A 230,686-nucleotide genomic window follows, 5' to 3' on the forward strand; every position below is an offset into this window, starting at 1 on the left:
TCGACGTCGACTCCAACCAGATGCTGATGCAGCAGTTCCAGATCCAGGGCATTCCGGCCGTGTTCGCCGTGGTCGCGGGCCAGGTCCTGCCGCTGTTCCAGGGCGTGGCACCCGAGCAGGAGATCCGCGCGACCCTCGCGCAGCTGGTCCAGGTCGCCGAGGAGCGCTTCGGGATCATCGGCATCGAGGTGGACCCGAACGCCGAGGGTGGCCCCGCGGGCGACTCGGCCGGCGAAGCCGAGGTGCCGGCGGGCCCGTACGACGCGCTGCTCGAAGCGGCCGTCGTCGCGCTGGACGCCGGTGACCTGGGCGGCGCGGTGCAGGCGTACAAGAACGTACTGGCGGACGACCCGTCCAACACCGAGGCCAAGCTGGGCCTGGCCCAGGCCGAGCTGCTCGCGCGGGTCAAGGACATGAACCCGCAGGCGGTCCGCACCACGGCGGCGGAGAACCCGAAGGACCCGGCGGCCCAGATCGCCGCGGCGGACCTGGACCTGGTCGGCGGCCACGTGGAGGACGCCTTCGGGCGCCTGGTGGACACGGTCCGGGTGACGGTCGGCTCCGACCGGGACGCGGTACGGGTGCGGCTGCTGGAGCTGTTCGAGGTCATCGGAGCCGACGACCCCCGGGTCGCGGCGGCCCGCACGGCGCTCGCGCGGGTGCTGTTCTAGGCCCCTCCGGGCCTCTTCCGGAAGCGTCCGGGAGGTCGTCGGGCCACCGACGATTTGTTGACACGTAGATAAACAGCGGCCGCGCTTTGCCAAAACTTGGCAATTGCGGCCGCTGTTACTCGCAGTAAGTGGAACCCCGTGAAGTGTCCGGTGTGTTCGTGAATGCGGCGTTCTGTCGTGGCCCATGGTGACACCCTGAGTCGTCGCCCGATGGCGCCGGGTCTATACCCGGTTATCTTGCCGTTACCCGCCAGTAACGAACCCCCTTGTGCCCCGGCCTGGAATGGACCACGATCGGCGACGCTCGGTCCTTCCCGCAGAGCCGCTCATCCGGAGCCGCGGGGCAGGGTCCCCACCGGGCCGGCCGGTGGTAGTGGCACCGGCTGCTGGACAGGGGGGTCTTCGCCGCACCGGCGGAGCCTGTCCTCCTGGTTGCGCGAACGCGTGACCCAGTGGTTGTCGCTCGGGGGTGAACGCCGGTGTATCGGACGCGGCTGTGCCGCGGCTCGGCCGCCTGCGCTCCTTCCCGAGGACGTAGCACTTCTCCCATCCCAGGACGGGTACGGCCCGGACCGGAGATGTACGTCCGAGAAGGAGGAACGAATAATGAGTTCTCAGGTTCGTGGCGGGACCAGATGGAAGCGCTTCGCGCTCGTCATGGTGCCGAGCATCGCGGCCACCGCCGCGGTCGGTGTGGGTCTGGCGCAGGGTGCCCTCGCGGCGTCCTTCAGCGTGTCCGGCCAGGACTTCAAGGTCTCGGCCGACAAGCTCGACGGTGACGACCTCATCCAGTACGGCAGCGTCGCCAAGGGCAAGGGCCTCGACGGCAAGGACGCGGCGCACCCGGTCACCATCTCCGGGTTCCGCCACGCCGAGATCACCAACATGTGCCAGTCGCTGGTGACCCCGATTCCCGGCCTCGGCAACATCACGATGAAGCTGCAGACGGGCAACAAGGGCAAGCCGGCCGTCGCCGAAAACATCTACCTGGATGTTGCGGAGCTCGACACCGACGCCACGTTCACCGACCTGGACATCGGTGTCGCGGTCAGCGCGGCGGCGGACGACAAGCACCCGACCCCGCCGCAGGCCAACACGGTGGCGAACGGTGCCCTGTTCTCCCAGCGCGCCAAGAAGGCCGTGCTGACGAACGTGCGCCAGAAGGCTTGGGCGACGACGGCGGGTACCTTCACGCTGCCCGACCTCAAGCTGCGCCTGCTGAGCGGCGACCAGCCGTGCTACCAGGACGAGAAGTAATTCGTCCCGGCAGGTGAACGGTGGAGGCGGGTGGCGGCCTTGGTCGCCGCCCGTCCCGCCGGGCTCCACCTAGTTCTCCGTACCACCGTTTCCAGGGAGCTGTTGTCCATGAACCCCCAGGCCCCGGTTCGCGCCGCAGACGACTCTTGGCTCACCGTGGTGTACCACCGCTTCCGCGCCTGGAGGGGCGTCCGGCCCTTCTGGGCAGGATTCTTCACTCTCATCGGCGGCATCCCCATCGCGTACTTCCCCTACGCGGACCTCCGGCTGGGCAACATCACCATCGCCATGGCGACGACCGCGGGCGCGGGCTCGCTGATCATCGGCGTCCTGCTGATGACCCTCGGCGTGGCGCTCTGGTTCCAGCAGGGCATCCGGGTCTTCGCCGGTGTGGCGTCGATCCTGCTCGCCCTGGTCTCCCTGCCGGTGTCCAACCTGGGCGGCTTCTTCCTCGGTTTCCTTTTCTCCCTGATCGGCGGGGCCCTCGCCCTGTCGTGGGCGCCGGGCAAGCCGGAGGACCCGCAGGACGCGCACGACGCGGCCGCGGCCAAGGCGGAGACGTTCGCGGAGGCACCTTTGGGAGTCCCCGGCTCCTACGACACGGAAACGGCTTACGCGACCGAGACGACTGCCCACGCCGATGGCGGGAGGAACAGTGCGGGGTGACGAGACGCAGCGGGACGTGACCCCGAGCGCAGAGTCCCGTGAACGAAGGGGTCCGCGGCACGCCGCGCCCCGGAAGTCGCTGCTGAACAAGATCCAGATACCCGTCGGCAAGACGATGGCGCTGGCCGCCATGCCGACGGCCGTGTTCGTCGGGATGGGCATGGCGCCCAAGCTGGCCCTGGCCGACGACAAGGAGATCCCCTTCGCGCCCGGACCGTGCGTGACGCGCTCCGACGCACCCGCGGAGTCGGCCTCTCCGAGCCCTTCCACGTCGCCCTCGCCGAGCTCGTCGCCGACCGCGACCCCCTCGCCGGGCGCGTCGACGGCGCCGAAGCCCGGCGTCACCCCGCCGGCCGCGAAGCCGTCGGCCGGCACCCCGGCCGGATCCACCGCGACCACCCAGTCGAAGCAGACCGGCCCGTCGGCCCCGGCGCCGGCCGCCACCCCGTCCGCGACCAAGACCACGAACCCGCTGGACCCGCTGGGCATCGGCGACAAGCTCAAGGGCGTCGTCGACGGCATCACGCACCCGTCTGCAGCCCCCACGGCCACGCCGACGCCGACGCCGTCCAAGACGGCGACCACGGCGCCGACCGCGCCCGCTCCGTCCGCGCCCGCCCCGGACCCGGCCGCGGACGCGATCCGCGACGCGGCGAAGAAGGCCGGCGTCGACGTCAAGGAGCTGCCCAAGGACGTCAAGGACACCGCGAAGACCCCGAAGGACGAGACGGGCAAGGCGGCGGACCAGGACGAGCCGAAGCCCGAGGAGTCGAAGGACGCGGACGGGAAGCAGCCCTTCCCCTGCCCGACGTACGACGCCAAGGCGCTGGCCGACGCCGAAATGGAGCCGGGCATCCCGCTCCTGCCGGACGAGCCCTGGTACCTCGACAGCTCACTGCTGACCCTCTACGGCCTGGACTACCACGGCATCGTCGAGGTGAAGACGGCGGGCGGCAAGACGAAGAAGGTCCTTAAGTTCACGGCGGACTCGCTGGACATCAAGGACCTCTACCAGACGGTCGGCACGACCGGGAACGTCGCCCACCTGAAGTCCCGCCCCGGCTCCACTTCCAAGATCCGCGGCGGCACGGTGACGATGTACACCGAGAGCCTCAAGGGCAACCTCTTCGGCCTCATCCCGATCGAGTTCACCCCCAACAGCCCGCCGCCCCTGAACGTCCCTTTCGCGTTCTTCACGAACGTCAAGGTCGTCCAGGCCGCCCAGTTCGGCGGCAACCTCACGGTCCCGGGCCTGCACAACTACGTCGGCCCGCCGGAGTAGTCCCGTACGCACGCACCGAGGGCGGCACCCCGATCATCGGATCGGGGTGCCGCCCTCGGTCTCTGTGCGGCAGAGGCGGGTCGGGTCAGGCCTGGGGCTGGCCGCCCAGGTGGTGGACGCGGACCATGTTGGTCGTGCCCGGGACGCCGGGGGGCGAGCCGGCGGTGATGATCATGGTGTCGCCGTCGTTGTAGCGGCCCAGCTTGAGCAGCTCGCCGTCGACCAGGTCGACCATCGCGTCGGTGTTGTCCACGTGCGGGACGACGTACGACTCGACGCCCCAGCTCAGCGTGAGCTGGTTGCGGGTGTTGACGTCGGTGGTGAAGGCGAGGATCTGCTGCGTGGCGCGGTAGCGCGACAGGCGGCGGGCGGTGTCGCCGGACTGGGTGAAGGCGATGAGCGCCTTGCCGTCGAGGAAGTCCGCGATCTCGCAGGCCGCGCGGGCGACGGAGCCGCCCTGGGTACGGGGCTTCTTGCCCGGGACCAGCGGCTGGAGGCCCTTGGAGAGGAGCTCCTCCTCGGCCGCCGCGACGATCTTCGACATCGTCTTGACGGTCTCGATCGGGTAGGCGCCGACCGAGGACTCGGCCGACAGCATGACCGCGTCCGCGCCGTCGAGGATCGCGTTGGCGACGTCGGACGCCTCCGCGCGCGTCGGGCGGGAGTTGGTGATCATCGATTCCATCATCTGGGTCGCGACGATCACCGGCTTGGCGTTGCGGCGGCACATCTCGATGAGCCGCTTCTGGACCATCGGGACCTTTTCGAGCGGGTACTCGACGGCCAGGTCGCCACGGGCCACCATGACCGCGTCGAAGGCGTCGACCACGGCGGCCATGTTCTCGACGGCCTGCGGCTTCTCGACCTTGGCGATGACGGGGACCCGGCGGCCCTCCTCGTCCATGACCTTGTGGACGTCCTTGACGTCGTTGGCGTCGCGGACGAAGGACAGGGCGACCATGTCGCAGCCCATCCGCAGGGCGAAGCGGAGGTCGTCGACGTCCTTCTCCGACAGGGCGGGGACGTTCACGGCGGCACCCGGCAGGTTGATGCCCTTGTGGTCCGAGATGACACCGCCCTCGATGACGATGGTCTTGACCCGCGGGCCCTCGACCTCGGTCACCCGCAGCTCGACGTTGCCGTCGTTGATCAGGATCTGGTCACCCTTGGCGACATCGCCCGGGAGGCCCTTGTAGGTGGTTCCGCAGATGGACTTGTCGCCCGGGACGTCCTCGGTGGTGATGGTGAACTCGTCACCGCGCACCAGCTCGACGGGACCTTCGGCGAAGGTCTCCAGACGGATCTTCGGACCCTGGAGGTCGGCAAGGACGCCGACGGCGCGCCCGGTGTCCTCGGAGACCTTCCGGACGCGGTCGTACCGCTCCTGGTGTTCTGCCTGGGACCCGTGGCTGAAGTTGAATCGGGCCACGTTCATACCTGCCTCGATGAGCGCTTTCAGCTGCTCATACGAGTCGACGGCGGGGCCCAGCGTGCAGACGATTTTGGAACGGCGCATGACTGGATCCTATCGGTTTGTTTCGTAGCGGAATATTCCGTCTGGTGGAAAGTCCAAGTGACTACTCGGTAACCAACGCGTACGCCTGGGTGGCGATCTCCAGTTCCTCATCCGTCGGGACCACGGCCACGGCCACCCGTGCGGAGTCCGGCGACACCAACCGAGGCTCCGGGGAGCGCACCGCATTGGCCTCCGGGTCCAGGGCGAGCCCCAGCTCCGCGAGGCCGTCCAGGGCAGCTTCGCGGACCTGGTGCGCGTTCTCCCCGACCCCCGCCGTGAACGCCACCGCGTCCACCCGGCCGAGGACCGCCGAGTAGGCGCCGATGTACTTCTTCAGGCGGTGTACGTACGCCGCGAAGGCGAGCCGCGCCGACTCGTCGCCCTCGCCCGCCCGCCGCAGCACCTCGCGCATGTCGTTGTCGCCGCACAGGCCCAGCAGACCGCTCTTCTTGTTCAGGAGCGAATCGATCTCATCCACCGAGAAGCCACCCACCCGCGCCAGGTGGAAGACGACCGCCGGATCCAGGTCGCCCGAACGGGTACCCATGACCAGACCCTCCAGCGGCGTCAGGCCCATGGACGTCTCCACGCACACCCCACCGCGGACCGCCGAGGCCGAGGCCCCGTTGCCCAGGTGCAGCACGATCACGTTCACGTCCTCCACCTGCCTGCCCAGCAGCGCCGCCGTCGCCCGCGAGACGTACGCGTGGGAGGTGCCGTGGAACCCGTACCGCCGGATGGCGTACTTGTCCGCCGTCGCGGCGTCGATGGCGTACCGGGCCACGTACTCCGGCATCGTCGAGTGGAACGCCGTGTCGAAGACCGCCACCTGCGGAAGGTCCGCGCGCAGCGAGCGCGCCACCTCGATGCCCGTCACGTTCGCCGGGTTGTGCAGCGGGGCGAGCGGGATCAGGCTCCGGATCTCCGCCAGCACCTCGTCGTCGATCACCGTCGGCTGGGTGAACCGGGTTCCGCCGTGCACCACCCGGTGACCGATGGCCGCCAGTTCGGGGGAGTCCAGGCCCAGTCCGTCGGCGGCGAGCTCCTGCGCGACGGCCCGGAGGGCGTCCGCGTGGTCCGGGATCGCGCCGAGCCGCTCCCGCCTGCCGCCCTCGGCGCCCGGCCCGGTCAGCGTTTCGTGCACGAGCCGCGAGGCCTCTTCACCGATCCGTTCCACCAGGCCGACGGCGAGGCGCGTGGAGTCCGCCATGTCGAGCAGCTGGTACTTCACCGACGAGGAGCCGGAGTTGAGGACGAGAACGCGCGATGCGGTGGTCACGATGAAGGTCTTTCCTTCGGGGTGGGGCCCGGTGGGGCTCGGCGGGATGCGGGCGGCGGTGGGGTCGGGCGGCGGCGTCAGGCGGTGGCGGCCTGCACGGTCGGCACGTGCCGCACGCCCTGCGCCTGGATCGCGGTGATCGCCACGGTGGTGACGATGTCCTGCACCAGCGCGCCGCGCGAGAGGTCGTTGACCGGCTTGCGCAGGCCCTGGAGCACCGGGCCGACCGCGACGGCGCCCGCCGAGCGCTGCACGGCCTTGTACGTGTTGTTGCCCGTGTTCAGGTCCGGGAAGATCAGCACGCTCGCACGGCCGGCCACGTTCGACCCGGGCAGCTTGGTCGCGGCGACCGAGGGCTCGACGGCGGCGTCGTACTGGATCGGGCCCTCGACGGCCAGGTCGGGGCGCTGCGCCCGGACGATCTCGGTGGCCTTGCGGACCTTGTCGACGTCCGCGCCGCTGCCCGAGGTGCCGGTCGAGTACGAGAGCATCGCGATCCGCGGCTCGACACCGAACGCGGCCGCGGTCGCCGCCGACTGGACGGCGATGTCGGCGAGCTGTTCGGCGCCCGGGTCCGGGTTGACCGCGCAGTCGCCGTAGACGAGGACCCGGTCGGCCAAGCACATGAAGAAGACCGACGACACGATCGACGCGTCGGGCTTCGTCTTGATGATCTCGAAGGCGGGGCGGATGGTCGCGGCGGTGGAGTGCACCGAGCCGGAGACCATTCCGTCGGCGAGGCCCTCCTGGACCATGAGGGTGCCGAAGTAGTTGACGTCGGTGACCACGTCGAGGGCCAGCTCGACGGTCATGCCCTTGTGGGCGCGGGCCTGCGCGTAGAACTCGGCGAAACGTTCCCGCATCGGAGAGGTCGCCGGATCGATGAGCTGGGCGCCCGAGATGTCGATGCCCAGGTCGCCGGCCTTCTTCAAGATCACCTGCTCCTCGCCCAGCAGGGTCAGGTCGCAGACCCCGCGGCGCAGCACCACGTCCGCGGCGCGCAGCACCCGCTCCTCGGTGCCCTCGGGCAGCACCACGCGGCGGCGCTCGGAGCGGGCCCGCTCCAGCAGCTCGTGCTCGAACATCATCGGCGTGACGCGCTCGGAGCGGGCCACCGACAGCAGGCCGCGCAGCTCCGCGGTGTCCACGTGCCGCTCGAACAGGCCGAGCGCGGTCTCCAGCTTGCGCGGGGTCGCGGAGTTCAACCGGCTCTGCAGCGAGAACAGTTCCGTTGCGGTCGGGAAGCTGTTGCCGGCCACCGACACCACCGGCGTGCCCGGCGCCAGCTTCGAGGCCAGCGTCAGGATGTCCGGGCCCGGCCGCTCGTTCAGGGTCAGCAGCACACCGGCGATCGGCGGCGTGCCGGAGGCGTGCGCGGCCAGCGCGCCGATGACCAGGTCGGCGCGGTCCCCGGGGGTGACGACCAGGCAGCCGGGGGTCAGGGCGTTCAGGAAGTTCGGCAGCATGGCGCCGCCGAAGACGAAGTCCACGGCGTCGCGGGCCAGCCCGGCGTCGTCGCCGAGGAGCACCTCGCCGCCGAGCGCCCGGGTGATCTGGGCGACGGTCGGGGCGGAGAGCGACTTGTCGTCCGGCAGCACGTAGCAGGGGACGGGCAGCCGGGCGGACAGCCGCTCGGCTATGGAGTCCCGGTCCTGTGCGGCGACCCGGTTGACCATCATCGCGACGACGTGGCAGCCGAGGCTCTCGTACGCGCGGAAGGCGCTCTGGGCCTCGGCGCGCACGGCCTCGGCGGGGTGCTTGGTGCCGCCGACGACGGGCACCACGACGGCCCCCAGCTCGTTGGCGAGGCGGGCGTTCAGCGCCAGCTCGTCGGGGAGGTTCGTATCGGCGTAGTCGGTGCCGAGGACGAGCATGACCTCGTAGTCGCGGGCCACCCGGTGGTAGCGGTCCACCAGCCGGGACACGAGCTCGTCGGTGCCCTTCTCGGCCAGGATGGCGGAGGCCTCGTGGTACTCCATGCCGTACGCCGTCGCGGCGTCCTGCTCGATCCGGTAGCGGGCCTTGAGGAGGTCGAAGAGGCGGTCCGGTGCGTCGTGGAGCAACGGGCGGTAGACGCCGACCCGCGCCGTCTGGCGGGTCAGCAGCTCCATGATTCCCAGCTCGACGACCTGCCGGCCGTCCCCCCGCTCGATACCGGTCACATACACGCTGCGCGTCACGCGGGTTCTCCGTCCCATCGTGTGGATAGTTGTTTTTCCCCGTTAGGGTGGGCCTGGCCTCTTGACAATACCCCGGCGGCCAGATAGGGCGCCCGCCGGGAAAGGCCTCTTCCGGGGGGGGCGAAGGGCCCGGTGCGCGGAGCAGTGCGGAACGCGCCGTTCCGCCAGCCCGTGGAACAATCGGACAGGCTTCACCATGACGCCCTTCAGATGTACGGCCGTCCGCCCGCACGCGTACGGCCCGGTACGACCAGGAGCAGGAGACACAGCACGATGCGTATCGGAGTTCTCACCGCCGGCGGCGACTGCCCGGGCCTGAACGCTGTCATCCGTTCGGTCGTGCACCGCGCCGTAGTCGGCCACGGCGACGAAGTCATCGGCTTCGAGGACGGCTTCAAGGGCCTCCTGGACGGCCATCACCGCCCCCTCGACATCAACGCCGTCAGCGGCATCCTCGCCCGTGGCGGCACGATCCTCGGTTCGGCCCGCATGGAGCGCGCTCGGCTGCACGAAGCCGCCGAGAACGCGCAGGAATTGGCGACGCGCTACGGCATCGACGCGCTCATCCCGATCGGCGGCGAGGGCACACTGACCGCCGCCCGGATGCTGTCGGACGCCGGGATGCCGGTCGTCGGCGTGCCGAAGACCATCGACAACGACATCTCCTCGACCGACCGCACCTTCGGTTTCGACACCGCCGTCATGGTAGCCACCGAGGCCATCGACCGTCTCAAGACCACCGCCGAATCGCACCAGCGCGTGATGGTCGTCGAGGTCATGGGTCGGCACGCGGGCTGGATCGCCCTGGAGTCCGGCATGGCCGGCGGCGCCCACGGGATCTGCCTGCCGGAGCGCCCCTTCGAGGTGGACGCCCTGGTGAAGATGGTGGAGGAACGATTCTCTCGCGGGAAGAAGTTCGCCGTCATCTGCGTCGCCGAGGGCGCGCACCCGGCCGAGGGCTCGATGCCGTACGAGAAGGGCGAGATCGACGCGTACGGCCACGAACGCTTCGCCGGCATCGGCAACCGCCTCGCCGTCGAGCTGGAGCACCGCCTGGGCAAGGAGGCCCGCCCGGTCATCCTGGGCCACGTCCAGCGCGGTGGCACCCCCACCGCGTACGACCGCGTCCTCGCGACCCGCTTCGGCTGGCACGCGGTCGAGGCCGTCCACCGCGGCGACTTCGGCAACATGACCGCCCTGCGCGGCACCGACATCGTGATGGCCCCGCTGGCCCAGGCCGTCACCGAACTGAAGACGGTCCCGGAGGACCGCATGTACGAGGCCGAGTCGGTCTTCTGACCCGCCCCGCCACGGGTCCACGGCGGCACCCGGGCAGGACGTCCGGCCCCGGCCCCGGGGCCGCAAGGCCCCGGGGTCCAGGCCTAGCGCGCGCCGCCCGCGTAGGCCCAGAAGTGGGCCACGATGTCGGCCAGGAACTCGCGGCCCGCGTCGCCCGTGGCTGCGTCTCCCGCGGCGCCGCCCCAGCTCAGGGTGGCCACCATCTTCGACTGGTAGTCCGCGTGCAGCCGCTCCAGGACCGGTTCCAGGTGATGCTTCGGCACCGGCAGCAGCTTCGCCAGCGGCTTCACGTACGCCTGCCAGCGCGTGGTCACCGCGCTGCGCAGGATCTCGGCGAGCTCCTCCTGCTTGCCGGCCGCCGCCACGAACTGGGACAGGGACAGCCCCAGCACCTGGGCCAGGGCCACGGACTGCCGTTCGTTGCCCTTCCAGCGGCCGGTCTCCTCCATCTTCTGGTACGCGTTCGTCTCCAGCCCGATCCGCCGGGCCAGCTCGTCCGCGGCCATGCCCCGGGCCATCCGGTGCTCCCGCAGGGTCACGGGCTCGGCGAGCAGTTCGCCGGGGGCGCACCAGAGCACACCCGCGAGCGCCGTCAGCTCGGCGGAAGTCGGTGATATTTCGCCGCGCTCCCAGGCCATCACGGTCTCGGGCTCGACGATCAGTCCGTACTGGGCGCGCAGGCCATAGGCGACATGACCGGGAGCCATGCCCAGGGCTGCGCGGAGGCGACGCGCGGCGGGGGCATTGAAGGGAGGGCTGGAGTGCACACGGCACACCGTAGGAGTGCCCAAGGGGTGGCGACTACAGACCGTTCAAACAAGCCCAGAACTCGTAGGAACGTCCTATGGAGTTCCACGCTGTGGGTCGGTTTCCTGGCGACCGTCCGGTAATCGGAGCGCCTCTAGATCCATTTCCCAGCGTACGGCTGCTGCTGGCGGTTGCGATACCCCTGCGCACGATGTTCACGCTTCTCCCCCACCCCGTCCTGAACCGGACTCCCGCCGCCTGCGTGATCCATGTCGGGGCCCTCGCCCACGGGGGTGGCGAGGGCCCCGCCCCAGCTGCCCGTCCTCGCTCCTTGCCTTGACGCCGGCGTCAAGGCTTACGGTCGGGCCATGCGAATCGGCGAACTGGCGGAGCGGGCCGGAACCAGCACGCGGACCCTGCGGTACTACGAATCGCGCGGACTGCTGCCCGCGCGCCGCACCGGCAACGGCTACCGCACCTACGACGAGGACGACCTGCGGTTGCTGCGCCAGATCCGCATGCTCCAGGACTTCGGCTTCGAGCTGGAGGAGACCCGTCCGTTCGTCGACTGCCTGCGCGCCGGCCACCCCGCCGGAGATTCCTGCCCCGCGTCCCTGGCCGTGTACCGGCGCAAGCTCGCCGAGCTCGACGGGCTGATCGGCCAGCTGGCCGACGTACGGGAGCAGGTCGCGCGGCAGCTCGCCGCCGCCGAGGACGCCGCCGGCGAGGCGGCGGCGCCGCGCTGTGAAATGACCGGACCGTGAGAAGGGGAGGGACGAGATGATCCACGCCAAGGGTGTTGCCGAAGTGACCGACGGGGACTTCGATACGGAGGTGCTCGCAGAGCGGGGCCGGCCCGTCCTCGTGGAGTTCACCGCCGACTGGTGCGGGCCCTGCCGGCAGCTCGCGCCGGTGCTGTCCGCCGTCGCCGCCGAGGAGGCCGACCGCCTCAAGGTCGTGCAGATCGACGCGGACGGCAACCCCGCCACCGTCGTCCGGTACGGGGTGCTGTCCATGCCGACCCTGCTCGTCTTCCGCGACGGTGAGCCCGTGAAGCAGATGGTCGGCGCACGCGCCAAGCGCAAGCTGCTTCAGGAGCTGGCGGAGGTCATCGAGGTCACGGCCTGAACCAGACCGTCGCCAGCGGCGGGAGCGTCAAGCGCAGGCTCACCGGGCGGCCCTGCGCGGGCACGGGCTCGGGCCGCAGGGGTTGCAGATGGCGCACGCCGCTGCCGCCGTACTGCTCCTCGTCCGTGTTCAGGACCTCCCGCCACCACGGCGCGCCTTCCGGGACGCCGATCCGGTAGCCGTGCCGCACCACCGGCGAGAAGTTCGACACGCACAGCAGCGGCGAGCCGTCCTGCGCGTACCGCAGGAACGCGAAGACGTTGTCCTCCGCCGCGTCCGCCTCCACCCAGCCGAAGCCCTCCGGCACGGTGTCCCGCTCCCACAGCGCGGGCGCCGCCGCGTACGTCAGGTTCAGGTCGCGCACGAGATCGCGCACGCCCCGGTGGTCGGCGGCCGCCGTGTACGAGGAGTCCAGCACCCACCAGTCCGGTCCGTGCGCCTCGGACCACTCCGATCCCTGGGCGAACTCCTGCCCCATGAACAGGAGCTGCTTGCCGGGGTGGGCCCACATGAAGCCCAGGTACGCACGGTGTATGGCCCGCTGCTGCCACCAGTCGCCGGGCATCTTCGACACCAGCGAGTGCTTGCCGTGCACCACCTCGTCGTGCGAGATCGGCAGCACGTAGTTCTCGCTGTACGCGTAGACCATCCCGAACGTCATGTCGTGGTGGTGGTACTTGCGGTGCACCGGGTCCTTCGACGCGTAGCGCAGGGTGTCGTGCATCCAGCCCATGTTCCACTTCAGTCCGAAGCCCAGCCCGCCCGCGTCCGTCGGCCGTGTCACGCCCTCCCAGGCCGTGGACTCCTCCGCGATCGTCACCACGCCCGGGCAGCGCCGGTACACCGTCGCGTTCATCTCCTGGAGCATCGCCACCGCGTCCCAGTTCTCCCGGCCGCCGTGCTCGTTCGGCGCCCACTCGCCCTCGCCCCGCGAGTAGTCCAGGTAGAGCATCGAGGCCACCGCGTCCACGCGCAGCCCGTCCACGTGGAACTCCTGGCACCAGTACACGGCGTTCGCGACGAGGAAGTTGCGGACCTCCTTGCGGCCGTAGTCGAACTCCAGCGTCCCCCAGTCCGGGTGCGCGGCCCGGCGCGGGTCGTGGTGCTCGTACAGCGGCCGCCCGTCGAACTCCGCGAGCGCCCACTCGTCGCGCGGGAAGTGCGCCGGCACCCAGTCGACGATCACGCCGATCCCGGCCCGGTGCAGCGCGTCCACCAGCATCCGGAAGTCGTCCGGGCCGCCCATGCGCGAGGTCGGCGCGTAGAACCCGGTGACCTGGTAGCCCCACGAGCCGCCGAAGGGGTGCTCCGCGATCGGCATCAGCTCCACGTGCGTGAAGCCCAGATCCTTGACGTACGGGGGGAGCTGCTCGGCCAGCTGCCGGTACGAGAGCCCCGGCCGCCACGAGGCCAGGTGCAGCTCGTACACCGAGAACGGGGCCCGGTGCGGCGGGCGGTCCCCGCGCCGGGCCATCCACTCCTCGTCCTGCCACTCGTAGTGGGACGCCGTAACCACCGAGGCCGTGGCCGGCGGGACTTCCGCGGAGCGGGCCATCGGGTCGGCGCGCAGGGTGTGGCTGCCGTCCGGGCGGGTGATGTCGTACTTGTAGAGCGCGCCCTCGCCCACCCCCGGCAGGAACAGCTCCCACACCCCGGAGGCGCCCAACGAGCGCATCGGGTAGGCCACCGAGTCCCAGTACGTGAAGTCCCCGGTGACCCGCACCCCCTGGGCGTTCGGCGCCCACACCGTGAACCGGGTGCCGGCCACGCCCTGGTGCTCCATCGGCCGGGCCCCGAGGGCGGTCCACAACTCCTCGTGCCGGCCCTCGCCGATCAGGTGCAGGTCCAGCTCGCCGAGCGCGGGCAGGAACCGGTACGGGTCGTGCACCTCGATCTCGTCGCTGTCGTAGGTGACCAGCAGCCGGTAGTCCGGCACGCCGTTCAGCGGCAGCAGCCCCGAGAACAGCCCGTCGCCCTCGGAGAGGAGCTCGGCCCGCAGCCCCTTGGCGACGACCGTGACCGACTTGGCGTAGGGGCGCAGCACGCGGAAGACCACCCCGTCCCGCCGGGTCCGGGCGCCCAGCACTCCGTGCGGGTCGTGGTGGCGGCCCTCCAGCAGCCGGGCCCGTTCCTCGGTGCCCAGCGCGGGCGCCGGCCGTACCCCGTGCGCGGGAGCCCTCCGGGCGCGCGGCGGCGGGGCCTTGCGCGGCGCCGCCGGGGCGGGCGCTCCGCGGCCCTGGGCCGGCGCCGGGGCCGGAGCGGTGGACGGCGAGGTGGTCGAGGGTGACTGACGGGCGGGGCTCACGTGTGCGGCCTCCTAGGCGGCTGCGGGCGGGGGTGAGGGGAGAGGGAGGGGAAGCCTTCGCCGGGGCCCGGCTGGGCGCGGCCGAACCCCCGGTCCGCGCCGGCGGCGAGCCGCCGGATCGCGGCCATGGGGACGTGCAGCCAGTCGGGGCGGTGCCGGGACTCGTAGCGCGCCTCGTACACCGCCTTGTCCGTCTCGTACGCGCGCAGCAGGACGGGGTCCTCGCGCGGGTCGCGGCCCGTGGTGCGGGCGTAGCCCTCGCAGAAGGCGGCCCGGCAGGCGTCCGCCCAGGCAGGGGCGAACGGGCGGTGGGAGCGGGCCGCGTAGTCGAACGAGCGCAGTATCCCGGCGATGTCGCGGACGGCGGGTTCGGGGCGGCGGCGGTCGGCCAGCGGCCGGGCCGGCTCGCCCTCGAAGTCGATCAGCGCCCAGCTGCCGTCGGCGGTCCGCAGGGTCTGGCCCAGGTGGAGGTCGCCGTGGATCCGCTGGGCGGGTACCCCGGCCCCGCGGGACGCGGCCAGCGCGTCGAACGCCCCGCGCAGCCCCGCCTCGTAGGGCCGCAGTGCGGGCACCTCGCGGGCGGTGGCCGCCAGCCGGGCCGTCATCCCGGAGGCGAGCCGGGCGGTCTGCTCCGGGCCCAGAGCGACGGTCGGCAGGGCGCCGGCGAGCGCGCTGTGCACCTCGGCGGTGGCCCGGCCCAGCGCGTGCGCCTCGGCGGTGAAGTCGCCCCCGTCGCCGAGCCGGCGCAGCGCGAGCTGCCAGCCGTCGTCGGAGCCCCGCAGGTAGGGCTGGAGCACCCCCAGGGTCAACGGTTCTCCGCCGGGCAGCGCCGCCTCGTACCAAGCGACCGGCGCGGGGACGCGGGCGCACCCGGCGGCCGCCAGCGCTCTGGGCAGCTCCAGGTCGGGATTGACCCCGGGGCCGACCCGGCGGAACACCTTCAGGATGTACGAATCCCCGTAGATCAGTGAAGAGTTGGTCTGTTCCCCCGACAGTGGTCGAGGGGTGAGCGCGGCCGGGATCAGCGCCATCGGGTCGCGGTCGAACCGCAGCGGGCCGAGGGTCCCGGGTGCGCGCAGCCGTTCCAGCAGCAGGGCCGCCAGCCGCGGATCGCCCAGCCCCTCGTAGACGCACTGGCCGGCGTACGGCCCCTGCTCGGCCCGCCCGATCAGGGCGGGCGCCAGGGCCGGCGGCAGTGCGGGGCGGACACCGAGCAGCAGCTGGTAGCAGTCGCCGTCGACGTCCAGGAGCAGGTGGACCAGCCTGGGGGAGGACCCCGGCGGCAGCAGGTCCGCCGCCGAGATCATCCGGAGCCGGCCGATGCGCCGGCCCTTGCCGGCGAACCAGCGCTGTACCGGGAGCCAGTCCCGCAGCATCGGCTCCAGTGGACTGAGTCCGGTCGTGCTGGTCGTCCCGGCGGATGCAGCCTCCGACATGGCGTCGCGTCCTTTCCCCGGGCCGTCACAGAATGCGGAGAGTGTCCCGGATCGCGTCAGTGCTTCTCCGGTGGTGTACGAGTGTCGGGTCAGGATGATCCGTACAGGGGCGGGCGATTGACCCATTCGCGCGCCCACCCCGTGCCCGGCGGCTACTCGTTGCGCAGGCGGAACCAGTAGAAGCCGTGTCCCGCGATGGTGAGCAGGTACGGCCATTCGCCGATCGGCGGGAAGCGCACGTCACCCGTGAGCTCCACCGGGACCCGCCCGTTGAACGACCTCAGGTCCAGCTCGGTGGGCTGCGCGAAGCGGGAGAAGTTGTGCACGCACAGCACCAGGTCGTCCCCGTACTCGCGGAGGAAGGCGAGCACCGCCGGGTTGGACGAGGGCAGTTCGGTGTACGAACCAAGTCCGAAGGCGGGGTTGGCCTTGCGGATCTCGATCAGCCTGCGGGTCCAGTGCAGCAGTGAGGAGGGCGATGCCATCGCGGCCTCGACATTGGTGACCTGGTACCCGTGTACCGGGTCCATGATGACCGGCAGGTTCAGCCTGCCCGGATCGCACGAGGAGAAACCGGCGTTGCGGTCCGGGGTCCACTGCATGGGCGTGCGCACACCGTCGCGGTCGCCGAGCCAGATGTTGTCGCCCATGCCGATCTCGTCGCCGTAGTAGAGCACCGGCGAGCCGGGCAGCGACAGCAGCAGGGCCGTGAACAGCTCCATCTGGTTGCGGTCGTTGTCGAGGAGCGGGGCGAGCCGGCGTCGGATGCCGATGTTGGCCCGCATCCGCGGATCCTTGGCGTACTCGGCGTACATGTAGTCGCGCTCTTCGTCGGTGACCATTTCGAGGGTGAGCTCGTCGTGGTTGCGCAGGAAGATGCCCCACTGGCAGCGGTCCGGGATCGCCGGGGTCTTGGCCAGGATTTCGGAGACGGGGTAGCGCGACTCTCTTCGTACTGCCATGAAGATGCGCGGCATGACGGGGAAGTGGAAGGCCATGTGGCACTCGTCCCCGCCCTTCGCGAAGTCGCCGAAATAGTCGACGACGTCCTCGGGCCACTGGTTGGCCTCGGCGAGCAGCACGGTGTCGGGGTAGTGCGCGTCGATCTCGGCGCGGACCCGCTTGAGGAGTTGGTGGGTGCGCGGCAGGTTCTCGCAGTTGGTGCCCTCCTCGGCGTACAGGTAGGGCACGGCGTCGAGACGGAAGCCGTCGATGCCGAGGTCCAGCCAGAAGCGGAGGGCGGAGACGATCTCCTCGACGACGGCCGGGTTCTCGTAGTTGAGGTCGGGCTGGTGCGAGAAGAACCGGTGCCAGTAGTACTGCTTGCGGACCGGGTCGTACGTCCAGTTCGACGTCTCGGTGTCGATGAAGATGATGCGGGCGTCCTGGTACTGCTTGTCGTTGTCGGCCCACATGTAGTAGTCGCCGTAGGGCCCGTCCGGGTCCTTGCGGGACTGCTGGAACCACTCGTGCTGGTCGCTCGTGTGGTTCATGACGAAGTCGATGATCACCCGCATGCCGCGGTGGTGCGCGGCGTCCACGAACTCCACGAAGTCGGCGAGGTCGCCGAACTCGGGCAGCACGGAGGTGTAGTCGGAGACGTCGTAGCCGCCGTCACGCAGCGGCGAGGCGAAGAACGGCGGCAGCCAGAGGCAGTCGACACCCAACCACTGGAGGTAGTCGAGCTTGGCGGTGAGCCCCTTCAGGTCCCCTACGCCGTCGCCGTTGCTGTCGTGGAAGGACCGGACGAGCACCTCGTAGAAGACCGCCCGCTTGAACCAGTCGGGGTCGCGGTCCTTCGCGGGGGTGTCCTCGAACGTGTCGTGGACGGGATCGTTGATCATCATGTGGTGGGTGACCCTCCGGTGGGCGGGGACGGTCGCAGAGCCGCCAGTACGTGCGCGGGCGTGCGGCCCGGTTCTAGGCGCACGTAGTTGGCCCTGCCCCAGTGGTAGGTCTCGCCGGTGAGCTCGTCGCGCACCGCGAGGGACCCGTGCCAGTCGAGGCCGAGTACCGGCATGTCCAACGAGACCGTCGCCTCCTGGGTGTGGTGCGGATCGAGGTTGACGACCACCAGTACGGAATTGGCGCCCGCGTGCTTCGAATAGGCGATCACCTGGTCGTTGTCGGTCGTGTGGAAATGGATGTCGCGCAGCTGCTGGAGGGCCGGGTTGCGCCGGCGCAGCCGGTTCAGGGCGGTGATCAGCGGGGCGATGGTGCGGCCCTCGCGGTCCGCGGCCGCCCAGTCGCGTGGCCGGAACTCGTACTTCTCGGAGTTCAGGTACTCCTCGCTGCCCTCCCGGACCGGGGTGTTCTCGCAGAGCTCGTACCCGGCGTAGACGCCCCAGGTGGGGGAGAGGGTGGCGGCGAGGACGGCGCGCACCTCGAAGGCCGGACGGCCGCCCTGCTGGAGGTACTCGTGGAGGATGTCGGGCGTATTGACGAAGAGGTTCGGCCGCATGACGGAGGCGGAACGGGTGTCCGCCAGCTCGGTCAGGTACTCGGTCAGCTCGGCCTTGGTGTTGCGCCAGGTGAAGTACGTGTACGACTGCTGGAAACCGATGGCGGCGAGCGTGCGCATCATCGCGGGCCGGGTGAAGGCCTCCGCCAGGAAGATCACGTCGGGATCGGACTTGTTGATGTCCGCGATCACCTTCTGCCAGAAGACGACCGGCTTGGTGTGCGGATTGTCCACCCGGAAGATCCGGACGCCGTGCTCCATCCAGTACCGCAGGACGCGGACCGTCTCCTCGACGAGCCCGGCCATGTCGGTGTCGAAGTGGATCGGGTAGATGTCCTGGTACTTCTTCGGCGGGTTCTCGGCGTACGCGATCGTCCCGTCGGCCCGGTGGCGGAACCACTCGGGGTGCTTCTCCACCCACGGGTGGTCGGGGGAGCACTGGAGTGCGAAGTCCAGTGCGATCTCCATGCGCAGCTCGCGGGCGCGGGCGACGAAGGCGTCGAAGTCCTCGATCGTGCCGAGGTCGGGGTGGACCGCGTCGTGACCGCCCTCCGTGGAGCCGATGGCCCACGGCACACCGGGGTCCCAACTTCCAGCCGAAAGAGTGTTGTTCGGTCCCTTGCGGTACGTACTCCCAATGGGGTGGATCGGTGGCAGGTACACCACGTCGAAACCCATCGCTGCGATGGCCGGCAGCCGCTCGGCGGCGGTGCGGAAGGTACCGCTCACGGGCTGTTCGCCCGGCTCGACGACGGCTCCCTCGGAGCGGGGGAACATCTCGTACCAGGAGCCGAAGAGGGCCCGCTTGCGCTCCACGACCAGCGGCAGGGCTTTGGAGGCGGTGACCAGCTCCCGGTACGGGCGCCGGGCGAGCGCGGCCTGCACGGGGGTCGCGAGGGCGGCGGCGTGGCGCAGCGACACCGCGCGGTCCTCGTCGCGCATCGCCTCGGCGGCGGCCAGTACGTGCTCGCGCCCGTCCTTCTTGGGGATCCGGGAGCCGGCCCGCTCGTAGAGCTCGGCGCCTTCGAGCAGGGTCAGCCCGGGGTCGATGCCCGCGGGGATCTTGATGGCGGCGTGGGCCTGCCAGGTGCCGACCGGGTCGCTCCACGCCTCGACGGTGTACGTCCACCTCCCCTCGGCCTCGGCGGAAACCCGAGCCCCCCAACGGTCGGTGCCGGGTGCCAGCTCGCGCATCGGCACGGGGGGCCGCAGCCGCCCGCTGGGGTCGCGGAGCACGACATGGGCGGCGACGGCGTCGTGGCCCTCGCGGAACACGGTGGCGGAGATCTCGAAGACCTCGTCCACGACCGCCTTGGCGGGTCTGGCCCCGCAGTCGACGGCGGGGCGGACGTCCAACACGGGAATGCGACCGATCATGATGGGATCACCTGGAGGCAGTTCGCGGGGCTCGGTGACAACAGCCCAGCCGGAACACCGGCTGGTCGTGCACGCTCTGTTCGCTCTGTTTCTAGCCGCTCAGAAGACGGCTGGGCTGCGGGCATGGCCGCTCCTGTCCGCGTTCACTCGGGTGGCGGGAGAGGTGGTGGGGCGGGGTGCCGTGCGTGTACGCGGGGAGCCCTGCCCACTCTCACCCCGCTCAATCCGTGCACTCGGTTAACTACTCGTACGTAGTCGCGAGGCCCGTACCAAGGTCTTGGCCGACATCCGTCGAGGCTCAGTCAAGTCGGTTGGGACTACCGGATGTACGCCGAGACGCGCCCCGCCCCATGGGTACCGGCAGCACCATGGGTGACCGCCGATTCGGGGTAGTGTGAGCGAAATGCCCGTACTGGAGCGCGCCTTCCCCTGCGGTCACAGCGGAGCTTCCTGCGCGGATCCACATGCGCCCGGCAAGGTCCGGTGGCACGGGCACGACGCAGGAATGTCCTGAATCCACATCGCCGTCCGCGCGGCACCGTTCGAAGGAACCTTCCTGTCGCGTGCCTCCCGTGCGGCACCGTGGCAGGGCGGAGCGAGGTGAAGCTAGCCTTCCCGGGGAGATGCGCGGGCGCACAGCGTGGTGCGGCCGCTTCGATGCGCAATTGCCTGCGAAGGTGGAACGCGTGAAGGCTATCCGTCGATTCACCGTGCGCCCCGTACTTCCGGAACCATTGCTGCCACTTGCTGACCTCGCGCGCAATCTGCGCTGGTCGTGGCATACCGAGACCCGCGAACTCTTCCAATCCGTCGACCCCGAGGGCTGGCAGGCCGCCGGCGGCGATCCCGTCCGGCTGCTCGGCTCGGTCTCCGCCCCCCGGCTCGAAGAACTGGCCGCCGACCGCCGCTTCCTGCGCCGGCTCGCCGTCATCGCCGCCGACCTCGACGACTACGTCCACGGCGGGAGGTGGTACCAGAGTCATGAGGACGGCGCCGAGCTGCCCGCCGGGATCGCCTACTTCTCCCCCGAGTTCGGCATCACCGCCGCCCTGCCGCAGTACTCCGGCGGGCTCGGGATCCTCGCCGGGGACCACCTCAAGGCCGCCAGCGACCTCGGCGTCCCCCTCATCGGCGTGGGACTGCTGTACCGACACGGGTACTTCCGCCAGTCCCTCTCCCGTGACGGCTGGCAACAGGAGCACTACCCCGTCCTCGACCCCAACGAGCTCCCCGTGTCCCTGCTGCGGGACGCGGAAGGGGCCCCGGCCCGGGTGGCCCTGTGCCTGCCCGGCGGCCGCGCCCTGCACGCCCACATCTGGCAGGCCCGCGTCGGCCGGGTGCCCCTGCTGCTCCTGGACTCCGACGTCGAGGACAACGACGCCGGGGCCCGGGAGGTGACCGACCGGCTCTACGGCGGCGGCAGCGACCACCGCCTCCTCCAGGAGATGCTGCTCGGCATCGGAGGCGTGCGCGCGGTGCGCACGTACTGCCGGATCACCGGGCATCCCGACCCCGAGGTGTTCCACACGAACGAGGGACACGCCGGTTTCCTCGGACTCGAACGCATAAGGGAACTGGAAGGGGAAGAGGGACTCGGCTTCGAGGCCGCCATCGAGGCCGTGCGCGCCGGGACCGTGTTCACCACGCACACGCCGGTGCCCGCCGGCATCGACCGCTTCGAGCGGGCCCTCGTCGCCCGGCACTTCGGGCCAGGCGCGGAACTGGCCGCCCTGCCCGTCGACCGGATCCTGGAACTGGGCGCCGAGTCCTATCCCGGCGGCGACCCCGGGGTGTTCAACATGGCCGTGATGGGGCTGCGCCTGGCCCAGCGGGCCAACGGGGTCTCGACCCTGCACGGGGCGGTCAGCCGCGGCATGTTCGCCGGGCTGTGGCCGGGCTTCGACCCGGCCGACGTACCCATCGCCTCCGTGACCAACGGGGTGCACGCCCCGACCTGGGTGGCCCCCGACGTCATGCGCCTCGGCGCCCGACAGATCGGGGCCGGGCGGACCGAGGACGCGCTGTCGGTGGGCGGCTCCCAGCGCTGGGACGCGGTCGCCGACATCGCCGACCAGGACATCTGGGACCTGCGGCGCGGGCTGCGCGAGCAGCTCGTGCAGGAGGTCCGCGACCGGCTGCGGGCCTCGTGGCTCCAGCGCGGGGCCGCCGAGGCCGAACTCGGCTGGGTGGACTCCGTACTCGACCCGGACGTGCTCACCATCGGGTTCGCCCGGCGCGTGCCCTCCTACAAGCGGCTCACGCTGATGCTGCGCGATCCCGAGCGGCTGCGCGCGCTGCTGCTCGATCCGGACCGGCCCGTGCAGATCGTCGTCGCGGGCAAGGCGCACCCGGCCGACGACGGGGGCAAACGGCTCGTGCAGGAGTTGGTGAGGTTCTCCGACGACCCGCGGGTGCGCCACCGGATCGTCTTCCTGCCCGACTACGGCATGGGCATGGCACAAAAGCTCTATCCCGGCTGTGACGTCTGGCTGAACAACCCGCTGCGGCCGCTGGAGGCCTGCGGGACCAGTGGGATGAAGGCGGCGCTCAACGGCTGCCTCAACCTGTCCGTGCTCGACGGCTGGTGGGACGAATGGTTCGAGCCGGACTTCGGCTGGGCCATCCCGACGGCCGACGGGCTGGGTACGGACGAGGACCGGCGCGACGACCTGGAGGCCGGCGCCCTCTACGAGTTGATCGAGGACCGGGTCGCGCCGCGGTTCTACGACCGCACGGGCCGCAGCGGACTGCCGGTGCGGTGGATCGAGATGGTCCGGCGCACCCTCGTCTCGCTCGGCCCCAAGGTGCTCGCGGGCCGCATGGTGCGGGAGTACGTGGAGCGGCTGTACACGCCGGCCGCGCGCGCCCACCGGGCCCTGAACGCGGACGCGGCACGGGACCTGGCCTGGTGGAAGGGCCGGGTCCGGGCGGCCTGGCCGCGGGTCGCCGTCGAGCACGTGGAGGCGCTCGCTGCGGCTCCCGTGAACGGCACCGCCGAACTGGGGGCCACCCTCACGCTGCGGGTACGGGTGGCGCTGGACGCGCTCACCCCCGAGGACGTGGAGGTCCAGGCCGTAGCCGGCCGGGTGGACCCGCAGGACGTGATCCGCGACGGGCGCACCTTCCCGCTCAAGCCCGCCGCCGGGCCCGACCTGGAGGGGCGCTGGATGTACGAGGGCCCGCTCGCCCTCGACCGCACCGGGCCCTACGGGTACACCGTGCGGATCCTGCCCGCACACCCGCTACTGGCGACACCGGCCGAGCTGGGGCTGGTCGCTGCCCCGGTGGACACCGACACGGCAGGTGACCCGGGCGCGGGAGGCGGCGTACTCCTGCGATAGGGCCGCGCCGGTTTCAGGGGGCGGGCGGCGGGTCGACCAGCCGCCCGCCCTCCACCAGCATCCCGGCCCGCTTGATGTTGCGCAGGGTCGGGATCACCTCCACGTGTTGGATGCCGGGCACCGCGCCGACCCGCTCGGTCATGTACGTGTACAGCGCGTCGGTGTCCCGGCACACCACCGCGGCCATCAGGTTGGCCGTGCCGGTCACCGCCGCCGCGAACGGCACCTCCGGATGCGAGGCGAGCGCCGCGCCCGCCTCCGCCAGCCGGGCCGGCGCCGCGGTCAGCATCAGCGTCGCCTCCGCCTCGAAGCCCAGGGTCGACGGGACGAGCTCCACGTCGAAGTACAGCGCCCGCAGCTCCCGCAGCCGGTCCACCCGGCGGCGCGCGGTGGACTCCGACAGACCCGAGGCGCGGGCCAGCTCCGGATACCCGGCCCGGCCGTCCTGGCCGAGCACCGCCAGCAGCTCCAGCTCCGCCTCGTCCAGGGCGTACCGTTCCTGCCCGTGCACCACGGGGGGCCGCTCCTGCGCCGGGGCCAGCGCCGCGACCTGCTCGGGGCGCAGGGTGTCCAGGCCGCACCACTGCGACGGCCCGCCGATGTACACCCGCAGGATGGTGTGCGCGCTGACCCCGGTCACCCGGCGAGTGCGCGGCAGCTTGTCCAGCAGCAGCCCGTCGCGGTCCTGCCGGGTCCGGGCCTTGGTGAGGCAGTTGATCTCGGTGCCGCCGGAGCCGAGCTTCACCCAGGAGATGTCCGGCCGCCGGGCCAGCGCCGCGGCCACCGCGAGCGCGGCGTCGGGCGCGCACTGCACCCGCAGCCAGGACTCGAACAGCCCGACGCGGTTGCCCAGCGGCAGCCCGACGACCCGGAGCAGGCCCGAGGTCCGCAGCCGGCGGTAGCGCCGCACCACCGTCTGGTCGGAGACCTCCAGCACCTCGGCGATCCGGCTGAAGGGGGCCCGGCCGTCGACCATCAGGGCCTGCATCAGCCCCCGGTCGAGGTCGTCGAGCTGGACGGAGCCGGGGGCGGAGGTGACGTTCGGCTTGGTGGACGTGATCATGGTTTCCATCATGACAGGGCTGTGGGTGGAGGAATCCGGCAGCCAAGGGTGTGTGGGTGGGGGATCGGCCGCGCGGCTGAGAGTTTGGAACCACAGCCAACCCCCTGCCGGGCCTCCGGGTCCCGAGGAGATCTCCCATGCGTAAATGGCTCCCGCTGACCGCGGTGTGCCTCGGGGCGTTCATGCTCCTGGTCGACGTCACGATCGTGATGGTCGCCCTGCCGGACATGGCCGCCGACATGCACACCGGCTTCTCCGGACTCCAGTGGGTCATGGACGGGTACGCCCTGGCCCTGGCCGCCCTGCTGCTCGGCGCGGGCTCCCTCGCCGACCGGATCGGCCGCCGCAGCGTCTACCTCGGCGGGCTCGGCCTCTTCGCCGCCGCCTCGCTCGCCTGCGGACTGGCCACCGGCCCGGCCGCGCTGATCGCCTTCCGCGCCGTCCAGGGCATCGGTGGCGCCGCGATGTTCGCCACCACCATGGCCCTGCTCAGCAGCACCTACCAGGGGCGCGACCGCGGGGTCGCCTTCGGCGTCTGGGGCGCGGTCAACGGCGCCGCCGCCGCGGCCGGGCCGATCATCGGCGGCCTGCTCACCGAGCACTTCGGCTGGCGCTGGATCTTCTTCATCAACCTGCCCGTCTGCGCCCTGGCCGTGTTCGTGACCCTCCGGTCGGTCGCCGAGTCCCGCGACCCGCGCGCCAAGGGCCTCGACCTGCCCGGCATGGCCGCCTTCACCACGGGCGCGGCGGCCGTCACGTACGCGCTGATCCGCGTCGGCGAGAACGGTTGGACCGGCTCGGCCACCCTCGGCCTGCTCGGTCTCGGCGCGGCCGCCTTCGCCGCGTTCGTCCTCGTCGAACTGCGCAGCTCCCGCCCGATGCTGGACCTGTCGCTGTTCCGCAGCCGCACCTTCGTCGGCGTCATGGCCGCGGCGCTGTTGCTGTCCGGGGCCGCGTTCTCGTACCTGATGTACGTCTCCCTCTGGCTCCAGACCGCGGAGGGGATGGGCCCGGTCTCCGCCGGCCTGGTGCTGGTGCCGCTGAGCATCTCCTCGTTCGCCGTCTCCGCCGTGGCGGGCCGGCTGCTGCACGGTGCCCCGGCGCGGCTGACCATCAGCGGCGGGCTGCTGCTGATCGGATCGGGCGCACTGCTGCAGGCCTGGATGACGGACGCCGGCGACGGCTGGTCCGCCCTGGTCCCGGGCCTGGTGGTGACCGGCCTCGGCGTGGGCGCCGCGACCCCGGCGCTGGCCGCCGCCGCGATGGGCGCCGTGGCCCCTGCCCGGGCGGGCATGGCCGGCGGGGCGCTGAACACCGCACGGCAGCTGGGCATGGCGCTCGGCGTCGCCGTGCTCGGCGCGGTCTTCCAGGCCGGGCTGACGGACGGGCTCAGCGGCTCCGGCCAGGGGCACGGCACGGCCGAGGCGCTGGCCTCCGGGCGGGCCGGGGAGCTGCTGGCGGCGGGTCCGGCCGCGCGGGTCTGGGTGGACGAGGCCTTCGCGAGCGGGCTGCGGGGGACGTTCCTGGTCTCCGGGCTGATGGGGCTGGCCGGCGCGCTGGTGGTGCTGGTCCTGGTCCGTACGAAGGCCCCGGCACCCGCCCAGGCTCCGGCCGCCGCCGCGCCCACCCCGCTGTCCGAACGCGCATCCGTGTAGCGGGTGCGGGCGGGCCCGTACGGGCGCAGGATGCCGATCCGGGAGGGTGAACCTTCGAACGTGCTGCGCATGCAGAAACGTTCAGGCAAGTGGTGTCGCTCCTACGCTGCCCGCTGGATGCCACCGGACCGGCATCCAGTGCCCACAGAACGGACTGCTTTCCCATGCGTCTTCGCCCTAGCGCCGCAGCGCTCCTCGGCGCCCTCGCCCTCGTCCTGCCCACCGCCGGCCCCTCGTTCGCAGGCGACGACGGCCACTCGCTCGGTCGGCTGGAGTACATCATCGACCACGACGAGCGCGCACAGATCCACCCGGCGAACTACGACACTTGCTACGAGCTGACGTACACCTCGCGCAACCGCCCCGCGACCTCGGTGCGCAACGACACCGTCGGGCAAGCCACGCTCTACTCGGGCCACGGCTGCTCGGGCCGGCCGGAGCGGGTGCTGGAGCCGGGGGACCGGGTGAACGACGTCGAGGTCCTCTCGGCGAGCTTCGCGCCGGACCGCGGCCGCCGCGACGACTTCCGCGACGACTTCCGCGACGACCGCCGTGACGACTGGGACGACTACCGCAACGGCGACGACTTCCGCGCCCACCGCTCCCCGAAGGACGAGCCGGAGCAGGGCCAGGGCCAGGAGCAACGCCAGGACGAGGGCCAGGGCCAGGGCCAGGGTCAGGACCAGGGTCAGGGCCAGGGCCAGCAGCAGCGCCAGGACCAGGGCCGGGACGAGGGCCAGCGCCCGGAGCAGGGTCAGGGTCAGGAGCAGCGCCAGGACGAGGGCCAGGGTCAGGAGCAGGGTCAGGACGAGGGCCAGGACCAGGGTCAGGACCAGGGTCAGGACCAGGGCCGGGACGAGGGCCAGCGCCCGGAGCAGGGTCAGGGTCAGGAGCAGGGCCAGGACGAGGGCCAGGAGCAGGGCCAGCGCCCGGAGCAGGGTCAGGGTCAGGAGCAGGGCCAGGACGAGGGCCAGGAGCAGCGCCAGGACGAGGGCCAAGAGCAGGGCCAGCGCCCGGAGCAGGGTCAGGGTCAGGAGCAGCGCCAGGACGAGGGCCAGGAGCAGGGTCAGGAGCAGGGCCAGGACGAGGGCCAGGAGCAGGGCCAGGACGAGGGCCAGGAGCAGCGCCAGGACCAGGGCCAGGAGCAGGAGCAGCGCGAGGAGCACGGCGGTGACCACTACCTGGGTGGGCCCGACCTGATCGACTCCGTCTTGAGGCACATCGGCTGACCGCGGGGGCACATGGGACAGGGCCGTCCGGGAGGGACTCTCCCGGACGGCCCCGTGTCTTTCGGGTCAGCCGTTGCGCTTCATCTGCCCCGGAGGGGTCAGAAGGTGAGCTTCCAGCTGTTGATGTAACCGGTGTCCAGGCTGGCCGCGTCCCGGACCCGCAGCTTCCAGGTGCCCTGGGCGACCTCGGAGGATGCGTTCACCGTGAAGCTCTGGACGATGTTGTCGGCGCTGCCACCGGACCGGTTGCGCAGGTTGTAGACGCTGCCGTCGGGGGCGACCAGGTCGACGACCAGGTCACCGACGTAGGTGTGGACGATGTTCACGTCCACCTTGAGGGTGCTCGGGGCGTTGCCCGTGCGGGTCACGGCGATCGGGGACTCGACGGTCGCGTTGTCCGCGATCTGGTAGTCGTTCGTGTTCTCGAACACGTTCTGCTGGGACGTGCCGACGGTCCAGGTGAAGGCCGCCGTGCCCGTCTTGCTCGCCGAGTCGGTCACCGTCACGGTCACGTTGGACGTGCCCGCGGTGGTGGCCGTGCCCGAGATCAGACCGGTCGAGGAGTTGATCGACAGGCCGGCCGGGAGGCCGGTCGCCGCGTAGCTCAGTGCACCCGGGTTGGTGCTGGTCGCCTGGACCTGCAGGCTCACAGCGGTGTTGATCTGGGTGGTCTGGTTGGCGATCGGGGTGACCGAGACGCCGGAGACGATGCGGGCGCCGACGTTGATGCCCGCCCAGGCGTTGGCCACGTTGTTGTACGTGGTCGAGCCCTGGCCGTACAGGTCGGCGGCGGCCTGGAGGGTCGCCGTACGGGCGGCCGCGTAGTTGGTGTTCGACTTGAAGTAGCCCACCGTCAGCGCGCGGAACCAGATCTTCGCGGCGGCGTCGCGGCCGATCGCGGTGACCGGGAGGTTGTCCGAGGTCGGCGAGTTGTAGCTGACGCCGTTGATGACCTTGGCGCCGGAGCCCTCGGACATCAGGTAGTAGACGTGGTTGGCCGGGCCGGACGAGTAGTGGACGTCGATGCCGCCGATGCCCGAGTACCACGCGTCCTTGGAGCCGCCGTCCTTGCTCGGCTTGTCCATGTAGCGCAGCGGGGTGCCGTCGCCGTTGATGTCGATCTTCTCGCCGACCAGGTAGTCGCCGACGTCCTGCGGGTTGTTGGCGTAGAACTCGACGTTCGCCGCCATGATGTCCGAGGTCGCCTCGTTCAGGCCGCCCGGCTCACCGCTGTAGGTCATGTTGCCGGTGACCGAGGTGAGGCCGTGGGTCATCTCGTGGGCGGCCACGTCGATGGACGTCAGCGGGTGCGTGTTGCTCGTGCCATCGCCGTACGTCATGCAGAAGCAGGAGTCGTCCCAGAACGCGTTCACGTACGCGTTGCCGTAGTGGACCCGGCTGTACGGGGCTACACCGTCGTTGCGCAGACCGTTGCGGCCGTGCACGTTCTTGTAGTAGTCCCAGGTCAGTTGTGCGCCGTAGTGCGCGTCAGCGCCGGCGGTCGCCCGGTTGGACGCGGCGCCGTTGCCCCACACGTCGGTCGTGTTCGTGAAGAGGCTGCCGGTGCCGGAGCTGCCGCCGTTGAGGTCGTACGTCTTGTGGCCGCCGCGCCCGGCGTCGGTCAGCGTGTAGTTGCTGCCCGACTGCGAGGTGCCCATCGTGACCTGGCCGCTGTACATGGTGTTGCCGGTGCCGGTCTCGATGGCCTGCCACTGGGTGATCTTCGCGCCGGTCTTGGCGTCGGTGACCACGTGCAGTTCGCTCGGGGTGCCGTCGTCCTGGAGGCCGCCCACGACGGTCTCGTAGGCGAGGACCGGGGCGCCTTCGGCGGCCCAGATCACCTTGCGGGCGTTCTTGGAGGCCTTGGCGTCCTTGGAGCCGGCGGCGTTGGCCGCGGAGACGGCCTGGCCCTCGGCACCCGCCGGGGTCACGGTCGCCGTGGTGTCCGCGACCTTGATCTCGTGGTTGGTCGCCTTGGTGATGCTCTTGGTGACGCCGCCCTTGGCATGGACCGTCAGGTCGCCGCCGAGCACGGGGAGTCCGCCGTAGGTGCGCTCGTACGTGGTGTGCGTGGTGCCGTCGGCGTCCTTGACGACGTCACGGACGACCAGCTTCTCCTGCTCGCCGAGGCCGAGGGCCTTGGCCGCCTGGACGGTGGTCGAGTTGGCGTCGGCTATGAGCGTCGCACGCTCGGAAGCACTGAGATTGACGGCGGCCGCACCCGGGTTGGGCTGAGCGGCGTTGCGTGCCTGCGACGCGGTGGCGTCGGCGGAGGCGGTGCCGGCCTGGATGCCGACGGCGAGCAGTGCGGCGGCGGCAACGAGCGCGCCGGCCGCGGTGGCACGCCTGTGGGGGGTGTGACTCAACGCAGACTCCTTCTGCAAGGGGGGTTCCGGACGGCTGGGTGGGCCTCCGGGCAGAGCAGGCTGGTGCGAAGAACGGATCGAAGAGTGACAGCTGGCGCCATCAATGTCAGGGGCGCGTCAAAAGGTTGGCTGGAAACGGTTCGTTGACCGAAGAGACGTATCCGGTATCCGGACCATTCACCTTCGCGTGCGAAGGGGGTAATCGATATCTGGAACGATTGGTACCGGTTGCTAACACTTGCGCAACAAGAGATCTCGTTCGCTCAATCGGCGTTTGTCGTACGGGTGTTTGTCGTACTGTTTCCCGGTGCGCCAGATGTCCGTCGCCAGGGGAAGCCATGGGCACGCGCCACTGTCAGAGACCACGTGCCAGGGGGGCCCATGAGGCATGTCCATTTTCCTGCGCAAAGACTGGCCGCAGCAGCCGCCGAGCTCGCGGCGGCGCCGGCGAGGCGGATCGGCGACAAGGCCCGCTGGTACCTGCCCGCCGCCATCGTCGCCGACTTCCTCGGCGCCGCGGTCCCCGTGGCGCTCGTCTTCCAGGCGGCACAGCAGGTCCGGCCCGTGTACTGCGCCCTCGGCGCGGCCCTGGCGTGGACCGGGGTACAGGCGGTGCGCCGGCGTTACACGGCCCGCGCGCTCGGAGAATCCCGCGGCGTACTGCCCGTCGTGCACGACTGGCTGATTCTGATCGGTGTCCTGGCCGTGGCCCGCGTGGTGACAGGCGAGAGCACCCCCCGGCTGTCCGCGCTGGGCGCCCTGCTGCCCGCCCTCCTCGTCACCGTGGCCTGCCGCAAACTGACGTACCGCCACCTCTCGGCGGCCCGCCGCGAGGCCCACGCCGTCAGCCGGGTCCTGGTGGTCGGCGAACCCGGCGCTGCCGAGGCGGTCATCGAGCACCTGGCCGCCCGCACCGACCACCCGTACGTCGTCGTCGGCGTGGTGCCGGTCGGCGCCGGCCCGCTCGAAGGCGGGGTGCCCGTCGCGGCCCGGCTCGACGAGGACGCGCCCGAGGCCCCCAACGCCGACTCCGCCGCCGTGCTCGGCGCCGTCCGCAGCCACCACGCCGACCTCGTACTGGTCGCCCCCGGCGCGCGGATCGCCGGGGAGCGGCTGCGCAGGGTCGCCTGGGCACTGCACGACGCGGGGCTGGAACTCGCCGTCTTCCCCGGCCTCGTGGAGGTCTCCGTCAAGCGGCTGGAGACCCTCTCCGCGGGCGGGCTCGCCGTACTGCGGGTCGCGCCGCCGGTGAGCCGGGGCGTGCAGACCCTACTCAAGTCCGTCCTCGACCGCACCGGGGCCGCCGTCGGGCTGCTGCTGCTCTCGCCGGTCTTTCTCGGCATCGTCCTGGCGATCCGCCTCGGCTCGCGCGGCCCGGCGTTCTACCGCCAGCAGCGCATCGGGCGCGACGGGGTCCCGTTCGTCATGTGGAAGTTCCGGACCATGGTCGTGGACGCGGACCGGCTCAAGAACGAGCTGTCCGGGGCCAACGAGAACGACGGCCTGATGTTCAAGATCCGCCGCGATCCCCGGGTGACCCGGGTGGGCCGGCTGCTGCGCCGCACCTCCATGGACGAACTGCCCCAACTGTTCAATGTGTTGAGCGGCCACATGTCGCTGGTCGGGCCGCGCCCGCCGCTGCCGGAGGAGGTGGCCCGGTACGACGAGGTCGAACTGCGCCGGCTCACCGTGCGGCCGGGCATGACCGGGCTGTGGCAGATCAGCGGACGGTCCGACCTGTCCTGGGACGAGACGATCCAGCTCGATCTGCAGTACGTCGACAACTGGTCCTTCACCAGCGACGTCGACGTCATGGGCCGTACGCTCCGCGCCGTCGTCGACGGTCGCGGAGCGTACTGAGGAGCCGCGGCACGTGCGTTCAGCCCTGCTCGCGCCACCACCGGTAGGTGGCGGCGATACCGTCCCGCAGCCCGATCTCCGGCTTCCAGCCCAGCGAGGTCAGGCGGGTGACGTCCAGGAGCTTGCGCGGCGTGCCGTCCGGCTTGGACGTGTCCCAGGCGAGCCGGCCCCGGAAGCCGGTCACCTCGGCGACGGTCTCGGCGAGGGCCTTGATGGTGAGGTCCTCGCCGCAGCCGATGTTGACCGGCTCGTCGCCGTCGTAGCTGCCGAGCAGTACAGCGCAGGCGGCCGCCAGGTCGTCCACGTGCAGGAACTCCCGGCGCGGGGTGCCGCTGCCCCACAAGGTGACCTCTTCGCGGCCCTCGGCGGTCGCCTCGTGGAACCGCCGGATCAGGGCGGGCAGTACGTGCGAGGTCTCCAAGTCGAAGTTGTCGCCCGGGCCGTAGAGGTTCGTGGGCATCGCCGAGACGTACGAGGCGCCGTACTGCTTGCGGTACGACTGGACTTGGACGATGCCGGCGATCTTCGCGAGGGCGTACGCCTCGTTGGTCGGCTCCAGAGGGCCCGTCAGCAGGGCGTCCTCGCTGATGGGCTGCGGGGCGAGCTTCGGGTAGATGCAGGAGGAGCCCAGGAACAGCAGACGGCCCACCCCGGCGGCGTGCGCGCCGCCGATGACGCTGAGCTGAATCTTGAGGTTGTCCTCCAGGAACTGCACCGGATAAGTGCTGTTGGCCATGATCCCGCCGACCTTGGCCGCGGCCAGCACGACCGCGTCGGGACGGACGTCCTTGAGGTAAGCCCCGGTCGCGGCGGCGTCGCGCAGGTCGAGGTCGGCCCGGCTCCGGGTCAGCACCTCGTGGCCGTCGGCGGTGAGCCGGCGGGCGACCGCGGACCCCACGAGGCCGCGGTGACCCGCGACGAAGACGCGGGCGTTCGGGGGCAGGAGCGGCAGCGAACTTGTCATACCGCCGATGATGCCACTCGCCACCGGCGGTTCTCGGTCCAGCCCGCATGCCGGGCACCGGCGCCACGGAGTGCCCCCGCGCACCTGAACCGGGGCTTCCCGCGACCCGGACCGGCCGGCCGGGGCCGGCGCGTGCCGAAGAGGAATCCGCCGCAAGGGCGTTGGGGCCGGGCGTGTACGGTACGCATCCAGCCCTCCGGGCCGCGGCCCGACAGCGAGGTGCGCCGCCCCCTGCCGGGGACCGGGCCACAGCCACCCCGAGGCCCAGCCTCACCACGACCCACAGCAACGACCATCAAGGGGACCACATGGGCAAGACCGCACTGATAACCGGCGTCACCGGGCAGGACGGCTCGTACCTCTCCGAGCTGCTGCTCTCCAAGGGCTACACGGTGCACGGCCTGGTGCGGCGGTCCTCCAGCTTCAACACCGAGCGGATCGACCACATCTACCAGGACCCGCAGACCGCCAACCGGTCCTTCGTCCTGCACCACGCCGACCTGTCCGACGGCGTCGCGCTCGTGAACCTGCTCCGGGAGATCCGGCCCGACGAGGTCTACAACCTCGGGGCCCAGTCGCACGTGCGGGTGTCCTTCGACGCCCCCCTCTACACCGGCGACGTGACCGGCCTCGGCGCCCTGCGGCTGCTTGAGGCGATCCGGGCCAGCGGTGTGGACACCCGGATCTACCAGGCCTCGTCCTCGGAGATGTTCGGGGCCACCCCGCCCCCGCAGAACGAGAAGACCCCGTTCCACCCGCGCAGCCCGTACGGTGCCGCCAAGGTCTTCGCGTACTGGACCACGGTGAACTACCGCGAGGCGTACGACATGTTCGCCGTCAACGGGATCCTGTTCAACCACGAGTCCCCGCGCCGCGGCGAGACGTTCGTGACCCGCAAGATCACCCGCGCGGTCGCCCGGATCAAGGCCGGTCTCCAGGAGCACCTCTACCTCGGCAACCTCGACGCGGTCCGCGACTGGGGCTACGCCCCCGAGTACGTGGACGCGATGTGGCGGATGCTCCAGCAGGACGAACCGACCGACTACGTCGTCGCCACGGGAGTGGCGGCCACGGTCCGCGAGTTCGTCGAGTCCTCGTTCGCCCACGCGGGCCTCGACTGGGCCGAGCACGTGCGCTACGACCCCAAGTACGAGCGTCCGAGCGAGGTCGACGCCCTCATCGGCGACGCCTCCAAGGCCCATGAACTGCTTGGCTGGAAGCCGACGGTGCTCGTTGCCGAGCTGGCGCAGATCATGGTCGACGCCGACATCCGGCAGGTCGAGGACCAGTTGGCGGGCGTGACGGTCCGCATCGACCGCTAAACGCTCTATATTTCGCCTACGATTTGCCGTGTCCCGGTCATCTCCGCTGGTATCGGTGGATGCGGCCGGGGTAAACCTGTCGTATGTCCGTTGCGCACCCTCCAGGCTGAACCATTGCTTCCAAGTTGGTATGCAATGGGTCAAGGGAGGTGACCGGGTCCTCGCAGGAGCCCTAGTCTGCGCCAGTACATATGGCTGTTCGGATAGTTCCAGCCATCAAAACCGGGCGATTGCCCTGGGGGGCTCATGCGTAGATCCAGAGGGCTGACTGCTGCCCTCGTCCTGTCACTGGCCGGCGCCGGCACCGGCATAGGCCTGGTGCTGATGCCCGAGGCGTCCGCCATCACGCCTCCCGTGGCATTCACCGCGGACGAGCTGCCGACCTGGCAGCCCAACGGAGTCGTCTTCGCGATGGACGAGGCCAACGGCACCGTCTTCGCGGGCGGCACCTTCTCGGCCGTCCGCCCGCCCGACGGCACCAGCGGCGCCGAGCAGGAAGCGGTGAACTTCGTGGCGCTCGACGCCGCGACGGGCAACCCGACCTCGTGCAAGCTGGCCTTCACCGTCGGCGACGGTTCCGCGACCGTGCGCGCGCTGGCCGTCTCCAAGGACAAGAAGACGCTGTACGCGGGCGGCTACTTCGGCGCCGTCAACGGCACCCCGGTCTCCAGCCTCGCCGCGATCGACATCGCGAGCTGCACCCCCAAGGCCGCCTTCCACCCGGGCATCCCCGCCACCGTGCGCGGACTCGCCGTCAGCGACGACACCCTGTACGTGGCCGGCGACTTCGGCACGGTCGAGGGCCAGACCCGTGAGCGGTTCGCCGCCGTCGACGCCGGCTCCGGTGCGCTCAAGCCCTTCGTCGCCAACGCCGACGAGCCCGGCCGCGCCGTCGAGGTCACCCCGGACGGCAAGAACGTCCTGCTGGGCGGTGACTTCTTCTCGGTCAACGGCAAGAACACCCACGCCCTGGCCGTCGTGGACGCCACCACCGGCGCGGTCTCCAAGACGTACAGCAACATCCCGTCGAACTCCGTGGTCAAGGACATCGCCACCGACTCGACCGGCTTCTACACCGGCAACGAGGGCTCCGGCGGCGGCGTCTTCGACGGCCGCATCGGCCTGAACCTCAGCGACTTCAGCGAGAAGTGGCGCGACCGCTGCCTCGGCGCTACCCAGGCCGTCCTGCCGTACGACGGAGTGCTCTACAGCGCCTCGCACGCCCACGACTGCTCCCTGGAGGGGCAGTTCCCCGACGGCAAGCGCAACTTCTTCAACGCGCAGCTGACCAACTACGAAGGCGCCGCCCCCGCGCCCGTGGACGGCTTCGTGCGCAGCCCGAGCAAGCTCGGCTGGCACCCCACCGCCAACGACGGCCTCGGTGAGGGCATCGGTCCGCGCGCCCTGACCATCGCCGAGAAGGGCGACGTCAAGTACATGTGGGCCGGCGGCGAGTTCACCGCCATCAACGGCAAGCCCCAGCAGGCGCTCACCCGCTTCGCCTCCACCGGCGACGTCGGCGCCCCGACGACCCCGGTCGCGAGCGCCGGCAGCGTCAAGCCCGGCGAGGCCCAGGTCCGCTGGCGCACCAGCTACGACGCGGACGACAGCAAGCTGACGTACCGCATCTACCGCAACGGCTCGTCCACCCCGATCGCGACGGTCTCCGCCGAGTCCCTGGAGTGGCAGCGCCCGCAGGCCTCCTGGAACGACACCACCGTCAAGGCCGGCCAGTCGTACACCTACCGCGTGACGGCCACCGACGGGGCGGGCAACACCAGCGCCCTGTCGGCCACCGCCTCGGTCACGGTCCCGACCTCGGTCCAGTCCTACCCGGACCAGGTCCGCACCGACGGCGCCACCTTGTACTGGCGCTACGACGACACCGTCAGCCCGTACGTCGCCGACTCCTCGGTGGGCGGCAACACCAGCGGCGTCCAGCTCAACGCCCCGGCGCTGCGCCAGACGCCCGGCGCGATCAGCGGCGCCAGCACGGCCATGGGCTTCAACGGCACCAGCCAGCAGGTGTACAGCGACCACCGCCAGACGGTGGGCAACGCCTTCTCGGTCGAGACCTGGTTCAAGACGAGCACCACGCGCGGCGGCAAGCTGATCGGCTTCGGCAACAACACCGACCGCAGCAGCGGCACGTACGACAAGCAGATCTACATGACCAACACCGGTCGTCTGGTCTTCGGCGTCTACAGCGGGTCGACCCGCACCATCACCACCGGCCTGTTCGACACGTACAACGACAACAAGTGGCACCACGTCGTCGGCGCCATGGGCGCGAGCGGCATGGAGCTGATCGTCGACGGCCAGAGCAAGGGCACGCTGAACGTCACCAGCTCCATCTCGTACGAGGGCTTCTGGCACGTCGGCGGCGACAACCTCGGCAGCTGGCCGACCAAGCCGACGAGCAACTTCTTCGCCGGCCAGATCGACGAGACGGCCGTCTACCCGAAGGCGCTCACCGCGGCCCAGGCCAAGAACCACTACGACCTGGCCAAGGCGCCCTCCGACTCGGTCTCCAAGGTCTCCGCGACCGAGGACACCTACGTCAACCAGGGCGCTCCGAGCGCCGCCAACGGCGCGACCACCTCGCTGGCCGTCCGCGGCACCTCGGCGTACGAGACGTACCTGCGCTTCAACCTGCCGGCCGCTCCGGCCGGGCAGGTCCTGAAGTCCGCCGCGCTCCAGATCAAGACGTCGACCCAGGCGAACGCCGGTACGGCCGACAAGGTGTCCGTGGTCCCGGTCACCGGCACCTGGAGCGGTGCGAGCACGACGTTCAACTCCAAGCCCGCCCTCGGCACCACCGCGCTCGGCGCGTTCGCGAGCGTGCCGGACGGCTCGGCGACCGCGAGCACCCCGCTGGACACCGCCGTGCTCTCCTCGGTGCTGGGCAGCAGCTACAGCGTGGCTCTGACGAGCACGGGCACCGACCCGCTGTGGATCTGGTCCATGGAGTCGACGGCCGCGGACGCCGCTCCGCAGCTCGTCCTCACCTTCGGCCCGAAGTAACCGTCTGACGGAGTGCGGGGCCCGGCGTGGACACGGCCGGGCCCCGCACCCCTATCGCAACCGATCAACTGGCACGTACAGGAGCCCTTGATGTACCGACGCTCCGCCGCGGCTGCTGTTCTGCTGGCCGCAGCTCTGACCCTGACCGCCTGCAGCTCGGGCGGCGGCGGCAAGGCCGACGCCGCGGACGCGAAGCCGAAGCCGCCGGCCGCGTCGGCGGTCCAGGACCCGGCGGACGCCCCGGCGGCGCCGGCGTCACCCGACGCGAAGCCGACCGGACCGGTCCTGCCGGACGCGAAGCTCACCCCGAAGACGGGCAGCTTCAAGGCGAACGAGAAGCAGTACCTCAGCGGACGGGTCCCCGAGAAGATGGACCCGGCGGCGGTCCTCCAGACCGGCCAGGAGTCCTGCCAGCGGGTGGAGCGCACCGCGAAGCGCGACAAGGACGCGGCGACCGGGGCCATCGTCGCCGGGGAGATCCCGGGGGCGAAGGACGCGATCACGTACCTGTGCCCGGAGCAGAAGCCGATCCTGGACGCGGCGTCCAAGGGCTTCGGCGACGGCACCCGCCCGTCGCCCGCGGCGGGTACGTACCGCGCGCTGACCCAGAACACGACGTGCACCTGGGAGGCCAAGGGCAAGGACGGTTCGGTCCTGGCCTCGGGCCCGCAGACGCCCCCGAAGGCCGGCGACAAGATCACGGCGCAGATCCCGTCGGGCACGACGGAGTTCACGTCGACGGGTTGCTACGCCTGGATCCCCGCGTAACCCCGCGCCAGCGCCGCACGAATACGCCCCCGAGCCCGGATTCCTCCGGCCTCGGGGGCGTATTCATGGCGCTCGTACCGGTGCTGCTCGTCGTCACGTCGCGAGCAGGAACGCCGCGAAGCCCATGAGGATGACGACCACGTACAGGAAGACCCGGTAGCGTCGCGGAATATCGTATTCCGATCTGCGTACTCCCTCACGCCATTCCCGCGCGTACACGCTGAACAGCCTCCCGGCCGGAATCAGTCCGATCGTGAGTCCGGCCCAGGTGAACGAGTACATCACCAACATCTGCCGGACGCTCCACCGCACGACCCCGAAGGCTCCCGATCCCGTCATGCCGAGGAACACCGCGGCGGACAGGCCGGCGCACAGCGCGGTCCGCATCGGCGGTCAGCCGAAGAGGGACCCCAGGAGACCGGTCACCGGCGAGACCAGGTCATGGCCGAATTGTGTGATCTTGGTGGCGACCTTGCCGCCGCCGACGGCGCCGATCCACTTGGACTGGCCGAAGGTGAGGACACCCAGGGCGGTGCTGGCCAGCGAGGACTTGAACTCGCTGCTCGTCCAGCCGTAGCCGATACCGGTGAACAGCGTGTTGAGTCCCGCGAAGCCGAGGGAGGCGTAGCCGAACCCGGCGGCGGCGGCCTCGATGAACGGAACGGCGGGCGGGAAGATGAACCCGGCCGCCAGACCGGCGATGCCCAGGCCGGCCGAGACGAATCCGGTGACGATGCTGGCCCAGTTGGTGGCGTTGGCCAGCCACCGCGCGTCCTCCTTCCACCAGGGAAGGCCCCCCTTGACGCTGTCGTGCTCGGGCTGGTCCGCCGGGTTCGTCCCCGCGTCCTTGGCCGCGCGTGCGTCATCGGCGGCCTTCTTCGCCGCCGCGGCGATCTCCTCCCGTCGCTTGTCGGAGGCGATCTGGTGCGCCTGGCTCGCGGCCGCCGCCGCCGTCTGCGCGTCCTGGCCGGCCTGGACGGCGGAGGAGTGCGCGGATGCGGCCGAGGCCTGGGCAGCGTTGGCGGATGCCACCGCGCTGCGGGCGGCATCGACGGCCCGGTTGGCGGAGTAGTTGGCCGAGCGGGCGGCCGAGCGCGCCGTGCTGGCCGCCTGCGCCGCCCGGTCGGCCGAGGTGTGCGCGTCCCTGGCCGCCTGCTCGGCGGCGTCCGCGTTCACCCCGGCCTGCTTGGCGGAGCTCGTCGCTTCCTTGGACCAGTTGTCCGCCCGCTGCGCCCACTCGATGGCCTCGCCCGCCGCGTCGCGGGCGTAGGCCGCCGCCTTCTGCGCCAGTGCGGCGTTTTCCTGCGCCTTCTGCGCGATCTTCGCGGCGGCCGCGATCGCGCCCTGCACGGCCGCGATGTGGCTGGCTGAGTCGAAGTCGAGCTGTGCGGTCTTGTACTGGACGGTCGCGAGGAAGTTGCGGCGCATCCAGGCCGGGCCCTCCAGCGCCGCCTGGGCGTGGGCCTTGGTGTAGGGGCCCGTCTTGTCCGAGGCCAGGAGCGTGGCGGTGGCCACCGCGTCGTCCTGCCGCTGCGCCGCCTCCCACGTGACGCTGAGGAACTCGTACAGGGCCTCGGGGGTTCCGGCGTTCAGTGCGTCGTTGGCCGCTTTGGTGACCGCCTTGCCGGGGTTGTTCGCGAGGGCGCGCGACACCGCGACCCGGTTCTCCATGGCGGCGGCCTGGACGACGCCGGTGGCGAGGAACGCGCCGGCCGCCTGCGGGTCCGTGCTCCGGAGCGCCTTCGCGGCCGCGTCCGCGACGTCCGGGTGGCTGGTCTGGGCGAGGTAGAGACTGGTCTCCCGGTCGTCCTGCCGCTGGGCGATGTGGCGGTCGGTGTCGATCCAGACGTGGACGTCGTTGTCGGCACCGGCCAGGGCGAACCGCGCGGCCTCGCGTGACCAGGTTCCGTGGGAGGTGCCCATCACGGCGACGGCCGCCTTGCGCCCCAGCCCGGCGGCGAGGCCGGTGTCGCCTCCCCTGAGCGCCGACTCGGCCTGGGCCATGAGGTCCTTGGTGGCCTGCTGGGCCTGCTCGGCCTGGGTGCGCTTCTTGGCGTACTCCGCCCGCTCCTGGTCTTCGATCTGGGCGAGCAGCCGGGTCTCCTCGATCGCCCGCTGCGTGTCCTGGTCCAGACGCTGCCACTCGGCCTCGCGCGCCGCCTTCTCGACGGCGACCGCTTGGTTGACGGCCTCGGTGGCGGTGTTCGCGGCCTTGGTCGCCTCATTGGCGAACTCGGTGGACTTGTTCGCGTACTCCACCGCTTGGCCGGCGTACTGGGCAGCCCACTCGGCGGCGGCCGCGGCCCTGTCCGCGTGGCCGGCCGCGCTGTTCGCCGCGTCGCGCGCGACGCGCGCGGCCTGTGCCGACGCGTTGGCGAGGCTTTGGGCCGTGCCGGCGGCGTTGGTGGCGATCGTCGCGTTGGTGCTGGCGATCTGGGCCTGGCGCTTGGCTTCCGCGGCCTCCGCCTGGGCGGAGCCCGCTGCGCCGGCCGCTGCGGCCGAGGCGTTCGCGGCAGCGGCGGCATTGCGGGCCGCGGATGCCGCGGAGGCACCTGCGGCTGCGGAGCTCGCCGAGGCGTTGGCTGCGCTGTCGGCGGCGGCTGCCGCGCTGCGCGCCTGGGCGGCGGCGTTCCGGGCGGCCACGGCGGCGTCCTTGGCGGCCTGCGCCTGGGAGGCGTCCTTCGAGGCCGCGATGGCCGCGCCGTAGGCCTGAGCCGCAGCCGATCCTGCGCTGGCGGCCGCCTGGCTCGCTGCGTTGGCGGCGTACGCGGCGCGGCGCGAGGCCTGGATGGCGGCATGAGAAGCGTTGGTGGCCACCCGGGCCGCATCGGCGGCGCCCTTCGCGGCCTCGCTCGCCTTGCGGGCGGCCCTACCGGACTTGATCACGTCGTCCTGCGCGGCCTGGGCCTCGGCGGCGGCCTTCTCGGCCGCCTCCTTGGCCTTGGCCGCGGCCTCGACGGCGCGGGCCGAGGCCTCCTCGGCCTGCTTGGTCTTCGCCTCGGCGTTCTTGCCCTCGCGCTGGACGACCGCGACGAGCTCCGAGATCTTCACGGCCTCCTGGTCGCGGGCACGTGCGATGTGCTGGCCGGTTTCCAGGAACCACTCGATGTCCGCCCCGGTGCCGGACAGCGCGCGGGAGGCGTACTTCTGCACCTCCGGGCCTGCCTGGAAGGACAGCTTCGAGACATCGACGCGCATGTCCTCCAGTCGGGCCGCGTACTGGCCGTCGAGGAGGAACGACTCCAGCGCGGGCTGGCTGTTGGCGTCCAGGGCCGCGCTGCCCTTGCGGTTGACGCCCCTGCCGCCGACGGACATCACGGTGGCGGTGGCCACGCGCAGGTCCTCGGTGATGGCGGCCTTGAAGCCGCCTCCGAGGTAGGCGGCGATGGCCGAATCGCCGCCGTTGATCGCGGCCGTCGCCTCGCGACGGGTGCCCTTACCGCCGCCCGCGAGCGAGGTGATGATGGCGACGCGGTTGTCCTCGACCGTCTCCGCGGCCAGTTTGGTGGCGAGGAACGTCTGCACATCGGCGTCGGAACCGGTCAGCGCCGCTGCGGCGGCGGCGCGCACGGCCTTGCCGCCCAGCAGCCACGCCTTGACGACTTTGGCCCGCTCGGTGTCGGGGAGGCGGAACGGATCGCCGTCGTCCCCGTCCGGCGGGGTGGTGGCGGCCAGAGCAGCCGTCGGGTTGAGCACGAGGCTGGATGCGGTGACGGCAACGGTGGTGGCGGCAACCGCGCCGAGAACCCGACGCCGGCTCCAATACATGGTGTCCAAAAACGCGGCCCTTTGCTATCGGCGCGCCCCGATGGCGCACGTGTTTCCATCGCCGGGGCATGACGGTGCCCGGCGAGATTCGAGAGCTGTGTGCCCGGCGACCTTAGGCAGGACGCCGGGAATTGACCACCCGGTATATCGGCGCGTCGGAACGGCTGTTGGCAACCTGCCGCATGGCTGAATCATGCATTCCATCGAGCTGGGCTGGAGCCCGTGACTGACGCTCGTATCTGAATCCAGCATTCCGGGTAATGCCACGCCAGAGCGTGAAGTGACGCATGTCACGCGCCAGTTGGCGGAATGTGTCATTCCCGCAGCGAGACCCCACTGAAACCGCCTGGATAACCATTGAGTTGGTTCTCCGGGGATCGGTTACGATCGGCCCGGAAGTGGGGGGCTTCCATGGGCGGTGAGCTTGTTTCGAGTTCGCCCGCCCAACGGAATATGGCCTTCACATCCCTGTTGGTAGCTGTTTCCCGCTAAACGGAACCGATGACTGGGACGGTAATGAAGGCACGCAATGCAGTAGTCCGCACGATCGGCGCAGCCGTGGGCGCAGGCGCCCTGGCGTGGCTCGCGGTCGCCGGAGGGATCAACGGCACGACCGCGCCGGCGGACACCTCGGCGATGAAGGCGATCGCCGACGAGGGTCCCGGGTACGCGATCGAGGACTTCGGCTACCCGAACGCCGACAAGATCCTGGCGGAGCGCAACATCGTCCTCAAGCGCGGTGACGGCCACATCGTCCTTGCGGACTGCACCGGCGCCACCGATCTGCTGGAGGTCTGGTCCCGCGAGAAGGACAAGGTCTGCTTCCGCGTCACCGGCACGAAGGGGTACCTGGCCCTGGAGATCCCGACGGTCTTCGCCGTCAAGGGGAACGACTACGCTGCCGAAGTCGACATGACCGTCGGCAGCGAAGCGAAGTCGTTCACCGTCAACAAGAACGCGTGGACCCCGGTCGGCGAGAGCGCCGACGAGCAGGGGCGCGACTTCATGCTCATGGAGATCCGCACCTCCAAGTAGTCGGTGGCGCCCGTAGCGCGCCACCGGAACGCCTCCCCCTTGTATGTCCGCCGGCCCCAGAGGCCGACCCGCGCTCTGGCGTGCGCCGGACCACTCCCGCATGCCCGCGCCCTGCTTTCGAAGGAAGAAGCATGTCCGTACCCCGTCCGCGTGCCGCGCGGATGACCGGCCTGTTGGCCGCCACCGCCGTCCTGTCCGTGGGTGTGATCCCGACCGTCCCCGCCTTCGCGCTCGCGGGACCCGAAGCCGCCGCAGGACAGCAGTCCTCCGCGGTGCGGCTCACCCTCGGCGACGAGGCCAACTCCCGTGCCTGCACCGGCTCGCTGGTCGACCGCTTCTGGGTGCTGACCGCCGCCAGCTGCTTCGCCGACACGCCCGGCACCACGGTCCCGGCCGGCAAGCCCGCCCTGAAGGCCACCGCGACCCTCAGCGACGGCAAGACCGTCGAGATCACCGAGATCGCCCCGCGCGCAGACCGCGATGCCGCCCTGGTACGGCTGGCCACCGCCGTCATCGGCATCAAGCCCGCCACCCTCGCCGCGACCGTCCCGGCCGCCAACACCGAACTGACCGCGGCCGGGTTCGGTCGTACCAAGACGGAGTGGGTGACCGACAAGCTCCACACCGGCACCTTCACGGTCAACTCCGCCACCCCGACCACCCTGGCCGTCACCGGCAAGGGCACGGACGTCCTCTGCAAGGGCGACACCGGAGGCCCGCTGCTCAACGGCGCCGGCGAGATCGTCGGAGTCAACTCCCGCTCGTGGCAGGGCGGCTGTCTGGGAACCCCGGCCACCGAGACCCGCACGGGCGCCATCTCCACCCGCACCGACGACCTGGGGCAGTGGATCACGGCCAGTATCCCGCGCAGCCAGGGGGCCTCCAGCGACTTCAACGGTGACGGCAAGGCCGACCTCGCCCTGACCGGTGGCGCGAACTGGGACTGCCTGCCCGTCGCCATGTCGAAGGGCGACGGCGCGTTCAACACCACCTGTAATGCTCCCGTCGGTGGTTCCTGGGGTTACTGGGCGTCGACGCCGAACGTGAAGGTCGTCAAGGGCGACTTCAACGCGGACGGCAAGACGGACATGGCGCTGACCGGTGGCGCGAACTGGGACTGCCTGCCCGTCGCGCTGTCGAAGGGTGACGGCACGTTCAACGTGAACTGCAACGCCCCTGTCGGTGGCTACTGGGGCGAGTGGGCCGCAACGCCGAACGTGAAGGTCGTCAAGGGCGACTTCAATGCGGACGGCAAGACGGACATGGCGCTGACCGGTGGCGCGAACTGGGACTGCCTGCCCGTCGCGCTGTCGAAGGGTGACGGCACGTTCAACGTGAACTGCAACGCCCCTGTCGGTGGCTACTGGGGCGAGTGGGCCGCAACGCCGAACGTGAAGGTCGTCAGCGGTGACTTCAATGCGGACGGCAAGACGGACATGGCGCTGACCGGTGGCGCGAACTGGGACTGCCTGCCCGTCGCGCTGTCGAAGGGTGACGGCACGTTCAACGTGAACTGCAACGCTCCCGGCCTCAGCTGGGGCGACTGGGCCGCGACCTCGAACGTGAAGGTCGTGAACGCCGACCTGAACGGTGACGGCAGGACGGACATGGCGCTGACCGGTGGCGCGAACTGGGACTGCCTGCCCGTCGCCATGTCGAAGGGCGACGGCACCTTCACCACCACCTGCAACGCCCCTGTCGGTGGCTCCTGGGGCTTCTGGGCGTCGACGCCGAACGTGAAGGTCGTCAGCGGTGACTTCAACGCGGACGGCAAGACCGACATGGCGCTGACCGGTGGCTCCGGCTGGGACTGCCTGCCGGTCGCCTTGTCGAAGGGTGACGGCACGTTCAACGTGAACTGCAACGCTCCCGGCCTCAGCTGGGGCGACTGGGCCGCGACCTCGAACGTGAAGGTCGTCAGCGGCGACCTGAACGGTGACGGCAGGACGGACATGGCGCTGACCGGTGGCGCGAACTGGGACTGCCTGCCGGTCGCCATGTCGAAGGGCGACGGCACCTTCACCACCACGTGCAAGGCTCCCGGTCTCAGCTGGGGTTTCTGGGCCGCCACCTCCGGCGTGACCGTGGTCTAGACGCAGCTGCGGAGCGAGGGGCGCGCAGTGCGTCCGTGACGACGACCGCGTAGCCCCTCCCGCACGGCCGCCGACGCCGCCCCCGCCCGGACTCCGGGTCGGGGGCGGCGTTTTCGTGTGCGGTTCCCGGGTAGCCGCGTCGTCAGACGACCACAACTGCGGAGGCGGATCACATGGGAGGCATCGGCGGCTGTATCGCCCTGATCGTGGTGGGGGCCATCCTCACGTTCGCGACGGACTGGCAGATGGAGAGCGTCAACCTCGACGTCGTCGGCCTGATCATGATGGCGGCGGGCGCCATCGGACTCGCCGTCTACGCCAGCGTCTTCCGGCGACGTCGAGCGGCGGCCCTCCCGGTGGTGGACGAAACCCACCGCGGGCTCTAACCCCGATGGCCGGCCTTCTCGTAGACCGGCAGCAGGGTGTCCAGGACCGCGTCCATCGAGAAGGATTCCGCGGCCAGTTTGCGGGCCGCCAGCGAGGCCGTCGCGTTCGACTGCGGGTCCAGGAGGGCGAGGACCGCCTCCGAGATGCCGGCCGGGCCGGGAGTGACGGCCCGGCCGGCTCCTGCGGCGGCGATGTCGCGGGCCAGCCCGTTCGAGTGCGTGACCACCGAGGGGACGCCCACCGACAGGGCCTCCAGGACCGACATCGGGAACGGCTCGTCCACCGACGGCAGGACGTAGACGTGGGCCCGGCGCAGCTCCGCCAGGACCTCGGCGGTGGACAGTGCACCCGGGACCGTGAAGCGGTCGCCGAGGCCCAGTTCCGTGATGCGGGCGCGGACCGCCGGCAGTTCGCCCTCGTCCGGGCCGGCCACCACGAACTCGGTGTCCGGGTGCGCCGCCAGGATCGCCGGGGCCGCGTCGACGAAGTCCACCGGGCGCTTGCGGGCCTGCAGGCGCGCCGAGTACAGGATGCGCGGGGCGCCGGCCGGGGCCGGGCGCTCGTCCTGCGCGGGCGTGCCGTTGACCAGCCGGACCGCCCCCGGCAGCGGGGCGCCCACCACCGCGTCGAGGCCCTCGCGTTCGTGCGGGGTCAGGTACAGCACCGCGTCCGCGCCGCGCAGCAGCCGGCGTACGGCCACCGCGTCGAGCACCTTGGCCAGCAGCTTGTCGCTCGGGTCCACCATCCCGTGGGTCTGGAGCACCAGCGGCTTGCCGGCCCGAAGTGCCGCGAGGGCCACCGGCAGGGTCACCAGGTCCCGCGCGAGGTGGACGTGGACCACGTCCGCGTCCCGGACCAGCCGGCCCGCCGAGGCCAGCAGGGCCGGTGAGGTCATTCCGCTGAAGCCGAGGGGAAGGATGCGCCGGGCCTGGAACAACTTCGCCGGGACGCCCTCCACCGAGGTCGGCCACGGGTCGGGGAAGCCCTCGCCGAGCGCGAGCAGGCAGGCCTCGTGGCCACGTCCGCGCAGCCCTTCGGCCAGGTTGAGCGCGACCCGGACCGGTCCGCCGAAGGCGTGCGAGGGGGAGTGGAGCGTGACGGTGTGCAGGACTCTCACTTGGGCTCCTCGACCGGGCGGCGCTGCCCGTCCATCGTCTGCAGGGTCAGTGCAGGAAGGTTTCTGTGGATCACCGATCCGGCGCCCGCCACCGCGCATCGGCCCACCGTGACCCCGGCCAGCACGGTCGCCCGTACGGCCACCCATGCGCCGTCCTCGACGACGATCGGCGCGTTCCGGTAGCGGAAGTCCGCGGCCCGGTGGTCGTGCGAGCCGGTGCACAGCATGGCCTCCTGCGAGATGCACACGTTCGCCCCGATGGCCACCGGCTCCAGGTTCAGCAGCCAGGCGCCCTCGCCGATCCAAGTGTGGTCGCCGACGGTGAGCTTCCACGGCCACAGCACCCGCACCTTGTGCCGGATCAGCACGCCCTCGCCGATCCGGGCGCCGAACGCCCGCAGCAGCGCCACGCGCAGCCGGGCGGGGCAGAACCACGCCATGAACAGCGTGTTCATCACCGCGAACCACAGCGCCTGCGTCAGCAGCCCGCGCCCCTTGTCGTAACCGGCCAGCGTGAAGGCAGGAAGATCACGCAACTGTCGCCCCCCATTGTGCTTCGCAGGCGCGCCTCCCCGGGCGCCGCCCGCTCAGATTAGACTGCGCGCGGACCAGGCACATGGGGTGGGGGCGGCAGTGGCAACGGACATACGCAAGCCCTCCGTGACCCCGCCGGCGCCCCCACTCGACGACGAGCGCAAGTGGGGCCGGGTCACCACCCCGCGCACCCTGCTCTCCCGCGCACTGTCGGTCCCCCTCATCCTTGGATTCACCGTCTTCCTGCCGCTGTTCGTCGCCGTCCAGCCCGGCGACGGCCAGCGCGACGCGGCCTTCTGGCTCCAGCTCCTGCTGACCATGTACGCGGGCGCCCGGCTCTCCGCGATGGTCCTCACCAGTCGTCGCAAACTCCTCCAGGGCTCCTTCTGGCTGTTCGTCTACATGGCGATGGGCGTGGCCCCGCTCGCGCAGGCCGTCCTCGGCCGGGTCCCGACCCCGGTGGTCGGCGCCCGTTCCGACCTCACCGCCGCGATCGGCCTGGTCCTGCTCGGCTGCACCGCGTTCGACGTGGGCGTCCTGCTCGCCCGTCACCGGCCGGCGGGCCGGGCCGGCGGCTCCCAGAAGGAGCCGCGGCCGGTCATGGCCCACCGGCGCCGCCTCCAGCTGCTGACCGGCCTCGCGTTCCTGTGCAGCGCCGCGTTCATCGTGAAGCTCGGCGGCCCGGCGGTCTTCTTCTCCAGCCGCCAGGAGATCATCGCGGGCATCCAGGAGGCGGGCGTCTCCAACGGCGACGGCCAGGCCGGCCAGGCCCTGCTCCGGGGCTTCGGCACCGTCCCGGCGCTGCTCGCCCTGCTGATGTACACGCGCTGGCTGATCACCTCCACGTACGCCCGGCGCAAGGTCTCGGTCATCGTCACCTGGGGGGCGCTCGCCCTGCTGAACCTGGTGGTCAACAACCCGATCTCGAACCCGCGGTACTGGTTCCTCACGGTCCTGTTCGCGCTGCTCTTCACCGTCTTCCCGGTGAGCGCCGCGATGTACCGGGTGGCGCTGTCGATGGCCGTGGTGATCGCCCTGCTCGTGTTCCCCTTCGCGGACCGGTTCCGGTACGACGAGAAGAACTACAAGCCGGTCGAGACGACGTCGTTCCTGGAGCCGATGGCGCTGAAGGACTACGACCAGATCGGCATGTTCGCGAACACCATCACCTACTCGAACTCCGGCCCCGGGCACCTGTACGGACGCCAGCTGGCCGGATCCCTCTTCTTCGCGGTGCCGCGCTCGGTCTGGCCCGGCAAGCCGAAGGACACGGGCGTGATGGTCGGCGAGTGGATGGGGACGGTCAACACGAACCTCTCCTCGCCGATCTGGGCGGAGCTGTGGCTCGACTTCGGGCCGCTGGGCATGGGCGCGGGGCTGCTGGGCATGGGGTACGCCTCGGCGCGCGTGGACCGCCGGTACGCGAAACGAGCCACGCGCAGGTCCGCGCCGGGCAGCTTGATCTCGGTGGTGGTCCCGCTGGTGGCGGGCTACTCGTTCATCCTGCTGCGGGGGCCGCTGCTGCAGGCCTCCGGCCGCGTCGCGATCGCGGGCCTGTGCCTCGCGCTGGTGGCGACGTACCGTCAGGACAAGGCCACCACCCTGCGCTGACGCCGCGCAGCGGGTCGGCTGCCGGAGTCAGGCCGCTGTGGTGACGGACTGCGTCGGGGCCGGGCCCGCGGCCGGGATCCGGGAGACGCGCAGCCAAGCCGCCGCGGCCTTCAGGGCCGAGCCCGCCGCCAGCCCCCACGCGGCGCCGGAGACGCCCCACACCGCGTACCCGCCGAGCAGCAGGGCCACCGACAGCAGCGAGAACACCACCTGCAAGGACAGCGTCGCCCTCGGGTTGAGCACCCGCAGGGTCAGCAGGGCGCAGGTGCCCAGACCCATCACCGCGTACTGGGCCCCCGTCGCCGGGAGCAGGGCCGAGGCCGCGGTCCAGGTCTCGCCCAGCAGCCTGCGCCCCAGGCCGGCCGGCAGTGCGTACAGAGCCGCCGCCCAGCCCGCCCCGAGCGCCGCCAGCACCGCCCCCATCAGCAGGGTCAGCCGGACCACGCCGCGCTTGCCCGACGCCCGCCCCACGACCGGCGGCCCGAACGCGTTCGCCGAGTTGAACAGCACGTTCAGCGGCCCGAACAGGGTCGTCGCACCCCGCAGCGCGCCCACCGCCAGCGGCGTCGCGAAGACACCGAGGCCGAGCACCGCGAGCTGGCTGGAGCCGTTGCCCACCGCGAACTCGACCACGAAGCGCTGCCCCAGGTGGCCCCGGCGCAGGTACGGCCGCAGGTCGGCCCGCGCCCCGCGCACGTACGGGCGCAGCAGCAACAGGCCCAGCGCGAGCGCGGGAAGCGCCGAGACGCCCCACACCAGCACCAGCCGTGCAGCCGAGGCCCCCTCGGGCTGGAGCAGCAGCGCGGGGACGACGCACGCCAGCCGCAGCGCGTCCGCGGCCAGCGCCCGCTCGGGCGTGCGCAGCGCGGAGAAGCAGTACCGCAGCCCGTCCTGGACGAGCACCAGCGGCAGTACGAGGCCCAGCGCGAGGAAGCCCCGGCCGCCGGCCCCGGGCACGGCGATGCCGACGACGGCCAGCAGCACGCCCCCGGCCGCCGAAGCGGTCGCGGTGAACGCCAGGCCCGAGCGGCAGACCGCGCCCAGCCGGTCCTCGTCCTTCTCCAACACCACCGTCTGGCCGACGTACGCCATGTTCAACCCGAGGAGCACGCTGAACGTCACGTACACCATCGAGAAGTCGGCGAAGCCGGACGCCGAGGACAGCCGGGCGGCCAGCACCAGCACCAGGATGTTGGTGGCGCTGGACGCGGCCTGGTCCAGGACCGAGGAGACGGCGGCGAGGCCGCGCCGGCTCATCTGCGGCCCATGCGCACCGTGCGCAGGGCCACCGTGTCCGTGCCGTCGCCCGGGACGTGCTGCTCCGGCTCGGCCTGCCGGCCCTGGTTCGACTGGTCCTGCTGACGCGTGAGCGGCTGCGGCGCGGACGGACGCGCGGCCTGCGCCGGGGTGCCCGGGCCGCTCGACTTGCCGCCGCGTCCACCGCGGCCGCGCTTGTCGGCGGGCAGCGGGGCGTGCAGCACCGCGCCGAGCACGGTGCCGCCGGCGCCGCTGATCAGCTCGCGGATCCGGGACAGGTCGCTGCGGTGGACGGCGCGCGGGTCGCACACCACGAGGACGCCGTCGACGCGGTCGACGAGCGCGAGGGCGTCGGCGTACGAGAGCACCGGCGGCGCGAGCACGACGACGGTGGAGTTGGGGGAGTCGGCTTCGGCGATCAGCCGGGTGGCGCGCGGGGAGGTCAGCGCGCGGGCCACGTTGCGCACCGGCTCGCCCGGGATCAGGTCGAAGGAGCCCGATTCCCCGGCGTCGACGACGAGCTGGCGGCCGTCGGGCCAGTCGGACTCGCCGTGCGGGGCGGAGTGCCCGCCGGCGGCCTGGCCGCCGGGCGGCTGGCTCCAGCGCGGCCGCCCAGCGCCGGTCGGCAACTGGCTGGCCAACACCGGCGTGCGCAGGTCGGCTTCGATGAGCAGGACGTCCTTGCCGGTCTCCGCGAAGGAGGCGGCCAGGTTCACGGCCGCGGCGGCGGCGGTCTCGCTGCTGCCCCGCGGGGCGACGACCAGCAGCCGGCGCCGGTCGGCGAACCGGGAGTCGTAGGCGAGCCGGAAGGCCACCGAGCGGAACTCCTCGGCGAGGCGGGGGTCTTCCTCACCGGCCGCGAGCAGCGGCCCGCCGCCGGTCTTGGGCCGCGGCAGGTAGCCCAGTACGGGGGCCCGCAGCGCCCGCGCGACATCGCCCTCGGAGCGCGGCGCGGGGTCGAAGACGAGGCGGACCCACGCGGCGAGCAGGCCGAGGGCCAGACCCACGGCCGCGCCGAGCGCGAGCGACATCGGGATGCCGGGTCCGTCGGTGCCGGACGGCGGGGTCGCGGCGCTGGTGACCCGGCCCGGCGTCATGTCCAGGGCCTGGAGCTTGGCGATGTTGCTGTTGAGGGTGTTGACCTTGCTCTGCAGGTCGGTCTTCGAGGAGTACGCGGCGTCGCGCCCCGGACCCGACGGCATGGCGTTGATCTGCTTGACGAGCTCGTCAAGGTTCTTGGCGACGGGGTCGCGCTGGTCCTGGTAGCCCTTGACCATCTTGTCGCGGGTGACGTCGAGCGACTCCTGCCGCTTGAGCAGGTAGGCCTCGGTCATCGCGTTGGCGCGGGTGGCGGCCTCCTTGGGGGAGGACGCGGTGTAGGTGAAGCGCAGCACCATCGTCTGCGGCGGGTTGGTCACCTGGAGGCCGCTGCGCAGCCCGGCGAAGTCCTTCGAGGTCACCCCGAGCTTCTTCGCGGCCTCGTTGGCTATGGAGGAGCTGAGCGCGACCTGCCGCTCCGAGCCGATGTTGATCGCCTTGTCGGGCGCGAGGCTCGGGTTGAACGGGTCGTCGGTGGGTGCGCGCAGCACGATGTCCGCGGTCGCGACATAGGTGTCGGACGTGGAGACGCCGAGGTAGACGCCGCCCAGGAGGCCGATGCCGATGCCCGCCCCGAGGAGGCGGCGGTAGCGCAGGAGCTGCTTGAACTGGTCCCTGAGGAGGTCCGGTTCGTCCTCCGCCGGCACGGATGCAGGGCGGTTCGTCTCGATCACGGCTGCGGACCCCCAAGTGCTTCGTCTATCAGTGCGTCGATGCGGGCCAGGCCCGCGTCACGGCTCAGGTGGGCCGCCACGTGGCGCGGCCCGGCCGCTCCCAGGGCGTCCGCGCCCGCGGGGTCCTCGGTGAGGGCCCGTACGGCCTTCAGCAGGGCGTGGGGGTCCTCCGGTGGTACGAGCACCCCTGCGCCCGAGCGTTCCACTTCCTGGGCGGTACCGCCCTCCGCCGCCACGGAAGCGATGACGGGGCGGCCGGCCTGGAAGTACGAGGTCAGTTTGGACGGCACGCTCATGTCGAGCACGGCCGCGTGCTGCGTCACGGCGAGCACGTCCGCCGCCGCGAGGATATCCGGGAACTCTCCGTCGGCGGCAGGGGGGATGATGTCCAGGTTCGGCACGTCCGCCGCGAGATCGGCGAGGGCCGCGCGCTGACTGCCGTCGCCCATGAGGACGAAGCGGACGCCCGGATCCAGGCGGGCGGCGCCGACGAGCACCTCAAGGCCCTGCTTGAGGCCCATGTTCCCGGAGTGCAGGACGACCGGCTCGCCGGGCCCCCAGCCGAGGTGGCGCCGGGTCTGGCCGCGCGGCTTGGTGGGCTGCGGGACGTGGGACCAATTGGGCACGAGGCGGATCTTCTTCGGGTCCACGCCCATGCCGACGACCCGGTCCACGAAGGTCTCGTGGATGACGCCGACCAGGGTGGCCCGCTTCAGTGCGTACGCCTCCGCGCGCCCGGCGATCGCGGCCGCCTTGTCGCCGCCGCTGATTCCGCTCTGCGCGGCGGCCGCGCCCATCAGGTCCTGGACGACCGGGACGAACGGGACCTTCCAGCGCGCGGCGAGCCGTGCGGCGAGGACGCCGCCGGCCAGGCTGGGCATCTGGGCCATCACCGCGTCGGGGCGCGGCATCCGGGGAGGGGCCACGGCGCCGTGCAGAAGAATCGATCCTTCGAACAGGGCGCGTTTTACGGCGGTTTGGCGGGGCGGCACGGTGTGGGCGCGCCGGTGCACAGTGACCCCCGCGCGCCGTTCCGTGCGCTGGAGCGCCCCCTTGTACTCCGGCTCCAACGACCACGACGGGTAGTGGGGCATCCCGGCGAGGACGTGGGTGTCATGGCCGAGACCCGCCCAGTGCTCCGCGATCTGGGTGGCGTAGGGCCCAATCCCCGCGTGCTCGGGTGCGTAATTGGTGGAAACCAGCAGCAGGCGCCGGTGACCGGATCTCGACACTGAACGTCCCCTTCTCCCCAGGATGATGCGCACGTCACCCTATTCGTTCACCGGCAAGGTGCGGAACGTGCACGCTATTGTCTGCTAATCCGCCGCACCGGGGGGTGTGGCTGCTGGGGGGTAACTCATGACGGGGCGCGACATGTCCGAACTTGGCGCACCTGCGCACAGACCGCACCGAGTCGGGTATGCCCCGGGCGCTTACGACCTGTTCCATATCGGGCATCTCAATATCCTTCGGCACGCCCGGAGTCAGTGCGACTACCTGGTGGCCGGAGTGGTGTCCGACGAAATGGCCGAACTGGCCAAGGGGCGCCGCCCGATGATCCCGCTCGTCGAGCGGCTGGAAATCGTCCGCAGCGTGAAGTACGTGGACGCGGCGTTCGTCGAAACGGTCCCGGACAAGGTCGAGACCTGGAAGCAGGTCCGCTTCGACGTGATCTTCAAGGGCGACGACTGGCGCGGCACCCCCAAGGGCGACAAGTTGGAGAAGGACTTCGCCGCCGTCGGCGTCGACGTCGTCTACTTCCCCTACACGGTGCACACCTCCAGCACCCAGCTGCGCCGCGCCCTGGACGCGCTCTCCGAGCCGCTCAGCGCGGAGCGCCGCTGAGCGGGGGCCGGATCTCCGCGCGGATACCGATCCGTTGACCGGGTGCCGAACCGTTTCAGCGCGGTACGGCGTCGAGCTCCCGGAACCACTTCACGAGGAACGCCAGCAGGAACAGGGCGGCGCACACGCCGAACCCGGCGTACGCCCAGCGGAACAGCCCACCGCCCCCGAGTACCAGGAACACCAGGCAGAACACCCCGTAGTCCACGGGCAGCAGGGCCACCGCGCGCACCGTCGACGGTGCGGCGGCCGGGCTCCCCGGAGCCGGCTTGGGTTTGAGCTTCTCGGTCAGCAGCCCGCCGAAGAAGGTGACGACCGAGGCGAACTGGAAGCCCAGCGGCACCAGTAGCCAGCCGTCCCCGCCCGTCCCGTACGCCTCGGGGAAGCGGTGGAAGGCGATCAGCACGCAGGTGTGCAGGGCGGTCAGCTTGGCGCAGTCCACGACGTGGTCGAGCCACTCGCCCGCCGCGCTGCCGCCCCCGCGCAGCCGGGCCAGCTGTCCGTCGGCGGAGTCGAAGGCGAACCCGACGGCGAGGGCCGCCCACACGGCGACGCCCAACCACCACGAGGGGGCGACCAGCGCGACGGCGGCCACCGCGGCGAAGCTGAAAGCCGCGCTGACCAGCGTCACTTGGTTCGGGCTCAGCCCGAGCGCATACGACGCGGCGGCCAGGTAGCGCCCGGCGGGCCGGTTCACGAACCGGGAGTAGAGCGATACGCCCTTCGCCGACTTCTGCGCCCCGCGCAGCTCCCGCAGCGCGGTCCCGACCTTCGCCATGCGTACCCCTGATCCGTGCGGTGGCACACGTGTACGGGTGCACGTGTGTACGAGAGCAGACATCATCTCAGGGGCGAGCGAGGGCTCCCGCTCCGGTTCCCCGGCGGACTGCCGGGAGTAGTGGCGCACGGGCCGTGAGCCGCAAGGCCTGCGCCGAGGCCTCCGTACGGCGACCCCGTGCAGCGGCCGCCGTACGGGCAGCCGACACCCCGCGGCCCCTCAGCTCGCCACCCGCAGCAGCAGCACCGACCGGGCCGGCACCGTCAGGGTCTCCCCGCCCCGGTGCCGGGTGCGCGGAGGCGCGGCCTGGTCCTCCCGCGCGGTGTCCAGCACCAGTTCGTACCCCGCCGCCCACGGCGCGCCCGGGAGCACCCACGCCACCGGCCGGTCCCCGGCGTGCAGCAGCAACAGGAAGCTGTCGTCGCTCACCTGCCGCCCCCGCTCGTCGCGGCCCGGGATGTCCCGCCCCGACAGGTACATCCCGAGTGCGGCCGCCGGCGCGTACCAGTCCCGCTCCGTCATCTCCGTGCCCGCCGGGGTGAACCAGGCCAGGTCCCGCAGCCCGTCCGCACCCTGGGGCCGCCCCGAGAAGAACGCCCTGCGGCGCAGCACCGGATGCTCCTGGCGCAGCGCCACCAGCCGCGCGGCCAGCGCGAACAGTTCCCGCCACGCCGGGTCTTCCAGCAGCGACCAGTCCACCCAGCCCGTCTCGTTGTCCTGGCAGTAGGCGTTGTTGTTGCCGCCCTGCGTGCGGCCGAACTCGTCACCCGCGACCAGCATCGGCACCCCCGTGGACAGCAGCAACGTGGTCAGCAGGTTGCGCAGCTGGCGCCGCCGCAGCACCCCGATCCGGGCGTCCGTGCCCCCCGGCGGATCCCCCTCCACCCCACAGTTCCACGAGCGGTTGTCGTTGGTCCCGTCGCGGCCCGCCTCCCCGTTGGCCTCGTTGTGCTTGCGCTCGTACGACACCAGGTCGCGCAGGGTGAAACCGTCGTGCGCTGTGATGAAGTTGACCGAGGCGTACGGCCGCCGCCCGCCCCACGCGTACAGGTCGCTGGAGCCCGACAACCGGTACCCGAGATCCCGTACGTCGGGCAGCGCGCCCCGCCAGAAGTCCCGCACGGCGTCCCGGTACCGGTCGTTCCACTCCGTCCACAGCGGCGGGAACGCCCCCACCTGGTAGCCGCCCGAGCCCACGTCCCACGGCTCGGCGATCAGCTTCACCCGTCGCAGCACCGGATCCTGGGCGATCACCGCGAGGAACGGCGACAGCATGTCCACGTCGTGCATCGAGCGGGCCAGCGCCGCCGCCAGATCGAAGCGGAAGCCGTCCACCCCCATCTCCGTCACCCAGTAGCGCAGCGAGTCCGTGATCAGGCGCAGCACGTGCGGGCGCCCCGCGTGCAGGGTGTTCCCGCATCCCGTGTAGTCGGCGTAGCGGCGCTGGTCGGACTGGAGCCGGTAGTAGCCCCGGTTGTCGACACCGCGCAGCGACAGCGTCGGGCCCAGCTCGCCCGCCTCCGCCGTGTGGTTGTAGACCACGTCGAGGATGACCTCGATCCCGGCCGCGTGCAGGGCCTTCACCATCCGCTTGAACTCGCCGACCTGCTGCCCGGCCGTACCGGACGAGGAGTAGCCGGCGTGCGGGGCGAAGTAGCCAATCGAGTTGTACCCCCAGTAGTTGCGCAAGCCCCGGCGCAGCAGGTGGTCCTCGTGCGCGAACTGGTGCACCGGCAGCAGTTCGACCGCCGTCACCCCGAGCCGCGTCAGGTGCTCCACCGCCGCCGGGTGGGCCAGGCCCGCGTAGGTGCCGCGCAGCTCCTCGGGAACACCCGGATGGCGCATCGTGAACCCGCGCACGTGCAGTTCGTAGATCACCGAATCGGCCCACGGGGTCTTCGGCCGGACGTCGTCCGCCCAGTCGTCGTCATCGTGGACGACGACCCCCTTGGGCACGTACGGCGCCGAGTCGCGGTCGTCGCGCACGGTGTCCGCGATGTACTGCTGGGGCCAGTCGCGGACGTGTCCGTACACCTCCGGCGGCAGCGCGAAGTCCCCGTCGACGGCTCGCGCGTACGGGTCCAGCAGCAGCTTCGCCGGATTGAACCGGGCCCCCGTCCAGGGGTCCCAGCGGCCGTGCACCCGGAACCCGTACCGCTGCCCCGGGCGCACCCCGGGCAGGAAGCCGTGCCAGATCTCGTGCGTCAGCTCGGTCAGTGCACACCGGGTCTCGGCGCCCTCCGCGTCGAAGAGGCACACCTCCACCGCCTCGGCGCCCTGCGCCCACAGCGCGAAGTTGGTGCCCGCCGTCCCGTCCGGGCCGGTACGGAACCGGGCCCCCAGGGGGTGCGAGGAGCCCGGCCACACCGGGGGCCCCGGGCGCGTGACGGCCCGTAAGGCCGGCTCGCGGTCCGGTGCCGCCGTCGCGCCGGACCGGCCGTTGGCGTACGGGAAGGGCGGCGCGGCACCGCCGCCCCGGACCGTCTCCACGGCCTCCACCGCGTCCACCGCGTCCACGGCGTCCACGCCGACGACCGGCACCGACTCCGCTGACTCCACGGCGGCGGCATCCACCGCCTCTTGTTCGGCTGCGCTCGACACTGCCCGCCTCCACGGCTCCTGGGTACCGGCGGGGGTAGGGGAGAGTGCGGCCCCGGCGTCCCGGCCTGGGCCCGCCCCCGTCTGGTCCTTCCCACTGTTCTGCCCGTAGAGATCTGCCCGGAACGTGGCGCGCGCTCACGTTTCCCCCGGAGGGGGCCGGTCGTTGGAGGGATCGTGACACTTCTGACGAGGCGGGCAGGGGCGGGCTTGGCCGCCGTGGCGGCATGGGCGGGCCTGCTCGGCGGCCTGGCCGGATGCACCGGGAGCGGCGGTTCCCCGGTCGAGATCCAGCTCCCCGGCAAACCCCGGTCGCCCGACGAGGCCATCCGCATCACCCCCGAGGACAACGTCAAGGGGGTCCCGGCCGAGGGCCCGCTCACCGTCAGAGTGCCCGAGGGCCGCCTCGAACGGGTCGTGGTCACCAAGGTCGAGGACGCCCAGGAGGAGCGCGTCCCCGGCTCCATCGCCCCCGACGGACTCAGCTGGAGCCCCGATACGGAGGGCGGCCGGCTCGCGCTCGCCGCCAAGTACACCGTGGACGCGGTCGCCCTCGACGGCCACAACCGTCGCCAGGCCCGGCACACCACCTTCACCACCTACGTCCCCGAGGAGCGGTTCATCGGCTACTTCAAGCCCGAGAACCGCTCCACCGTCGGCACCGGCATGATCGTCTCCTTCAACTTCAACCGGTCCATCGCGAACCGCGCCGACGTGGAACGGGCCATCAACGTCACCTCCAAGCCGCCGGTGGAGGTCGTCGGCCACTGGTTCGGGAACGAGCGCCTCGACTTCCGGCCCAAGCAGTACTGGAAGCCCGGCACCGAAGTCACCGTCACCATGAACCTGCGGGACGTGCAGGGCGCCCCCGGCTCGTACGGCATCCAGGACAAGTCCGTCACCTTTACGGTCGGCCGCTCCCAGGTCTCCACCGTGGACGCGGAGGCGCACACGATGGAGGTCCGCCGTGACGGGAAGCTGGTCCAAACCCTCCCGATCAGCGCCGGAGCGCCCAAGAACACCACCTACAACGGGAAGATGGTGGTGCTGGAGATGTTCGACGTGACCCGGATGAACGGCCAGACCGTCGGGTTCGGCGGCGAGTACGACATCCCCGACGTCCCGCACGCCATTCGGCTCACCACCTCCGGGACCTTCCTGCACGGCAACTACTGGGCCAGCCCCGACACCTTCGGCTCCACCAACACCAGCCACGGCTGCGTGGGCCTGCGCGACGACAAGGGAGGCGGCTCGGACACCCCGGCCGGCTGGTTCTTCGACCGGACCCTGGTCGGGGACGTGGTGGAGGTCGTGAACTCGCAGGACAAGACGGTCGCCCCGAACAACGGGCTGGGCGGCTGGAACATGTCCTGGGCGGACTGGGTCGCGGGCTCGGCCAAGAGCTGAGGCACACCGGCCCGCGCACCCCCTCCGACGCACCGGTCGGATGATTGTCGTACCGCAATCACCCGGGCCCGGGAGTGTCGTCCGTCCACCGCGCCGGGCCCTGCGCTGCTCAGCTGACCCCAGCCATGCAGCGCAGGGAGCCGGAGCCTCGGGTTCGTGGTCACCGCCGTACTGGCCGCCGCTGCCCCCGCGGCGCCCGGTCCGGTCCCGCGGACCACGCGCGGGCACCCGCCGTACGGCCCTACGCGCGCCGCTGCCCGACGGCCTCGGCCCCTGCATCCCGGGCAGGTACCCCGACCCGTTCCCCGGCGTCGACGTCGGGACCACCGCCAAGGGCTACGACGACGCGGTCAACCCGTTCGTCGGCGGCGACTTCCAGGTCCGCGGGCGCGCCGCCGAGGCCGAGGGCAAGGTCCTCGTCCTCGGCGGCTTCGACCAGGACGAGGACCCCCGGGCGGGCCGGGGCCACAACACCGGCATCGTCGGCGCCGGCTCGCTCGTGCAGCCCCCGCCCGGCCCGGACTTCCCGGCCGTGCCGATCCGCACCGGCCGCGACGACCAAGGAGACCCGCCCCGGCCGGCACGAGGCCTACTGGCACAGCAAGGACCACGCGTCCACGCCGTACGACGACGCCCCCGTGCCGCACGCCCAGTTCTTCGACGGGGGCCGGGACCTGCTGGCCGAGGGCGACGCCGTCTACGTCCGGGGCACCGAACCCGGCACCGAGGACTGGCTCGCCACGGCGCGCCGGTCCTTCCCGGTCTTGGGACGGAACGGTGACAAGACCGTTTCTCTTCGTGATCCCCCCGTGTGATTTCCTGGCGACATGCGCGCGACTGTCCGCGCGCGGGGGACATGGGGAGAAGAAGAGTGAACCTGCAGCCGATACGCGGCCGCGCCCGCCGCACCGGCCTGCCGGCCCTGCTGCTCGGAGCGGCGCTGCTGCTCACGAGCGCGTGCAGCGGAGGGGGCAACACCGGCAGCGGAGGCGGCGACAACGCCGGCGGTGGCGGAGGCGGAGGCGGCAAGACCGGCACCGAAGCGTCCAAGGCCGTTGTCAACGTCAAGCCCGACGACGGTGCCAAGGAGGTCGCCACCAGCGGCGTCCTGAAGATATCCACCACGGGCGGCAAGCTCACCACGGTGACCGTCGCCGACACCAAGGGCAATGCCGTCGACGGCAAGGTCGCCGCGGACGGTGCGAGCTGGGAGCCCGCCCGCAACCTGGCCTCCGCCACCGAGTACAAGGTGCACGCCGTCGCCAAGGACGAGGCCGGCCGGGAGTCCGCCAAGGACACCACCTTCACCACCCTGACCCCGACGAACACCTTCGTCGGCCACTACACGCCCGAGGACGGCGAGACCGTCGGCGTGGGCATGCCGGTGTCGGTCAACTTCAGCCGCGGCATCACCAACACCGAGGCCGTCGAGAAGGCCATCACGGTGACGGCCGAGCCGTCCGTGCCGGTCGAAGGTCACTGGTTCGGCAACGACCGCCTCGACTTCCGCCCCGAGAAGTACTGGGCCGCGGGTACCAAGGTCACCGTGAAGCTCGCCCTGGACGGCGTCGAGGGCCGCCCCGGCGTCTACGGCAAGCAGACCCGTACGGTCACGTTCACGATCGGCCGCTCGCAGGTCTCCACCGTCGACGCGAGCGAGCACACGATGCAGGTCGTGCGCGACGGCCAGGTCTTCAAGGACCTCCCGATCACCGCGGGCGCCCCGTCGACGACCACGTACAACGGGCAGATGGTCATCAGCGAGAAGTACAAGGTGACCCGCATGAACGGCGCGACCGTCGGCTTCGGCGGCGAGTACGACATCTCCGACGTCCCGCACGCGATGCGCCTGTCGAACTCCGGCACCTTCGTCCACGGCAACTACTGGGCCTCCTCGGGCACCTTCGGCTCCGAGAACGTCAGCCACGGCTGCGTGGGCCTCAAGGACGTCCGCGGTGCGGGCGACGGCAACCAGCCCGCGGCGTGGTTCTTCAACGAGTCGCTGATCGGCGACGTCGTCATCGTGAAGAACTCCAAGGACAAGCAGATCGCTCCGGACAACGGCCTCAACGGCTGGAACATGGACTGGGCGGAGTGGATCAAGTAGTCCTCCCCCGTACGTAGTCGAGTGGCCCGGTGCTGTGACCCACAGCACCGGGCCACTTCGCGTTAACCGCGGCTAACCTTCCGCGTATGACCCTCTCTCTCGAAGTCTCCGAAGGCGTCGGCACCATCCGCCTGGACCGGCCGCCCATGAACGCCCTGGACATCGCCACCCAGGACCGGCTGCGCGAGCTCGCCGTGGAGGCCACCGACCGGGCCGACGTCCGCGCGGTGATCATCTACGGCGGCGAGAAGGTGTTCGCGGCCGGCGCGGACATCAAGGAGATGCAGACGATGGACCACGCGGCGATGGTCGCCCGGTCCCGCGCGCTCCAGGACGCCTTCACCGCCGTGGCGCGGATCCCCAAGCCGGTCGTCGCCGCCGTCACCGGTTACGCCCTGGGTGGCGGCTGCGAACTCGCACTGTGCGCCGACTACCGGATCGCCGCCGACAACGCGAAGCTCGGCCAGCCCGAGATCCTGCTCGGCCTGATCCCGGGGGCCGGCGGCACCCAGCGCCTGTCCCGGCTGATCGGCCCGTCCAAGGCCAAGGACCTCATCTTCACCGGCCGCATGGTCAAGGCCGACGAGGCGCTCGCCCTCGGGCTCGTTGACCGCGTCGTGCCCGCCGCCGAGGTGTACGAGCAGGCGCACGCCTGGGCCGCCAAGCTGGCCCAGGGGCCGGCCATCGCACTGCGCGCCGCCAAGGAGTGCGTGGACGCGGGTCTGGAGGCGGACATCGACACCGGCCTGACCATCGAACGCAACTGGTTCGCGGGCCTGTTCGCGACCGAGGACCGCGAGCGCGGCATGCGCAGCTTCGTCGAAGAGGGCCCGGGCAAGGCGAAGTTCCTCTAGTCGGTCGTCGCCCGTCCTCCATGGGGGTGGATTAGCCAGGCCTTAAGGCAGCCTTAAGGGACTATGGAGATCCACTTGCGGTGATCTTCCGGGAGTGGTGGGTCACCGCAGATCAGGGTGGTCCCACGGGCGTCCGATTGCCCCACGCATATGACGGGACACCCCTCCGGAATGGACTATTCCGGGGGGTGTTTTCCTGCGGAACGGCCCGGACGGGCGCATCGGCCGTCCATGATGGGTGCATGGCGGGCCTGGAGGGTGTGGAACAGCCGCGGCAGCGCAGCAGCGCTTCCGCCGTACGGCTGACGGCGGCTCTTGAGGACGAACAGGGTCTCAAGGCGCTGGAGTTGTACGGGAACCCGGCCGAGGTGGAAGCGACGCTCCCGTCCATGCCGGAGTCGGCGAGCACGGCCCGCCGGCTCGCCCAGTACGTGGTGATCCGCTTCTGGGGCTTCTCCCCGCAGGTGTCCGAACACACCGTCCTGCTCGTCTCGGAGCTCGTCGGCAACGCCGTGCGCCACACCGGCGCCCGTTCCTTCGGTTTACGGATGCACCGGCGGCGCGGCTGGATCCGCGTCGAGGTGCGCGACCCCTCGCGCGGGCTGCCCTGCCTGATGCCGGTCCACGAGCTGGACACCACCGGCCGGGGCCTCTTCCTCGTCGACAAGCTCTCCGACCGCTGGGGCGCCGACCTGCTGCCGCGCGGAAAGATCACCTGGTTCGAGATGCGCGTGGCCGACCGCTGATCCCCCTGCCGTCGCCCCGCCCGGATACGCCCGAAGCCCCCGGTCGCCGTGGTGGGGCGTCGTGGGGGCTTCATGGGTGCGCCGAGGATCGAAGGGGGTGTGATCCTCGGCGTGGCGACTTCGCTCGGGTCAATGGGGGAAGCCGTGATTTCGACTATGGCAGACGGGCGACCAAACGCCAAAAGTCCCAAGTTGGACATAAGTGTGCAAATACTAAGAGTTTCCAGCTAAATCCTAGGTGAGGTGGGCCACTCACCTCGTAATCAATGAATAAATATCCACCGCTCTGTGTGATTCGTTGATCGAGTAACGGACGCTCCCTCGTATGGGTGGACTCCGGCGAAGGTCCCGAATGGGGTCAATCGTTACCTTCCGCAGCATCCACCCCTTAAATGGGCAGGTGCTCTGCTACCCGGACCGCCGATCCGCCCTCCGCGCCGGTGCGGCGGTCGCCGCCGGCGCCTTCACCGCCGCCTGCGGCTCGGGCGCCCGTACGCCCGCCGCCCCGCCCTCGAAGGCGGCCCCGGCGAAACCCGCCCCCGTCCGGCCCGCGGCGGTCCCGCGCCGGTTCCCCGGCCAGCCCACCGAGATCGCGCACGGTCCGCGCGACCGCCCCGGGGTCGCCCTCACCTTCCACGGCAACGGGGACCCCGCCACCGCCCGGGCCGTGCTCGCCGAGGCCGAAAGGGCGGGCGCGCGCGTCACCGTACTGGCGATCGGCAGCTGGCTCGACGCCCACCCGGACATGGCGCGCCGCATCCTGGACGGCGGCCACGAACTCGGCAACCACACCCAGCGCCACCTCGCGATCAACACCATGCCCGAGGCGGAGGCCTACGCCGAGATCACCGGCTGCGCCCAACGCCTCAAGCGGCTCACCGGCTCCATCGGCACCTGGTTCCGGCCCTCCCAGACCCAGTACGCCACCCCGCTCGTCCAGCGCCTCGCCCAGCGGGCCGGCTACCCGCACGTCCTCTCGTACGACGTGGACTCCCTCGACTTCACCTCGCCCGGTGCCGCGGCCGTCATCCGCAACGTCACCGGGACGATCCAAGGCGGATCGGTGGTGAGCCTGCACTTCGGCTACGCGGACACGGTCGACGCGATGCCGCCCCTCCTCGAAGAACTCGCGCGCCGCAAGATGCGCGCGGTGACCACCACGGAGCTGCTGACCTCATGACGACCACCCGCCTTCCCCGGAAGGCCACCGTGCTGCTGGCCGGTCTGGTCCTCGCCGCCCTGGCCGGCTGCGGATCGGCCGACAAGGAGCCCGCCGAGGCGCTCGGCTCCGCCGCGCAGGCCCGGCAGCCCGTCAAGGCCGTACCGGCCGTCCCCCCCGGCCTCGCCGGCATGCCGCCGCTCCTCGACCCGAACGACGTGTACGCGGCCGATCGGCCGAACCGCCTCTCCCCGGTGGTCAAGGACTTCCCGTCCCGCGTCTACGTGCCGAACACCACCTCCAACACGGTGTCCGTCATCGACCCGGCGACGTACAAGGTCATCGACACCATCCCCGTCGGCATCCAGCCCCAGCACGTCGTCCCGTCCTGGGACATGAAGACCCTGTGGGTCAACAACAACCGCGGCCACACGCTCACCCCGATCAACCCGGCCACGGGCGAGGCGGGCGCACCCGTCGAGGTGCACGACCCGTACAACCTGTACTTCACCCCGAACGGCAAGTACGCGGTCGTGATGGCCTCCATGGACCGCGAGCTGGTCTTCCGCGACGCCCACACCATGAACCGGGTGAAAACGGTCCCGGTGACCTGCTTCGGCGTCAACCACGCGGACTTCTCCGCCGACGGCCGCTACTTCATCGTGAGCTGCGAGTTCTCCGGCGAGCTCCTCAAGGTCGACACCGAGAAGATGGAGGTCATCGCCCAGCAGAAGCTGCCCTTCGAGGGCGCGATGCCGCAGGACGTGAAGGTCTCCCCGGACGGCAAGACCTTCTACGTCGCGGACATGATGGCGCACGGCATGTGGGTGTTCAGCGGGGACAAGTTCGACATCCCCAAACTGCTGCCCACCGGCAAGGGCACCCACGGCCTGTACGTCAGCCGCGACTCCAAGGAGATGTACATCTCCAACCGCGGTGAGGGCAGCATCTCCGTCTTCGACTTCAAGCAGAACAAGCTGACCAAGAAGTGGGAACTGCCCGACGGCGGCAGCCCCGACATGGGCGGCGTCTCCGCCGACGGCAAGGTGCTGTGGCTGTCGGGCCGCTACAACTCCGAGGTCTACGCGATCGACACGGTCACCGGCCGCCAGCTCGCCAAGATCCCGGTGGGCGGCGGCCCGCACGGCCTGGCCGTCTACCCACAGCCCGGCCGCTACTCGCTCGGCCACACCGGGATCTTCCGCTAGGCCACGGCGCCGGGACCCGCGGATGGGGCGGGGCCCGGCTGCCGTTACCCTTGGCCGGTCAACAAGCACCGAGAAGGGGTGGATCCCAGTGGCTGACATCGAGAGCGCGCGGGCGACGTTCGGCAAGTTCGACGCGGACGGTGACGGCTTCGTCACGGCGGACGAGTACAGCGCGGCCATGAAGGCGATGGGTGACGCGTACGTCACCGGCGCCGTCGCGGACGCCGTCATCGCCGCCAAGGACACCAACGGCGACGGCCTCCTGAGCTTCGACGAGTTCTGGGCCTCCCTGAACAAGTAAGCCCCGCCCCCCCGGCCGATGCCGGAAGGGCACGCAGCCCCCGCAACGCCCCCCGCCGGGCGCGGCGGGGGCTTCGCACTGCCCGTCGGCTCAGGGCGTGACCCCGCCGGGTGGCCGGGTCATGTCCTCGACCTCGCCCAGGGCCTCCTCCAGCCAGCGCAGCCAGAACATCTCCAGGCCGATGCCGCCGTGCAGGACCAGGCGGCGCAGCCGGTCCTCGTCGGAGTCCCGCCCGGGCGGGAAGTCCTTCTCCTCGATGGCCTCGTAGACCGCCAGCTGGCGGCGGTGCAGATCCAGATGGCGCCGCAGCTCCCCGGCCAGCCCGTGCGGGCCCACGACGGCGGCCGCCCGGATCCGCAGCAGCAGCGGATCCCGGATGGCCTTCGGGTCCTGGCTCTCGCCGACCCACCGCGCGAGCTCCGCGCTGCCGGCCTCCAGCACCTCGTACTGCTTCTTCTGCCCCCGTACTGGGACCTCGCTGGGCAGCGCCCGGATCAGCCCGGCCTCCTCCAGCCGGCCCAGCTCGCGATAGATCTGCTGGTGCGTCGCGGACCAGAAGTACCCGATCGACTTGTCGAACCGCCGCGTCAGCTCCAGCCCCGACGAGGGCTTCTCCAGCAGGGCGGTGAGGATGGCGTGCGGCAGCGACATGCGGCCATCCTAGGGAGGCGCGAGAGCGTCGTCCGGCTACCGGGTCCAGGCGGCGAGGGCCTCCGGGGTCCTGGGGCCCGGGTCGTCGGTGGCCAGGAGGGCGCGGGACCGCAGGAACGTCGTCACCGCCGGGGACCACGCCTGGCGCAAGCCCGCCGAGGCCAGCAGCTCCGGGTCGGACAGCAGGGCCTGCGCCGGGCCGACGCGGATGCCCGACGGGGTCAGCACCGCCGCGTCGTCCGCCCAGCGGACCGCCAGGTCGACGTCGTGCGTGGCCATGACCACCGTGGTGCCGGCCGAGCGGAGCCCCGCCAGGGCGTCCAGCAGGCGTTCCTGCCCGTCCGGGTCCAGGCCCGCCGTCGGCTCGTCCAGGATCAGCACCCGCGGAGCCATCGCCACCGCGCCCGCGATCGCCGCCCGCTTGCGCTGCCCGTACGAGAGCAGGTGCGTCGGGCGGTCCCGCAGCGCGGTGATGTCCAGTGCGGAGAGTGCGGCCTCCACCCGCGCCCGTACCTCCCCGACGGGCAGGCCCAAGTTCATCGGCCCGAAGGACACGTCCTGTTCCACCGAGGCCGCGAACAGCTGGTCGTCCGGGTCCTGGACCACCAGCTGCACCGCCGTCCGCAGTCGGGTCAGCCCCGCCCGGTCGTACGACACCGCGGTCCCGTCGAGGCGCAGCGCCCCCGAGCCCGGGCGCAGGCCCCCGCTCAGCAGCCGCATCAGCGTGGTCTTGCCGCTGCCGTTGCGGCCCAGCAGGACCAGCGCCCGGCCCTCCGCGATGGCGAAGTCCACGTCGGACAGGACCGCCGGGCCGTCCTCGTACGCGTAGCCGGCGCCGGCCAGTTCCACCAACGGTTTCACAGGTAGAGCCCCTTCAGGGTGAGAGTCAGGGTGATCAGGGCCGCCAGCAGGGCCCCCGACGCCGCCAGGAACCGCCACGACAGGGTCGCCTCGGGTACGAGGACCCGCAGCGCGCCGTCGTAGCCGCGCCCGGCCAGGCCCACCTGGAGCCGCGCCGCGCGGTCGAAGGCCCGTACGAACGAGGTCGCGGCGAGCCCGGCCAGCGAACGCCACACCGCGGCCCGCCCGGACTGGCCCAGACGGGCGGCCTGGGCGCGCCGTACCTGGGCCATCGAGTCCAGCAGCAGGAAGCCGATCCGGTACATGACCAGGGCCACGTCCACCACCGGCGCCGGGACCCCGGCACCCACCAGCCGGGGCAGGACGTCCGAGACGGGCGTGGTGAACGCGAACAGCAGCACGCCGAGCGAGGCCGCCGAGGTCCGCAGCAGCAGGTCCGCGGCGTGCCGGGGGCCGTCGGGGGCGAGCGAGACGAACCCGGCCGGCCCGCCGACGGAGACCAGCAGGGGCAGGGCGCCGGTGAAGCAGAAGCCCAGCGGGATCCGGAACGCCCGCCACAGCTGCCGCCCGGCCACACCGGCCGGCCCGAGGAGCACGGCGAGCGTCGCCGCGGCGACCAGCGGGCCGCCCGGCCAGGGCGGCAGGCACACGGCGGTGACGGTCAGTCCGAGTCCCAGCAGGGCCTTCTCCAGCGGATGGCGGCGGCGCCAGCGGCTGGAGTGCGCGGCCACGTCGATCGGCAGCACCGCCTACGACTCCGTGGCAGTGGGGTCGGCAGCGGTCGCCGCGGCAGCGGTCGCCGCGGCGGCGGTCGCCGCGGCGGCGCCCTGGCGGCGGCCCTTGCGGACGCCGAAGTAGTACGCGAGCAGGCCCGCGCCGAGCGCCGCCTGGAGGGCGAACAGCGCCGACTCCACTTCCCCGGAGGGGGGTTCGTACAGCGGCGAGAACCACGGCTCGTAGTCCGGCTTCAGTTCGGTGATCGCCGCCTCCGCCTGCGCGTCGGAGCCCGTGAACGGCTCCTCCTTGCCGTCGCCCAGCCCCAGCGCGAGCGGCAGCACGGCCAGGGCCGCCACCAGGAGCAGCAGCAGGCCGTTGATCTTCGTGTTCCGGTTCATCGCCATCAGAGCGCCGCCTTCTGCTCGCCGCGACCGCTGAGCTTCGCGACGCCCAGCCGGACCAGGTCCGACTTGCTCGACTGCATCAGCAGCCGCATCACGAGCACCGTCAGCAGGCCCTCGCTGACCGCGAGCGGGATCTGGGTGACGGCGAAGATGCCGCCGAACTTCGCGAGCGCGCCCGGGAATCCGCTGCCCGGATCGGGGAACGCCAGGGCCAGCTGTACGGAGGTCACGCAGTAGGTGACCAGGTCGGCGAAGAAGGCGCCGAAGAAGACGGTCACCATCAGCGGGACGTCGAAGCGCTTGAGCAGCAGGTACACCCCGTATCCGGCCCAGGGTCCGGCGATGGCCATCGAGAAGACATTCGCGCCGAGGGTGGTCAGCCCGCCGTGCGCGAGCAGCAGTGCCTGGAAGAGCAGGGTGATCGTGCCGAGCACCGCCATGATCGGCGGCCGGAACAGGATGGCGCCGAGCCCGGTCCCGGTGGGGTGCGAGCAACTTCCCGTCACCGAAGGGACCTTCAATGCGGAAAGGACGAACGTGAATGCTCCGGACGCCCCGAGCAGCAGCGTGCTCTCCGGGTTGGCCTTCACCTCGCGGGTGAGGGCGCGGACACCGTGGACGACGAAGGGAGCGGACGCGGCGCCCCAGGCGACCGCGTGCAAAGGGGGCAAGAACCCCTCGGCTATGTGCATGAGTTGGGAGACCTCTCCAGCACCTCGTGGATGGACAACGCGCCCCGGCCGGTCTCCTGGCTCACGGGTGCTGATGCCCTGGCTCCGCCTTCCCGGGCGGTGCGGAACCTCCCGCGCCGCCCAGTGGCTTCCCGTGGGACCGGAGCCGGACTTCCCGTTCACAGTGGCGAGGGCCGCACCGGTTTCCCACCGGTTTCCCGAACACCAAGGCCAGATGACCCTAGTCGGACGGACGGACCGGTACCAACCCGGTCCGAACGGGTACGGTCCGCGGCGGGCGTCCCCGAACGGGTGCGCCCCGGTGGCGGCGCCACCCGCGGGCGTCCAGGCTGGCGGCGTGGCCGCCGATTACGACTACTCCGACCTGACCGCCGTCTACGTCAACTGCACCCTCAAGCGCTCGCCCGAGACCAGCAACACCGAGGGCCTGATCGACAGGAGCCGCTCCGTCATGGAGGCGGCCGGCGCCCGGACCTCGCTGATCCGCGCCGTGGACCACGACATCGCCACCGGTGTCTGGCCCGACATGACCGAGCACGGGTGGGAAACCGACCAGTGGCCCGTCCTGTACAGCCAGATCATGGACGCCGACATCCTCGTCCTGTGCGGCCCGATCTGGCTCGGCGACAACAGCTCGGTCATGAAGCAGGTCATCGAGCGGCTCTACGCCTGCTCCTCGATCCTGAACGAGCACGGCCAGTACGCCTATTACGGCCGCGTCGGCGGCGCACTCGTCACCGGCAACGAGGACGGCGTCAAGCACTGCGCCATGAACATCCTCTACAGCCTCCAGCACCTCGGCTACGCGATCCCGCCGCAGGCCGATGCGGGCTGGATCGGCGAGGCCGGGCCCGGGCCCTCGTACCTCGACCCCGGCTCGGGCGGTCCCGAGAACGATTTCACCAACCGGAACACCACCTTCATGTCGTGGAACCTCATGCACCTTGCCGCCCTGCTCAAGCGGTCCGGCGGGATGCCGGCGCACGGCAACCAGCGCTCGGAGTGGGACGCCGGCTGCCGCTTCGACTTCCCGAACCCGGAGCACCGGTAGCCCGCTCTCACCGGCAGACGTTGCGGTGCGCCACGTCCAGCACGAACCGCTCGGGCGAGTGCAGCGTGAAGGAGGTGAAGGCGGGCCTGGCGTCGAAGGCGGCGCCGAAGGTCACGTACCCCTCGAAGTCGCCGGTCATGGCGAGCCCCTTCAGCTGCGGAAGGCGGATCTTGACGAGCTCCGGCCCGCGGTACGTACTGCGGCCCGTGCGGTCGTGCGCGGCGGCGGGGTGCAGACGGATCTCCAGGAAGTGCTTACCGGCGAGCGGCACCGGCGTGCCGGAGCCGTCCTGGACCAGCTTCGGCACGCGGGTGACGGTGACCCCGGGGACGTGTCCCCGCAGGTCGACGACGATGCGGTCGTACGTGCAGTGACCGCCCCAGCGGGCGTTCACGACGAGCGGCACGGGCCGCACGGCGGCCGAGGCCGGCGCGGCGAGGGTGATGCCGGCGGTGAGCAGCGAACCCGTGGCGAGGGCCACGAACTGCCGGCGGCGGAGGTGGTTCATGACGTCCCCCTGATTCTTCGGAGGCGGGGACCGATGTCACCACTAAGGACACGCCCGGCAGGCTCACGGTTGCACTCGAACCACAAGAGAACCAAACAAATTCGGCAAACCGCGCAATCCAGGACAGTGAGCTCCCTATCGGGGCAGGAGGGTGCTCAGCTCGGCGTCGAGGTCGTAGTGCCGCTGCTCCTCCCCCCGCGGAACCAACTCGACCAGTCGCCGGCACAGCGCGCCCACGTCCCTCGCCCGGGCGGACACCACGCAGCTCTGCGCGCCGTTGCTGAAGGCGAGGAAGACGCGCGGCGAGCGGCCCTGCCACTGCGGCCACACGTGGATGTCCCCCTCGCCGGTCGCGCAGGTCTCCCCGTCCAGCAGTAGGTCCCGGGAGAACACCCAGTGCGCCAGGTGCATCCCGGCGCCCCGGAAGTCGAGCGTCAGCTCGTAGGGCCGGTCGCAGCGGTACGTGAAGGCCCCGTGTACGGGTATGGGCCCGGGTGCGTCCTCCAGCCGGAGCGGGAGGACGCGGTACTCGATGTCGTTGCCGTCCATGGCGCGGCGCCTCTCTGTCGTCTCTCGTCCCGCCTGCCCGCAGCCCCCTCGGGCAAGCTAGCCCACCTCCCGGTCGCCCCTGCGGGCCGAAGGTCCCGACCCCGGGGGCCGCTGGACCCGTCTTGTCACAGGAACGCGAAGGGGCCCGCCCTCCGGGGGGGAGGGCGGGCCGCCGGGGCGCAGGTCCGCTACGGGGCGGGGTGGAAGACGAACGAGTCGTTGGACTGCCCGGTGGCGGTGAAGGAGGCGCCGTTGGATTGGGAGCCGTTGCTCTGGTTGGAGGCCCCGGAGCCGGTGGCGACCTGCTGGGTGGTGGAGGAGTTGCCGAGGTTGGCGCCGGCGACCCCGCTGCCGAAGATCTCGGCGACGGCGGCATGGGACGAGATGCCGGCACCGGCGCCGTTGTCGGCCCGGGCGACGCCGGCGAAGAGGGCGACGGCGAAGGGGAACGAGGCGACGGCGGAGATCACGCGGATGCTGCGGTTGCTTGCCATGATGAAGTCCTCCAGTGCGCAAAGGGGCTGCGGTCCAAGGCGGTTGGCCGGCCGCCGGGGGTGTGGCCGCGACGTCACGTGATCACCTTGGCGCATGTGATCATCGAGAAACCAGCCCGGACCGGAGGATTCGCCCTCAAGCGTGATCAACTCACCCCAAACGTCAAAAGGCCCGCAAATCCGCCGTGTTGTGCTCCTCGGCGCCGTGGGGGAGCCCGGCGGGAACGGGGAAGGGGCCCGACGCAGTGCGTCGGGCCCCTTCCGGCGTCATGCGCGCCCGGTCAGCACTCGATGACGTTGACCGCCAGGCCACCGCGGGCGGTTTCCTTGTACTTGACCTTCATGTCGGCGCCCGTCTCCTTCATGGTCTTGATGACCTTGTCGAGGGACACCTTGTGCGTGCCGTCGCCGCGCATCGCCATCTTCGCCGCAGTGACGGCCTTGACCGCCGCCATGCCGTTGCGCTCGATGCACGGGATCTGGACCAGGCCGCCGACCGGGTCGCAGGTCAGGCCCAGGTTGTGCTCCATGCCGATCTCGGCCGCGTTCTCCACCTGCTCCGGGGTGCCGCCCAGGACCTCGGCGAGGGCGCCCGCCGCCATCGAGCAGGCCGAGCCGACCTCGCCCTGGCAGCCGACCTCCGCGCCGGAGATCGAGGCGTTCTCCTTGAACAGCATGCCGATCGCGCCCGCTGCGAGGAGGAAGCGGACCACGCCGTCCTCGTCCGCGCCCGGCACGAAGTTCACGTAGTAGTGCAGGACGGCGGGCAGGACGCCGGCCGCGCCGTTCGTCGGAGCCGTCACGACGCGGCCGCCCGCCGCGTTCTCCTCGTTGACCGCCATCGCGTAGATCGTCGTCCACTCGCTGCGGTGCATCATCGGGTCGCCCTCGGTGCGCAGCTGGCGCGCCGTGGACGCGGCCCGGCGCTTGACCCGCAGGCCGCCCGGGAGGATGCCCTCGCGGGACATGCCGCGCGAGACGCAGGCCTGCATGACCCGCCAGATCTCCAGCAGGCCCTCGCGGATCTCCTCCTCCGTGCGCCAGGCCTTCTCGTTCTCCAGCATCAGGGAGGAGATCGACAGGCCGGTCTCCTTCGCCAGGCGCAGCATCTCGTCGCCCGAGCGGAAGGGGTACTTCAGCACGGTGTCGTCGAGCTTGATCCGGTCCTCGCCGACCGCGTCCTCGTCCACCACGAAGCCGCCGCCGACCGAGTAGTAGGTCTTCTCCAGCAGGGGCGCGCCCGCGGCGTCGTACGCGAAGAGCGTCATGCCGTTCGCGTGGTAGGGCAGGGACCGGCGGCGGTGCAGGATCAGCTGGTTCGGCTCGTCGAAGGCGATCTCGTGCGCTTCGCCTATTTCCGTGCCGAGCAGGCGCAGGCGGCCCGTCTGTCGGATGCGCTCCACCTCGTCGTCGGCCGTCTCCACGTTCACCGTGCGCGGGGAGTGCCCCTCCAGGCCCAGGAGCACCGCCTTCGGCGTGCCGTGGCCGTGGCCGGTGGCGCCGAGGGAGCCGTACAGCTCTGCGCGGACCGCCGCCGTCTGGGCGAGCACGCCGTCCTTCTTCAGTCGGGTCACGAACATGCGGGCGGCCCGCATCGGGCCGACCGTGTGGGAGGAGGAGGGGCCGATGCCGATGGAGAAGAGGTCGAAGACGGAGATGGCCACGGTGGCGGACTCCCTTGTCTGCTCGTGGGGTGGGAGGGGGCGGGAAGCAGGATGGTTCAGGAGGGGTGATTGTTCGGATTTTGTCCGACAGACGAGCTTAACGCGGAGAAATGAACGGCTCCGCTGCCGGACGGGTGCGCGAGGTTGCGGTTGGGCGTGCGTCCGGTCACGTTCCCGCTGCGCGGCAGGGGCGGCGAGGGGGCCCGGCCGTCCCCTGGACCGGATCCAGGATCGGGTCCAAGCCCGGAGGCCCGCCGGAGCGGGCCCGGACGCCCGCCGCCGGTCATGGGGAAGGGCCCGGTTCTGCGGACTGCGGAACCGGGCCCTCCTCGTCACATCCCGGACGTCAGAGCGTCGGGTACAGCGGGAACTTCGCCGCCAGCGCGGAGACGCGCGCCTTGAGGGACTCGCTGTCGTACGTCGGCTTCAGCGCCTGCGCGATGATCTCGGCGACCTCGGTGAAGGCCTCGGCGTCGAAACCGCGGGTCGCGAGGGCCGGCGTACCGATCCGCAGACCCGAGGTGACCATCGGCGGCCGCGGGTCGTTCGGGATGGCGTTGCGGTTGACCGTGATGCCGACCTCGTGGAGGCGGTCCTCGGCCTGCTGCCCGTCCAGCTCGGAGTTGCGCAGGTCGACCAGGACCAGGTGCACGTCGGTGCCGCCGGTCAGGACGTCCACGCCCACGGCCTTGACGTCGTCCTGGACCAGGCGCTCGGCGAGGATCTTCGCGCCTTCCAGGGTGCGCTCCTGGCGCTCCTTGAACTCGGGCGAGGCCGCGACCTTGAAGGAGACCGCCTTGGCCGCGATCACGTGCTCCAGCGGGCCGCCCTGCTGACCCGGGAAGACCGCGGAGTTGATCTTCTTGGCCAGCTCCTGCGTCGACAGGATGACACCGCCGCGCGGACCGCCGAGGGTCTTGTGCGTGGTGGTGGTGACGACGTGGGCGTGCGGCACCGGGTTCGGGTGCAGGCCCGCGGCCACCAGACCGGCGAAGTGCGCCATGTCGACCATGAGGTACGCGCCGACCTCGTCCGCGATGCGGCGGAAGGCGGCGAAGTCCAGCTGGCGCGGGTAGGCGGACCAGCCGGCGATGATCAGCTGCGGCTTGGACTCCTTGGCGAGGCGCTCGACCTCGGCCATGTCGACCTGGCCGTCTTCACCGACGTGGTACGGGACCACGTTGTAGAGCTTGCCGGAGAAGTTGATCTTCATGCCGTGGGTCAGGTGACCGCCGTGGGCCAGGTTCAGGCCCATGATCGTGTCGCCCGGCTTCAGCAGCGCGAACATCGCGGCGGCGTTCGCCTGCGCACCCGAGTGCGGCTGGACGTTCGCGGCCTCGGCGCCGAACAGCGCCTTGATGCGGTCGATCGCGATCTGCTCGACGACGTCGACGTGCTCGCAGCCGCCGTAGTAGCGGCGGCCCGGGTAGCCCTCGGCGTACTTGTTGGTCAGGACCGAGCCCTGGGCCTCCATGACGGCGACCGGAGCGAAGTTCTCCGACGCGATCATTTCCAGGGTGGACTGCTGGCGGGCGAGCTCGGCGTCGACGGCGGCGGCGACGTCCGGGTCGAGCTCGTGGAGAGGGGTGTTCAGTACAGACATCAGGATCCCCTGGGGTCAGTTACCGGCGGTGAGCTTGGTGTACTCCTCGGCGGAGAGCAGGTCGGCCGGCTCCTCCGCGATGCGCACCTTGAACAGCCAGCCACCCTCGAACGGGGCGGTGTTCACGAGCGCCGGGTCGTCCACGACGTCCTGGTTGGCCGCGACGACCTCACCGGTGACGGGGGAGTAGAGGTCGCTGACGGACTTGGTCGACTCCAGCTCGCCGCAGGTCTCGCCCGCGGTCACGGTGTCGCCGACCTGGGGGAGCTGGGCGTAGACGACGTCACCGAGCGCGTTGGCCGCGAACTCCGTGATGCCGACCGTCGAGACGCCGTCCTCGGCGTCCGACAGCCACTCGTGCTCCTTGCTGTAACGCAGCTGCTGGGGGGTGCTCATGACCTGATTCTCCTGGATGCGGGGGAGTGGATACGAACAGTGGTCTTGCGGAGTGAGACGGCCGGTACGGCGTACGGGCGCTACTTCTGCCGCTTGTAGAACGGCAGGGCCACGACCTCGTACGGCTCATGCGTACCGCGAATGTCCACGCCGACGCCGGAGGTGCCGGGCGCGGCGTGCGCCGCGTCCACGTAGGCCATCGCGATCGGCTTGCCCAGCGTCGGGGACGGGGCGCCCGAGGTGACCTCGCCGATCACCTCGCCGCCGGCGACGACCGGGAACCCGGCACGCGGGACGCGGCGGCCCTCGGCGATCAGGCCGACCAGCTTGCGCGGCGCCTTGGTGGCGGCCTGCTCGGCGGCGGCCTCCAGGGCGGTGCGCCCGACGAAGTCGCCGTCCTTCTCGAACTTCACGACCCGGCCCAGGCCCGCGTCGAACGGGGTGAGGGCGGTGGTCAGCTCGTGCCCGTACAGCGGCATGCCCGCCTCCAGGCGCAGCGTGTCACGGCAGGACAGGCCGGCCGGGACCAGGCCGACGCCCTCGCCGGCCTCGGTCAGCGCCTGCCACAGCTGCACGGCGTGCTCGGGGGAGACGAACAGCTCGAAGCCGTCCTCGCCGGTGTAGCCCGTACGCGCGATCAGCGCGGGCACGCCCGCGACCGTGCCCGGCAGGCCGGCGTAGTACTTCAGCCCGTCCAGGTCGGCGTCGGTGAGGGAGGCGAGGATGCCGGGGGACTCGGGGCCCTGCACGGCGATCAGCGCGTACGCGTCTCGGTCGTCGCGGACCTCCGTCTTGAAGCCCGCGGCGCGCTCGGTCAGGGCGTCCAGGACGACCTGGGCGTTGGAGGCGTTCGCGACGACCATGTACTCGGTCTCGCCCAGGCGGTAGACGATCAGGTCGTCGAGGATCCCGCCGTCCTCCCGGCAGATGTGCGTGTAGCGGGCGCGGCCCACGCCGACGGTGGAGATGTTGCCGACCAGCGCGTAGTCCAGGGCCTTGACGGCCTCCGGGCCGGTCAGCGTGATCTCGCCCATGTGGGACAGGTCGAAGAGACCGGCCTTGGTCCGTACGGCGTTGTGCTCGTCGCGCTCACTGGCGTACCGCAGGGGCATGTCCCAGCCCGCGAAATCGGTCATGGTCGCACCGAGCGACCGGTGCAGCGCATCGAGGGCGGTCAGGCGGGGGGCAGTGCTCATGGGTGTGGCTCCCGGGTCCCAGGGCATGACATGACGAGGACGATCCTCCCCATCTGTCATCGGAACCTGAGAGGTTCGCCGAGAGTTCCCGGTCGGACCCGGGGAACGTCGACTTGCACCTTGGGTGGAGCGCACGCGGGTGCCGTCGTGAGGGACGGCGGCGCGGCTCGCTTTTCAGATCTGCCTCATCCACGCGGTACGGGGCCTGAGAGATTCAAGGGAGGAACTTGCTCCTTCGGCGCCCGGGCGCCGCCTCACGGCGTGCCGGGACTCTCCCGCGCGGATTCAAGCGGCCGGTATGCAGTTGGTCCAGATGGCGCACATCATTGCACGCCGTCCGGGCGATCGGGCGTGCGGGCCCGGAAGAACGTGCGGGACCGGTGGTCCCGGACCGGTGGCCGGCCCGGAAATCAGGACCGGAACCAGGGCTCCCGGATTACCGTCTCTTTACACTCAGTGGGCATGGGCCCGCGTGGCCCGATTGGGGGAGGCGATCACGGTGCGGAGATTCGGAGTGCTGGCGTTGACCGGGGCCGTGGACGGGGTGCCGGCGGCGCGGCGGGCGTGCGCCGGGGGCCCTCTCGTACGTGACCTGCGCGGCCGGGGCCCGCACGGACCGCAGTGGCTCGGCTTCGCCGAAGGCGACATCGTCGTGGTGTCCGGGCTGCCCGGCGGCGGCAAGAGCACGCTGATCAAGCGGGCCGCGGAGGGCGGCGGCATCGACTCCCAGGACGTGCGCGAGCGCTGGGAGCGGCGGATGCCGAGCGCCCTGCCGTACGCCGCGTACCGGCCGCTGGTCCGCTGCGCCCACTACTGGGGGCTGTGGCGGACGCTGCGCTCCGGGGCCTCGGCGGTGGTCCATGACTGCGGGACGCAGACCTGGGTGCGCAGCCTGCTGGCCGCGGCCGCGCGGCGGCGGGGCCGGGCGTTGCACCTGCTGCTGCTGGACACCACCCCGGAGGAGGCCCTGGCCGGGCAGGCGGAGCGGGGGCGCGGGGTGTCGGCGTACGCCTTCGCCCGCCACCGGGGCGCGGTGGCCCGGCTGCTGCGCGACGCGGAATCGGGCCGCCTCCCGGCGGGCTGCACCTCCGCGGTCCTGCTGGACCGGGGCTCGGCGGCCCGCGTGACCCGCATAGCCTTCCGCCGCGGCCCGGCCTAGCCCCGCCCCACCCCACCCCAGCTGACCCCACGGGCCCGTGGCGGCGGGCGGTGCGCGGCGGGCGGCGGGCCCGGGGGCGTGGGCGCCGGCGTGGGGGCCGGGGCGAGCCGTTAATGTCGGGCCGACAGCGTGGGGTGAGAACAGCGGAGGCGTACATGCAAGGCGGCGGCTGGCCGGACAACGAGCTGGAGCAGGTGCTCGGGGCGGCGCTGGGGCAGGCGGACGCGGGGGCCCGCATCGTCGAGGTGGTCGGGCGGAGCCTGCTCTGGGTGCCCCTGCCCGCCGGTGGCGGCCCGGACGCGGCCGACCTCACGCTGCCCACTATGGAGATCAACGGGGCGGCGTACGTACCCGTGTACAGCTCCGAGGCCCAGTTCCGCGCCTGCGTCGGTCCCGGCATGGACTTCGCCGTGGCCCCGGCCGTCGAGTTCGCCCGTGGCCTTCCCCCGCAGCTGGGGATCGCCGTGAACCCGGAGGGCGCCGTCGGCGTCCCGCTGCCCCCGCCGGCCGTCGCGGAGCTCTGCCGCACCGGCCGCACCCCGCTCGACGGCCCCGCCACCGGCGGCCGCGTCCGGCTCTTCGAGCCCGACTGGCAGGACGACCCGGTCGACTTCCTGACCGTCGCGGCCGAGGAGTTCCGCGCCACCGGCGTGATCGCCGCCGCCCACCGCTGCCTCGCCAGCGTCGAGGGCGGGGACCCGGAGCTCTACATCGGCGTCCGGCTGCTGGGATGGGAGCCCGAGATGCGCAGCGCCCCGATGGACGCCCTCGGCCGGGCCCTGGCCCGCGTGGCGCCGTCCTGGCCCGTCCAGTTGATCCTGCTGGACGCCGTGCAGGACCCGGTGGTCGACTTCATGGTTGCGCGCGTACGCCCCTTCTACCTCGCGTAGGGCCGCTTAAGCTGGGTGCGGATACGGGTGGACGGGCGGACGAAGAACGAAGAGGGGTACCGGGTGAGTGCGTCAGGCACGGCCGCGGCCGGGCAGGTCGAGCACATGATGCGCCAGGTGACGCCCGGGCGCTACGAGAGCTACGAGTCGCTTCTGCACGCCCTCGCCGAGGGCCGCCTGTGGATGTTGCTCTGGCAGGGCCAGCCGGGCTCCCCGGACGCCCAGTACGGCGGCATGGAGGTCGAGGGCCTCGGGTACGCGCCCTGCGTGACCTCGCCCCAGGAGCTGGCCGCCAGCGGCTGGAACCGGGGCTACGAGGTGGTCACCGGCCGGGACATCGCCCGCGCGCTGTACCCGGACCGCTGGGGCCTGTGGCTCAATCCGCACGCCCAGGGCGGCGGCCTCGGCATTCCCTGGGCCGACCTGCGCCGGATCGCCACCGGCCTCGACCGGATGCCGGCCGGGCCGCTGCGGCTGTCCGAGCCCGCCCTGGAGCTCCCGCAGTTCTACGGGCTGCTGACCCAGCACGCGCACCGCACCCCCGCCGTCCGCTCGCTGCGCCGCGCCTGGGTGCAGCCCTCGCTGGGCTCGCCGTACCTCGCGGTCGGGCTCGACCTGTACGACGCCTCCGCGCCCGCGCTGGAATCCGTACGGGAGATGATGCGCCAGTCGGTCGGCGCGGTCCCCGAGGGCGTGCCGGTGTGCACGGTGGCGCTGGCGGACGAGCACGACCCGGTCGCGATGTGGCTGCGCGCCCAGACCCGCCCCTTCTACGACCGAGAGGGCCAAGCCGCGTACTGACCCGGGGTCGCCCGGCCCGGGCGCGGCGCCCCCCGGGCGGCCGTCCGAGGGATGCCCGGCCACTGAGACGGGCGTATCGAAACGAGCCGAAGGCCGCAGGGAACCATCGTTCCCTGCGGCCTTCGGCTTGTCCGGATTTCACCACTGTTGTGGGTCCAAAAGGCATGGTCCTACCGCGAGTTGGGCGCCATGTCCGATTGTGTACCGAACGGACGGTGTTGCTCCGCTCAGGCGAGAGCGAAGTCCGGATAACGGGAACCCAGCCCTCACATCACGGTTGCGCATCCATTCATCTGCGGGTCTGGCGGCTGATCGCAGCGCCGATGAAGACTCCCCACCCAAGAGCCGGTCAGTCCTCCAAGACCCGGTTCGTTCATTGCGTTTCGCTTGTGGCTTTGCACCGCACTTCCCGCAGTTCCTGCACCTCAACACGCGTCCCGCGTGTCACCACGCACTCCGAGCGCCACTCCGCACCAACGCCGCCACAGCGGCGGGCATGGGCCGGCAACCGTCGGCCGAGAGGGGTCCCCACCACGATGACGGCACCACTGCATGACACGAGCGCGGAAGCACCCGCACCCGTGTCCGTAGCCGACGTCCCTGCCAAGGCCATCGAAGGCCGCTCGCCCGGCCGCATCGCCTGGATGCGGCTCAAGCGCGACAAGGTCGCGCTGACCGGCGGAGTGGTCGTGATCCTCCTGATCCTGGTGGCGGTCTTCGCACCGCAGATCGTGAGCCTGCTGGGCCACCCGCCCAACGAGTTCCACGAGGACTTGATCGACCCGGATCTGGGCACGCCGCTCGGCTCCTTCGGCGGCATGAGCTCCGACTACCTGCTGGGCGTCGAACCCACCAACGGGCGAGACGTGTTCAGCCGGATCGTCTACGGCGCCCGGATCTCCCTGGTCGTCGCCTTCCTGTCGGCCTTCGTGTCGGTCACCATAGGCAGCCTGCTCGGCGCACTCGCCGGTTTCATCGGCGGCTGGGTCGACGGCCTGATCAGCCGCCTGATGGACCTGCTGCTCGCGTTCCCGCAGCTGCTGTTCACCATCGCCCTGGTGTCGGTCGTCCCCAACTCCCTCTGGGGGTTCTCGGGTTCGGGCGTACGCATGGGCGTACTGATCGTCGTCATCGGCTTCTTCGGCTGGCCGTACATCGGCCGCATCGTGCGAGGCCAGACGATCTCCCTGCGGGAGCGCGAGTACGTCGAGGCCGCGCGCAGCCTCGGGGCCGGCCGCGGCTACATCCTGATCAAGGAGCTGCTGCCCAACCTGTTCGCGCCGATCCTCGTCTACTCGACGCTGCTCATCCCGACCAACATCCTGACGGAGGCGGCCCTCAGCTTCCTCGGCGCCGGCGTCAAACCGCCCACCGCCTCCTGGGGAAAGATGCTGTCCGACGCCATCCCCATCTACCAGGACGACCCCGCGTACATGGTGGTCCCCGGTATCACGATCTTCATCACCGTCCTGGCGTTCAACCTCTTCGGGGACGGGCTGCGTGACGCACTCGACCCCAAGGGCAGCTGAACCGCTTCATCGATTCACCCACCAATGGAGGTTGGACCAACGTGATCCGCAGAAAGCAGGCATTCGCGATCACCGCCGTGATCGCCGCCCTGTCCCTGACCGCCGCGTGCGGTGGCAGTGACGGCAAGAAGGACGAGGGCAAGGGAGCCGGCGGCGCCGCGTTCAACGCGGCCACCACCGGCATGGTGAACCCCTCGGACGCCAAGGGCGGCGAGCTCAAGCTCTGGTCGCCCCAGGACGTCGACTACCTCGACCCGGCGCGTGCCTACTACGGCTTCGTGTGGGACATCCAGCGCCTCTACGTGCGCCAGCTGCTCGCGTACGACAGCAAGCCGGGCAAGGACGGCAGCAAGCTCGTCCCGGACCTCGCCGAGGGTCTGCCGGTCCTGAGCAACGAGGGCAAGACGTACACCCTCAAGATCAAGGACGGCGTCAAGTTCGAGGACGGCACGCCGATCACCTCGAAGGACTTCAAGTACGGCATCGAGCGCGTCTTCGCGCAGGACGTGCTGTCCGGCGGTCCCACCTACCTGATCGACCTCCTCGACCAGGGCCAGAAGTACCCCGGCCCGTACAAGGACACCGACGCCAACAAGATGGGCCTGAAGTCCGTCGAGACGCCGGACGACAAGACGATCGTCTTCAACCTGGCGAGCGCCAACTCCGACTTCAGCTACCTGCTGGCCATGCCGTCCTCCTCGCCGGTCCCGGCGGCCAAGGACACCGGCGCCACGTACACCAACAAGCCGGTCTCCACCGGCCCGTACAAGGTCGAGAGCTTCACCGCGAGCAAGGGCGCGACCTTCGTCCGCAACGAGAACTGGGACCCGAAGACCGACACGATCCGCAAGGGTCTGCCGGACAAGGTCTCCTTCACCGTGACTACCAACCCGGACGACATGGACGCGCGTCTGCTGTCCGGCGACATCGACCTCGCCATCGACGGCACGGGCATGCAGCAGGCCGGCAAGAACAAGGTCCTCAAGGACGAGAACCTCAAGAAGAACGCGGACAACCCGTTCACGGGCTACATCCGCTACTTCGCCTTCCCGACCACGGTCGCGCCGTTCGACAACGTCGAGTGCCGCAAGGCCGTCATCTACGCCGCCGACCCGAAGTCGCTCCAGACCGCCCGCGGTGGCCCGACCAGCGGTGACCTCGGCGCGAACATGCTGCCGCCCGGCATCCCCGGCTCCGACAAGAGCTACGACCCGTGGAACCTGACCAAGGGCGAGCCGCAGGAGGCCAAGGCCAAGGAGGCCCTCAAGGCCTGTGGCAAGCCGGACGGGTTCGAGACCACCATCGCGGTCCGCAACAACCGCGCCCCCGAGGTGAAGACCGCCGAGTCCCTCCAGGCGTCGCTCGCCAAGGTCGGCATCAAGGTCACCATCGACCAGTACGACGGCAAGCTCTCCTCCTCCGTGATCGGTTCGCCCGAGAACGTGAAGAAGAAGGGCTACGGCATCATCGTGATGGGCTGGGGCGCCGACTACAACTCCGGTTCGGGCTTCCTGCAGCCGCTCGTCGACGGCAAGTTCATCCAGCCGAACGGCAACAACAACTACACCGAGATCAACGACCCGGAGATCAACGAGCTCTTCAAGACGGCTGCGGCCGCCGCGACTCCGGAAGCTGCTGCTCCGTTCTACACGGACATCAACAAGAAGGTCATGGAGAAGGCGCTCTACCTTCCCATCAACTTCGACAAGGCCTTCGTCTACCACAACCCGCGTCTGACGAACGTCTACTTCAACGACTCCATGGGCAAGATCGACCTGGCCACGGTCGGCATCGCCGCCAAGTAGCCGAGTCGTCGAGTCGTCACGTAACAACAGGCAAGTGCCTTCACCGCACATGCGCTAGTCCGAAGGGCAGGTGAAGGCCGCAGGCGGCGGCTGTCGTCCCACGAGGGACGGCAGCCGCCCGCCCCGGGCGGCCGACTGCAGTGCTCGTCTACCTCATACGGCGGCTGTTCAACGTCGTCGCCACGCTGCTGGTGGTCTCCGTGGTCACCTTCGGCATCTTCTTCGCGGTCCCCAAGATCACAGGCAGCGATCCGGCCCTCATGTACGCCGGCCGCGAGACCAACGAGACCGCCCTGGCGGGCATCCGCGTGAAGATGGGCTTCGACAAGCCCATCTCCGAGCAGTACCTGACCTTCGTCAAGGGCATCTTCGTCGGCCGCGACTACGACGGCGGCACCGATGTCACCCACTGCGCCGCCCCCTGCTTCGGCTACTCCTTCAAGACCGAGGCACCCGTCTGGGAGACCATGGTCGACCGCATGCCGGTCACCCTCTCGCTGGCCCTCGGCGCAGCGGTCATCTGGGTGATCGCCGGTGTGGCCACGGGCGTGGTCTCGGCGCTCAAACGCAGGACCGCCATCGACCGCACCGTCATGGTCGGCGCGCTCGCCGGTGTCTCGCTGCCGATCTTCTTCACCGGCATGGTGGCCCCCGCGATCTTCGTCTACAGCCTCGGCTGGCTGGACGTGTCCAACTACAAACCGCTCACCGAGGATCCGGTGGCCTGGCTCAACTCCCTGATCCTGCCCTGGGTGACCCTGGCCTTCCTCTTCGCCGCCACCTACGCCCGCATCACCCGCGCCACGATGCTGGAAGTGCTCGGCGAGGACTACATCCGCACCGCCCGCGCCAAGGGACTCAAGGAGGGCGTGGTCATCCGCAAGCACGCCCTGCGCTCCACCCTCACCCCGATCGTCACGATGTTCGGCCTGGACCTCGGCGGACTCCTCGGTGGCGCGGTGCTCACCGAGACGACCTTCAACTTCCAGGGTCTGGGGACGGCGGCCGTCGCCGCCATCGGCCAGGGCGACCTGCCCGTGATCATGGGCGTCACCCTGCTCGCCGCACTCTTCGTGGTGATGGCCAACCTGATCGTGGACCTGCTGTACGCCGTCATCGACCCGCGCGTGAGGCTGACGTGACCGAGAACCCCACCAACGGCGCAGGCTCCGGCGAGTCCGCCGACCGCGAACCGGTCGTCGGCCACGTCGCCGGCGGCCCCGCGTTCGTACCCGAGCAGGCCGGCCCGCCGGAGACCGGCCCGTCGACGAGCGCGGCCTTCCTCTCCGTACGCGACCTCAAGGTGCACTTCCCGACCGACGACGGCCTCGTCAAGTCCGTCGACGGGCTCTCCTTCGACCTGGAGCGCGGCAAGACCCTCGGCATCGTCGGCGAGTCCGGCTCCGGCAAGTCGGTGACCTCGCTGGCCATCATGGGCCTGCACCGCACCGGCAACGCCCGCAGCCGCCCGCACATCTCGGGCCAGGTCGTGCTCGACGGCGAGGACCTCGTACGGGCCGACGCCGACCACGTGCGCAGGCTGCGCGGGCGCAAGATGGCCATGGTCTTCCAGGACCCGCTGTCCGCGATGCACCCGTACTACTCGGTCGGCAAGCAGATCATCGAGGCGTACCGCACCCACCAGAACGTCGACAAGAAGACCGCCCGCACCCGCGCGGTCGAGATGCTCGACCGGGTCGGCATCCCCGAGCCCCACCGGCGCGTGGACGCGTACCCGCACGAGTTCTCCGGCGGCATGCGCCAGCGCGCGATGATCGCGATGGCGCTCGTCAACAACCCCGAACTGCTCATCGCGGACGAGCCGACCACCGCCCTCGACGTCACCGTCCAGGCGCAGATCCTCGACCTGATCCGCGACCTGCAGAAGGAGTTCGGCTCCGCGGTCATCATGATCACGCACGACCTCGGCGTGGTCGCCGAGATGGCCGACGAGATCCTCGTGATGTACGGCGGCCGGTGCGTCGAGCGCGGCACCGCGGAGAAGGTCTTCTACGAGCCGCGCCACCCCTACACCTGGGGCCTGCTCGGCTCCATGCCGCGCATCGACCGCGAGCAGACCGAGCGCCTGATCCCGGTCAAGGGCTCGCCGCCCAGCCTCATCAACATCCCGAGCGGCTGCGCCTTCAACCCGCGCTGCCCGTACGCCGACGTCCCCAAGGGCGGCATCACCCGCACCCAGCGGCCCGAGCTGACCGAGGACGGCAGCCGGCACTGGTCCGCCTGCCACATGTCGCATGAGGAGCGGACCCGGATCTGGACCGAAGAGATTGCGCCGAAGCTGTGACCGACATGAAGAAGGACCCCGCGGCCAAGGGCTCCGCGGCTGCGGCCGAGGAGCAGCCGCTGCTGAAGGTGACCGGCCTGGTCAAGCACTTCCCCATCAGCAAGGGGCTGCTGCGCCGGCAGGTCGGGGCCGTCAAGGCCGTCGACGGCATCGACTTCGACGTCCGGCGCGGTGAGACGCTCGGCGTGGTCGGCGAGTCCGGCTGCGGCAAGTCGACGATGGGCCGGCTGATCACCCGCCTGCTGGAGCCCACCGGCGGCACCGTCGAGTTCGAGGGGCGCGACATCACGCACCTCGGGGTCTCCGGGATGCGTCCGCTGCGCCGCGACGTGCAGATGATCTTCCAGGACCCGTACGGCTCGCTCAACCCCCGGCACACGGTCGGCACGATCGTCGGCGCCCCCTTCAAGCTCCAGGGCGTCCAGCCCGAGGGCGGACTGAAGGCGGAGGTCCAGCGGCTGCTGTCGCTGGTGGGCCTCAACCCGGAGCACTACAACCGCTACCCGCACGAGTTCTCGGGCGGCCAGCGCCAGCGCATCGGCATCGCCCGCGCGCTGGCCCTCAAGCCGAAGCTGGTCGTCGCCGACGAGCCGGTCTCGGCGCTGGACGTGTCGATCCAGGCCCAGGTGGTCAACCTGCTGGACGACCTCCAGGAGGAGCTCGGCCTCACCTACGTGATCATCGCGCACGACCTGTCGGTCATCCGGCACGTGTCGGACCGCATCGCGGTGATGTACCTCGGCAAGATCGTGGAGCTGACCGACCGCAAGTCGCTGTACGAGAACCCGATGCACCCGTACACCAAGGCGCTGCTGTCGGCCGTACCGGTGCCGGACCCGCGCCGGCGCGGCACCAAGAGTGGCCGCATCCTGCTCAAGGGCGACGTCCCGTCGCCGATCTCGCCGCCCTCCGGCTGCCGCTTCCACACCCGCTGCTGGAAGGCCACGCAGATCTGCACGACGCAGGAGCCGCCGATGCTGGCCCTGGCCACGGGTCACCAGGTGGCCTGCCACCACCCGGAGAACGCCCCCGACCAAGCCCCCGGCGACACCGCCCTCCCGGGTGCCGCAGAGGCAGTGGCCACGATCGCGGACTGACCCCGCCCCCGTCGCCCCGGCGTCCCGGCTCCGCCCCCACGGAGCCGGGCCCCGGCGTTTGCGGCACCCCCGGCGCGGCCGGCCCGGGGGTGCCGGGGCGGCCGGTCGAACTGCCGGCCGGCCGGGCGGCACAATGGGGCAGTGCTCCACGATCTCTTCCCGCCCGGGATCCAGCATGCCCTGGACCTCGCCGGCATCTTCGTCTTCGCCACCGCCGGCGCCCTGCTCGCCGTACGCAAGAACTTCGACGTCTTCGGCATCTGCGTCCTCGCCCTGGTCACCGCCCTCGGCGGCGGCCTCTTCCGCGACCTCGTCATCGGTGCCGTCCCGCCCGCCGCCTTCGGCGAGCTCAGCTTCTTCGTCACGCCGCTGATCGCGGCCGGCCTCGTCTTCTTCCTGCACCCCGAGGTGCAGCGGATCAACCGCGCCATCAACGTCTGCGATGCCGCCGGCCTCGCGCTGTTCTGTGTGACGGGCACGACCAAGGCGTACGAGTTCGGCCTCGGACTCACCGCGTCCGCCGCGCTGGGCCTGGCCACCGCCGTCGGCGGGGGCGTGCTGCGCGACGTGCTCGCCAACGAGGTGCCGTCGCTGCTGCGCGACCGCGAGATGTACGCCGTCCCCGCCATGGTCGGCGCCTCGATGGTGGCCGTGTTCATCGGTTTCGGCGTGCTCAACGCGATGACCACCGCCCTCGCGATCGTCACCACGTTCGTGCTCCGGCTCCTCGCCATGACCTACCACTGGCGGGCCCCGCTGGCCTGGAACCGCCGCTCCTCGGTGGCCGAAGAGCCGTAATCAGCGTGTCACAAACAAAAGCTACCGCTTAGTAGCTTCGCGTTGTAGTGTCGAATTCATGGCATACGCAGCGGCCCAGGCATCCATCGGCGACAGCGAGTTCGACCGCGACACCACCGTCACCGAGCGCGCGGGCGAACCCGGCGTGTACGAAGCGGAGCTCTCCGCGGGGTGGACGATCATCAGCGCCGTCAACGGCGGCTACCTGCTGGCCCTGGTCGGCCGGGCCCTGTCGGCGGCCCTGCCGCACCCGGACCCCTTCACCGTCTCCGCCCACTACCTGACCTCGTCCGTACCCGGCCCCGCCGTGATCCGCACCGAGGTCGTCCGGGTCGGGCGCACCCTCTCCACCGGCCAGGCCTCCCTCTTCCAGTACGACGAGAGCGGCGCCGAGATCGAGCGGATCCGGGTCGTCGCCTCGTACGGCGACCTCGCCTCCCTCCCGGACGACGTCCGCACCACGGCGGTCCCGCCGGTGATCCCGTCCTACGGGGACTGCCTCGGCCCGGAGGCCGGTCCGGCCCCGATCCCCGGCAGCAACGCCATCGTGGACCGGCTCCGGCTGAGGCTCGACCCGGCTACGGCGGGCTGGGCGCTCGGTGCGCCGTCCGGGAAGGGTGAAATGCGGGCCTGGTTCGAGCTGGCCGACGGCCGTGACGCGGACCCGCTGTCGATGCTGCTCGCGGTGGACGCGCTGCCGCCGACCTGCTTCGACCTGGGTCTGATGGGCTGGAGCCCGACCATCGAGCTCACCACCCACATCCGCCGGCGCCCGGCCCCCGGTCCGCTGCGGATCTCCATCACCACCCGGAACCTGGCCGGCGGCTTCCTGGAGGAGGACGCCGAGGTCTGGGACTCCTCGAACCACCTGGTGGCCCAGTCCCGCCAGCTCGCCCGAGCCCCCCGCTAGGCCGGGCCCGCGGACGCGGCCCAGGCGCCGGCCCGCCCGGGGCCCGCGCGCACTACCGCCGGGAGGGGCGGGGGTACGCGGGGTCCGGGCGCGGGGAGCGGGCTCGTAGAATCAGGGGATCATGGCCTACCTCGACCACGCCGCCACCACTCCGATGCTCCCGGAGGCCGCTGCGGCGATGACCGCGCAGTTCGCCGCCACGGGTAACGCGTCCTCCCTCCACGCCGCCGGCCGTCGCGCCCGCCGTACCGTCGAGGAGGCCCGCGAGGCCCTCGCCGAGGCACTCGGCGCCCGCCCGAGCGAGGTGGTCTTCACCGCGGGCGGCACGGAGGCCGACAACCTCGCCGTCAAGGGCCTGTACTGGGCCCGCCGCGACCAGGACCCCGCCCGGACCCGGGTGCTCGCCAGCCCCGTCGAGCACCACGCCGTCCTCGACGCCGTCCACTGGCTCGGCGAGCACGAGGGAGCCCGCGTCGAGTACCTGCCCGTCGACCGCCACGGCCGCGTGCACCCCGAGGACCTGCGCGAAGCCATCGCACGCAACCCCGACGACGTGGCCCTGGCCACCGTCATGTGGGCCAACAACGAGATCGGCACCGTCATGCCGGTCCATGAACTCGCGGCAGTGGCCCGCGAGTTCGCGATCCCCCTGCACTCCGACGCCGTCCAGGCCTTCGGGCAGCTCGACGTCCGCTTCGGTGACAGCGGCCTCGCCGCGATGACCGTCAGCGCCCACAAGATCGGTGGCCCCTACGGCATCGGCGCGCTGCTGCTCGGCCGCGACCAGAGCCCCGTCCCCGTCCTGCACGGCGGCGGCCAGGAGCGGCACGTCCGCTCCGGGACCCTCGACGTGCCCGCCATCGCCGCCTTCGCGGTGGCCGCCGTGATCGCCGCCGAACGGCGCGAGCGGTTCGCCACCGAGATCGGCGGGCTGCGTGACGAACTGGTCGCCGCCGTCCTGCGGGAAGTACCCGACGCCGTCCTCGGCGGCGACCCCGACGACCGGCTGCCGGCCAACGCGCACTTCAGCTTCCCCGGCTGCGAGGGCGACTCGCTGCTGCTCCTGCTGGATGCCCAGGGCATCGAATGCTCCACCGGCTCGGCCTGCACCGCGGGCGTGGCCCAGCCCAGCCACGTCCTGCTGGCCACCGGCACCGACCCGCAACTGGCCCGGGGCACCCTGCGCTTCTCCCTCGGTCACACCTCCACCAAGGAGGACGTCGCGGCCGTCGCCGCCGCGATCGGCCCGGCGGTCGAACGCGCCCGCACGGCAGGCCTCAGCTAGAGCCCGGAGCCCGGGCGGCCCCCGCTGGTCAGTGGGGGGCCGCTGCGAGTTCCGAGCGGACCAGGCCCAGGTAGCGGTTCCAGTCCCAGTGCGGGCCCGGGTCGGTGTGGTCGGCGCCCGGGACCTCGGAGTGGCCCAGTATGTGCGTACGGTCCACGGGTATGCCGTACCTGCGGCAGACGTCCGCGGCCAGCCGGGCCGAGGCCGCGTACAGCGCGTCCGTGAAGTCCTGCGGCCGGTCCACGAAGCCCTCGTGCTCGATGCCCACACTGCGCTCGTTCATCGAGCGGTTGCCCGAGTGGAAGGCGACGTCCAGCTCGCGCACCATCTGCTCGATACGGCCGTCCTGGCCGACTATGTAGTGCGCCGACGCCTGGTGCCACGGGTTCTTGAACGCATCCACCGACGACGCGAAGCTGCCCTGTGTGACATGGACGACGATCCGGTCCACCCGGTAGTCGTCGGGCCGGTCCGCCAGTCGCCAGTTCGCCGGCGAGGCCGCCGTCCAGCCCACGCCAGCGTGGTCGACCTCACCTTCCTTCCGCGGCTTGCCCACTCCCGGCAGCAGCCACCAGGCGCGCCGCAGTTCGTCCTGTCCGGCGATCGCCGCCGCGGTGAAGACCGCGAGCCCCCCGAACAGCACCATCCGGCGCGTCCTGCGCGGCGCGGCTTTCGGCGCCCCCTCGGCCCTGCCGACCTTGCTCCCCATGTGATCCACCCCCCGTACCCGATAACGCGCTGTGACCCCGGCCGGTTCCCCCGTACCCTGGACGGTGCTATGACTGAGAACCTGCCGCGCACCGCCCGCCCCCTTCGCGTCCTGGCCGCCATGTCCGGCGGCGTGGACTCCGCCGTTGCCGCCGCCCGCGCGGTCGAAGCCGGGCACGACGTGACCGGCGTCCACCTCGCGCTCTCCGCGAACCCACAGTCCTTCCGGACCGGCGCCCGCGGCTGCTGCACCATCGAGGACTCCCGCGACGCCCGCCGCGCCGCCGACGTCATCGGCATCCCGTTCTACGTCTGGGACCTGGCCGAGCGCTTCCGCGAGGACGTCGTCGAGGACTTCATCTCCGAGTACGAGGCCGGGCGCACCCCGAACCCCTGCCTGCGCTGCAACGAGAAGATCAAGTTCGCGGCCCTGCTGGACAAGGCCCTCGCCCTCGGCTTCGACGCCGTCTGCACCGGCCACTACGCCACCGTCGTCCTGAACGAGGACGGCACCCGCGAGCTGCACCGCGCCTCCGACATGGCCAAGGACCAGTCGTACGTCCTCGGCGTCCTCGACGAGAAGCAGCTCGCCCACGCCCTCTTCCCGCTCGGTGACACCCTCACCACCAAGGAAGAGATCCGCGCCGAGGCCGAGGAGCGCGGTCTGGCCGTCGCGAAGAAGCCCGACAGTCACGACATCTGCTTCATCGCCGACGGCGACACCCAGGGCTTCCTCGCGAGCCGCCTGGGCAAGGCCGAGGGCGACATCGTCGACGGGGCCACCGGTGAGAAGGTCGGCACCCACGACGGCGCCTTCGGCTTCACCATCGGCCAGCGCAAGGGCCTGCGCATCGGCCATCCCGCGCCCGACGGCAAGCCGCGCTACGTCCTCGACATCTCGCCGGTGAACAACACCGTCACCGTCGGACCCGTCGAGGCCCTGGACGTCACCGCCCTCACCGCGATCCGCCCCCGCTGGTGCGGAGCCGTGGCTGCCGCCCCGGGCACCTACACCGCCCAGCTGCGCGCCCACGGCGGCGAGACCGAGGTCTTCGCCGAGGTCGTCGAGGGCGAGCTGCGGGTCTCCTTCACCGAGCCGGTCCGCGGCGTCGCCCCCGGCCAGGCGATCGTGCTCTACGACGGCACCCGCGTGGTCGGCTCCGCCACCATCGCGACCACCACCCGGGCCGCGGCCGCCGCGGTCTGACCCGGACCGGGCAAGGGTGCCCGCCGTCCCGGGTGCGGGCGGCGGGCTGTGCGGCCAGACTCGGAAGTTCAGATTCCGGGGGTGGGAGGGGGCAGGAACCTCCGGGCCGTACCGCCAAGGGGACACCACATGAGCACCAGAACCCATCGCGTCCGTCGTCTGGCCGTGGCCGCCTGCGCGGCCCCGCTGCTGTTCACCGGGGCCGCCTCCGGCGCGGCCGCCGCGGCCGTGCCCGACACCGTGCGGGACTCGAACGCCGGTGAGATCGTTTCGCTGGTCAACGCGGAGCGGGCCAAGGCCGGATGCCCCGCGCTGACCGTGAACCCGAAGCTCACCCAGGCTGCGCAGACCCACGCCGAGGACATGGCCGAGAACAACCTCAACGGACACACCGGGTCCGACGGCTCCAACGAGGGGACCCGGCTCGACCGGGTCGGCTACAACTGGAGCTCCTGGGGCGGGAACGTCTCCTCGGGCTTCCCCGACTCCAAGGCGCACGTCGACGGCTGGCTGAACAGTGCACCCCACAAGAAGGCCGTGCTGAACTGCAACTTCACCGAGACGGGCGTCGGAGTCTCGGGCGACCGCGCCGTGCAGATGTTCGCCAGGCCCATGTGACGCCGCCGCCTCGGCCCGGCCCGACGGGCGCGTCCGACGCGCCCGACAGGTCCGGCCCGGCCCTCAGGCCACCGTGAGGACGATCTTGCCGGTGGTCCGGCCCTGCTCGCCGATCTCGTGGGCCTTCGCGGCCTGCTCCAGCGGCAGCACCGTGTCGACCAGCGGCCTCAGCAGGCCCCGGTCGGCCAGCGCGGCGATCTCCTCCAGGCCCTTGAGGTCCGGTTCCACCAGGACCCAGGAGGCGTGCACGCCGTGCGGGTCGGTCGGGAGGCCGTCCGGGCCCGGCAGGGTCACCAGGTGGCCGCCCGGCTTGAGCACCTTCAGCGAGCGCTGTCCGTAGTCCCCGCCCACCGCGTCGATCACGACGTCCACGTCGGAGACGGCGTCCTCGAAGTCGGTGGTGCGGTAGTCGATCACCTCGTCGGCGCCCAGCTCGCGCAGCAGCTCGTGCTTGGCCGCGCTCGCCGTGCCGATGACGTACGCCCCACGAGCCTTGGCGATCTGCAGGGCCAGGTGGCCGACACCGCCGGCCGCCGCGTGCACCAGCACCCGCTGCCCGGCCGCGACCCCGGCCGTGTCCACCAGCGCCTGCCAGGCGGTCAGCGCCGCCAGCGGCAGGGCCGCCGCCTGCACGTGGTCCAGGGACGCCGGCTTGCGGGCGAAGTGGCGCGCCGGGGCGACCACGTACTCGGCGTAGCCGCCGGCCTGGCGCGGGAAGTTCGGCATGCCGTACACCTCGTCGCCCGCGCGGTACAGGGTCACGCCCGGACCGACCGCTTCGACGGTGCCCGACACGTCCCAGCCGACCATCGGGACCTCGCCCCAGCCGATCAGACCGCCGCTGGCCCGGGTCTTCCAGTCCACCGGGTTCACCCCCGCCGCGCGGACCCGGACGAGGATCTCGTTCAGGCCCGGCTCGGGCCGCTCCGTCTCGACCTCGGTGAGAACCTCGGGCCCACCCCACTGGCTGACGACGACCGCGCGCATGACTGTCTCCTTGGTAATGCTTGGTGATGTTCCGTACCGGTTTCCCCGGTGGTGACACCAGCTTGGCGGCCCGCAGCTCCGTCTGGTATTGGCCGTACGGCCACCATGTGACAGAATCTGGCCATGCCCGCTTTGCATCGAATCGCCGTACTCGCCCTTGAGGGCGTCGCCCCCTTCGAGCTCGGCATGCCCTCACGGGTCTTCGGCAACGCCCGCACCGAGGACGGCGGCGCCCTGTACGAGGTCACCGTCTGCACGGCCGACGGGCAGCCCGTGACCAGCGACGCGGGCTTCTCCATCGGTGTCACCGCAGGCTCCGAGGCCCTCGCCGCGGCCGACACCGTGATCGTCCCGCCCACCCACGCCATGCCCGGCCTGCTGCGCGGCGAGCCCCTGCCGCAGGCCCTCGTCGACGCCCTCGCCCACATCCGCCCCGGCACCCGCATCGTGTCGATCTGCACCGGCTCCGAGGTGCTCGCCGCCGCCGGGCTGCTCGACGGCCGGCGCGCCACCACGCACTGGGTGCACGCCCCGGAGTTCCAGCGGGCCTTCCCGCGCGTCAACCTCGACGAGGACGTGCTCTTCGTCGACGACGGCGACATCCTCACCTCGGCCGGAGTGGCCGCCGGCATCGACCTCTGCCTCTACCTGATCCGCGCCGACCACGGCACCGCCGCCGCCAACCGCGCCGCGCGGCTGTGCGTCGTACCGCCCTGGCGCGACGGCGGGCAGGCCCAGTACATCGACCGGCCCGTCCCCGAGCCGACCGTCGCCACCACCACCGCCACCCGGGCCTGGGCCTTGGAGCGGCTCGCCGAACCGGTCACGCTGGGCGAGCTGGCCGCGCACGCCAGGATGAGCCTGCGCACCTTCACCCGGCGGTTCCGCGACGAGGTCGGCATGACCCCGGTGCAGTGGCTCACCGTTCAACGCCTCGAATTGGCGCGCCAGTTGCTGGAGTCCAGTGACCTGCCGGTCGATCTGGTCGCGCACCGGTCCGGCTTCGGCTCCGCCAACTCGCTGCGCCAGCACATGCGGACCGCCCTCGGCATCTCGCCGATCGCCTACCGCAGGACCTTCCGGCCCGGCGTCCCGGCGCCGGCGCACGCATGACCCCGAAAGTAATGGCCTCCGCCGCCTCGGCTTGACAAGATCGAGTCAACCAATCGATCCCGTACGACACTTGACGCTGCGGAGGCCATGACCGTGACCGCGTACGCCATCGCCCACATACGGCCCGAGACCATGAACGAGGACGTCCTCCGCTACATCGAGGAGATCCAGTCGACGATGGACCCCTTCGAGGGCCGCTTCCTCGTCCACGGAGCGCAGGTCGAAGTCATGGAAGGGCCCTTCCCGGGAACCGTCGTGGTCCTCGGTTTCCCGGACATCGAGCGCGCCCGCGCCTGGTACTCCTCCCCGGCCTACCAGGCCCTCGTCCCGCTGCGCACCCGCCACATCCCCGGCGAGGTCATCCTGGTGGACGGCGTGCCGGCCGGCTACGACGCCACGAAGACCGCGGCCGCCCTGCGCGGCGACGCCGGTCTCTGATGGGCAACCGGGCCACCTTCGTCATCGGGTCCGCCGGGGAGTACGAGCTCCGGGGATCCTCCTACGGCGCCGTGGACCTGGACCTCGACCTGCTCGCCGGCCCGGAGGTGGTCCTGCCCTTCCTGCGCGGCCACCGGATGGAGACCTGCGGCTGGTACGACGACGACGCGTGCGAGGCGGGCGCCCTGGTCGACCCCGCCGGCCGTCTGCTCCTGGTCTTCGCCCAGGAGGGCTGGTCGGTGTCGATGCGCAGCCGCGCCGCCTGGTGTCGGCTGCTCCGGCTCGGCTGGCCCGGCTGGGACGTCCGCTGGGCGTACGACGGGCAGAGCGGCCTGCGGTCCCACCTCGGCCTGGGCCCGACCGGCGGCCGGGACGCGGTGTACCCCGGTCCGCCGCTGGAGTCCGGCGACGAGGAGCTCGCCGACCCCGACCCGGGGGTCTGCGTGGTGACGATCGGCGCCGACCGCTGCCATGTCCTCGCGCACATCGGCGACCACCCCGTCGCGGAAGGCCCGGCAGTGCTCGACCGACTCTCCGGAGCCCCCCGGCTGGACGGGTACGCCGGGCCCGCCGAGGCCGGCATCCACCTCGACCCCGCGGCCCGGCGGGTCGGCTGGTGGCTGACCGGGGCCGTGGCGCAGGCGGGCGGCATGTCCGCGCGCTGGCCCGGTTGGACAGTGGAGTTCTGGGCGGACCGCTGGAGCGAGCACGCCCGTGCGGCCCCGGCCCGCTTCGCCCCGCCGGCCGCAGACCGGACGGCCGCCCTGGACGCCGTACGGGACGAGGCGCTGCAACGCTGGGCCGAGCCGCGTGCGGACCACCGGGCGCGGCTCGCGGCCGCGCTCCCGGGGAGGTTCATCGGCGGTGGCTTCGCCCCCGCCGTCACCGAGCAGCGGGCCGCGCGGGCACGGGCGGCGATCGAGCGGGCCCATCGTGCCGCGACGGCGGACTGAGCCCACCGCCGTCACGCAACGGCGGGCCGTGCCGCCGGCGGCAGGAGGGGAGGCCCCGGCCCGCACGGGCGGATCCGCGCGGTCCGCGACCCGGCCCGCCGGGGAGGTCCGGGCCAGGCGGGCGACCCCGCCCGCGCCGGCGGTCCAGGGTCTCCGGCGGCGTCCGGGCAGTGCCCCGTCCGGTGCCCGCGACCTGCGAGCATGGGGCGCATGGCTACTCACCTGATCACCGGTGCCGGCGCAGGCATCGGCGCCGCCGTCGCCGCGCGCCTCCACGCGCGCGGCGACGACCTCGTCCTCCTCGCCCGCGACGCCGCCCGCGGCAAGCAGCTCGTCGAGCGTTACCCCGGCTCCCGCGCGCTCGTCGGGGACCTCGCCGACCCCGACCGGCTGTCCTGGGCCTTCTCCAAGCAGGCCGTCCCCGAGCGGATCGACTCGCTCCTGCACATCGCCGGGATCGTCGACCTCGGCCCCGTCGGCGAGCTGCGCCCCAAGACCTGGCACCAGCAGCTCAACGTGAACCTGATCGCCCCCGCCGAGGTCACCCGTCTGCTGTTGCCCACCCTGCGCGCCTCGAAGGCCACCGTCGTCTTCGTGAACTCCGGCGCGGGCCTCGCCGCCCACGCCGACTGGAGCGCGTACGCCGCCTCCAAGCACGGTCTCAAGGCCCTGGCCGACTCGCTGCGCGCCGAGGAGAAGCAGAACGGCATCCGGGTCACTTCCGTCTATCCGGGGCGCACCGCGACCGCCATGCAGGCAAAGGTCCACTCCCAGGAGGGCAAGGAGTACGACCCGGCCGACTGGATCGACCCCGAATCCGTGGCCACCACGATCGTGATGGCCGTCGACCTGCCGCGCGACGCCGAGGTCAACGACCTCACCGTGAGGCCGGGCCGATGACCGCCTCGGCCACCGGTGTCGGCTCCCTCCCCGGCGGCGACGCCCGCGAGGCCGCCAAGACCGCCACGGGGTCCTTCGAGCAGTTCCCGTACCTCCCCGAGCTGCCCGCCCGCGGACCCGGCGCGGACATGATCGGCCGCTCCCTCGGGCTGCTCGTCGACATGTACGCCCACGTCGAGCCCAGCGGCTGGCGGATCAGCGATCGCCCCGGCCGCGACACGCGGCGCGCCCGGTCCTGGCTCGGCGAGGACCTCGACGCCCTGGAGGAGTTCACCCAGGGGTACCAGGGGAAGCTCAAGGTCCAGGCCGTCGGACCGTGGACGCTGGCCACCGCCCTGGAACTGCACGGCGGCGAGGCCGTGCTGCAGGACGCCGGTGCCTGCCGCGACCTGGCCGGATCGCTCGCGGAGGGCTTGCGCGAGCACCTGGCCGACGTCCGCAAGCGCATCCCCGGCGCCGAGATCGTGCTCCAGCTCGACGAGCCGTCGCTGACCGCGGTGCTGCTGGGGCGCGTGCGGTCCGCGAGCAAGTACCGCACGTACCGGGCCGTCGACCGGCAGGTCGTCGAGGCCGCCCTGCGCGAGCTGTTCGCCGTCCACGACGGGGAGGTCGTCGTCCACTCCTGCGCCCCCGAGGTGCCCTTCGGGCTGCTCCGGCGGGCGGGCGCCACGGGGGTGTCGTTCGATTTCTCCTTGCTCACCGAGCGCGAGGACGACGCCATCGGCGAGGCCGTGGAAAGCGGCACGAAACTCTTCGCCGGAGTGGTACCGGGCACCGACGCCCCATTGTCAGACCCGGCCGGTAGCGTCATGGGTGTCAGGAAGCTTTGGCGCAGGCTGGGGCTGGCTCCGGGGACTCTCGCCGAGTCCGTCGTGGTCACCCCGGCGTGCGGTCTGGCGGGCGCCTCGCCCGCCTACGCCCGCGCGGCGCAGGCGCACTGCGTCAGGGCGGCGAGGTCGCTCGCCGACAACCCTGAGTGACGAAACAGTCGGGCCACGGGAGGACAAGGGCATGGCAGCCGAACAGAAGCAGGCCGGCGACGGCACGGCCGCACCGGCGGCGGTGCGCGAACAGCACGCGCTGCTGGCCGAGCAGGTCGAGGAGCACCGCTTCCGGTACTACGTGAGCGACCAGCCGGTCGTCAGCGATGCCGAGTTCGACCAGCTGCTGCGCTCGCTGGAGGCGCTGGAGGAGCAGTACCCGGAGCTGCGCACGCCCGATTCGCCCACCCAGAAGGTGGCCGGGGCGTACGAGACGGACTTCGCGTCCGTCGAGCACCGCGAGCGCATGCTCTCCCTCGACAACGCCTTCGACGACGAGGAGTTGGCGGCCTGGGCCGACCGGGTGGTCCGCGACGTCAACACCCCCGATTTCCACTACCTGTGCGAGCTCAAGGTGGACGGCCTCGCCGTCAACCTCACCTACGAGAAGGGCCGCCTCACCCGGGCCGCCACCCGCGGCGACGGCCGCACCGGCGAGGACATCACGCCCAACGTCCGCACCATCGCGGACATCCCCGACCGCCTCAAGGGCGACCGGATCCCGGATCTGGTCGAGATCCGCGGCGAGGTCTTCTTCCCGATGGAGAAGTTCGAGGAGCTCAACGCCCGGCTCGTCGAGGCCGGCGACAAGCCCTTCGCCAACCCGCGCAACGCGGCGGCCGGTTCGCTGCGCCAGAAGGACCCGAAGGTCACCGCCACCCGCCCGCTGCACATGGTGGTGCACGGCATCGGCGCCCGCCAGGGCTTCGACATCGACAAGCTCAGCCACGCGTACGAGCTGCTCAGCGAATGGGGCCTGCCCACGGCCCGACACAACAAGGCGGTGTCCTCGCTCGCGGAGGTCCGCGAGTTCATCGCCTACTTCGGCGAGAACCGGCACTCCGTGGAGCACGAGATCGACGGCGTCGTCGTCAAGCTCGACGAGATCCCGCTCCAGGGCCGCCTGGGGTCCACGGCCCGCGCCCCGCGCTGGGCGATCGCCTGGAAATACGCCCCGGAAGAGGTCAACAGCAAGCTGATCGACATCAAGGTCGGCGTCGGCCGCACCGGTCGCGTGACCCCGTACGCGCAGGTGGAGCCGGTGACGGTGGCCGGCTCGGAGGTCGAGTTCGCGACCTTGCACAACCAGGAGGTCGTCAAGGCCAAGGGCGTGCTCATCGGGGACACCGTCGTCCTGCGCAAGGCCGGCGACGTCATCCCCGAGATCCTCGGCCCGGTGGTCGACCTGCGCGACGGCACCGAGCGGGAGTTCGTCATGCCGGCCGAGTGCCCCGAGTGCGGCACGGCGCTGCGGCCGATGAAGGAGGGCGACATCGACCTCCGTTGCCCCAACGCGCAGACCTGTCCCGCCCAGTTGCGCGAGCGGCTGTTCTACCTGGCCGGCCGCCAGTGCCTGGACATCGAGAACTTCGGCGCGGTGGCCGCGGCCGCGCTCACCAACCCGCTGGAGCCGGCGCAGCCGCCGATGCTCGACGAGGGCGACCTGTTCAGCCTCACCATCGAGCAGTTGCTGCCCATCAAGGCGTACGTCCTCGACGGCGACAGCGGGCTGCCCAAGCACGACCCGAAGACCGGCGAGGAGAAGATCGTCACGGTCTTCGCCAACCAGAAGGGCGAGCCGAAGAAGAACGCCCTGGCCATGCTGGAGAACATCGCGGCCGCCAAGGACCGCCCGCTGGCCCGCTTCATCAACGGCCTGTCGATCCGTCACGTGGGCCCCGTCGCGGCGGAGACCCTGGCCCGCGAGTTCCGCTCCGTCGAACGGATCGAGCAGGCCACCGAGGAGGAGCTCGCCACCACCGAGGGCGTCGGGCCGATCATCGCGGCGGCGGTCAAGGAGTGGTTCGCCGTCGACTGGCACCAGGAAATCCTGCGCAAGTGGCGGGCGGCCGGGGTGCGCATGGAGGAGGAGGGTTCCGGCGAAGAGGAGGGTCCGCGCCCGCTGGAGGGCCTGACCGTCGTCGTCACCGGCACTTTGCAGAGCCACACCCGGGACGGTGCGAAGGAGGCCCTGCAGAGCCGCGGCGCCAAGGTGACGGGGTCCGTCTCGAAGAAGACCTCCTTCGTCGTGGTCGGTGAGAACCCGGGCTCCAAGTACGACAAGGCCGTGCAGTTGAAGCTGGCCGTCCTCGATGACGCGGGCTTCGCGGTCCTCCTGGAACAGGGCCCCGACGCGGCGCGCGAGGCGGCGCTCCCGCTGGACGACGGCACCGCAACGGAGTAACACTGCGCCGCAACGGAGTAACACCCTCCCGTAGACGAGGGCGACACGGCAGTACTCGTACCGGGGGAGTAGCGAAGGCGAACGGATGCGTGGCATGCGGCCGTACGGGCGGGCGCACGCCAGGCGCAACGCCCGGTGGTAAAAGGCCGGTACAGGGCTATTCGCCGGGCGGTGACCTGTCGGATCATCGGATGGGTGACCCGGGGGTCCTGGTCCAAACTCACCCGTTCGGCGGATACCGTACTGATGAGGATGGCTGGGTCGCATTCGGGCAACCGCCGCCGACCGCTGCCCCTGGGAGCCTCTCGCGTCCTACTGTTGAGGGGGGCGCCTGTCGTGCACGGCTGCGTGATGCGCTCCCAGCCGTGATGGCATGACATCGGGGCCATCGCGTGGCATCGGCATTGCCGGCTGTGAGAGGGACGGGCATGAAACCCACCGAAAGCGCCGACCCGTCACCTGATGTCGGCGGGGAGATCCCGTCCATGCGGACGGGACGGCTCGGAGTCCTGGGATCCAGGACGCCGGACACCCACCCGCTCGACGGCGGCACGGGATCGGGACGAGCGGCGCAGCGCACCGTGCTGCCCGTCGTCATCGTGGGCGTGTCCGCCGTGGTCCTCGCGGCCGGCATCGTTTCCGCGCTGAGTGACCGTCACGCCCTGTTTCCCGGCGGCCCGGTCGGCTGGGCGCTCGCCCTCCTGACCGGCATCATCGTCGGCCACCTGGTCGCGCTGGGCCGCGACCGCTGGTGGGGCGGCACCGGATCGGGCGCAGCCCTCACCCTCGGCGTGCTCGTCCTGTACGGGTGGGTGCCCGCGGGACTCGTCTCGCTCGCGGTGGTGTCCCTCGTCGGGGCCGCGCGCCGGCACCGCTGGCGCCAGGGACTGCTGCACGGCGCCACCGACATCCTCGGCATCGGCGCGGGAGCCCTCGTACTCGCCGCGTTCGGCGAGGCACCGACCGTGGAGACCCCGTGGCGGCCCACCACCTGGGGGCTGGAGGCGGCCCCCGAGATCGTCATGGTGGCCCTCGCCTACCTGCTGGTCACCAAGGTGCTGCTGTGGCTCGCGCTGACCCCGCGCGGCGGGGCACTGCCCACCGTCGCCCGCACGGCACTGCTCCGACAGGCGTTAGTAGCCGTCGCCCTGCTCGGCATCGCCCCGCTGATCTGCGTGGTCGCCGTGACGCAGCCGGTGCTGCTGCCGCTGTTCGCCGTACCGCTGATCGCCCTGGACTCCACCCTGTGGATCGCCCGGGCGCGCGCCGAGGAGCAGCTGCGCGATCCGCTTACGGGGCTGCCGAACCGCCAGTGGCTGCTGGAGCGGGCCTGGTCCGCCCTGGACGAGGCCGAACGGTTGGGCACCCGGTCAGCTCTTGTGTTGATCGACCTGGACCGGTTCCGCGCGGTCAACGACACGCTGGGCCACCTCGCCGGCGACCGGCTGCTGCTCCAGATCGCCGACCGGCTCCGCCAGGCCCTGCCCGATGACGCCGAGGCCGCCCGACTCGGCGGCGACGAGTTCGCCGTGCTCCTGCCCGTCGCGGACTCCACCACCAGCGCCCAGCGGGTCGCCCGCCACCTCGTCGCAGAGCTCAGCTCACCCCTCGACCTGGACGGCCTCACCCTCGTCCTGGAGGCCAGCGCCGGCCTCGCCGTCTTCCCCGACCACGCGCTGGACGCGGAGGGGCTGCTGCGCCGCGCCGACGTCGCCATGTACCAGGCCAAGCGCGACCGCACCGGCGTGGAGGTCTACGAGTCCAAGCGGGACAGCAACACTCCCGACCGGCTCGGCCTGCTCGGCGATCTGCGCCGGGCCCTCGACGCCGGCGAAGTGGAGCTCCATTACCAGCCCAAGGTCCGCTTCGACGGCCAGGTGGCAGGGCTCGAAGCCCTGGTGCGCTGGGTCCACCCGGAGCGCGGCCGGGTGTCGCCGGACGAGTTCATCGCGATCGCCGAGACGTCGGGCCTGATGCCCCACCTCACCGAGTACGTGCTGGAGACGGCCCTCGCCCAGGTGGCGCGCTGGCGGGCGCAGGGCCTGAAGGTCCCGGTGGCCGTCAACGTGTCGCCGCGCGACGTCCACACGCCCGGCTTCGCGGGCGCCGTCGCGGCCCGGCTGGCCCGGCACGGGGTGCCGGCCAGCGGTCTCCAGCTGGAGATAACGGAACACGTCCTGCTGGAGGACCCGCAGCGGGCCGCCGACACCATGGCGGGCCTGACCGGTCACGGCGTGAAGATGTCGCTCGACGACTTCGGCACGGGCTACTCCTCGCTGGTGCACCTGCGGCGACTGCCGGTCAGCGAGCTGAAGATCGACCGCTCGTTCGTGGCGCGGCTCGCGGTGGACGCGCAGGACGCGGAGATCGTCCGCTGCACCGTCGACCTGGCGCACTCGCTGGGGCTGCTCGTCGTCGCCGAGGGCGTGGAGGACGACGAGACCTGGGAGCGCTTGCGCGACCTGGGCTGCGACGCCGTCCAGGGCTGGCTCGTCGCGGCCGCCATGCCCCCGCAGGAGGCCACGGCCTGGTTGCTGGCCCGCGGCGAACGCGGCTGGCGCCGCCCGGCGGACATCACGGCGGAATTGGCGGCCTCCCCGGCCCCGGCGGAGACCCCGGCCCAGTAAGCCGATCGCCGGTCCGGCGACCCCGGCGACCCCGGCGCCGCCGGTCCGGTGACCCGGCGCCGCCGGGCCCGGACGTGCCGGACCCCGCCGGCGGTGGTCGGGGCCTGCCGTCCCGGGTCGGGGCCTTCCGCCCCGGGTCCGGGTCCGGGCCGGCCGTCCGGGGTCCGGGGCCTGCCCCGGGAAACGGAGAAGGGGCGGGGCGGGGAAAGGGCCCGCGCAGCGGTCCCGTGAGCGCCCCGGGGGAAACGGTTTCGTGGGTCCGGGGCCCCGCCCCATAGGATTGGGCACGAAACTACACACTCACCACCCCCAGAGGATCGCTGCATGCCTGGCATCACGCGCGAGGAGGTCGCCCACCTCGCTCGGCTGGCACGTCTGGAACTGAAGAGCGAAGAGCTCGACCACTTCGCCGGACAGCTCGACGACATCATCGGCGCGGTCGCCCGCGTTTCCGAGGTCGCCGACCAAGACGTCCCGCCGACCTCCCACCCGCTGCCGCTGACGAACGTCATGCGCGCGGACGAGGTCCGACCGTCGCTCACCCCCGAGCAGGCGCTTTCCGGCGCTCCCGCCCAGGAGCAGCAGCGTTTCAAGGTGCCGCAGATCCTGGGGGAGGACTAACAACCATGACTGACCAGATCATCAAGCTCACGGCCGCACAGACCGCCGAGAAGATCGCCTCCGGCGAGCTCACGGCCGTCGAGGTCACCGAGGCCCACCTGGCCCGCATCGACGCGACCGACGAGAAGGTGCACGCCTTCCTGCACGTCGACCGCGAGGGCGCCCTCGCCCAGGCGCGCGCCGTCGACGCCAAGCGCGAGCGCGGCGAGGAGCTGGGCCCGCTGGCCGGCGTCCCGCTCGCCCTCAAGGACATCTTCACCACCGTCGGGGTCCCGACCACCGTCGGTTCGAAGATCCTCGAAGGCTGGATCCCGCCGTACGACGCCACCCTGACGCGCAAGCTCAAGGAAGCCGACGTCGTCATCCTCGGCAAGACCAACATGGACGAGTTCGCCATGGGGTCCTCCACCGAGAACAGCGCGTACGGGCCCACCGGCAACCCCTGGGACCTCACCCGCATCCCCGGCGGCTCCGGCGGCGGCTCCGCGGCCGCGCTGGCCGCCTTCCAGGCGCCCCTCGCGATCGGCACGGACACCGGCGGCTCGATCCGCCAGCCCGCCGCCGTCACCGGCACCGTCGGCGTGAAGCCCACGTACGGCGGTGTCTCCCGCTACGGCATGGTCGCCTTCTCCTCCTCCCTCGACCAGGGCGGGCCCTGCGCCCGTACGGTCCTGGACGCGGCGCTCCTCCACGAGGTCATCGCCGGCCACGACCCGCTGGACTCCACCTCCATCGACGCCCCGGTCCCGCCGGTCGTCGAGGCGGCCCGCAACGGCTCCGTCGCCGGCATGCGCATCGGTGTCGTCAAGCAGTTCGCCGGTGAGGGCTACCAGGCCGGTGTCGTCCAGCGCTTCAACGAGTCGGTCGAGCTCCTCAAGGAGCTGGGCGCCGAGATCGTCGAGCTGGACTGCCCCTCCTTCGACCTCGCGATGGCCGCGTACTACCTGATCGCGCCGTCCGAGTGCTCCTCGAACCTGGCCCGCTTCGATGCCATGCGCTACGGCCTGCGCGTCGGCGACGACGGCACGAAGTCCGCCGAGGACGTCACCGCCCTGACCCGCGAAGCCGGCTTCGGCGACGAGGTCAAGCGCCGCATCATCCTCGGCACGTACGCGCTGAGCTCCGGCTACTACGACGCGTACTACGGCTCCGCCCAGAAGGTCCGCACGCTCATCACCAAGGACTTCGAGAAGTCCTTCGAGCAGGTCGACGTGATCGTCTCCCCGACGACCCCGACCACCGCCTTCGCCATCGGTGAGCGCACCGACGACCCGCTCGCCATGTACCTCGCGGACCTGTGCACCATCCCGACCAACCTGGCAGGCAACTCCGCCATGTCGCTGCCCTGCGGCCTGGCGCCGGAGGACGGCCTGCCGGTCGGCCTCCAGATCATCGCCCCCGCGATGAAGGACGACCGGCTGTACAAGGTCGGCGCCGCCGTAGAGGCCGCCTTCGTCGCACGCTGGGGTCACCCGCTGCTTGAGGAGGCACCGTCCCTGTGAGCACCAGTGCACTGTCCAAGGCCAAGGGCTTCAAGAAGTCCAAGACCGGCACGTACCTGTCGATGGGCACCACCGCCTTCGGTGCCCTAGGCGTGATCAAGCAGGTCAAGAAGGCCCGCACCGAGCACGACACGCTGAAGCTCGTCGACGCCGTCGTGTCCGCCGCCGCCATCGTCACCGGCCTCGCGATCCTGTACCGCGAGCTGAAGCGCCTGGGCGACGACGACGTCCTGCTGGGCTGAGAGGGAAAGTTTCACCGTGACCACCTTCACCGAACTGCTGTCGTACGAGGACGCTCTCGCCTCGTTCGACCCCGTCATGGGCCTTGAGGTCCATGTCGAGCTCGGCACCAAGACCAAGATGTTCTGCGGCTGCTCGACCGAGCTGGGCGCCGAGCCCAACTCGCAGACCTGCCCCACCTGCCTCGGTCTGCCTGGCTCGCTGCCCGTCGTCAACGCGATCGGCATCGAGTCCGCCATCAAGATCGGCCTCGCGCTCAACTGCGAGATCGCCGAGTGGTGCCGCTTCGCCCGGAAGAACTACTTCTATCCGGACATGCCGAAGAACTTCCAGACCTCCCAGTACGACGAGCCGATCGCCTTCAACGGCTTCCTCGACGTGCAGCTGGAGGACGGCGAGATCTTCCGCGTGGAGATCGAGCGCGCCCACATGGAGGAGGACACCGGCAAGTCGCTGCACGTCGGCGGCGCCACCGGCCGTATCCACGGCGCGTCCCACTCCCTGCTCGACTACAACCGCGCCGGCATCCCGCTCATCGAGATCGTCACCAAGCCGATCGAGGGCGCGGGCGAGCGGGCACCCGAGGTCGCCAAGGCGTACGTCGCCGAGCTGCGCGAGGTCATCAAGGCCCTCGGCGTCTCCGAGGCCCGCATGGACAAGGGCCAGATGCGCTGCGACGTGAACCTGTCGCTGCGCCCGACCCCCGAGTCCGAGTTCGGCACCCGCAGCGAGACGAAGAACGTCAACTCGCTGCGCTCCGTCGAGCGCGCGGCCCGCTTCGAGATCCAGCGCCACGCGGCCGTGCTGTCGTCCGGCGGCACGATCGTGCAGGAGACCCGGCACTTCCACGAGGAGGACGGCTCCACCACCGCCGGCCGCATCAAGGACAACGCCGAGGACTACCGGTACTTCCCGGAGCCCGACCTGGTCCCCGTCGCCCCGGCCCGCGACTGGGTCGAGGAACTGCGCGGCGGCCTGCCCGAGATGCCGCGCGTGCGCCGCAACCGGCTCCGCGAGGAGTGGGGCGTCAGCGAGCACGACATGCAGTCGATCCTCAACGCGGGCGCGGTGGACTCCATCGTCGCCACGATCGAGGCGGGTGCCGACTCGACCGCCGCGCGCAAGTGGTGGATGGGCGAGCTGGCCCGCAACGCCAACGAGCAGGGCGTCGTCGTCGACGAGCTGCCGATCACCCCGGCTCAGGTCGCACGCGTCGCTGCCCTGGTCGCGGCCGGCGAGCTGAACGACAAGCTGGCCCGCCAGGTCCTGGAGGGCGTCCTCGGCGGCGAGGGCACCCCGGACGAGGTCGTCGAGAAGCGCGGCCTGAAGGTCGTCTCGGACGAGGGCGCGCTCGGCGCGGCCGTGGACGAGGCCATCGCGGGCAACGCGGCCATCGCGGACAAGATCCGCGGCGGCAAGATCGCGGCCGTGGGCGCCCTGGTCGGCGCGGTCATGAAGACCACCCGCGGCCAGGCCGACGCGGCCCGGGTCAAGGAGCTCATCCTGGAGCGCCTGGGCGTCTCCGAGTAGCAGCACCCTGCGTACGCGCGGCGGCCCCGCACCGGCATCCGGTGCGGGGCCGCCGCGCGTCCCGCCCCGCTCGGCTCAGCGGGTGAGCTGCGGGGCGGCGATGACGACGGTGCCGTTGTCGCAGCCCATGTCCACCTTGACGCGCAGCCGCAGGGCGTCGGTCACGTCCACCGACTTCGTGGCCGGCTTGCCGAGTTCGACGAGCTCGGAGAAGGCCGCGGGCTTCCCGTCGAGGGAGATGCTGACGCGTCCCTTCTCGTGCGTGGAGCCGTCGTCGATCCCGGCGGTGAACTCCAGGTGCTTCCATTCGCGGTTGAGGTCGAACTCGGTGATCGCCTCGTCGTTGCAGTCGGGGTTCGCGATGAACGCCGCCCCGTACTGCTTGGTGTTGATCTTCGCGGCTCCGACGGTGAAGTTGCCCAGCCCCGCGATGGGCGTCAGTTGGGTCAGGTCGGCGGCCTTGATGTCCGCCGCGACGCGGCCCGGCTGGGTACCGCTGGCGGTGGGGTCGGGAGTCGCCCCGGCGTCCGAACTCCCGCTCCCGCTCCCGCTCTCGCTCGGTGAGGGAGTGGGCGTCGGGGACTCCTCCTCCGGTGAGGCCGAGTCGGAGGCGGAGCTGCCGGCCTTGCCGCCCGAGGCCTGGTCGTCGCCCTTGTCCTTGTCCAGCAGCCGTACGCCGAGCACGGCGAGCGCCGCGATGACCAGGACGGTGGCCACCGAACCCAGGACGAGCCCGGCCCGCCGCTTCTTCGACGCGGCGGGCCCCGGGGGCGGGGACTCGTGCAGCGGGTACGTCGGCCCGTACCCGGCGGGCACGTGCTCCGGCTGGGGCTGCAACTGGGGCTGGGGCTGGGGCTGGGCGTCCTGGGCCGGCGGGGGCGGGGAGTGGACGGGCGTGGGGACCGGGGTGTGGAACGGCGGCGGGCCCGCGGGCTGCGGCGGCACCGCGGGCTGCTGCGGTACCGGCGCCGGGACCGCGTCCTGTACCACCCGCTGCGAGGTCGAGGAGGTCGTGGACACGACGGCGTGCCGTACGTCCTTCATCCAGCCGGCCAGGCTGACGGGCCGCTGCACCGGATCGCCCGCGTAGACGGCGGTGATCCGCTCGCGCCGCTCGGCGTCCAGTACCGCGATCTGCGGCAGCGCCGCCATCGCCCGGGCCAGCTGTTCCGGGGAGTTGGGCGGCGATTCGCCGCTCAGCAGGAAGTACGCGATGGCCCCGAAGGCGTAGCGGTCGGCCGCCGGGGTGCGCTTGCCGTCGAAGACCTCGGGAGCCGCGTACCCCGGGGTGAACCACACCTCGGCCGTCTGGTGGTCGGCGGTCAGCTTGCTGAGCCCGAAGTCCACCAGGGTGGCCTGACCGTGACCGTCCACCATCACGTTGCCTGGTGACAGGTCACCGTGGATCACCTGACGCCCGGACGGGGTGGCCTTCCCGGAGTGCAGCCAGTCCAGGACGTCGGCCAGCTGCTCCAGCGTCCGCATCACCTCGCGCCGCTCGGCGGCGGTGGCGAGGTTCCGTTCGGCGCGCCAGTCGCGCAGGTCGAGCCCGTCGACGTGGTTCATCACGAGGACGAGGGCCCGCCCGGTCAGCGTCCCGGACTCCCCCGACCGGTGGATCGGCGGCCCCTCGAAGTGCTCCCGGACGCCGACGACGCCCGGGCGGTGCACGAAGCGCAGGAGCTCGGCCTGCTCGTTCCACTTGCGGCTGATCCGGTCGAACTCGTCGGGCGTCATGGTCGTCTTGGAGTCGAGCACCTTGACGACCACCGGTTCGCCGCCACCCGCGAGCTCGATCTCCGCGAGATAGAGAACGGCCTCCCCGCCGCGCCCGATCGACCGGAGCAGCCGGTACCGGTCTGCTGCCGCATCCGGCCCGATGTGCAGATTCTGGCTGGTCAATTTCCCCCCAGCGCCGATGCTTTGAGTGGGCATCAGTTTGGCGTGGCCGGAATCACACGGTCAATCGGAACGGTCAGTTTGCCCCGGGGCGGAAGAAGGCGAGGCGGGCCTTCTTCGCCGGCAGGTGGACCTCGGGCAGGTCGATCTCCGGGAGCTCGACCTCCGGGCCGAGCACGAAGCCGCTGCGCACCAGACGGGTGATGGCCTTCTCGTTGCGGGCGTCGGGCTCCGCGACCACCCGGCGGGTGCTCTCCTGCGAGACGACGTAGGAGAGGAAGGCCCCGATCAGGCCCGCGCTGAAGCCGCGTTCGGCCGCACCCCGCGTCGGGCCGACCAGGAGGTGCACGCCGGTGTCGCCGGGCTGCACCTCGTAGCACTCGCTGACCCGGTCCTCGGCGCAGTCGTACGACTGGAACAGCGCGACCGGCTCACCGTCGCGGCGCGCCAGGAACGCGTGGTGGGTGGTGCGGCGGTCGACGTCCTCGTAGATCTCCTGGACGAGTTCGACGCTGGCCTCGCCCATGCCCCAGAAGCGGGCCCGCTCCTCGGTGACCCAGGAGTGGATCAGTGCGGCGTCGGCGGCCGGGTCGACGGGGGTGAGGGTGACCGTGCCGACGCCCTCGACGCGCTGGGAGTACACGGGCTGCCGGGTGGAGGCGCTGTTGCCGGTCATACGCGTTCCTTCGTGAGGAGGGCCCAGTCGGTGACGACCGGGACGAGTTCGCACCGCGCCCAGAACGGGAGCTGGTCGCGGTGGTGGGGCGATCCGCTCACGCCGTCCGCACCGAGCGGGACCGCCCAGAGGCTGTCCTCGCGGCGGGCGAGGTCCCACACGTAGCGGGCCGCTGACGCGCGGGCGGTGAGATCGGTGAAACCGGGCACGGTGGAGGTGGCGTTCACGCAGTCGTGGTCGCCGCCGAGGCCGGGCCACTGCGCGTCCGGGTCGGGGAGCGCCGACCAGGGCGCGAGGCGGTGCACCTGCGACCACGGGGTGTCGGGGGCGTCCGCCGCGGCGGTCTCCTCCAGGGCGGCGCGTACGTGGGCCGCCCGGTCGAGGGCGGGCAGCAGGGCGGTGGTCAGCAGGCCCTCCAGGGCGTAGCCGACGCGGGGGACCAGGTACAGCCAGGGATGGAACACCTCGGGGCCGGACGGCGCCCCGGCCAGGCCCGCGAGGGCGGGATCGGCGGCGAAACGGCGCACGACCCCGGCCCGGAACGCCGAGAAGACGGTCGCGTCGGTGCTCTCCGCGGCCATGTGCCGGTCCCAGGCGAGCAGCCGGGTCCGCAGCGCCTGCGCCGCGGGGGACAGGCCGTCGAGCCCGGGCAGCAGGGCCAACAGCGGCGCGGCCGAGGCCAGGTACGTGTCCCGGTGCACGTCCGCCATCGCCTTCGGGGACCAGTGCGCCGATCCGGAGAGCAACTCGCGGATGCGGTCGGCGCGGTGCGGGGGCGCGAACTCCACGCCGAGCGGCGAGGCGATGCCGCGCGCATTGGCCATGACGGCGAAGCCCTGCACGGGCTCGGCGGGGGTCTCGGCCCAGCCCTGCCAGGCGTACTGCGGATCCCAAGCGGGTACGGGGCGCAGCCGGTTGGCCCGGTGGCGCAGCGGGACCGCGCCCGCCACGCGGTGCAGCAGGCCGCCCTCGGAGTCGGCGGCGTGGACGACGTTGACGGGCTCGGCCCAACCGTCGAGGGCGCGGTCGATGTCCGCGACGGTGCGGGCGCGCAGCAGGGCGGGCAGTACGGCGAAGCCGAGGTCGTGGCGGACGCGGGGCGGATAGCGGAGCGAGAGGGTCTGGTCCGCGGTGCCGCCGTGGGTGATCACCGGGCCGCGGGCGGTCTCCACCACCTCCACCTCGACCGGGTCGGCGCCGGCGACGGCGATGGTCTCGGTGTGCCGGTGGACGGGCTCCCAGACGCCGTCGGGGCCCAGGGCCTCGACGGCGTCGCCCCGGCCGGCGGGGCGCAGCTGCTCGGCGTACAGGTCCTGGTAGTCGGCCATGGCGTTGGTGATCGCCCAGGCGGCGGTGCCGGTGTGCCCGAAGTGGCCGAGGCCCGGGATGCCGGGGACGGCCAGGCCGAGCACGTCGTACTCGGGGCAGGAGAGCCGGATCTGCTGGTAGACGCCCGGGTCTTCGATGAACCGGTGCGGGTCGCCCGCGATGATCGCCGAGCCGGTGTCGGTCCGGTCGCCCGGGACCAGCCAGCCGTTGCTGCCGGCGGTTGCGGGGCCGTCGGTGGCGAACAGGGTGACGGCCTCGTCGCCGAGGGCGCGGGCCACGCGCTCGCGCCACAGCTTCGTGGCGAACCCGGCGAAGAGGATGTGGGTGGCGATCCAGATGCCGAGCGGAACCCAAGGCTCCCAGGGGGTCGGGGTGTGGCCGGTGCGCGCGAACCGTTCGTCGCGGGCGGCGCCCCGGGCCAGCCCGTCGTTGACGCCGTCCACGTACGCCCGGACCCAGGCGGCGGTTTCGGGGTCGAGCGCCTCGTGGCAGCGGCGTGCGGTGTCGGCGAGGCGGGACTGGCGGGCGAACCGGTCCCAGGCGACGGAGTCCGGGCCGAGGAAGGCGGCGCTGGAACCCTGGGCGCGGTGGCGCTCGACCTCCAGCTGCCAGGCGCGGTCGAGGGCGGTGGCGCGGCCCTGGGCGTAGGCGAGGTGGTCGGCGTCGGGGGCGCGCAGGTGGGGGATGCCCCAGTCGTCCCGGTAGAGCTCGAAAGCGTCCGCGTCGGCCGCGTCGACGTTGGTCACAAGGCTCACACTCTTTCCCCAGTGCAATTAGGTTAGGCTGCCCTAACTGTAGGGGTTCATGGGGAGGGGTGGTCGCACATGGCGGGCGTCGGCAAGGGATGGGAAGGCGTGGTCCTGCGGCTTCTGCGCGGGAAGGACTTCACGTTCACGGTCACGGGCGCCGAGAACGTCACGGAGCACTACCGCCGCGTGCACGTGACGGACGGCGGGCTGCTCGCCGCGGCCGGCGCATCGCTCCACCCGACGATGTGGGTGCGGCTGTGGTTCGACAACGCGGGCAAGCCGCACACCCGGGCCTACACCCTCGTCGACCCGGACCCGGCGCAGGGAACGTTCACCCTGGAGTTCGCCCTCCACGACGGCACCGCGAGCCGGTGGGCCCGCGCCGCGAAGCCGGGCGACACCATCGAAGCCACCGTCCAAGGGACCGGCTTCACCGCTCCGGCGCCCGAGCCGGAGCGGCTGCTGGTGATCGGCGACCCGGCTTCGGTCCCGGCGATCAACTCCCTGCTGGACGCCTACCCGCAGACCCCGGCGACGGTATGGCTGGAGACCCAGCACGCGTCGGACGCCGCCCTCCCGCTCCGGCTGGACCCGGCCCGGCACGACATCAGGGCGGTCGCCCGCTCGGGCCCCGCCCTGGTCGAACAGGTCAAGGCGCAGCTCCCGGAGCTCGTCACGGACCCGGCGTCGGCATACGTCTGGCTGGCCTGCGACACGGCGACGACCCGGACGCTGACGACTTACCTGCGCAAGGACCTGGCCCTGCCGAAGCAGCGCGTGAACGGCCTGGGCTACTGGCGGGCCGCCTGACGTCAGGCGCCCGTGACCCCGTCGATGGCCTCGCGCAGGAAGTCGGCGTGGCCGTTGTGACGGGCGTACTCGTGGATCAGGTGCAGCATGACGAGGCGCAGCGAGGCCTCCTCCTTCCAACTGGTCACGTACGCCGTCACGTCGAGCGACTCGGCGGCCGCCTCGATGCGGCGCGCGTGCGCGACCTCCGCCTCCCAAGCGGTGAACGCCTCCTCGCGCGTGGACCCGGAGGCGTCGTATGCGGCCTGGAAGTCGTGGTTGTCGGACCAGAGGTGGGGGAGCTCCTCACCGTTCAGGGTGCGGCGGAACCAGTGCCGCTCGACCTCGCCCATGTGCCGGACCAAGCCCAGCAGGGACAGTCCGGACGGCGGCATCGACGGCCGCCGCAACTCCTCGTCGGTGAGGCCCTCGCACTTCCAGGCCAGCGTGGCCCGGTGGTAGTCGAGGAATGCCCGCAGCGTCTCACGCTCGTCCCCGGTCAGGGGCGGTCCGATACGTTCCATCCCCCGATCTTGCCCGAACACGTGGACCCGCGCCCCTACTCCTGCCCCCTCCACACGTACGGCACCGTCGTGCCCAGCCTCTCGAAGCCCAGGCGCTGGAGGATCGGGCGGCTGTCCTGCGAGGCGTCCACCTGGAGGTAGGGGATGCCGCGGGCCGCCGCGATGCGGGCCCGGTGCGCGACCAGGAGGCGGTACAGACCCCGGCCCCGCCACCGGGGGAGGGTGCCGCCGCCCCAGAGGCCCGCGAAGGAGGAGCCCGGGCGCATCTCCATGCGGGCCGCGCTCACCGGCACGTCCCCGGCCATCGCCACCACCGCCGCGAGGGTCTGCGGCTCGTCCCGCAGCAGCGTGAGCAGCAGGTGCCGGATCTCGGGGCGCTCCACGCCGAAGGCCTTCGCGTGCACGTCCATCATCAGGTCCACGCCCGCCCCGTCCGTCACCGCCCGCAGCGTGATCCCCTCCGGCGGCTCTACCGGCAGCGCGGCGAGCTCCTGAGCCCGGCCCACCAGCAGGGTCTCGGCCGGCTCCGGTACGAAGCCCGCCGCGCGCAGCCGGTCCCCGAGGTCGGCCGGCCGGTCGTGGTCGTACAGCTTCCACTCGAACCTGCCGGCCCCGCGCCCCGCGAAGTACGCGACCTGCGCCGCGATCTCCGCATCCGCCGTCCCCTCGTCGAGGTCCGACCAGAGGACGGCGTTCCACCCGGGCCCCTCCGCGCTCTGCCGGACGACCGCCCCGACCCGCTCCACCCGGGTCTGCGCGGTGTCCGGCGGTGCGTCGCGGCGCATCTCCCGGTCGTAGGCGGCCCGTACCTTCACCAGTTCGTCCGGATCCATCGTCATCGGGCCAGCTCACCAGCCATCCGCACGGCCGCACAACTGCATTAGCCTCGGCCCGTGAACGACGACTCCATCTACACCGGCAAGGCCGCCCCGGACGCGGCCACCGACCGCGGCTGGCTCCTCGGCCACTTCAAGGACCCCGGCGATCCGCGCCACAGCACGGACGTGGAGATCAAGTGGGGAGTCCACCCGAAGGGCGACGAGCGGGCCCAGTGGGTACGGGGAGAGGAACGCACCGCGCTCCAGGTGCTGATCAGCGGCCGCTTCCGGCTGGAGTTCCCCGGCCGGACCGTGGTCCTCGCCGAACAGGGGGACTACGTCGTCTGGGGCCGCGGCGTCGACCACTCCTGGTACGCGGAGGAGGATGCGGTGGTCCTCACCGTCAGGTGGCCCTCCGTCGCGGGCTACCGGGCGGACGGGCCGACCGGCCCGTCGGACGGATGACCTCGGTCCCGTACTACCCTTCGCCCCTGTGACGATGCACACGAAACGGGCCAACGATCACGAAACGCTGCGATCGTGACGCCGTAGACCATCTTGGCCGAGCCCCCGGGGCGATCCCCCGGGCCGTCGGCCACGCCTTCACGAGTTCTAGCGTTCTTTGCGTCGGGCAGCTCCCGGTAAAGATCCGAACCACCAGGGAGCACGTCCGTTGGCAGTGATCGCACGGTGGTGCATGCGGCACCGACTGGTGGCCCTTCTCCTCTGGCTGCTCGCACTGGGCGGCACAGCCGTTGCCGCGGCGACCGCCGGATCGGCGTTCTCCAACGACTACGAGGTCTCCGGCACCGAGTCCAGCCGCGCCCACGCCCTCCTCCGCGAGGGCTTCCACGGCCAGGGCGGCGACACCGACACCATCGTCTGGCGGGCCCCGGACCATCAGACGGTCCGCTCTCCGGGTGTCGAGCAGCGGATGGCCCGGGCCCTCGACGCCGTCGCCGCGCTCCCCGGCGTCGGTTCGGTCGCAGGTCCCTACGGCCCCGGCCCCGAGAGCGCCGCGCAGATCAGCCCCGACGGGCGCACCGCCTACGCCGTGGTGACCTTCGACCGGCAGGCCGACTCCGTACCCAAGGCGCAGGCGAAGGCCGTCGTCGAGGCCGCGAAGAACCCCACCACCGAGGCGGACGGCCTCCGGGTCGAACTCGGCGGCCGGGCCATAGCCCTGACCGAGGCGCCCACGGCCCACGTCGCCGAGGTCATCGGCGTGGCCGTCGCGGCGTTGGTCCTCTTCCTCGCCTTCGGCTCGCTCGCCGCGAGCCTGCTGCCCATAGCCACCGCCCTCGTCAGTGTGGGCACCGCGTATTTCGGCATCACCCTCCTCGGGCACGCGATGCCCGTCGCCGACTTCGCCCCGATGCTGGGCACGCTCGTCGGACTCGGCGTGGGCATCGACTACGCGCTGTTCATCGTGACCCGGCACCGCAAGGGCCTCATGCGCGGCCTGCCGGTCCAGGAGGCCGCCGAGCGGGCCGTCGCCACCACCGGCCGGGCCGTCGTCTTCGCCGGGGCAACCGTCTGCATCGCACTGCTCGGCATGCTGGTGCTGCGGCTGAACTTCCTGAACGGCGTCGCGATCGCCGCCTCCCTCACGGTGGTGCTGACGGTGGCCGCCTCGGTCACGCTGCTGCCGGCCCTCCTCTCGTACATCGGCATGCACGCCCTCTCGCGCCGCGAGCGGCGCAGGCTCGCCGCCGAGGGGCCGAGGCCCGAGACGCCCACCGGGCTCGCCGCCCGCTGGTCGGCCTTCGTGGAGCGCCGCCCCAAGCTGCTCGGCCTCGTCGCCACGCTGGTCATGGTGGTGCTGGCGCTGCCCACCTTCTCGCTCCACCTGGGCACCTCGGACCAGGGAAACAACCCGGCGGGTTCCACCACCCGACAGGCCTACGACCTCCTCGCCGACGGGTTCGGGCCCGGTGTGAACGGCCCGCTCACCGTCGTGGCCCGCCTCGACGGCGCCGGGGACCGGCTCGCCGTCGAGCACCTCACCGGGGCGCTCCGTACGACCGACGGCGTCGCCGCCACCGGCCCGGCCGTGTTCAACCGCAGCGGGGACACCGCCGTCCTGACCGTCGTACCGGACTCCGCTCCGCAGTCCCGGGCCACGAGCGAGCTGGTCACGACGTTGCGCGAGAGCGTCATACCGGGCGCTGCGCACGGCAACTCCATGACCGTCCACGTCGGCGGTGTGACCGCCGGATACGACGACTTCGCCGACGTCATCGTCGGGAAACTGCCGCTGTTCGTCGGGGTGGTGATCACCCTCGGCTGTGTCCTGCTGTTGCTGGCCTTCCGGTCCCTCGGCATCCCGCTCAAGGCGGCCGCCATGAACGTCGCGGCCGTCGCCTCCTCCTTCGGCGTCGTCGTCGCGATCTTCCAGTGGGGCTGGGGCAGCGAGCTGCTGGGCCTGGGCAGCGCCGGCCCGATCGAGCCCTTCCTGCCGGTGATCATGGTGTCGGTCCTGTTCGGGCTGTCCATGGACTACCAGGTGTTCCTGGTCAGCCGGATGTACGAGGAGTGGCTGGAGACCGGCGACAACCGGCGGGCCGTCCGCGTCGGCCTCGCCGAGACCAGCCGGGTGATCAACTCGGCGGCCGTCATCATGATCTCCGTCTTCCTGGCCTTCGTCCTCAGCGGCGACCGCATCATCGCGATGTTCGGCATCGCGCTCGCCTCGGCCGTGGCGCTCGACGCGTTCGTCCTGCGCACCCTGCTCGTCCCGGCGCTGATGCACCTGCTCGGCGGCGCCAACTGGTGGCTCCCCGCCTGGCTGGACCGCCGACTGCCCAAGATCAGCATCGAGCCCCCGGAGTGCGGTCCGCGTGCGACACTTCCCGCGCAGCGACCCGGCGCGGACCCCGTCACGAGCGAGGACGGCGCCGAGCCCGCCACAGCATCCCGGTGATCCGGCAACCCGCCGCATGAGACCCAAGGAAGAACCCGCATGTTCTCGATAGACCTCGCCGACGACGCCCAGCTCTTCCCGCTGGAGGTGTGGCACGCCGAGGAGTTCCTCGCGCACATGGACCGAGGCCGCGGGTTCATCGGCGAGCACATCGTCCTGGCCGACGTCGTCACCGACCTCGACTCGGCGCGCGGCTTCCTCTCCGCGTACGCCCACAAGACGGCCGCCGACGGCGGGCGGATCTACGGCATCCGCGTCGCGGGCACCCTCGTCGGCGGCGTCCTCTTCCGCACCTTCGACGCCGCATCCGGCAACTGCGAGGTCGGCTGCTGGCTGGAGCCCGCGGCCGCCGGCCGGGGCCTGGTGACCCGGGCCTGCCGCGTCCTGATCGACTGGGCCTTCCAAGAGCGCGGCATGCACCGGGCCGAGTGGCACGCCTCTTCCGCCAACAAGAAGAGCCTCGCCGTCGCGGAGCGCCTCGGCATGACCCGCGAGGGCGTCCTGCGCGAGAGCTACCCCCACCACGGCGTCCGCCAGGACACCGAGATCTGGGCGGTCCTCGCCCACGAGTGGCCGCCTGCTCCCACCGCCTGACACCACCCGCCGCGGCCCCCCTCCGGGGCCCGCGGCAGACCCGGTCCGACCAGGTCGGCGCCTTCTCAGGAACCTCTCAGACAAGCCGCCTACGGTGCCCCGCATGGACACCACGAAGACCGCCGACCCGACTGCGCCCGAGGCGGAGACCGCCGAGCCCCAGGCCGCCGACGCCGCCGAGGCCAATGCCGACATCAAGGACACCGCCGCGGAGACTGCCGAGGCCCCCGAGTCCGCCCCCTCCGACGAGGACCTCGGCGAGGACGACCTCCTCGACGAGCTCGACGACAGCGGTGAGCAGTCCGACGGCGTCGGCGCCGCGGCCTCCGCAGTCGTCGCGGCCGGCCTCGGGCTCGTCGCCCTCAGTGGCAGCTGGGTATCGCGCGTCTTCGCGGAGCGACAGACCCTCGTGGGCCAGATCGAATCGGTCAACGCCGCCACCACCGAGGCCAAGATCGAGGCCCTGTACGGCGACGCCTGGCACATGACCGCCCTCGTCAACGGCGTCCTGTCCACCCTCGCCCTGCTCCTCGCCGTCTTCGTGCTGGCCCGCCCCGCCTTCGGCGCCCCCGGCCGCACCCTCCCGACCTGGGTCCGCGCCGTCTCCTGGGCCGCCGTCGCACTCGGCGCCCTGGGCGTACTGCTCTTCGGCCTCATGTACTTCGACATCCTGGCTCCCCTCCCGAAGGCCGCCTAGGACCTCCGCCCGCCTGCCTAGGACCCCCTCCTAGGCACTCCCGGCCCCACCCGCACACCTGCGGCCCCGGCCTAAGGCCCCCTGCCCCGGACAGATGCGGCATGCGCCCGATGTGCCGGCACCCCCTGGGCCGCGAATCTTGGATCACACCGAACGAGGTGCCCGAGAAACGCGAAGCCAGGAGTCGAGATGTTCCAGTACGAGATCGCCACCGCCCGCAGCGCCGAACTCATCCGCGAGGCCAACGAGTACCGCCTGGTCCGCGAGGCCACCAAGGCGCGCCGCACCTCCTGGCGCAGCCAGGAACCCGAAGGGCCGGTGAGCGGGCAGCGGAGCCGCTTCACCCGCGCCGCGTGACCCGCGCCGCGAAGCGTGCGGACTGACGCGTGATGAGAAGCGCACCGATAACGAGTGCCGCCGGCCAGGACTCCTGTGCGATGCTCGGCGGCGTGGAAACCAGATCTGTCAGCCCGGTGTTCGTCGGCCGAGCCGACGAACTGGCCGTACTCACCGACGCACTGACCCGCGCAGCGGGCCGGGAGCCGCAGGCGATGCTCATCGGAGGTGAGGCCGGGGTCGGAAAGACCCGCCTCACCGAGGAGTTCCTCTCCGAAGCAGCCCGCCGCGGTGCGGTGGTGGCCGTCGGAGGCTGTGTGGAGATCGGGGCGGAGGGCCTTCCCTTCGCCCCGTTCTCGACGGCACTGCGCACCCTGCACCGCCAGCTCCCCGGGGAACTGGCAGCCGCGGCCGGGGGCCAGGAGGACGAACTCGCCCGGATCCTTCCCGAACTCGGCGACACCCCCCGAGGCCCGCACGACGAGGAAAGCACCGCCCGCCTCTTCGAGCTGACGGCCCGGATGCTGGAACGCCTCGCCACCGACCGCACCGTCGTCCTCGTCCTGGAGGACCTGCACTGGGCGGACACCTCCACCCGGCACCTGCTCTCCTACCTCTTCCGCACCCTCGCCGGCGGCCGCCTCGTCATCGTCGCCACCTACCGGGCCGACGACATCCACCGCCGACACCCGCTGCGCCCGCTGCTCGCCGAACTGGACCGGCTCCGCACCGTCCAGCGCATCGAACTGCCCCGCTTCAACCGGGCCGAGGTGCGCCGCCAGCTCGCCGGCATCCTCGCCTCGCAGCCCGACGAGGCCTACGTGGACTCCGTGTTCGACCGCTCCGACGGCAACGCCTTCTTCGTCGAGGAACTCGCCGCCTGCAAGGAGAGCGGCTGCCGCGCCGGACTCACCGAGTCCCTGCGGGACCTGCTGCTCGTCCGCGTCGAGGTGCTGCCGGAGGCCGCCCAGCGCGTCGTGCGCATCGTCGCCGAGGGCGGTTCCACCGTGGAGTACCCGCTCCTGCGCGCCGTCGCCGGGCTGACCGAGGACGAGCTGATCGAGGCCCTGCGGGCCGCCGTCGGCGCCAACATCCTCCTCGCCACCTCCGACGGGGAAGGCTTCCGCTTCCGCCACTCGCTCGTCCGCGAGGCCGTCAGCGACGACCTGTTGCCCGGGGAACGGGCCCGCGTCAACCGCCGCTACGCCGAAGCCCTGGAGGCCGACGACTCGCTGATCCGCGCCGCGGAGCGGGTCATCCGGCTGGCCACCTACTGGTACCACGCCAACGACACGGCCAAGGCGCTGCCCGCCGTCCTCGCCGCCTCTGTCGCCGCCCGCCGCCGGCACGCCTACTCCGAGCAGCTGCGCCTGCTGGAACGGGCGCTGGACCTGTGGGAGAGCGCGCCGCAGGAGGTCCGCGAGGCGCTGCGCCCGGTGGACTACACCGATGTGTACCCGCCGTGCGGCTGCGACCCGGCGACCACCCCGCTCAAGCGGCTCGACCTGCTGGCCGAGGCGACCGTCGCCGCCCGCTTCGGGGGCGAACGCGAACGCGCCCTGAAGATCACCAAGACGGCGCTGCGGCTGCTGGAGGAGGACGGCGACGGCGACCCGCTGCGGGCCGCCTGGTTCTGGACCGAGCGCTCCGCGCTCGTGTCCAGCCTGGCCCGCGGCGACGGCTGGGCCGAGCTCGGCAAGGCGCAGGAACTCGTCAAGGGGCTGCCCCCGTCCCAGGTGCACGCCCAGGTCCTGGTCCGGGCCGCGGGCTGGGGCATGCTCCACAACCCCGGCCCCGGCAACCTCGACGCCGCCGAACGCGCCGTGTCCTACGCCCGCATGCTCGGGGCCGAGGACATCGAGCTCAACGCCCGGATCACGGTGGGCTCCCTGCTCACCGACTCCGGCGACACCGAGCGCGGCCTCGCCGAACTGTTCGCCGTCCGGGAGCGGGCCACCGAACTGGGGCTCGTCATGCTGGCGGGACGCGCACATATCAACCTCACCTCTCAGCTGGAAAGCATGGGCCGGTCCCGCGAAGCCGTGGAACTGGCCGAACAAGGGGTCGAACTCGTCAAGAAGTCACGGCTCCTGGACACCGAGGCCTGGATCAGCGGGAACATGGCGGAGAGCCTGTACAGCCTCGGCCGCTGGGACGAGGCCGCCGAAGCCGCCCAGCGCGCCCTGCGCGTCGGCCAGAGCGCGGCCCCGCGCGGTTCCGCCTCCGCACGGCTGTCCTACCTGGCCCTGGCGCGCGGCGAACTGACCGAGGCGACCGGCCGGCTCTCCGCCGCCCACACCCACTTCGGCACCCACGACAGCCAGCCCCAGCACCGCATACCGCTCTTCCGCCTCGCGGTAGGCGTGGCCGCGGGAGAGGGCCGGATAGCCGACGTCCGCACCGAGACCGCCGCGGCGATCGCCTACGGCTTCCCGCTCGGCCACCACCGCTACGCATGGCCACTGCTGCTCGCCGCCGCGTCCGCCGAGGCGGACGCCCGGGGACTCCCGGCCGCCGAAGTCGGCCGCGCAGCCGCCCTGGACGCGATCCGCGGGGCCGCCCGCGCCCTGGCCACCCCGGTGCCCGTGTGGGCCGCCCACGCCGAGTTCCTGCGCGCCGAGCTGCTGCGCGCCGAGGACCGGGACACCGCCGCCGACTGGGCCGCCGTCGAGCGGGCCGTCCGACCGCTGGAGCGTCCGTACCTGCTGGCCCGCGCCCGCCACCGGCTCGCCGAGACCCTGCTGGCCTGCGGCCGCGACCGCGAGCCCGCCGCCCTGCTGCTCCGCGAGGCCCACGCCACCGCGGACCGGTTCGGCGCCCGCAGGCTCCGCGAGGACCTGGCCCTGCTCGCCCAGCGCGCCCGGATCCCGCTCACCGTGGCCGACACACCCCCGGTCCTGCCCGCACCGGAGGCCGACCCCGCCGAGGCCCTGGGCCTGACCAGCCGCGAACGGGACGTACTGCGCCTGGTCGCGGCGGGCAACAGCAACCGCCAGATCGCCGAGGAGCTGTTCATCTCCCCGAAGACGGCCAGCGTGCACGTCTCGAACATCCTGGCCAAGCTCGGCGTCGCCGGCCGTGGCGAGGCGGCCGCCCTCGCCCACCGGCTACGGCTGTTCGCGCCGCTCACTCCTGCGGGGGCCGCTCCGTCGGGCGTATGAGCACCTTGCCGGAATCCAGGTCTATCGGACCGCGTCCCGGATCACCGTCGTTCACGTCGATCCGGGACAGCTCCAGCCGCTTCTTCTCCTCGTGCGTGTGCTTGCGTCCTGGGCTGAAGAGCTCGTCGATCATGTTGAACACCGCGCCCACCGTGCCTTCCGCCCCCAGCAGGGCCACGTCGGTTACCGCACTGTCAGTGTCAGGATCCTGTCGTCGCCCGCCTCCGGCGACCCGCGCCCGTCCGTCTCGCTCGTGACCAGCAACAATTTGTCCCCGCCGAGTGCCACCACCGTGCGCAGCCGGCCGTACTTCCCCGTCAGGAAGGCCTCCGGTTCGGCCACCGGATTCGCCCCGGCCAGAGGGATCCGCCACAGCCGCTCGCCCTTCAGCCCGGCCATCCACACCGAGCCCTGCGCCCAGGCGATCCCGCTCGGCGAGGCCTCGTCGGTCTTCCACACGGCCACCGGATCGCGCAGACCCGGCTTACCGGCCTTCCCCTCGGCCTCCGGCCAGCCGTAGTTCGCACCGGGCTCGATCAGGTTCAGCTCGTCCCAGGTGTTCTGGCCGAACTCGGAGGCCCACAAACGCTTGTCCTTGTCCCAGGCCAGGCCCTGCACATTGCGGTGCCCGTAGGAGTAGACGACGGAGTCCGCCTCCGGATTGCCGTGCACCGGCTGCCCGTCCGGAGTCATCCGAAGGATCTTGCCGCCCAGCGACTTCTTGTCCTGCGCGAGCCCGGTGTCACCGGTCTCGCCCGTCCCCGCGTAGAGCATCTTGTCCGGACCGAACGCGATCCGGCCGCCGTTGTGGATCAGGCCCTTGGGGATGCCCCGCAACACCGTGTCCGGCGCGCCCAGTTGCTGGCCGGGGCCCCGGTGCTCGTCGTACCGCATCCGGGCGATGCGGTTGTCGGACTCCGTCGTGAAGTACGCGTACACCATCCGGTCCGAGGCGAACGAGGGCGACAGTGCGAGCCCCAACAGCCCGCCCTCTCCGCCCGGAGCCACCCCGGGCACCTCACCGATCGGCGTCACCGCGCCGGTGGCCACCGCGACCCTGCTGATCGTCCCCTTGTCACGCGAGGCGACCAGCAGGTCCCCGCCGGGCAACGGCGCCACCCCCCACGGGGACTCCAGGCCCTTGGCGATCTCGCCCGTCACCGTCACCGACCCCTTGGCCGGCGGTGCGGCGGCCGCCGGGGAGCCGGACGGGGAGCCCGCGGTGCCGCCCGCCGATGCGGTGGGGGCCGCGCGGGGTGGTGACGTGCCCGGTTTGGCCCCGGGGGCGCCCGCCGGTGCGCAGCCTGCTGCGAGCAGGGCTCCGCATCCGGCCAGGGCGAAGGCCGCCAGCACTCCACGGGTCCTGGTGCGCGGGCCCTCGTACGGCTCGTGAGCCTGTCCGTATCGCATCGTCCTGCTCCCCTCCGGTCCTGCGATCGTGCCTTCCACCCGTTTCAACACCGGCGGCAGTCCCCCAAGTTCCACCACTCGTACACCCGATCGAGTGGTTCGCCGGCCGGCTCCCGGATCGCCCCCGGATGGCTCCCGGCCCGCTTCCGGGCTCAGTCCCAGGCTCCCACCGCCGCCGGCAGCGCCGCGATCTCGGCGAGGTCCCCGGCCGTCAGCCCGAGCTCCGCCGCCCCCGCGTTCTCCGCCGCCCAGTGCGCCCGGTCGGCCCCCGGCACCGGCACCACCTGCGACCCCTGCGCCAGCACCCACGCCAGGGCCACCTGCGCCGCCGTCACGTGCGGCCCGTGCCGACGGGCCACCCGCCGCAGCCCCGCCACCAGCACCTGGTTCGCCGCCATCGACTCCGCCGTGAACCGCGGATGCCGGGCCCGCACGTCCTCCCACTCGAAGCCCTCGCCCGGCCTGAGCGTCCCCGTCAGGAACCCGCTGCCCAGCGGCATCGCCGCCAAGAACCCCACCCCGCGCGCCGCGCACCAGGGCAGCAGCTGCCGTGCCGCCTCCGGCGACCACACCGACAGCTCCGCCTGCACCGCACTCACCGGGAACACCTGCTGGACCCGCTCCAGGTGCCCCAATGTCACCCGGTACGCCCGGTCCCCGCGCCGTCCCGCCCCCGGTCCGGCGCCCGCGCCCAGCGCGCAGAACCCCAGCGCCCGCACCTTTCCGGCCGCCACCAGCTCCGCCATCGCCCCCCAGGTCTCCTCCACCGGTACGTCCGGGTCCACCCGGTGCAGCTGGTAGAGGTCTATGACGTCCGTCCGCAGCCGTCGCAGCGAGGCGTCGCAGGCCCGCCGCATGTATCCGGGCCGGCCGTCCGCCACCACGTGCTGCTCGCCCGCCCGCAGCCCCACCTTGGCGGACACGAACGCCTCCGTGCGCCGCTCCCGCAGCACCCGCCCCAGCAGCAGCTCATTGGTGAACGGCCCGTACAGGTCAGCGGTGTCCAGCAGGTTCGCCCCCAGGTCCAGCGCCCTGTGCACGGTGGCCAGCGACTCCTCGCCGCGGCGCCGCGAGGGCGCGTACGCCCAGCTCATCGGCATGCACCCGAGCCCGACGGCGCCCACCGTCAGCGCCCCCGCCCCGATCGACCTGCGCTCCACCCGCGCGTCCCCCTCCCGCTCCGGCAAACAAACTAACGGTTTGACCTGGATCCTTTGGCCTTGACATAGCCTCGTGATCATGACTGCAAAGACAGCGGACGTCTGGCTTCCGTTCCCGGCCGAGGAGATCGAGAATCTCCCCGACACCTTCCGCTACCGCCACTGGGACGGCGAGGACGACTTCCCGGCCGATCCGGCCGCCTGCGTCTTCTACGTCACGCCCTACATGAAGTCCTCCGAGGTGGCCCTGCGCCCGCTGGCCGGCATGCCGGACCTCGAAGTCGTGCAGACGCTGACCGCGGGCATCGACCACGTCCTGGGCGGCCTCGGCCTCCTGCGCCCCGGCGTACGGCTGTGCAACGCCCGCGGGGTCCACGAGGCGAGCACCGCCGAACTCGCCCTCACCCTCACCCTCGCCTCGCTGCGCGGCGTCCCCGGCATGGTGCGCGGCCAGGACCGCGAGGAGTGGCGCTCCGGCTTCTACGACGCCCTCGCCGACAAGTCCGTGCTGATCGTCGGCTACGGGTCGATCGGTGCGGCCATCGAGGACCGGCTCGCGCCCTTCGAGTGCGCGCGGGTCACACGGGTCGCACGCTCGGCGCGCACCACCACGCGTGGGCCCGTGCACGCTCACGCCGAACTGCCCCGGCTCCTCCCGGAGGCCGACGTGGTGATCCTGTCCACACCGCTGACCGATGCGACGCGGGGCCTGGCCGACGCCGCCTTCCTCGCCCGGATGAAGGACGGCGCCCTGTTGGTGAACGTTGCGCGCGGCCCCGTCGCGGACACCGCCGCACTGCTCGCGGAACTGGAGTCGGGCCGGCTGCGCGCGGCACTCGACGTCACCGACCCCGAACCGCTGCCCGCCGGCCACCCGCTCTGGCATGCTCCGAATGTCCTGATCACACCTCACGTGGGCGGCAGCAGCACGGCGTTCGAGCCGCGGGCCAAGCGCCTGGTGGCCCGTCAGCTCCAGCGGTTCGCCGCCGGTGAGCCCGTGGAGAACACGGTCCTGGTCACCGACTGACGCGCGCTGCGCACGCTCCGCATCCGTCCGGACGCACACAGTGGCCACAACTCCCCGCGTGGTAACGGAGAGTAGACCATCTATGTCCCTGAGTGACGAAAGTGGTGTATCGTCCGGTACAAGGGGCTGCAGCGCATTCGTCTGGCGCTGGGGAGTGATCGGACACTTTGGGGGCGACGGGCGATGTACGGCCAATGGACGAAGGATCCGATGCGGCACGGCCGCCGGAGGCGACGCGGCCGGGACTGGGCCGCGCCGGAACCAGCCAGCGAGGGGGACCGGTGAGTGCCCCGGGGGCGGCGCTGCTGACCAGGCCGCCCGTCTCGGGCGGCGGCAGGAGCCTGGCCATGCAGCTGCTCCTCGCCGTCATCAGCGGCGGATACGCCGTCGGTGCCGCCCTCGGCTGGGGCTCCGAGGAGCTCGCCGAAATCATGGGCGACTTCGGGCTCAGCGCCGCCGCGTTACTCGCCGCCGTCTCCTGCTACACCTACGCACGGGCGATCGACAGCCGCGAGCGCCCGGCCTGGCTGCTCTTCGCCTTCTCCTCCCTCATGGGAGCCTGCGGCAACGCCATCTGGGGCTGGTACGAGGTGGTCCTCGGCGAGGCCGTCCCTAAGCCCTCGCTCGCCGACTTCGCCTTCCTCTGCTTCGCGCCGCCCGCCATCGTGGGCCTGCTCGTCCTCGCCAAGCGCCCGGTCACCCGCGCGGGCTGGGTCTGCCTCGGGCTCGACTCCTGGCTCATCGGCGGCTCCCTGCTCACCCTGTCCTGGAGCCTGGCCCTCGCCCACGCGGCGCGCACCGCCCAGACCGGGGCCCCCGGCAGCGTCCCGCGCGCCGCGCTCTCCCTCGCCTACCCGCTGCTCGACATCGCGCTCGTCTCCATGGTGCTGGTCCTGCACTTCCGGCGCTCGGAGGCCAACCGCTCGGCCGTCAACACCGCCATTGCGGCCCTGGCCCTGACCGTGCTCAGCGACGCCCTGTTCACCTCGCCGCTGCTGAGCGCCGAGTACCAGTCAGGGCAACTGCTCGACGCCGGCTGGTTCGCCGGCTCGCTGCTCCTCGCGTACGCGCCCTGGGGGGCTCGGCGCATCCACCAGGAGCCGGGAACCCCGGGGATCCCGCGCGCAGACCGCCCGGTCAGCCGCCCCATCACCGGCTCACTGCCCGCCCTCACGCCCTACCTCGCCGCCGCCGTCTGCACGCTGGGCATCCTGTACAACGTGGTGGACGGCAGGAAGGTCGACCGCGTGGTCGTCTTCACCGGGTGCACGGTAGTCCTCGCCCTCGTCATCCGGCAGGGCATCATGCTCATCGACAACATCGCGCTGACGCAGGAACTCGCCCAGAAGGAGAACCACTTCCGCTCCCTGGTCCAGGGCTCCAGCGACGTCATCATGATCGCTGCCCCCACCGGAACGCTGCGGTACGTCAGCCCCGCCGCCGCCGGAGTCTACGGACGCGAGGCCGAGGAGCTCGTCGGAACCGAACTCGCCACCTTGATCCACCCGCACGACCTGGGCCGGGTGGTCCACGAGGTACGCCGTTTCCTCGCCGCCCCGCCCGCAGAGGAACCCACCACCCGCATCGAATGCCGCTTCGCGTCCGGCAGCGGCGAATGGCTCAACGTGGAGTCCACAGTCAACCGCCACCACGGCGGCCTCATCCTCAACAGCCGCGACGTCACCGAGCGGGTCCGCCTCCAGGCGCAGCTCCAGCACAGCGCCGAGCACGATCCGCTGACCGACCTGCCCAACCGGGCGCTGTTCACCCGTCGGGTCCGCCAGGCCCTGACCGGCCGGCGCGCGGGGGACCACAGCACCGCCGTGCTCTTCATCGACCTCGACGGGTTCAAGGCGGTCAACGACACCATCGGCCACCAGGCGGGCGACGAGCTGCTGACCGAGGCCGCGCGCCGCCTCCAGGACTCCGTACGCGCCGGGGACACCGCGGCCCGCCTCGGCGGCGACGAGTTCGCGGCGCTGATCCTGGGCGACGGCAGCCGCGACCCCAGCGCCCGCGAGTACCAGGTGCGCGAGATCGCGGACCGGCTGCGCACCACCTTGTCCCAGCCGTACCGGATCGCAGGCAGCGAGGTCCGGGTCGCCGCCAGCATCGGCGTGGCCTTCGCCGACCCCGGCATCACCCCTTCGGACCTGATGCGCAACGCGGATCTCGCGATGTACCGCGCCAAGGCGGGCGGCAAGGACCGGGTCGAGCTGTACGCGCCCCAGATGCAGGCCGAGGTCGTACGGAAGGCGGAGCTGGCCGGGCGGCTGCGCACCGCGCTCCACGACGGGGAGTTCGCCCTGCTGCACCAGCCCGTGGTCTCGCTGGCGACCGGCGAGGTCACGGCCGTGGCCGCGCAGGCCCGCTGGCGCTCGGCGCAGGGGATCCTGTTCACCCCGGCCGAATTCCTCCGCGTGGCCGAGTACAGCGAGGGTGCCGCGAGCGCGCCCGACAGCCGCTCCGGCCTGCCCGGCGCCGCGCCCGCCAGGGCGGCCGAGCTGGGGCACTGGCTGCTGGAGGAGGCCGTGGCGCAGGCCGCCGAGCGGCACCGGATCGGGCACGACGTACCGGTGGCGATCCGGATGGGCGCCCAGCGGTTGCTGGACCGCTCCGTACCGCTCGGCTCCGTGGAGGCCCTGCTCACCCGCCACGGGCTGCCGTCCGGAGCCCTCGTGATCGAACTTACGGTCTCCGACCCCAGGGTCCCCTTCGACGAGCTGGAGCGGCGTCTGGCGGCCCTGCGTCGGCTGGGGGTCCTGATCTCCCTGGACGGCTTCGGTAGCGGCTACGCGGCCATCAGCGCCCTGCGCAGGCTCCCCGTGGACATCCTGAAGCTGGACCGGGGCCTGGTCGAGGGCGTGGTCGAATCCGCCCGCCTCCACAAGATCACCGCTGGTTTGTTGCGCATTGCAAATGATTTGGGCATGCAGTCGGTGGCCGACGGGGTGGACCTCCCCGAGCAGGTCGCGGCGCTGCGCGCCATGGGGTGCACGCACGGCCAGGGAGTGGCTTTTTCCGGCCCACTCGACGAGTACAGGCTGCGCCGCGCGCTCGTGCGCGGTACGTTCCCAGTACCGGGCGGGGCAGCCCAACCTGCCTTGGCCGGTGGTTCACCCGGGGGCTTCGAGTCCATCCGCAGAGGCTCACATAATGAGACGCCCGTCCCACCCGCTTGACATCCCCCTCCCGCCGGAGGGAGGGTCAGTGCCATGCGCACCCGAATTCTCGTACTTGGAAAGCGCGTCGGCTGAAGCTGGGGCCAACATGTCCCCGCTCCGTACACCCGACGCGCTCCCCTCGCTTGCCTCCGGCACGAGGGGTTTTTTGTTGCACTGGCACACCTTCGAATCCTCGTAAAACCCTCAGCTTCGAGAAGAGAATGCCGATGACCGAGCAGGCCACCGGGGCCCACCATCCGCAGCCGCGGCCCCGTTCCGGCGGACACCAGACCGCCGCAGTTGAGCACGTCACGGGTGCGCAGTCCCTCATCCGCTCTCTCGAAGAGGTGGGGTGCGACACCGTCTTCGGTATTCCGGGCGGGGCCATCCTCCCGGCGTACGACCCGATGATGGACAGCACCAAGGTCCGCCACATCCTGGTCCGGCACGAGCAGGGCGCCGGCCACGCCGCGACCGGCTACGCGCAGGCCACCGGCAAGGTGGGCGTCTGCATGGCCACCTCCGGCCCGGGCGCCACCAACCTGGTCACCCCGATCGCCGACGCGCACATGGACTCGGTGCCGCTCGTCGCCATCACCGGCCAGGTCTCGTCGAAGGCGATCGGCACGGACGCCTTCCAGGAGGCGGACATCGTCGGCATCACGATGCCGATCACCAAGCACAACTTCCTGGTCACCAAGGCCGAGGACATCCCGAAAACGATCGCGGAGGCGTTCCACATCGCCTCCACGGGCCGTCCGGGCCCGGTCCTGGTCGACATCGCCAAGGACGCCCTCCAGACGAAGACCACGTTCTCGTGGCCGCCGTCCCAGGACCTCCCCGGCTACCGGCCGGTCACCAAGCCGCACGCCAAGCAGATCCGCGAGGCCGCCAAGCTCATCTGCCAGGCCAAGCGCCCGGTCCTGTACGTCGGCGGCGGCGTCATGAAGTCCGGCGCGACCGCCGAGCTGAAGGTCCTGGCCGAGCTGACCGGCGTCCCGGTCACCACCACCCTGATGGCTCTGGGCTCCTTCCCCGACAGCCACCCGCTGCACGTCGGCATGCCGGGCATGCACGGTGCGGTCACCGCCGTCACCGCGCTGCAGAAGTCGGACCTGCTGATCGCGCTCGGCACCCGCTTCGACGACCGCGTCACCGGCAAGCTGGACAGCTTCGCCCCGTTCGCCAAGGTCATCCACGCGGACATCGACCCGGCGGAGATCGGCAAGAACCGCGAGGTCGACGTCCCGATCGTCGGCGACGCCCGCGAGGTCATCGCCGATCTGATCCAGGCGGTCCAGGCCGAGCACACCGAGGGCAACGCCGGGGACTACTCCGCCTGGTGGAAGGACCTCAGCCGCTGGCGCGAGACGTACCCGCTGGGCTACGAGACCCCCGCGGACGGCATGCTCTCGCCGCAGCAGGTCATCCAGCGCATCGGCGAACTCGCGCCCGAGCACACCATCTACGCGGCCGGTGTCGGCCAGCACCAGATGTGGGCCTCGCACTTCGTCAACTACGAAGAGCCCCGCACCTGGCTGAACTCCGGCGGCGCCGGAACCATGGGCTACGCGGTCCCCGCCGCGATGGGCGCCAAGGTCGGCATGCCGGAGCGCACGGTCTGGGCGATCGACGGCGACGGCTGCTTCCAGATGACCAATCAGGAACTGGTCACCTGCGCGCTGAACAACATCCCGATCAAGGTCGCGATCATCAACAACGGTGCGCTGGGCATGGTCCGCCAGTGGCAGACCCTGTTCTACAACCAGCGGTACTCCAACACCGTGCTGCACGCGGACGAGACGGGCCACGGCACGGTCGGCTCCCAGCTCGGCGAGTCCACCGCGCCCCGCAAGGGCACCCGCGTCCCGGACTTCGTCAAGCTGTCCGAGGCGATGGGCTGTGTGGCGCTGCGCTGTGAGGACCCGGCCGACCTGGACAAGGTCATCGCCGAAGCCAATGCGATCAACGACCGCACCGTCGTGATCGACTTCATCGTCCACGAGGACGCCATGGTGTGGCCGATGGTCGCCGCCGGCACCTCCAACGACGAGGTCATGGCAGCCCGGGGCGTCCGCCCCGACTTCGGCGACAACGAAGACGACTGAGCCGAGAGAGCCTGAGAGAGAGAACGACTCACATGTCCAAGCACACGCTCTCCGTCCTGGTCGAGAACACGCCCGGCATCCTCGCCCGGATCGCCGCGCTGTTCTCCCGCCGCGGGTTCAACATCGATTCCCTCGCGGTCGGCGTCACCGAGCACCCCGACATCTCGCGCATCACCATCGTCGTGAACGTCGAGGACCTCCCGCTGGAGCAGGTGACCAAGCAGCTGAACAAGCTGGTCAACGTGCTCAAGATCGTCGAGCTGGAGCCGCACAGCGCCATCGAGCGCGAACTCGTTCTGGTGAAGGTCCGTGCCGACAACGAGACCCGCTCCCAGATCGTCGAGATCGTCCAGCTGTTCCGCGCCAAGACGGTCGACGTCTCCCCGGAGGCCGTCACCATCGAGGCCACCGGCGGTGCCGACAAGCTCGGCGCGATGCTCAAGATGCTGGAGCCCTTCGGCATCAAGGAACTCGTGCAGTCCGGCACGATCGCCATAGGGCGCGGCGGACGGTCCATCACGGACCGCAGCCTGCGCTCGCTCGAACGTAGCGCCTGACACCGCCGCGGCCCCGGCCGCGACACCCCCGCACGACGTTGCCTCTCGCATGGCGAGACCAAGAAACTTCCTCTACGTTCCCCGCCGTACGGTGGGTGCAACACCAGCGCACCAAGGAGATATCCCAGTGGCCGAGCTGTTCTACGAGAACGACGCCGACCTGTCCATCATCCAGGGCCGCAAGGTCGCGGTCATCGGCTACGGCAGCCAGGGCCACGCCCACGCGCTGTCGCTGCGTGACTCCGGCGTCGACGTCGTCGTCGGCCTGAAGGAGGGCTCGAAGTCCAAGGCGAAGGCCGAGGAGCAGGGCCTGAAGGTCGTCCCGGTCGCCGAGGCCGCCGCGTGGGCGAACGTCATCATGATCCTGACCCCGGACCCGCTCCAGGCCGAGATCTACGAGGAGTCCATCAAGGACAACCTCCAGGAGGGTGACGCGCTCTTCTTCGGCCACGGCTTCAACGTCCGCTACGGCTTCATCAAGCCCCCGGCCAACGTGGACGTCGCCCTGGTCGCCCCGAAGGGCCCGGGCCACCTCGTTCGCCGCCAGTACGAGGAAGGCCGCGGCGTGCCCTGCATCGCCGCCGTCGAGCAGGACTTCTCCGGCAGTGCCTTCGCGCTCGCGCTCTCGTACGCGGCCGGCATCGGCGGCACCCGCGCCGGTGTCATCAAGACCACCTTCACCGAGGAGACCGAGACCGACCTGTTCGGTGAGCAGGCCGTCCTGTGCGGTGGCGCCTCCGCCCTGGTCAAGGCCGGTTTCGAGACCCTGACCGAGGCCGGCTACCAGCCGGAGATCGCGTACTTCGAGTGCCTGCACGAGCTGAAGCTCATCGTTGACCTCATGTACGAGGGCGGCCTGGAGAAGATGCGCTGGTCGGTCTCCGAGACCGCCGAGTGGGGCGACTACATCACCGGCCCCCGCATCATCACCGACGCCACCAAGGCCGAGATGAAGCAGGTCCTCGCCGAGATCCAGAGCGGCGAGTTCGCCAACACCTGGATGGCCGAGTACAAGGGCGGCCTGAAGAAGTACAACGAGTACAAGAACGCCGACGAGGCGCACCTGCTGGAGACCACCGGCAAGAAGCTGCGCAAGCTGATGAGCTGGGTCGACAGCGACGAGAGCTGATCTCGTCCGCGCGGGGGGCCGGGACGGTGCGCCGTTCCGGCCCCCGGCACACCCGCGGCACGCCGCAACACGGCCCTTCCGCAGTCCGGCTTGTCCACCCCGGCCAACCCCAGACGGGTGATCCTTCCGGACAGGCGGAATCCTGGCCAGGATCCGCCACTACACTGCTCAACACAACGCGTCAGGCCCACAGTGTCGTGCGTCTTCCACGCGGCTACCCCCTCCACCGCCTGCGGCCGTCGGGACGGCCGTCCGCACTGGACTTGTGAGGACCCACGTGAGCTCGAAACCTGTCGTACTCATCGCCGAAGAGCTGTCGCCCGCCACGGTGGACGCGCTCGGCCCGGACTTCGAGATCCGGCACGTCAACGGAGCCGACCGCGCGGAGCTGCTCCCCGCGATCGTGGACGTCGACGCCATCCTGGTGCGCTCCGCGACCAAGGTCGACGCGGAGGCCATCGCCGTCGCGAAGAAGCTCAAGGTCGTCGCCCGCGCCGGTGTCGGCCTCGACAACGTCGACGTCTCCTCGGCCACCAAGGCCGGCGTCATGGTCGTGAACGCCCCGACCTCCAACATCGTGACCGCCGCCGAGCTCGCCTGCGGCCTGCTCGTCGCCACGGCCCGCAACATCCCGCAGGCCAACACCGCCCTGAAGAACGGCGAGTGGAAGCGGAACAAGTACACGGGCGTCGAGCTCAGCGAGAAGATCCTCGGCGTCGTCGGCCTCGGCCGCATCGGCGTCCTGGTCGCGCAGCGCATGTCGGCCTTCGGTATGAAGATCGTCGCGTACGACCCCTACGTGCAGCCCGCGCGCGCCGCCCAGATGGGCGTCAAGATGCTGACGCTGGACGAGCTCCTCGAAGTCGCCGACTTCATCACCGTGCACCTGCCCAAGACCCCCGAGACCATCGGTCTCATCGGGGACGAGGCCCTGCACAAGGTGAAGCCGTCCGTCCGCATCGTCAACGCCGCCCGCGGCGGGATCGTCGACGAGGCCGCGCTGTACTCGGCCATAAAGGAGGGCCGCGTCGCCGGCGCCGGCCTCGACGTGTACGCGAAGGAGCCCTGCACGGACTCCCCGCTCTTCGAGCTCGACCAGGTCGTCTGCACCCCGCACCTCGGCGCGTCCACGGACGAGGCCCAGGAGAAGGCCGGTATCGCGGTCGCCAAGTCGGTGCGCCTCGCGCTCGCCGGCGAGCTCGTACCGGACGCAGTCAACGTCCAGGGCGGTGTCATCGCCGAGGACGTGCGCCCCGGTCTGCCGCTCGCCGAGAAGCTCGGCCGCATCTTCACCGCCCTCGCGGGCGAGGTCGCGGTCCGCCTCGACGTCGAGGTCTGCGGCGAGATCACCCAGCACGACGTCAAGGTGCTGGAACTCTCCGCCCTCAAGGGTGTCTTCGAGGACGTCGTCGACGAGACGGTCTCCTACGTCAACGCCCCGCTGTTCGCGCAGGAGCGCGGTGTCGAGGTGCGTCTGACCACCAGCTCGGAATCCCCGGACCACCGCAACGTGGTGACCGTGCGCGGCACCCTGTCGGACGGTCAGGAAGTGTCGGTCTCCGGCACGCTGGCGGGTCCGAAGCACCTTCAGAAGATCGTCGGCATCGGCGAGTACGACGTGGACCTGGCGCTCGCCGACCAGATGCTCGTGCTGCGCTACACCGACCGCCCGGGCGTGGTCGGCACTGTCGGCCGCATCCTCGGCGAAGCCGGTCTGAACATCGCGGGCATGCAGGTCGCCCGCGCCGAGGAGGGCGGCGAGGCGCTCGGCGTCCTCACGGTCGATGCGGAGGTGCCGGTGAACGTCCTCGCGGAGATCTCCGCCGAGATCGGTGCGGTCTCGGCGCGCACGGTCAGCCTCGACTGAATCCCGTAGCGGGGCGGCGGCCACGCGGCAGAAGGAAGGGCCCGGGGAACTCCCCGGGCCCTTCGTCGTGTTCCGCAGGTGCTCTGCTCTGCTGTACAGGGCTCAGCTCCTGAGGGCCGCGGCCTTGTCGGCCAGCTCAGCGATCTCCCCGGCCAGGGCTGCGACCTGCCCGGCCAACTCCTCGACCCCCTCGGTCGGCTCCGCGGCCTCCACGGCCTCCACGGATTCCGCCGGTTCGGTGACCGGGGCGCCGAGCCCCCGCATCAGGGCCACCGCGAGGACACAGGCGGCGAGCAGCAGGGCTGCGCCGCCCCAGGCGGCGTACTGCATGCCGTGGACGAAGGCCTCGCGGGCCGCGGTCAGCAACTGCTCGCCGGCCGCGCCGCCAAGCTGGTGGGCGGTGGCGACCGCCCCGCCGAGGGTCTCCCGGGCGGCGGGCCCCGCATCCGACAGGTCGTTGCGGTAGACGGCGGTGCCGAGGCTGCCCAGGACCGCCATGCCCAGCGCGCCGCCGAACTCCTGGCCGGTCTCCAGCAGGGACGCGGCCGAGCCCGCCTTCTCTGCGGGGGCCGAGCCCAGCGCCATGTCGGAGACCAGGGACATCACGGTGACGATGCCGGAGGCCAGCACGCCGGCGCCGGTCAGCAGCAGCCACAGGGAGTCGCTGCCGACCAGGCTGATCAGGACGAACCCGGCGGCGGCGAGGACGAAGCCGCCGGCGATGACGTACGCCCGGTCGGTCTTGCGGGCCAGGACCGCGCCGACCGGGGCGGCGGCGCCGATGACGAGCGAGGGTGCGAGGCTCCACAGGGCGGCCTCCAGCGTGCCCATGCCGAGCACCGACTGCAGGTACTGGGTGGTGAAGTAGGCCGAGCCCATCACGGCGAAGGCGGCGATGGTGTTGAGGGCGATCCCGGCACCGAATCCGCGGCCCCGGAAGAGCGCCCGGCTGACCATGGCGTCGTCACGGGTGCGCTGGCGGCGGACGAAGACGAACCCGAAGGCCAGGCCCACGGCCACGGAGACCAGGTGGAGCGGCTCCAGGCCCTCGGCGGCGATCTCCTTGAGGCCGTACACGACCGGGAGCACGGCGGCCGTCGACAGCGGGACGCTCAGCAGGTCGAAGCGGCCGGGCGCGGGGTCCTTGAACTCCGGCACTAGCACGGGGACGAGGACCAGCAGGAGCAGCATCGCGGGCACGTTGATCAGGAAGACCGAACCCCACCAGAAGTGGTTCAGCAGCACGCCGCTCATCACGGAGCCGAGGGCGATGCCGCCGGTCATGGCCCCGGACCAGATGGCGATGGCCTGTCCGCGCTGCTTCGCGTCCTGGAAGAGGTTGCGGACGAGGGCCAGCGTGGAGGGCATCAGGGTCGCGCCGCCGACGCCGAGCAGCACACGGGCCGCGATCAGCATCTCGGCGCTGGTGGCGTAGGCGGCGCAGACGGAGGCGAGTCCGAAGGCGGTCGCGCCCATCAGCAGCAGCTTGCGGCGGCCGATCCGGTCACCGAGCGAACCCATGGTGATCAGCAGGCCGGCGAGGGCGAAGGCGTAGCTGTCGAAGATCCAGAGCTGCTGGGTGGCGCTCGGGTCCAGCTCCCGGGTGATGGCGGGGACGGCGAAGTAGAGGACGGAGACGTCCATGGAGACCAAGAGCAGGGGCAGCAGGAGGACGGTGAAGGCGGTCCATTCCCGGCGGCCGGCCAGAGGTGCGGCGGGGTTCGTCATGAGCAGCAATGTACAAGCGTCATAAACGCTTGTCTAGTACGTCCGTATGGGACGTCTGTTTGAGACTGTCGTCTAGGACGGCTGTCTTGATACGGTGGGGGGCATGGGACACCGTGAAGATCTGCTCGAAGGCGCGAAGAAGTGCCTGGCCGAGAAGGGTTTCGTGCGGACGACCGCGCGCGACATCGTCAACGCCTCCGGCGCGAACCTGGCGTCGATCGGCTACCACTACGGTTCGAAGGACGCCCTGTTGACGCAGGCGTTCATCTCGATGGCCGAGGAGTGGGGCGAGTCCTTCAAGCCGGACGTCAAGGGTGAAGGCGGCTCGCTCGAACGCTTCCGATCGGTCTGGGACGGCGTGACCGGACAGCGTGATCAGGCGGCGCCGATGTGGGCGGCCAGCCTGGAGATCGCGATGAACCGTGACCGGCTGCCGGAGCTGCGGGAGATGGTCGTGTCCTCCGAGGGCGAGGGGCGCAAGGGGCTGACCGAGATGTTCACGGGCACCCCGGAGGGGCAGCTCGAAGAGCGGGACATCCGGACCCTGGGCGGGCTGTACCAGGTGCTGGTCTCCGGGATGATGGTGCAGTGGCTGTACAACCCCGAGAACGCCGTCACCGCGGAGGAGTTGACCGAGGGCATGCGCCGCGCCGCGCAGATGATGGTGAACGGCAAGGGCGCCGACGACCCCGCCTGAGCCGTTCGGCCGTGCAGTCGTGCAGTCGTGCAGTCGTGCAGTCGTGCAGTCGTGCAGTCGTGCAGTTAGTTCAGTCGTTCAGCCGTACAGGCGGGCCGTCTTGAGGGCCATGTGGAGCAATAGGCGGTCCTCGCCCTCGTCCAGGTCCAGGCCGGTCAGCTGTTCCACCCGGCCGAGCCGGTAGTACAGGGTCTGGCGGTGGATGCCCAGGGCCGCCGCCGCGCGGCCCGCCTGGCCCGCGCAGTCCAGGAACAGCTCGGCGGTACGGGCGAGTTCCCGGTGCGCGGGCTCCAGCAGGACCCGGGTCGCCGGGTCGCCCACGGGGCCGGCAGCTGCGAGGGATGCCAGCATCCGGTACGGGCCGATCGCCGACCAGCGGGCCACCGGGCCGAACCGGGGCTGGGCCGCGGCCGCCTGCGCCGCCGCCGAGGCCTGCGACCAGGCGTCGGCCAGCGCCGTCAGGCCCCGGCGGGGCTCCGCGATCCCGGCGGTCGCGCCGCCCTGGGCCAGCAGCCGGGTCGCGACGCCCTCGGCGGGGACGAGCACTTCGGCCGAGCGGAGCCGTACCAGTACGGCGAGGGCCTGGCCGGTCCGCCGGTCCGGCCCGGCCTCGGCGCCGGGGCCGGAGACGGGTCCGGCGCCGGCCGCCGGGCCGCTCCTGGACCCGGACTTGGCTCCCGCCCTGCTGCCGGACCGGGCCCCGGAGCCCGACGCGGAGCCCGACGCGGACCTGGCGCCGGCGCCCGACGCGGGCCCGGAGTTCCCGTCGGTACCGGCCCCGGCGGCCACGCCGTCGTCGTCGCCGGCTCCCGGCCAGGGGACGGTGCACACCGCCGCCGTGCCCGGTACCGACGCGGGGGCCTCGCCGGCCCACGGCGTCACGCACACCACCGCGTGCAGCCCGTCCGCGCCCGCTCCCAGCGCCATCCGGAGCGCGGCCACCGCCATGTCCTGCTGCCAGCCCCGGCCCGCGGTGAGCACCCCCCGGAACTCCCGGGACAGGTCGGCCCCCGCCTGCGCCTCCTCGGCGAGCAGGATCCCGATCCGCTCGGCCACCTCCATGGCCGCGGCCAGGACGTCCGGCCCGGGGCCCGGATCCTGGTCGAGGAGCCACACGTAGCCCTGCACGATCCCGCGGTAGCGCACCGGCAGGCAGATCCGGCCCCGGAACACCCCCGCGTCCGGGGCCGCCGGGATCCGGACCGGCCCGGTCGCCCGCGCGATGCCGAAGCCCTCGAACCAGGCCCGCACGGCCGCCGTCGACTGCCGGGTCAGGATCGAGCGGGTGCGCACCGGATCCATGACGAGATCGTCGTCGCTGTCGTGCGCGCCGAAGGCGATGAGGCGGAAGTCCCGGTTCTCCAGTGTCGCCGGGACGCCGAGGAGCGCCGAGATCTCATCCACCAGGTCCTGGTAATCGCCCTTCACCCGGACATTCTCCCACCCGGGAACCCGGTCTTCAGACAGATGTATGAGATCGGGGACACGGATGCGTGACAGCTGTCGATGGCAGAGGATCAAAGCGATCCTTAGGTTTCACGGTGGTTTTACTTGCGTTTCCCTCACGGTCCCGCCCACCCCGCGCGGACCGCGAGCCTGCTTCTGCCACCTGTAGGAGGTGCCCCGTGCTGGGTCCCGCGATCCTCGCCGCTTCGCGCAGCGACAAGATGCGCCGAATCGTCTCTGCCGCCCCTGTGACCAAGCCCGTGGTGACCCGGTTCATCCCCGGCGAGACGGTCGACCAGGTCATCCCGATCGTCAGGGACCTCACGCAGAAGGGGTTGGAGATCACGCTCGACGTGGTGGGCGAGGACATCACCACCGTGGAGCAGTCCTACGCCGCGCGTGACGCCTACCTCGAACTCATCGAGCACCTGGCGGGCCTGGAGCTGGGCGAGACCGTCGAGATGTCCGTCAAGCTGTCGATGTTCGGCCAGGCGCTGGAGGGCGGCCACGAGCTCGCCCTCGCCAACGTCCGCCCGGTCGTCGAGGCCGCCGCGGCCATCGGCACCACCGTCACGCTCGACGCCGAGGACCACACCACCCTCGACTCGATGTTCGCCATCCACGAGGAGCTGCGCCGGGACTTCCCGCAGACCGGCTGCGTGATCCAGGCGTACCTCTTCCGCACCGAGGCCGACGCCCGCCGCCTGGCCGCCGCCGGCAGCCGGGTGCGGATCGTGAAGGGCGCGTACAAGGAGCCCGCCGAGGTCGCGTACCAGGACAAGGCCGAGATCGACAAGGCGTACGTCCGCATCCTGAAGACGCTGATGGAGGGCGAGGGCTACCCGATGATCGGGTCGCACGACCCGCGCCTGATCGCCATCGCCCAGGAGCTCGCCCGCACGGCGGGGCGCAAGCTGGACGAGTACGAGTTCCAGATGCTGTACGGCATCCGCAGCGAGGAGCACCTGCGGCTCGCCGCCGAGGGTCACCGCATGCGCGTCTACACCGCGTACGGGACGGACTGGTACGGCTACTTCATGCGGCGCCTCGCCGAGAAGCCGGCCAACCTCCTGTTCTTCCTCCGCTCGATGATCACCAAGAACTAGCCAGAACCAGGTCAAGGAGTTACCAGTCCGATGGATGCTGTGACCCAGGTCCCCGCGCCGGTCAACGAGCCGGTCCACTCGTACGCCCCCGGCACCCCGGAGCGCGCGCGCCTCGAAACGCAGCTCAAGCAGCTGTCCGAGAACCCGATCGACCTGCCGATGACGATCAACGGCGTCAAGCGCATGGGCGGGGGCGAGCGCTTCGACGTGGTCCAGCCGCACGACCACAAGTCCGTGCTCGGCACCTACGCGAACGCCACCGAGGCCGACGCCCGTGAGGCCGTCAACGCCGCCCTGGCCGCCGCCCCGGCTTGGCGCGCGATGTCGTTCGACGACCGCGCCGCGATCATCCTGCGCGCCGCCGAGCTGCTGTCCGGTCCGTGGCGCGAGAAGCTGGCCGCGTCCACCATGCTGGGCCAGTCGAAGACCGCGCAGCAGGCCGAGATCGACACCCCGTGCGAGCTCGTCGACTTCTGGCGCTTCAACGTCCACTTCGCCCGCCAGATCCTGGCCGAGCAGCCGGTCGCGAACTCCGCCGGCGTGTGGAACCGCAGCGACCACCGCCCGCTCGAAGGCTTCGTCTACGCGATCACGCCGTTCAACTTCACGGCCATCGCCGGCAACCTGCCGACCGCCCCCGCCCTGATGGGCAACGTGGTCGTGTGGAAGCCGTCCCCGACGCAGACCCACTCCGCGATCCTCCTGATGGAGCTGCTGGAGGAGGCCGGCCTGCCGAAGGGCGTCATCAACCTGGTGACGGGCGACGGCATCGCCGTGTCCGAGGTGGCCCTGAACCACCCCGAGCTGGCCGGCATCCACTTCACGGGTTCGACCAAGACCTTCCAGTACCTGTGGAAGACGGTCGGCAACAACATCGAGAAGTACAAGTCCTACCCGCGCCTGGTCGGCGAGACCGGCGGCAAGGACTTCGTCGTCGCGCACCCCTCCGCGGACCGCGCCGTCCTGAAGACCGCCCTGACCCGCGGATCCTTCGAGTTCCAGGGCCAGAAGTGCTCGGCGTCCTCGCGCGCCTACGTCCCGGCCTCGATCTGGAACGACGGCTTCAAGGAGGCCTTCGCGGCCGAGGTCGACGGCATCACCATGGGTGACGTCCGCGACCTCACCAACTTCATCGGCGCCGTCATCGACGAGCGTTCGTTCGCGAAGAACAAGGCCGCGATCGACCGTGCGATCGCCGACCCGACCTGCGAGATCATCGCCGGTGGCACGTACGACGACTCGGAGGGCTACTTCGTCCGCCCGACCGTCATCGCGTGCACCGACCCGGAGAACGAGGTCTTCACGACCGAGTACTTCGGCCCGATCCTCGCGATCCACGTCTACGAGGACGCCGAATTCGACGCGATGCTCGCGCAGATGGAGTCCGTCTCGGCGTACGCGCTGACCGGCTCGATCATCGCCGCCGACCGCTACGCGGCCGCGGACGCGATGGAGAAGCTGCGCTTCGCGGCGGGCAACTTCTACATCAACGACAAGTCGACCGGCGCCGTCGTCGGCCAGCAGCCCTTCGGCGGCGGCCGAGCCTCGGGCACGAACGACAAGGCGGGCGCGGCGAGCAACCTGCAGCGTTGGACCTCGACGCGCTCCATCAAGGAGACCCTGGTCGCGCCGACCGACTACCCGTACCCCCACATGGGCTGATCCTGCGGATTCCGCCGGTCCCGCCCCGCTGAGCCCCGCCCCCGTTCCGGCACCCCCAAGTCCGGATCGGGGGCGGTTCCAGTTCCCGTCCTCACGCGGTCCCGGCCCTACGGGACCAGGACCACCTTGCCGAGGTTGCGCCGCTCCTCGATGATCCGGTGCGCGCGGGCGGCCTCGGCGAGCGGGATCTCCTGGTGCACGGTGACCCGCAGGGCGCCGGCCCGGTGGCGCTCCCACTGCTCGGCGCGCCAGCGCCCGTACAGCGCGGGCTTGCCGCGCGCGATGACCGCCATCTGGAAGCCGGTCACCGAGGCGCCGCGGACCAGGAGCTCGTACGCGTCCACCGTGCCGCCGCCGGAGCTGTACGCCACCAATCGGCCCCCGGGCGCGAGGGCCCGCACGGCCGGGCCGAGCAGCTCGCCGCCGACGCCGTCGAGGACCACGTCGTACGGGTCGCCCCAGGCGGCCTCCCCGTACAGCACGACCTCGTCGGCGCCCAGGGCGCGTACGAAGTCCGCCTTGTCGGCGCTGCCCACCGCGGCGACGACCCGCCGGGCCCCGCCGGCCTTCGCGTACTGCAGGGCGTACGTGCCGACCGCGCTGGCCGCCGCCGTGACCAGGACCGACTCGCCGGGCTCCACCCGCCCCGCCTCGTACGCCCCGCGCGCCACCAGCCCGCTGCGGACGAGGGCGACGGCCTCGACGGCGCCGACCCCGGCGGGGACGGCGGAGGCGAACGGGGCCGCCACGACGGCGTACTCGGCGTAGGAGTGCGCGAAGCACAGCCCGGTGACCCGGTCCCCGACCCGGAACCCGTCCACCCCTTCGCCGAGGGCGGTGACGACGCCGGCGACCTCCCCGCCGAGCGCTGCGGGCTCCCGGCCCTCCCGCACCTTGCGGACGGTGGGCAGCGTGACCCCGAGGGCCTCGACCCGCACGAGCACCTCCCCTGCACCCGGCACCGGCGCGGTGGCCTCCTCGGCGTACAGCACCTCGGGGCCACCGTTGACGTCGTAGCGGATGCGGAGCACGGGGGCGCCTCCCGGGAAAGAGATTCATTGGGAATCCCAACGATATAGGAGATCGTGGGGAATGCCAATGAATTGCTAGGCTGGGCCCATGACATCGGCCCTCGCGCACATCCAGTCCCTGCCGAGCTGGCTCGTCGGCCGCGTCGCGGCCCGGGGCCGCGGCCTGGTCGCCGAGGCGCTCGCCGCGGAAGGGCTGAAGCTCGCCCACCACGCGGTACTGGCGGCGATCGCCGAACACGGCCCGGTGGCCCAGGCCGACCTCGGCCGCCGGCTCGGCATCGACCCCAAGGACCTGGTCGGCCTCCTCAACCACCTGGAAGGCGCGGGCCTCGTCCTGCGCGCCCCGAACCCGGCGGACCGCCGCAAGAACGCGGTCACCCTCACCCCGGCGGGCACGGCCACCCTCACCCGCTGCGCAGCACTGGCCGAGACGGCGAACGCCGAATTCCTCTCCCCACTGACCCCGGCGGAACGCGAACAGCTGACGACCCTGCTGACCCGCCTCCACGACGCGCCGTAGTCCCGCGGGGCCGCCCGCCCCGCGGTCTGGGTCAGACCTCGACCATGACCTGGGTCAGGGACTTGCGGAGCAGGTCCGGGACCTCGCAGTCGTCGGCGGGGTAGCCGACCGGGATGACCGCGAAGGCCTTCTCGTTCTCCGGGCGGTGCAGGACGTGGGAGAGGAAGCGCATCGGGCTCGGGGTGTGGACCAGGGCCGCGAGGCCGGCGAGGTGGAGTGCGGTCAGGAGCATGCCGACCGCGATGCCGACCGATTCGTCCACGTAGTAGTGCTTGCGCTTGGAGCCGTCCGGGCCGAGCCAGTACCTCTGCTGGAACACCACGATCAGCCCCGGGGCGTCCGTCAGATGCGTCTTCACCGCATCCGTGCCCAGGGGCCGCAGGGCGTCGAGCCATTCGTCGCCGAGACGGCCGTCGTACGAGATCAGCTCCTCCTGTTCGGCGGCGTCGCGGATCTGGCGGCGCACGGCCGGGTCCTTGACCAGCACGAAGGTCCAGGGCTGCTGGTGGGCCCCGGACGGCGCGGTCGCGGCGCACGCGACGGCGTCCCGGATGACCTGCTCCGGGACGGGGTCGGGGGAGAAGTGCCGGACGGTCCGCCGCTCGGCCATGCGCTCCCGCAACCGCGCGGAGCGCGCGAGCGATTCGGCGCTCGGCATCCGATCGGGCCGGTAGGCGACGGGGCGGTACGGCTCGCCGTGGGTCGGGGTCCACTGCTCGGTCTCGGGCGACATGGACAGATCCTGGCGCCGGGAACCGCGCGGGGCCAGCAGCCCGTTATGACCCTCTGCCCGATGTGTACGGACAGGGGGAGCTATGGACATGTCGAACGCCGGTCGAATCCTCGACTGGGAGGGCTGCTTCAACGTGCGGGACCTCGGCGGGCTCGGCGGGATCCGGCCCGGCGCGCTGGTCCGCGCCGACGCGCTGGACCGGCTCACCGCCCGCGGGTGGACCGGTCTCGTCGACCACGGGGTACGCACCGTCGTCGACCTGCGCAACGACGATGAGGCGGGCGTGGACCACGCGCCCCGCCCGGCCGCCGTGAACACCGTCCGCATCCCCCTCGACGGGTTGGAGGACCGGGAGTTCTGGGACCGCTGGTGGGGGACGCCGGCTTTCGGGACGCCCGCATACTTCCGGCCGTTCCTCGCCCGCTTCCCCGAACGCGTGGCCGCCGTCGCCGCGGCCGTCGCGGACGCCGCGCCGGGCGGGGTGGCCTTCCACTACGCCCTGGGCCGTGACCGCACCGGCATCATCGCCCTGGTACTGCTGAGGCTGATGGGCGCGAGCCCCGAGGAGATAGCCACCGACCACGGGCTGAGCGAGCCGCGGGTGCGCGCGATGTACGCCGCGCGGGGCCGCCCGTACGACGGCCGGGAGATCGAGGAGTACACGGCGGGCCTGGGTACCACCGTTCACGAGCTGGCCCGGGCCGCCGCGGACTGGCTCAAACCGCAGGAGTACCTGCGGGTGGGTGGGCTGGGTGATGCGGAACTCGGCAGGCTGCGCGGCAGACTGGGGGCATGAGTGACCTCCACACCCGCCTCGCCCATACCGCGCAGCTCGGCCCGGGCGTCCTAGGGGAGCTGCGGGAACTGCTCGGCGGGGCCTTCGGCGGGGAGTTCTCGGGGGAGGACTTCGAGCACGCCCTCGGCGGCATGCACGTGCTCGTGCGCGAGGGCGGCGAGGGCCGCGAGGGCGGGGAGCTCATCGCGCACGGGAGCGTGGTCCAGCGCCGGGTGGTGCATGCGGGGCGGGCCCTGCGGACCGGATACGTCGAGGCCGTGGCCGTACGGTCGGACCTGCGCCGGCGTGGTCTCGGGGGGCAGGTCATGGCCGCGCTGGAGGCCGTCATCGCCCGGGCCTACGCACTGGGCGCGCTCTCCGCCTCCGATGCGGGGGCCGCGCTGTACGCCTCCCGCGGCTGGAGCGTGTGGGGCGGGCGGGTCGGCACCCTCGCGCCCTCCGGGCCGCAGGCCCTCCCGGAGGAAGAGGGCTCGACGTACCTGTGGGTGCCCGACGGCGGGGTCCTGCCGGACCCCGCCGAGGGGCTGTGGTTCGACTGGCGCAACGGGGACGTGCTCTAGGCGCGTCCGGCGGGCGCTACGAGCCGCTGATGCTGGGCGCGCCCGTCTCGATGTGGCCCGTGTAGCGGCGCGACCAGGTGCCGTCATTGTCCGCGAGGATCGTGAAGTCGTACCAACCCTTGTTGTAGGCGACCGCGTTGAAGAAGTCCTCGCGCGAGGAGTTCGCCGGGACGGTGTACGTCCACGGGCCGTCCGAGCGGTATGCGTTGGAGCGGATGGTGAAGGTGACGGGGGCGGCCGACGCGTTCGTCATCTTGAAGTAGATCGCGGTCTTGCCCGTGCCCGGCTCCACGGCGAAGCGGGCCGCGACCTCGATCGCCTTGCCCGCCTTCGACGCATCGCCGATGAACCGGCGCAGGAAGCGGTTCGGCCCGTACATCGAGATGTCGTACTTCCCGGAGCCGCTGCCGAGCCCGATGCTGAACCAGTCGGTCGACGTCGCGCCCGGGTCGACCGTGTACTGCCAGGCCGCAGTGTCCCGGTACTGGTGCGGGTGGATCGAGAAGTGCGCCGCCCGCTTCGCCTGCGCTCCCTGGTTGGTCATCGAGAACCAGGCCAGGATGTTGCCGGCCGTGCCGAACTCGAAGCGGTCCAGGTTGCCGTTCACCTGGTAGGGAAGGGCCCGCGCCGGTCGGGTCCCGGCCTCCTGCGCCGGGAGCGCGTTGTCCTGCGGCGCCGGGTTGGGGAGTGGGCCGCAGGTCGCCTGGCCGATGACTTTCGCGGTCGAGGGCAGTCCCGACGGCACCCCGTACACCGGGTGCGCGAAGTCGAAGACGCCCGTCAGGTCGCCCGTCACCTTGCGGCGCCACGGGCTGATGTTCGGGCAGGTCGCCGGGGTGCCGAGGGCCGCCGTCCAGGTCTCCATGAAGCGGAGCACCGAGGTGTGGTCGAAGACCTCCGAGCTCACCCAGCCGCCGCGCGTCCACGGGGACATGACGAGCATCGGGACGCGGAAGCCGAGGCCGATCGGCGTGCCGTCGATGTACTCGCCGGGGGTGCCGGGCGGGGCGACGGGCGGCGGGACGTGGTCGAAGAAGCCGTCGTTCTCGTCGTAGTTCAGGAAGAGGACGGTGGAGTCGAAGACCTCGGGGTTCGCGGCCAGCGCGCGGTAGACGAGGTCCACGAAGTGCGCGCCGTCGCCGGGCGGGGCGTACGGGTGTTCCGAGAAGGCCTCGTTCGCGACGACCCAGGAGACCTGGGGCAGGGTGCCGGCGATGACGTCGGCGCGGATGGCGGCCGCGATGTCGTCGGGGGTGGAGCCGGTGACCTTCGGGACGGAGCCCATGCCGCGGTCCCGTAGCGGGTCGCCGGGCGCCGAGTCCGTGAACTTCTTGAAGTAGGCCAGGCCGTTGTCGCCGTAGTTGTCCTGGGCGTTCTGGTAGACCTTCCAGCTCATGCCGGCCCGCTGGAGGGCTTCCGCGTACGTCTCCCAGGTCAGCCCGGACTCGTCGCCGCCGTCCTTGCTGCCCGCGTCGATCTTGCCGCTCCACAGGAAGGTGCGGTTCGGGCCGGTCGCGCTGAGCGTGGAGCAGAAGTACGCGTCGCAGATCGTGTAGTTGTCGGCGAGCCCGTAGTGGAACGGTATGTCCCCGCGGTCGAGGTGGCCGAGGGTGCGGGTGTTGCCGACGCCCAACACCCAGTTGTCCATGCGGCCGTTGTTCCAGGCGGCGTGCTGCGAGGTCCAGCTGTGCGGGAGGTCGCCGTTGCACTGGGCGAGGGTCTCGCCGTCCACCCCGCCGGCCGGCGGGGTGGCGCTGAGCTTCCACGGGTACTGGCGGCCGCCCCAGTTGGGCTGGTTGAACGTGCCCCACCCGCCCGGGATGTTCCCGGCGGCGCGGTCGGCGAAGCCGCGGACGCCCTTCAGCTTGCCGAAGTAGTGGTCGAAGCTGCGGTTCTCCTGCATCAGGATCACCACGTGCTTCACATCGGTGATCGTGCCGCTCGCGGCGGCCGCGGCCGCCGACGTCGGCGCGATCGCGGGCAGGGCGGCACCGGCCACCAGCCCGGCGCCGATTCCCACGAATCCTCTGCGGCTGATCGGTGTCACTGGCTACTCGCCTCCAACTCAAGTGCCCCGCTGGCACATCGACGGAAAGGGTGGCGGGCGCCGGGCCAAAGGTCTACATCCGTGCGGTAAGAAGACGGTGAACATCCGGTTGGCTTGAATCAGTCCCCGAGACGGACGAGCATCTTGCCCAAATTGTCGCCGCGGAGCATGCCGAGGAAGGCGTCCACCGTGCGATCGATCCCCTGCGCAACGGTGGTGTCCATGCTTATGTGGCCGCTGCGCAGATGGGGGACCAGGAAGTCTTCCAGTTCATCCTGCAGATTGGTGTGATTTCGAACCAATACCCCTTCCAGGCGCAGTGACTTGTGGACGACCTCGAAGAGGTTGCGGGGAGCGGCCGGCGAGCGGTCCCCGTTGTACATCGAGATCCCGCCGACCCAGGCGATCCGTCCGTACTCGCGCAGTACGTCGATGGCCCCCGCCAGGTGGTCCCCGCCCACGTTGTCCACGTACACGTCGATGCCGTCGGGTGCGGCCTGCGCGAGCAGCTCGCCGACCGGCCCGTCGTGGTAGTCGAACGCCGCGTCGAAGCCGAGCGCGCCGGTGAGGTGGCGGACCTTCGCCGTGGAGCCCGCGCTGCCGATGATCCGGCGGGCGCCCAGCAGCCGCGCGATGTGGCCGGTCGCGGTGCCGACCCCGCCCGCGGCGGCGGAGACGAAGAGGTCCTCGCCCTCGCGCAGGGCCGCGGTCCGGGTCAGCGCGGCGTAGGCGGTGAGGCCGGTGCCGCCGAGGATGCCCAGGTACGCCTCCAGCGGGACGCCTTCGTGGCCGCGCAGCTTCCGGGTGCCGTTCGCGCCGAGCGTGACGAGGGCGTGGGTGCGCCAGCCCTCGCGGTGGAAGACCAGGTCCCCCTCGCGCAGCCCGGAGTCGCGGGAGGCCACCACCCGGCCCACCGCCCGGCCCTCCAGCGGGGTGTTCAGCTCGAAGCCGCCCTCGCCGCCGTCCATCATCCCGCGGTGGTACGGGTCCACCGAGAGCAGCAGGTTCTCGACCAGGGCGGCGCCCGCCCCGGGGGAGGGAACCGGGGTCTCGGCGTACGCGAAGTCGGTCGCGGCGGGGAAGCCGGTGGGGCGGGCGATCTGGTGGACTGCGACGGCGGTCTGGTTCGTGGTCATGGCGAGGACGTTAGGAAGGAATGGCCCGCGCGGGCAGGGGGTTGGGCTCATGGAAGCGGGACATCCGTGAACACCGCTCATAGAACGAGGTGGAAGCGCCCATGTCGGGAAGTACGGCCGAGCTCGCTCCGCACGAACTGCGCGTCCTGGTCGCCGTCGCGGAGACCGGCGGCTTCTCCGCCGCGGCCGCCCGGCTCGGCCTCACCCAGTCCGCGGTCTCGCACTCCGTGCGCGGTAGCGAGGCGAAGACCGGCGCGGTGCTCTTCGAGCGCGGCCGCGCCGGCGCCTCGCCCACCCCGGCGGGGGAGCGGGCCGTCGCCCTCGCCCGCCGGATCCTGCGGCTGTACGAACACCTCGGCGCGGAGGTGCGCGCCGTCGGCGGGGGCGCTGCCGGCGGGGGCGGCGCGACGGGGGTGCTGCGCATCGCGGCCTTCCGCAGCGCGGCCCTGCACCTGCTGCCCCCGACGCTGGAACGGCTGACCGCCCGGCACCCCGGACTACGGCCCGAGGTGCGGGTGGTGCGCGAGCTCGGCGAGGGCGGGGTCGGCGAGGTGGCGGCCGGCCGCGCGGACCTCGCCCTCGCCACGCTCGGGCCCGGGTACCCGCCGCCGCCGGGACTGCTGACGGGGGTGCTCGTGGAGGAGGCGTACGCCCTGGTCCATCCGGCCGGGCACCCCGACCCGAAGACGCTGCCCCTGCTCGACTGGGACGAGAACTGTGGTTCCCACACCCGTGACTGGTGGTCCGCCCAGGACTGGCTGCCGCCCGCCACCGTCAAGGCGGAGGACGACGCGATGGTGCTGACCATGGTCGGGCGCGGGCTCGGGATGGCGATCCTGCCCGCACTGTCGCTCCGCGAGGCAACGGACGCCGTGGACATCACCGGACTGGGCCCTTCGGGGCCGGTGAGACACGTGGGATACGTCACCACACCGGAATCCGCCTCGACCCTCGCCGTCAGGGCTCTGATCAGGGAACTTCGGTCCGAGGCGGCCTGAATCGGAGACCCGGAACGGTCCCTTCCGAGGGGTTGGTCGTCTCAGATAGTAGGAAGCCCGAGTAATTGCGGAGACATACAACGAGAGCTGCCCTAGCTTTGTAGAAGCCGAACGTCTCGCCAATCCGGCGAATGGCGGTCGAGAGCGCGCGCCCCTTGGCAGGCAACCCCTGCGGCGCACTGCTCCCCGCCTCTTCCGGCGCCTTGAAGGAACCCCTCATCCGTGGCCCCGCCACGCCGTGATCTCAAGGAGTCGATCACCATGACCGCATCCACCGCCACCCGCCGCGTCCGCCACTCCTCCTCTGCCGACGCCGACCGCAAGAACGCCGCCGCCGCCCTCCAGCGCGCCCTCGACCGCCGTGACAACGGCGGCTCGACCGGCCACTGAGGCGAGCGCAGGACGAAGCCCGGTCCAGCGACATATTGCGTCCACATGGTGGACGCAATATGTCTGAGGACTGGGATGAGGAGTACGGTTCCGACATGTCGACCAGCATCAATCTCGCAGTGATCCCCGGTGATGGCATCGGCCAGGAAGTAGTGGCTCAGGGCCTCAAGGTCCTTGCCGCGGTCCTGCCCCAGGATGTGAAGCTGGAGACCAAGGAGTACGACCTCGGCGCCCGGCGCTGGCACCGCACCGGGGAGACCCTCCCGGACGAGGAGCTCGAAGCCCTCAAGCACCACGACGCGATCCTGCTGGGCGCCATCGGCGACCCGTCGGTCCCGTCGGGCGTGCTGGAACGCGGCCTGCTGCTGAAGCTCCGCTTCGCCTTCGACCACTTCATCAACCTGCGTCCGTCGAAGCTCTTCCCCAACACGGCCAGCCCGCTCGCCGGCCGTCCGGAGATCGACTTCGTCGTGGTCCGCGAGGGCACCGAGGGCCCGTACACCGGCAACGGCGGCAGCCTGCGCACCGGCACCCCCGCCGAGGTGGCCACCGAGGTCAGCATCAACACCGCGTACGGCGTCGAGCGCGTCGTGCGGGACGCGTACGAGCGGGCCAACTCCCGCCCCCGCAAGAAGCTGACGCTGGTCCACAAGAACAACGTCCTCGTGTACGCGGGCCACATGTGGAAGAACATCTTCGACAAGGTCGGCCAGGAGTACCCCGAGGTCACCACCGACTACCTGCACGTCGACGCCGCGACGATCTTCTTCGTCACGCAGCCCGAGCGCTTCGACGTCATCGTCACGGACAACCTCTTCGGTGACATCCTCACCGACCTGGCCGCCGCCGTGACCGGCGGGATCGGCCTCGCGGCCTCCGGCAACATCAACCCGACCGGCACCTTCCCGTCCATGTTCGAGCCCGTCCACGGCTCGGCCCCGGACATCGCCGGCACCGGCAAGGCCGACCCGACCGCGACGATCCTGTCGGTGGCCCTCCTGCTGCGCCACCTCGGCCACGAGGACCGGGCCGCCCGCATCGAGGACGCGGTCTCGGCCGACCTCGCGGAGCGCGACGGCACCTTCCGCACCACCGACCAGATCGGCGACGCACTCGCCGAGCGAGTAGCCGGCTGACCCGGCAGCTCCACCTCAGGAAGCCGCCGGGTCGCGTGACCAACGCACCCGGCGGCTTTTCCTGTGCGGCCCCGGGTGCCACCATCTCCCTGGGCCGCAATCACCCCGCTTCACCGAACGCATCTTGCGCGCGATAATCGAACGCGAGACCGCGGAATGCGGGGAAGCTCGGACGTCCTGGTACGCCGTGAGCGCGGTCCGCCCTACAAACCGGTGAAGGACAAGCACTCATGACGACGCCCACGATCGAGCTCAAGCCCTCCTCGAACCCGCTGTCCGATGCGGAGCGAGAGGCGATCCTGGCCAGCCCCGGCTTCGGCCGCCACTTCACCGACCACATGGTGACGATCAAGTGGACTGAGGGTCGCGGCTGGCACGACGCCGAGCTGGTCCCGTACGCGCCGCTTTCGATGGACCCGGCGAACATGACCCTGCACTACGCGCAGACGATCTTCGAGGGCCTCAAGGCCTACCGCCAGCCCGACGGCACCGTCGCGACGTTCCGCCCGCAGGCCAACGCCGAGCGCTTCCAGGCCTCCGCCCGCCGCATGGCGATGCCGGAGCTGCCGGCCGACCTCTTCATCGAGGCGTGCGACGCGCTCATCAAGCAGGACAGCGCCTGGGTGCCTTCCTCCGGTGAGGCCTCCCTGTACCTGCGGCCGTTCATGTTCGCGTCCGAGGTCGGCCTGGGCGTCCGCCCGGCCAACGAGTTCCTGTTCATGGTCATCGCCTCGCCCGCCGGCGCGTACTTCCCCGGCGGCGTCAAGCCCGTCTCCGTCTGGCTCTCCGAGGAGTACGTCCGCGCGGTCAAGGGCGGTACGGGTGCGGCCAAGACCGGCGGCAACTACGCGGCCTCCCTCGTGGCCCAGGCCCAGGCCGCCTCGCACGGCTGCGACCAGGTCGTCTGGCTCGACGCCGTCGAGCACCGCTGGATCGAGGAGATGGGCGGCATGAACCTGTACTTCGTGTACGGCGACCGCATCGTCACTCCCGAGCTGACCGGCTCGCTCCTGCCGGGCATCACCCGCGACTCCCTCCTCACCATCGCCCGCGACCTCGGCTACACCGCCGAGGAGGGACGCATCTCCACCGAGGACTGGAAGCGCGACAACGAGAACGGCACCCTGACCGAGGTGTTCGCCTGCGGCACCGCCGCCGTCATCACCCCGGTCGGCTCGGTCAAGTCCGAGCGCGCGAACTGGACCCAGGGCAGCGGCGAGCCCGGCGAGGTCACCATGAAGCTCCGCAAGGCGCTGCTGGACCTCCAGACCGGTCACACCGCCGACGCCCACGGCTGGATGCACCCGCTCGGCTAGGTCTGCCGCGCACCCACCCCGCACAAGAGGTCCCCGCCGCGAGGCCGGGGCCTCTTCGTGCGTCCGGGCCCGGGTCCGCGGGCCGTCCCACCCGTACGGCGCAACCGCACGGCGCTCCCGGACCGGGCCCGCCGCGCAGTGCGACGGCCCTGCACGGCATGGCCCGCACGGCCGTTCGGCCCGGCACCGTCCCTGCACGGGCGCGGCGTCCCGCTCGTGCGCGGATGCGGGGTGCACACCGGCGTGCGAATTTGGTCGCGCCTGCCCCTCCGGCGCCGGACACCGGCCCGGGTGGCCCGGTACGCCCCTCCCACCGGGGTGAATCTCTCGTGCGCCGGCGGCTCCTGCCGGCGGAAAGGCGGATCCCCATGAAGCGGTTCGTTGCATCCGGCCTGCTCTGCGCGGCCGTGGTACTCGGCGCCTCGGCATGCTCCAGCGGCGATGACACGACGCCGCAGGAGGCAGCCTCGTCGGCCAGCGCCGCACTGTGCACCAACCTGGTCCAGTTGAAGTCGGACAACGCGGCGCTCAAGGCTCTGAATCCGGCCACGGCCACCAAGGACCAGTTGAAGTCGGCGTACGACGCCGTCCAGGCGGACTGGAAGAAGGTCAAGGAGACCACTTCGGCACTGAAGTCGGCCGAGAAGGACGCCGTCACGACGGCCGCGGAGAGCCTCAAGAAGGCCTTCGAGGACCTGCCCGGCGACACCACGGGCAAGGACGCGATGACCCAGCTCCAGCCGCAGATCCAGGCGCTGGACACCGCGGCCAACGAGGCGACCACCTCGCTGAAGTGCCGTTAGCGCTCGGCGGCGGCGCCGACGACGCGGGCCCCGGGGGGACGTCCCCCCGGGGCCCGCGTCGTGCACCGGTCCCGGCGTCCGCCGTCAGTCGACGGCGACGGCGACCTTGGCGGCGGTGTCGCTCGCGCCGGCAGGCACGACCGCGGCCGTACTCGCGGTCCGGAACGTCAGGGCCGTGTAGACCAGGCCGCCGGCCAGGCCGGACAGGACGAAGGAGCAGTCCACGCCGCCGGTCAGGGCGAGCAGGGGGCCCTCGTAGAAGGGGGTCGTCACGGCGAGCAGGCCGACTCCGGCGCCGACGGCCCAGGAGACCGTCGCGGCGACGTTCCAGCCGGCGCGGTACCAGTAGATCCCTCCCACCGAGCGGCGGTTGAAGACCTGGAGGGCGTCGGCGTCGTACTGCCCGCGGCAGCGGACGTAGCCGATCAGGGTGATCACGGCCCACGGGGTGCCGATCGCGGTCAGCAGCAGGACGAACGAGGTCATCGCGGACTGTACGTCCCACTCGAAGGAGCCGATGAAGACGAACGCGGTGGCGACGCCCGCGGCGACCAGCGTGGCTTTGGCCCGGGTGGCCCGGGGCACGATGGCGTCGAGGTCGAGGCCCATCGAGTAGAGCATCAGCCCGGCGTTGCCCACCGAGCCGGCCGCGGCGGCGGCGAGCAGCGGGACCAGGTACCAGAACGGCGCGGCGTCGACGAGCGGTCCGGCGTAGTCGGCGCCGGCCTTGGCGGCGAGCGCGGTGTAGGTGCCGAACAGCTGCGGGATCAGCAGACCGATCAGCAGGCCGAACCCGGTGGCCCAGAACACCTTGCGGGAGCCGTGCTTGCGGGGGGAGATGTAGCGGGTGTAGTCGCCGAGCAGGGTGATGAAGGCGACGGGGCCGCTGAGCCCGGCGGCGACGGCGGCGAGCAGCCAGGTCGGCCAGAAGGAGCCGAGCAGGTACGAGGTGTCCGGCGGGGCGGCGGTGGTGAAGTCGGGGGCGTACGCGTAGACGCCCACGGCGAGCAGGACCACCATGCCGATGGACAGGACCTTGCTCAGGCGGAGCAGCAGCCGGTAGCCGAAGACCGCCCCGACCACGGTGAAGGCCGCGAGTACGCCGTACATCACGGCCCGCGTGACACCGGTGTCCGGCAGCCCCAGGAGCCGGGACAGGGCGCCGACCATCACGTCGCCGCCGATCCACAGGGTGAGCGCGGTGTAGCCGAGGGCGAGCAGCAGGCCGACGACCGAGCCGACGAGCCGGCCGCGCACGCCGAACTGGGCGCCGCTGGAGGTGGAGAGGTTGGTCGCCGTGCGCAGGGACACCAGCGCCAGCGGCGCGGTGAAGGCGATGCCGACCAGCGTGCCGGTCACGATGGCGGTGACCGAGGGCCACAGGCCCAGTCCGAAGGACGGGGGCAGCCAGCCGAACACGATGACCCCGAGGCAGAGGTTCGAGCCGAGCAGGATCGAGATCAGGTCACGGGGACCGCTCGTCCGCTCCTCCTCCGGGATGGTGTCGACTCCGCGCTGTTCGATGGGCATGGGGGGACTCCCTTGGCAGGGCGGGGGGTGGTTCGCATTTGTTTGAGCGACACTCAATGTGACCTAACCCCTGGTCCCAGGTCAATGCTTCATTGCAGGGAAATGAAGAGTTAGAGTGATGCTCTAACCCATCGACTCAAAAGGTGGTGGATCGGCGTGCGGCTGACCCCTACGGAGCGCGACCGGCTGCTGCTGCGCAGCGCCGCGGAACTGGCCAGGGCCCGGCGGTCCCGCGGACTGAGGCTCAACGTCCCGGAGGCCACCGCGCTGATCGCGGACACGGTCTGCGAGGCCGCGCGCGACGGCAAGCGGCTGGCGGAGGCCATCGAGGAGGCCCGCAGCGTGTTGGGCCCCGGCGATGTGCTGCCCGGCGTCGCCGACGTGGTCACCGAGGTACACGTGGAGGCCGTCTTCGACGACGGCTCCCGCCTCGCGGTGGTCTCGGCGCCGATCCAGGGCGCGGTGCGGCTCGGCGACGACGCCCCCGGGGCGGTCGTACCCGGCCCCGGCGCCCCCCAGCCGGAGCCGGCGTTGCACGTGCACGTGCGCAACACGGCCTCCGTGCCGGTGAGCGTCACCTCCCACTTCCACTTCTTCGAGGCCAACCCCCGCCTCGACTTCGACCGGGCCGCGGCCTACGGCATGCGGCTGTGCGTGCCGGCGGGCTCGTCCGTGCGGTTCGACCCCGGCGGGGAAGCCGAGGTCGGTCTGGTCCCCATCGGCGGAGACCGGATCGCCGTCGGCTTCGCCGGACTCGTGGACGGCCCGCTCGACGCGCCCGGCGCCAAGTCGCTCGCCCTGGCGAGGGCGGCGGCCTGCGGCTACCAGGGCGCGCAAGCCGACCAGGAAGCGGACCAGGACGCGGAACACGAGGACGGAGAGCAGGCGTGAGCAAGCAGACCAGGCACAGCGACCACTGTGCGCCGGGCAGCCGGCACATCGACCCCCGCGAGTACGCCGCCGTCTTCGGCCCCCGCGCCGGGGACCGGGTCCGGCTCGCAGACTCCGGGCTCACCGTCCGGGTCGAGCACGACGCCCAGAAGCCCGGCGACGAGTTCCTGGCCGGCTTCGGCAAGACCGCCCGCGACGGACTGCACCTGAAGGCCGCAGCCGTCCGCGAGACCTGCGACGTCGTGATCAGCAACGTCCTCGTCATCGATGCCGTCCTCGGCATCCGCAAGGTCTCCATCGGCATCCGTGAGGGCCGCATCCACGCGATCGGCCGGGCCGGTAACCCGGACACCCTCGACGGGGTCGACGTCGTCGTCGGCACCGGAACGAGCATCGTCTCCGGCGAGGGCCTGATCGCCACCGCCGGTGCCGTCGACACCCATGTCCACCTGTTGTCCCCGCGCGTCATGGAAGCCTCGCTCGCCGCGGGCGTCACCACGATCATCGGCCAGGAGTTCGGCCCGGTCTGGGGCGTCGGGGTCAACTCCCCGTGGGCGCTGAAGCACGCCTTCAACGCGTTCGACGCCTGGCCCGTGAACATCGGCTTCCTCGCCCGCGGCTCCTCCTCGGACGCGGCGCCGCTGGTGGAGGCGCTGGCCGAGGGCGGCGCGTCCGGGTTCAAGGTCCACGAGGACATGGGAGCGCACACCCGCGCCCTGGACACCGCCCTGCGGGTGGCCGAGGAGTACGACGTACAGGTCGCCCTGCACAGCGACGGCCTGAACGAGTGCCTGTCCGTCGAGGACACCCTGCGCGTCCTGGACGGGCGGACCATCCACGCCTTCCACATCGAGGGCTGCGGCGGCGGACACGTCCCCAACGTCCTGAAGATGGCCGGCGTGCCGAACGTCATCGGCTCCTCGACCAATCCCACCCTCCCCTTCGGCCGGGACGCGGTCGCCGAGCACTACGGCATGATCGTCTCCGTCCACGACCTCAAGCCGGACCTGCCCGGCGACGCGGCCATGGCCCGCGACCGGATCCGCGCGGGCACGATGGGCGCCGAGGACGTCCTGCACGACCTGGGCGCGATCGGCATCACCTCCTCCGACGCCCAGGGCATGGGGCGGGCCGGCGAGACCATCCGCCGCACCTTCGCCATGGCCGCCAAGATGAAGGGCGAGCTCGGCCCCCTGGAGGGTGACGGCGAGGGCGACGACAACGCCCGCGTCCTGCGCTACATGGCCAAGCTGACGATCAACCCGGCCATCGCCCACGGCCTGGCCCACGAGATCGGCTCCATCGAGGTCGGCAAGCTCGCCGACATCGTGCTGTGGCGCCCCCAGTTCTTCGGCGCCAAGCCGCAGCTGGTCCTCAAGTCCGGCTTCCCCGCCTACGGGGTCACGGGCGACCCCAACGCGGCCACCGACACCTGCGAACCGTTGGTCCTCGGCCCGCAGTTCGGCTCCTACGGGGCCACCGCCGCCGACATCTCCGTCGCCTTCGTCTCGGCCGCCGCGGCGGCCCTGGGCGGCGACGAGATGCCGACCCGCCGCCGCCGGGTCGCCGTCCGCGGGACCCGCGGCATCGGCCCGGGCAACCTCCTCCTGAACTCCCGGGTGGGCGCGGTCGATGTGGACGCCCGCAGCGGCCTCGTCACCCTCGACGGTGATCCGCTGCGCTCCGAAGCGGCCGACTCGGTCTCCCTCAACCGCCTGTACTTCTTGTAACGCCCGTACATCTTGTTGGCGCACAGCTCCTAAGGACCCCTGCCATGACTGCAAAGCCCGCCGCCCACGGATTCCGGATGCCCGCCGAGTGGATGCCGCACGAGCGCACCTGGATGGCTTGGCCGAGCCCCAACCCGACCTTCACCAACGCGCAGGAGCTCGCCGAGGCCCGCGAGGCCTGGGGCGCCGTCGCCCGCGCGGTGCGCGCGTACGAGCCGGTGACCCTGGTCGTCTCGCCCGGTGACGCCGAGAGCGCCCGCGGACACGTCGGCGACGACGTAGAGCTGGTGGAGCGCGAGCTCGACGACGCCTGGATGCGCGACATCGGTCCGACCTTCGTCACCAACGAGGCCGGCGAGCTGGCCGCCGTGGACTGGACCTTCAACGGCTGGGGCGCCCAGGAGTGGGCCCGCTGGGAGCACGACTCCAAGGTCGCCCGGCACGTCTCGGACCTCGCCGGCACCCGTACGTACAGCACCCCGCTCGTCAACGAGGGCGGCGCCATCCACGTCGACGGCGAGGGCACCGTGCTCCTCACCGACACCGTGCAGCTGGGCGCCGGGCGCAACCCCGACTGGACGCGCCAGCAGGTCGAGGAGGAGGTCCACGCCCACCTCGGCACCACCAAGGCGATCTGGCTGCCCTACGGTCTGGCCGGCGACTACGGCACCTACGGCACGCAGGGCCACGTGGACATCGTGGCCGCCTTCGCCCGCCCCGGCGTGGTGATGGTCCACGCGCAGCCCGACCCCGCCCACCCGGACCACGAGCGCTGCAAGACCATCGCCGCCATCCTGCGCGCGTCCACCGACGCACAGGGCCGCCAGCTCCAGGTCGTGGAGATCCCGGCGCCAACGGTGCTGGAGGAGGACGGGGAGTGGGTGGACTACTCCTACATCAACCACTACCTGTGCAACGGCGGCGTCGTGCTGTGCTCCTTCGACGACCCGCGCGACGAGGAGGCCGCCGAGATCTTCCGCGGCCTGTTCCCCGAGCGGACCGTGACCCTCGTTGACGCACGTACGATTTTCGCCGGGGGTGGCGGTATCCACTGCATCACCCAGCAGCAGCCGAAGGTCTGACCCGAGGCGGATCGACGAAGGAGTGGCCCATGGCGGCGGGTGGAGTGCGCGCGGTGCGGAAGAACGCGCCGCCGCGCGAGGACGTACTCGTCGCCGCCATGGCCACGATCGCCGAGCGCGGCCTGGAGGGCCTGACCATGGCCGGCCTGGGCCGTCAGGTCGGCATGAGCAGCGGCCACCTCCTCTACTACTTCGGCAGCAAGGACGAGCTCCTGCTGCAGACGCTGGAGTGGAGCGAGGCGGCCCTGGGCGCGAAGCGCCGGGCCCTGCTGTCCCGCCGCGGACCGGCGCGCGAGCGGCTCCAGGCGTACGTGGACCTGTACGTGCCCGAGGGGGCCCGGGATCCGCACTGGACCCTGTGGCTGGAGGTCTGGAACCGCTCGCAGAACGCGGGCCCGCAGGAACGCGAACGCCAGGCCGCCATCGAGGGCGCCTGGCACCGCGACCTGGTGGCCCTGCTCGCCGAGGGCATCTCGCGCGGGGAGTTCCGGCCCGTGGACCCGGACCGCTTCGGCGCCCGGCTGCGGGCACTGCTCGACGGGTTCAGCATCCAGGTCGCCGTCGGTCTGCCCGGCATAGGGCGGGCGGACATCCTGGCCCACGTCTCGGAATTCCTCGATGAGGCTCTCGTATCGTGAGACGCACCGCTCTTGCGGTGAGACGGTGTGGCACACTGCGGACGTGCCTGCTCAGCTCATGATTATGGACAGCAGCGCGCCGGTCCGCAGTGACCGCTGAACCGTGGAAGAACTTCGCGGCAGCGGCCATCGTGCCCCAGACCCGCGCGCAGACCTCTCGCACCCGCGAGGGGTCTTTTCGTTTCCCGGCTCCATTCCTGCTGGGGGACCGCGCGCGATGATGGGGGCAGTGGATCCCGGGCATCCGGAACCACTCATCCGACAGGAGTCAGATCAGCATGACGACGACACCAGAGGCGACAGGGGCAGCAGCGGTCCTCGACGACAGCTTCCACGTCTTCGACACCACCCTGCGCGACGGCGCCCAGCGTGAGGGCATCAACCTCACCGTCGCCGACAAGCTGACGATTGCCCGGCACCTGGACGACTTCGGAGTGGGCTTCATCGAGGGCGGCTGGCCCGGCGCCAACCCCCGCGACACCGAGTTCTTCGCCCGGGCCGGCGCCGAGATCGACTTCAAGCACGCCCAGCTGGTCGCCTTCGGCGCGACCCGGCGGGCGGGCGGCTCGGCCGCCGAGGACCCGCAGGTGCGGGCCCTGCTGGAGTCGGGCGCGCCGGTGATCACCCTGGTCGCCAAGTCCCACGACCGGCACGTCGAACTCGCCCTGCGCACCACGCTGGACGAGAACCTGGAGATGGTCCGCGACACGGTCTCCCACCTGGTCGCCCAGGGCCGCCGCGTCTTCGTCGACTGCGAGCACTTCTTCGACGGGTACCGGGCCAACGCCGAGTACGCGAAGTCGGTCGTGCGCACCGCCCACGAGGCCGGCGCCGACGTGGTCATCCTCTGCGACACGAACGGTGGCATGCTGCCCGCCCAGGTCACCGCGGTGGTCGCGACTGTGCTCGCCGACACCGGCGCGCGCCTGGGCATCCACGCCCAGGACGACACCGGCTGCGCCGTCGCCAACACCCTGGCCGCCGTCGACGCGGGCGCCACGCACGTCCAGTGCACCGCGAACGGCTACGGCGAGCGCGTCGGCAACGCCAACCTCTTCCCGGTCGTCGCCGCGCTGGAGATCAAGTACGGGCGCCAGGTGCTGCCGGTCGGCGCGCTCGCCGAGATGACCCGCATCTCGCACGCCATCGCCGAGGTCGTGAACCTGACCCCGTCCACGCACCAGCCGTACGTCGGCGTCTCGGCCTTCGCGCACAAGGCGGGCCTGCACGCCTCGGCCATCAAGGTCGACCCGGACCTGTACCAGCACATCGACCCCGAGCGGGTCGGCAACACCATGCGGATGCTGGTCTCCGACATGGCCGGTCGCGCCTCCATCGAGCTCAAGGGCAGGGAGCTCGGAGTCGACCTCGGCGGGGACCGCGCGTTGATCTCCCGCGTCGTCGAGCGCGTCAAGGAGCGGGAGCTCCAGGGTTACACGTACGAGGCCGCCGACGCCTCCTTCGAGCTGCTCCTGCGCGCCGAGGTCGAGGGCCGCGCCCGCAAGTACTTCCGTACGGAGTCCTGGCGGGCCATCGTCGAGGACCGCCCGGACGGCACGCACGCCAACGAGGCCACGGTCAAGCTGTGGGCCAAGGGCGAGCGGATCGTGGCCACGGCGGAGGGCAACGGCCCGGTCAACGCCCTGGACCGGGCGCTGCGGGTCGCCCTCGAACGCTTCTACCCCCAGCTGGGGAAGTTCGAGCTGATCGACTACAAGGTCCGCATCCTGGAGGGCAAGCACGGCACGGAGTCCACGACCCGCGTCCTGATCTCCACGACGGACGGCACCCGCGAGTGGTCCACGGTGGGCGTCGCCCCGAACGTGATCGCCGCGTCCTGGCAGGCCGTGGAGGACGCCTTCACCTACGGCCTCCTCCACGCAGGCGTCGAACCCGCCGAATAGCCCGTCCGGGACGGGAGCCGCGGGGGCGGGGATTCGGCACGAGGGGGCTTATGTCCTGCTCACACGGGAAAGGGGCGGTTCCGGTAGCGTCGGAGACATGAGGACCAGGCTGATATCCGTACGTTTTGGATCGTTGCTGTCCGGTCTGCTGCTGGCGCTGTCGGCGACCGCCCTCGTGGCCGCCCCCCAGGCGTCGGCGGCCACCGGGCCCGCCGCCGTGGCTGAGGCCCTCAAGGAGGGCCCGGTCTACGTCGACCCGCGTGCCGAGGCGCAGCTGCCGAAGGCACAGGCGGACGCGCTCGCGAAGAAGATCAAGGATGCGGGGAAGCCGGTGTTCGTCGCCGTGCTGCCGGCCACTTCCGAGTTCCCCGCGGAGAACGTCCTGCGTACGGTCCGGGCCGAGACCGGCATCACCGGGCTCTACGCGATTCGGCTCGGCGACGGCTTCAACGCGGGCGCCGACCGGGCGGTCATGCCCGTCAACGCCGTCCGTAACCTGACCGACGCCGTCAAGGCCGGTGGGCCCGTGGACGCGGGCACCGAGCTCAACAACTTCGTCGACCAGGCCCTGACGCAGGTCAAGGGCAAGGCCCCCGCCTCCTGGGGCGACACCGGCAGCTCCGGCGGGGTCCCGGTCGGCGGGCTGATCACGCTCGGCGCGGTGGCGGCCATCGGCGGGGGCGGTGCGTACGCCCTGGTGCGCCGCAACCGCAAGAAGAAGGAGGAGGCGGAGCGCGAGGCCGTCGAGAAGCTGCGCGTGGTCGTCGACGAGGACATCACGGCGTTCGGCGAGGAGCTCGACCGGCTGGACTTCCACCCCGCAGAACCCGGCGCGGATGATGCCATGCGGGCGGACTACGAACAGGGCCTCGACTCGTACGAGAAGGCCAAGGACATCATGGCGTCCGTCCGGCACCCCGAGGAGGTCAGGGGAGTCACCCAGGCCCTGGAGGACGGCCGCTTCGCGCTGGCCAGCCTCGATGCCCGCCGTCAGGGCAGGCCGCTGCCCGAGCGCCGGTCGCCCTGTTTCTTCGACCCGCGGCACGGGCCGAGCACCGAGGACCGGGATTGGGCTCCGGCCGGCGGGGCGGCGCGTACCGTCCCCGTGTGCGCGGCGGACGCCGTCCGGCTGCGGGAGGGCAAGGACCCGATGGTCCGTACGGTCGACACGGACCACGGGCCGCGTCCCTATTACGACGCGGGCCCGGCGTACGGCCCCTGGGCGGGCGGATACTTCGGCGGCGGCATCCTGCCGGGTCTGCTGGTGGGCACGATGCTCGGTTCGATGATGTCCGGTCCCGCCTACGCCTCCGACATGGGCGGCTATGACGGAGGGGATTACTCCGGCGCCGACTTCGACTCCTCCGATTTCGGGGGAGGGGACTTCGGCGGCGGTGGTGGCTTCGACGGCGGCGGAGGGTTCGACGGCGGGGGCGGCTTCTAGCGGCCGCCCCCGGGGTCCCGGCGGCGTCAGGCGGTTCAGGCCTGCTTGATGGCCGAGATGTCGAAGGTCAGCTTCACCTTGTCGCTGACCATGACGCCGCCGGCCTCCAGTGCGGCGTTCCAGGTCAGGCCCCAGTCGGAGCGCAGGATCTCGGCGGAGCCCTCGAAGCCGACGCGCTCGTTGCCGTAGACGTCGGTGGCCGAGCCGTTGAACTCCAGGTCGATGGAGAGCGGGCGGGTGATGTCCTTGATCGTCAGCTCGCCGGTGATGCGGTACTTGTCGCCGCCGAGCTGGGCCGCCTCGGTGGACCGGAAGGTCATCAGCGGGAAGGCCTCGGCGTCGAAGAAGTCACCGCCGCGCAGGTGGCCGTCGCGGTCGGCGATGCCGGTGTCCACGGAGCCCACCTTGACCTCGATGGTGGCGGCGGAGCGGGACGGGTCGCTGCCATCGAGCTGCAGGCTGCCGGTGTAGTCGGTGAAGCTGCCGCGGACATTGGTCACCATCGCGTGGCGGACGGTGAAGCCGATGCTGCTGTGGGAGGCGTCGATGACGTAGTCGCCGGTGAGGGCGGCCAGGGCCGGGTCCACGTCGAGGGTGGCGACGGCGGCGGTGTCCTGGCTGCGGCGGTTGAAGAGGCCCATGATCTGCTCCTTGGGAGTGCCCTGCTCGAATGTTGGTTTAACGTTCAACGAGAACGACGTTAGACCCATTCCGTTCAAATTTCAACATCCTGGCGAGGTCGTGCGTAGTTTTGTGGACACTCCACAAAGGAGGGCGGCCTCGCCTGGTGGTGTCCGCGCATCACGTGGCGGTTCTGTTCGGGCCGGACAGCGGAACACACCCGAGACTGTGTGGAATCAACGGAGGTTTTTCTTCGACCGCTTCGTAAGGTCGATACATGACCGTTGTGGACCAGACTCCGAGCGAGCCGACGGACGCCCGCGGGCGCGTGGCCGAGCTGCATTCCCTGCGCGAGCAGGCGCGGCGTGGACCCAGTGACCGGGCGACCGAGGCGCAGCATGCCAAGGGCAAGCTGACGGCTCGTGAGCGGATTGCGCTGTTGCTCGACGAGGGGTCGTTCCGTGAGGTGGAGCAGTTGCGCCGTCACCGGGCGACGGGCTTTGGCCTGGAGGGCAAGAAGCCGTACACCGATGGTGTGATCACTGGGTGGGGGACGGTCGAGGGTCGGACGGTCTTCGTCTACGCGCATGATTTCCGGATCTTCGGCGGTGCGCTGGGTGAGGCTCATGCCACGAAGATCCACAAGATCATGGACATGGCGATTGCGGCCGGTGCTCCGTTGGTCTCTCTGAACGACGGTGCGGGCGCTCGTATCCAGGAGGGTGTGTCCGCGCTCGCCGGGTATGGGGGCATCTTCCAGCGCAACACCAAGGCGTCGGGTGTGATCCCGCAGATCTCGGTGATGTTGGGCCCGTGTGCGGGTGGTGCGGCGTACTCGCCGGCGTTGACGGACTTCGTGTTCATGGTCCGTGAGACCTCGCAGATGTTCATCACCGGGCCGGACGTCGTGCGTGCGGTGACCGGTGAGGAGATCTCTCAGAACGGGCTCGGTGGTGCGGACGTGCACGCGGAGACCTCTGGTGTCGCGCACTTCGCGTATGACGACGAGGAGACCTGCATCTCCGAGGTGCGTTACCTGATCTCGATGCTTCCTTCCAACAACCGGGAGAACCCTCCGGTCCATGAGACCTCCGACCCTGCCGATCGGCGCTCGGACGTCTTGTTGGATCTGGTTCCGGCGGACGGTAACCGCCCGTACGACATGCTCAAGGTGATCGAGGAGCTCGTCGACGAGGGTGACGTCCTGGAGGTCCACGAGCGGTGGGCCCGCAACATCATCTGTGCGCTGGCCCGGCTCGATGGTCAGGTCGTCGGCATCGTTGCGAACCAGCCCGGTCATCTGGCCGGTGTCCTGGACATCGAGGCCTCGGAGAAGGCTGCGCGTTTCGTGCAGATGTGCGACGCCTTCAACATTCCGATCATCACGTTGCTGGACGTCCCCGGGTTCTTGCCGGGTGTCGACCAGGAGCACGGCGGCATCATCCGCCACGGCGCGAAGCTGCTGTACGCGTACTGCAACGCGACCGTTCCGCGGATCAGCCTGATCCTGCGGAAGGCGTATGGCGGCGCGTACATCGTCATGGACTCGCAGTCCATCGGCGCGGACATCACGTACGCGTGGCCGACCAACGAGATCGCGGTGATGGGTGCCGAGGGCGCCGCCAACGTGATCTTCCGCAAGCAGATCGCCGAGGCCGAGGACCCCGAGGCGATGCGTGCGCGGATGGTCAAGGAGTACAAGGCCGAGCTGATGCACCCGTACTACGCGGCCGAGCGCGGCCTCGTCGACGACGTCATCGACCCGGCGGAAACCCGCGAAACCCTGATCAGCGCCCTGGCGATGCTGCGCAGCAAGCACGCCGACCTGCCGTCCCGCAAGCACGGCAACCCGCCGCAGTAAGAAGCGAAGGAGACCTGTCACCCATGGCGAAGACCGACACCCTGCTGCGCGTCGAGAAGGGCAACGCCGCCCCCGAGGAGCTGGCCGCGATCACCGCGATCCTGCTGGCCCGCGCCGCGGCCACCCCCGAGGGTCGCCCGACGCACCGCATCGGCTCCCAGGCCCGCTGGCGCCGTCTGGAGCGCACGCCCGGCTTCCGCACCGCGCACAGCTGGCGGGGCTGACACCACCTGCTTCACCGACGGCCGCTCGCCGGTCCGGACCTGGCCCCCTCGGGGCCCGGGTCACGGACCGGCGGGCGGCCGTCGGCCGTTTCGTCACCCCTCGGGCCGGCGGCCCCGGGCGCCGCAAGCGGCGCCGAACGGGGACCGGTAGGGGCGCTGGTACGCAGAGCCCGACCAGGAACCGAAACCAGAACGCCGGGACCCGTGACGGGTCCCGGCGTTCCGGACAGGGAGGAGCCTGACGGCGCCTACCGCAGTCGGGCCATGAGGGCGTGCTCGACGAGCGTGATGAGCGCGCTCTTGGCGTCCGCGCGGTGGCGGGCGTCGGTGGTGATGATCGGAGCGTCCGGGCCGATCTGCAGGGCCTCGCGGACTTCCTCCGGGGTGTAGGGCTGGTGTCCCTCGAAGCCATTGAGGGCGACGACGAACGGCAGCCCGCTGTTCTCGAAGTAGTCGACCGCGGGGAAGCAGTCCGCCAGACGCCGCGTGTCGACGAGGACGACGGCGCCGATGGCACCGCGGACGAGGTCGTCCCACATGAACCAGAAGCGGTCCTGACCCGGGGTACCGAAGAGGTACAGGATCAGGTCCTGGTCCAAGGTGATGCGGCCGAAGTCCATGGCGACCGTCGTGGTCGTCTTGTCCCCGGTGTGGGTCAGATCGTCGATGCCGGCGGACGCGGACGTCATGACGGCTTCGGTGCGCAGCGGGTTGATCTCGGAGACCGCGCCGACGAACGTGGTCTTGCCCACGCCGAAGCCGCCCGCCACCACGATCTTCGCGGAGGTGGTGGAGCGAGCCGCTCCGCCGTTAGAGCTTGCGAAGTCCACTGAGCACCCTTTCGAGCAGTGTCACATCTGGCTGGCCGCCGGCAGACTCGTCGCCGCCGGGCTGGTGAATGGCGACAAGGCCCGCCTCCGCCAGGTCGGCGACGAGGATTCGGGCGACACCAAGAGGAATGGAGAGAAGTGCCGAGATCTCCGCGACGGATTTGATCTCCTGGCACAGACGGCAGATGCGCTGGTGCTCGGGCAACTGCCCTTGCAGCCGCGCGGGATCGGCCGTGGTACTGACCAGCGCCTCGATGGCGAGCTGGTAGCGCGGCCGGGTACGGCCGCCGGTCATTGCGTACGGGCGCACCAGCGGGTTGTGGGCCTTGGGGGCCTGTCCGCCCCGGTGGGGCGGCCGCGAAGCCCTGTGGGGCGGCTGAGCCTGCTGGGGCGGCTGTCCGTACGGCTGCTGCTGGTAGGGATTGTGCTCCGGCATGGGCCGGCTGGGAGCGGAGGGGAAGTTGAAGCGGTTCTGGTCGTGCTGCCCACCCTGCGGCTGCTGAGCGCCGCCATAAGGATGACCTCCGGGTGTTGTCACGTTTCCTCCTCCGACTCCAAGAACGCAGTACTCCCTGTGGAACCGCGCCACCGCACCCTATGGTGCGATAACGCGAAACGCACTGCCTGTTTGCTAGTTGAGAAGACTTCCCTGTAGCTCCGAGCGCAGTTCCGGGGTGAGGACACTGCCGGCGCGGTCCACGAGGAGGGCCATCTCGTAGCCGACGAGGCCGATGTCGCACTCGGGGTGCGCGAGCACCGCGAGCGAGGATCCGTCCGAGACGGACATGAGGAAGAGGAATCCCCGGTCCATCTCGACCACGGTCTGGTTGACGGCGCCGCCCTCGAAGATGCGGGAGGCTCCGGCGGTCAGCGACGTCAGACCGGAGGCCACGGCCGCCAGCTGATCGGCGCGGTCGCGCGGGAATCCATCGGACATCGCCAGAAGAAGGCCGTCGGCGGAGACCACCACCGTGTGCGACACCCCAGGGGTGTTGTCCACGAAATTGGTGATCAACCAGTTCAGGTTCTGTGCCGCCTGGCTCATCGGGCTCACACTAACGCTCCTGGTCATAGCTGTTACTTGACTGCTCAGAACCCGCGCTGCGTCCCTGCTGGACACCGCGCCGCAGGTTGCTCAACCTGCCACGGACGTCCTCCGGTGCGCGGGAGACCTGGGGGCCGCCCTGCGGGGTCGTCTCCGCTGCGCCCTCGACCAGGTTGGCCTTGGGCACGCGCCGAGGGAGACCGGACGGGGTGACCCCGCCCGCCTTCGGCTCACGGAGCTTTGAGGCCTGCTGCCAGCGCTCGTCGTTGTTCGAGCGCCAGGCGTCGCCGCCTTCCTCGTCCCGCTCCGGGGCGGCGGGCTGCTGCTGTCGCTGCGGCCGCTGCTCGAAGAGGGATCCGGTGGACTCCGCTTCCTTCCGTGCCGGCTGCCACTGCTGCTGGCTGCCGCGGCGCGGCAGGCCCGCTCCGGTCACTTCGTGGCCGGTGTCGGCAGCGGCGCCCGGACGGTCGAAGCCTACGCGGTCCGCGACGGGTTCGGGAGCGACCGGGGGTTCCGATTCGGTCCCGTATCCCTGCTGGTAGCCGCCCGAGTAGGTGTTCTGCTCGGGCCATTCGGCTTGCTGCGACTGGGATGCGTAGCCGTCCTCGTACGCCGGGGCGCCCTGCTGACGATCCTGATAACTGGCTTCCGGATAACCGAAGTCCTGCTGCGGGTACGCGTCGTAGCCCTGCTGGGCGCCGTGGGCCTGCCGGGAGTCGTACGAGGTGTCGTAACCGCCCTCGGGCTGCTGCTCGTACTCCTGGTACTGCTGGTACCCGTGCTCAGGCTGGGGTTCCGCATACTCCTGCTCGGCGTACTCGCCCCGCTGCTGCTCCTGCCCGTAGCCCACCTGGGCTTCGAGGGCTGCCCGGCGGTCCTGGTGGGCCAGGGAGCGACCCACGGAGTCCAGGCCGTCGCCGCCCTGCTGGTCGGCGCCGCGGCCCTCGTACTGGGAGTCGTCGAAGCCGAGCTCGGCAGCCGTGCGCATCGGGACGGCCTGCTGGGTCTGCTGCTGCGGGATCATCGACGACACCGTGAAGTCGTCGTCCGGGATCCCCTCGCCACCACCACCATGGGTGATCGCGTCGGGGAGCATGACCAGCGACGTGGTGCCGGCGGCCTCACCCGAGGGGCGCAGCTGGACGCGGATGCTGTGGCGGTCCGCCAGCCGGCCGACCACGAAGAGACCCATGCGCTGGGAGATCGCGGCGTCCACGGTCGGCGGGTTGGCCAGCTTGTGGTTGATGTCCGCGAAGTCCTCGGCGGTGAGGCCGATGCCCTTGTCGTGGATCTCGACCATGACGCGGCCGTCGGGCAGACGCGTGGCGTTGACGCGGACCTTGGTCTGCGGAGAGGAGAACGTGGTGGCGTTCTCCAGGAGCTCGGCGAGCAGGTGCACGAGGTCGGTCACGGCCTGGCCGTGGATCTCGGCCTCGGAGACGCCCGAGAGCTCGATGCGCTCGTACTGCTCCACCTCGGAGGAGGCGGCGCGCAGGACGTCGACGAGGGGGACCGGCTGGTCCCAGCGGCGGCCCGGCTCCTCGCCCGCGAGGATGAGGAGGTTCTCGCCGTTGCGGCGCATACGGGTGGCCAGGTGGTCCAGGCGGAAGAGGTTCTCCAGCTGGTCCGGGTCGGCCTCGTTGTTCTCCAGGTCGGTGATGAGGGTCAGCTGGCCCTCGATCAGCGACTGGTTGCGTATGGAGAGGTTCGTGAAGATCGCGTTGACGTTCCCTCGCAGGAGCGCCTGCTCGGCGGCGAGCCGGACCGCTTCCCGGTGGACCTGGTCGAAGGCGCGGGCGACCTCGCCGATCTCGTCCTGGGAGTCGATCGGGATCGGCGCGACACGGGTGTCAACCTTGCCCGGGTCGGTGCGCGAGAGCTGGTCGACGAGCATCGGCAGGCGCTGCTCGGCGACGTCGAAGGCGGCGGTGCGCAGCCGGCGCATCGAGCGGCTCATCGAGCGGGCCATCATGCCGGCCAGGATGAAGGCGGCGAGCAGGGCCACGACCACGATGGCGCCGGTCCAGATGGCGTCGTTGCGGGCCGAGTCGGAGACCGCGACGGAGTCGGTGACCGCCTTGTCGAGGAGTTCCTTCTCGATCTCGGCGTAGCCGTCGAACTTGGCGGTGGCAGCGGCCTGCCAGGCCTGCGGCGTGGTGCCGCCGGCTGCGAGCTTGGCCTTGCTGTCGCCGCCGGCTATCGCGTCGGTCATGCCGGTGAGCGCCGAGTTGTTCACCATGGGCGGAGTCTTGAAGACGGTGCCGGCCTGCTCGGCCTGCTGCTTGGCCAGCGCGAGCTTGGCTGCACCCTCCTGCGACTTCTTGCCCATGACCTCCTTGAGGCGGTTCACGTCGTCCTCGGTACCCGCCGCGACGTACTCGCCGATGGCGATGTCTTCGAGGTAGGCGTACGAGGAGAAGGCGACGAGCTGGGCCTTGCGGACCTGCTCGTTCTCATTGGGGCGCACGAGGAGGTGGGTGCCGACCGAGCGCTGGAGCGAGTTGGCGGCCTTGGCCAGCTCGACCGCGTAGACCATGCGGCCGTAGCTGGTGACGTTGCCGGTGCCCAGGCCGAGCTCGTTGGAGAACGTCATGAGGTAGTGCTGGACCAGCACGTACCCCTCTTCGGTCGGGATCGGGCCGTTCGCGCTGGGCGGGTTCTTCTTCTCCGTCTCCGGCGCGACGTAGGCCGTCGCCCGGACGGCCGCGAGTTTGGGCTCCTCCTGGCGGAAGAGCTCAAGGCGGCGCTCAAGCCCCTGGTTCTCGGGGAGGTTCTTGGCGGCTGCGGCGAACTTGGCCTTGGCCGCATCGGTGGCCGCGTAGGCCTTCGCGACGGCCTCGTTGTTCTTGTCGCCCCGAAGGAGCGGTTCGGCCGTGAGGTCGCGCTCGTCGAGGAGGGCCTGGCCGTATTCGGCCGCCGCCTGGACGATGCGGGCCGTCTTCTCGGCGTCCTTGGCTTCGTTCCAGCTGTCGACGGAGCCCTTCACCTGGAACCCGCCCATGACCAGTCCGACGAGGACGGGTACGAGCAGGATGGCGTTCAGCTTGGTCGGCACGCGCCAGTTGCGGGGTGCGAACCTGCTGGTGCTGCCGTTCTTCGCCGGCGGGTCCACGGGTACGTCGACGGGCGACGTGCCCGCGCGCTGCGGCGGGGTGAAGTTGCCACGCGCGGGTTCATCCGCGGGGCTCGCGTTGCTTCGCCTCACTCGACCAACAACCTCTCGGCGGTGCTACTAGCTAGTTAGTTGAATTCCAGCACGGTTAACGGCCGTGTTCCAAACAGTTGGAACCAGCCATTCCCAGAACCTTATGTCCCGCATAAATCGGACATAAAGAGCGACCTACGGCAAAAAAGGAGCTGGTTGTGAGCGCAGCGGCACCGCCCGACCGCGCCCTGTGTCCGACTGGCTTCAATTCTCTGTCGAAACGTTATGAACCAAGAAGGCGGGCCGTGTCCTATGACACAGCCCGCCCTCTCGTGTTGTGAAGAACCAGTGGTACTTGAGTGGTGGCCCTTGAGCCGCGTCGCCCGGGTCGTGTTACTTGAGTCGGGCCATGAGGGCGTGCTCGACGAGCGTGATGAGCGCGCTCTTGGCGTCCGCGCGGTGGCGGGCGTCCGTGGTGATGATCGGAGCGTCCGGGCCGATCTGCAGGGCCTCGCGGACTTCCTCCGGGGTGTAAGGCTGGTGTCCCTCGAAGCCATTGAGGGCGACGACGAACGGCAGCCCGCTGTTCTCGAAGTAGTCGACCGCCGGGAAGCAGTCGGCGAGCCTGCGGGTGTCGACGAGCACGATCGCGCCGATGGCACCGCGGACGAGGTCGTCCCACATGAACCAGAAGCGGTCCTGACCCGGGGTACCGAAGAGGTACAGGATCAGGTCCTGGTCCAAGGTGATGCGGCCGAAGTCCATGGCGACCGTCGTGGTCGTCTTGTCCCCGGTGTGGGTCAGATCGTCGATGCCGGCGGACGCGGACGTCATGACGGCTTCGGTGCGCAGCGGATTGATCTCCGAGACGGCCCCGACGAACGTGGTCTTGCCCACGCCGAACCCGCCCGCCACCACGATTTTCGCGGAGGTGGTGGAGCGGGCGGTTCCGCCGTTAGAGCTTGCGAAGTCCACTGAGCACCCTTTCGAGCAGCGTTACATCCGGCGTGCCGCCGGCCTCTCCATTGCCCGGCTGGTGGATGGCCACCATTCCGGCCTCGGCCAGGTCGGCCACGAGGATCCGGGCGACACCGAGCGGCATCGACAGCAGTGCGGAGACCTCCGCGACCGACTTGACCTCGCGGCACAGCGTGCAGATGCGCTGGTGCTCGGGAAGCAGGCCGGACAGGTGCATCGGATCGGCCGTGGTGCTGACCAGCGCCTCGATGGCGAGCTGGTAGCGGGGCCGGGTCCGTCCGCCGGTCATCGCGTACGGGCGAACGAGCGGCTGGTCGCCTTCCGAGTACGAATCACCGTACGAATCGGAGTAGGCGGGGGGCGGGGTCATTGATCCTCCGGGCTGGACAGCAGTGGTCAGCGTGCCGTCTGACGGGGCGGCCGGTGGGGGGACGGTATGACGGCCTGACGGTGGTACTGGGTTCCGGGGCTGGCCCCCGGTCCCCCGGCCGGAAGTACCGTCCGGCCGGGAGATGTGGCGTCAGATGAGCAGGCTTCCCTGCAGCTCCGCGCGCAGGTCCGGGGTGAGGACACTGCCGGCGCGGTCCACGAGGAGGGCCATCTCGTAGCCGACGAGGCCGATGTCGCACTCGGGGTGCGCGAGAACGGCCAGTGAGGATCCGTCCGAGACGGACATGAGGAAGAGGAATCCCCGGTCCATCTCGACCACGGTCTGGTTGACGGCGCCGCCCTCGAAGATGCGGGAGGCTCCGGCGGTCAGCGACGTCAGACCGGAGGCCACGGCCGCCAGCTGATCGGCGCGGTCGCGCGGGAAACCTTCGGACATCGCCAGAAGGAGGCCGTCGGCGGAGACCACCACCGTGTGGGACACCCCGGGGGTGTTGTCCACGAAGTTGGTGATCAACCAGTTCAGGTTCTGTGCCGCCTGGCTCATCGAACTCAACTAACGCTCCTGCTGGTAAGTGGGGTCGATGTGGTAACTGCCGGTCGCCGGGCCGTTGTTGCCGGCCTGACGACCCTGCTGGATACCCCGTCGGAGGTTGGTCAGACGGCCACGGACGTCGTCCGGCGATCGCGAGACCTGCGGACCCGACTGTGCGTCGGACTGCTGCTGCGCGGTGCCGGCCACGAGGTTCGCCCGCGGTACCCGGCGGGGCAGCCCCGAGGTGGTGATGCCGCCGGCGGCGGGCTGGCGCACGCGCTCCGCCTGCCGCATCAGCTCGTCGTTCGGCGAGGACCGCCAGCTGACGGTCGGCGAACTGCCGGTCGTCGCCTGGGCGGGCTCGGCCGCGGGCTCCTGGCCGCGCTGCGGCAGCGGCTGCTGCTGGCGCTGCTGGGGAGCCGGAGCCGGGGCGGACTGCTGCGGCTGCTGGGGAACCGGCGCCTGACCGGAGGACTGCTGGCCCTCCTGGTGGAACCAGTTCGACTCCAGCGTGTCGAAGATCGGGCTGCGCTCGTTGCCGGGGCTCGGGGCCGGCGGCAGCGCCTCCGGCTGGGGAGCCTGCGGCAGCTGAGGAGCCTGCGGCTGCTGCGGGGCGAAGCCGCCGACACCGGGACCGCCGGGCCGCGGGGCCTGGAAGTCCGGACGGGCGAACTGGCCCGTGGTGGACGGGTCCGCCGGACCGTGCAGCTCCGGGCGCTCGAACTGCCCGGTGGTGGACATGTTCTGGCCGGCCGGGGGCATCGGGGCCCTCAGGTCGGGACGCTCGAACTGGCCGGTGGTGCTGTTGCCGGCCGGCGGGTACGGGGCGTTGAAGTCCGGACGGGGGAACTCGGCCGTCGAACCGGGGCCCGAGAGCTCGTCGTGGCCGCGCGGGACTTCCTGGCCGCCGTGGCGCGCCGGGTCGGCGCCCCAGCTGGTGCTCTGCGGGACCCCGGCGGGGCCGGTGCCCGCACCCGGAAGCTCCGGACGGGAGGCGCCACCGCGCGGCGGCAGCTGCGGGCGGTTGCCGCGCGGAGCCGGGGCGGCGGGCGCCTGGGCCGAGGGGACCGGGCCCGTGGGGGCGGTCGGCTGCTGGGGCCGCTCGAAGCCGTTGCCCAGCGGGAACCCGCCCTGGCCGTTGGCCGTGGGCGAGGGCATCGGACGCGACGGGGGACCGCCGGCCGGACCGCGGCCCGGCAGCGGAGCAGCGCCGCCGAAGGCACCCTGGCCCTGGCCGGTCGCGGCGCCCGGCATGCCGGACGTGCCCGGACCGCCCTGCGGACGTGCACCGGGGCCGCCCTGCTGACGCGCACCGGGTCCGCCCTGGAGGCCCTGCGGACCGCCGTCGCGTCCCGGCAGCGCGGCACGCTGGCCACCGCCGGCGACCTGGCCGCGCTGCGGGCCGGCGCCGACGGGCTGGCGTGCGCCGCCGCCCGGGACGGAACCCTGTGCGGAGGCACCCGGCACGCCCTGCTGACCGCCGGAGCCCGGACCACCGGGACCGCCCTGGCCCGGCATCGGACCCGGCTTCTTGCCGCCCTGGGCGACGTCCACCGGGAGCATGACGAGGGCCGTCGTGCCGCCCGAGTCGGACGGGCGCAGCTGGATGCGGATGCCGTGTCGCAGGGACAGGCGGCCGACCACGAACAGACCCATGCGGCGGGAGACGGAGACGTCCACGGTCGGCGGCGACGCGAGTCGCTCGTTGATCGCGGCGAGGTCCTCGGGGGAGAGGCCGATACCGGTGTCGTGGATCTCGACGAGCACGCGGCCGTCGGGCAGTGCGTGACCGGTGACCTTGACCTTGGTCTGCGGGGAGGAGAACGAGGTGGCGTTCTCCAGCAGCTCGGCGAGGAGGTGCACGAGGTCGTTGACGACACGGCCGGCGACGTCGGTGCCGGGCACCGACGAGAGTTCGATGCGCTCGTACTGCTCCACCTCGGACGCGGCGGCACGGAGCACGTCGACGAGCGGGACGGGGCGGGTCCACCGGCGGCCCGGCTCCTCGCCCGCGAGGACGAGGAGGTTTTCGCCGTTACGGCGCATGCGGGTCGCGAGGTGGTCGAGCTTGAAGAGCGAGGACAGCTGGTCCGGGTCGGCCTCGCGCGACTCCAGCTCGGAGATGAGCGAGAGCTGGCGCTGGATGAGGCCCTGCGAACGGCGCGAGAGGTTGGTGAACATCGCGTTGACGTTGCCCCGGAGGAGGGCCTGCTCGGCGGCGAGGCGGACGGCCTCGCGGTGCACGTCGTCGAAGGCCGCGGCCACCTGGCCGATCTCGTCGCGGGTGTGCAGGCCGACCGACTCCACGGACGTGTCCACGTCCTGCGGGTCGGACTCGGACAGCTGCTTGACGAGCTCGGGCAGTCGGTCCTGGGCGACCCGGGTCGCGGTGTCCTGCAGGCGGCGCAGGGAGCGGATCATGGACCGCGCCATGACGAAGGCACCGACGAGGGAGACGCCGAGGACGAGCAGGATCAGGGCACCGTTGATGATGGCGTCCTGCTGCGAGTCGTTCTTGAGCTCGCGGGCCTTCTGCTCCATGTCTTCGAGCAGGGTGAGCTCGATGACCTTCATGGCCTGGAGCTTGGTGTCGTCCGCGTCGTACCAGTCCATCCAGGACCGGTTCTTCTCCTTGGCGAACTGCCCCTGGGTGCTCAGGACGCGGCGGGCGTAGTGGTCGGCGGTGCCGATCTCCGTGTTGCCGTCGCCGAGCGCCGCGAGGAGTTCCTCGGGCTTGCCCTGGTAGACGAGTTCGAAGGTCTTCTTCGACTGGCTCTCGCCGCGGAGCGCGGAGAGGGCGTACAGACGGTCGTTCTCGGAGAGCGTGCCCGCCTTCTCGTTGCTCTCGGGGAGCGAGGCGGCGATGACGGCGCGCTGGATCGAGGCGTACTCCTTGGCGGAGGAGAAGGCCGCCAGGGCGCGCGTACGCTTGATCATCTCAGGGCTGGAGGTGGCCTGCGCCATGTCCTGGGAGAGCGAGAGCAGCGAGACGATCAGCGCGTTGTACTCGGTGACGGTCTGCTGGGCGCCGTTGACGTACGCCTTCTTGCGGATTTCCTCGATGCCGGTGAGCTGGCGGCCGATCTGCAGGATGTTGTTGCGGATCGACTTGAGGGTGTCGTCCTTGTCCTCCGTGCTGTCGACCTTGTCGGTCGCGGCTTCGAAGGCCTTGGCGGCGGCGTCGGTCTGGTCGCGGACGCCCTGGACGAGGCTGTTGGGCTTGCCGTCCTTGGTGACCGAGAGCGGACCCGCCGACTTGTCGCGCTCCTCCTGGAGCATGGCTGCCAGGTTGGTGGCCTGCCGGGTCATCGTCGTCAGCAGCTGCATGTGCTCCAGCTGCGCGATGTCGTTCAACGAGTCGTTGATGCGGAAGCCACCGAGCGTGGTGGCGGCGACGACCGGCAGGGTCAGCAGCGACACGAGTCGCGTGCTGATGCGCCAGTTCTGCATGGCGAGGCGTGAACCGGGCCCGCTGGGGGCCTTCGGTATCGCCGCTTCCTTGCCGTCGGCCGGCTCTTCGGTCTTCGCCTTGCCCCGGGGCTTGAGGCGTGCCTTCGCCTTCACCGTGGTGGAGGAGTCGGAGCCCGCGCCTTCGACAGCCGGCCCGCGGTTCTGGGCGTGCTGGGGCGAGGAGCCACGGTCGGTCCCGCCGCGCGGCTCCTGCTCCGCCGCAGCGCTGCCATCCCTCTTGAATCGTCCCTGCACTAGCGTCGCAACCTCTGGACCAGGCGTCCCGCCGGGCGACCGGTGGGACGGTGTCGAGTCGTGGGGCGTTTCGGCCCCATGGTGGTCGTCGGTGACCGGCGCGTCTCCCTCTCCTTGCCGCCGCGCGCGACGCTGTGTCGCGCCACCTGCGCGCCGGCTGTTCCCGCGGCGGTCCCGCGAATTCCAGCACAGTGGCGGATCTCCAACAAGGTGCGCGTGTCGGCCCGCAGGTTCGGTGACGGCTCGTAATGAGAGGGTCACGCCGTGTGGGGCGCCTTTCGGGGCGAACCGGACTTACGCCATCCAAACGCGGTGGCTGGCAAGGTGTCCCAGTCGAGATGATCAGGAGCGGAATGACAGATTCAGTGGCGTAATGCCCCTTTCGTCACCCAAAAATGACCATCCGTTATGCCCGTATTGCCAGGTCGCAGGTGAGCAAACTCACACACCCGTGGCCATTACTTCCCGGTTGAGCCGGGGAATCGGATGTTTAGCCTTGCCCTTTACAGGGTTGACGGATCCGACAACCCCCACCCCACAACCGAGCCGAGGGCCCGAGACACCGTGAAGACGACGATGATGTTCCGCAACATAGCCAACCCGCGCCGCACCACCCTCGCGCACCTCAAGGACGCCGAGGAGCTGCAGGCGGTCGAGGCTCCGGAGCACGCCGTCGAGCTGCCCACCCAGACCGCGAACCCCCGCCGCACGATCCTCATGGACGCGCCGGTCGCCGCCGCGCAGTAAGCCACTCGGGAAAAGGAGCGCGAAGCGCCGCTGCCCGCCGCGTTAGCCTGGGGACGCAGACTCCAGCCAGCGGAAATACAGAGGGGCAGACGCAACACGTGCGCATCGCCAGGTTCTCCATCGACGGCAATGTCGCGTTCGGCGCGGTCGAGGGCAACACTGCCCCCGGCGCCGAGGGTGAGCTCGTCCTCGACATCATCAAGGGCATTCCGTTCGCGGACTTCGAGCTGTCCGGCACGAAGGTCCCGCTGAGCAAGGTCCGGCTGCTGCCGCCCGTGCTCCCGAACAAGGTCGTGGCCATCGGCCGCAACTACGCGGAGCACGCGGCAGAGCTCGGCAACGAGGTCCCGGACGCGCCGATCACCTTCTTCAAGCCCTCCACCTCGGTGGTCGGCCCGGGCGACCCGATCTCGTACCCCTCCTTCTCCCAGGACCTGCAACACGAGGCGGAGCTCGCCGTGGTCATCGGCCGCATGTGCCGCGAGGTCCCCAAGGAGCGCGTCAAGGACGTGATCCTCGGCTACACCTGTGCCAACGACGTCACCGCGCGCGACGTCCAGCAGCGCGAGAAGCAGTGGGCCCGGGCCAAGGGCTTCGACAGCTCCTGCCCCCTCGGCCCCTGGATCGAGACCGACCTCGACCCGGGCGACCTGACCATCCAGTGCACCGTCAACGGCGAACAGCGCCAGCTCGGCCGCACCAGCGAGATGGTCCGCTCCATCGAGGACCTGATCGTCCACATCACCGAGGCCATGACGCTGCTCCCCGGCGACGTCATCCTCACGGGGACCCCGGCCGGAGTCGGCCCCCTCAACGTCGGCGACGAGGTCGCCGTCACCATCGAAGGCATCGGCACTCTCACCAACAAGGTGATCAAGCGTGGCTAACGAGAACGTCCGCGTACGTTTCTGTCCCTCCCCGACCGGCAACCCCCACGTGGGCCTGGTCCGGACCGCCCTCTTCAACTGGGCGTTCGCCCGCCACCACGGCGGTACGTTCGTCTTCCGCATCGAGGACACCGACGCGGCGCGCGACTCCGAGGAGTCGTACGACCAGCTGCTCGACTCGCTGCGCTGGCTCGGCTTCACCTGGGACGAGGGCCCCGAGATCGGCGGCCCGCACGCCCCGTACCGCCAGTCGCAGCGCATGGACATCTACGCGGACGTCGCACAGCGCCTGCGCGACGGCGGCTACGCGTACGACTGCTACTGCACCACCGAGGAGCTGGACGCGCGCCGCGCCGCCGCCCGCGCGGCCGGCAAGCCCTCCGGCTACGACGGCCACTGCCGCGACCTGACCGCCGTGCAGCTGGAGGCGTACCAGGGCGAGCACCGCCCCTCGATCGTCCGCTTCCGGATGCCCGACGAGCCGATCACCTTCACCGACCTGGTCCGCGGCGAGCTGACCTTCACCCCGGAGAACGTGCCGGACTTCGGCATCCTGCGGGCCAACGGCGCTCCGCTGTACACGCTGGTCAACCCGGTCGACGACGCGCTGATGCAGATCACGCACGTCCTGCGCGGCGAGGACCTGCTGTCCTCCACCCCGCGGCAGATCGCGCTCTACAAGGCGCTGATGGAGCTCGGCATCGCCACCGGCGTCCCCGAGTTCGGCCACCTGCCGTACGTCATGGGCGAGGGCAACAAGAAGCTCTCCAAGCGCGACCCGGAGAGCTCGCTCAACCTGTACCGCGAGCGCGGCTTCCTTCCCGAGGGCCTGCTGAACTACCTCTCGCTCCTCGGCTGGTCCTTCTCCAAGGACCAGGACATCTTCTCGATCGAGGAGATGGTGGCGAAGTTCGACATCCCGGACGTGAACGCGAACCCGGCGCGCTTCGACCTCAAGAAGGCCGAGGCGATCAACGCCGACCACATCCGCCTGCTGGACCCGAAGGCCTTCGCGGACGCCTGCGCGCCGTGGCTGGCGGCCCCGCACGCCAACTGGGAGCCGGCGGACTTCGACGCCGAGGCCTGGGCGGCCATCGCGCCGTACGCCCAGACCCGGGTCACCGTCCTGTCGGACATCACCGCCAACGTCGACTTCCTGTTCCGCAAGGAGCCGGTCGAGGACCAGGTGTCCTGGGACAAGGCGATGAAGGGCGAGCCCGCGGCCCTCCTGAACAGCGCCCGCGCCCACCTGGATACGGCCGACTGGAGCGACCCCGAGTCCCTCAAGCAGGCCGTCCTGACCGCCGGCGAGGCCCACGGCCTCAAGCTGGGCAAGGCCCAGGCCCCGGTCCGCGTGGCCGTCACCGGCCGCACGGTCGGCCTGCCGCTCTTCGAGTCCCTCCAGATCCTGGGCAAGGACCGCTCGCTGTCCCGCATCGACGCGGCCCTGGCCAAGCTCGCCGCGTAGGCGCCTCCCGCACTCCCATTAGGGGGCGGCAGCCGGAAATCCCCGGCGGCCGCCCCCTGATGCGCTGTCAGCGCGGATCGCTAAGGTCCACCCGTACGCGCAATCACGTAGGGAAGGCCTGCCGTGCCGATCACCGCCCCCGACTTCTCCTGGTTCTTCACACCGGGCAGCACCTTCTCGTACGAGGAGGGCCCCACCGGGACGCTCGCCGTCGTCGACGGGGGCGAGCTGTGGCTGCCCACCGGCCGAGTGGTGGCCTGCGACCCGTTCATCGGTCTGGGCGGGGGCTACACGGCGCCGTTCACCGCCGAGGCGGCGCCGGGCCGCTACCGGGTGCAGGTGGCCATGGCCACGCTGACCGAGCCCGGCGAGGAGCCGGCGGACAAGCCGCACCGCCGGGTCGCCGCCGCCCGGCTGCTCATCACCGACCGCCCCGTGGTGAGCTGGGAGCTCGCCGTGCGGGACGGCCAGGACCTTGCGGAACTCGACGACGACGGGTTCTTCGGGTACGGCGTCGACGCGGGCGCGGGCTCCTTCTACGACGCCGCCTGCGACGACTCCTTCCCCGACTGCGAGGGGGACGTAGGGCCGCTCTGGGACGCCTTCGAGGCCGCCGGGCACGTGGCGGGCGTCCACCTCGTCGACGGGGAGAACGGCCACAACCTCGCGGCCTTCTCCTCCGGTTTCGGTGACGGCCACTACCCGACCTGGATCGGCAGGGACGCCGCGGGCGCCGTCACCTGTTTCGTCACCGATTTCTTCGTCGTTCCCGACGGCCAGGCCCCCGCGATGTCGTAGCGTCAGGGGTATGCCGATCCGCGCCGTGCTGTGGGACATCGACGACACCCTGTTCGACTACACCGGGGCTGACAGCGCCGGCCTCGCGCGCCGGCTCGCCGAGGTGGGCCTCGCGGAGCGGTACGGGTCCCCCGAGGAGGCGCTCGCCCTGTGGCGGGAGGTCACCACCCGCCACTGGGACCGCTTCGCCGCCGGAGAGGTGAGCTTCCCCGAGCAGCGCCGGGACCGGGTGCGGGACTTCCTCGGGAAGCCCGGGATGAGCGCCGCCGAGGCGGACGGCTGGTTCGACCGGTACGTGGAGCACTACAAGGCCGCCTGGACGCTGTTCCCCGACGTCGTGCCCGTGCTGGACGCCCTGGCCGGCGGCTACCGGCACGGGGTGCTCTCCAACTCCTCCACCGTCAACCAGGACGCCAAGCTGCGCCACCTCGGGCTGCGGGAGCGGTTCGAGGTGCTGGTGTGCGCCGCGGAACTGGGCGTCAGCAAGCCCGAGGCGCAGGCCTTCCTCGCGGCCTGCGAGGCGCTCGGGCTGCCGCCGGGCGACGTGGCGTACGTGGGGGACCAGCCGGAGATCGACGCGCGCGGCGCACGCGACGCCGGGCTGACCGCGGTCTGGCTCGACCGGGACGGTGCCCGCGGGCCGGGCCCCTCGGGAGTGCACCGGATCGTCGGGCTCGCCCAGCTCCCGGAGGTGCTGGCCACCGATACCCGTTTTGGAGCACGGTCAGGCATCCGGTAATGTTCTTTCTGCGCCGCCGGAGCGGGCCGAAAGGCCGGACGGAGGCGCCACTCGAAAGAAAAGCCCCCCAAGGGGTTGACTTTCGGTGGGGTATAGTGTAATTGGCAACACGAGGGTTTCTGGTTCCCTTATTCTAGGTTCGAGTCCTGGTACCCCAGCGCAGTGCAGTAGTAACGCAGTGCTTTGCCCCCGTTGTGTAGCGGCCTAGCACGCCGCCCTCTCAAGGCGGTAGCGCCGGTTCGAATCCGGTCGGGGGTACAGATCCTTCCCGCAAGGTCTCCATTGGGTAGCTCCCGGACGTCTTGATGCAGGATCGCTAGGGCCCCCGTTGTGTAGCGGCCTAGCACGCCGCCCTCTCAAGGCGGTAGCGCCGGTTCGAATCCGGTCGGGGGTACTGGTCTGGTATAGACCACATTGGGCTATGGTGTAATTGGCAACACGAAGGTTTCTGGTTCCTTTGTTCTAGGTTCGAGTCCTGGTAGCCCAGCGCAGTACAAGGCAAGCCCCCGTTGTGTAGCGGCCTAGCACGCCGCCCTCTCAAGGCGGTAGCGCCGGTTCGAATCCGGTCGGGGGTACGCATCGAAGAGGCCCTCCGCGTTCATCGCGGAGGGCCTCTTCGCTGTTCCCGTACGTGCGCCGGCACCGCACAAGTGCGGGCCCGGGGGCGCGTGTTCGGACGTGTGCGGCGTCGTACGCGCCCCCGGGCCCGGGGGAGTGGGGGAATCGGGGAGGTCAGCCGGAGCGGCGCAGGGCCTCCGTCAGGCGGGCGGCCGCGTCGATGACGGCCTGGGCGTGCATCCGGCCCGGGTGGCGGGTCAGGCGCTCGATCGGTCCGGAGACCGACACGGAAGCCACCACCCGGTTCGACGGCCCGCGCACGGGCGCCGAGACGGACGCCACGCCGGGCTCCCGCTCGCCGATCGACTGCGCCCAGCCGCGGCGCCGTACGCCCGACAGGGCCGTCGCCGTGAAGCGCGCGCCCTGGAGCCCGCGGTGGAGCCGCTCGGGCTCCTCCCAGGCCATCAGGATCTGCGCGGCCGAGCCGGCCTTCATCGGGAGCGTGGAGCCCACCGGGACGGTGTCCCGTAGGCCCGACAGTCGCTCCGCTGCCGCCACGCAGATGCGCATGTCGCCCTGACGCCGGTAGAGCTGTGCGCTCTCGCCCGTCACGTCACGGAGGTGGGTGAGTACCGGTCCCGCCGTGGCCAGCAGACGGTCCTCGCCGGCCGCGGCGGCGAGCTCCGCCAGCCGCGGTCCGAGGATGAACCGGCCCTGCATGTCCCTCGCCACCATACGGTGGTGTTCCAGTGCCACGGCCAGGCGATGTGCCGTGGGTCGTGCGAGCCCTGTCGCCGCGACCAGCCCGGCGAGGGTGGCCGGACCGGACTCCAGTGCGCTCAGTACCAGAGCTGCCTTGTCGAGAACGCCGACGCCGCTAGAGTTGTCCATGAAACGATATTCGCGTCTCACACTGTGAAACGCAAGTTCAATTTTTCCAAGAAACAGCGAGTCTGTATGTGCGGGTCCACGAACCACTGGGTCCGAGCCGTCGTCCGGCGCGTGGGGTACGGGCGATCAGGCGCACCAGATCTCTATGAAGCGCCGGCCCGACCGGCCGGCCGGAGGGAAAGCGATGGGTAGGACACTCGCGGAGAAGGTCTGGGACGACCATGTCGTCCGGCGCGCCGAGGGCGAGCCCGACCTCCTCTTCATTGATCTGCACCTGCTGCACGAGGTGACCAGCCCCCAGGCCTTCGAGGGCCTGCGGCAGGCCGGCCGCAAGGTCAGGCGGCTCGACCTCACCATCGCCACCGAGGACCACAACACCCCCACCCTCGACATCGACAAGCCCATCGCGGACCCGGTCTCCCGGGCTCAGCTGGAGACGCTGCGCAAGAACTGCGCCGAGTTCGGCGTGCGCCTGCACTCCCTGGGCGATGTCGAGCAGGGCGTCGTCCACGTGGTGGGACCGCAGCTGGGCCTGACCCAGCCGGGCACCACGGTGGTCTGTGGTGACTCCCACACCTCCACGCACGGCGCCTTCGGCGCGCTCGCCTTCGGCATCGGCACGAGCCAGGTCGAGCACGTGCTGGCCACCCAGACGCTGCCGCTGGCCCGCCCGAAGACGATGGCCATCACCGTCACCGGTGCGCTGGCCGAGGGCGTCACCGCCAAGGACCTGATCCTGGCGATCATCGCGAAGATCGGCACCGGTGGCGGCCAGGGATACATCCTGGAATACCGCGGCGAAGCCATCGAGAAGCTCTCGATGGAAGCGCGGATGACCATCTGCAACATGTCGATCGAGGCCGGCGCCCGCGCGGGCATGATCGCCCCCGACCAGACCACCTTCGACTACCTCCAGGGCCGCGACCACGCCCCGGTGGGCGAGGACTGGGACGCGGCGGTCGCGTACTGGCAGACCCTGCGCACCGACGAGGACGCGGCCTTCGATGCCGAGGTCGTCATCGACGGCGCCGCGCTGTCGCCGTTCGTCACCTGGGGCACCAACCCGGGCCAGGGCGCGCCGCTGTCGGCCAACGTCCCCGACCCCGCTTCGTACGAGGACGCTTCGGAGCGCCTGGCCGCCGAAAAGGCCCTGGAGTACATGGGGTTGACCGCGGGGCAGCCGCTGCGCGACATCAAGGTCGACACCGTCTTCGTAGGTTCGTGCACCAACGGCCGCATCGAGGACCTGCGCGCCGTCGCCGGCATCATCGGCGGCCGCAAAGTCGCCGACGGCGTACGGATGCTGGTCGTCCCGGGCTCCGTCCGCGTCGCCCTGCAGGCCGTGGAAGAGGGCCTGGACAAGGTCTTCAAGGAGGCCGGCGCCGAATGGCGGCACGCGGGCTGCTCGATGTGCCTGGGCATGAACCCCGACCAACTGGCCCCCGGTGAGCGCTCCGCGTCCACCTCCAACCGCAACTTCGAGGGCCGGCAGGGCAAGGGCGGGCGGACCCACCTGGTCTCCCCGCAGGTGGCCGCCGCCACCGCGGTGCTGGGCCACCTGGCCTCTCCCGCCGACCTGTCCGACGCCAACGCGACCGCCGGAGTCTGAGAACCATGGAAGCCTTCACCACCCACACCGGCCGGGCCGTCCCGCTGCGCCGCAGCAACGTCGACACCGACCAGATCATCCCGGCCCACTGGCTGAAGAAGATCACCCGCGACGGGTTCGAGGACGGGCTCTTCGAGGCCTGGCGCAAGGACCCCGAGTTCATCACGAACCGCCCGGAGCGTCAGGGCGCGACCGTGCTCGTCGCCGGCCCCGACTTCGGTACCGGCTCCTCGCGCGAGCACGCCGTCTGGGCCCTGCAGAACTTCGGGTTCAAGACGGTCATCTCCTCCCGCTTCGCCGACATCTTCCGCGGCAACTCGCTGAAGAACGGTCTGCTGACGGTGGTCCTGCCGCAGGAGACCGTCGACCGGCTGTGGGAGCTGACCGAGGCCGACCCGACCGCCGAGGTGACGGTCGACCTGGTCGCCCGCCAGGTCCGCGCGGCGGGAATCGAGGCGGAGTTCGAACTCGACGACAACGCCCGCTGGCGCCTGCTGGAGGGCCTGGACGACATCTCGCTCACCCTTCAGAACGAAGCGGACATCGCCACGTACGAAAGCGTCCGCCCGAGCTACAAGCCGCGTACGATTCGGGCCTGATTCCGGCCTGATCAGCGCTTATTCACCCTTGGGTGATCACATCGACAACACTGTGCCCCCCGCCTTCCGGCGGGGGGCACAGCCGTGTGTTGAGGCCCCGTGAGGCGACAACTCGCCCCAGATGGCACAATCTGTGCATGGAACGCGACAGTCAACTTGAGCTCTACGAACTCGTCGCGGACCGGCTGAAAGAAGCACACACAAGGGTGCGCACACTGCAAGTCCCGGAGGGCGTAAGGATGGCGCTGTCCCGGAAGCTGTTGGTCGTCACGGCCGCGGCGAAGCACGATCTCGCCGATGCGGCAAGGCGCCTGGACAGGTTGATGAAGGACCTCGACGAGGGTCGATTCCCTGAAGGCGACTGATGCGAAGGAACTCCGTAACGGCCTACACCGTTGCGGCACTAGGGTGATTAGCCCGTTTCGTGTTTGATTTGCGGTATATATCCGCCTAACGTGCGAAATAAGCTTGAACACATTCGTTCTGGCGAAGTCTCCGAAGGGGAAGACGTGAACAAGGCGCAGCTCGTAGAAGCGATTGCCGACAAGCTGGGCGGCCGCCAGCAGGCCGCGGACGCTGTCGACGCGGTACTGGACGCGATGGTCCGCGCTGTGGTCGCGGGCGACCGGGTGTCGGTCACGGGCTTCGGCTCGTTCGAGAAGGTCGACCGCCCGGCCCGCTACGCCCGCAACCCGCAGACGGGTGAGCGCGTCCGGGTCAAGAAGACCTCGGTTCCCCGCTTCCGTGCGGGTCAGGGCTTCAAGGACCTGGTCGCGGGCACCAAGAAGCTGCCCAAGGGCGGCGAGGTGTCGGTGAAGAAGGCGCCCAAGGGCAGCCTCACCGGCGGTGCTTCCGCGACGGTCAAGAAGGCCGTGGCCAAGAAGGCCACCACCGCCAAGAGGGCGGCGGCGAAGACCACGGTCGCCAAGAAGACCACCGCCAAGAAGGTCGCCACCGCCAAGAAGGTGGTCGCCAAGACCGCCGCGGCGAAGAAGACCACGGCGACGACGGCGAAGACCACCGCCGCGGCCAAGAAGGCCGCGACGACGGCGAAGAAGACCACCGCCACCGCCAAGAAGACGGCTCCGGCGGCCAAGAAGGCCACCGCGAAGACCACGGCGCCCGCCAAGAAGGCGACGGCGCGCAAGACCACCGCGAAGAAGACCACGGCCCGCAAGAAGTAAGGCCACGAGTCACACACGCCGGGCCGGCTTCCCCTCCTGGGGAAGCCGGCCCGCGGTGCTGTTCGTACAGGTCAGAAGGTCTGCAGGGTGATCAGTGTGATCCGCAGCCCCGGCCCCTCGCCGTCCGTCTCGATCCGGACCCGCTGCCCGGGGCGCAGCAGACGCAAGCCGCCCGCGTCGAAGGCCGGGGCCTCGAAGGGCACCGGGGTGCCGTCGTCCAGCAACACACTGCCGCTGCGGGTCTGGGAGTCGTACGTGTACGCGGTCGCCTGCATACGGGCACTGTATCGGGCCGTGTGACGGCCCACACCGAGGGCGAGGGCCATTCGCAGATCCGCGGCCGTGTCCACGTCCCGGCGCACGCTCTCGACCCCCGCGAGCGCTATTTCCGCGGCCCCCGACGCCGAATGCCGGGCCCGCGACGGGCCCCCGAACGAGGGTGTCAATTCCACGTCCGGAGCAGCGGAAAGCAGAGTCGTGCCGATTCCCGCCGCATCCGCCAGAAATGCCCGGGGAAATGCGGAGGCGGCTTCGAGCACGCGTAGCAATTCCGGCGGCCGCAGTGCGGGGAGATCCGCGTTCATCGCGGCCACCGCCGCCCCCGGCCGGAGCGCGCGGACCGCCCGCGCGCCGTGGGCCAGCGCCGCGTTGAGCCCCGCCGCCGGAGCATCGGGCACGATCCGCGCCCCCAGTCGCGCCAGTTCCGCGCCGGCCCGTGCGTCGTCCGTGACGACCACCACATCGGCCACTGCCCCGCAGGCCAGCGCCCCCGCCACGGTGTCCTGCGCGAACGCCAGCGCGAGCGCGGGGCGGGACGCCCCGACGGCCGCCGCGAGACGGCTCTTGGCCACCGCCAGGGGCTTCAGCGGGACCACCAGACTCCAGACCGCGTTCGTGGCGGACCCCTTCCCTCCGGTGCGTGTCCGTACATGCGTGGACCATGGTCGGGTCATGACCGGGTCATGCGTCGGCCCATTGTCGCCTCTGCCCGGTCGACCCGGAGGTCCGGTGCTCCGGGCGGGGCGTACGGTGTTCTCGACAGAGACCGGACCGGAGGCCACACTTGTCCGGCCGACGAGGTGCCCAAGCTCCCCCAGCTACCGCCGGGAGGTACCCCCACGCACCGGTCCCAGAGGAAGGTGTACGAGTGTCCCGCCGCAGAATCGGCTTCTGGTACCGCCTGGCGGCGGTCATCGCAAAACCGCCGCTGGTCGTGCTCTTCAAGCGGGACTGGCGGGGAATGGATCACATTCCGGCCGAAGGCGGGTTTATCACGGCCGTCAATCACAACTCGTATCTGGACCCGCTCTCGTACGCGCACTTCCAGTACAACAGCGGCCGGGTGCCTCGATTGCTCGCCAAGGCGGCCCTCTTCAAGGTCCCCATTGTCGGCGCGATCCTGCACGGCTCCGGCCAGATCCCGGTCTACCGCGAGACCACCAACGCCCTGGACGCATTCCGGGCCGCCGTGGACGCGATCGAGCGTGGCGAATGCGTGGCCTTTTATCCGGAAGGCACCCTCACCCGCGATCCGGACATGTGGCCGATGGCCGGCAAGACCGGCGCCGCGCGGGTGGCGCTGATGACCAAGGCCCCCGTCATTCCGGTGGCCCAGTGGGGCGCCAATCTGGCGATGCCGCCCTACGCCAAGGAGGAGAAGGTCAAGCTGTTCCCGCGCAAGACCCTCCAGGTGCTCGCCGGACCTCCTGTCGACCTCTCCGAGTTCTACGACCGGGAGCCCACTCCCGACGTGCTCAAGGAGGTCACCGAGACCATCATGGCGGCCATCACCGTGCTGCTGGAAGAGCTGCGCGGCGAGAAGGCGCCCGAGCAGCCGTACGACCATCGCAAGGCCAGGGCGGATCAGCGGCGCAAGGCCGCGGGGGAGGACCAGAAGTGACACGTCCCGTGAAGGCGGCCGTCTTCGGAACCGGCTCCTGGGGCACGGCCTTCGGCATGGTGCTCGCCGACGCAGGCTGCGAGGTGACCCTCTGGGGCCGCCGCCGCGAGGTCGTCGACGCCATCAACACCGGCCGGACCAACCCGGACTACTTCCCGGACGTCGAACTCCCCGCGAACATGCGCGCCACCACCGACCCGGCCGAGGCCGCGCGCGGCGCCGATTTCGCGGTCCTCGCCATCCCTTCCCAGACCCTGCGCGGCAACCTCGCCGAATGGGCCCCGCTGCTGCCCGCCGACGCCGTCCTCGTCTCCCTGATGAAGGGCATCGAACTCGGCAGCGCCAAGCGGATGAGCGAGGTCATCGAGGAGGTGGCCAAGGTCCCCGCCGAGCGCGTCGCCGTCGTCACCGGCCCCAACCTGGCCCGTGAGATCGCCGCCCGGCAGCCCGCCGCAGCCGTCGTCGCCTGCTCCGACGAGGCCGTCGCGCAGCGCCTCCAGACGGCCTGCCACACCCCGTACTTCCGCCCGTACACCAGCACCGACGTCATCGGCTGCGAGCTGGGCGGCGCCGTCAAGAACGTCATCGGCCTCGCCGTCGGCATCGCCGACGGCATGGGCCTGGGCGACAACACCAAGGGTTCGCTCATCACCCGCGGACTCGCCGAAGCGACCCGGCTGGGCCTGGCGATGGGCGCCGATCCGCTGACCTTCTCCGGTCTCGCGGGCCTCGGCGACCTCGTCGCCACCTGCTCCTCGCCGCTCTCCCGGAACCACACCTTCGGCACCAACCTCGGCCGCGGAATGACCCTTGAGGAGACCATCGCGGTCACCAAGCAGACCGCCGAGGGCGTCAAGTCCTGCGAGTCGGTGGCCGATCTGGCCCGCCGCCACGGGGTGGACATGCCGATCACCGACACCGTCGTCGACATCGTCCACCACGGCAAGCCGCCGCTGGTCGCACTGAAGGAACTGATGGGGCGCAGCGCCAAACCGGAACGCCGCTGACTCCTTTCCGGACGTCCGAGCGGGTATCGTCGTGGCGATATGAGCAGCGAGAACCTCCCCCAGACCCCTGAGCAGCAGGGCCGCAAGCCCCGCGTGGCCGTCGTGTTCGGCGGCCGCAGCTCGGAACACGCCATCTCGGTCGTCACCGCGGGCGCCGTGCTGCGCTCCATCGACCGGTCCAAGTACGAGGTGCTGCCCATCGGCATCACCACGGACGGCCGGTGGGCGCTGACCGCCGACGAGCCCGCGCGCATGGCCATCGCCGACCGCAAGCTCCCGAGCGTCGAGGAGCTGGCGGACTCCGCGGACGGCGCCGTCGTGCTCTCCGTCGATCCGGCCAACCGCGAGGTCGTCTACACCGAGCCCGGAGCCGTTCCCAAGGCCCTGGGCGAGGTCGACGTCGTCTTCCCGATGCTGCACGGCCCGTACGGCGAGGACGGCACCCTGCAGGGCCTCCTGGAGCTCTCCGGCATCCCGTACGTCGGCTCGGGCGTCCTCGCCTCCGCCGTCGGCCAGGACAAGGAGTACATGAAGCGCGTCTTCACCTCCTTCGGCCTCCCCGTCGGCCCGTACGTGACCATCCGCCCCCGCGAGTGGGACGCCGACCGGGACGCCGCCCGCGGCCGGATCCTGGACTTCGCCGGCGAGCACGGCTGGCCGCTCTTCATCAAGCCCGCCCGGGCCGGCTCCTCCATCGGCATCACCAAGGTCGACGACGCCTCCGGCCTGGACGCGGCGATCCGCGAGGCCCAGCGTCACGACCCGAAGATCATCGTGGAGGCGCTGCTGCGCGGCCGCGAGATCGAGTGCGGGGTGCTGGAGTTCGAGGACGGGCCGCGCGCCAGCGTGCCCGCCGAGATCCCGCCGGTCTCCAGCCACGACTTCTACGACTTCGAGGCGAAGTACATCGACTCCGCCTCCGGAATCGTGCCCGCGCCGCTCACCCCGGAGCAGACCGCCGAGGTGCAGCGGCTCGCGATCGAGGCGTACGACGCCGCGTCCTGCGAGGGTCTGGTGCGCGCCGACTTCTTCCTCACCGAGGACGGCACCTTCGTCATCAACGAGATCAACACCATGCCGGGCTTCACCCCGATCTCCATGTACCCGCGGATGTGGAAGGAGTCGGGCATCGAGTACCCGGAGCTGGTGGACCGCCTGATCCAGGCGGCCCTGACCCGCTCCACCGGGCTGCGCTAGCCCGCGGACCCAGCGCGAAACGCCGACCGCCCGCCGGGATTCCCGGCGGGCGGTCGGTTGCGAAACGGGGGGCGGCGGGGGAGCGGCCGGGGGCCGTCAATACGACGCGATGCCCTCGGGGACGGTCTTGGCCACGACCGCGGACAGTCCGACCAGCATCCCCGCATCCGTGAAATGCTCCTTGTCGACCCGGACCTCCGTGTACGCGAGGCGCAGCCCGGTGATGAAGCGGTACCCCCCGCCGGCGCTGTCGGGGAGCTTCTGCGACAGCCACTGGACGCCGTTGACCTCGATGCCGTCCAGCTTCGGATCGGCCATCTCGGGAGGCTTGGGGATACCGCACCGCAGTACGATCGCCGAGCCGCCCCACGCGGCGGTCAGATCCGACTTCGGTGCGGAACCGGACCGCTCCAGGCCGGCCACCGTCTCCGGGAGTTCCTTGTGCAGTGCTGCACAGAACCCCGCGACGTCGGCGGGCGGCGTGGGCGGCGGATCCACCCGGGCTTCGGAATCACCCGGCGTACAGCCCGCGAGGGCCAGTACGACGGCCAGCACGGACAGGGTGGGTATACGGACGGGCCGGCGGTGTGTGGACATCACCGGCCAAGAGTAGACGGGGGCTACAGATGGACCACCGGGCAGGTCAAGGTGCGGGTGATGCCCTCCACCTGCTGGACCTTGGCGACGACCATGCGGCCGAGCTCGTCCACGGTGTCTGCTTGGGCGCGCACGATCACGTCGTACGGACCCGTCACGTCCTCGGCCTGGATCACCCCCGCGATCTGGCTGATGGACTCGGCGACGAACGACGCCTTGCCCACCTCGGTCTGGATAAGGATGTACGCCTGTACCACGGAACCTCCAGGGCGGCCACGAGGATCGATTCCCCTAACCTTCGGGTGGGCCCGGGGATTCGGACGGGCCCGGGGAAGAAGGGACGCCACGGTACCGCGTTGCCGAGCACCACGGGGAGACCCGGGGGCACGGCGCCACGCACGGCGGGGCGTACGGAGAGCAGAAGTTGACGTATCTGTTGACGGTACCCAGAGCTGTGACGGCTCGCGACCGCAAGCGGACTGGGCAAGAAGGGGCACAGCGATGAAGGGCACTGTGGGCGAGCTGGGGGAGTTCGGGCTCATTCGAGAGCTCACCTCACGGCTCACCACCACCCCGGCGGTCCGGCTCGGACCGGGCGACGACGCCGCGGTCGTGTCGGCCCCCGACCGGCGGGTCGTGGCGAGCACCGACATCCTGCTGGAAGGCAGGCACTTCCGGCGCGACTGGTCCACGGCGTACGACGTCGGCCGCAAGGCCGCCGCACAGAACCTCGCCGACATCGCCGCCATGGGCGCGGTGCCCACGGCCCTGCTGCTCGGCCTGGTCGTCCCGGCGGAGCTGCCGGTCACCTGGCCCACCGAGCTGATGGACGGGCTGCGCGACGAGTGCCAGGTCGCCGGCGCGGCCGTCGTCGGCGGCGACGTCGTCCGCGGCGACACCATCACCGTGTCCATCACCGCCCTCGGCGACCTGCGCAACCACGAGCCCGTGCTGCGCTCCGGCGCCCAGCCCGGCGACGTCGTGGCCGTCACGGGCTGGCTGGGCTGGTCCGCGGCCGGATTCGCCGTGCTCTCGCGCGGCTTCCGCTCCCCACGGGCCTTCGTCGAGGCGCACCGCCGCCCCGAGCCGCCGTACCACGCGGGCCCCGCGGCCGCCGGGCTCGGCGCCACCGCCATGACCGACGTCAGCGACGGCCTGATCGCCGACCTCGGGCACATCGCGGAAGCCAGCAAGGTACGGATCGACCTGCGCTCGGCGGCCGTCGACATCCCGACCCAGATGCACGACATCGGGCAGGCCGTCGGGGTCGACCCCTTGCAGTGGGTGCTCACTGGAGGAGAAGATCACGCCATCGTGGCGACCTTCCCGCCCGACGTGAAGCTGCCGGCCCGGTGGAAGGTCATCGGGGAGGTGCTGAACCGGTCCGCGCTGCCCCAGGTGACCGTGGACGGCGCCCCCTGGACGAGCACCGGCGGCTGGGACCACTTCGGCTCCGACCCGTCCACCGAGGAGACCTCGCGATGACCGACGCGCCACCGCTGTGCCTGACCGTCGCCGGATCGGACTCCGGCGGTGGCGCCGGGATCCAGGCCGACCTCAAGACCATGCTGGCGCTCGGCGTGCACGGGATGAGCGTGGTGACGGCCGTGACCGCGCAGAACTCCCTCGGGGTGCAGGGGGTCTGGGAACTGCCCGCAGAGGCCGTGAAGGCCCAGTACCGGGCCGTCGTGGACGACATCGGCGTCCAGGCGATCAAGACCGGGATGTTGGCCTCCACCACACTGGTGGAGACGGTGGCCGAGCTGCTGGCCGCCACGTCCGCCCCCGCCGTCGTGGACCCGGTCGGGGTCTCCAAGCACGGGGACGCGCTGCTCGCCGCCGCGGCGCTGGACGCCGTGCGCAAGGAGCTGCTGCCGCGGGCCACCGTGGCCACCCCCAACCTGGACGAGGTGACGCAGCTCACCGGCGTGGTGGTGGAGAGCGAGGACGACATGCGGCGGGCCGCCGACGCCGTGCTCTCGTACGGACCCGAGTGGGCGCTGATCAAGGGCGGCCACCTGGCCGCCCACGGGAACGAGGCGGCCGACCTGCTCACCGACGGCGAGACGCAGCTGTGGCTGCGGGCGCCGCGCCACGACAACCGCCACACCCACGGCACCGGCTGCACCCTCGCCAGTGCGATCGCGGCGGGGCTGGCCAAGGGGCAGGACGTACCGCAGGCCGTCATGGAGGCCAAGGAGTACGTGACCGGCGCCATCGCCGCCGGCTTCGCCCTCGGCGGCGGCATCGGCCCGGTGGACCACGCCTGGCAGTGGCACCGCTGACGGCGGCCCAACGGCAGAAGACCACCGCATCACGTGATGCGGTGGTCTCCGCGCCTCACACCCGGCCGGGCCGGGCAAGGCAAAAGGCCGGCCCACTAGGTGGACCGGCCTTCTTGGCAACCGGAAAGGGCTGCGCTACGACGGTTGGCGTCAGCGCGAGACCTTGCCGGCCTTGATGCACGAGGTGCAGACGTTGAGGCGCTTCGGCGTCCCACCGACCACGGCACGAACGCGCTGGATGTTCGGGTTCCAGCGACGAGAGGTGCGGCGGTGCGAGTGGGAGATGTTGTTGCCGAAGCTCGGCCCCTTGGCGCAAACGTCGCAGTTGGCAGCCACAGGTCACTCCAAAGACTTCAGATGCACTTACAGTGAAATCCGGCGCACCGGATCAGAAGTCTGAAGAAGTCTGAGTGGTTTGCCGGGGGAATGGCCCGACTTTCATCGGGCAACCGGAGCAGCATACAACGACTGCGTCGGTCCAAGAAAACTACCATGGCCGCCGCCGACCCCGCCCGCGAGCCCGGACGCCCGGCAGACCTTCGTTACCCTGCGGTGAACCCTGGCCCGCACAAGGAGGAACGCCCGGTGCCGCACGAGCCGCAGCCGCAGCCCGCCGACGAGCTCGACGCCGAAGCGGTGCGCACCTGGAGCTCGCTGGCCGTGGCCGCACTGGGCCGGGCCCGCGATGACATCGACGCGATCAACGTCTACCCGGTCGCGGACGCGGACACCGGCACCAACCTCTACCTGACCGCCGAATCGGCGGACCGCGCACTCGCCGAAGCCCTCGGAAAGGCCCCCGCGGGCGTGAGCGAGACCACAGCGGACGGGCAGCCGGGCGCCGAAGGTCGGGCACCCTCCCTCTCCCACGCCGTACGGGCCTACGCACACGGCGCCCTCATAGGCGCCCGCGGGAACTCCGGGACGATCCTGGCGCAGCTGCTGCGCGGCGTGGCCGACGTGCTCGGCGAAGATCCCGGCGACCGCGGGCCGGGCCCGCTGCTGGCCCAGGCGCTGACCCGGGCCGCCGAGGAGGCGTACGAGGCGGTCGCACACCCGGTGGAGGGCACCATGCTCACCGTCGCCGCCGCCGCGGCGAGGGCCGGTGAGGCGGCCGGGGCCGCCGCCGGGACCGCCGCCGACGTGGCCCTCGCCGCCTACGACGGGGCCCGCGCCGCCCTCGCGGACACCCCGGGGCAGCTGGCCGAGCTGGGCCGGGCCGGAGTGGTCGACGCCGGGGGCTGCGGGCTGGTCGCCGTACTCGGGGCCCTGTGGCAGGCGCTGTCCGGCCGGCAGCCCGCCCCCGAGGCCATCCGCGGCCGGGCCGTGCCCGTGCCGCAGCCGGCGCAGCCCTGCGACGTCGAGGAGCAGGGCGGGCCCGCGTACGAGGTGATCTACCTCCTGGAGGCCGCCGAGCCGGACGTGGCGCAGCTGCGCGAACGCCTCGACGGACTGGGGGACTCACTCGTGGTGGTCGGCGGCGACGGACTGTGGAACGTGCACGTCCATGTCGACGACCCCGGCGCCGCCGTGGAGGCCGGCGTGGTCGCCGGGCGCCCGTACCGCATCCGCATCACCCACTTCGGCGACGAGCGGCGCCGGGCGCGCGGGGAGCGCGTCCAGCGGGCCGTCGTCGCCGTGGTCCCGGGCGAGGGGCTGGCCGGGCTGTGCGGGGAGGCGGGCGCGACCACCGTGCTCGCCCGCACCGGGGAGGTCCCGGACACCACCGAACTCCTCGACGCCATCCGGCGCGCGCACGCCCGCGAGGTGGTGCTGCTGCCCGGTGGCGCCGACCAGCGCGCCGCCGCGGCCGCCGCGGCCGAACGGGCCCGGGCCGACGGCGTACGGGTGGCCGTGATCCCCACCCGCTCCGCGGTCCAGGGCCTGGCCGCGCTCGCCGTCCACGACCCGGACGGCAGCTTCGACGAGGACGTGGTCGCCATGACCGCGGCGGCAGGGGCCACCCGCTACGGGGAACTCGCCGTCGCCGAACGGCAGTCCTTCACCTCCGCCGGCATCTGCCAGGCCGGGGACGTGCTCGGGTTGATCGACGGAGACGTCGCCGTCATCGGCTCCGCGCTCGACGACACCGCCGAGGCCGTCCTGGAACGGATGCTGGGCTCCGGCGGCGAGCTCGTCACCCTGGTCCTGGGACCGGAGGTGCCGGACGCCCTCGCCGCACGCCTGGAGGCGTACGTACAGCACGGGCACCTGGCCGTGGACACGGTCACCTACCGCGGCGGGCGGCACTCGGCGCCCCTCCTCATCGGGGTCGAATAGCCGCCTTGTCAGCGCGATGGTGTGCAATGAACACGTGCCCGCGCTCGACGAAGACCTCAAGAAGACGCTCGGCCCCGCCACCGCCAAGGTGCTGGCCGAGCAGCTCGGCCTGCACACGGCCCTGGACCTGCTGCACCACTACCCGCGGCGGTACGCGGAGCGCGGCGAGCTGACCTCGCTGGCCGAGCTCGCCGACCAGATCGACGAGCACGTGACGGTCGTCGCCCAAGTCGCCGACGCCCGGATCCTGACCTTCAACGGGGGCCGGGGCAAGCGCCTGGAGGTCACCATCACCGACGGCAGCGGCCGCCTCCAGCTGGTCTTCTTCGGGGCGGGCGTCCACAAGCCGCACAAGGAACTGCTGCCGGGCAGCCGCGCGATGTTCGCGGGCAAGGTCTCGATGTTCAACCGCAAGCTCCAGCTGGCCCACCCCGCCTACGAGCCGCTCGGCGCGGACGCCTCCGACCGGGACGCCGCCACCGCCTTCGCCAATCAACTCATCCCGATCTACCCGGCCTGCGCCAAGCTGGAGTCCTGGAAGATCACCAAATGCGTGGACGCCGTACTGCCCCGCGCCCAGGAGGTCCTGGACCCGCTGCCGGACGCACTGCGCGAGGACCGCGGACTGGTCCCGCTCACCGAGGCCCTCCTGAAGATCCACCGGCCGGCCACCAAGGCCGACATCGAGGACGCGCGCCAGCGGCTGAAGTGGGACGAGGCCTTCGTCCTCCAGGTCGCCCTGGCCCGCCGCCGGCACGCCGACTCCCAGCTCCCGGCCGTCCCGCGCCGCCCCGCCGCCGGCGGCCTGCTCGACGCCTTCGACGCCAAACTGCCCTTCACCCTCACCGAGGGCCAGCAGACCGTCTCGAAGGAGATCTTCGACGACCTGGCCACCGAGCACCCCATGCACCGCCTCCTCCAGGGCGAGGTCGGCTCGGGCAAGACGATGGTCGCGCTGCGGGCCATGCTCGCCGTCGTGGACTGCGGCGGGCAGGCCGCCATGCTCGCCCCCACCGAGGTCCTCGCCCAGCAGCACCACCGCTCCATCACCGAGATGATGGGCGAGCTCGCCGAGGCGGGCATGCTCGGCGGCTCCGACCGGGGCACCAAGGTCGTCCTGCTCACCGGCTCCATGGGGATGCCCGCGCGCCGCCAGGCCCTGCTCGACCTGGTCACCGGCGAGGCGGGCATCGTGATCGGCACGCACGCGCTCATCGAGGACAAGGTGCAGTTCCACGACCTCGGCCTGGTCGTGGTCGACGAACAGCACCGCTTCGGCGTGGAGCAGCGCGACGCCCTGCGGTCCAAGGGGAAGCAGCCCCCGCACCTGCTCGTGATGACCGCGACCCCCATCCCGCGCACCGTCGCGATGACCGTCTTCGGAGACCTGGAGACCTCCGTCCTCGACCAGCTGCCCGCGGGCCGCTCCCCGATCGCCACCCACGTCGTACCGGCCAAGGACAAGCCGCACTTCCTGACCCGGGCCTGGGAACGGGTGCGGGAGGAGGTCGAGAACGGGCACCAGGCGTACGTGGTGTGCCCGCGCATCGGCGACGGCGAGGACGACCCGAAGAAGAAGCCCGCCGAGGAGGACGGCGAGCGGCGACCTCCGCTGGCGGTCCTGGAGATCGCCGAACAGCTCACCCGCGGACCGCTCGCCGGACTGTCGGTGGAGGTGCTGCACGGCCGGATGGACCCGGCCGACAAGGACGACGTCATGCGCCGCTTCGCCGCCGGCGAGGTCAAGGTGCTGGTCGCCACCACCGTCATCGAAGTCGGCGTGAACGTCCCGAACTCCACCGTCATGGTGATCATGGACGCGGACCGGTTCGGCGTCTCCCAGCTCCACCAGCTGCGCGGCCGCGTCGGCCGCGGCTCCGCGCCCGGCCTGTGCCTGTTGGTCAGCGAGATGCACGAGGCCAGCCCCGCCCGGGCCCGGCTCGCCGCGGTCGCCGCCACGCTGGACGGCTTCGAGCTCTCCCGGATCGACCTCGAACAGCGCCGCGAGGGCGACGTGCTGGGGCAGGCCCAGTCGGGCGTGCGGTCCTCGCTGCGCATGCTCGCGGTCATCGAGGACGAAGAGGTCATCGCCCAGGCCCGGGAGGAGGCCACCCGCGTGGTCGCCGCCGACCCCGAGCTGGAGCGGCTGCCGGGCCTGCGGGGCGCGCTGGACGCCCTGCTGGACACCGAGCGGGAGCAGTACCTGGAGAAGGGCTGAACGGGACCGCCCGGGGCCTTCCGGGCCGGTACGACCTATCGTTGGACTCCGCAGTACCGGGCCGTACCCGCAGGACCCGTCAGCACCCCACCACCACCGTCGTACCGAAGGACCCCAGATGACCCGCGTGATCGCCGGCAGCGCCGGCGGGCGACGGCTGACCGTGCCCCCGGGCACCGGCACCCGGCCGACCTCGGACCGGATGCGCGAAGGCCTCTTCTCGACCTGGGAGTCGCTGCACGGCGTCGAGGGGGCCCGGGTGCTCGACCTCTACGCGGGCTCCGGCGCCGTCGGCCTGGAGGCCCTCTCCCGCGGCGCCTCGCACGCACTGCTCGTCGAGCCTGAGGCCAAGGCCGCCAAAGCGATCCGGGACAACATCAGGTCGCTGGGCCTGCCCGGCGCCGAGTTCCGCGCGGGCAAGGCGGAGCAGGTCGTGGCGGTCCCGGCGGCCGGGGACCCGTACGACGTGGTGTTCCTGGACCCGCCGTACGCCGTCGGCCACGACGATCTTGGCGAGATCCTCCTCACACTCCGCGCCAATGGCTGGCTCACGGACGATGCGCTCGTCACCGTGGAGCGCGGCACGAGGAGCGGCGCGTTCCCGTGGCCCGAGGGCTTCGAGCCGCTGCGCTCCCGGAAGTACGGCGAGGGCACCCTTTGGTACGGTCGCGCCGCCTTCACCAGCGAAGACTCATGATGCCCGCATCGGAGAGCGAGGGACCCAAGTTGCGCCGAGCCGTCTGTCCCGGGTCATTCGACCCCATCACCAACGGACACCTCGACATCATCGGCCGGGCCTCCCGGCTCTACGACGTCGTGCACGTCGCCGTGATGATCAACCAGTCCAAGAAGGGGCTGTTCACCGTCGAGGAGCGGATCGAGCTGATCCGCGAGGCGACCGCCGGCTACGGGAACGTCGAAGTGGAGTCCTTCCACGGACTGCTCGTCGACTTCTGCAAGCAGCGCGACATCCCGGCCATCGTCAAGGGGCTGCGGGCCGTCAGCGATTTCGACTACGAGCTCCAGATGGCCCAGATGAACATGGGGCTCTCGGGCGTCGAGACGCTGTTCGTGCCGACCAATCCCACCTACAGCTTCCTGTCCTCCTCGCTGGTCAAGGAGGTGGCGACCTGGGGCGGAGACGTCGCCCACCTGTTGCCGCCGCACGTGCACGCGGCGCTGACCGAGCGGCTCGCCGCCCGCTGACCGACTGACGGGCCGTCAGTCAGTGTCTGGCGTTCACCCGGTGGCCGTACAGTCGTCCCGTCCGTCTCAGGAACCGCCCGAGGCCGAGAGAGTGCGAGCCCCCATGGACGTGCAGAAGAAGCTCGACGAGATCGTCGCGGCCGTCGGCGGCGCCCGGTCCATGCCCATGTCGGCCTCCTGCGTGATCAACCGCGCGGACCTGCTCGCCCTGCTGGAAGAGGTCCGCCAGGCGCTGCCGGGCTCGCTCGCGCAGGCGCAGGAGCTCATCGGCGGTCGCGAGCAGATGGTCGAGGACGCCCGACGCGAGGCGGAACGGATCATCGAGTCCGCGCACGCCCAGCGCGGATCGCTGATCTCCGACACCGAGGTCGCGCGCCGCTCCCAGGCCGAGGCCGACCGGATCCTGGCGGACGCCCGCAGGGAGGCCGAGGAGATCCGGGCCGAGGCCGACGACTACGTCGACAGCAAGCTCGCGAACTTCGAGGTCGTGCTCACCAAGACCATCGGCTCCGTGGACCGCGGCCGCGAGAAGCTGCTCGGCCGCGGCCCCGGCCTGGACGACCAGGGGTACCCCGACGCGGACGCCCCCGAGCGCAGCCAGGACCCGGACACGCAGCGGCAGCAGGCGGACGCGTACGTGGACACCAAGCTGGCGACCTTCGAGGCGGTGCTCTCCAAGACCCTGGAGGCCGTCGGCCGAGGCCGCCAGAAGCTCCTGGGCCGGGTGCCCACGGACGACCTCGGCGCCCACATGGCGGCCCAGGACGCCGCCGGGGCGCAGCAGTCCCGCTCGGCGAGCGACGCGGACTTCCTGGCGGGCCTGGCCGAACCGGCGGCCCCGATGGCTCCCGCGGCGGCCGTGATCCCGGCCCAGGCCCAGCAGGGGCCCGCGTACGACGCGTACGCCTACCAGCAGCCCCAGCAGTCCCAGCAGCAGGACGGGTACGGCTACCAGGACCCCTACGCCTACCAGCAGCAGGCCCAGCAACCGGACCCCTACGCGGCGATGGGCTACGAGCAGCAGCCGGACCCCTACGCGGCCTACCAGCAGCAGCCGCAGGCCCCGCAGCACCCGCAGCAGCCCGCGCTGGACGAGACCAGCTTCTTCGACACGGGCATGATCAACTTGGATCAGCTGCGCCAGTACGAGCAGGGGCGCTGAGGCCGGATTGGGCTCAGAGCGAAGCGCCGGGTATCCTGGCTCTTCGGTCGCGCGTATGCACCGCGATCCATGCTGCCCACAAGTGGCGGAAATCTTGATCTTCAGCGATCTGTGAAAGCAGGAACGGCCCTGAATACCCGCCTCGACCACCGCAACCCCCTCGTGTTCGACACGCACGAGCTGGGTCGGCGTCCTGGTGCCATGCAGCGGCTGTCCCGTGAGATCGCGGCACCTGCGGACTTCGGTCTCGTCGGTGTCATCGGAGTGCCGGAAGGCGCCCCGGTGAAGCTCAGCATCCGCCTTGAGTCGGTCATGGAAGGGGTGCTTGTCACAGGCACCGCTCGTGCGTCGGCCGTAGGGGAGTGCGTAAGGTGTCTGGAGTCCGTCGAGCGCGAGCTCAAGGCGGACTTCCAGGAGATGTTCTCGTACCCTGACGCCGACGACCGGAGCCGCTCCAAGGCGGAGCCGGCCGACGACGCCGAGGACGACGAGGACACGCTCTTCCTTGAGGACGGATTGTTCGACCTCGAACCCGTGCTGCGGGATGTGGTGGTGCTCGCACTGCCCATGCAGCCGGTGTGCCGGGAGGACTGTCTCGGACTGTGCCCCGATTGCGGGCTCAGCCTGAACGACGACCCGGAGCACCACCATGATGCCGTCGACATCCGTTGGGCGGCATTGCAGGAACTCGTCGTGACCGATCAGGACGGCGAGAAGGACAACATGAGCGGCACTGCATCTGACGACGTTCAGAGCGCCGCCGAGAAGCAGGAGAAGTAGCCGTGGCTGTTCCGAAGCGGAAGATGTCGCGCAGCAACACGCGCCACCGCCGGTCGCAGTGGAAGGCTGCGGTCCCCACCCTGGTTTCGTGTGAGCGTTGCCAGGAGCCGAAGCTCCAGCACATTGCGTGCCCGAGCTGCGGCACCTACAACAAGCGTCAGGTCCTCGAGGTCTGAGCGGCTGGTGAGAGGCGCAATGTCTGAGCTGTCCAACGCTGAGAAGCAGGCAGACAGTAACAACGCGGCCTCGTCCCACACGCTTCTGGAAGGGCGGCTCGGGTATCGACTCGAGTCCGCCCTTCTGGTGCGTGCACTGACCCACCGCTCGTACGCGTACGAGAACGGCGGTCTGCCCACCAACGAACGCCTGGAGTTCCTCGGGGACTCCGTGCTCGGCCTGGTGGTCACGGACACGCTGTACACCACCCACCCCGACCTGCCCGAAGGCCAGCTGGCCAAACTGCGGGCCGCGGTGGTCAACTCGCGCGCACTGGCGGAGGTCGGGCGCGGCCTCGATCTCGGCTCCTTCATCCGGCTCGGCCGGGGCGAAGAGGGCACGGGTGGCCGGGACAAGGCCTCCATCCTCGCCGACACCCTTGAAGCGGTGATCGGCGCCGTCTACCTCGACCAGGGCCTCGAAGCGGCCTCGGAGCTGGTCCACCGGCTCTTCGACCCGCTCATCGAGAAGTCCTCGAACCTCGGGGCCGGCCTGGACTGGAAGACCAGTCTCCAGGAGCTCACGGCGGCCGAAGGCCTCGGCGTACCGGAATACCTGGTCACCGAGACCGGTCCGGACCACGAGAAGACCTTCACCGCTGCTGCCCGCGTCGGTGGTGTCTCGTACGGCACCGGCACCGGCCGCAGCAAGAAGGAAGCGGAACAGCAGGCAGCGGAGTCCGCCTGGCGCGGCATCCGTGCCAAGGCGGACGAGCGGATCGCGGCGGAAGCCGCGGCCTCCGCCGCCACCCAGGTCGTGGTGACGGCTCCGGCCGACACCGTGGCCGAGGCCGAGGACGGCGGGTCGCCGACGCCCGCCGACCCGACGCCGAACGGCTGAACCCTTCCTTCGGGATCTCCCGCCCGCCCCTGCTACGCAGGGGCGGGCGGACCCGTTTCCGGGCCCGGCCGGGGAGGCCGGTACGCTCCCCGGGAACGACCCGAACCGCACCCCTCCGGAGGACCGCCGTGCCCGAGCTGCCCGAAGTCGAAGTCGTACGGCGCGGCTTGGAGCGTTGGGTGGCGGGCCGGACCGTCGAGGCCGTCGAGGTGCTGCACCCGCGCGCGGTGCGCCGCCACCCGGCGGGCGCAGCCGATTTCGCGGCGCGGCTGACGGGGGAGACGATCGGCGTCCCGCAGCGGCGCGGCAAGTACCTGTGGTTGCCCCTGGAACGGCGGGACCTGTCCGTGCTCGGGCACCTCGGCATGAGCGGCCAGCTCCTCGTCCAGCCCGAGGAGGCCGCGGACGAGAAGCACCTGCGGATCCGCGTGCGCTTCAGGGACGGCGCCGGGACCGAGCTCCGCTTCGTCGACCAGCGCACCTTCGGCGGGCTCTCGCTCCACGAGAACACGCCGGACGGGCTGCCCGACGTCATCGCGCACATCGCCCGGGACCCGCTGGACCCCCTCTTCGACGAGGCCGCCTACCACGCGGCGCTGCGCGCCAAGCGGACCACCGTCAAGCGGGCCCTGTTGGACCAGTCCCTGATCAGCGGGGTCGGAAACATCTACGCCGACGAGGCGCTGTGGCGGGCCAAGCTGCACTACGAGCGCGCCACCGCCACGCTGACGCGCCCACGGAGCGCGGAACTCCTCGGCCACGTCCGGGACGTGATGAACGCCGCCCTCGCAGTCGGCGGCACCAGCTTCGACAGCCTCTACGTCAACGTGAACGGGGAGTCCGGCTACTTCGACCGCTCGCTCGACGCCTACGGGCGCGAGGACGAGCCCTGCCGGCGCTGCGGAACCCCGATGCGCCGCCGCCCGTGGATGAACCGGTCCAGCTACTTCTGCCCGCGCTGTCAGCGCCCGCCGCGCGCGGTGTCGTAGGACTCGCGGGCGGTCAGTACCCGGGGCATGCTGCCTTCGAGGAAGTGGATGAGCGCGAGCAGCCGGTCGGCGACCTCGACGCCGAGCGGGGTCAGCTCGTAGTCGACGCGCGGCGGGTTCGTCGGCTGTGCCTCGCGGTTGACGATGCCGTCGCGCTCCAGCGCGTGCAGGGTCTGGGAGAGCATCTTCTCGCTCACGCCGTCGACCTTGCGGCGCAACTCGTTGAAACGGCACGAGCCGTCGCGCAGGGCGCCCACCGTGAGACTGCCCCAGCGGCCCGTGACGTGCTCCAGGGTCTCCCGGGACGGACACGCGCGCGCGAACGCGTCAAACGGCAGCTCTGTCTCCATGCCGACCAGCTTAACTCCGTACAGCGCTTACCAGAAGCTTGCGCTTTCGGTGCGTTAGTGCTTCTAGAAGCCGAAGTCCTGGGTCCACCAGGGGCCGCCGGCCGCGAAGTAGGCGCCCACGCCCAGCGTGCGGAACTCGCAGTTGAGGATGTTCGCCTTGTGGTCGGGGCTGTTCATCCACGCGTTCATGACCGCCTGGGCGTCACCCTGGCCGCGGGCGATGTTCTCGCCGCCGAGCCCGCCCAGGCCCGCGTTGGTGGCGCGGTCCCACGGGGTCTTGCCGTCGGGGTCGGTGTGGTCGAAGAAGCCGCGGGTGGCCATGTCCTTGCTGAAGGCCGAGGCCAACGCCGCGAGCGGCGGGTTCGCCCGGACCGGACCGCAGCCGGCCTGTGCCCGCTCCTGGTTGACCAGGGTGAGTACGGCGGCCTCCTCCGCGGAGTGGCCGTCGGAGGGCTCCGGGGTGGGCGCGACGGACGGAGCCGGCGGCTTGGGGGCGGCCGGTTTCAGCGTGGCCGGTTTCGGGGCGGCCGGTTTCGGGGCGGCCGGTTTCGGCGTGGCCGGCTTGGGCGTAGCCGGCTTCGGTGCGGCCGGCTTGGGCGCGACCGGCTTGGGCGCGGCCGGAACCAGGACCACCGGGGCCGGGCTCTTCTCGGGCTTCGCCTGCTCCTTGGCGGGGGCCGAGGCGGAGGGGGCGGCCGGGGCGGGAGAGGAGGCCGGGGAGGACGAGGTGGACGGGCTCGGCGAGGCCGACGGGGACGGCGAGGCCGACGGGGAGTGGGAGACCGACGGTGACGAACCGCCCGCATCGGAGCCCGCGGAGGCGCGGCCGGACAGGCTGGGCAGGCCGCCCCGCTGCTCGGCCACGGGCCTGGGGCTCGGCGAGGCCTCGGCCTGCGGCTTCGGGGCCGGGCTGTCCGCGCTGACACCGACATAGGGGAAGGAGGTGCCGACCGGCACCATGCCGGTGGTCACGGCCGCCGTTCCGAGGGCCACGGCCACGGAGACGCCCAGCAGGCCGGTGCGCACGAGGGTGCGGCGCGTGTCGTCGCGGCCCGGCGCGGCATCAAGTCGGTGGCGTCCCATCGGCGGCGTGCCTTCCTCGGAGGTCAAGATCATCCCTTACTCACCCAAATGGGTGAGTTCATTGGTGCGCGACTGTACGCCATGGGGCCCGGGGGCGATGTGAGCCGAAAGTCTGCGCCCGGTTAGCGTTCACGCATGAACGAAGACGTCCGTCTGACCGCCTGGGTGCGCGGCCGTGTACAGGGAGTGGGCTTCCGTTGGTTCACCAGGGCCAATGCGCTGGAGATCGGAGGGGTCGTCGGCTTCGCGCTCAACCTCGATGACGGGCGAGTGCAGGTGGTGGCCGAAGGTCAACGTGAGAATTGCCACCGGCTGCTCGACTGGCTGCGCTGCGCCGACACGCCCGGGAGGGTGGACGGAGTGACAGAGATCTGGGGCACACCGCGCGGTGGCTACGACGGCTTCGCGATCCGATGAGCGATCTGCTGATCATGTACTGATCACACCTCGGGGTGGTCCGCACCCGGCCGGATCTGCGCGTTCGTCGTCGACGCGTTGCCGCTCCGTCTGAACCGTGGAAGGCTTCGAGTAACGGACGATCTCCAGATCCCTTGGGAGACCCGGGCCGCCCGCCGATACGGGGCGTGATCGTGTTGACCGTCAAACTTTTTGGTGAGACGCTGGAAGCCCCGCGCACCTGAGCTGTTTGGCAGTGCTGGCACTAGTAAGTGCAGTGACTGACAGTCGCTGCCGGACATCCGCGGGTGCGATTCCCTCACGACCCACACCGCTTCGGTCGGTCACTCAGTGTGGAGGACCATCCATCATGGCAAAGGCGCTTCTCGGTTACGTCGGCGGTTCCGATCCGCGACTCCTCGCCGAGATGCGACGGCTTCAGCAGCGCGTCCAGGACCTTGAGTCCGAGCTCGTACGGATTCAGTCCGAAAACGACGCGCTGAACGCGGCCGCCGCTCAGCACGGAGACTCGCTGCTGGACCGCATCGACATCGACGTACCCCAGGCGGAGCCTGCGCTCACCTGATCCGCTGTCAACTCGTCGCTCGACTTCAGCCCCGCATGATCTGCAAGGGACGCTTCGGCGTCCCTTCTTTCTTTGGCCGCATTGGGCCAGGTGGGGGGCCCATTCCTTCGACGTCAGTTGTGCCCTGCACCTTCATGGGTGAAACCGGACGCGGAAGGTAGAGTCCGGCGGCGTGCACCTCAAGTCCCTGACCCTGCGTGGCTTCAAGTCCTTTGCCTCCGCAACCACCCTGCGCTTCGAGCCCGGCATCACCTGTGTCGTGGGCCCGAACGGCTCCGGCAAGTCCAACGTGGTGGACGCGCTGTCCTGGGTCATGGGGGAACAGGGCGCCAAATCCCTGCGCGGCGGCAAGATGGAGGACGTCATCTTCGCCGGCACCACCGGGCGGCCGCCGCTCGGACGGGCCGAGGTGTCGCTGACCATCGACAACTCCGACGGTGCCCTGCCGATCGAGTACGCCGAGGTCACCATCACGCGGATCATGTTCCGCGGCGGCAGCAGCGAGTACCAGATCAACGGCGACACCTGCCGGCTGCTCGACATCCAGGAGCTGCTCTCCGACTCCGGCATCGGCCGCGAGATGCACGTCATCGTCGGCCAGGGCCAGCTGGACTCCGTCCTGCACGCCGATCCCATGGGCCGGCGCGCCTTCATCGAGGAAGCCGCCGGAGTACTCAAACACCGCAAGCGCAAAGAGAAGGCACTGCGCAAGCTCGATGCCATGCAGGCCAACCTCGCGCGCGTGCAGGACCTGAACGACGAACTGCGGCGCCAGCTCAAGCCGCTGGGACGGCAGGCCGCGGTGGCCCGGCGGGCCGCCGTCATCCAGGCGGACCTGCGCGACGCGAGGCTGCGGCTGCTCGCCGACGACCTGGTCACGCTGCGGGGCGCGCTCGACGCGGAGATCGCGGACGAGGCGGCGCTGAAGGAGCGCAAGGACGCGGCCGAGGCGCAGCTCGCGCAGGCGCTGCGGCGCGAGTCGGAGCTTGAGGAAACGGTGCGGCAGCTGACGCCGCGCCTCCAGCGGGCCCAGCAGACCTGGTACGAGCTGTCACAGCTCGCCGAGCGCGTACGGGGGACCGCGTCCCTGGCCGACGCGCGCGTCAAGTCGGCGTCGGCTCCGGCGGAGGAGGAGCGGCCGGGCCGCGACCCGCAGGACATGGAGCGGGAGGCCGAGCGGATCCGCGAGCAGGAGGCGGAGCTGACGGCAGCGCTGGAGGCGGCTTCGCGGGCCCTGGAGGACACCGTGGAGCACCGGGCCGAGCTGGAGCGGTCGCTGGTCGAGGAGGAGCGGCGACTGCGGGACGCCGCGCGGGCCATCGCCGACCGGCGCGAGGGCCTGGCCCGGCTCACGGGACGCCTCGGCGCCGCCCGGTCCCGGGCCGGCGCCGCGCAGGCGGAGATCGACCGGCTGGTCGCGGCGCGGGACGAGGCCGAGACCCGGGCGGGGACCGCGCAGGCGGAGTACGAGGCACTGGCCGAGGAGGTCGGCGGGCTCGAAGACCCGGCGGTGGACGAGGAGTACGCGACCGCGCGGGCGGAACTCGCCGAGGCGGAGGCGGCCCTGGTCGAGGCGCGGGACGCGGTGACGGCCGTGGAGAAGTCGCGGGCGGCGGTGGCGGCGCGGCGGGATGCGCTGGCGCTCGGCCTGCGCAGGAAGGACGGAACGGGGACGCTGCTCGCGGCGCGGGAGCGACTGGCGGGGCTGCTGGGGCCGGCGGCGGAGCGGCTGTCGGTGACCCCGGGGTACGAAGTCGCGGTCGCGGCGGCGCTGGGGGCTGCGGCGGATGCGGTCGCCGTGGCGTCGGCGGGGGCGGCGGCCGGAGCCATCCGGCACCTACGGGATGCGGATGCCGGGCGGGCCACGTTCCTGATCGCCCCGCCGGCCGCCGTCCCGCCCCAGTCGGCGGGCCGGCTCGCCGCCGAGGCGGATGCCGGGTGCCCTGCGGGGCCGCAGGCCGGGACGCCGTTCCCTGCGCAGGCAGGGGTCGACGGGGGCGGGCCGCAGGGAGCCTTCCCCCACCCCGCGCCTTCCCCCAACCGGGGCCCGGCCCCGGGCCTGTCCCAGCTGCCGCCGGCGGCGCCCCAGGCGCAGGCGGACCCCGACGGACGGGGCCACGGCTCGGTCCCGGGCCCGGCGCCCGAGGCGCCGACGGGGCTCGAACTGGCGGCGGAGCCGGGCGGTGTGCCCGCCGGGGGACTGGTGCAGGGGGACACCGGTGTGGTGCGGGCCGTGGGGTGGGTGTTGCGGGAGTACATCGTCGTCGGGACGCTCGACGAGGCCGAGCGGCTCGTCGGGGCGCGGCCCGACGCCATCGCCGTGACCCTCGACGGGGACGTCCTCGGCACGCACCTCGCCCACGGCGGCTCCGCCGGGGCCCCCAGCCTGATCGAGGTGCAGGCCGCCGTCGACGAGGCGGCCGCCGAACTGGACCGGCTGGACGGGCAGTGCCGGGAGCTGGGCACGGCCCAGGAGGCGGCCCGGGAACGGCGCCGCGAACTCGTCGCGCGGGTCGAGGAGATCGGTGAGCGCCGCCGGGCCGGGGAGCAGGCCCGGGCCGGGGTGGCGCAGCAACTGGGGCGGCTCGCCGGGCAGGCGAAGGGCGCCGCCGGCGAGGCCGAGCGCTGTGCCGCCGCCGCGGCCAAGGCGCAGGACGCGCTGGAGCAGGCGCTGGCCGAGGTCGAGGAGTGCGCCGAACGGCTGGCCATCGCCGAGGAGATGCCGGTGGAGGAGGAGCCCGACACCGCGGTGCGGGACCGGCTCGCGGCCGACGGGGCCAACGCCCGGCAGACCGAGATGGAGGCCCGCCTCCAACTGCGCACCCACGAGGAGCGGGTCAAGGGCCTGGCGGGGCGGGCCGATGCGCTGGACCGTGGCGCCCGTGCCGAGCGCGAGGCCCGGGCCCGCGCCGAGCGGCGCCGGGCACGGCTGCGCCACGAGGCCGAAGTGGCCCGCGCCGTCGCCGACGGCGCCCGGCAGCTGCTCGCGCACCTGGAGGTCTCGCTGCGCCGCGCCGAGCAGGAGCGCGCCGCGGCCGAGCACGCCAAGGGGCTGCGCGAGCAGGAGCTCGGCGAGGCGCGGACCCGGGGACGCGACCTCAAGGGAGAGCTCGACAAGCTCACCGACTCGGTGCACCGCGGCGAGGTGCTCGGCGCCGAGAAGAGGCTGCGCATCGAGCAGGTGGAGGCGCGTGCGCTGGAGGAGTTCGGGATGGAGTCGGCGGGGCTCGTCGCCGAGTACGGCCCGGACCAGCCGGTGCCGGCGAGCCCGCCCGCCGAGGGGGAGGCCCCGGACGAGGCGGCCGAGCCGGGTCCCTTCGTACGGGCGCAGCAGGAGAAGCGGCTCCGGGTGGCCGAGCGCGCGTACCAGCAGCTCGGCAAGGTCAATCCGCTCGCCCTGGAGGAGTTCGCGGCGTTGGAGGAGCGCCACCGGTTCCTGAGCGAGCAGTTGGAGGACCTGCGCAAGACCCGGGCCGACCTCCTCCAGGTCGTGAAGGAGGTCGACGAGCGCGTCGAGCAGGTGTTCACCGAGGCGTACCGGGACACGGCCCGCGAGTTTGAAGGGGTGTTCTCGCGGCTGTTCCCCGGCGGCGAGGGCCGGCTGATCCTCACCGACCCCGACAACATGCTGACGACGGGCGTGGACGTGGAGGCCCGGCCGCCCGGCAAGAAGGTCAAGCGGCTCTCGCTGCTCTCCGGCGGCGAGCGGTCGCTGACCGCCGTCGCGCTGCTGGTCTCCATCTTCAAGGCCAGGCCCAGCCCGTTCTACGTGATGGACGAGGTCGAGGCCGCGCTGGACGACACCAACCTGCAGCGGCTGATCCGGATCATGGAGGAGCTCCAGGAGAGCTCGCAGCTGATCGTGATCACGCACCAGAAGCGGACGATGGAGGTCGCCGACGCGTTGTACGGCGTCTCCATGCAGGGCGACGGCGTCTCCAAGGTGATCAGTCAGCGGCTTCGCTGACCTCCAGCTTCACTTAATGAACGCATTCCGCGTGAGGTCGCTCGTCTTCTCTGTGAAGAATCGGATGCATCTCTCCTCTTGACTTCAGGAAGTGAAGTCATAGGCTCTGCTGTGCCGTGTTGACGTTCAGGTGGTGGCAAGCAGTTTGCTGTGCGCCACTAGAGGAACACGAGCAAGCAACAACGAGATCCCCCACACAGCCCGCCGTCGCCGCCGGGCCCAGGAGCGCACCTTGACCAGCACAGCGAACGCACCCGCGTCAGGCGGTGGAAGCGCGTCCCGGCCCGACCACCTCGGCCACGTCATCTTCATCACCGCGGCCGCGGCCATGGGCGGCTTCCTCTTCGGCTACGACAGTTCCGTCATCAACGGCGCCGTGGAGGCCATCCGCGATCGCTTCGACGTCGGCTCGGCCGCCCTCGCCCAGGTGATCGCCGCCGCGCTGATCGGCTGCGCCTTCGGCGCGGCCACCGCCGGCCGCATCGCCGACCGGATCGGCCGTATCCGCTGCATGCAGATCGCCTCCGTCCTGTTCACCGCGAGCGCCATCGGCTCGGCCCTCCCCTTCGCCCTCTGGGACCTCGCCACCTGGCGTGTGATCGGCGGCTTCGGCATCGGCATGGCCTCGGTCATCGGCCCCGCCTACATCGCCGAGGTCTCCCCGCCCGCCTACCGCGGCCGGCTCGCCTCCTTCCAGCAGGCGGCCATCGTCATCGGCATCGCCGTCTCGCAGCTGGTCAACTGGGGCATCCTCAACCTCGCCGACGGCGACCAGCGCGGCGAGATCGGCGGCCTGGAAGCCTGGCAGTGGATGCTCGGCGTGATGGTCGTCCCGGCCGTTCTCTACGGGGTGCTCTCCTTCGCCATCCCCGAGTCCCCGCGCTTCCTCGTCTCGGTCGGCCGCACGGAGAAGGCCAAGGAGGTCCTGCGGGACGTCGAGGGCAAGGGCGTCGACGCCGACGCCCGCGTCCGCGAGATCGACCACGCCATGCGGTCCGAGCACAAGCCCATCTTCAAGGACCTGCTCGGCGGCCGCTTCGGCTTCCTGCCCATCGTGTGGGTCGGCATCGGACTCTCGGTCTTCCAGCAGCTCGTCGGCATCAACGTGATCTTCTACTACAGCTCCTCGCTGTGGCAGTCGGTCGGCATCGACCCGAGCTCCTCGTTCCTGTACTCGTTCGAGACGTCGGTCGTGAACATCATCGGTACGGTGATCGCGATGGTGTTCGTGGACCGGCTCGGCCGCAAGCCCCTGGCGCTCATCGGCTCCGTCGGCATGGCGCTGTCGCTCGGAACGGCGGCCTGGGCGTTCTCGTTCAAGTCCGGAACCGGCGACGACATCTCCCTGCCGCACGCCCAGGGCATCGTGGCCCTGGTCGCCGCCAACTTCTTCGTGCTCTTCTTCGCCCTGTCCTGGGGCGTGGTGGTCTGGGTGCTGCTCGGTGAGATGTTCCCCGGCCGCATCCGTGCCGCGGCCCTCGGTGTGGCGGCGTCCGCCCAGTGGATCGCCAACTGGCTCATCACCGTCACGTTCCCGACGCTGTCCGACTGGAACCTGTCGGGCGCCTACATGATCTACACGTTCTTCGCCGTGCTCTCGATCCCGTTCGTCCTTAAGTGGGTGCCGGAGACCAAGGGCAAGGCGTTGGAGGAGATGGGGTAACCACCCCCGCCAACACCCCCTCTCCTCTTACGGCAGGTGCTGCCCCCGCTCAGTCCTTGAGCCGGGGCAGCACCTGTTCGCACAACAGGTGCAGGCTGCGCCAACCCTCGTCCAACGGCATCCCGCCGCACAGCGGGTGCAGCACCAGGTTCCCCGCCTCGCCCGCGCCCCTGGCGTACGCGACCGCCTCGTCCGGGGTCAGCACCCGGTACACGCCCTCCGCCCGCAGCTCCGCCACCGAGCGCGCGGCCGACCGTACGGCGCTGCGGATGTCCTTCGACTGCCACGACGCGTACGTGCCCGCCTCGTGCAGGAAGTGCTCCCCGAACTCGGCCCACACCCGGTCCGGGTCCTCGGCGACGTGCAGCAGCGGGGTCTCGGCCGCGGGCATCATGCAGAAGCCCTCCGTCCCGTGCTCCGCGAGCTGCGCCTGGTAGTACGCCTCCAGCTCCGGCAGGTGCGCGCTGGGGAAGAACGGCAGCCCGAGCCGGGCCGCGCGCCGGGCCGCCGCCCGGGAGCTGCCGCCGACCAGTAGCAGCGGGTGCGGCCGTGTGAAGGGCGTCGGGGTCACCCGTACCGTGCGGCCCCGGAAGGCGAACGGCTCGCCCGTCCACGCCTTCAGCAGGGTCTCCAGCAGCTCGTCCTGGAGCCGGCCGCGCCGGCCCCACTCGACGCCGTGCTGCTCGTACTCCTCGGGCCGGTAGCCGATGCCCGCGACCGTCACGAGGCGCCCGCCGCTCAGCAGGTCCAGGACGGCGATGTCCTCGGCCACCTTCAGCGGGTCGTAGAGCGGGCCGATGATCGCCGATACGGTGACCGCGATCCGGCGGGTGGCGCCGAAGACCGCGCCCGCGAAGGCGAACGGCGAGGGCAGCCAGTTGTTCGCGGTGCCGTGGTGCTCCTCGGTCTGGACGGTGTCGATCCCGCGGTCGTCCGCGTACTTCGTCATCTCCAGGGCGGCCTTGTAGCGGGCGGAGAGGGTCTCCGGAGTGCCGTTCGGGTCGACGAGATTGAACCGGGCCACGGTGATGGGCATGGAGAAGTCCCCCTTCGCCGGATGTGGGTGGGTGGGCGAAGGGGGACGTTAGCTGACGTGGCGTCAGTTGGACAGGGATCCGACGCGCGCGGGCTCCTCGCCCGGGTCCGCGCCCGCCACCGGGGCGGGCTCCGCGGGCGCCGTGCGCGGCAGGACCGCGTACAGAGCGCCGGAGGTGACGATGCCGGCCGCCCAGCCCAGGCCGTTCTGCCCGATCCAGGTGCCGGCGAGCGGCCCGCCGAACCAGTCGACCTTGGTGAACAGCAGCCCCACGACCAGGGCCAGGCCCCACGCGGTCATGGCCTGCCAGGCGAACCCGCCCCGGTACCAGTAGGCGCTGGCGCGGCTGGTGTCCAGCAGCGCGGCGCCGTCGTACGAGGTCCGGCGCAGCATGTCGACGCCGAACACGCCGATCCAGGCCGAGAAGGCCACGGCGAGCAGCGTCAGGAAGGAGATGAACGAGCCGAAGAAGCTGGTCGCCACCACCATCAGCAGGAAGCCGAAGACCAGGCTGATGATCGCGTTGACGCTGACGGCCGCCGCGCGCGGGACCTTGATGCCGAGGGTCTGCGCCGTGAATCCGGCCGAGTACATGGACATCGAGTTGATCAGCAGCATGCCGACGAGCGCGATCAGCAGGTACGGCACCGCGATCCACGCGGGCAGCAGATTGCCGATGAAGGAGACCGGGTCCTGGGCCGTGGCCAGGTCCGGGGTGCCCACCGCCATGACCGCGCCCATCAACACCATCGGGATCACCACGACGGCCGCGCCGCCGATCGTCGCGCCGACCATGCCCTTGGCGGAGGCCGTACGCGGCAGGTAGCGGGTGAAGTCCGGGCCGGAGGGGACCCAGCTGATGCCGCCCGCGGCGATGGTGCCGATGCCGGCGATCATCATCGCGGTCGAGCCGGCCGGCTTGCCGAAGACGGCGGACCAGTCGGTCTCCACGACCAGATAGCCCAGCACCAGCACGCTGAAGGCACCGAAGAAGTACGTCGACCAGGTCGAGCAGACGCGCAGCGCGCTGATGCCGAGGCCGGACACCAGGAACGTGCAGCCGACGAAGAGCAGCAGGGTGACCACGATCAGCGCGGTGTTCTTCCGCACGCCGAACAACAGGTCCAGCACCGTCAGCACGGCGAACGCCCCGCTGACCGCGTTGATGGTCTCCCAGCCCCAGCGGGCGACCCAGATCAGGGCGCCGGGGAAGAGGTTGCCGCGCTGGCCGAACACGGCCCGCGACAGGGCCATGCCGGGGGCGCCGCCGCGCTTGCCGGCGATCGAGATCAGACCGACGAGCCCGTACGAGACGACGGGCGCGGCGATCGCGACGACCAGCACCTGCCAGATGTTGAGCTTGTTGAGGATCACCAGGCCGGCGCCCATGGTCAGCAGCAGCACGCTGATGTTGGCGGCGACCCAGGTGGGCACGAGCTCGCGGACCCGGCCGGTGCGCTCGCAGTCCGGGACGGGATCAAGCCCGCGGGTCTCGACCGACGTCTCGGTCGGCGGTCGTATCGCACCGTCTATCGCACCGTCGGCGGGCTCGGCAGGCATGCAGTACTCCAGATGGGCAGGAGGGCGTACGGGGAAGTCGCCCATCATCGTAGATGTGCCGCTAAGACCACAAATAGAGGCTTACGGCCCGGCCAGGACCGTGGGAATCGGGGGTCCGGGGCCGCCGTGGCCGATACTGGACGAGTTATGGACATCCTCATCCTTGCTGTAGTCATCGCCCTGGTCGCGGTCGGCGTGATCAGCGGGCTCGTGGTCAGTAGCCGCAAGAAGAAGCAGCTGCCGCCCTCGGCGCCGTCGAGCACGCCGACCATCACTGCCCCGCCCGCCGAACCGCAGGTGGGGGAGGACGCCGTAGAGACGGCGGAAGAGCCCCGCCGCACCATCGAGGAGGTCGCCCTCCCCGAAGCGGAGGCTGCGGCTCCCGAGGCGCCCGTCGTCGCCGAGCCCGAGGCGCCGGCAGCCCCCGAGATCGAGGTGCCCGAGCCCACCGCCGGCCGCCTGGTCCGGCTGCGCGCCCGCCTCGCCCGGTCGCAGAACTCGCTCGGCAAGGGGCTGCTCACGCTGCTCTCGCGCGAACACCTCGACGAGGACACCTGGGAGGAGATCGAGGAGACCCTCCTGATCGCCGACGTCGGTGTCGTGCCGACGCAGGAGCTCGTCGACCGGCTCCGCGAGCGGGTCAAGGTGCTCGGCACCCGCACCCCGGTCGAGCTGCGCACCCTGCTCAAGGAGGAGCTGCTGACCCTGGTCGGCACCGACTTCGACCGCGCGGTCAAGACCGAGAGCGCCGCGGACACCCCGGGCGTCGTGATGGTCGTCGGTGTGAACGGCACCGGCAAGACCACCACCACCGGCAAGCTGGCCCGCGTGCTGGTCGCCGACGGCCGCTCCGTGGTGCTCGGCGCGGCCGACACCTTCCGCGCCGCCGCCGCCGACCAGCTCCAGACCTGGGGCGAGCGGGTCGGCGCGCGCACCGTACGCGGCCCCGAGGGCGGCGACCCGGCCTCGATCGCCTACGACGCGGTCAAGGAGGGCATCGCCGAGGGCGCCGACGTGGTGCTCATCGACACCGCCGGCCGCCTGCACACCAAGACCGGCCTCATGGACGAGCTCGGCAAGGTCAAGCGCGTCGTGGAGAAGCACGGCCCGCTCGACGAGATCCTGCTCGTCCTGGACGCCACCACCGGGCAGAACGGTCTGACCCAGGCCCGCGTCTTCGCCGAGGTCGTGGACATCACCGGCATCGTGCTGACCAAGCTCGACGGGACCGCCAAGGGCGGCATCGTCGTCGCCGTCCAGCGCGAGCTCGGCGTCCCGGTCAAGCTCATCGGCCTCGGCGAGGGCCCCGACGACCTCGCGCCCTTCGAGCCGGAGGCGTTCGTGGACGCCCTGATCGGCGACTGACCGAGCGCACGCGGCCCGCAGACCGCACGCAGCACAGTGCCCCGCGTTCCGCCCGGAACGCGGGGCACTGTGCTGCGTGGCCGGGTCAGCGCCGCAGGCGGTGACAGATGTACGCGAGGGTGCCGAGCAGCAGCCGGGCCTGCGGCGGGCCGCCCGCGGAGTCGAGCGCGGGCGGCCGCAGCCAGCCCACCGGGCCGAGCCCCGCGTAGTCGGAGGGCGGGGCGGTCAGGAAGGCGCCGGTCCCCAGGGCGCGCAGGTCGAGGTCGGCGTCGTCCCAGCCCATCCGGTACAGCAGCTGCGGCAGCTCGGCGGCCGCGCCCGGGGCCACGAAGAACTGGGCCCGACCGTCCGGGGTCGCGGTCACCGGCCCGAGCGGCAGACCCATCCGCTCCAGGCGGACCAGCGCGCGGCGGCCCGCCTCCTGCGAGACCTCGATGACGTCGAAGGCGCGGCCCACGGGGAGCAGGACCGCCGCCCCCGGGTAGCCGCCCCAGATGTCGGTGACCTCGTCGAGGGTGGCGCCCGCCGGGACGGTCGGAGCCAGCGGCAAAGGATGTGCCCCCGGTGCGCCGCAATGCGCATGCCCGCAGGAGCAGCCGCGGGCGGGGGCCGCGGCGCGGGCGCCGGGGACCACGTCCCAGCCCCACAGTCCGGTGTACTCCGCGACCGCCGTGCATTCCGAGGTCCGGCCGCGGCGCCGCGAGCCGGAACGGAACTCCTTGGTGCTGCGGCTGCCGCCGATCGTGAAGCCCATGCCCATGCCCCCTCCAACGGGTCGGACGCGCAGGTGGTTACGACGTCGGCGGGACGGGATGCGGGTGCGAGCCCGGTGCCCGAAGGGGCTGCCCGGCGCACTCCTCGCCGCGCGCGCCCCCGGTGCACTCCCGTCCATCCGATCGTTTTCGCCTCGGTGTCAAGTGAATCGCGCCTGGCGGGTGGCTAGTTCATTCAAAGGGGTGGCGAATGGTGGCGTTTCTGGAATCGCCCTCGCGGAGCGGGTGATCGTAGGATTACTTTCAGTGCACCAAACCCCGAAGGCGGGCCGTCCGTGGTTATGCCGGAGGCAACGTGTGGAGGATCTGTGAAGGTCCGTGGCGGCGCTCGCCGCCCCAGCCAGGGTTTCGTGTGAAGAGGCTGAGTGGATGGGGGCGTTCCAGTGAGCGGCAACGGCGCAAGCGGAACGAGCGACGACCCGGAGGTCCCGGGTTCCGCGGGCCGCAATGAGCAATTGACCTCCTGGTTCGTCCGCAGCGGCTGGTCCAAGGGCGAACTCGCCCGGCAGGTGAACCGGCGGGCCCGCCAGATGGGCGCCCACCACATCAGCACGGACACCTCCCGGGTGCGCCGCTGGCTCGACGGCGAGCAGCCCCGCGAGCCCGTCCCGCGGATCCTGTCCGAGCTGTTCTCCGAGCGCTTCGGCTCCGTCGTCGCCATCGAGCAGCTCGGACTGCGCACCGCCCACCAGACGCCCTCCGTCTCCGGCGTCGACCTGCCCTGGGCCGGCCCCCAGACCGTCGAACTGCTCGGCGAGTTCTCCCGCAGCGACCTGATGCTGGCCCGCCGCGGCTTCCTCGGGACCTCCCTGGCCCTCTCCGCCGGCCCCGCCCTCATCGAACCCATGCAGCGCTGGCTGGTCCCGGTCCCCGCCACCGACCCGGCCCCGCGCGAGGCGGGGTCGTCCGGAGCGCTCAGCGGCCACCGCCCCCCGCGGCTCTCCGAACCCGAACTCGGCCTCCTCGAAGCCACCACCGTGATGTTCCGCCAGTGGGACGCCCAGTGCGGCGGCGGACTGCGCCGCAAGGCCGTCGTGGGCCAGCTCCACGAGGTCACCGACCTGCTCCAGGAGAACCACCCGGCCCCCGTCATGCGGCGGCTCTTCAAGGTCGCCGCGGAACTCGCCGAACTCGCCGGCTGGATGAGCTACGACATCGGCCTGCACCCCACCGCGCAGAAGTACTTCGTCCTCGCCCTGCACGCCGCCAAGGAGGGCGGCGACAAGCCCCTCGGCTCGTACATCCTCTCCAGCATGAGCCGCCAGATGATCCACCTGGGCCGGCCCGAGGACGCCCTCGAACTCATCCACCTGGCGCAATACGGAAGCCGCGACTCCGCCGGCCCGCGCACCCAGGCGATGCTGTATGCGATGGAGGCCCGCGCCTACGCCAACATGGGCCAGCCCAGCCGCTGCAAGCGGGCCGTCCGGATGGCCGAGGACACCTTCTCCGACGTCGATTTCGGCGGCGAGCCCGAACCCGACTGGATCCGCTTCTTCTCCGAGGCCGAACTCAACGGCGAGAACTCCCACTCGTACCGCGACCTGGCCTACGTGGCAGGGCGCAGCCCCATGTACGCCTCCCTCGCCGAACCCGTCATGCAGCGGGCCGTGGAACTCTTCCAGAAGGACGACGAGCACCAGCGCTCGTACAGCCTCAACCTCATCGGCCTAGCCACCGTCCACCTGCTCCAGCGCGAGCCCGAACAGGCCGTGGTCCTCGTCGACCGCGCCCTGAAGGTGGCGGAAAAGGTGCGCTCCGAACGGGTGAACACCCGGATCCGCAAGACGGTCGACACCGCCGCCCGTGAGTACGGCGACGTCGCCGACGTGGTCCGGCTGACCGACCAGCTCACCTCCCGCCTCCCCGAGGCCGCGGAGGCCGTCTGACGGCCCCGGCGGCCGCCCCCCAAGGCCCCGGCCGCGGCAGTCACCCCGTGAAGCCCGATCAGGCTCCCCCAGCCAGGTCATCCGGGTCATTGCCGCGGCCGGTCTCCCCCTGCGCCTGAACCGGCGCCGCCGCTCTCGCCGCGGTGGCTGCTCGCCGTCGTGGCTGCTCAGTCACCGGTTGCCGTGTTCATCACGTCGTAACAACCCGGATGCCTTCGTCATCGGAGTGAAACACCGAGCGGCGCCGCCGGAAACCGGCCTGCGCGAATCTCATGGTCAATAACCGGCCAGCCCCCAGGCCCCACCCCCGGCCTTACGCCTTGCGCCGCTCAGGTTTTCACGATCGCCCGCACGCGAACGTACCGACGACGAGGAGACGCCGATGGCATCAGCCATCACGACCCTCGCGGCAGACACCCCGACGCTGTCTGCCGCGAACACCGGGTTCATGCTCATCTGCTCCGCCCTGGTCATGCTGATGACCCCGGGACTCGCCTTCTTCTACGGAGGCATGGTCCGCGTCAAGAGCAGCCTCAACATGCTGATGATGAGCTTCATCAGCCTGGGGATCGTCACGATCCTCTGGGTCCTCTACGGCTTCAGCCTCGCCTTCGGCACGGACTCCGGCAGCATCATCGGCTGGTCCTCCGACTACGTCGGCCTCAGCGGCATCGGCATCACCGAGCTGTGGGACGGCTACACCATCCCGGTCTACGTCTTCGCCGTCTTCCAGCTGATGTTCGCCGTCATCACCCCTGCCCTGATCAGCGGCGCCCTGGCCGACCGCGTCAAGTTCAGCGCCTGGGCCCTGTTCACCGCCCTGTGGGTCACCGTCGTCTACTTCCCGGTCGCCCACTGGGTCTGGGGCGCCGGCGGCTGGCTCTTCGAACTCGGCGTCATCGACTTCGCGGGCGGCACCGCCGTCCACATCAACGCCGGCGCCGCGGCCCTCGGCGTCATCCTGGTCATCGGCAAGCGCGTCGGCTTCAAGAGGGACCCGATGCGCCCCCACAGCCTCCCGCTCGTGATGCTCGGCGCGGGTCTGCTCTGGTTCGGCTGGTTCGGCTTCAACGCAGGCTCCTGGCTCGGCAACGACGACGGCGTGGGCGCGGTCATGTTCGTCAACACCCAGGTCGCCACCGCCGCCGCCATGCTCGCCTGGCTCGGCTACGAGAAGCTGCGCCACGGCTCCTTCACCACCCTCGGCGCCGCCTCCGGCGCGGTCGCCGGCCTCGTCGCGATCACCCCCTCCGGCGGCTCCTGCTCCCCGCTCGGCGCGATCGCCATCGGCGCCATCGCCGGCGTCGTCTGCGCCATGGCCGTCGGCCTCAAGTACAAGTTCAACTTCGACGACTCCCTCGACGTGGTCGGCGTCCACCTCGTCGGAGGCGTCATCGGCTCGCTGCTGGTGGGCCTCTTCGCCACCGGCGGGGTCCAGTCCGACGTGGCCGGCCTCTTCTACGGCGGCGGCCTGGAGCAGCTCGGCAAGCAGGCCATCGGGGTCTTCTCCGTCCTCGCCTACTCTCTCGTCGTGTCCGCGGTCCTCGCCTTCCTCCTCGACAAGACGATCGGGATGCGGGTCACCGAGGACGACGAGGTCTCCGGCATCGACCAGGTCGAGCACGCCGAGACCGCCTACGACTTCAGCGGAGCCGGCGGCGGAGCCTCCTCCAGGAGCACCGCCGCACCCGTATCCGCCGCCGCGAGCAAGAAGGTTGACGCATGAAGCTGATCACCGCGATCGTCAAGCCGCACCGGCTGGACGAGATCAAGGACGCCCTCCAGCGGTTCGGAGTCCAGGGGCTCACGGTCTCCGAGGCCAGCGGGTACGGCCGCCAGCGCGGGCACACCGAGGTCTACCGCGGCGCCGAGTACACCGTGGACCTCGTACCGAAGATCCGCATCGAGGTGGTCGTCGAGGACGACGACGCCGAATCGGTGATGGACGTCCTGGTCAAGGGCGCCCGCACCGGAAAGATCGGTGACGGCAAGGTGTGGAGCGTCCCCGTGGACGCGGTCATCCGCGTCCGCACCGGCGAGCGCGGCGCAGAAGCGCTCTGAGCGACGGGAGCTCCTGGGTGACGAGCGTCGAACAGACCACGACGGGCGATTCCGGCGAACCGTCCGGCTCGGGACCCAGCGGGTACGCCGCGGCCCGGCTGCGACTCCTCCAGGAGGAGTCGCGGTCCGGGCCTTCGCGGCGTTCCGCGCTGGCCGGGCTGACCGACGACTGGCTGAACGCCCTGTTCACCACGGCCCTGCGGGAGACCGGGGTACGGGGCGCCACCCTCGTCGCCGTCGGCGGCTACGGACGGGCCGAACTCTCCCCGCGCAGCGATCTCGACCTGCTGCTGCTCCACGACGGCAAGGCGGAGCCGCGGGCCCTCGGCGCCCTGGCCGACCGCATCTGGTACCCCGTGTGGGACCTGGGCGTGGCCCTCGACCACTCGGTACGGACCCCGGCCGAGGCCCGCAAGACCGCGGGCGAGGACCTCAAGGTGCACCTGGGGCTGCTCGACGCCCGGCCGGTCGCCGGCGACGCGGGCCTCCTCACGGGCCTGCGCACCTCGGTCCTGGCCGACTGGCGCAACCAGGCCGCCAAACGGCTCCCGCAGCTGCACTCCCTGTGCCGGGAGCGGGCCGAGCAGGCCGGAGAGCTCCGCTTCCTGCTGGAACCCGACCTCAAGGAAGCCCGCGGCGGACTCCGCGACGCCACCGCGCTGCGGGCGGTCGCCGCGTCCTGGCTGGCCGACGCCCCGCGCGAGGGACTGGCCGAGGCCCGGCGGCGGCTGCTGGACGCGCGGGACGCCCTGCACCTGGTGACGGGCAGGGCGACCGACCGGCTCGCGCTCCAGGAACAGGACCAGGTCGCGACGCAGCTGGGCCTGCTCGACGCCGACGCGCTGCTGCGCGAGGTGTACGAGGCCGCACGGGTCGTCGCCTACGCCGGCGACGTGACCTGGCGGGAGGTCGGGCGGGTGCTGCGGGCCCGGGCGGCCCGGCCGAGGCTGCGCGGGCTGCTCGGGCCCCGGGGGGCCGCCGTCGAGCGGGCGCCGCTCGCCGAAGGCGTCGTGGAGTCCGACGGCGAGGCCGTGCTCGCGCTGGCCGCCCGGCCCGACCGGGACCCGGTACTGGCCCTGCGGTTCGGCGCCGCGGCCGCACAGGCGGGCCTGCCGGTGTCGCTGCACGCCGTACGACGGCTCGCGGCGCAGGCGAAACCGCTGCCCGTGCCGTGGCCCGCGGAGGCGCGCGAGCAGCTGGTGACCCTGCTCGGCGCGGGGGAGCCCACGGTGGCCGTCTGGGAAGCCCTGGAAGCGGAGGGCCTGATCACCCGGCTGCTGCCCGACTGGGAACGGGTGCGGTGCCGCCCGCAGCGCAACCCCGTGCACACCTGGACCGTGGACCGGCACCTGGTGGAGACGGCGGTCCGCGCCTCGGCCCTGACCCGCCGGGTCGGCCGCCCCGACCTGCTGCTGATGGCCGCGCTGCTGCACGACATCGGCAAGGGCTGGCCGGGGGACCACTCGGTCGCGGGCGAGACCATCGCCCGCGACGTGGCCGTACGCGTGGGCTTCGACGCACAGGACGCCGCCGTCCTCGGGGTGCTCGTACGGCACCACCTGCTGCTGATCGACACCGCGACGCGGCGCGACCTCGACGACCCGGCGACGGTCCGGTCGGTCGCGCAGGCCGTCGGATCGGTCGGCACCCTGGAGATCCTGCACGCGCTGACCGAGGCGGACGCCCTGGCCACCGGGCCCGCGGCGTGGAGCACCTGGCGGGGCTCGCTCGTCGCGGACCTGGTGGCGCGGGTCGCCTCCGTCCTGCGGGGAGCGTCGCCGGTCGCCGCCGACTTGACCATCCCGACGACGGAACAGGAACGCCTCGCGGTGGAGGCGCTGCGCACCCGGGAGCCCGTACTGGCGCTGCACGCGCGCCAGGAGGAGGACGACGCCGTCGGGGTCGAACTGGTGGTGGCGGTCCCGGACCAAGCGGGGGTCCTCCCGGCCGTGGCCGGCGTACTGGCCCTGCACCGGCTCACGGTCCGGGCCGCGGACCTGCGCTCCCTGGAGCTCCCGGACCTGTCCGGTGAGGTCCTGGTCCTGCGGTGGCGGGTGGCCGCCGAGTACGGCTCCCTGCCGGAGGCGGCCCGGCTGCGCACGGACCTGGTCCGGGCACTGGACGGCTCCCTGGACGTCCCGGTGAAGCTGGCCGACCGGGAGGCCGCGTACCCGCGACGGCGCGGGGTGGTCCCGCCGCCGCCCCGGGTCACGGTGGTACCCGAGGTGTCCTCGCTGGCCACGGTCCTGGAGGTCCGGGCCCCCGACGCGGTCGGCCTGCTGCACCGCATCGGGCGCGCGCTGGAGTCCTCCGGGGTCCGGGTACGCAGCGCCCACGTGTCCACCCTCGGAGCGAACGCGGTGGACTCCCTGTACGTGGTCGATCCGGACGGCAAACCCCTGCCAGCACCCGCGGCCTCCGCCCTGGCCTCCCACCTGGAAGCCGCCCTCCGCTGACCCGGCGCCCCGGCCCGCCCCGGCTCCGCGCGGGCCGGGGCCGGGCCGGTTCCCGGTCAGGAGACGGGCCGACGGGTTCAGCATCCGGCGGGGCCCGATACCCTGGGGGACGACCACACGCCCCCGACCCGAGGAATCGCGACCACCGTGTTCGATACGCTTTCCGACCGCCTCAGCGCGACCTTCAAGTCCCTCCGGGGCAAAGGTCGCCTCTCCGAGCAGGACATCGACGCTGCGGCGCGGGAAATCCGTATCGCCCTCCTTGAGGCCGACGTCGCCCTCCCCGTGGTCCGCTCCTTCATCGCGAACGTCAAGGAGCGCGCCCGCGGCGAAGAGGTCTCCAAGGCCCTGAACCCGGGCCAGCAGGTCCTCAAGATCGTCAACGACGAGCTCGTCTCGATCCTCGGCGGCGAGACCCGGCGGCTGCGCTTCGCCAAGACCGCGCCCACCGTGATCATGCTCGCCGGTCTCCAGGGTGCCGGTAAGACCACCCTCGCCGGAAAGCTCGGCCTCTGGCTCAAGGGCCAGGGCCACTCCCCGCTGCTCGTCGCCTGCGACCTCCAGCGCCCCAACGCCGTCAACCAGCTGAGCGTCGTCGCCGAGCGCGCCGGTGTCGCGGTCTATGCGCCCGCCCCCGGCAACGGCGTCGGCGACCCCGTGCAGGTGGCCAAGGACTCCATCGAGTACGCCCGCACCAAGCAGTACGACATCGTCATCGTCGACACCGCCGGCCGCCTCGGCATCGACCAGGAGCTGATGCAGCAGGCCGCGGACATCCGCGACGCCGTCAGCCCCGACGAGATCCTCTTCGTCGTCGACGCCATGATCGGCCAGGACGCGGTCAACACCGCCGAGGCCTTCCGCGACGGCGTCGGCTTCGACGGCGTCGTGCTCTCCAAGCTCGACGGCGACGCCCGCGGCGGTGCCGCGCTCTCCATCGCGCACGTCACCGGCAAGCAGATCATGTTCGCCTCGAACGGCGAGAAGCTCGACGAGTTCGACGCGTTCCACCCCGACCGCATGGCGGGCCGGATCCTCGACATGGGTGACATGCTCACCCTCATCGAGCAGGCCGAGAAGACCTTCAGCCAGGCCGAAGCCGAGAAGATGGCGGCCAAGCTCGCGAAGGGCCCGAAGGAGTTCACGCTCGACGACTTCCTGGCCCAGATGGAGCAGGTCCGCAAGATGGGCTCCATCTCCAAGCTGCTCGGCATGCTCCCCGGCATGGGGCAGATCAAGGACCAGATCAACAACATCGACGAGCGCGACGTGGACCGCACCGCCGCGATCATCAAGTCGATGACCCCGGCCGAGCGCCAGGACCCGCACCTCATCAACGGCTCGCGCCGCGCCCGTATCGCCAAGGGCTCCGGCGTCGAGGTCAGCGCCGTCAAGAACCTCGTCGAGCGCTTCTTCGAGGCCCGCAAGATGATGTCCCGCATGGCCCAGGGCGGCGGGATGCCCGGCATGCCCGGCATCCCGGGCATGGGCGGCGGCCCCGGCCGGCAGAAGAAGCAGGTCAAGCAGGCCAAGGGCAAGCGCAAGAGCGGCAACCCGATGAAGCGCAAGGAAGAGGAAGCGGCGGCAGCCGCCCGTCGCGAGCAGGGCCCGCAGAGCGCCCCGCCCGCCACCGGCAGCCCGTTCGGCCTTCCCGCCGGCGGCCAGTCCGGCCAGGACTTCGACCTTCCGGACGAGTTCAAGAAGTTCATGAAGTAAGGGCAGTCGCAGGGCGAGGGGCCCCGGCCGGATCATCCGGCCGGGGCCCCTTTCCCATGGGCTCAGCAGGCGCAATGGTGCGTTATATCCCTTATGGTCGGCCACGAGGACGGCAGTAAGGAGGCCACGTGCCCAGCCCCACCCCCGTACCGCCTCGCGACCGCGCCGACACGCCCTGGCGCTCCGAGGGCGCACCGCCCGCACCGCCGCCCAAGAGGCGGATGCCCGGGGGCTGGCGCGGATTGATCCTCGCCGCCATGATCGTCTTCCTGATCGCCAACGTGGTCCTCTCGTTCTTCAACAAGGGCGACGAGCCGACCGTCTCCTACACGGAATTCAGCAAACAGGTCGCCGACGGCAACGTCTCGAAGATCTACTCCAAGGGCGACGCGATCCAGGGCGAACTGAAGACCGAACAGCCGCTGCCCGACGGCGGCAAGGGCGACTACACGAAGTTCGTCACCCAGCGCCCCGCCTTCGCCGACGACCAGCTCTGGGCCAACCTCAGCAAGCACGGCGTCGTCGTCACCGCCTCCCCGGTCGTCGTGCAGCGCAGCTTCCTGGCCAATCTGCTGCTCTCGCTGGCCCCGATGCTGCTGCTGGTCCTCCTGTGGGTGTTCATCGCCCGCCGCATGGGCTCCGCGATGGGCGGCGTCGGCGCGCTGGGCCGCAAACAGCCGCCCAAACCCGTCGAACTGGAGGGCGGGAAGCGCACCACCTTCGCCGACGTGGCCGGGATCGACGAGGTCAAGGGCGAGCTCAGCGACGTCGTGGACTTCCTCAAGAACCCCCAGCAGTACCGGGCCATGGGCGCCCGGATGCCCGGCGGGGTCCTGCTCGCCGGACCACCCGGCACGGGCAAGACCCTCCTCGCGCGGGCGGTCGCGGGCGAGGCCGGGGTGCCGTTCTTCTCCGCCTCGGCCTCCGAGTTCATCGAGATGATCGTCGGCGTGGGCGCCTCCCGGGTACGCGAACTCTTCTCCGAGGCACGGAAGGTGGCCCCCTCGATCGTCTTCATCGACGAGATCGACACCATCGGCCGGGCCCGCGGCGGCGGCGCCGGCCTCGGCGGCCACGACGAGCGCGAACAGACCCTGAACCAGATCCTGACCGAGATGGACGGCTTCTCCGGCTCGGAGGGCGTGGTCGTCCTCGCCGCCACCAACCGGCCCGACGTCCTGGACCCGGCGCTCACCCGGCCCGGCCGCTTCGACCGCACGGTGTCCGTCTCCCCGCCCGACCGCTCCGGCCGCGAAGCCATCCTGCGGATCCACACCCGCGAGATCCCCCTCGCCGCCGACGTGGACCTCGACCAGGTGGCCCGCACCACCCCCGGCATGACGGGCGCGGACCTCGCCAACCTGGCCAACGAAGCCGCCCTCCTCGCGGTGAAGCGCAAACAGAGCCAGGTCACCCAGACGGACTTCATGGACGCCCTGGAGAAGGTCCAGCTGGGCGCGGCGCGGGCCCTGGTCATGCCGGAAGAGGAGCGTCGCCGCACGGCCTACCACGAGAGCGGCCACGCCCTGCTGGGCATGCTCCAGCCGGGCGCCGACCCCGTCCGCAAGATCACGATCGTGCCGCGCGGCCGGGCGCTCGGCGTCACCCTCTCGACCCCCGACGCGGACCGCTACTCCTACACGCAGGAGTACCTCCGCGGCCGCATCATCGGCGCGCTGGGCGGCATGGCGGCCGAGCACGTCGTCTTCGACGTCATCACCACGGGCGCGGAGAACGACCTGGAACAGGTCACCAACCTCGCCCGCGGCATGGTCGGCCGCTGGGGCATGAGCGAGCGCGTCGGCCGCCTCACCGCGATCCCGGCGGACGCGCAGAGCCCTTACGGGCTCCTGGCCGCCCCCTCCACCCTCGACACGGTGGACCAGGAGATGCGGCGCATCGTCGACGAGTGCTACGTCGAGGCCTGCCGACTGCTGCGCGAACACCGTCCGAAACTCGACGCCCTGACCGAGGCCTTGCTGGCGAACGAGACCCTGGACGAGCCGGCCGCCTACGAGGCCGCGGGCATCGTGCGCCCGGCGAAGTAGCGGCGCGGGCCGCGCCCGCGCGCGCGCCCCGCCCCAGCCCCGCACCCGCGGTTCCGGTTCGGCTACGGCACGCGGGCGATCACGTACCGGAAGATGTTCGGCAGCCACACGGTGCCGTCCGGCCCCTCGTACGGGTGCAGCGCCTCGGCCAGCTCCTTCTCGACCTGCGCCGGATCGGAGGAGGACTCGTACAGCCCCGCCGACAGCAGCCCCCGTACCGCGCTGTCCACGTCCGCGTACCCGAAGGGGCAGAACACCCGCCCCGACCCGTCCGGCGAGAGCCCGGCCCGCGCCACGACCGCGTCCAGGTCCTGCGGGGCGGGGCCGCCGCCCAGCACCGCGGGCACCGTGCACCGCTCCGCCGGACCCCAGTCGGCCAGCACCACCGCTGCGCCCCGCCGGACCGCAGGCAGGGCCGCGTCCAGCGCCGCCGCGGGCGGCGAGAACGCCAGCAGCACGTCGTACGGGCGCGCACCGTCCGGTGGGGCCGGGACCACCTCCAGCAGCCGCTCGCGCGCCAGCTCCCGCCGGGCCGGATCCGCCTCCACCCCCGTGGCGGCGGCTCCCCTGCCCGCGGCCAGCAGCAGGGCCAGCCCGGCCCCGCAGTCCAGGCCGAGCAGCCGGTCGCCCGGCCCGACCTCCAGCCGGTCGTAAACCGCTTCGTACAGCGGTACCAGCATCCGTTCCTGGATCTCCGCCCAGTCCCGGGCGACGAGCGTCGCCGTCGGCGTCGGTGTCATCGAAAGAGCGCTCCTGATTCCTTGTCGCCCCCTTGCCCCCGTTGCCAGAGAACTCCCCATTCGCCCCCGCGTCCAGAGGAGTGCGCCACCCGATTCACGCATCGAGTGCCCGGCGCCGTACCATTCGCGCCATGGCAAAGGCACCCGTTCTCACCCCCCAGGCGGAGGATTTCCCCCGCTGGTACCAGGATCTGATCAACAAGGCCGAGCTGGCCGACAACGGTCCGGTACGCGGCACCATGGTCATCCGGCCGTACGGCTACGGCCTGTGGGAGCGGATGCAGCAGGAGATGGACGCGCGCATCAAGGACGCGGGCGCCCAGAACGCGTACTTCCCGCTGTTCATCCCGCAGTCGTACCTGACGAGGGAAGCCGAGCACGTCGAGGGCTTCGCCCCCGAGCTCGCGGTCGTCACGCACGGCGGCGGCAAGGAGCTGGAAGAGCCGGTCGTGGTCCGGCCCACCTCCGAGACGATCATCAACGACTACTTCTCCAAGTGGGTCCAGAGCTACCGCGACCTGCCCCTGCTGATCAACCAGTGGGCCAACGTCGTCCGCTGGGAGATGCGCCCGCGCGTTTTCCTCCGTACGAGTGAGTTCCTCTGGCAGGAGGGCCACACCGCCCACGCCACGTACGAGGACGCCCGCGACTACGCCGCCCGCATCCACACGGACGTGTACGGCGACTTCATGACGAACGTGCTCGGCATCGACGTCGTGCTCGGCCGCAAGACTGCCAAGGAGCGCTTCGCCGGCGCCATCAACACCCTCACCCTCGAAGGCATGATGGGCGACGGCAAGGCGCTCCAGCTGGGCACGAGCCACGAGCTCGGCACCAACTTCGCCAAGGCCTTCAACACGCAGTACCTGTCGAAGGAAGGCAAGCAGGAGCTCGTCTGGCAGACCTCGTGGGGCGTTTCGACCCGCATGGTCGGCGGTCTGATCATGTCCCACGGCGACGACAACGGCCTGCGTGTCCCGCCGCGCCTCGCGCACGTCCAGGTCGTCGTCATGGCGATCAAGGGCGACGAGGCCGTCGCCAAGGTCCGCGAGCTCGGTGCGCAGCTGAAGGCCGCCGGTATCCGCGTCCACGTCGACGACCGGGTCGACACCCCCTTCGGCCGCCGCGCGGTGGACTGGGAGCTCAAGGGGGTACCGGTCCGCGTCGAGATCGGCCCCCGCGACCTGGAGGCCGGCACCGCGATGCTGGCCCGCCGGATCCCCGGCGGCAAGGAGCCCGTGCAGATCGACGCGCTCGCCGACCTGCTGCCCAAGGTGCTGGAGGAGGACCAGGCGCAGCTGCTGCGCGAGTCCCGCGAGCGCCGCCTGGCCCGTACCTCCGACGTCTCCACCATCGAGGAGGCCGCCGAGGTCGCCGTCGCGGGCGGCTGGGCGCGGATGCCGTGGGCCGACCTCGGCCCCGAGGGCGAGGCGAAGCTGGGTGAGCAGGCCGTCTCCGTGCGCTGCCTGATCGCCGCGGACGGCTCGGTGCCGGAGGCGGACGACGCCCCCGGTACGCTCGCGATCGTCGCGCGCTCGTACTGATCGCCGCCGCCTGACTTCGGACCCGCCCCGGCGCACGGCACGAGCCGCGCGCCGGGGCCGGTTCTTTTCGGTCGGCCTGGTCGACGTTACGTACCGACTCCTCCTGAGATCGGCGCACCCGTCCTCGTCGGGACGCATCAGACTGAACTGACTGGTACGTGCAAAAAATTTGGAATGGCCCGGAATCGGAACACCGGGGCACCCCGGCTCGTTGTCACGACGTGAGCACGACACCACCTGTTCTCGCCGCAGAGCTGGCGCAGGCGTGGGCCGACATTCAGCGGTACCACCCCGAGCTGCCTGACCTTGCCGCGCCCGAGTCCCTGATCGGAGAGTCCTCGTCCGCCTGTGGCGCCGAGCTCTCCTTCGAGCGACTGCTGCACGAGGCAGTCCACGGCATCGCCGCCGCCCGCGGAGTGCGCGACACCTCGCGGGCGGGCCGCTACCACAACCGCAGATTCCTCGCGATCGCCGAGGAGATGGGGCTGGACCATTCCGACGAGCCGCATGCCAGCAGCGGCTTCTCGTTGGTCTCGCTCAATCCCGAGGCGAAGAAGCGCTACCGCCCCACCATGGAGCGGCTCCAGCGCGCACTCAAGGCGCACACCGCCGCGACGGCGGCCGACACCAAGCGCAGCTTCCGCGGGCCGGCCGCCCGGCACGGCTCCTCGGGCGGCGGTGTCCGGGTCAAGGCCGTCTGCGACTGCGGGCGCAACGTGCGGGTGGTCCCGTCCGTACTGGCGCAGGCGCCGATCGTCTGCGGCGGCTGCATGAAGCCGTTCCGCATCCCCGAAGTCGCCGTCTCGGTAGCCGCCTCCTGAGCCCGCGGCTCCGCGGCCGACGGGCCGACGGGCGGGCGGATGCCTGCGGTGCGGTGCGGGGGCGGCCCGTCGGTGCGCGGCCCCGCACCCTCGATCGCAGCTCCCCGCGAGAAGCGCCGCAGGCATGTGGCACAATGGCTAGCTGTACTCGACAGTCGCATAGGACCCCTCTCTCCTCCGGCTGACGCGTCCATCGGGCACCCGAGTACCGCAACCCCACGTGGCATCTCATGTGCCCAACCACGTCAAGTTCAGGAGACACCACTCCAGTGGCAGTCAAGATCAAGCTCAAGCGCCTCGGCAAGATTCGCCAGCCGCACTACCGCATCGTCGTCGCCGACTCGCGCACCCGCCGCGATGGTCGTGCGATCGAGGAGATCGGTCTGTACCACCCGACGTACAACCCGTCGCGCATCGAGGTCAACGCCGAGCGTGCGCAGTACTGGCTGTCCGTCGGCGCCCAGCCCACCGAGGCTGTGCTCGCCATCCTGAAGCTGACCGGCGACTGGCAGGCGCACAAGGGCCTCCCGGCCCCCGCGCCGCTGCTGCAGCCGGAGACGAAGGAGAGCAAGCGTCGCTCCTTCGACGAGTTCGCCAAGGCCCTTGAGGGCATCGGCGAGACCAAGGGCGAGGCCATCACGCAGAAGGCGAAGAAGGCCGACAAGAAGGCGGACGAGGCTGAGGCCGCCGCCGAGTCGACCGAGGCCTGAGCATGCTCGAGGAGGCTCTTGAGCACCTCGTGAAGGGCATTGTGGACAACCCCGACGACGTGCAGGTCGCCTCGCGCAACCTGCGTCGTGGGCAGGTGCTCGAAGTCCGGGTTCACCCGGACGACCTCGGGAAGGTGATCGGTCGCAACGGCCGCACCGCACGTGCCCTGCGTACCGTCGTGGGCGCCATCGGCGGCCGGGGGATCCGCGTCGACCTCGTCGACGTGGACCAGGTCCGCTGAGCAGTTGAATCACCGGCACGGGCCGGGGAGGGCATTCGTGCCCGCCCCGGCCCGTCGTCGTCTGAACAGGAGACAAACAGTGCAGCTGGTAGTCGCGCGGATCGGCCGCGCCCACGGGATCAAGGGTGAGGTCACCGTCGAGGTGCGGACCGACGAGCCGGAGCTGCGGCTCTCGCCCGGCGCCGTGCTCCGGACCGAACCGGCTTCGACGGGTCCCCTGACCATCGAGACGGGCCGCGTCCACAGCGGCCGGCTCCTGCTCCGCTTCGAGGGCGTCAAGGACCGCACCGGCGCCGAGGCGCTGCGCAACACCCTGCTCATCGCCGAGGTGGACCCCTCCGAGCTGCCGGAGGAGGAGGACGAGTACTACGACCACCAGCTGATGGACCTGGACGTGGTACTGGAGGACGGCACCGAGATCGGCCGGATCACCGAGATCTCCCACCTCCCCTCGCAGGATCTCTTCATCGTCGAGCGTCCCGACGGCACCGAGGTGATGATCCCCTTCGTGGAGGAGATCGTCGCCGAGATCGACCTGGAGGAGCAGCGCTGCGTCATCACGCCGCCGCCCGGGCTGATCGACGACCGCGCGGAGATCGTCTCGACGCGCGACAACGGGGCCGAGGCCGGGGAAGAAGCCTGATGCGTCTCGACGTCGTCACGATCTTCCCCGAGTACCTGGAGCCGCTGAACGTCTCCCTCGTCGGCAAGGCGCGGGCCCGCGGGCAGCTCGACGTCCACCTCCACGACCTACGGGACTGGACGTACGACCGGCACAACACCGTCGACGACACCCCGTACGGCGGTGGCCCCGGCATGGTCATGAAGACCGAGCCGTGGGGCGAGGCGCTCGACGAGGCGCTGGCCGACGGGTACGAGGCCGGCGCGCGCGGGCCGGTCATGGTCGTCCCCACGCCCAGTGGCCGCCCGTTCACCCAGGAGCTGGCCGTCGAGCTCTCCGAACGGCCCTGGCTGATCTTCACGCCGGCCCGGTACGAGGGCATCGACCGCCGGGTCATGGACGAATACGCCACGCGGATGCCGGTGTACGAGGTCTCCATCGGCGACTACGTGCTGGCCGGCGGCGAGGCCGCCGTGCTGGTGATCACCGAAGCCGTGGCCCGGCTGCTGCCCGGAGTGCTCGGCAACGCCGAATCCCACCGGGACGACTCCTTCGCGCCCGGCGAGATGGCGAACCTGCTAGAGGGGCCGGTCTACACGAAGCCCCCCCGGTGGCGCGGCCGGGGCATTCCCGACGTGCTGCTCAGCGGGCACCACGGGAAGATCGCCCGCTGGCGCCGGGACGAGGCGTTCCGCCGCACCGCGCAGCACCGCCCCGACCTGATCGAGCGCTGCGAGGCCGCCGCCTTCGACAAGAAGGACCGCGAGATCCTGAGCATCCTGGGCTGGCGGCCGACCCCCGACGGCCGATTTTGGCGTAGGCCCCAAGCCGTGGAAGAATAGGCGGCTGCTGTGTGCTCGCGTACGCCCCTGCCACAGGGGGACAGTCGTTCGCAGAGTGGCGCAGCTCCCGAATTCTCTACGGAAACCCGCACCGGCGGCCTGTGGCGTCGTGCGAAGAAAGCAGACGAAGAACATGTCTCACCTGCTCGATGGCGTCAACGCCGCCTCGATCCGCTCCGACGTCCCGGCCTTCCGCCCGGGTGACACGATCAACGTGCACGTCCGCGTCATCGAGGGCAGCCGCTCCCGTATCCAGCAGTTCAAGGGCGTTGTCATCCGTCGCCAGGGCTCTGGCGTCTCCGAGACCTTCACGGTCCGCAAGGTCTCCTTCAGCGTCGGCGTGGAGCGCACCTTCCCGGTGAACTCCCCGATCTTCGAGAAGATCGAGCTCGTCACCCGCGGTGACGTGCGTCGCGCCAAGCTGTACTTCCTCCGTGAGCTCCGCGGCAAGGCCGCGAAGATCAAGGAGAAGCGCGACCGCTGATCTCCTCTCCGGGTCCCGGAGGCGGCCGGATAGGCTCGCCCTCGATGGACACCGAAGCAGAGCTCACACAGCGCGGCCACTCCTCCCCCGAAACCGGGGAGGGGCGGCCGCGTTTTGCGTTGCGGGGGCGCCGCGCGCTCCCAGGGTGGCGAGTCTTCCTGACCTGGCGCGGCGCCGCCGTACTCGGCGTGCTCTGCACGACCTTCCTGCTGCTGCTCAGCAATTTCGTCGTCCAGCCCTTCCTGATCCCGAGCCGGTCGATGGAGCCGACGCTCCAGGTCGGGGACCGGGTGCTGGTGAACAAGCTGGCGTACCGTTCCGGCAACCAACCCAAGCGCGGGGACGTGGTGGTCTTCGACGGCACGGGGTCCTTCGTTCCGGAACACGCCGACGGCAATCCCATCGGCGAGGCGTTGGCGGGCGCGGCCTCCGCGCTCGGGATCGGCGAGCCGTCCGAAACGGACTTCGTCAAGCGGGTCGTGGGCGTCGGAGGTGACGACGTGGTGTGCTGCGACGCCGGCGGGCGGATCAAGGTGAACGGGGTACCGGTGCAGGAGCCATATCTGTTTCCCGGCGACACGCCCTCGAAGGTGCCCTTCCGGATCGTGGTACCCGTGGGCACCCTGTGGGTCATGGGCGATCATCGTTCCCAGTCCCGGGACTCCCGGGACCACCTGGGAGAACCGGGCGGGGGGATGGTGCCGGTGGACAAGGTGATCGGGCGGGCCGACTGGATCGGCTGGCCGGCGTCGCGCTGGGGCTCCCATGGGTAGCCGGGGCCGCCCGAGAGGCGGCCGGGCCCCCGAACCGGAGCCGGACCCGGAGCCGAGGCGCGCGCCCCGGCCCGCGCCCCGGCCCGCGCGCGCGCCCGAATTCTGGCGTGCGCCCGAGACTCCGGGAGGCCCCCAGCCCTGGCGGGAGCCCGAGCCCACTGCGGCCCCCGAGCCTGCCGCCCGGCCCGAGCCCACTGAGGTTTTTGAGCCCACCGCGGTCCCCGAGCGGCCGGTGCGGGAGCCCGGGTCGCGGCGTGGCACCAAGGCGCAGCCCGTCGCGGCGGAGGGCGGCGGCCGGGCCGAACGACGCCGACTGGCCCGCCGGGTCAAGCGGCGCAGGCGCACCCGCCGCGTGGGCGAGGTACCGCTGCTGATCGTCGTGGCGCTGTGCATCGCGCTCGTCCTCAAGACCTTCCTCGTCCAGGCGTTCTTCATCCCGTCCGGATCCATGGAGCAGACGATCCAGATCGGCGACCGGGTGCTGGTCGACAAGCTGACCCCGTGGTTCGGCTCCAAGGTCGAGCGCGGCGACGTGGTCGTGTTCAAGGACCCCGGCGGCTGGCTCAAGGGCGAGGCCGCACGCCCCGCCGCCGACCCCGTCGGCGTGAAGCAGATCAAGGAGACGCTGACCTTCATCGGTCTGCTGCCCTCCGCCGACGAACAGGACCTGATCAAGCGGGTCATCGGCGTCGGCGGCGACACCGTCGCGTGCTGCGACGCCAAGGGCCGGGTCACCGTCAACGGGACGCCGCTCGACGAGCCGTACGTGAATCCCGGGAACGCCCCCTCCGAAATCCGGTTCGAAGTGAAGGTGCCGCCCGGACGGCTCTTCGTCATGGGCGACCACCGGGCGAACTCGGCCGACTCCCGCTTCCACCTCGACGAGGCCTTCAACGGCACCATCGGCGAGGACGGAGTCGTGGGACAGGCCGTCGTCATCGCCTGGCCGTTCGACCACTGGCGCAAACTCGAACAGCCCGCGACCTTCCGCACGGTGCCCGATCCTGCACGTGGTGGGCGACGCGGCCGCCGCAGGCGCCGTCACGGCCCGCCGTTCGCATAGTGTGTCCTCGGTCTCCCGCGCCCTAGGGAACTCCCGCTCGTTAAGGGAGGGGAGGGCCCGCGCCTGATTCCGGCCGGGCGGCGATCTGCGAGTGAGGAGTGGATGTGGGGGATGTGGCGGTAGGCGCGCGATCCGGACGCGACGAAGGCGAGGAGCGGCCGGACGATGCCGAGCGCGAGGCCGAGGACGGTGGTGCCGAGGCGCGCCCGCACCGCTCGTTCTGGAAGGAGCTCCCGCTCCTCATCGGCATCGCCCTGCTGCTCGCCCTGCTGATCAAGACCTTCCTGGTGCAGGCGTTCTCGATCCCGTCCGACTCGATGCAGAACACCCTGCAGCGCGGCGACCGGGTGCTCGTGGACAAGCTGACCCCGTGGTTCGGCTCCGAGCCCGAGCGCGGCGAGGTCGTGGTCTTCCACGACCCCGCGAGCTGGCTGGCCGGGGAGCCCACCCCCGAGCCCAACTTCGCGCAGCAGATCCTCAGCAAGATCGGTCTGATGCCGTCCGCGGACGAGAAGGACCTGATCAAGCGGACCATCGCCATCGGCGGTGACACGGTCGAGTGCAAGAAGGGCGGACCGGTCGTCGTCAACGGCAAGGAGCTCGACGAGCCGTACATCTACCCGGGCAACACCCCCTGCGACGACGCCCCGTTCGGCCCGATCACCGTGCCCAAGGGCAAGATCTGGGTGATGGGCGACCACCGGCAGAACTCCCAGGACTCCCGCTACCACATGCAGGACTCCACGCAGGGCTTCGTGCCGGTCGACAAGGTCGTCGGGCGGGCCGTGGTCGTGGCGTGGCCGATCACCCGCTGGGCGACCCTGCCCGTCCCGGACACCTTCGACCAGCCGGGCATCGGGAACCAGACCAAGGCGACCGCGATGGGCCTGGGGGCCGCCGGACTGGGGCCCGTCGGGCTCGGACCGACCGCGCTGGGCCTCGCCGGAGCGGTTCCGGTCGTGATGTGGCGCAGGCGGAGGCTGACCGGCGGGACTACCGGCAGGTAGGGTGCCGCCCAGGTCGTCGATCCCGAAAGTGTGGGGCGCTGCAATGGGCGGAACGCAGGCAAGCGGTACTGCAGGTATACGCGGTGGCAAGGACGGCCGCGGCGGTCTCGGCAACGTGCTGTCGGGAATCGCCGTGGCCGTCGGCTTCGTGCTCTTCCTGGGCGCCTTCGTATGGGGGGCGCTCGTCTACCAGCCGTACACGGTGCCGACAGACTCGATGGTGCCGACGGTGCAGCCCGGGGACCGGGTGCTCGCCCAGCGCATCGACGGCGGCGAGGTGCGGCGCGGCGACGTGGTCGTGTTCAGTGATGCCATGTGGAGTGACTCGCCCATGGTCAAGCGGGTCGTCGGCGTCGGCGGCGACACCGTGAAGTGCTGCGGCGCGGGCGGCACGCTCACCGTGAACGGCAAGGAACTGCAGGAGCCCTACATCGAGCACGGGCAGCCCGGCGCGGCCGGCACCGGCCAGGGCACCGCCTCCGACACGCCGTTCGAGGTGACCGTGCCCGAGGGCAACCTCTTCCTGCTGGGCGACCGGCGGTTCACCTCGCTCGACTCCCGGGCCCACCTCCAGGAGGCCGGCCAGGGCACCGTCCCCCGCTCCACGGTCCGCGCCCGGGTCGACGCCCTGGCCTGGCCCTCCATGAAGATGATCGACCGCCCCGGCACGTACGCCTCCCTGCCCGGCGGGACCTCCCGACCGGGGCCGCTGCGCCTCCAACTGGCCGCGGTGGTCGGCGGAGCCGCCCTGGTGGTCCTGGGGGCCGCCTACGGGCCCCTCGCACGGGTCCTGGGGCGCGGGCGGCGGCGGGAGCCGGCCGGTGCCCGCTGACGCGGCTGAGGCGGGCGGCCCCCGCAAGGTGTCCCGGGTGATCCTGCTGGACCCCGAGGACCGGATCCTGCTGCTGCACGGCTTCGAACCGGACGATCCCGCGGACCAGTGGTGGTTCACCCCGGGCGGCGGACTCGAAGGCGGCGAGACCCGCGAGCAGGCCGCGCTGCGGGAGCTCGCCGAGGAGACCGGGATCACGGACGTCGAACTGGGGCCGGTGCTGTGGCACCGGTACTGCTCCTTCCCGTTCGACGGGCGGCGCTGGGAGCAGGACGAGTGGTACTACCTGGCCCGCACCGCCCAGACACGGACCGACATGGGCGGGCTCACCGAGCTGGAGCGGCGCAGCGTCGCCGGTGCCAGGTGGTGGACTTCCGAGGAACTTCTCGCGGCCCGTGAGACGGTGTACCCGACCACACTCGCCGAGTTGCTCCGTACGCTGCTCGACGACGGTCCTCCGGGTGCGCCGGTGGTCCTGGCCCCGGAAATCGTTTAGGGGCGCACGGGCCTGGCGCACAATA

199 protein-coding genes, 5 tRNA genes, 1 pseudogene and 2 riboswitches (1 of these 207 running past the window's edge) are annotated in these 230,686 nt (G+C 71.3%); of the genes and pseudogenes, 135 read left to right on the plus strand and 70 right to left on the minus strand.

Annotated elements, in window-relative coordinates:
• From OHA65_RS26060 to OHA65_RS26075, 4 genes are all read left to right on the plus strand, one after another.
• Positions 1-671, plus strand: partial view of a tetratricopeptide repeat protein gene (locus OHA65_RS26060; RefSeq protein ID WP_327285530.1) — the 3' portion only. The gene continues 334 nt to the left of window position 1, outside the view; the window shows 671 of its 1,005 coding nt (coding positions 335-1,005); the start codon falls outside the window, past its left edge; the stop codon is at positions 669-671.
• Positions 672-1,277: 606 nt separating this feature from the next.
• The gene (locus OHA65_RS26065) at positions 1,278-1,928 is read left to right on the plus strand and encodes a DUF6230 family protein (RefSeq protein WP_327285531.1); all 651 of its coding nucleotides are present in this window, start codon (positions 1,278-1,280) and stop codon (positions 1,926-1,928) included.
• A 108-nt stretch (positions 1,929-2,036) separates the two neighbouring features.
• Positions 2,037-2,594 carry a DUF6114 domain-containing protein gene (locus OHA65_RS26070; RefSeq protein ID WP_327285532.1) on the plus strand — a complete coding sequence of 186 codons (558 nt, stop codon included), beginning with the start codon at positions 2,037-2,039 and terminating at the stop codon, positions 2,592-2,594.
• Positions 2,584-3,876 (plus strand): hypothetical protein, encoded by a 1,293-nt coding sequence (locus OHA65_RS26075; protein WP_327285533.1) that lies wholly within the window; start codon positions 2,584-2,586, stop codon positions 3,874-3,876. The genes OHA65_RS26070 and OHA65_RS26075 overlap by 11 nt, the downstream gene beginning before the upstream one ends.
• Positions 3,877-3,961: 85 nt before the next feature.
• Here the strand turns inward: OHA65_RS26075 and pyk are convergent, their stop codons facing one another.
• The 3 genes from pyk to pta form a co-directional block, all read right to left on the minus strand.
• On the minus strand, positions 3,962-5,392 hold the full coding sequence (pyk, locus tag OHA65_RS26080) for a pyruvate kinase (RefSeq protein ID WP_327285534.1): 1,431 nt from the start codon (positions 5,390-5,392) through the stop codon (positions 3,962-3,964).
• A 61-nt stretch (positions 5,393-5,453) separates the two neighbouring features.
• Complete coding sequence (locus tag OHA65_RS26085; RefSeq protein WP_327285535.1) at positions 5,454-6,671, minus strand: acetate kinase; 1,218 nt, start codon at positions 6,669-6,671, stop codon at positions 5,454-5,456.
• A gap of 77 nt (positions 6,672-6,748) precedes the next feature.
• Complete coding sequence (gene pta / locus OHA65_RS26090; RefSeq protein ID WP_371644871.1) at positions 6,749-8,851, minus strand: phosphate acetyltransferase; 2,103 nt, start codon at positions 8,849-8,851, stop codon at positions 6,749-6,751.
• A 273-nt stretch (positions 8,852-9,124) separates the two neighbouring features.
• Here pta and OHA65_RS26095 point away from each other — a divergent pair, with 273 nt between their 5' ends.
• Positions 9,125-10,150 (plus strand): ATP-dependent 6-phosphofructokinase, encoded by a 1,026-nt coding sequence (locus OHA65_RS26095; protein ID WP_327285537.1) that lies wholly within the window; start codon positions 9,125-9,127, stop codon positions 10,148-10,150.
• 83 nt (positions 10,151-10,233) lie between these two features.
• Here the strand turns inward: OHA65_RS26095 and OHA65_RS26100 are convergent, their stop codons facing one another.
• Positions 10,234-10,857 (minus strand): helix-turn-helix transcriptional regulator, encoded by a 624-nt coding sequence (locus OHA65_RS26100; protein ID WP_327285786.1) that lies wholly within the window; start codon positions 10,855-10,857, stop codon positions 10,234-10,236.
• A 408-nt stretch (positions 10,858-11,265) separates the two neighbouring features.
• Here OHA65_RS26100 and OHA65_RS26105 point away from each other — a divergent pair, with 408 nt between their 5' ends.
• Positions 11,266-11,661, plus strand: a complete 396-nt coding sequence (locus tag OHA65_RS26105; protein ID WP_327285538.1) for a MerR family transcriptional regulator — start codon at positions 11,266-11,268, stop codon at positions 11,659-11,661.
• A gap of 16 nt (positions 11,662-11,677) precedes the next feature.
• Complete coding sequence (locus OHA65_RS26110) at positions 11,678-12,025, plus strand: thioredoxin domain-containing protein (protein ID WP_327285539.1); 348 nt, start codon at positions 11,678-11,680, stop codon at positions 12,023-12,025.
• Here the strand turns inward: OHA65_RS26110 and glgB are convergent.
• From glgB to OHA65_RS26130, 4 genes are all read right to left on the minus strand, one after another.
• Positions 12,015-14,330 (minus strand): 1,4-alpha-glucan branching enzyme, encoded by a 2,316-nt coding sequence (gene glgB / locus OHA65_RS26115; RefSeq protein ID WP_405762517.1) that lies wholly within the window; start codon positions 14,328-14,330, stop codon positions 12,015-12,017. The two genes, OHA65_RS26110 and glgB, sit on opposite strands and share 11 nt — an antisense overlap.
• Positions 14,327-15,766, minus strand: a complete 1,440-nt coding sequence (locus OHA65_RS26120; RefSeq protein ID WP_327285541.1) for a maltokinase N-terminal cap-like domain-containing protein — start codon at positions 15,764-15,766, stop codon at positions 14,327-14,329. Before OHA65_RS26120 ends, glgB begins: the two co-directional genes overlap by 4 nt.
• Positions 15,767-15,918: 152 nt before the next feature.
• Complete coding sequence (gene treS / locus OHA65_RS26125; protein WP_327285542.1) at positions 15,919-17,613, minus strand: maltose alpha-D-glucosyltransferase; 1,695 nt, start codon at positions 17,611-17,613, stop codon at positions 15,919-15,921.
• The gene (locus tag OHA65_RS26130; RefSeq protein ID WP_327285543.1) at positions 17,610-19,604 is read right to left on the minus strand and encodes an alpha-1,4-glucan--maltose-1-phosphate maltosyltransferase; all 1,995 of its coding nucleotides are present in this window, start codon (positions 19,602-19,604) and stop codon (positions 17,610-17,612) included. The genes treS and OHA65_RS26130 overlap by 4 nt, the downstream gene beginning before the upstream one ends.
• Positions 19,605-20,290: 686 nt before the next feature.
• Here OHA65_RS26130 and glgP point away from each other — a divergent pair.
• On the plus strand, positions 20,291-22,945 hold the full coding sequence (gene glgP / locus OHA65_RS26135; RefSeq protein WP_327285544.1) for an alpha-glucan family phosphorylase: 2,655 nt from the start codon (positions 20,291-20,293) through the stop codon (positions 22,943-22,945).
• A 13-nt stretch (positions 22,946-22,958) separates the two neighbouring features.
• On the opposite strand, the gene OHA65_RS26140 is transcribed toward glgP, so the two are convergent.
• On the minus strand, positions 22,959-24,008 hold the full coding sequence (locus OHA65_RS26140) for an AsnC family transcriptional regulator (protein ID WP_327285545.1): 1,050 nt from the start codon (positions 24,006-24,008) through the stop codon (positions 22,959-22,961).
• Positions 24,009-24,145: 137 nt separating this feature from the next.
• On the opposite strand from OHA65_RS26140, the gene OHA65_RS26145 reads away from it, so the two are divergent.
• Together OHA65_RS26145 and OHA65_RS26150 are read left to right on the plus strand one after the other, a co-directional pair.
• Positions 24,146-25,663 carry an MFS transporter gene (locus OHA65_RS26145; RefSeq protein ID WP_327285546.1) on the plus strand — a complete coding sequence of 506 codons (1,518 nt, stop codon included), beginning with the start codon at positions 24,146-24,148 and terminating at the stop codon, positions 25,661-25,663.
• 164 nt (positions 25,664-25,827) lie between these two features.
• On the plus strand, positions 25,828-26,892 hold the full coding sequence (locus tag OHA65_RS26150; protein WP_405762519.1) for a hypothetical protein: 1,065 nt from the start codon (positions 25,828-25,830) through the stop codon (positions 26,890-26,892).
• 98 nt (positions 26,893-26,990) lie between these two features.
• On the opposite strand, the gene OHA65_RS26155 is transcribed toward OHA65_RS26150, so the two are convergent.
• Positions 26,991-29,258 carry a M4 family metallopeptidase gene (locus OHA65_RS26155; RefSeq protein ID WP_327285548.1) on the minus strand — a complete coding sequence of 756 codons (2,268 nt, stop codon included), beginning with the start codon at positions 29,256-29,258 and terminating at the stop codon, positions 26,991-26,993.
• A gap of 381 nt (positions 29,259-29,639) precedes the next feature.
• Here OHA65_RS26155 and OHA65_RS26160 point away from each other — a divergent pair, with 381 nt between their 5' ends.
• Positions 29,640-31,118: a sugar transferase gene (locus OHA65_RS26160; RefSeq protein ID WP_328763747.1), complete on the plus strand. Its 1,479-nt coding sequence runs from the start codon at positions 29,640-29,642 to the stop codon at positions 31,116-31,118.
• A 19-nt stretch (positions 31,119-31,137) separates the two neighbouring features.
• On the opposite strand, the gene OHA65_RS26165 is transcribed toward OHA65_RS26160, so the two are convergent.
• Entirely contained in the window at positions 31,138-32,082 is a 945-nt protein-coding gene (locus OHA65_RS26165) for a GDP-L-fucose synthase (RefSeq protein WP_327285550.1), read from the minus strand.
• Between the two features lie 308 nt (positions 32,083-32,390).
• Between OHA65_RS26165 and gmd the strand changes: the two genes are divergently transcribed.
• From gmd to OHA65_RS26180, 3 genes are all read left to right on the plus strand, one after another.
• Complete coding sequence (gene gmd / locus OHA65_RS26170) at positions 32,391-33,404, plus strand: GDP-mannose 4,6-dehydratase (protein ID WP_327285551.1); 1,014 nt, start codon at positions 32,391-32,393, stop codon at positions 33,402-33,404.
• 246 nt (positions 33,405-33,650) lie between these two features.
• Positions 33,651-36,428 (plus strand): LamG-like jellyroll fold domain-containing protein, encoded by a 2,778-nt coding sequence (locus OHA65_RS26175; protein ID WP_328763748.1) that lies wholly within the window; start codon positions 33,651-33,653, stop codon positions 36,426-36,428.
• A gap of 90 nt (positions 36,429-36,518) precedes the next feature.
• Positions 36,519-37,196, plus strand: a complete 678-nt coding sequence (locus tag OHA65_RS26180) for a hypothetical protein (protein ID WP_329314583.1) — start codon at positions 36,519-36,521, stop codon at positions 37,194-37,196.
• Between the two features lie 93 nt (positions 37,197-37,289).
• On the opposite strand, the gene OHA65_RS26185 is transcribed toward OHA65_RS26180, so the two are convergent.
• Together OHA65_RS26185 and OHA65_RS26190 are read right to left on the minus strand one after the other, a co-directional pair.
• Complete coding sequence (locus OHA65_RS26185) at positions 37,290-37,583, minus strand: hypothetical protein (protein WP_329314584.1); 294 nt, start codon at positions 37,581-37,583, stop codon at positions 37,290-37,292.
• Between the two features lie 6 nt (positions 37,584-37,589).
• Complete coding sequence (locus OHA65_RS26190) at positions 37,590-40,964, minus strand: hypothetical protein (RefSeq protein WP_405763437.1); 3,375 nt, start codon at positions 40,962-40,964, stop codon at positions 37,590-37,592.
• Between the two features lie 501 nt (positions 40,965-41,465).
• On the opposite strand from OHA65_RS26190, the gene OHA65_RS26195 reads away from it, so the two are divergent.
• The 3 genes from OHA65_RS26195 (at position 41,466) to OHA65_RS26205 (ending at position 44,478) form a co-directional block, all read left to right on the plus strand.
• Positions 41,466-41,999 carry a hypothetical protein gene (locus OHA65_RS26195; RefSeq protein WP_328763750.1) on the plus strand — a complete coding sequence of 178 codons (534 nt, stop codon included), beginning with the start codon at positions 41,466-41,468 and terminating at the stop codon, positions 41,997-41,999.
• Between the two features lie 131 nt (positions 42,000-42,130).
• Positions 42,131-44,092: an FG-GAP-like repeat-containing protein gene (locus tag OHA65_RS26200; RefSeq protein ID WP_405762522.1), complete on the plus strand. Its 1,962-nt coding sequence runs from the start codon at positions 42,131-42,133 to the stop codon at positions 44,090-44,092.
• 173 nt (positions 44,093-44,265) lie between these two features.
• Entirely contained in the window at positions 44,266-44,478 is a 213-nt protein-coding gene (locus OHA65_RS26205; protein ID WP_327285556.1) for a hypothetical protein, read from the plus strand.
• Here the strand turns inward: OHA65_RS26205 and OHA65_RS26210 are convergent.
• Both OHA65_RS26210 and OHA65_RS26215 read right to left on the minus strand, forming a co-directional pair.
• Positions 44,475-45,596, minus strand: coding sequence for a glycosyltransferase (locus OHA65_RS26210; RefSeq protein WP_405762524.1), 1,122 nt, complete (start codon positions 45,594-45,596; stop codon positions 44,475-44,477). The genes OHA65_RS26205 and OHA65_RS26210 overlap by 4 nt on opposite strands.
• A complete protein-coding gene (locus OHA65_RS26215) occupies positions 45,593-46,132 on the minus strand; it encodes a WcaF family extracellular polysaccharide biosynthesis acetyltransferase (protein ID WP_327285558.1) in 540 nt (179 codons plus the stop codon). The genes OHA65_RS26210 and OHA65_RS26215 overlap by 4 nt, the downstream gene beginning before the upstream one ends.
• 97 nt (positions 46,133-46,229) lie before the next feature.
• On the opposite strand from OHA65_RS26215, the gene OHA65_RS26220 reads away from it, so the two are divergent.
• The gene (locus OHA65_RS26220; RefSeq protein WP_327285559.1) at positions 46,230-47,741 is read left to right on the plus strand and encodes a hypothetical protein; all 1,512 of its coding nucleotides are present in this window, start codon (positions 46,230-46,232) and stop codon (positions 47,739-47,741) included.
• A 27-nt stretch (positions 47,742-47,768) separates the two neighbouring features.
• Here OHA65_RS26220 and OHA65_RS26225 read toward each other — a convergent pair whose 3' ends face one another.
• From OHA65_RS26225 to OHA65_RS26235, 3 genes are read right to left on the minus strand one after another with little or no spacing between them, the layout of a single operon-like run.
• Positions 47,769-48,998: a hypothetical protein gene (locus OHA65_RS26225; RefSeq protein WP_405762526.1), complete on the minus strand. Its 1,230-nt coding sequence runs from the start codon at positions 48,996-48,998 to the stop codon at positions 47,769-47,771.
• A complete protein-coding gene (locus OHA65_RS26230; RefSeq protein WP_405762528.1) occupies positions 48,995-50,770 on the minus strand; it encodes a lipopolysaccharide biosynthesis protein in 1,776 nt (591 codons plus the stop codon). Before OHA65_RS26230 ends, OHA65_RS26225 begins: the two co-directional genes overlap by 4 nt.
• The gene (locus tag OHA65_RS26235) at positions 50,767-51,972 is read right to left on the minus strand and encodes a glycosyltransferase family 4 protein (protein ID WP_327285789.1); all 1,206 of its coding nucleotides are present in this window, start codon (positions 51,970-51,972) and stop codon (positions 50,767-50,769) included. The genes OHA65_RS26230 and OHA65_RS26235 overlap by 4 nt, the downstream gene beginning before the upstream one ends.
• A gap of 172 nt (positions 51,973-52,144) precedes the next feature.
• On the opposite strand from OHA65_RS26235, the gene OHA65_RS26240 reads away from it, so the two are divergent.
• Entirely contained in the window at positions 52,145-52,615 is a 471-nt protein-coding gene (locus OHA65_RS26240) for an adenylyltransferase/cytidyltransferase family protein (protein ID WP_327285562.1), read from the plus strand.
• A gap of 55 nt (positions 52,616-52,670) precedes the next feature.
• Here OHA65_RS26240 and OHA65_RS26245 read toward each other — a convergent pair whose 3' ends face one another.
• Both OHA65_RS26245 and glgX read right to left on the minus strand, forming a co-directional pair.
• Complete coding sequence (locus tag OHA65_RS26245; protein WP_328763756.1) at positions 52,671-53,393, minus strand: CDP-alcohol phosphatidyltransferase family protein; 723 nt, start codon at positions 53,391-53,393, stop codon at positions 52,671-52,673.
• Positions 53,394-53,612: 219 nt separating this feature from the next.
• Positions 53,613-55,994: a glycogen debranching protein GlgX gene (gene glgX / locus OHA65_RS26250; RefSeq protein ID WP_328763758.1), complete on the minus strand. Its 2,382-nt coding sequence runs from the start codon at positions 55,992-55,994 to the stop codon at positions 53,613-53,615.
• A gap of 183 nt (positions 55,995-56,177) precedes the next feature.
• Between glgX and OHA65_RS26255 the strand changes: the two genes are divergently transcribed.
• Positions 56,178-57,398 carry an Ig-like domain-containing protein gene (locus tag OHA65_RS26255; protein WP_327285790.1) on the plus strand — a complete coding sequence of 407 codons (1,221 nt, stop codon included), beginning with the start codon at positions 56,178-56,180 and terminating at the stop codon, positions 57,396-57,398.
• 241 nt (positions 57,399-57,639) lie between these two features.
• On the opposite strand, the gene OHA65_RS26260 is transcribed toward OHA65_RS26255, so the two are convergent.
• Entirely contained in the window at positions 57,640-57,867 is a 228-nt protein-coding gene (locus OHA65_RS26260; RefSeq protein ID WP_405762530.1) for a hypothetical protein, read from the minus strand.
• Positions 57,868-58,036: 169 nt separating this feature from the next.
• On the opposite strand from OHA65_RS26260, the gene OHA65_RS26265 reads away from it, so the two are divergent.
• From OHA65_RS26265 to OHA65_RS26295, 7 genes are all read left to right on the plus strand, one after another.
• The gene (locus tag OHA65_RS26265) at positions 58,037-58,213 is read left to right on the plus strand and encodes a hypothetical protein (RefSeq protein WP_327285566.1); all 177 of its coding nucleotides are present in this window, start codon (positions 58,037-58,039) and stop codon (positions 58,211-58,213) included.
• 41 nt (positions 58,214-58,254) lie between these two features.
• Positions 58,255-59,505, plus strand: a complete 1,251-nt coding sequence (locus OHA65_RS26270) for an Ig-like domain-containing protein (protein ID WP_327285567.1) — start codon at positions 58,255-58,257, stop codon at positions 59,503-59,505.
• Between the two features lie 86 nt (positions 59,506-59,591).
• On the plus strand, positions 59,592-60,359 hold the full coding sequence (locus OHA65_RS26275) for an enoyl-CoA hydratase-related protein (RefSeq protein WP_327285568.1): 768 nt from the start codon (positions 59,592-59,594) through the stop codon (positions 60,357-60,359).
• A 137-nt stretch (positions 60,360-60,496) separates the two neighbouring features.
• A complete protein-coding gene (locus OHA65_RS26280; RefSeq protein ID WP_371644892.1) occupies positions 60,497-61,105 on the plus strand; it encodes an ATP-binding protein in 609 nt (202 codons plus the stop codon).
• Between the two features lie 352 nt (positions 61,106-61,457).
• On the plus strand, positions 61,458-62,285 hold the full coding sequence (locus OHA65_RS26285; protein WP_328763762.1) for a polysaccharide deacetylase family protein: 828 nt from the start codon (positions 61,458-61,460) through the stop codon (positions 62,283-62,285).
• Positions 62,282-63,472: a hypothetical protein gene (locus tag OHA65_RS26290; protein ID WP_327278668.1), complete on the plus strand. Its 1,191-nt coding sequence runs from the start codon at positions 62,282-62,284 to the stop codon at positions 63,470-63,472. The genes OHA65_RS26285 and OHA65_RS26290 overlap by 4 nt, the downstream gene beginning before the upstream one ends.
• A gap of 88 nt (positions 63,473-63,560) precedes the next feature.
• Positions 63,561-63,773, plus strand: a complete 213-nt coding sequence (locus OHA65_RS26295) for an EF-hand domain-containing protein (protein WP_266625258.1) — start codon at positions 63,561-63,563, stop codon at positions 63,771-63,773.
• 90 nt (positions 63,774-63,863) lie between these two features.
• Here OHA65_RS26295 and OHA65_RS26300 read toward each other — a convergent pair whose 3' ends face one another.
• The 5 genes from OHA65_RS26300 to OHA65_RS26320 are packed head-to-tail and all read right to left on the minus strand — an operon-like array spanning position 63,864 to position 67,098.
• Positions 63,864-64,424: a PadR family transcriptional regulator gene (locus OHA65_RS26300; RefSeq protein ID WP_405762532.1), complete on the minus strand. Its 561-nt coding sequence runs from the start codon at positions 64,422-64,424 to the stop codon at positions 63,864-63,866.
• A 36-nt stretch (positions 64,425-64,460) separates the two neighbouring features.
• The gene (locus OHA65_RS26305) at positions 64,461-65,285 is read right to left on the minus strand and encodes an ATP-binding cassette domain-containing protein (protein WP_327278670.1); all 825 of its coding nucleotides are present in this window, start codon (positions 65,283-65,285) and stop codon (positions 64,461-64,463) included.
• A complete protein-coding gene (gene cbiQ, locus OHA65_RS26310; RefSeq protein ID WP_327278671.1) occupies positions 65,282-66,031 on the minus strand; it encodes a cobalt ECF transporter T component CbiQ in 750 nt (249 codons plus the stop codon). The genes OHA65_RS26305 and cbiQ overlap by 4 nt, the downstream gene beginning before the upstream one ends.
• 3 nt (positions 66,032-66,034) lie before the next feature.
• Positions 66,035-66,406 (minus strand): energy-coupling factor ABC transporter substrate-binding protein, encoded by a 372-nt coding sequence (locus OHA65_RS26315; RefSeq protein WP_405762534.1) that lies wholly within the window; start codon positions 66,404-66,406, stop codon positions 66,035-66,037.
• Complete coding sequence (locus OHA65_RS26320) at positions 66,406-67,098, minus strand: energy-coupling factor ABC transporter permease (RefSeq protein WP_405756854.1); 693 nt, start codon at positions 67,096-67,098, stop codon at positions 66,406-66,408. The genes OHA65_RS26315 and OHA65_RS26320 overlap by 1 nt, the downstream gene beginning before the upstream one ends.
• A gap of 28 nt (positions 67,099-67,126) precedes the next feature.
• Positions 67,127-67,322: riboswitch (cobalamin riboswitch) on the minus strand.
• A 113-nt stretch (positions 67,323-67,435) separates the two neighbouring features.
• Between OHA65_RS26320 and OHA65_RS26325 the strand changes: the two genes are divergently transcribed.
• Positions 67,436-68,149 carry a flavodoxin family protein gene (locus OHA65_RS26325; protein WP_327278673.1) on the plus strand — a complete coding sequence of 238 codons (714 nt, stop codon included), beginning with the start codon at positions 67,436-67,438 and terminating at the stop codon, positions 68,147-68,149.
• A 7-nt stretch (positions 68,150-68,156) separates the two neighbouring features.
• On the opposite strand, the gene OHA65_RS26330 is transcribed toward OHA65_RS26325, so the two are convergent.
• The 7 genes from OHA65_RS26330 to gcvT all read right to left on the minus strand — a co-directional run bounded on the left by OHA65_RS26330 (position 68,157) and on the right by gcvT (position 74,559).
• Positions 68,157-68,657 (minus strand): hypothetical protein, encoded by a 501-nt coding sequence (locus OHA65_RS26330; RefSeq protein ID WP_405762536.1) that lies wholly within the window; start codon positions 68,655-68,657, stop codon positions 68,157-68,159.
• 135 nt (positions 68,658-68,792) lie between these two features.
• Positions 68,793-69,206, minus strand: coding sequence for an SsgA family sporulation/cell division regulator (locus tag OHA65_RS26335; RefSeq protein WP_327278675.1), 414 nt, complete (start codon positions 69,204-69,206; stop codon positions 68,793-68,795).
• Positions 69,207-69,394: 188 nt separating this feature from the next.
• A complete protein-coding gene (locus OHA65_RS26340) occupies positions 69,395-69,700 on the minus strand; it encodes a hypothetical protein (RefSeq protein WP_327278676.1) in 306 nt (101 codons plus the stop codon).
• Positions 69,701-69,981: 281 nt separating this feature from the next.
• On the minus strand, positions 69,982-71,364 hold the full coding sequence (locus tag OHA65_RS26345; protein WP_327278677.1) for an L-serine ammonia-lyase: 1,383 nt from the start codon (positions 71,362-71,364) through the stop codon (positions 69,982-69,984).
• A 346-nt stretch (positions 71,365-71,710) separates the two neighbouring features.
• Complete coding sequence (glyA, locus tag OHA65_RS26350) at positions 71,711-72,967, minus strand: serine hydroxymethyltransferase (RefSeq protein ID WP_327278678.1); 1,257 nt, start codon at positions 72,965-72,967, stop codon at positions 71,711-71,713.
• Between the two features lie 15 nt (positions 72,968-72,982).
• Positions 72,983-73,363 (minus strand): glycine cleavage system protein GcvH, encoded by a 381-nt coding sequence (gcvH, locus tag OHA65_RS26355; protein WP_327278679.1) that lies wholly within the window; start codon positions 73,361-73,363, stop codon positions 72,983-72,985.
• Positions 73,364-73,443: 80 nt separating this feature from the next.
• Positions 73,444-74,559, minus strand: a complete 1,116-nt coding sequence (gene gcvT / locus OHA65_RS26360; RefSeq protein WP_327278680.1) for a glycine cleavage system aminomethyltransferase GcvT — start codon at positions 74,557-74,559, stop codon at positions 73,444-73,446.
• A 184-nt stretch (positions 74,560-74,743) separates the two neighbouring features.
• Positions 74,744-74,847, minus strand: a riboswitch (glycine riboswitch).
• Positions 74,848-75,052: 205 nt separating this feature from the next.
• On the opposite strand from gcvT, the gene OHA65_RS26365 reads away from it, so the two are divergent.
• The 11 genes from OHA65_RS26365 to OHA65_RS26415 all read left to right on the plus strand — a co-directional run bounded on the left by OHA65_RS26365 (position 75,053) and on the right by OHA65_RS26415 (position 87,138).
• Positions 75,053-75,718, plus strand: a complete 666-nt coding sequence (locus tag OHA65_RS26365) for an AAA family ATPase (protein WP_371646938.1) — start codon at positions 75,053-75,055, stop codon at positions 75,716-75,718.
• A gap of 155 nt (positions 75,719-75,873) precedes the next feature.
• The gene (locus tag OHA65_RS26370) at positions 75,874-76,608 is read left to right on the plus strand and encodes an enhanced serine sensitivity protein SseB (RefSeq protein ID WP_327278681.1); all 735 of its coding nucleotides are present in this window, start codon (positions 75,874-75,876) and stop codon (positions 76,606-76,608) included.
• A 63-nt stretch (positions 76,609-76,671) separates the two neighbouring features.
• Entirely contained in the window at positions 76,672-77,409 is a 738-nt protein-coding gene (locus tag OHA65_RS26375) for an enhanced serine sensitivity protein SseB C-terminal domain-containing protein (protein WP_327278682.1), read from the plus strand.
• 536 nt (positions 77,410-77,945) lie between these two features.
• Positions 77,946-78,938 (plus strand): ABC transporter permease, encoded by a 993-nt coding sequence (locus OHA65_RS26380; protein ID WP_327278683.1) that lies wholly within the window; start codon positions 77,946-77,948, stop codon positions 78,936-78,938.
• 41 nt (positions 78,939-78,979) lie between these two features.
• Complete coding sequence (locus OHA65_RS26385) at positions 78,980-80,743, plus strand: ABC transporter substrate-binding protein (protein ID WP_327278684.1); 1,764 nt, start codon at positions 78,980-78,982, stop codon at positions 80,741-80,743.
• Between the two features lie 140 nt (positions 80,744-80,883).
• Positions 80,884-81,885, plus strand: a complete 1,002-nt coding sequence (locus tag OHA65_RS26390) for an ABC transporter permease (protein WP_327278685.1) — start codon at positions 80,884-80,886, stop codon at positions 81,883-81,885.
• 161 nt (positions 81,886-82,046) lie between these two features.
• Positions 82,047-83,048: an ABC transporter ATP-binding protein gene (locus OHA65_RS26395; RefSeq protein WP_327285793.1), complete on the plus strand. Its 1,002-nt coding sequence runs from the start codon at positions 82,047-82,049 to the stop codon at positions 83,046-83,048.
• A 5-nt stretch (positions 83,049-83,053) separates the two neighbouring features.
• Positions 83,054-84,145, plus strand: coding sequence for a dipeptide ABC transporter ATP-binding protein (locus OHA65_RS26400; RefSeq protein ID WP_327278686.1), 1,092 nt, complete (start codon positions 83,054-83,056; stop codon positions 84,143-84,145).
• A 141-nt stretch (positions 84,146-84,286) separates the two neighbouring features.
• Positions 84,287-84,943, plus strand: coding sequence for a trimeric intracellular cation channel family protein (locus OHA65_RS26405; protein WP_327278687.1), 657 nt, complete (start codon positions 84,287-84,289; stop codon positions 84,941-84,943).
• 58 nt (positions 84,944-85,001) lie between these two features.
• Positions 85,002-85,853 (plus strand): thioesterase family protein, encoded by an 852-nt coding sequence (locus tag OHA65_RS26410; protein ID WP_327278688.1) that lies wholly within the window; start codon positions 85,002-85,004, stop codon positions 85,851-85,853.
• Positions 85,854-85,974: 121 nt separating this feature from the next.
• Positions 85,975-87,138 carry a cysteine desulfurase family protein gene (locus tag OHA65_RS26415; protein ID WP_327278689.1) on the plus strand — a complete coding sequence of 388 codons (1,164 nt, stop codon included), beginning with the start codon at positions 85,975-85,977 and terminating at the stop codon, positions 87,136-87,138.
• Positions 87,139-87,166: 28 nt separating this feature from the next.
• Here the strand turns inward: OHA65_RS26415 and OHA65_RS26420 are convergent, their stop codons facing one another.
• Positions 87,167-87,847, minus strand: a complete 681-nt coding sequence (locus tag OHA65_RS26420) for an N-acetylmuramoyl-L-alanine amidase (protein ID WP_329314608.1) — start codon at positions 87,845-87,847, stop codon at positions 87,167-87,169.
• A 69-nt stretch (positions 87,848-87,916) separates the two neighbouring features.
• Between OHA65_RS26420 and mnmA the strand changes: the two genes are divergently transcribed.
• Together mnmA and OHA65_RS26430 are read left to right on the plus strand one after the other, a co-directional pair.
• Positions 87,917-89,053 carry a tRNA 2-thiouridine(34) synthase MnmA gene (gene mnmA / locus OHA65_RS26425; RefSeq protein ID WP_327278691.1) on the plus strand — a complete coding sequence of 379 codons (1,137 nt, stop codon included), beginning with the start codon at positions 87,917-87,919 and terminating at the stop codon, positions 89,051-89,053.
• Between the two features lie 129 nt (positions 89,054-89,182).
• Positions 89,183-89,671, plus strand: a complete 489-nt coding sequence (locus OHA65_RS26430) for a CAP domain-containing protein (protein WP_327278692.1) — start codon at positions 89,183-89,185, stop codon at positions 89,669-89,671.
• A 63-nt stretch (positions 89,672-89,734) separates the two neighbouring features.
• On the opposite strand, the gene OHA65_RS26435 is transcribed toward OHA65_RS26430, so the two are convergent.
• Positions 89,735-90,658 (minus strand): NADP-dependent oxidoreductase, encoded by a 924-nt coding sequence (locus OHA65_RS26435; protein ID WP_327278693.1) that lies wholly within the window; start codon positions 90,656-90,658, stop codon positions 89,735-89,737.
• A 123-nt stretch (positions 90,659-90,781) separates the two neighbouring features.
• Between OHA65_RS26435 and OHA65_RS26440 the strand changes: the two genes are divergently transcribed.
• The 11 genes from OHA65_RS26440 (at position 90,782) to gatB (ending at position 103,807) form a co-directional block, all read left to right on the plus strand.
• Positions 90,782-91,771 carry a helix-turn-helix domain-containing protein gene (locus tag OHA65_RS26440; protein WP_327278694.1) on the plus strand — a complete coding sequence of 330 codons (990 nt, stop codon included), beginning with the start codon at positions 90,782-90,784 and terminating at the stop codon, positions 91,769-91,771.
• A gap of 93 nt (positions 91,772-91,864) precedes the next feature.
• Positions 91,865-92,209: a DUF1330 domain-containing protein gene (locus tag OHA65_RS26445; RefSeq protein WP_327285794.1), complete on the plus strand. Its 345-nt coding sequence runs from the start codon at positions 91,865-91,867 to the stop codon at positions 92,207-92,209.
• Positions 92,209-93,162, plus strand: coding sequence for a hypothetical protein (locus OHA65_RS26450; RefSeq protein WP_327278695.1), 954 nt, complete (start codon positions 92,209-92,211; stop codon positions 93,160-93,162). Before OHA65_RS26445 ends, OHA65_RS26450 begins: the two co-directional genes overlap by 1 nt.
• 210 nt (positions 93,163-93,372) lie before the next feature.
• The gene (locus tag OHA65_RS26455; RefSeq protein WP_327278696.1) at positions 93,373-94,062 is read left to right on the plus strand and encodes an SDR family oxidoreductase; all 690 of its coding nucleotides are present in this window, start codon (positions 93,373-93,375) and stop codon (positions 94,060-94,062) included.
• A complete protein-coding gene (locus tag OHA65_RS26460) occupies positions 94,059-95,042 on the plus strand; it encodes a methionine synthase (RefSeq protein WP_327278697.1) in 984 nt (327 codons plus the stop codon). Before OHA65_RS26455 ends, OHA65_RS26460 begins: the two co-directional genes overlap by 4 nt.
• Before the next feature lie 31 nt (positions 95,043-95,073).
• Positions 95,074-97,287: an NAD-dependent DNA ligase LigA gene (gene ligA / locus OHA65_RS26465; protein ID WP_327278698.1), complete on the plus strand. Its 2,214-nt coding sequence runs from the start codon at positions 95,074-95,076 to the stop codon at positions 97,285-97,287.
• A 485-nt stretch (positions 97,288-97,772) separates the two neighbouring features.
• Positions 97,773-99,914, plus strand: coding sequence for a putative bifunctional diguanylate cyclase/phosphodiesterase (locus tag OHA65_RS26470; RefSeq protein WP_405763438.1), 2,142 nt, complete (start codon positions 97,773-97,775; stop codon positions 99,912-99,914).
• A 324-nt stretch (positions 99,915-100,238) separates the two neighbouring features.
• The gene (gene gatC, locus OHA65_RS26475) at positions 100,239-100,535 is read left to right on the plus strand and encodes an Asp-tRNA(Asn)/Glu-tRNA(Gln) amidotransferase subunit GatC (RefSeq protein ID WP_007266718.1); all 297 of its coding nucleotides are present in this window, start codon (positions 100,239-100,241) and stop codon (positions 100,533-100,535) included.
• 5 nt (positions 100,536-100,540) lie between these two features.
• Entirely contained in the window at positions 100,541-102,037 is a 1,497-nt protein-coding gene (gene gatA, locus OHA65_RS26480; RefSeq protein WP_327278699.1) for an Asp-tRNA(Asn)/Glu-tRNA(Gln) amidotransferase subunit GatA, read from the plus strand.
• Between the two features lie 62 nt (positions 102,038-102,099).
• Positions 102,100-102,279, plus strand: coding sequence for a hypothetical protein (locus OHA65_RS26485; RefSeq protein WP_229345000.1), 180 nt, complete (start codon positions 102,100-102,102; stop codon positions 102,277-102,279).
• Between the two features lie 16 nt (positions 102,280-102,295).
• The gene (gatB, locus tag OHA65_RS26490; protein WP_328763779.1) at positions 102,296-103,807 is read left to right on the plus strand and encodes an Asp-tRNA(Asn)/Glu-tRNA(Gln) amidotransferase subunit GatB; all 1,512 of its coding nucleotides are present in this window, start codon (positions 102,296-102,298) and stop codon (positions 103,805-103,807) included.
• Between the two features lie 75 nt (positions 103,808-103,882).
• On the opposite strand, the gene OHA65_RS26495 is transcribed toward gatB, so the two are convergent.
• The 3 genes from OHA65_RS26495 to OHA65_RS26505 form a co-directional block, all read right to left on the minus strand.
• A complete protein-coding gene (locus OHA65_RS26495) occupies positions 103,883-105,709 on the minus strand; it encodes a protein kinase domain-containing protein (protein WP_329314612.1) in 1,827 nt (608 codons plus the stop codon).
• 73 nt (positions 105,710-105,782) lie between these two features.
• Positions 105,783-106,382, minus strand: coding sequence for a GNAT family N-acetyltransferase (locus OHA65_RS26500; protein ID WP_327278701.1), 600 nt, complete (start codon positions 106,380-106,382; stop codon positions 105,783-105,785).
• A complete protein-coding gene (locus OHA65_RS26505; RefSeq protein ID WP_405762540.1) occupies positions 106,379-108,466 on the minus strand; it encodes a penicillin acylase family protein in 2,088 nt (695 codons plus the stop codon). Before OHA65_RS26505 ends, OHA65_RS26500 begins: the two co-directional genes overlap by 4 nt.
• A gap of 69 nt (positions 108,467-108,535) precedes the next feature.
• Here OHA65_RS26505 and OHA65_RS26510 point away from each other — a divergent pair, with 69 nt between their 5' ends.
• Entirely contained in the window at positions 108,536-109,270 is a 735-nt protein-coding gene (locus tag OHA65_RS26510) for a siderophore-interacting protein (protein ID WP_327278703.1), read from the plus strand.
• Between the two features lie 2 nt (positions 109,271-109,272).
• On the opposite strand, the gene OHA65_RS26515 is transcribed toward OHA65_RS26510, so the two are convergent.
• Complete coding sequence (locus OHA65_RS26515) at positions 109,273-109,773, minus strand: DinB family protein (RefSeq protein WP_327278704.1); 501 nt, start codon at positions 109,771-109,773, stop codon at positions 109,273-109,275.
• A gap of 35 nt (positions 109,774-109,808) precedes the next feature.
• On the minus strand, positions 109,809-110,606 hold the full coding sequence (locus OHA65_RS26520) for a GNAT family N-acetyltransferase (RefSeq protein WP_327285797.1): 798 nt from the start codon (positions 110,604-110,606) through the stop codon (positions 109,809-109,811).
• A gap of 60 nt (positions 110,607-110,666) precedes the next feature.
• On the opposite strand from OHA65_RS26520, the gene OHA65_RS26525 reads away from it, so the two are divergent.
• From OHA65_RS26525 to OHA65_RS26550, 6 genes are all read left to right on the plus strand, one after another.
• Positions 110,667-111,056: a signal peptidase I gene (locus OHA65_RS26525; RefSeq protein ID WP_328763783.1), complete on the plus strand. Its 390-nt coding sequence runs from the start codon at positions 110,667-110,669 to the stop codon at positions 111,054-111,056.
• 208 nt (positions 111,057-111,264) lie between these two features.
• Positions 111,265-113,514, plus strand: a complete 2,250-nt coding sequence (locus tag OHA65_RS26530) for an MMPL family transporter (RefSeq protein ID WP_405762542.1) — start codon at positions 111,265-111,267, stop codon at positions 113,512-113,514.
• Between the two features lie 39 nt (positions 113,515-113,553).
• A complete protein-coding gene (locus OHA65_RS26535) occupies positions 113,554-114,108 on the plus strand; it encodes a GNAT family protein (protein ID WP_327278706.1) in 555 nt (184 codons plus the stop codon).
• Between the two features lie 103 nt (positions 114,109-114,211).
• On the plus strand, positions 114,212-114,805 hold the full coding sequence (locus OHA65_RS26540; protein WP_327278707.1) for a hypothetical protein: 594 nt from the start codon (positions 114,212-114,214) through the stop codon (positions 114,803-114,805).
• A 189-nt stretch (positions 114,806-114,994) separates the two neighbouring features.
• Entirely contained in the window at positions 114,995-115,162 is a 168-nt protein-coding gene (locus OHA65_RS26545) for a hypothetical protein (protein ID WP_327278708.1), read from the plus strand.
• 80 nt (positions 115,163-115,242) lie between these two features.
• Complete coding sequence (locus OHA65_RS26550; RefSeq protein ID WP_405763440.1) at positions 115,243-118,302, plus strand: AAA family ATPase; 3,060 nt, start codon at positions 115,243-115,245, stop codon at positions 118,300-118,302.
• On the opposite strand, the gene OHA65_RS26555 is transcribed toward OHA65_RS26550, so the two are convergent.
• From OHA65_RS26555 to OHA65_RS26565, 3 genes are all read right to left on the minus strand, one after another.
• Positions 118,268-118,480, minus strand: coding sequence for a DUF6191 domain-containing protein (locus OHA65_RS26555; RefSeq protein WP_405762544.1), 213 nt, complete (start codon positions 118,478-118,480; stop codon positions 118,268-118,270). The genes OHA65_RS26550 and OHA65_RS26555 overlap by 35 nt on opposite strands.
• A gap of 5 nt (positions 118,481-118,485) precedes the next feature.
• Positions 118,486-119,712, minus strand: a complete 1,227-nt coding sequence (locus OHA65_RS26560; protein ID WP_405762546.1) for a PQQ-dependent sugar dehydrogenase — start codon at positions 119,710-119,712, stop codon at positions 118,486-118,488.
• A gap of 152 nt (positions 119,713-119,864) precedes the next feature.
• A complete protein-coding gene (locus tag OHA65_RS26565) occupies positions 119,865-120,872 on the minus strand; it encodes an aldo/keto reductase (protein ID WP_327278710.1) in 1,008 nt (335 codons plus the stop codon).
• Positions 120,873-120,951: 79 nt separating this feature from the next.
• On the opposite strand from OHA65_RS26565, the gene OHA65_RS26570 reads away from it, so the two are divergent.
• From OHA65_RS26570 to serA, 6 genes are all read left to right on the plus strand, one after another.
• Positions 120,952-121,899 (plus strand): 2-hydroxyacid dehydrogenase, encoded by a 948-nt coding sequence (locus OHA65_RS26570; RefSeq protein ID WP_328763788.1) that lies wholly within the window; start codon positions 120,952-120,954, stop codon positions 121,897-121,899.
• A gap of 347 nt (positions 121,900-122,246) precedes the next feature.
• The gene (locus tag OHA65_RS26575; RefSeq protein WP_327285800.1) at positions 122,247-125,081 is read left to right on the plus strand and encodes an EAL domain-containing protein; all 2,835 of its coding nucleotides are present in this window, start codon (positions 122,247-122,249) and stop codon (positions 125,079-125,081) included.
• Between the two features lie 203 nt (positions 125,082-125,284).
• Positions 125,285-127,171, plus strand: coding sequence for an acetolactate synthase large subunit (locus OHA65_RS26580; RefSeq protein WP_327278712.1), 1,887 nt, complete (start codon positions 125,285-125,287; stop codon positions 127,169-127,171).
• A 32-nt stretch (positions 127,172-127,203) separates the two neighbouring features.
• A complete protein-coding gene (gene ilvN, locus OHA65_RS26585) occupies positions 127,204-127,728 on the plus strand; it encodes an acetolactate synthase small subunit (protein WP_327278713.1) in 525 nt (174 codons plus the stop codon).
• Positions 127,729-127,855: 127 nt separating this feature from the next.
• Positions 127,856-128,857: a ketol-acid reductoisomerase gene (gene ilvC, locus OHA65_RS26590; protein ID WP_327278714.1), complete on the plus strand. Its 1,002-nt coding sequence runs from the start codon at positions 127,856-127,858 to the stop codon at positions 128,855-128,857.
• A gap of 277 nt (positions 128,858-129,134) precedes the next feature.
• Positions 129,135-130,724 carry a phosphoglycerate dehydrogenase gene (gene serA / locus OHA65_RS26595; protein WP_327278715.1) on the plus strand — a complete coding sequence of 530 codons (1,590 nt, stop codon included), beginning with the start codon at positions 129,135-129,137 and terminating at the stop codon, positions 130,722-130,724.
• Between the two features lie 102 nt (positions 130,725-130,826).
• On the opposite strand, the gene OHA65_RS26600 is transcribed toward serA, so the two are convergent.
• A complete protein-coding gene (locus tag OHA65_RS26600) occupies positions 130,827-132,452 on the minus strand; it encodes an MFS transporter (protein ID WP_405762548.1) in 1,626 nt (541 codons plus the stop codon).
• 103 nt (positions 132,453-132,555) lie between these two features.
• Between OHA65_RS26600 and OHA65_RS26605 the strand changes: the two genes are divergently transcribed.
• On the plus strand, positions 132,556-133,149 hold the full coding sequence (locus OHA65_RS26605) for a TetR/AcrR family transcriptional regulator (RefSeq protein WP_327278717.1): 594 nt from the start codon (positions 132,556-132,558) through the stop codon (positions 133,147-133,149).
• Positions 133,150-133,227: 78 nt separating this feature from the next.
• Here the strand turns inward: OHA65_RS26605 and OHA65_RS26610 are convergent, their stop codons facing one another.
• Positions 133,228-134,577, minus strand: a complete 1,350-nt coding sequence (locus OHA65_RS26610) for a PucR family transcriptional regulator (RefSeq protein ID WP_405762550.1) — start codon at positions 134,575-134,577, stop codon at positions 133,228-133,230.
• A gap of 197 nt (positions 134,578-134,774) precedes the next feature.
• Here OHA65_RS26610 and OHA65_RS26615 point away from each other — a divergent pair, with 197 nt between their 5' ends.
• On the plus strand, positions 134,775-135,701 hold the full coding sequence (locus OHA65_RS26615) for a proline dehydrogenase family protein (protein ID WP_328763794.1): 927 nt from the start codon (positions 134,775-134,777) through the stop codon (positions 135,699-135,701).
• A 30-nt stretch (positions 135,702-135,731) separates the two neighbouring features.
• On the plus strand, positions 135,732-137,363 hold the full coding sequence (pruA, locus tag OHA65_RS26620; protein ID WP_327278720.1) for an L-glutamate gamma-semialdehyde dehydrogenase: 1,632 nt from the start codon (positions 135,732-135,734) through the stop codon (positions 137,361-137,363).
• A 107-nt stretch (positions 137,364-137,470) separates the two neighbouring features.
• Here pruA and OHA65_RS26625 read toward each other — a convergent pair whose 3' ends face one another.
• Positions 137,471-138,394, minus strand: a complete 924-nt coding sequence (locus OHA65_RS26625) for a zinc-binding alcohol dehydrogenase family protein (RefSeq protein WP_405762552.1) — start codon at positions 138,392-138,394, stop codon at positions 137,471-137,473.
• Positions 138,395-138,482: 88 nt separating this feature from the next.
• Here OHA65_RS26625 and OHA65_RS26630 point away from each other — a divergent pair, with 88 nt between their 5' ends.
• The gene (locus tag OHA65_RS26630; protein WP_327278722.1) at positions 138,483-138,914 is read left to right on the plus strand and encodes a MarR family transcriptional regulator; all 432 of its coding nucleotides are present in this window, start codon (positions 138,483-138,485) and stop codon (positions 138,912-138,914) included.
• A 31-nt stretch (positions 138,915-138,945) separates the two neighbouring features.
• Here the strand turns inward: OHA65_RS26630 and OHA65_RS26635 are convergent, their stop codons facing one another.
• On the minus strand, positions 138,946-139,647 hold the full coding sequence (locus OHA65_RS26635) for a nitroreductase family protein (RefSeq protein WP_327278723.1): 702 nt from the start codon (positions 139,645-139,647) through the stop codon (positions 138,946-138,948).
• An 88-nt stretch (positions 139,648-139,735) separates the two neighbouring features.
• Here OHA65_RS26635 and OHA65_RS26640 point away from each other — a divergent pair, with 88 nt between their 5' ends.
• Together OHA65_RS26640 and OHA65_RS26645 are read left to right on the plus strand one after the other, a co-directional pair.
• Positions 139,736-140,443: a tyrosine-protein phosphatase gene (locus tag OHA65_RS26640; RefSeq protein WP_405762554.1), complete on the plus strand. Its 708-nt coding sequence runs from the start codon at positions 139,736-139,738 to the stop codon at positions 140,441-140,443.
• The gene (locus OHA65_RS26645) at positions 140,440-141,003 is read left to right on the plus strand and encodes a GNAT family N-acetyltransferase (protein WP_328763800.1); all 564 of its coding nucleotides are present in this window, start codon (positions 140,440-140,442) and stop codon (positions 141,001-141,003) included. Before OHA65_RS26640 ends, OHA65_RS26645 begins: the two co-directional genes overlap by 4 nt.
• A 16-nt stretch (positions 141,004-141,019) precedes the next feature.
• On the opposite strand, the gene OHA65_RS26650 is transcribed toward OHA65_RS26645, so the two are convergent.
• Positions 141,020-143,050 (minus strand): phosphocholine-specific phospholipase C, encoded by a 2,031-nt coding sequence (locus OHA65_RS26650; protein WP_405762556.1) that lies wholly within the window; start codon positions 143,048-143,050, stop codon positions 141,020-141,022.
• A gap of 119 nt (positions 143,051-143,169) precedes the next feature.
• The gene (locus OHA65_RS26655; protein ID WP_405762558.1) at positions 143,170-144,186 is read right to left on the minus strand and encodes an NADP-dependent oxidoreductase; all 1,017 of its coding nucleotides are present in this window, start codon (positions 144,184-144,186) and stop codon (positions 143,170-143,172) included.
• Between the two features lie 101 nt (positions 144,187-144,287).
• Here OHA65_RS26655 and OHA65_RS26660 point away from each other — a divergent pair, with 101 nt between their 5' ends.
• The 5 genes from OHA65_RS26660 to OHA65_RS26680 all read left to right on the plus strand — a co-directional run bounded on the left by OHA65_RS26660 (position 144,288) and on the right by OHA65_RS26680 (position 148,829).
• Positions 144,288-145,184 (plus strand): LysR family transcriptional regulator, encoded by an 897-nt coding sequence (locus OHA65_RS26660; RefSeq protein ID WP_327278728.1) that lies wholly within the window; start codon positions 144,288-144,290, stop codon positions 145,182-145,184.
• 261 nt (positions 145,185-145,445) lie between these two features.
• The gene (locus tag OHA65_RS26665; protein ID WP_327278729.1) at positions 145,446-145,574 is read left to right on the plus strand and encodes a hypothetical protein; all 129 of its coding nucleotides are present in this window, start codon (positions 145,446-145,448) and stop codon (positions 145,572-145,574) included.
• 95 nt (positions 145,575-145,669) lie between these two features.
• Positions 145,670-146,710, plus strand: a complete 1,041-nt coding sequence (locus OHA65_RS26670) for a 3-isopropylmalate dehydrogenase (protein ID WP_327278730.1) — start codon at positions 145,670-145,672, stop codon at positions 146,708-146,710.
• A gap of 230 nt (positions 146,711-146,940) precedes the next feature.
• Positions 146,941-148,026: a branched-chain amino acid aminotransferase gene (locus OHA65_RS26675; RefSeq protein WP_327278731.1), complete on the plus strand. Its 1,086-nt coding sequence runs from the start codon at positions 146,941-146,943 to the stop codon at positions 148,024-148,026.
• A gap of 368 nt (positions 148,027-148,394) precedes the next feature.
• Positions 148,395-148,829, plus strand: coding sequence for a hypothetical protein (locus tag OHA65_RS26680; protein WP_327278732.1), 435 nt, complete (start codon positions 148,395-148,397; stop codon positions 148,827-148,829).
• Between the two features lie 84 nt (positions 148,830-148,913).
• On the opposite strand, the gene OHA65_RS26685 is transcribed toward OHA65_RS26680, so the two are convergent.
• Positions 148,914-150,359 carry a cytosine permease gene (locus OHA65_RS26685; protein WP_327278733.1) on the minus strand — a complete coding sequence of 482 codons (1,446 nt, stop codon included), beginning with the start codon at positions 150,357-150,359 and terminating at the stop codon, positions 148,914-148,916.
• A 156-nt stretch (positions 150,360-150,515) separates the two neighbouring features.
• Here OHA65_RS26685 and ureA point away from each other — a divergent pair, with 156 nt between their 5' ends.
• The 6 genes from ureA (at position 150,516) to OHA65_RS26715 (ending at position 158,048) form a co-directional block, all read left to right on the plus strand.
• Complete coding sequence (gene ureA / locus OHA65_RS26690) at positions 150,516-151,250, plus strand: urease subunit gamma (protein ID WP_327278734.1); 735 nt, start codon at positions 150,516-150,518, stop codon at positions 151,248-151,250.
• 47 nt (positions 151,251-151,297) lie between these two features.
• Complete coding sequence (locus OHA65_RS26695; RefSeq protein WP_405759276.1) at positions 151,298-152,980, plus strand: urease subunit alpha; 1,683 nt, start codon at positions 151,298-151,300, stop codon at positions 152,978-152,980.
• Positions 152,981-153,024: 44 nt separating this feature from the next.
• Positions 153,025-154,062, plus strand: coding sequence for an agmatine deiminase family protein (locus OHA65_RS26700; RefSeq protein ID WP_327278736.1), 1,038 nt, complete (start codon positions 153,025-153,027; stop codon positions 154,060-154,062).
• 29 nt (positions 154,063-154,091) lie between these two features.
• The gene (locus tag OHA65_RS26705) at positions 154,092-154,700 is read left to right on the plus strand and encodes a TetR/AcrR family transcriptional regulator (protein WP_327278737.1); all 609 of its coding nucleotides are present in this window, start codon (positions 154,092-154,094) and stop codon (positions 154,698-154,700) included.
• 278 nt (positions 154,701-154,978) lie between these two features.
• Positions 154,979-156,604: a citramalate synthase gene (cimA, locus tag OHA65_RS26710; RefSeq protein WP_327278738.1), complete on the plus strand. Its 1,626-nt coding sequence runs from the start codon at positions 154,979-154,981 to the stop codon at positions 156,602-156,604.
• 97 nt (positions 156,605-156,701) lie between these two features.
• On the plus strand, positions 156,702-158,048 hold the full coding sequence (locus OHA65_RS26715) for a hypothetical protein (RefSeq protein ID WP_327278739.1): 1,347 nt from the start codon (positions 156,702-156,704) through the stop codon (positions 158,046-158,048).
• A 35-nt stretch (positions 158,049-158,083) separates the two neighbouring features.
• Here the strand turns inward: OHA65_RS26715 and OHA65_RS26720 are convergent, their stop codons facing one another.
• Positions 158,084-158,689, minus strand: coding sequence for a YceI family protein (locus tag OHA65_RS26720; protein WP_327278740.1), 606 nt, complete (start codon positions 158,687-158,689; stop codon positions 158,084-158,086).
• A 257-nt stretch (positions 158,690-158,946) separates the two neighbouring features.
• Between OHA65_RS26720 and OHA65_RS26725 the strand changes: the two genes are divergently transcribed.
• Both OHA65_RS26725 and OHA65_RS26730 read left to right on the plus strand, forming a co-directional pair.
• The gene (locus tag OHA65_RS26725) at positions 158,947-160,530 is read left to right on the plus strand and encodes an acyl-CoA carboxylase subunit beta (RefSeq protein ID WP_329314623.1); all 1,584 of its coding nucleotides are present in this window, start codon (positions 158,947-158,949) and stop codon (positions 160,528-160,530) included.
• Positions 160,531-160,553: 23 nt separating this feature from the next.
• Positions 160,554-160,754, plus strand: a complete 201-nt coding sequence (locus OHA65_RS26730) for an acyl-CoA carboxylase subunit epsilon (RefSeq protein WP_327278742.1) — start codon at positions 160,554-160,556, stop codon at positions 160,752-160,754.
• A 248-nt stretch (positions 160,755-161,002) separates the two neighbouring features.
• Here OHA65_RS26730 and OHA65_RS26735 read toward each other — a convergent pair whose 3' ends face one another.
• The 8 genes from OHA65_RS26735 to OHA65_RS26770 form a co-directional block, all read right to left on the minus strand.
• Positions 161,003-161,584 carry an ATP/GTP-binding protein gene (locus OHA65_RS26735; protein WP_327278743.1) on the minus strand — a complete coding sequence of 194 codons (582 nt, stop codon included), beginning with the start codon at positions 161,582-161,584 and terminating at the stop codon, positions 161,003-161,005.
• Positions 161,565-162,122, minus strand: a complete 558-nt coding sequence (locus OHA65_RS26740; RefSeq protein ID WP_327278744.1) for a DUF742 domain-containing protein — start codon at positions 162,120-162,122, stop codon at positions 161,565-161,567. The genes OHA65_RS26735 and OHA65_RS26740 overlap by 20 nt, the downstream gene beginning before the upstream one ends.
• 93 nt (positions 162,123-162,215) lie before the next feature.
• Positions 162,216-162,629, minus strand: a complete 414-nt coding sequence (locus OHA65_RS26745; protein WP_008739857.1) for a roadblock/LC7 domain-containing protein — start codon at positions 162,627-162,629, stop codon at positions 162,216-162,218.
• Between the two features lie 10 nt (positions 162,630-162,639).
• On the minus strand, positions 162,640-165,834 hold the full coding sequence (locus OHA65_RS26750; protein WP_327278745.1) for a nitrate- and nitrite sensing domain-containing protein: 3,195 nt from the start codon (positions 165,832-165,834) through the stop codon (positions 162,640-162,642).
• Between the two features lie 333 nt (positions 165,835-166,167).
• Positions 166,168-166,749 carry an ATP/GTP-binding protein gene (locus tag OHA65_RS26755; protein WP_048475966.1) on the minus strand — a complete coding sequence of 194 codons (582 nt, stop codon included), beginning with the start codon at positions 166,747-166,749 and terminating at the stop codon, positions 166,168-166,170.
• Entirely contained in the window at positions 166,730-167,122 is a 393-nt protein-coding gene (locus OHA65_RS26760; protein ID WP_030859942.1) for a DUF742 domain-containing protein, read from the minus strand. The genes OHA65_RS26755 and OHA65_RS26760 overlap by 20 nt, the downstream gene beginning before the upstream one ends.
• Before the next feature lie 150 nt (positions 167,123-167,272).
• Positions 167,273-167,686, minus strand: coding sequence for a roadblock/LC7 domain-containing protein (locus tag OHA65_RS26765; protein ID WP_008739864.1), 414 nt, complete (start codon positions 167,684-167,686; stop codon positions 167,273-167,275).
• A 9-nt stretch (positions 167,687-167,695) separates the two neighbouring features.
• Positions 167,696-171,379, minus strand: coding sequence for a nitrate- and nitrite sensing domain-containing protein (locus OHA65_RS26770; RefSeq protein ID WP_327278746.1), 3,684 nt, complete (start codon positions 171,377-171,379; stop codon positions 167,696-167,698).
• Between the two features lie 564 nt (positions 171,380-171,943).
• Here OHA65_RS26770 and OHA65_RS26775 point away from each other — a divergent pair.
• The 10 genes from OHA65_RS26775 to OHA65_RS26820 all read left to right on the plus strand — a co-directional run bounded on the left by OHA65_RS26775 (position 171,944) and on the right by OHA65_RS26820 (position 176,593).
• Positions 171,944-172,126, plus strand: a complete 183-nt coding sequence (locus tag OHA65_RS26775) for a hypothetical protein (RefSeq protein WP_327278747.1) — start codon at positions 171,944-171,946, stop codon at positions 172,124-172,126.
• A gap of 98 nt (positions 172,127-172,224) precedes the next feature.
• Entirely contained in the window at positions 172,225-173,013 is a 789-nt protein-coding gene (locus OHA65_RS26780; protein ID WP_327278748.1) for a fumarylacetoacetate hydrolase family protein, read from the plus strand.
• On the plus strand, positions 173,006-174,481 hold the full coding sequence (gene gltX / locus OHA65_RS26785; RefSeq protein WP_405762561.1) for a glutamate--tRNA ligase: 1,476 nt from the start codon (positions 173,006-173,008) through the stop codon (positions 174,479-174,481). The genes OHA65_RS26780 and gltX overlap by 8 nt, the downstream gene beginning before the upstream one ends.
• Positions 174,482-174,604: 123 nt before the next feature.
• On the plus strand, positions 174,605-175,279 hold the full coding sequence (locus OHA65_RS26790; protein WP_328763814.1) for a DUF4241 domain-containing protein: 675 nt from the start codon (positions 174,605-174,607) through the stop codon (positions 175,277-175,279).
• Positions 175,280-175,289: 10 nt separating this feature from the next.
• Positions 175,290-176,018: an HAD family hydrolase gene (locus OHA65_RS26795; protein ID WP_327278751.1), complete on the plus strand. Its 729-nt coding sequence runs from the start codon at positions 175,290-175,292 to the stop codon at positions 176,016-176,018.
• 86 nt (positions 176,019-176,104) lie between these two features.
• Positions 176,105-176,176 (plus strand) — tRNA-Gln (locus OHA65_RS26800).
• Between the two features lie 27 nt (positions 176,177-176,203).
• A tRNA-Glu gene (locus OHA65_RS26805) sits at positions 176,204-176,276 on the plus strand.
• A 63-nt stretch (positions 176,277-176,339) separates the two neighbouring features.
• Positions 176,340-176,412: transfer RNA gene (locus OHA65_RS26810), tRNA-Glu, on the plus strand.
• 21 nt (positions 176,413-176,433) lie between these two features.
• Positions 176,434-176,505, plus strand: a tRNA-Gln gene (locus OHA65_RS26815).
• 15 nt (positions 176,506-176,520) lie between these two features.
• Positions 176,521-176,593: transfer RNA gene (locus tag OHA65_RS26820), tRNA-Glu, on the plus strand.
• 157 nt (positions 176,594-176,750) lie between these two features.
• On the opposite strand, the gene ndgR is transcribed toward OHA65_RS26820, so the two are convergent.
• The gene (gene ndgR, locus OHA65_RS26825) at positions 176,751-177,467 is read right to left on the minus strand and encodes an IclR family transcriptional regulator NdgR (protein ID WP_007266782.1); all 717 of its coding nucleotides are present in this window, start codon (positions 177,465-177,467) and stop codon (positions 176,751-176,753) included.
• A 184-nt stretch (positions 177,468-177,651) separates the two neighbouring features.
• On the opposite strand from ndgR, the gene leuC reads away from it, so the two are divergent.
• The 4 genes from leuC (at position 177,652) to OHA65_RS26845 (ending at position 180,859) form a co-directional block, all read left to right on the plus strand.
• The gene (gene leuC / locus OHA65_RS26830) at positions 177,652-179,076 is read left to right on the plus strand and encodes a 3-isopropylmalate dehydratase large subunit (RefSeq protein WP_327278752.1); all 1,425 of its coding nucleotides are present in this window, start codon (positions 177,652-177,654) and stop codon (positions 179,074-179,076) included.
• Positions 179,077-179,081: 5 nt separating this feature from the next.
• Positions 179,082-179,675 carry a 3-isopropylmalate dehydratase small subunit gene (leuD, locus tag OHA65_RS26835; protein WP_327278753.1) on the plus strand — a complete coding sequence of 198 codons (594 nt, stop codon included), beginning with the start codon at positions 179,082-179,084 and terminating at the stop codon, positions 179,673-179,675.
• Positions 179,676-179,812: 137 nt separating this feature from the next.
• The gene (locus OHA65_RS26840; protein WP_008739877.1) at positions 179,813-180,040 is read left to right on the plus strand and encodes a hypothetical protein; all 228 of its coding nucleotides are present in this window, start codon (positions 179,813-179,815) and stop codon (positions 180,038-180,040) included.
• A 144-nt stretch (positions 180,041-180,184) separates the two neighbouring features.
• On the plus strand, positions 180,185-180,859 hold the full coding sequence (locus OHA65_RS26845) for an HU family DNA-binding protein (RefSeq protein ID WP_328763817.1): 675 nt from the start codon (positions 180,185-180,187) through the stop codon (positions 180,857-180,859).
• Positions 180,860-181,131: 272 nt separating this feature from the next.
• Here the strand turns inward: OHA65_RS26845 and cofC are convergent.
• A pseudogene (gene cofC / locus OHA65_RS26850) lies at positions 181,132-181,812 on the minus strand (2-phospho-L-lactate guanylyltransferase); the annotation flags it as partial.
• 194 nt (positions 181,813-182,006) lie between these two features.
• Between cofC and OHA65_RS26855 the strand changes: the two are divergent.
• Genes OHA65_RS26855 through OHA65_RS26865 form a run of 3 tightly spaced genes read left to right on the plus strand, consistent with a single transcriptional unit; the run spans position 182,007 to position 184,963 of the window.
• Positions 182,007-182,759, plus strand: coding sequence for a lysophospholipid acyltransferase family protein (locus OHA65_RS26855; protein WP_328763819.1), 753 nt, complete (start codon positions 182,007-182,009; stop codon positions 182,757-182,759).
• Entirely contained in the window at positions 182,756-183,766 is a 1,011-nt protein-coding gene (locus OHA65_RS26860) for an NAD(P)H-dependent glycerol-3-phosphate dehydrogenase (protein ID WP_327278756.1), read from the plus strand. Before OHA65_RS26855 ends, OHA65_RS26860 begins: the two co-directional genes overlap by 4 nt.
• Before the next feature lie 39 nt (positions 183,767-183,805).
• Positions 183,806-184,963, plus strand: coding sequence for a D-alanine--D-alanine ligase family protein (locus OHA65_RS26865; RefSeq protein ID WP_327278757.1), 1,158 nt, complete (start codon positions 183,806-183,808; stop codon positions 184,961-184,963).
• 96 nt (positions 184,964-185,059) lie between these two features.
• On the opposite strand, the gene OHA65_RS26870 is transcribed toward OHA65_RS26865, so the two are convergent.
• Together OHA65_RS26870 and OHA65_RS26875 are read right to left on the minus strand one after the other, a co-directional pair.
• The gene (locus OHA65_RS26870; RefSeq protein WP_327278758.1) at positions 185,060-185,560 is read right to left on the minus strand and encodes a DUF3515 domain-containing protein; all 501 of its coding nucleotides are present in this window, start codon (positions 185,558-185,560) and stop codon (positions 185,060-185,062) included.
• A gap of 23 nt (positions 185,561-185,583) precedes the next feature.
• Positions 185,584-185,817 carry an Lrp/AsnC ligand binding domain-containing protein gene (locus tag OHA65_RS26875; RefSeq protein WP_030298511.1) on the minus strand — a complete coding sequence of 78 codons (234 nt, stop codon included), beginning with the start codon at positions 185,815-185,817 and terminating at the stop codon, positions 185,584-185,586.
• A gap of 244 nt (positions 185,818-186,061) precedes the next feature.
• On the opposite strand from OHA65_RS26875, the gene OHA65_RS26880 reads away from it, so the two are divergent.
• Both OHA65_RS26880 and thiD read left to right on the plus strand, forming a co-directional pair.
• Positions 186,062-187,045 (plus strand): thiamine-phosphate kinase, encoded by a 984-nt coding sequence (locus OHA65_RS26880; RefSeq protein ID WP_327278759.1) that lies wholly within the window; start codon positions 186,062-186,064, stop codon positions 187,043-187,045.
• A complete protein-coding gene (thiD, locus tag OHA65_RS26885; RefSeq protein WP_327278760.1) occupies positions 187,042-187,845 on the plus strand; it encodes a bifunctional hydroxymethylpyrimidine kinase/phosphomethylpyrimidine kinase in 804 nt (267 codons plus the stop codon). The genes OHA65_RS26880 and thiD overlap by 4 nt, the downstream gene beginning before the upstream one ends.
• A 150-nt stretch (positions 187,846-187,995) precedes the next feature.
• On the opposite strand, the gene rpmB is transcribed toward thiD, so the two are convergent.
• Complete coding sequence (gene rpmB / locus OHA65_RS26890; RefSeq protein WP_082410959.1) at positions 187,996-188,181, minus strand: 50S ribosomal protein L28; 186 nt, start codon at positions 188,179-188,181, stop codon at positions 187,996-187,998.
• Positions 188,182-188,430: 249 nt separating this feature from the next.
• Here rpmB and OHA65_RS26895 point away from each other — a divergent pair, with 249 nt between their 5' ends.
• The 9 genes from OHA65_RS26895 (at position 188,431) to mutM (ending at position 197,536) form a co-directional block, all read left to right on the plus strand.
• A complete protein-coding gene (locus OHA65_RS26895) occupies positions 188,431-190,125 on the plus strand; it encodes a DAK2 domain-containing protein (protein ID WP_405762563.1) in 1,695 nt (564 codons plus the stop codon).
• A 16-nt stretch (positions 190,126-190,141) separates the two neighbouring features.
• Positions 190,142-192,343, plus strand: coding sequence for an ATP-dependent DNA helicase RecG (recG, locus tag OHA65_RS26900; RefSeq protein ID WP_405756929.1), 2,202 nt, complete (start codon positions 190,142-190,144; stop codon positions 192,341-192,343).
• Between the two features lie 118 nt (positions 192,344-192,461).
• Entirely contained in the window at positions 192,462-193,040 is a 579-nt protein-coding gene (rsmD, locus tag OHA65_RS26905; RefSeq protein ID WP_327278763.1) for a 16S rRNA (guanine(966)-N(2))-methyltransferase RsmD, read from the plus strand.
• Positions 193,041-193,069: 29 nt separating this feature from the next.
• Entirely contained in the window at positions 193,070-193,549 is a 480-nt protein-coding gene (gene coaD, locus OHA65_RS26910) for a pantetheine-phosphate adenylyltransferase (protein WP_327285801.1), read from the plus strand.
• A 103-nt stretch (positions 193,550-193,652) separates the two neighbouring features.
• Entirely contained in the window at positions 193,653-194,711 is a 1,059-nt protein-coding gene (locus OHA65_RS26915) for a cell division initiation protein (protein WP_405762564.1), read from the plus strand.
• Between the two features lie 69 nt (positions 194,712-194,780).
• Positions 194,781-195,491 carry a DUF177 domain-containing protein gene (locus OHA65_RS26920; protein WP_327278765.1) on the plus strand — a complete coding sequence of 237 codons (711 nt, stop codon included), beginning with the start codon at positions 194,781-194,783 and terminating at the stop codon, positions 195,489-195,491.
• 2 nt (positions 195,492-195,493) lie between these two features.
• Positions 195,494-195,667 (plus strand): 50S ribosomal protein L32, encoded by a 174-nt coding sequence (gene rpmF, locus OHA65_RS26925; RefSeq protein WP_003965982.1) that lies wholly within the window; start codon positions 195,494-195,496, stop codon positions 195,665-195,667.
• 19 nt (positions 195,668-195,686) lie between these two features.
• On the plus strand, positions 195,687-196,547 hold the full coding sequence (rnc, locus tag OHA65_RS26930) for a ribonuclease III (RefSeq protein WP_405762566.1): 861 nt from the start codon (positions 195,687-195,689) through the stop codon (positions 196,545-196,547).
• 128 nt (positions 196,548-196,675) lie between these two features.
• Complete coding sequence (gene mutM / locus OHA65_RS26935; RefSeq protein WP_327278767.1) at positions 196,676-197,536, plus strand: bifunctional DNA-formamidopyrimidine glycosylase/DNA-(apurinic or apyrimidinic site) lyase; 861 nt, start codon at positions 196,676-196,678, stop codon at positions 197,534-197,536.
• On the opposite strand, the gene OHA65_RS26940 is transcribed toward mutM, so the two are convergent.
• Positions 197,509-197,886, minus strand: a complete 378-nt coding sequence (locus OHA65_RS26940) for a helix-turn-helix domain-containing protein (RefSeq protein WP_327278768.1) — start codon at positions 197,884-197,886, stop codon at positions 197,509-197,511. The two genes, mutM and OHA65_RS26940, sit on opposite strands and share 28 nt — an antisense overlap.
• Positions 197,887-197,949: 63 nt before the next feature.
• Complete coding sequence (locus OHA65_RS26945) at positions 197,950-198,969, minus strand: CAP domain-containing protein (RefSeq protein WP_405762567.1); 1,020 nt, start codon at positions 198,967-198,969, stop codon at positions 197,950-197,952.
• 135 nt (positions 198,970-199,104) lie between these two features.
• Between OHA65_RS26945 and OHA65_RS26950 the strand changes: the two genes are divergently transcribed.
• The 4 genes from OHA65_RS26950 to OHA65_RS26965 all read left to right on the plus strand — a co-directional run bounded on the left by OHA65_RS26950 (position 199,105) and on the right by OHA65_RS26965 (position 205,581).
• Positions 199,105-199,386, plus strand: coding sequence for an acylphosphatase (locus OHA65_RS26950; RefSeq protein WP_327278770.1), 282 nt, complete (start codon positions 199,105-199,107; stop codon positions 199,384-199,386).
• A 349-nt stretch (positions 199,387-199,735) separates the two neighbouring features.
• Entirely contained in the window at positions 199,736-199,951 is a 216-nt protein-coding gene (locus OHA65_RS26955; protein WP_030162422.1) for a hypothetical protein, read from the plus strand.
• Between the two features lie 172 nt (positions 199,952-200,123).
• On the plus strand, positions 200,124-203,918 hold the full coding sequence (locus OHA65_RS26960; protein WP_328763828.1) for an AAA family ATPase: 3,795 nt from the start codon (positions 200,124-200,126) through the stop codon (positions 203,916-203,918).
• 232 nt (positions 203,919-204,150) lie between these two features.
• Positions 204,151-205,581 (plus strand): sugar porter family MFS transporter, encoded by a 1,431-nt coding sequence (locus OHA65_RS26965; protein ID WP_327278772.1) that lies wholly within the window; start codon positions 204,151-204,153, stop codon positions 205,579-205,581.
• Positions 205,582-205,630: 49 nt separating this feature from the next.
• Here OHA65_RS26965 and OHA65_RS26970 read toward each other — a convergent pair whose 3' ends face one another.
• Together OHA65_RS26970 and OHA65_RS26975 are read right to left on the minus strand one after the other, a co-directional pair.
• Entirely contained in the window at positions 205,631-206,617 is a 987-nt protein-coding gene (locus OHA65_RS26970) for an LLM class flavin-dependent oxidoreductase (protein WP_327278773.1), read from the minus strand.
• Between the two features lie 63 nt (positions 206,618-206,680).
• A complete protein-coding gene (locus OHA65_RS26975; protein WP_327278774.1) occupies positions 206,681-208,177 on the minus strand; it encodes a cytosine permease in 1,497 nt (498 codons plus the stop codon).
• A 147-nt stretch (positions 208,178-208,324) separates the two neighbouring features.
• Between OHA65_RS26975 and ftsY the strand changes: the two genes are divergently transcribed.
• Positions 208,325-209,542, plus strand: a complete 1,218-nt coding sequence (gene ftsY, locus OHA65_RS26980; RefSeq protein ID WP_327278775.1) for a signal recognition particle-docking protein FtsY — start codon at positions 208,325-208,327, stop codon at positions 209,540-209,542.
• An 85-nt stretch (positions 209,543-209,627) separates the two neighbouring features.
• Here the strand turns inward: ftsY and OHA65_RS26985 are convergent, their stop codons facing one another.
• Positions 209,628-210,296, minus strand: a complete 669-nt coding sequence (locus OHA65_RS26985; RefSeq protein ID WP_327278776.1) for a bifunctional DNA primase/polymerase — start codon at positions 210,294-210,296, stop codon at positions 209,628-209,630.
• Positions 210,297-210,698: 402 nt separating this feature from the next.
• Between OHA65_RS26985 and OHA65_RS26990 the strand changes: the two genes are divergently transcribed.
• The 6 genes from OHA65_RS26990 to ftsH all read left to right on the plus strand — a co-directional run bounded on the left by OHA65_RS26990 (position 210,699) and on the right by ftsH (position 220,485).
• The gene (locus OHA65_RS26990) at positions 210,699-212,204 is read left to right on the plus strand and encodes a hypothetical protein (RefSeq protein WP_405762569.1); all 1,506 of its coding nucleotides are present in this window, start codon (positions 210,699-210,701) and stop codon (positions 212,202-212,204) included.
• A 382-nt stretch (positions 212,205-212,586) separates the two neighbouring features.
• On the plus strand, positions 212,587-213,930 hold the full coding sequence (locus OHA65_RS26995; protein WP_327278777.1) for an ammonium transporter: 1,344 nt from the start codon (positions 212,587-212,589) through the stop codon (positions 213,928-213,930).
• Positions 213,927-214,265: a P-II family nitrogen regulator gene (locus tag OHA65_RS27000; RefSeq protein ID WP_053691083.1), complete on the plus strand. Its 339-nt coding sequence runs from the start codon at positions 213,927-213,929 to the stop codon at positions 214,263-214,265. Before OHA65_RS26995 ends, OHA65_RS27000 begins: the two co-directional genes overlap by 4 nt.
• Positions 214,266-214,282: 17 nt before the next feature.
• Positions 214,283-216,721, plus strand: coding sequence for a [protein-PII] uridylyltransferase (locus OHA65_RS27005; protein ID WP_405762571.1), 2,439 nt, complete (start codon positions 214,283-214,285; stop codon positions 216,719-216,721).
• A 147-nt stretch (positions 216,722-216,868) separates the two neighbouring features.
• Positions 216,869-218,437 carry a signal recognition particle protein gene (gene ffh, locus OHA65_RS27010; RefSeq protein ID WP_328763835.1) on the plus strand — a complete coding sequence of 523 codons (1,569 nt, stop codon included), beginning with the start codon at positions 216,869-216,871 and terminating at the stop codon, positions 218,435-218,437.
• A 128-nt stretch (positions 218,438-218,565) separates the two neighbouring features.
• Positions 218,566-220,485, plus strand: a complete 1,920-nt coding sequence (gene ftsH, locus OHA65_RS27015) for an ATP-dependent zinc metalloprotease FtsH (protein WP_405762572.1) — start codon at positions 218,566-218,568, stop codon at positions 220,483-220,485.
• Between the two features lie 62 nt (positions 220,486-220,547).
• On the opposite strand, the gene OHA65_RS27020 is transcribed toward ftsH, so the two are convergent.
• Positions 220,548-221,225, minus strand: a complete 678-nt coding sequence (locus OHA65_RS27020; RefSeq protein WP_405762574.1) for a methyltransferase type 11 — start codon at positions 221,223-221,225, stop codon at positions 220,548-220,550.
• A 131-nt stretch (positions 221,226-221,356) separates the two neighbouring features.
• On the opposite strand from OHA65_RS27020, the gene proS reads away from it, so the two are divergent.
• The 12 genes from proS (at position 221,357) to OHA65_RS27080 (ending at position 230,661) form a co-directional block, all read left to right on the plus strand.
• Positions 221,357-222,769, plus strand: a complete 1,413-nt coding sequence (gene proS, locus OHA65_RS27025) for a proline--tRNA ligase (RefSeq protein ID WP_327278782.1) — start codon at positions 221,357-221,359, stop codon at positions 222,767-222,769.
• A gap of 221 nt (positions 222,770-222,990) precedes the next feature.
• Positions 222,991-223,590 carry a hypothetical protein gene (locus OHA65_RS27030; protein ID WP_327278783.1) on the plus strand — a complete coding sequence of 200 codons (600 nt, stop codon included), beginning with the start codon at positions 222,991-222,993 and terminating at the stop codon, positions 223,588-223,590.
• A gap of 269 nt (positions 223,591-223,859) precedes the next feature.
• Entirely contained in the window at positions 223,860-224,300 is a 441-nt protein-coding gene (gene rpsP / locus OHA65_RS27035; protein WP_030298453.1) for a 30S ribosomal protein S16, read from the plus strand.
• Positions 224,301-224,302: 2 nt separating this feature from the next.
• Complete coding sequence (locus tag OHA65_RS27040) at positions 224,303-224,542, plus strand: RNA-binding protein (protein WP_007266827.1); 240 nt, start codon at positions 224,303-224,305, stop codon at positions 224,540-224,542.
• A gap of 79 nt (positions 224,543-224,621) precedes the next feature.
• The gene (gene rimM, locus OHA65_RS27045) at positions 224,622-225,185 is read left to right on the plus strand and encodes a ribosome maturation factor RimM (RefSeq protein WP_327278784.1); all 564 of its coding nucleotides are present in this window, start codon (positions 224,622-224,624) and stop codon (positions 225,183-225,185) included.
• The gene (gene trmD / locus OHA65_RS27050) at positions 225,185-226,006 is read left to right on the plus strand and encodes a tRNA (guanosine(37)-N1)-methyltransferase TrmD (protein WP_329314641.1); all 822 of its coding nucleotides are present in this window, start codon (positions 225,185-225,187) and stop codon (positions 226,004-226,006) included. The genes rimM and trmD overlap by 1 nt, the downstream gene beginning before the upstream one ends.
• A gap of 133 nt (positions 226,007-226,139) precedes the next feature.
• A complete protein-coding gene (gene rplS / locus OHA65_RS27055; protein ID WP_054226492.1) occupies positions 226,140-226,490 on the plus strand; it encodes a 50S ribosomal protein L19 in 351 nt (116 codons plus the stop codon).
• Between the two features lie 44 nt (positions 226,491-226,534).
• The gene (gene lepB / locus OHA65_RS27060; protein ID WP_327278786.1) at positions 226,535-227,263 is read left to right on the plus strand and encodes a signal peptidase I; all 729 of its coding nucleotides are present in this window, start codon (positions 226,535-226,537) and stop codon (positions 227,261-227,263) included.
• Between the two features lie 232 nt (positions 227,264-227,495).
• Positions 227,496-228,326 (plus strand): signal peptidase I, encoded by an 831-nt coding sequence (gene lepB, locus OHA65_RS27065; protein ID WP_371644961.1) that lies wholly within the window; start codon positions 227,496-227,498, stop codon positions 228,324-228,326.
• 113 nt (positions 228,327-228,439) lie between these two features.
• The gene (lepB, locus tag OHA65_RS27070; RefSeq protein WP_327285803.1) at positions 228,440-229,333 is read left to right on the plus strand and encodes a signal peptidase I; all 894 of its coding nucleotides are present in this window, start codon (positions 228,440-228,442) and stop codon (positions 229,331-229,333) included.
• A 43-nt stretch (positions 229,334-229,376) separates the two neighbouring features.
• Positions 229,377-230,165, plus strand: a complete 789-nt coding sequence (lepB, locus tag OHA65_RS27075; RefSeq protein ID WP_327278787.1) for a signal peptidase I — start codon at positions 229,377-229,379, stop codon at positions 230,163-230,165.
• Positions 230,155-230,661 (plus strand): NUDIX hydrolase, encoded by a 507-nt coding sequence (locus OHA65_RS27080; protein WP_327278788.1) that lies wholly within the window; start codon positions 230,155-230,157, stop codon positions 230,659-230,661. The genes lepB (OHA65_RS27075) and OHA65_RS27080 overlap by 11 nt, the downstream gene beginning before the upstream one ends.
• Positions 230,662-230,686 lie beyond the last annotated feature (25 nt).

The sequence above is a fragment of the Streptomyces sp. NBC_00045 genome, assembly GCF_045041095.1.
Lineage (GTDB): Bacteria > Actinomycetota > Actinomycetes > Streptomycetales > Streptomycetaceae > Streptomyces.

Coding starts and splice junctions, on each gene's coding strand:
- OHA65_RS26130 (WP_327285543.1), bottom strand. CDS start 19,604: ATGATCGGTCGCATTCCCGTGTTGGACGTCCGCCCCGCCGTCGACTGC.
- proS (WP_327278782.1), top strand. CDS start 221,357: ATGGCAAAGGCACCCGTTCTCACCCCCCAGGCGGAGGATTTCCCCCGC.
- OHA65_RS26600 (WP_405762548.1), bottom strand. CDS start 132,452: ATGACGAACCCCGCCGCACCTCTGGCCGGCCGCCGGGAATGGACCGCC.
- OHA65_RS26200 (WP_405762522.1), top strand. CDS start 42,131: ATGTCCGTACCCCGTCCGCGTGCCGCGCGGATGACCGGCCTGTTGGCC.
- OHA65_RS26330 (WP_405762536.1), bottom strand. CDS start 68,657: ATGAACCACCTCCGCCGCCGGCAGTTCGTGGCCCTCGCCACGGGTTCG.
- OHA65_RS26500 (WP_327278701.1), bottom strand. CDS start 106,382: ATGACCGGCAACAGCGCCTCCACCCGGCAGCCCGTGTACTCCCAGCGC.
- ftsY (WP_327278775.1), top strand. CDS start 208,325: ATGGACATCCTCATCCTTGCTGTAGTCATCGCCCTGGTCGCGGTCGGC.
- OHA65_RS26520 (WP_327285797.1), bottom strand. CDS start 110,606: ATGGATCCGGACGAACTGGTGAAGGTACGGGCCGCCTACGACCGGGAG.
- OHA65_RS26225 (WP_405762526.1), bottom strand. CDS start 48,998: ATGAGCCGGCGCGGCCTCGCCGCCGTCTCCTCGGTCCTGGACCAGGCC.
- OHA65_RS26320 (WP_405756854.1), bottom strand. CDS start 67,098: ATGCACATAGCCGAGGGGTTCTTGCCCCCTTTGCACGCGGTCGCCTGG.
- OHA65_RS26410 (WP_327278688.1), top strand. CDS start 85,002: ATGGCATACGCAGCGGCCCAGGCATCCATCGGCGACAGCGAGTTCGAC.
- OHA65_RS26570 (WP_328763788.1), top strand. CDS start 120,952: ATGACTGCAAAGACAGCGGACGTCTGGCTTCCGTTCCCGGCCGAGGAG.
- OHA65_RS26275 (WP_327285568.1), top strand. CDS start 59,592: ATGACCCTCTCTCTCGAAGTCTCCGAAGGCGTCGGCACCATCCGCCTG.
- OHA65_RS26435 (WP_327278693.1), bottom strand. CDS start 90,658: ATGCGCGCGGTCGTCGTCAGCCAGTGGGGTGGGCCCGAGGTTCTCACC.
- OHA65_RS26470 (WP_405763438.1), top strand. CDS start 97,773: ATGCGGACGGGACGGCTCGGAGTCCTGGGATCCAGGACGCCGGACACC.
- OHA65_RS26420 (WP_329314608.1), bottom strand. CDS start 87,847: ATGGGGAGCAAGGTCGGCAGGGCCGAGGGGGCGCCGAAAGCCGCGCCG.
- OHA65_RS26065 (WP_327285531.1), top strand. CDS start 1,278: ATGAGTTCTCAGGTTCGTGGCGGGACCAGATGGAAGCGCTTCGCGCTC.
- OHA65_RS26095 (WP_327285537.1), top strand. CDS start 9,125: ATGCGTATCGGAGTTCTCACCGCCGGCGGCGACTGCCCGGGCCTGAAC.
- OHA65_RS26165 (WP_327285550.1), bottom strand. CDS start 32,082: ATGACAAGTTCGCTGCCGCTCCTGCCCCCGAACGCCCGCGTCTTCGTC.
- lepB (WP_327278787.1), top strand. CDS start 229,377: ATGGGCGGAACGCAGGCAAGCGGTACTGCAGGTATACGCGGTGGCAAG.
- treS (WP_327285542.1), bottom strand. CDS start 17,613: ATGATGATCAACGATCCCGTCCACGACACGTTCGAGGACACCCCCGCG.
- OHA65_RS26730 (WP_327278742.1), top strand. CDS start 160,554: ATGGCGAAGACCGACACCCTGCTGCGCGTCGAGAAGGGCAACGCCGCC.
- OHA65_RS26575 (WP_327285800.1), top strand. CDS start 122,247: ATGCAGCTGCTCCTCGCCGTCATCAGCGGCGGATACGCCGTCGGTGCC.
- OHA65_RS27000 (WP_053691083.1), top strand. CDS start 213,927: ATGAAGCTGATCACCGCGATCGTCAAGCCGCACCGGCTGGACGAGATC.
- OHA65_RS26975 (WP_327278774.1), bottom strand. CDS start 208,177: ATGCCTGCCGAGCCCGCCGACGGTGCGATAGACGGTGCGATACGACCG.
- cimA (WP_327278738.1), top strand. CDS start 154,979: ATGACGACGACACCAGAGGCGACAGGGGCAGCAGCGGTCCTCGACGAC.
- OHA65_RS26290 (WP_327278668.1), top strand. CDS start 62,282: ATGACGACCACCCGCCTTCCCCGGAAGGCCACCGTGCTGCTGGCCGGT.
- lepB (WP_327278786.1), top strand. CDS start 226,535: ATGGACACCGAAGCAGAGCTCACACAGCGCGGCCACTCCTCCCCCGAA.
- OHA65_RS26400 (WP_327278686.1), top strand. CDS start 83,054: ATGAAGAAGGACCCCGCGGCCAAGGGCTCCGCGGCTGCGGCCGAGGAG.
- OHA65_RS26415 (WP_327278689.1), top strand. CDS start 85,975: ATGGCCTACCTCGACCACGCCGCCACCACTCCGATGCTCCCGGAGGCC.
- OHA65_RS26950 (WP_327278770.1), top strand. CDS start 199,105: ATGAACGAAGACGTCCGTCTGACCGCCTGGGTGCGCGGCCGTGTACAG.
- OHA65_RS26145 (WP_327285546.1), top strand. CDS start 24,146: ATGCGTAAATGGCTCCCGCTGACCGCGGTGTGCCTCGGGGCGTTCATG.
- OHA65_RS26205 (WP_327285556.1), top strand. CDS start 44,266: ATGGGAGGCATCGGCGGCTGTATCGCCCTGATCGTGGTGGGGGCCATC.
- OHA65_RS26550 (WP_405763440.1), top strand. CDS start 115,243: ATGCTCGGCGGCGTGGAAACCAGATCTGTCAGCCCGGTGTTCGTCGGC.
- OHA65_RS26915 (WP_405762564.1), top strand. CDS start 193,653: ATGGACGTGCAGAAGAAGCTCGACGAGATCGTCGCGGCCGTCGGCGGC.
- OHA65_RS26840 (WP_008739877.1), top strand. CDS start 179,813: ATGGAACGCGACAGTCAACTTGAGCTCTACGAACTCGTCGCGGACCGG.
- OHA65_RS26880 (WP_327278759.1), top strand. CDS start 186,062: ATGAAGGGCACTGTGGGCGAGCTGGGGGAGTTCGGGCTCATTCGAGAG.
- OHA65_RS26630 (WP_327278722.1), top strand. CDS start 138,483: ATGACATCGGCCCTCGCGCACATCCAGTCCCTGCCGAGCTGGCTCGTC.
- OHA65_RS26645 (WP_328763800.1), top strand. CDS start 140,440: ATGAGTGACCTCCACACCCGCCTCGCCCATACCGCGCAGCTCGGCCCG.
- OHA65_RS26660 (WP_327278728.1), top strand. CDS start 144,288: ATGTCGGGAAGTACGGCCGAGCTCGCTCCGCACGAACTGCGCGTCCTG.
- OHA65_RS26865 (WP_327278757.1), top strand. CDS start 183,806: ATGAGCAGCGAGAACCTCCCCCAGACCCCTGAGCAGCAGGGCCGCAAG.
- OHA65_RS26560 (WP_405762546.1), bottom strand. CDS start 119,712: ATGCGATACGGACAGGCTCACGAGCCGTACGAGGGCCCGCGCACCAGG.
- gatA (WP_327278699.1), top strand. CDS start 100,541: ATGACTGACCAGATCATCAAGCTCACGGCCGCACAGACCGCCGAGAAG.
- OHA65_RS26460 (WP_327278697.1), top strand. CDS start 94,059: ATGACCGCCTCGGCCACCGGTGTCGGCTCCCTCCCCGGCGGCGACGCC.
- OHA65_RS26955 (WP_030162422.1), top strand. CDS start 199,736: ATGGCAAAGGCGCTTCTCGGTTACGTCGGCGGTTCCGATCCGCGACTC.
- ndgR (WP_007266782.1), bottom strand. CDS start 177,467: ATGGACAACTCTAGCGGCGTCGGCGTTCTCGACAAGGCAGCTCTGGTA.
- OHA65_RS26270 (WP_327285567.1), top strand. CDS start 58,255: ATGGGGAGAAGAAGAGTGAACCTGCAGCCGATACGCGGCCGCGCCCGC.
- OHA65_RS26700 (WP_327278736.1), top strand. CDS start 153,025: ATGACTGCAAAGCCCGCCGCCCACGGATTCCGGATGCCCGCCGAGTGG.
- OHA65_RS26185 (WP_329314584.1), bottom strand. CDS start 37,583: ATGCGGACCGCGCTGTGCGCCGGCCTGTCCGCCGCGGTGTTCCTCGGC.
- OHA65_RS26605 (WP_327278717.1), top strand. CDS start 132,556: ATGGGACACCGTGAAGATCTGCTCGAAGGCGCGAAGAAGTGCCTGGCC.
- OHA65_RS26240 (WP_327285562.1), top strand. CDS start 52,145: ATGTCCGAACTTGGCGCACCTGCGCACAGACCGCACCGAGTCGGGTAT.
- OHA65_RS26685 (WP_327278733.1), bottom strand. CDS start 150,359: ATGCCCATCGAACAGCGCGGAGTCGACACCATCCCGGAGGAGGAGCGG.
- OHA65_RS26675 (WP_327278731.1), top strand. CDS start 146,941: ATGACGACGCCCACGATCGAGCTCAAGCCCTCCTCGAACCCGCTGTCC.
- OHA65_RS26920 (WP_327278765.1), top strand. CDS start 194,781: ATGCTGCCCACAAGTGGCGGAAATCTTGATCTTCAGCGATCTGTGAAA.
- OHA65_RS26535 (WP_327278706.1), top strand. CDS start 113,554: ATGTTCTCGATAGACCTCGCCGACGACGCCCAGCTCTTCCCGCTGGAG.
- gcvH (WP_327278679.1), bottom strand. CDS start 73,363: ATGAGCACCCCCCAGCAGCTGCGTTACAGCAAGGAGCACGAGTGGCTG.
- OHA65_RS26745 (WP_008739857.1), bottom strand. CDS start 162,629: ATGAGCCAGGCGGCACAGAACCTGAACTGGTTGATCACCAATTTCGTG.
- OHA65_RS26315 (WP_405762534.1), bottom strand. CDS start 66,406: ATGGCGATGAACCGGAACACGAAGATCAACGGCCTGCTGCTGCTCCTG.
- OHA65_RS26995 (WP_327278777.1), top strand. CDS start 212,587: ATGGCATCAGCCATCACGACCCTCGCGGCAGACACCCCGACGCTGTCT.
- glyA (WP_327278678.1), bottom strand. CDS start 72,967: ATGTCTGTACTGAACACCCCTCTCCACGAGCTCGACCCGGACGTCGCC.
- OHA65_RS27040 (WP_007266827.1), top strand. CDS start 224,303: ATGCTCGAGGAGGCTCTTGAGCACCTCGTGAAGGGCATTGTGGACAAC.
- OHA65_RS26150 (WP_405762519.1), top strand. CDS start 25,828: ATGCGTCTTCGCCCTAGCGCCGCAGCGCTCCTCGGCGCCCTCGCCCTC.
- OHA65_RS26340 (WP_327278676.1), bottom strand. CDS start 69,700: ATGGCAAGCAACCGCAGCATCCGCGTGATCTCCGCCGTCGCCTCGTTC.
- OHA65_RS26190 (WP_405763437.1), bottom strand. CDS start 40,964: ATGTATTGGAGCCGGCGTCGGGTTCTCGGCGCGGTTGCCGCCACCACC.
- ilvN (WP_327278713.1), top strand. CDS start 127,204: ATGTCCAAGCACACGCTCTCCGTCCTGGTCGAGAACACGCCCGGCATC.
- OHA65_RS26430 (WP_327278692.1), top strand. CDS start 89,183: ATGAGCACCAGAACCCATCGCGTCCGTCGTCTGGCCGTGGCCGCCTGC.
- OHA65_RS26580 (WP_327278712.1), top strand. CDS start 125,285: ATGCCGATGACCGAGCAGGCCACCGGGGCCCACCATCCGCAGCCGCGG.
- gmd (WP_327285551.1), top strand. CDS start 32,391: ATGGGCAAGACCGCACTGATAACCGGCGTCACCGGGCAGGACGGCTCG.
- OHA65_RS26070 (WP_327285532.1), top strand. CDS start 2,037: ATGAACCCCCAGGCCCCGGTTCGCGCCGCAGACGACTCTTGGCTCACC.
- OHA65_RS26105 (WP_327285538.1), top strand. CDS start 11,266: ATGCGAATCGGCGAACTGGCGGAGCGGGCCGGAACCAGCACGCGGACC.
- OHA65_RS26515 (WP_327278704.1), bottom strand. CDS start 109,773: ATGGAACGTATCGGACCGCCCCTGACCGGGGACGAGCGTGAGACGCTG.
- OHA65_RS26455 (WP_327278696.1), top strand. CDS start 93,373: ATGGCTACTCACCTGATCACCGGTGCCGGCGCAGGCATCGGCGCCGCC.
- OHA65_RS26870 (WP_327278758.1), bottom strand. CDS start 185,560: ATGTCCACACACCGCCGGCCCGTCCGTATACCCACCCTGTCCGTGCTG.
- OHA65_RS26985 (WP_327278776.1), bottom strand. CDS start 210,296: ATGGGCTTCACGATCGGCGGCAGCCGCAGCACCAAGGAGTTCCGTTCC.
- OHA65_RS26795 (WP_327278751.1), top strand. CDS start 175,290: ATGCCGATCCGCGCCGTGCTGTGGGACATCGACGACACCCTGTTCGAC.
- OHA65_RS26335 (WP_327278675.1), bottom strand. CDS start 69,206: ATGGACGGCAACGACATCGAGTACCGCGTCCTCCCGCTCCGGCTGGAG.
- OHA65_RS26450 (WP_327278695.1), top strand. CDS start 92,209: ATGGGCAACCGGGCCACCTTCGTCATCGGGTCCGCCGGGGAGTACGAG.
- OHA65_RS26485 (WP_229345000.1), top strand. CDS start 102,100: ATGGGCACCACCGCCTTCGGTGCCCTAGGCGTGATCAAGCAGGTCAAG.
- rplS (WP_054226492.1), top strand. CDS start 226,140: ATGTCTCACCTGCTCGATGGCGTCAACGCCGCCTCGATCCGCTCCGAC.
- OHA65_RS26370 (WP_327278681.1), top strand. CDS start 75,874: ATGCAAGGCGGCGGCTGGCCGGACAACGAGCTGGAGCAGGTGCTCGGG.
- OHA65_RS26245 (WP_328763756.1), bottom strand. CDS start 53,393: ATGGCGAAGGTCGGGACCGCGCTGCGGGAGCTGCGCGGGGCGCAGAAG.
- ligA (WP_327278698.1), top strand. CDS start 95,074: ATGGCAGCCGAACAGAAGCAGGCCGGCGACGGCACGGCCGCACCGGCG.
- OHA65_RS26655 (WP_405762558.1), bottom strand. CDS start 144,186: ATGACCACGAACCAGACCGCCGTCGCAGTCCACCAGATCGCCCGCCCC.
- OHA65_RS26720 (WP_327278740.1), bottom strand. CDS start 158,689: ATGGGCCTCTTCAACCGCCGCAGCCAGGACACCGCCGCCGTCGCCACC.
- OHA65_RS26670 (WP_327278730.1), top strand. CDS start 145,670: ATGTCGACCAGCATCAATCTCGCAGTGATCCCCGGTGATGGCATCGGC.
- OHA65_RS26945 (WP_405762567.1), bottom strand. CDS start 198,969: ATGGGACGCCACCGACTTGATGCCGCGCCGGGCCGCGACGACACGCGC.
- OHA65_RS26285 (WP_328763762.1), top strand. CDS start 61,458: ATGGGGTCAATCGTTACCTTCCGCAGCATCCACCCCTTAAATGGGCAG.
- OHA65_RS26715 (WP_327278739.1), top strand. CDS start 156,702: ATGAGGACCAGGCTGATATCCGTACGTTTTGGATCGTTGCTGTCCGGT.
- rnc (WP_405762566.1), top strand. CDS start 195,687: ATGTCTGAGCTGTCCAACGCTGAGAAGCAGGCAGACAGTAACAACGCG.
- leuD (WP_327278753.1), top strand. CDS start 179,082: ATGGAAGCCTTCACCACCCACACCGGCCGGGCCGTCCCGCTGCGCCGC.
- recG (WP_405756929.1), top strand. CDS start 190,142: ATGGTGTGCAATGAACACGTGCCCGCGCTCGACGAAGACCTCAAGAAG.
- OHA65_RS26160 (WP_328763747.1), top strand. CDS start 29,640: ATGAGGCATGTCCATTTTCCTGCGCAAAGACTGGCCGCAGCAGCCGCC.
- OHA65_RS26940 (WP_327278768.1), bottom strand. CDS start 197,886: ATGGAGACAGAGCTGCCGTTTGACGCGTTCGCGCGCGCGTGTCCGTCC.
- rsmD (WP_327278763.1), top strand. CDS start 192,462: ATGACCCGCGTGATCGCCGGCAGCGCCGGCGGGCGACGGCTGACCGTG.
- OHA65_RS26680 (WP_327278732.1), top strand. CDS start 148,395: ATGAAGCGGTTCGTTGCATCCGGCCTGCTCTGCGCGGCCGTGGTACTC.
- mnmA (WP_327278691.1), top strand. CDS start 87,917: ATGACTGAGAACCTGCCGCGCACCGCCCGCCCCCTTCGCGTCCTGGCC.
- OHA65_RS26110 (WP_327285539.1), top strand. CDS start 11,678: ATGATCCACGCCAAGGGTGTTGCCGAAGTGACCGACGGGGACTTCGAT.
- pyk (WP_327285534.1), bottom strand. CDS start 5,392: ATGCGCCGTTCCAAAATCGTCTGCACGCTGGGCCCCGCCGTCGACTCG.
- OHA65_RS26300 (WP_405762532.1), bottom strand. CDS start 64,424: ATGTCGCTGCCGCACGCCATCCTCACCGCCCTGCTGGAGAAGCCCTCG.
- OHA65_RS26195 (WP_328763750.1), top strand. CDS start 41,466: ATGACTGGGACGGTAATGAAGGCACGCAATGCAGTAGTCCGCACGATC.
- OHA65_RS26175 (WP_328763748.1), top strand. CDS start 33,651: ATGCGTAGATCCAGAGGGCTGACTGCTGCCCTCGTCCTGTCACTGGCC.
- OHA65_RS26510 (WP_327278703.1), top strand. CDS start 108,536: ATGGCGGGCGTCGGCAAGGGATGGGAAGGCGTGGTCCTGCGGCTTCTG.
- OHA65_RS26635 (WP_327278723.1), bottom strand. CDS start 139,647: ATGTCGCCCGAGACCGAGCAGTGGACCCCGACCCACGGCGAGCCGTAC.
- OHA65_RS26440 (WP_327278694.1), top strand. CDS start 90,782: ATGCCCGCTTTGCATCGAATCGCCGTACTCGCCCTTGAGGGCGTCGCC.
- OHA65_RS26640 (WP_405762554.1), top strand. CDS start 139,736: ATGTCGAACGCCGGTCGAATCCTCGACTGGGAGGGCTGCTTCAACGTG.
- OHA65_RS26970 (WP_327278773.1), bottom strand. CDS start 206,617: ATGCCCATCACCGTGGCCCGGTTCAATCTCGTCGACCCGAACGGCACT.
- OHA65_RS26665 (WP_327278729.1), top strand. CDS start 145,446: ATGACCGCATCCACCGCCACCCGCCGCGTCCGCCACTCCTCCTCTGCC.
- OHA65_RS26705 (WP_327278737.1), top strand. CDS start 154,092: ATGGCGGCGGGTGGAGTGCGCGCGGTGCGGAAGAACGCGCCGCCGCGC.
- OHA65_RS26725 (WP_329314623.1), top strand. CDS start 158,947: ATGACCGTTGTGGACCAGACTCCGAGCGAGCCGACGGACGCCCGCGGG.
- OHA65_RS26540 (WP_327278707.1), top strand. CDS start 114,212: ATGGACACCACGAAGACCGCCGACCCGACTGCGCCCGAGGCGGAGACC.
- OHA65_RS26140 (WP_327285545.1), bottom strand. CDS start 24,008: ATGATCACGTCCACCAAGCCGAACGTCACCTCCGCCCCCGGCTCCGTC.
- pruA (WP_327278720.1), top strand. CDS start 135,732: ATGGATGCTGTGACCCAGGTCCCCGCGCCGGTCAACGAGCCGGTCCAC.
- OHA65_RS26545 (WP_327278708.1), top strand. CDS start 114,995: ATGTTCCAGTACGAGATCGCCACCGCCCGCAGCGCCGAACTCATCCGC.
- gcvT (WP_327278680.1), bottom strand. CDS start 74,559: ATGAGCACTGCCCCCCGCCTGACCGCCCTCGATGCGCTGCACCGGTCG.
- OHA65_RS26760 (WP_030859942.1), bottom strand. CDS start 167,122: ATGACCCCGCCCCCCGCCTACTCCGATTCGTACGGTGATTCGTACTCG.
- OHA65_RS26120 (WP_327285541.1), bottom strand. CDS start 15,766: ATGTCGGAGGCTGCATCCGCCGGGACGACCAGCACGACCGGACTCAGT.
- OHA65_RS26380 (WP_327278683.1), top strand. CDS start 77,946: ATGACGGCACCACTGCATGACACGAGCGCGGAAGCACCCGCACCCGTG.
- OHA65_RS26100 (WP_327285786.1), bottom strand. CDS start 10,857: ATGGCTCCCGGTCATGTCGCCTATGGCCTGCGCGCCCAGTACGGACTG.
- leuC (WP_327278752.1), top strand. CDS start 177,652: ATGGGTAGGACACTCGCGGAGAAGGTCTGGGACGACCATGTCGTCCGG.
- gatC (WP_007266718.1), top strand. CDS start 100,239: ATGCCTGGCATCACGCGCGAGGAGGTCGCCCACCTCGCTCGGCTGGCA.
- thiD (WP_327278760.1), top strand. CDS start 187,042: ATGACCGACGCGCCACCGCTGTGCCTGACCGTCGCCGGATCGGACTCC.
- OHA65_RS27020 (WP_405762574.1), bottom strand. CDS start 221,225: ATGACACCGACGCCGACGGCGACGCTCGTCGCCCGGGACTGGGCGGAG.
- trmD (WP_329314641.1), top strand. CDS start 225,185: ATGCGTCTCGACGTCGTCACGATCTTCCCCGAGTACCTGGAGCCGCTG.
- OHA65_RS26180 (WP_329314583.1), top strand. CDS start 36,519: ATGTACCGACGCTCCGCCGCGGCTGCTGTTCTGCTGGCCGCAGCTCTG.
- OHA65_RS26765 (WP_008739864.1), bottom strand. CDS start 167,686: ATGAGCCAGGCGGCACAGAACCTGAACTGGTTGATCACCAACTTCGTG.